Origin of the sequence: Bradyrhizobium sp. BWC-3-1 (genome assembly GCF_032917965.1) — a bacterium.
GTDB classification, from domain to species: Bacteria; Pseudomonadota; Alphaproteobacteria; order Rhizobiales; family Xanthobacteraceae; genus Bradyrhizobium; species Bradyrhizobium canariense_D.
The window spans coordinates 6,594,040-6,824,725 of the sequence record NZ_CP136625.1; the positions used below are offsets into that span (position 1 = coordinate 6,594,040).

Below are 230,686 nucleotides of genomic sequence, written 5' to 3' on the forward strand. Positions count from 1 at the left end.
CGCTCGTCTCGAACATGTCCATGATGCGTTCGGGCGTCATCCGTGCCACGACAAGCCCGCGACGGCCCCGCACCTCGACGAGCCCGCTGACGACGAGTTGCCGGAGCGCCTCCCGCACCGGAGTGCGGGAAGCCCCAAAGCGATCGGCAAGCTGCTGCTCTTCCAGCGCTGAACCGGCAACGAGCGCACCGGATGCAATCTCGTCGGTGAGCGCGTTCCGGATGCGATCGGAGAGCAGTCCGCCATCCTCTTCCGCTTCGGCCGCGACCTTGAACAAACCCGCCATTCACTCTCCTACGATCGCACGTACCGCAAAATAGAGGATTGACGGCGCGACCAGGCAACCCAATCCGGTGTGAAATGTTGCCGTCAACGCACCATAAGGCACCAGACGCCGATCGGTCGCCGCAAGCCCTCCGGAAACACCGCTGACCGTCCCCATCAAGCCGCCAAACACCATTGCGCTTCGCGGATTGTTCAGACCGATCATCTTCGCCACAAAGGGGGTACCGATCATGACGATCACTGCCTTGAATACACCGGTCGCAATCGAGAGCGCAATGACCGGTGACGATGCTCCGATCGCGGCTCCGGTGACCGGCCCCACGATATAGGTCACCGCGCCGGCACCAATCGTCGTCATCGACACCGCATCGGTATAGCCAAATGCGGCGGCAACGAACACGCCGAGAATGAAGGGAACGACCGTTCCCAGTCCAAGCGCGATCGCTCCGATCGCGCCGGCCTTGCGCGCATGAACGACATCGACCTCGAAGGCCGTGGCGACGATGGCGAAATCCCGCAGCATCGCTCCTCCCATCAAGCCGATCCCGGTCAGTGCCGGCAGGTCGGCCACACCCTTTTCGCCACCGGTGGCAAGCCCCCCAAAAAAGGCCAGCGCAAGGCCGAGCATGATCGCGATTGCGGAGGCGTGGATCCGCCCGAAGGTGAGGTATTTCGAGATCGCTCCCGATATCCACATCAGGATCCCCACAGCCGCGAAAGCGGTGATCAGCGCATTGGCGGTGAGTACGTGAGACATCATGTTCATCCGATCCTCCCGGACTTGAAGTGGGGCACGTTGGCCTCAGTCAACTCTCGCGCTTCGATCTCGTCGATGGTCTCTACACGGCCGCTCAGGCGGCCGATCAGGGCTACCATCGCGAAACACACCGCGACTGCGCCGATTCCCGCGACGACGACGACCGGGCCGCCTTTGACCGCAGCGACCACGTTTTGCTGCGCGGCCATGGCGACTACGATCGGGATATAGAAGCTGCCCCAGAACTCGACGCCGGTTTTGAGCCCGTGACTGAGCTGGCCATGTCTGAGCAGCCAGAGCCGGCCCGCGATCAGGAACATCATCGCGATGCCGACGCCGCCGACATTGGCCTTTACGCCGAGGGCGGCGCCAAGCAGGTCCCCCAGCAGGCCGCCGAGCAGTGTGCAGATTGCGAGCAGTGCAACGCCGGAAATGGTCACGGGCGCCTCCCCTCGGCGAGCGAGGATCCAACCCCCCAATACGGACGCCATGCATGCAATCGCATCGCAAATTCCCTCCTGTGTATGCGAATATCTATCGCTTACGTAACAGTGCATACGCCAATTGACATAGGAAGGCAATACGCATACATTACGATCGTTCGAAACGAACTGCGCATGCCAGGGAGCGGAGATGAAGGATTGCGGTATGCAAAAGGTCGCTTTGGGCGAGCGCCTCGCGGCGGGCCGACGCTACGCCGAGGGGAAGGTCGTTCCTTTCTCGAGCCTGCCAGCTTTTCTCAAAACCGTGGTCAGGTCAGGCGACCGGGTGTGCCTCGAGGGCGACAATCAGAAGCAGGCCGACATCCTCGCCTCGGCGCTGGCAAACCTCGACCCTGCCGAGGTTCATGACCTGCACATGGTCCAGTCCGGTGTGGTGCTGCCCGCGCATCTCGACATCTTCGAGAAGGGCATCGCGCGCCGGCTCGACTTCTCCTATTCCGGCCCGCAGGCGGCGCGCATCGCGAAGATGCTGTTCGGCCGCAAGATCGAGCTCGGTGCCGTCCATACCTACCTGGAGCTGTTCGCCCGCTATTTCATCGATCTCACGCCGAACGTTGCGCTGATCGCCGCGGTGAGCGCCGACAAGGACGGCAACCTCTATACCGGACCGAATACCGAAGACACGCCGACTGTCGTGGAAGCGACGAGCTATAAGAACGGCCTCGTCGTGGCGCAGGTCACCGAGATCGTCGACAAGGTGCCCCGCGTCGACATTCCCGGCGACCTCGTGCATTTCGTGGTCGAAGCCGGGCGCCCGTTCTATGTCGAACCGCTCTTCACCCGCGATCCCGCCGCCATCACCGAGACCCAAATCCTGACGGCGATGCTGGCCATCAAGGGCATCTACGCCCCCTATGGCGTGCGCCGACTCAATCACGGTATCGGCTTCAACACCGCCGCAATCGAGCTGCTGCTCCCGACCTATGGCGAGAAACTCGGTCTCAAGGGCAAGATCTGCACCCACTTCGCGCTCAATCCGCACCCAACGCTGATTCCGGCGATCGAAGCCGGCTGGGTCGAGCAGATCCATTGCTTCGGATCGGAAGTCGGCATGGAGGACTATGTCGCCGCGCGATCGGATATCTTCTTCACGGGGCCTGACGGGTCGCTGCGATCCAATCGCGCCTTCTGCCAGACTGCCGGCCTCTATGCTTGCGACATGTTCATCGGGTCGACGCTGCAGATCGATCTCGAGGGCCACAGCTCGACGGTCACGACCAGCCGCATCGCCGGTTTCGGCGGCGCGCCCAACATGGGATCCGATCCACGGGGCCGCCGCCACCCGAGCGAACCCTGGCTCAAGGCCGGCGCCGAGGCTGCGCCCGATGCCGATGCAGCGCTGCGCCGCGGCCGCAAGCTGGTGGTGCAGATCGGCGAGACCTTTGGCGAGCGCAACGCCCCGTTGTTCGTCGAGCGGCTGGACGCACTCGAGCTGGCGCGCGAGCTCAAGCTCGATCTCGCGCCAGTGATGGTCTATTCCGACGACGTGACCCACATCGTAACCGAGGAAGGTATCGCCAACCTCCTGATGTGCCGCACCAAGGACGAGCGCGAGCAGGCGATACGCGGAGTTGCCGGATACACCAGCATCGGCCGGGCCCGCGATCCGAAAGTTATCGAGCAGCTCAGGCAGCGTCGTGTGATTCAGCGCCCCGAAGATCTCGGCATAGATCCGCTCGACGCCGAACGGAATCTGCTGGCGGCCCGCTCGATCAAGGATCTCATGCTGGCCTCTGGCGGCCTCTACCGTCCGCCCAGCCGCTTCCGCAATTGGTGAGGAGTTTTGCATGGAAAAGCTCAGCTTCAGGCTGTCTTCCCCGAATAGCGCCAGCGGCACTCGCTCGCAGGCGATCGTCGGCGTCGTCGCGTCCGGCAATCTCGAGGTCCTGCTGGAACGGACCTCTCCCGCCGATGTCTGCACCATCGAGATCGCTACGGCCGCCCATGGCTTCGGCATGGTGTGGGATGCCGTGGTCCGCGACTTCGTCGCCCGCCGGTCTGCCGGTGGCTTGCGCATTTCCATCAATGACGGCGGAGCCCGGCCCGACACTGTCGCGCTGCGGCTCGCACAGGGCGTCCGCAAGATCGAGGAGCCGGAACGATGACAGCCGCCACAGCCAACAATGTTTCGCTGAGCTGGTATGAGGCGAGCGCCCGGCAGCGCATCGACGCTCTCGTGGATGCCGGCAGCTTTCGTGAACTGATCGGCCCCGAATTGAGGGAGACGAGTCCGCATCTTTCGATCTTCGATCTACCCGAGCAGTTCGACGACGGCATTGTGATCGGGCGCGGCCGGGTGGACGGTTCGTCCGTGCTCGTTGCCGCACAGGAAGGACGCTTCATGGGCGGCGCGTTCGGTGAAGTTCATGGCGCGAAACTCACCGGACTGCTGCGCGCGGCGTGCACGCTGCAGCAGGACGTTCTGGTCCTGTTCGACACCGGCGGCGTGCGGCTCCAGGAGGCCAATGCCGGCGAGCTCGCGATTGCCGAGATCATGCGCGCAATCGTCGAGGCACGCCGCGCGGGCATCAGCGTAATCGGGCTGATCGGTGGACGCGCTGGATGCTACGGCGGCGGCAGCCTGATCGCTGGCACGTGCTCGCGCTTGATCGTGTCGGAGCAGGGGCGGATCAGCGTCAGCGGCCCCGAGGTTATTGAGACCAACAGGGGGATCGAGGAGTTCGACTCGCGCGACCGCGCGCTGGTCTGGCGCACGATGGGCGGCAAGCATCGCTACCTGATCGGCGGCGCCGACATGTACGTCGACGACGAGGCGTCGGCATTCCGTCTGGCTGCAATCGACGCGCTCGAGTTCAAGCGACGGTGGGACCTAGCTGTTCTCAAGGCGGAGCAGAAGCGCCTCGAGCGGCGGCTACAGCGTTTCGGCGACGCTGAGGATGCCGTCGATATCTGGCAGGCACTTGGCCTCGACGAGCCGACAAATATCCCCGCGCTTCCAACGGACGCGTTCCTTCGCGCGGCAGGCAACAGGGAGAACGCCGATGACGCTCGATGACATCCTGGCTGGCCTCTTCTCGAACGGCAGCAAGATCGAGGTGATCGGCGCGATGATCGCCGGAAAGGGCACAATGGCCGATGGAAAGCCGATCCATGTGCTCGGCATCACTCAAGGTCAGAACCTTGGCGTGGACGAAGCGATCGTGCTCGCAGGGCATGTGATCGAGATCATCGGGTCGCATGACCGGGCCCCGATCCTGGTCTTGGTGGATTCCGCCAGCCAGCGCATGAGCCGGCGCGAGGAGCTGCTCGGCCTCAGCGAGTACCTGTCGCATCTCGCCAAGTCCCTGCTGATGGCGGAGGCAGAAGGTCACCGGACCGTCGGCCTGCTCTACGGCGGCAGCGCGGCCGGCGCATTCATCGCGACGGCGCTGGCTGCCGGCACGCTGGTGGCGCTTCCCGGCGCGCATCCCGCCGTGATGGATCTGCCGTCAATGGCGCGGGTCACCAAGCTTCCCATCGAGGTTCTGAAGGCCAAGGCGGAAGCGACGCCGGTATTCGCTCCCGGGCTCGACAACATGGTTCGCACCGGCGGCATTCACGTCGTCTGGGACGAAACTGCGCCTTTGGCGCCGCAGCTTGCGGCCGTGCTGGAACTGCCTCTCGGACAGGATGATCGCGACCAGCTCGGCACCGAACGAGGTGGACGGCGGAAGGCCGCCGAGATCGCCGACCGGGTGGTTGCAATGGCGGCGACGAGCTCATTTCGGGAGCTGCGCCATGGCTGATTTTTTTGAACGCCACACGATGGTGAAGACGTCCGCGGCCGCCTGGGCCGCTGTGATGGCACGGCACCCGGAGTTGGCCGAGCGTGTGATCGTCGAAGGCTGGGCTCGCGCCGGCCGTCCGCTCATCGTGCGGCGGCCAGGCTGTAGCGATCCCGCGGGAACGATTCCGCTCGGCCTGCCGCTGCCGCCATCTCACGGCAAGCGGCGCATCGCGGTCGCGCTCGATCCCGGCGAGATCATCGAACAGAAGCGGCCTCCCTTGCTGGCCGACGCGGCCGCGTCCGCCCCGTCGGCGTGGCAGGACACGATCGACCGCCTTCTGGGCCTTTATCCGGAGACCCGGACGTTCGGCAGCTTGGCTTGGCAACATCTCACCGGCCTGCCCTATCTTTCAGATCAGTCGGACCTCGACCTGCTGTGGCCCGCACTGGCACCCGAGCAGGCCAGCACCCTGCCCTTCGAGATCGCCGGCATTGCGCACCTGGCGCCGATGCGGTTGGACGGAGAGATCATCTGTGCCGCAGGCGGTGTGCAATGGCGTGAACTGACAGGCGCGAACGCGGACGAAGTTCTCGTGAAGCGGCACAGCGGTGTCCACAGCATGACTAGAGCCGCTTTTCTCGCAGGCAGGACGCCATGACTATTTCGCTGAGATGGCAATCACGGGCGGGTCGCGAGCTCCATGCGGAGCAGATCGGTGATCTCGCATCGCTTTGCCTCAAGCTCGAAGTAGCAACACATCCGAAGCCGGGGCTCGTCAGCCAGATCGACAACGGCGCACACAGCGACATGGACGCCGAGCTGCTGTGCCGCAGTGCCGATACCCTCACTGCCTTTTTCCGTGAGTTGGCGGTCGCGGGCGCCGAGGGCGCCGGCATGAGCCGGTTGCGCGCGATCGGGGTCGCGGCCGAGCGCGCCATGCTCGCGGCTACAGCAGGAGTGAACACGCATCGCGGCGCAATCTTCGGGCTGGGCCTGCTGTGCGCCGCCGCTGGTTTTCGCAGCGCGCTCGGCCTTCGCAAGTCACTCGGCGATGTGGTGTCGCAACGCTGGGGCGACGACATCCTGTCCGGCCCGATATCGCTGCGCAGCCATGGCGCCGTGGCCGCCCGGCGCTACGGCGCCGGCGGTGCCAGGGCGGAAGCGGCCGATGGCTTTCCGTCGGTCTATGACATCGCACTGCCCGCGTTGCGCGCGGCACGGACGCGCGCACCTGATGATGAGGAAGCGGTGCGCATTCAGACATGTATGACGCTCATCGCCAATGTTGCCGACACCAACTTGCTCCATCGGGGCGGACCCGAGGGATTGCGCTTTGCGCAAGCCAGCGCATCGGCATTTCTCGCCGCCGGAGGCGTCGGGTTTGCGGAGTGGCGCGCGCGCGCCGTCGATATTCATCACGCGTTCGTGGCGCGCAATCTCAGCCCGGGCGGCTCGGCGGATCTGCTCGCCATGGCGCTGTTCGTCGAGCGGCTGGAGCGCTGATGCTGGCACTGCTCTGCGGCGGACAAGGTACGCTTTCGGACAAGGTCTTCGATCTGGTCGCCCATCAAGCTGCCGCGGAGCCGGTCTTTGCTGCGGCAACCGCCTGTCTCGGCGAGGATCCCCGGAAGCTGGTCAGGACGCAAGGCAGCGACGAACTGTCCGCCAATCATGTCAGCCAGATCCTGACCGTCACATCGGCGCTGGCGATCCACGGCTGCATTGCCGACCTGCTGACCGGGCAAACTGCCGTCACGGGTTACAGCGTCGGCGAGATGGCAGCCTGGAGCATTGCCGGAATATGGACGGCCGAAGAAGCCTTGCGGTTGACGGATGTCCGTGCGCAGCTGATGGACCGTGTGGCCGGACCGGGCGGTCGCCTCGGCTATGTACGCGGCCTCGATCAGGCCGCGCTCCAACCTCTGCTCGAAGCATACCGCTGCAAGATCGCGATCCGGAATCCGGATCGTCTTGTCGTGATCGGGGGCTCTGAGCAGGACGTGATCGATCTCTGCCAGGAGGCAGTTCGACGGGGCGCCGTGCGCAGCGGTCTTCTCGCAGTGAAGATCGCTTCCCACACCTCACGACTCGCGAGAGCCTGCAAACCCTTGCAAGAGTCGCTCGACGCCAGCAGGTACGCCCCGATTGCAAGCGGGCGAATCCTGCTCGCGGGAGGCGACGGTGAGCGCATCTTGTCGGCAAGCGATGCGACAGTGAAGCTTGCCTGCCAAGTCGCACAGTTCATTGACTGGGAAGCGACTCTGGAAGCCCTCGCAGAGCTGGGAACCACCCGGGTGCTGGACCTCGGTCCGGGACATGCGCTCGCCGAAATGATGCAGGCCTTTCGTCCGGAATTGCGCTGCTACGCGGCCGATGGATTTCGCACCATAGAGGGCCTGCGCCACTGGGTTGCCTCCGAATAGCTTTCCACCCACTACGCGTTCCAGGCTATCGAACAATTCCTCGAGCCTGTGGAACGGCGAATCCCGCATCGGACCGTGTAGGCGACGCGATCGCCATCGCGTTGCAGCGGCCGTCCTCTGGATTTCCGCAAGCGTCGGGCCACGAACGTCGGGCGCCTCCTTCAGGCCCGATGTCCAGGCGGATGAGGCCTCTACGCTTGCACTCCAGCCTTAGCGCGCCACAGCGAAGAAGTCGCGGGGCAATTGCCCGATGCCGCGGCGGGTGTCCTCCTCCGTACAGCAGCCGTCTGATTGTCCTGACCGGCAAGAGTGCCAGCGGCTTGCCAAATCCCGGGAGAGCTGACGTCCGCAAGCTCAAAAGTCTGGTTCCGGATCATGGGCTCCATGCCGAATCCGCCGCACTTGTATTATCAAGGCGATTTCTTCCGGAGCTGGCCGCTCTCCAAACGATCCGATATCCATTCGTACGCTAACACCATTGGCCGAGAAGTAACGTGGTTGGCGAGGAGACCAGGCTTCCATTCCGGATTCCTCGGCGGCTCCGCTAAATCGGTTAGAGCATCCGGGTCGGTCGCTATGGGGAACTGCCGATCTGTCGCCGCCATCGTGCGCGGCATCGGCCAGCACCAACGCTATTACCCAAATGCGAGCAGATATACGCGCCTTGCTTTAATACGGATCGTATCGTATTGACACGTTGAAATAATATTGGATCCGGGCCCCTCGAAGCTACGGAGACCAACTGGCTCCCTTTTGCTTCAACCGCTAAGAACCTTCAATGGCATTAATCCAAGCGAAACGCGCCTACAGGAGAGCTGTTACTGAAGCAGTGATGAATTCTCAAGGATCCGACGCTCCTGATCCGAGGCCGGCCGGACGACCGCGCGATCTCGCCTCGCGGCGATCGATCCTGTCGGCGACGATGAGCCTGCTCCAAACCATGTCGGTCACAGACCTTGCGATCGAAACGGTTGCGCGGGAGGCGCGCGTTTCGAAGGCGACGATTTATCGATGGTGGGACGGCAAGGCCGCACTCGTGATCGACGCGTTCATGGAATCCCATTTCAGCAACACGCCCATGCCGACCGCAGTCGATCCGCGGACTGCCCTCAAACGACATCTCACCTCACTCGTGCAATATTTCAGTGGGCGCGCCGGGAAGCTGGTCGTGCAGATCCTGAGCGAAGGCCACAACAACGATGCACTTCTCGCCGACTTTAACGAACGATTCTCCAAGAACCGGCGGCGCCTCGTGCAGGAGACTTTTCAGCGAGGACAGCGGGAGGGCTTGTTCAGGCTCGATGTCGATGCGGCATGGGCAGTCGAGATGCTGTATTCGCCGATCTACCGCCGACTGATCTTTGGCCAGCCGCTCGACGATGAGTTCGTCGGGCTGCTCTGCAAGAGCGTGGATTCCCTATTCTCAACTGACACGAAACCAAAGGCGCCGCAGCCGGGGCCCAAGAAGTAGCGTCTCGCCATCGGCCACGACGCGCGACACGCACGCGGTGGGTGGAACGCGGGCTATGCTTCGAGGATCGGGGCGCGGCTGATACGCTTGCGAAATAGCGGATTGACGGAGGAAGCCATGCGGCAGGCTGTGCTCCCGCCGGATCAGGTGAGAACGACATTGGCTCCGCGGTGCTCTCGATCGGACGCCCGGCATTCCCGCAAACCCTGCTCAACACATCGCCGGGGTTGGTCACTGTATGGTCTTTTCCTTCCGACGGGTTGTCCGCGCTGTGTTCTTGATGTCGACAACATCTCCTCTCGATAGTGTCGCGCGATTCCGGCTCGACCGGCTTCCACCTGCGTGGGAGGCTCGAACTTGTGATGCTTGCACACTGCAAGCGTGTGCACTGGATCGCGAGTCGCGCACAGCAACACATCATTCAAATCGTGGTAACTTCTTCAGTCCCTCCTGGCCGAACTCGACACCGATGCGGACTGCTTGACCGCCGAACGGTGCGTTTGGCGTGGCGCACGATGAAAACCTTGTCATTACCGTCAATCGCGTCGTGTCTGATAGGGGAGTCCCGACCAACGCCACCGTTTGGCGAAGTCTTGGATCGAGATCAAGCCAAAGCCGATCTTGCATCTTCGGCGCGCCCCTACGGAAGCTAGTGTTCGGGCCGCGCAACCGTGTGAACGGCAGCGTCAATCTTCGATCCTGCCGCCGTTCTCTCGCCTGCAAAGTTGGCCAGCCCCTCTCGAAAGACCGACAAGCGTCCAATGAGGCTGAGAATGGAAGCACTCAGCATGCTGCAAGCCGCCAGAGCGAACCAGGGGAGATAGTTGCCTGCCGCGTCGTATGCGAGGCCAGCCACCAGCGGCCCCACGCTGCCGCCGATCGACACGGCAAGCATGATGCCGCCGAAGAGCGAGCTGAAATGCTTCGACGGAAAGCGCCGACCGATCAGGTAGAAGGCCAGATCGAGTTCAGATCCAATCGTGAAGCCCACCGCCAAGGCTCCCGGCAAGATCAACTCGGAGTTGCCTGACGCCAGCATGACCACACCACACGCGGACAGTCCGAAGATCGTCGCCGCGAGCAAGTTCGCCTCCAGGCGGTCCAGCAAAAACCCGGTGATCAGCCGCCCGACAATGACGGCGAAGCCCATAAGTCCGGCCAACTGTGCTGCTTCGGCCGCCGACAGGCCACGATCTGTCAGCATAGGAACGAGGTGAACGATCGTTCCGAATATCCCTATCGAGGCCAACAGGAAAACCAGCGCCAACAACATGAAGCGCTTGTTGGCGTACAACCGCCATTTCCATTGCGTGGCACCGGCCTCGGCAGGATCACGCGCGGACTGGTTCTTCAGGAGCCAAGCCACGATCGGGATTGCCGCAAGGACGAGCCCGGATAAGCCGATGTAGGCGCCGCGCCACGTGTAGGCAGTCAGCAGCTTGTTGACCAGCGATGGAAACAGCAGAGCGCCAAGACCGGGCCCGCAATAGACGATCCCATAGGCGAGGCCCAAATGTCTCGGAAAATTGGCGAGCACGAAGCGCCCGTACGAGACCGGGGTGGTCGCGTTGCCAAGGATAGCGAGAAAGAACGTGAGAACCAGGAAACTCAGCAATCCCGTTGTTGCGATTCCGAGCAAGAGAAATGACAGCGCCAATCCACCCGCGGACACAAGCGCCATTCGGTAAGCGCCGAACCTGTCGACCAATTGACCAGAAAGGGGGCTGATGATGCCGATCGTCAGCATCGGGATCAAAACACCAAGGGACGCCATCCCGCGGCTCCAGCCGAACTCGGTTGCGAGCGGCTTCAGGAACAGCCCCGAACTGTAGAAGAAGATTGATGTAACCCCAGTCGTCATCCCGAGCAGACAGCCGAGAATGACGTCACGACCGCGCCACAGCTCACCGTGCAAACCACTTTGAGTGTCCATCCCGGATCCCCCAGCTTTCCTGCCCTATGTGATTTTATTACAGTACGGATCGTTTCATATCTAAGAGGTCCGGTCAACGGGTTCGTGGGCTGATGAGACCGCGACGGACAATGACGCAGCCCAGTTGTGTGGCGCGTCTAAGCACGGGGACAGAAATTGCACTGCGCTATCATGCCGGCATCGAACTGTCCGCATGTTCTGCGCCCTGACGGCTCGCGGAACTTGGAACGTCGAAAGATGAGCACGATCTGCCGTTCGACGCTGTCCACCAAGTCGCAGGCTTCTATGTGGCATGCGACCGATATCGGATCGCGGTGCGCGACGTTTGCAATAGCGTCCGATCGTCGATGCGTTCTGGTCAGCCCTGCGATTCCAGATCGTTTCCCAGCTTCAACGGCTCACGGCGAAAGGCGAAGTGATGTAGCCGCGACACCTCATCGTTGGTAAAGGCGATTTGGTGGGCAATACCTTGAGTAAGAATTAGCCTTCTCACGACCGGGCAGATACAACGTGTCCGTTGTCTAGTCGGTAATTACGAGGCCGATAGCGCCGGCGTGAAAGTCACGGCTGGCGGTGGTAGCGAGAGCTCGTCTCTCCTGCTTCAGTCGACGAGTCCCAACTGGCCGTCCAGACGCTTGAGGTTGTGTGTCAGATCGTTTTCGTCCTGCACCGTGGCATAGACATAGCGATCGGGACGCACGACCACCGCTGCCGTATCGTTGGCTGCGGCCCATCTGGCAAAAATGTCGCCAGCTTCGACTAGCGCAACGACACCATCCGGCACTGATCCTGCGGACGATTGAATGACAATCCGTTGCCCCCCAATGCGACGCCAGGCATCCGCATGAGGTTCCATCCAGGTCTGAGCCGCCGGATTTGCCGTCACATACAGAAAAGCCATCGGGCAAATGTCATCCATCAACCGGGTGCGGCCGCTGCTGACGACCTCCGGCTGAACCATGAGGCTTCCCGACAATTGATCGTTGGTGAGAATGCCATTCGTCAGATCGGGAATGAAGGCCTGGCGCGTCGTCGTCATCCGCCCTTCGCGCAGTTCCGCGAGTAGTATCCGGTCTCGCTCGCGTGCGCGTGCCTCGTCCATTTCGCCGATGATGAGGCCAAACTCCTTGGCGTGTTGGATGACCTTTGCGACATGCGGCTTCCGCTCGGTCTCGTAAGTTGACAGCAGGATATCGGACCCGCCGTGACGCTGCGCGAGAACGAGCTTCCATGCGAGATTGAAGGCGTCACGCAAACCCGCGCAGAGACCCTGGCCAAGGAAAGGCGGCATCTGATGGACGGCGTCACCGGCCAGGAACACGCGTCGGCTCGCCCAGCGATCTCCAACCCGTGCCGCAAAGCGGTAGGTTGCGCTGCGCCAGATGTCGAAGCAGCGGATGTCGACATAATTGGCCATCACGGCGCGCACCCGCGCCGGATCGTCGAACTCCGCCGGGCTCTCCTGCGCCAGCAACTTGATCTCCCATCGCCGCAGATTGCCGGGACCGACGACATAGGTCGCTGGGCGCGACGGCCAGCAGTATTGCGTGGTCTTGCGCGGCAGCTCGGTATCGCAAAGCTGCCAAGCGTCGATGACGATCCACCATTCGTCAAATCGGTAGTCTTCGAGATTGAAACCGAGACGCTTGCGGATCTCGCTGTTTGCCCCGTCGCAGCCGACCAGAAACGTGGCCGTCGCGGTCTCGCTGGCGCCGGTCGCATTGTCGGCAATTGTTACAACGACACGGGCACTATCTTCGGCGAAGCCTGTAACCGTGCAGCCGAGTTTCATCGTGACGTTCGCCCGCAGGCTGAGCGCACGACGGAGCATCTTTTCGAGCTCCGGCTGGACGAAGGTCGAAGTCGACGGCCAGCCGAGCGCATACGGCGGCGGGGCCGGATCGAACAGCTTGATGATCTCACCATCGACCCCGAGGAAGTCTGTTCCAGGATGCGACCGCGTGCTGGGGAAGAGGGTGTGGGCGACGCCGCAATATTGCAGCGTGCGCATCGCTTCCCAGTCCAGAACAATGGCGCGCGGGGTCGGGTATACCTCCGGAAACCGTTCTACGACGCAGACGCTCAGACCCTGCGCGGCAAGGAGGTTTGACAGCACGCCGCCCGTCGGTCCACACCCTGAAACAAGGACGTCAAAATGCTGCAAATGATCTCCAATGCGCCTCCTAGCGGCGACGATCAATAGATGCGGTTTACGATCACCCGCTTGCTAATCATTTCTTTGGCACATCCGGCGAGGGGCCACTTCCCGCAAGAACCATATCAGTAGCGTCCATCCCAACATACCCAACCGAGGGATGCGGAAATCGCTGCCGTAAGGCCGCCTTCGCCAGGGTAGCTGGATGCGGCACGCCTTAACAAAGCAGCGGCATTCGAAAAGGAGCTTGGAGATTCGGCCCCTATCGTCCTCGACATCAGTCACGCTTAGTCAGGCCCATCACGTCGTCCGGCAAGCCAGCCCAACACTCTAGATCACACCGGTGTCCGACAAGAATCTCGTTATAGCCTTTGCTGTACCAGCAGGGTTTTCAAATTGAAGAGCGTAGTGCCCCTCGACGTCCACCACTTGGGCGTTTCGCCAAAAGCGTGCGATTTCATCAGCTTGCTCGCGTGAGAGCGCAGCACCGAGACTCGCCCGCATGATCAAGACGGGACATTCGACCCGTGCTGCGTAAGGACGCAGATTATAGCTGAGGTGGGCAAGCCCCTGCGCCACGCGTATCTTGTCATACCGCGGGATCAATCGACCGTCCCCGATATGCACATAGTTGTGTTCAATGCGATGATGGAGCGCAGCATCTGGATCGTGAGTGAAAGGCTTTCTCGGCCTCATGAAAGCATAGGCCTCTTCCTTCGACTTGAACTCATCAGGATGACTTATCGTGCTGCAGGCACCCTCGAGGACACTCTGCGCACTCTCGCGTGTACCATAGAAGTTGCTGAGATGAGGACCGGCGATCAACGCAAGGGCTGACACGCGCTGCGGATACCGGGCCGCGAAAACTTGGGCAACGCGCCCGCCGAGGGAGTGGCCGACAAGGATCGCACGATCAATCCCCAGTTTCTGCATGAAGATTGCAAGATCTTCCGTGTATTCTTGCGCCGAATAGTCGCCGGCGGCCTTGTCCGTGCGGCCATGCCCTCGCTGGTCGGGAGCGTGGACGTGGAACCGATCCCCCATAGCATCGGCCATGAACTCGAACATCCGACCATAGCCAAGGGAGGGATGCAGAAATATCAGGTTTGGACCCTGCCCCGCCCATTCGTGGTAGTGCACCGCAAGTCCATTCGAAAGCTTGACGGTATCTTGCCTGAAGTGACGCCGCATTCAAAAATCCTCCCAGATCACTGCCTCGTCAGCCCCGGAGCGGACGGCATCGGCTCTCCCGAGCTTGCGCCTGCCGGCACGACGAGCCGCGCCCTCATCTGCTGTCGTCATCCGGAAGCGCAAGAAGCACAAAGGCCATGCGGCATGGTTTGCTCGAGCGGTTCGACCAGCTGTGGCTGGTTGCGCGTTGGATCAGGACATCACCGGCGCGCATCAGCGTCTCGCCTTTGTCCATCATGGCGTAGATCTCGCCCTCAAGCACGATCGCATAGTCCAGAGAGAGCGTTTTGTGAAACCAGAAGTGTCGACCAGGCCGATCTCCGACAACGTGGTTTTCGGCGAGGAATTCGGCGAGCTTTGTAGTGTCGATCTCTTGATCGGGCGGGAAGTCGGCGATCCTCAGCAGCGACCCACCTTCGGAGTGAAATCCAAAGATGTGGTCGGCAGGCGCCGGATCATCTCCGGGCGCGGCCGCAGCGCCTGTGGCCCATGGAACCTGTGCCGCTGACGCAAACTTCGTGATTGTGACATTGGGCGTGGGCCCGTCCGACACGATCAAGGAGCGCCCCTCGCTATCTTCGCCGGTGACGATCCGTCGGACCGGCTTGTATTTGGTTGCGGCAAGGAGCGTCGATTGCTCGTCTCTCAAATCGCTCATCTACATCTGACCTTCTAATCTCTCTCGCCAATTTAGATACAGTACGTTTCGTTTTGTCAAGACGACGTAAGAAAAGACCCCGGCTGCGCAGGAGGGATCCCGGCGTCAGAACAGGATGATAACCTCGCGTGGCTTTTGTTGTCCGAGATCGGACTGATCTACAAGCGCAGGCAGCCCGAAACCAATAACCGCAGTTTTCGCGAGGTCGCGCGGCTGGCAATCGTCGAAGGAGAGATTATCCAGAAGCGCTCGCCGTTGCTTGATGGCAATTTGGCCGCAGATATCGCGAATACATCAACCCTCAAGCTGCTGATTACGGTCATCGATTGCTTCCTCACGCGCGTCATCTGCACGTGCCGCCTCTTTCATCTCTTCGATCACCAAGACTACGTCACGGGCTGCGTCTTGGTGCAATAGACGCCTTCCGAACGGCGGGGCGACGGACGAGATCGCGGTAACTTTCATCAAGTGCGTGGTGGTGCTGGCCGCAGGACGTTGCGAACAGCGTCCCATAAGCAGATCCCGATTTCTCCATCGAGAAATGTTGAAAGGACAGCGGAGGACGTCGGCAAAGCAACAGACTCGTCCGTGAAGCGTCCTTTCTACCGAGTTGACTCCGCCCCACGCTGAGGCGGCAGGTTTTTGGAGATGCGTTTTTGTAACTTCCACTTTGCATGCACTGGCCAAAGAGAATAACGGTCAGGTCGCCAAACTGCACAACACCTCGGTCAAAATGATCGAGCGGCACTACGCGAAGTACATCGCGGCCGCCCTGGAAGACCTCGCGAGGGTGGCGGTCCTGCCCCTGGTGCCGCGGAGTGGTGGAAACGTGTTGATGGGAAAACGAGCGTAGGTGACCTACGGATCTTACGGCCTCTTCTCGCGATTGATCGCCTGAGATCTAGAGCCGGTTTGCGTCTACACAAGTAGGTGCCCGTCATCAGCGGGCACGAGAGTTCGTCTACCGGTCATTCAACAATGTGGTGCCATGCCTGATTTCCGAAGAACGCGCGGCGGCTATAGTAACGGCTCGATCAGCCCGCAGCCTTCACCAGATAGACACCACGTTTGAGGAGGCTCGCCTTGACGCTCCGTAACGATGACCACTCTCTGTTCTGCGCTCATGCTTTACTTCTGCCCGTTCGTGCCCCCGAATCGAACGGCGTCGAGTACCTTTTTTTGACCGGTGAACTCCGGCACGGCGGGACGGAACTGGATGACCCGCGTCGACCGGAGTCGACTGCGGACGGTAATCCAGAGGTGTTAGAGAACGGACCCTCAGAGGTGATATCTTTTCCTCTTTGCCTTGTTAGCGTGAGGGGGGCGGCGCGACCTGCGGCTGCGTCATGACCGATTTGAGCTTCCGAGCGGAGGATGATTGATGTTCAAGCGGACAAGAATAGCCATCATGTCAATCCTGATCGTGTCCTCATTCCCAACCGGTCGCGCGTCGGCTGGGGCCGCCGAGGAGAATCTGCCCGACCGGACGACGGCCGGTTTTGTCGAGAAACTTTATCGAGTGGACTGCGGCCACTCTCTTTGCCAACGACGAGTCGGTGTGGACCCCGGGCGAGAACGCAGGAAAGAGCATTGAGTTCTCGTCAACTTGCTGGCTGATAGAACACAAAAATCAATGGGTGCTTTGGGATACGGGTGTTCCTCAATCGACCCTGAACGACCCCAAGGGCTGGTCGACCCTTCCTAGATTGATCGTCTACCACCTCGACAAGACGATAACAGGTCAGCTTGCAGACCTCGGACTTAAGATAAACGACATCACCTATGTTGTGCTGTCCCATACGCATGGCGACCACATCGGCAACGTTGGCCTATTTCCCAATTCAAAAATTGTGATGCAGCGAGCCGAGCACAAGTGGATCTACTCTCCAGACGGCGCGAACAACAATGTGAATCAGTTGAAGGCCCTCGCGCGGAAGCTCATGGGCAAGCCAAAAGACCTGCAGTTGGTCGACGGCGATACAGACCTGCTCGGTGATGGCAGTATTACGCTGGTCTCGACACCGGGACACACGCCAGGAAGCCAGTCCCTGTTGGTTCACCTGAAGAATTCGGGTTTTATCCTTTTGTCCGGCGATGTTGTTCATCTCGCGGACAATTTCGAGAGAAAAATCGTGCCGTCCCTGAACACGGACAATGCGGCGTCAATCGCCTCAATGGACAAGGTCCGGAGAATGATGGCGACGTACCACGCCAAGCTGTTCATCAATCATGATAAGGCACAGACCGACATGCTGAAACTGCTGCCGGCATTTTATGATTGAGAGCGTCAACCTCTCGCAAAGGAATGACTGCCAGTTGCCCATTGAGGGTTGGCCCGAGCAATCGTAGTAACAGGCCAAGAGTTCTCTGAGCCAAGCGAGGATGCGGCGGAAGTTGTTGCCGACGGCTGAAAGGATGACGTTGGGGGCGTCGCCGGCACGGCGACGGCGCCGCCGATTCCACGAATGCGGTCATAAATGGAAGCGGCGCGAGCTTTGACTTCATCATAGCTCGCCAGGTTGAACCCCTCGATCATCCCCTGAATGTCTCGCTCGGTAAAGAGCGGCTGAATGGCTTGAAAGCTTCAACCCATATGGGAGCGCAGTCAGCCGTAAGCAACGCCCGGATTGCTTTGCCCAACTTCTATAATGTAGCTATCCGGATCCCGGATGTAGCATCGCATCTCGCCGTATTTCGGCTTCGGCTCCGTGATAAACTCGGCCCCTCGACTTCGCCAAAGTTCATAGCACGCCTGAATATCTGCAACTCGGATATTCATAAAACTGCTGACTGAATCGGGATCGGCCGGGACGCTGAGCGTTACAGACGGTTTGTCAGGTGTCGGACCGCCCCCAGGGTTAACAAGTAGCCACGTGTTCGCGATCCGGATGTACCCCGGCGCGCCCCTGCTATTGCCTCTGCTCAGAATGACACCTCCAAAGACCATTTCGTAAAATCGCAGCGATCGCTCGACATCGGCGACGGTGAGAAAGTGCGCAACGGTAAACCCATTCTGCGGCGGCATCACATAGCTGTTCTGCCCGACTTGTACCTGGTTCATAGACGATCTCCAGTTCAAGCGCTTATCGTCGCTCCTGGGTTTTTCGCCAATCCAGCACAGGTTTTACCGTCACGCACCTTGGTATGATTCCCCCCTCCGCGCCCTGGTAACAATGGAAACTCGGCCGTGCTCTGGAAGAAATGGACGAAGGCCGGTTCGCGGTTGCGCTCGAAGAAAGCATGAGGTTGGCACCTTTCGCAGCTGAGCAGATCCGCAAGACGTCGGGTAACGGACATTGTCAAAAGATTCCGATCAATCTCACGTTGATGAGTAGACCGCCTGGCGAAGCTTGGCCGTCCTGGGACTGCATCCTCTTCGCCGCCGTCAATAGCAATTCGTTGGGGCCTTCACGGGATCGCTGTTGGCGGCTCAGCACCCCTAAGCATGTTCCTTTATGACAATGCGCGGGTTCCAAGAGCGCGCGCAACCGTGTTAATGGTGGGGTCACCGAGGTGCGGGGCAAAGAAGCGTCGGCCAGCCGGCTCAATGGCGAGGATTACGATGGAGCTGTCTACTCGATTCAGCGCGAGCGGACTGGGCGGCCTTCAGGTGTTGTCGGTGGACGGTGGAATCGCCTTCTGCAGAGGATGGCGTGCCACCACAGAAGGCAGGCGCAATGGCGTGCTCGTCATGCTTCCGGCCTCGGAGCAAGCGACACCTGCCGCCCTCGATCGCCTTGCCAACGAATACTCCTTCAAGGATGAGTTGGACCGCTCGTGGGCGGTCCGACCGCTCGAACTTGAGCGAGACCGCGGTCAGACCGTTCTGGTGCTCGAGGATCCCGGCGGCGAGCTGCTCGGGCCGCACGACACGCCCATGGAGATGGGACGTTTCCTGCGCCTCGCCGTTGGCATTGCCGTGGCCATTGGAAAGTTGCACCAGCGCGGCCTGATCCACAAGGACATCAAGCCTGCCAATATTCTAGTGGACGCGTCGAGTGATGAGATACGGCTCACCGGCTTCGGAATCACATCACGCCTTCCGCGAGAACGGCAAGCGGCGTCACCGCCCGAGTCCATCGCCGGCACGCTCGCCTATATGGCACCGGAACAGACCGGCCGAATGAACCGGTCGATCGATTCCAGAAGCGACCTCTACTCCCTCGGCGTTACCTTCTACCAGACGTTAACGGGCGCACTGCCGTTCAGCGCTCATGACCCCCTGGAATGGGTCCATTGCCACATCGCCAGAACGCCGGTGCCGCCCCAGCAGCGGCTGGAGACCATCCCGGCGCAGGTCTCCCAGCTTATCATGAAGCTGCTCGCCAAGACCGCCGAGGAGCGCTACCAGACCGCCGCCGGCCTCCAGCACGACCTTCGACGGTGCCACGCCGAATGGGGGGCTCACGGCCGCATCGACCCATTTCCGCTCGCGGCGCACGATTTTACGAATCGGCTGCTGATCCCTGAAAAACTATACGGACGCGATCAAGAGGTCGCTGCCCTGCTCGGCGCATTCGAACGTGTTGTATCGACCGGAATGCCGGAATTGGTTCTCATCTCCGGATATTCCGGCATCGGCAAATCCTCGGTGGTGTATGAGCTCCACAAGGTCCTGGTGCCGCCGCGCGGCCTGCTCGCAATCGGCAAGTTCGATCAGTACATGCGCGACATCCCTTACGCCACGCTGGCGCAGGCCTTTCAAAGTCTTGTCCGGCAGATCCTGAGCAAGACCGAGACAGAGCTGCAGGGGTGGCGGGATGCCCTTCGCGAGGCACTGGCCCCGAACGGGCTCCTGATCGTGGACCTCATCCCCGAGCTGGAACTCGTTATCGGCAAACAACCGCCGGTCTCCGATCTGCCACCGCAGGATTCGCAGCGCCGATTTCAGACGGTGCTGCGGCGGTTCATTGGCGTCTTTGCTCGCCCGGAGCATCCGCTGGCGCTCTTCCTCGACGACCTGCAATGGCTCGATGCCGCCACGCTCGACCTGCTCGAAGATCTCCTGACGCAATCGGATATCAGGCACTTGCTGCTGATCGGCGCCTATCGAGCTAACGAGGTCGACGCCGAACACCCGCTCTCGCGCACGCTGGTTGCGATCCGTCGAGCCGGTGCGAGAGTACAAGATATCGTATTGACGCCTTTGACGCATGAATATCTCGGACACTTGCTCTCGGATTCCCTGCGCTGCGAGACAGAGCGCGCCCGCCCCCTCGTGCAGCTGGTGCACGAGAAGACCGCGGGCAATCCATTTTTTGCTATTCAGTTTCTCTCCGCGCTCGCGGATGAGGCGCTACTGGTCTTCGATCACGCAGATGCGCGATGGTCCTGGAATCTCGATAACATCCACGCCAAGCGCTACACCGACAACGTGGTTGATCTCATGGTCGGCAAACTCGGTCGCTTGCCGGCGGAAACCCGGACGGCACTTTGCCAGCTTTCCTGCGTCGGCTCCGGTGCGATGTCGACCCTGCTTGGAACGGTCTGCGAGATATCGCAGGAAGATCTTCATGAAAGACTGTGGGAGGCCGTTCGAGCCGGAGTGGTGCTCCATTCGGACGACTTCTATGCGTTCCAACATGATCGCATTCAGGAGGCGGCCTATTCGCTCATCCCCGAGGACGCGCGCGCCGAAGCGCACCTGCGGATCGGCCGGCTGCTGATGGCGAATACGCCGCCCGACAAGCGCGAAGAGATCATTTTCGAGATTGTAAGCCAGTTCAACCGAAGTACGTCGTTGATCGTCTCGCAAGACGAACGGGAGCAGTTGGCACAGCTCAATCTGACTGCGGGCAAACGCGCCAAGAACGCAGCGGCCTATTCATCGGCGCTGACCCACCTTGCCGGCGGCCGCGCGCTGCTGGCCGACGACTGCTGGACGCTGCTGTACCGCCTTTCCTTCGAGCTCGAGTTTCACCGCGCCGAATGCGAGTTCCTGACCAACGATCTGGACAGCGCGGAAAAGCGGCTGTCGATGTTGGCGAGCCGCACCGAAAACCTCCTCGATCTGGCCGCCGTCACCTCCCTGCGGCTGGAGGTTTACATCATGCTCGCTCAGTCGGAGCGCTTCATTGAAGCCGGCCTCGACTATCTTCGGCGGGTCGGTATCGATTGGTCGCCTCATCCCACAGATGAAGACCTGCAGCAGGAGTACGGGCGGCTACGGCAACGGCTTGGAACCCGCGCGATCGAGGACCTGATCGACCTGCCTCTGATGAACGACGCCGGCACGCTTGCGACGATGAATGTGCTGTCTAAGCTCTTGCCGTCCGGTAACTACACCGACCCCAATCTCAATGGTATGCTGCTCGCGCGGATGGTGAATCTCAGCCTGGAGTATGGCAACTGCCATGAATCCTGCGTCAGCTATGCCACGTTGGCCCTGGCCACTGACTTCGGCGACCACTCAACGGCGCAGCGCTTTGCCCAGCTCAGCATCGATCTGGTGGAAAAGCGGGGGCTGGATGCCTTCAAGGCCCGCGTTTATCTTCGGGTCGGCGGAGCGATCAGCCCCTTGATGCAGGGCGCCCGATTTGGCCGGCCACTCATCCTGCAAGCTTGGCATGAAACGGATAAGATCGGCGACGTCCTCTATGGCAGCCATTGCCGGTCTTACGCCCTCAAGTGCTCAATCGCCTCCGGCGAGCCGCTTGCCGAAGTGGAACGGGAGGCCGCGGAAGGTCTCGACTTCGCGCAGAAGACTGGCTCGGGCTTTGTCTTTGCCATCATTCTCAACAAATTCTACCTGGCCAGAAGACTCAGGGGCCTGTCCCCCGGTCTCAGACTGTTCGATAACACGGAGGTCAACGAACACGAATACGAGAAGTACCTCGAAGCAAACCCAAATCTGACGAATCCTGGATACCAGTATTGGACCCGGAAATTACAGGCATGCGTATTTGCCGAAGATTATTTATCCGCGCTGGATGCGGCGGTTAAGGGGCAGGCCCAGATCCAGGGACCATCACTGGTCGACCGCGCCGAGTACCACCTTTATGCCGCCCTGGCGCTGGCGGGGTCTGGCGGGGGCATTGATGACGATCTTCAACTCGACGGGCAGACGACGCGTTTGGACGCCTTGAAGGCGCACCACCGACAACTCCAGATCTGGGCCGAGCAGTGCCCCGAGAATTTCGAGAATCGCGCCGCGCTGATCGGCGCGGAACTTGCCCGCCTGGAAAATCGAGACATTGATGCCGGGCGTCTGTACGAGCAGGCCATCCGCTCGGCCCGCGCCAGCGGCTTTGTCCACAATGAGGCGCTTGCCTGCGAGATTGCCGCACGCTTCTACGCCGCGCGCGACTTCGATGACATCGCGCACATGTATCTCGCGCGCGCCCGCGACGGCTATTTGCGCTGGGGCGCCGAGGGCAAAGTGCGGCAACTCGAGGCCCGCTATCCGCAACTGGTGAGGACCGATCCACGCGCCGGAAAGACAGAGGCGACGTCGCCCGATCAACATCTAGACGTCGCCGCGGTCGTCAAGGCGTCACAGGCGCTGTCGGGCGAAATGCTGCTGCCCCGTTTAATCGAGCGGCTCATGACGATTGCCCTGCAAAGTGCCGGCGCCGATCGTGGCTTGCTGATCCTGCCACACCAGAGTGATTACCGCATCGAGGCCGAGGCGCGGGCGGATGGTGAGCAAATCGTCCTGCAGTACGGCGCCGCTGCCGGTTCGGCAGTCCCCGAAGCCATCATCCGCTACGTAATGAGGACGCAAGAGAGCGTGATCATGGACGACGCGACCAGACCGAATCTCTTCTCCGCTGATCCATACTTCGGTCTTCGGCGACAACGATCGATCCTTTGCCTTCCACTCGTTCGCCAGGGCGCGCTGGTCGGATTGCTTTACCTGGAGAACGCACTGGCGTCGCACGTCTTCACACCGGATCGAGCGAGGCTGCTTGAGCTTTTGGGCTCGCAGGCCGCAATCTCGCTGGAGAACACCCGTCTCTACGGCGATCTCCAGGAACGTGAAGCGAAAGTGCGACGCCTCGTCGATTCCAATATCATCGGGATATGCATCTTCGATCTAGACCGCCGCATCGTGGAGGCCAACGATGCCTTCCTCGCCATCGTGGGCTATGCCCGCGATGATGTCATTTCGGGACGCCTGAACTTCACCGCCTTGACACCCCTCGAATGGTCCGGAGCCGAGGAACGGCTGTTCGCGGAGCTGGTTTCTGCCGGAACCTTGAAGCCGAGCGAGAAGGATTTCATTCGCAAAGACGGCAGCCGTGTGCCCGTGCTTTTTGGCGGGGCGATCTTCGGCGAACTCCGGCAACAGGGCGTTGCCTTCGTCCTCGACCTGAGCGAGCGAAAGCGCGCCGAGGCAGAGCTGGCGCATGCGAACCGCATAGCGACGATGGGTCAACTCTCGGCCTCCATCGCCCACGAAGTCAACCAACCCATCGCCGCGCTGCTCACGAATGCCGAAACCGCCGTGCGCTGGCTCACCGGTCGGCCGCCAAATCTGGAAAAGGCTAGGCCGTTGATTGACCGCATTATCGCCGACGGCAAGCGGGCCGCCGATATTGTGAGCCGGATTCGCGATTTCTCCAAAAAGGCGCCCGCCCGGAAGGAAGCATTGGAAATCAACGAAGCCATTTTGGAGATTGTAGGACTGGCCCGTGTCCCGATGTCCGACGTTGGTGTCCTGGCCAGGATGCAACTGGCAGAGGGTCTGCCGAATATATTTGGTGACAGGGTTCAATTGCAACAGGTGGTCCTGAACCTGGTCATGAACGCCATCGAAGCGATCAGCGAGGTTGGCGAGAGACCGCGCGAGTTGTTGATTACCACGAGCAAGGCCGAGCCGGACGGTGTTCTCGTCGCAGTAAGCGATTCCGGTAATGGCCTGCCTGACGCCGATCCCGAGCGTGTTTTTGAAGCGTTTTATACGACCAAGTCCGATGGCCTCGGCATGGGCCTGTCGATCTGCCGCTCGATCGTCCAGGCGCATGGCGGGCGGTTATGGGCGAAGCCGAACGAACCTCACGGCGCCGTGTTTTGCATGATGCTGCCGGTCGGGGATTCCAACCTTGACGGCATCCGCTTTGCCGGCCTTAAAGTGTAAGCGTCTTCAGGAGCTCGACCGCTTGGCGGATTTTACCCGAAAGATCGCATCGCTTGAGACGGCCGCGCCAATTCCCGACAACATCGCCGTGAGTTTGGACGGGGTGGGTCACTGGTTCGACGGGCCGTCGGGCCGGACGCAAACACTAAGCGACGTCAACATCCAGATCCAGACGGGCGAGTTCTTCACCGTGCTTGGCCCTTCCGGCTGTGGCAAGACCACATTGTTGAACATCGTCGGCGGCTTCATCGAAGCCAAGGTCGGCGACGTCGCGATTTTCGGCAAGCCCGTTTCCGGTCCGGGTCCGGATCGCGGTGTCATTTTCCAGAGTTATGCGTTGTTTCGCTGGTTAAGCGTGTTGAAGAACGTCGAATTCGCCCTTCACCATCGTAAGCTTCCAAAGGCTAAGCGCGCGGACGTGGCGCTTCAATATCTCAATCTGGTCGGTTTGCAGGACTTTCGGCATCATTATCCCTATCAATTGTCCGGCGGGATGAAGCAGCGAGTGGCGATTGCGCGGGCGCTCGCGGCGGATCCCAAGATCCTGCTCATGGACGAGCCGTTCGCGGCACTGGATTCCCAGATGCGCGAGCTACTTCAGGAAGAGCTACTCGAAATCTGGCAACGCACGAGAAAAACCGTGTTCTTCATCACGCATAGCGTCGATGAAGCGGTCTTCCTGTCGACTCGTATTTGCGTAATGTCGGCGAATCCGGGACGGACCAAGGCGCTCCTGACCAACGATTTGCCCCAACCCCGCGCGGATTATCGCGCACGGACGACGGCTGCATTCCAAGAAAACAAGGAACGTATTCTCGGCTTGATCCGGGATGAGGTGCACCCAAACAGGACATGGGGGCGACTTCCATGATGCGCGCACGCTTCAAGCAGATCGCCACGGCCTTGGAAATCCGACCGGCCCTCGTCGGAACGCTGTCTACATTGTTGCTTCTGATCATCTGGTCGACTTGGGCGAGCGAAGCGGAAGGCATGCACTCCAGCTTCGTCGGGCCTCTGGAGCTGCTGCGCCGACTCTATCTGCTCGCGACGCAGGGCTATGGAGGTACTTCGCTATGGGTCCATATCGGGGCCAGCCTTTTCCGAACCGGCGCAGGCTTCATAGCCGGCGCGATCGTCGGCATCTGCGTCGGAATGGCGATGGGCTACAGCTCGATCATCTCGAGCGCGCTGGCGCCATTCTTTTCTTTCATACGGCCTATTCCCCCGATTGCCTACATTCCGCTCGTCATCCTATGGTTCGGAATCGGCGAATTCTCTAAGATCGTCCTGATTTTTCTGGCATCCTTCCTGTACGTCGCACTCAACACCGCCGCCGGCGTGCGCGCCGTCCCGCAGGAACTGATCCGGGTCGCACGCTCGCTCGGCACCAGTAATTTTCGCTGCTCTATGCGGTCATTCTTCCCGAGGCACTCCCCTACGTAATGCTTGGCTTGAAAGTCGCTCTGGCCCTAAGCTGGGCAGTGGTTGTCGCCGCCGAACTGGTGGCCGCGCAGGCCGGGCTCGGTTACCTTATTATGGATGCGGGAACCTTCTTCCGCATTCCCGACCTGTATGTCGGAATTCTCCTCATCGGGCTGATCGGTCTGATGCTGGAGCGCGGCTTGACTTTGTTCGAACGTCGCTTCGTCCATTGGAGCGGCAAATAAACGGGCGCCGATGAATTTGTCGGCGGCGCAAGGTGAATTTCAGGCGGTGCTTGTCTGATAAGGCGGAGCAAAATGATGAAACGACTTCTATCTACTGCATGTTTCGTGATTTTTTGTGCTTTCGTTGGCCTGATAAATGCCGCCAAAGCCGAAACGAACGAGATTCGGATCGGGTGGCAGCCAGCCGCCTTCTTCGAATTCTTCTATGCTCAGCAGGAAAAACTGTTCGAGAAGGCGGGCCTCAAACCGACCTTTGTGAAGTTCACCACAGGCCCTCCCATGCTCGCGGCGATGAAGGCCGGCGACATCGATGTCACCTTTGGAGGAATGCCTCCATTCATCGCCGGTGTCGCCGAAGGAATGGATATTTCGGTCTTTTGCTTTCTCGAGGTGGGGAACACCTCGCTCATCATGCAGTCCTCCGAAGACATCACTTCGGCCAATCAGTTGGTAGGAAAGAAGATTGCCACGATTTTCGGCACCTCCGCGCACTGGACTTTGATGAAGTATCTGGCCGCCGAGCGGATTCCGCTAAAGGACGTATCGATCGTGAACATGGGCATATCTAGCCTGATGCCCGCCTTCACCAACAAGGATGTCGATGGCGTCTCCATCTATGAGCCCTGGGGCTTCAAGTTGATGAGTATCGGCGGGGAACCGTTCGGACCTTTCATTGGCGCAAGCGGTTACGAGCAGGCGGCGATCTATTGGGGACGCCGTGAATGGATGGCGAATAATCCGCAAACCGTGAAGATGTTCCTTGCGGCGCTCGACCACAGTGCGAGAGCGATCAACGCGAATCCGGAGGTTGGTGCCGAAGCCCTTGCTCGTTACGCCGGCATGGATACCGCCGATGCGCTGAAAGTTCTGACCCTCCACAAGCACGTTCTCGTCAAGGACATGCGCGAGGCGCTTGAGGGCTCATCTCTTGCGTTCAAACCGAAGCCTGGCGAGACATATTCCGGCCTGGTCAGGCTGATCAAGGACATGGCCGATTTCCTGTACCACAACGGTAATATCACGCACGAACTCGGTTATGACGAAATCACGAAGGCCACCGCACCGGAATATATGGAAGCCTACGTTTCTTCGCGATCGTCCGCGAAGTGATCTTGGCTGTGCGGCAAGTGGAACCGCAAACTCCGCGAAGAAGCGGATGTCGTGCCGCTCGCCTGCCGGGGCTGGGATGGTCACTATCGATTGCTGCGGCTCATACATTGGTATGATCTAGCGTCTACCAAGGTTCGGTCGCAAAGCATATGACGCATCTCTAGGATCGAAGAAGGACGATCGGGAGATCGTCGCAATCGGTTCTTCCTCAGCGGGCTCAATTGCGGCGGGCGAGAGCGGGGTTCTCCATCCGGAGGACTATGTGAGATTACGTCGATACGCCACCGGGGTGAATCGTAGTGCCGCCGGCCGGTGATTGCTGGGTCGGCGAGCGGGTCATGAAATCGACAATGCGCGTCCTGGTGAAGCAATGAGCATTTCTGTGGACGACGACGGCGCCTTCCTGTCGCGGGCCGCAGTAGGATCTCGCGAGTTGCGTTTTTGCCTTGCGCTAACAGCGATTTCGGCCGCCGTTTTTGTTGTCTGCATTCCCTATGTGCGCGCGCCCATGCAGCCCTCGCCTGCTTTCGTTGCTGTATATAACGCCGTATCCACCCTCAATGATCTCACGACCGCCATCATTCTCTTTGGCCAGTTCAACATCCTGCGCTCACGCGCATTGCTGCTGTTGGCGAGCGGGTATCTTTTTGCCTCACTGATGAGTGCCGTTCAACTTATGGCATTTCCCGGTATGTTTTCGGATACCGGTCTGCTCGGCGCGGGACCGCAAACAGCGTTATGGCTCTGTGTATTCTGGCACGGCGGTTTCCCGCTCATCGTGATCCTCTACGCCCTGCTTCAAGACAGTAGCCATGGGATTGCCGCTCCGCCGCGTATCTCGATTGCGAGGGCAGTGACCGCAGTCGTCGGCGTCGTGTTCGCATGCTGGTTCGCTGCGACGTGGGGCACCGAAAATGCGCACCTGCTGCCACCGATGCTGGATACAACCGGTTTTACGCCCTGGCAAAGGATCGTCAATCTCGCCGACATCGTACTAGTCCTGGGCGCCTTCGTCTTGCTGGCGGCGCGCCCTCGACGCAACCTGCTGAATCTATGGCTTATGGTCGTGATGGGCTATTGGTTCTGCGACATCACCCTGAGCTCGTACCTGAACGGCGGTCGCTATGACCTGGGTTTTTACGCGGGACGAATCTACGGCGCACTGGCGGCAAGTTTCGTGCTCACCGTACTTGTTCTGGAACACTCGCGTTTGTATCGCGGTCTCGCAATCGCCGCGAATCGCCTGAAAGAGCGCGCCACGGAGCTATTGCGGGCGAATGAAACGCTGCAGAGCGAAATTGCCTATCGTAAGCAGGCGGAAGAACGGTTGCGCCAGGCGCAAGCGGATTTGGCACGTGTCAGCCGGATCACCGCCATGGGAGAGCTGACGTCGTCTCTGGCGCATGAAGTGAATCATCCGATTGGCGCCATCATGATAAATGCCGAGACTTGCATGCGCTGGCTTTCGCATGAAGTGCCGAATATCGAGAGGGCCCGCGCGATCGCAAGCATGATCGTAAAGGACGGAACACGCGCTTCAGAGACGGTCGCCCGTATGCAGCAACTCTTCGACAACGGCGCGCCGTTGCGCGAGTTGGTTGAGGTGAACGATGTCATTCGGGAGATGGTCATCCTGCTGCACGGCGAGGCTGCACGATATGCGGTGTCGATCCGTACCGAGCTCATGGACGATCTTTCCCCGGTCTCGGGAGACCGCACGCAGTTAATGCAGGTTCTGATGAATCTCATGATCAACGGCATGGAGGCCATGAGCGATGCGGACGGAACCCGAGAACTCGTCATAAAGTCCGAGCAGGTGGAAGGCGGACACGTCGCGGTGTCCGTCAGCGATACCGGCGTTGGTCTGCCGCCGCTGCTGACGACTCAGATTTTCAATGCCTTTGTCACCACCAAAACCCGCAGCGTTGGCATCGGTCTGTCAATAAGCCGCACCATCGTTGAAGGGCATGGAGGCCGCTTGTGGGCCACCAACGATCGATCGCGTGGCGCGGATTTTCACCTTACCCTCCCTATCGGAGGCGACGCCGCGCTTGCCGATCGTTGCGCGTGACGCAAATCCCCGGGTGCTCGCGCTGAGCATTTCGGCGAAATGGGCGCGTCACCCCGTCAAGTGTCTCAGCATCGCGTCCAGGCTGAACGGTCCGATGCCATTGGCCACAACCATGGCCAGCAGCACGATATACGGGACCTCCGGGAGATAGAGAGCGTCGTCTGTCATGTCGGCCTTGTCGATTGCGGTTAACGCTCTAACCCGGCGCATACCGGCGGTGCAGGCTGCGATAAGACAGATCACAGCGACGCCTAGCGCTGCAAGGGCTCAGCAGGCCAAACGCGACCCCGAGGCCGCCTGCGAATTCAAGCCCGGGAACAACCCACTGCATCAGCGAAACAAACGGGATGTTGCAGTCCCGCAGTGTCGCCACGAGGGCGGCGCGGCGTTCGGCATTCGTAAGTTTGTGGTAGCCCCAAACACAAAGAACACGCCAGTCACGACGCGTCCGGCCAGGTAGGGCAAGGCAAAGCCGCCGATGCCATCCAGGACCAACCGTGAAATCGTGTCCAACATCAAACAAAATCCGCTCGCGTCACGTCACCGCGACTTTTGGCTCCCGGCAACCGTAATACTGCGAGCTATTTGCGTACGCGGCCATACCACACTCGGAGAACTCCGATCACATTAAGGTATGATCGGTCAGCGGTTGTGGCCGCACGAATTGAATGCACAAGTTAGCAGAAGATCGGAGCGAGATCAGGCGCCTTCCCGCTCTCGATCGCAACCACATCGCGCTTGCGCGAGATCGGCGCGGGGCCGGTACCTTGCCTGGGAAGAGCAGCCACCAATCATATGAGCGTGTTATGCGCTTGCATCTTTCTGACCATCGATTTCGCGATCGTGTTCCCCCATCTACCAAAAGGTGGCAGGGATTATTTCGGGAAAATGACCACGAAGATGATTCGCTAATTGACAGTGGTATCGGCCACCGCTCTTTCAGCACTTGCACTGGCCAACGTGTGAGATTCTGCGGCATACGCCGGGCCGGCGGTGCCCGCGGGGCACTATTGCATGACGTTCGATACACGTGGCTCGGATTGCGGCTTCACAAGCTACGAGCAGTGCCTGGCGACCGCATCAGGCATTGACGCGGAATGTTATGGCAAGACCGCTCGCGACGACAGCGATGGTCGAAATCTATGGCGTCGCAGCAATGCCTGGCGCAGCCGCGTTGATGCAGGGACTGGCTTAGTTGCACGCTGATCGCGAGTCAGCCAGGGCGTTCAATACTTTCCCTGGGCGGTATAGACCAGGGCTTGATCGTCGATCTCCTGCACGGGGAGCTTGTGTACTTCGGCCGTGACATGTAGTTCCTGCAAGGACGGCATGGCGGCGGTTCCGGACGCCAGCTCGACGGAGGTCGATGGCCAACGTGTCATCATGACCCCGGCAGCAAGCAATGCGACCACGGCGATGGCAGCGATAGTCAGGCGCATCATGGTGGCCCTCCGTTTTCGCAGTCCCTAGATAGGTCTGCGGTGCTGGCAAATGGTTCAGGGGAGAGGCGTCGATCAGCGACGCCTCTTTTGCGGGCACAAGGTCAGCGTCTCACGCTGCCTTCCGCGAAAGCGGCGGATGACGATTGCTGTACCGAGGCGTTGAGAACCGCGGCGGAACCGACGGCTATGGCGGTGGCGACTAGGCAGGCCACGATGAACGAGCGCATGATGTTTTCCCCTGTTGCCCTGCCATCAGGCAGGAAGTGAATAGGCGGCGGTCTCGATCTCCACGAACGCACGGCCCAGTGAACCGACACTTGCGTAGAAGGCGGCCGGGTGCGCGCCCTCCAGATCGGCAAAAAAGCGCCGGGCCCATGTTGCCAGGTGCTTTGCGAAGAAATCACGATCGCAGCCGTCCGGACCGGTGATGGCGCCGCCGACCAGGCCCGCCATCGTCTCGCAAAGGGTTGCAATGTGATCCTCGGGTTCGGACGGGTTCACCCGCTCGATACCGAGAAGCTGGAAAGCCTCGCGCAATTCCACCAGCGGCCCACCGTACAGCGAGCCGGTGAGATATTGGGACGCGTAAGGCAGGATCTGGCCCCGACCCAGTCCTACGAACACGTCGAAATATTCGCGCGCAGCGCCCGCTTCGCTGGATCGGCGCGCAGCCTCGGCGAGCGCCGCATGCGCCGTGCCGAGCGGCGTGGCGTCGCCCTGCAGCGCCGACAGGCGGCCGAGCAGTTCGCGACTGGGCCCTCGGGCCAGCAAGTTCGCCAGCAATGCGTATTCGCGGGCACGAGCGCGATCCAGTTCATCGACGACATGTCTGTCAGAAGCGCGCGCAGTGCGCTCCCGCATCGTTCGCTCCTTGTCTGTTACCGGTACTGCGGCCAATCTGGAACTCCCTATCGCGGCAATGCGCCGCCATGTGTTCGGCGCTTCGGCGGCGCGCCACCTTCCAGTTCTGCAACGGGTTGCTCGACCGCCGCGCCCTCGTCAGCAGTTTCACTCAAAGCGGCCGGCGGGTCAGGCAGATCTGGCGCTGCGATTTCCGTGACAATTCCGGCTTCCGCCGGCGCTTCCAACGCCGTCGCCAACTCGGCCATGGCGGTGACCGGGTCGGCGGGCTGACCAAACGCCTGCGCGAGAAGCGCCGGTACGTCATCGGATTCGAACAGCGGACCAAAGCCCGATATGGCCGTTCGATCGTTGAAGTCCCATTGGTTTTCCGCAATGCCGACGAAATCGCGAATGGCCGGATCGCTGATCCAGGCCCGGCGCAACGCCGCGCGGGTCAGTTCAGCCGGCACCTGGCTTTTCAGAAAGGCACGAATGTCGGTATCGATGGTGATGGTGTCGACCGATGGCAACTCCACCGGATCGACCGGCCCCTCACCCGATCCCGTTTCAGGCTCCGTATTCTCCGGTCCGGCTGAACCAGCCAAGGTGTCGTCCTGCCCGGTGTCTGCCTGCCGCTTGGAAACGGCCTCGTGTTTCAACCTCGACCATCGTGAGAGCGAGCTTTCTGGCACGGTCATGTCCCGTTCCCCTGCCCGTCCTTTTGGCGATCGAATTCAGCGGGCTGGCGCCGGCGCTTGATGAAGGGCCGCTCAACGTGATGTGTGGCGATGAATTGACCGACGATCGCCAGAATGTCCTGCGGCATTGGCACCGCCTCGACGAGGTTGTTGCCCGCGTCCGTGGAAGCCTCCCCCTGCGCCGGATCGGCTGTCACCGCCAGCAGCTCGTACGGCCGGTCGGATCCGGTCGGGCCGAGCACCACCCACAGTTTCGGCGTCCCGCATGCGAGATTATCGCGGTAATAGGCCGTCTCAGTTCGGTGAAGTTCGATCAGGGCCTCACCCGCGTAGAACAGCATGCTTTCCGCCTGCACATCGAGCGCCGTCCACGGTTCAGCCGAAGGTGTCCCGGCGAACACCGAAACCGGCCGCCAGAGAAACTCAGCCCAAACACTCTTCGCCCGGCGCCGTTCGACGACGACACCCACCGGAACGCTTTCAAGTGTCGTCGATCTCAATTCGCGGCCTCCTCACAACGGATTGGCAAGCCGGTCACCAGATTTTGCGGCTTCAACCGCAGCTCTTCGTCGGCCGTCATGGCTGCCAGCAAGTATACCGGCTCCCCCCTGACCTTCTCGATCACATCCGACGGATCGCGGAAATCCAGCCGGTACAGGCCGACCAGGCGCGCTCGCAGCCCGCTGTCCACGTCATTTCCGTTCCAGATCGCGTCGCCGATCCGCGTCGCGTCGGCACTCAACCCGACATACCACGACAGCGGTTCGTCGCGCAGTTCCGCCACCGGTTCGACCGCGACGTTGACCGCGAGCAAATGCGATATCCAGCGCGCGATTACATCGCCCAACGCGGCCGATCCACGTTGCCCGACCGTCAGGTCAAGCCCGACGTCGAACCGGTCGCTGCGCTCCCAGTAACTGCTGGCGGTGGCATCGCTGAGCACGTCGGCCTTGACGGCTGCCGGCAATCCCAGCAAGGCAAACAGCGGCGACTGGTGCCGCCGATCGACACTCGCCTCCTCGTCCCAGGCGATGATCGAGTTGCCTTCCACTGCCAGCTTCTGCGTACGAAAGAACATCTCGGCAGCGCGCAGAACAAGGGCGTCGTCGCAATCGTTCAGCGCATTGCGTAGAATGACCTGTATCAACTGCCCTATAAAAACCTGCGGCAGCCTGATATTTCGTCGCATGATATCCAGGTAGGCCGATTCAAGGGTGCGATGCCTCACCAGATGATCGCGCCAGGCAATCATCACCTCCCAGTTCTCGCGCGCATCCGGGTCCGCAATCGCAGCAATCTGCGACGAGGTCACCGCCTGCCGCGGATTGTGCAGCAAGATGTCGTAGAGCGACCGTTCAGCCAGGCAGGCTTCGGGTGGCGGCACCAGTTCGGCGCGTGCCAGATACACCTTCAAGAATTCGTCCGTGACCACCAGCCTTTTCGTGGCGTCGCGATCGAGCAGGTGATGGCCGCAACCGAGCCAGAAATCGTGCTTCGCGCTCAAGGTCGTCCTCCTTTCCGGAGCGTTGCAAGATCGAGATGCTCGTCCGCATCCTGCTCGCCGACGATCTCCACGAAACTGAAGGCCCGCGACGGCGATTGCGCGGCGGGACGTAGCGAGCGGAATGCCTCGTGGATCGAGCCGCCCTCGAGGCTCCGCGTCACGGCGACGATGACGCCATCAGGATGATCGCAGAGCGAGGCCGCAAAGGCGACCTCTTCCCTCGCCGCCTCGCCTGCGGAGGCCAGATCAGGCGCACCAAACTTCCGGACCAGTTGCGCGGCGAGCAATTCAACGACATCGGCATGGTCCTGCTCGGTCGCGTCGACGATCTGAACCAGGGTGGAGCGACCGAGCGAGCCAATTCCCAAAAACCCGGCACGAAACGCCGTCCGGATTTTGCCCCGCAGCGCCGGAATGTCTCGGTTGAGAAAGGCGAACGCGCCCGAAACCGCCCATTCACCCGGGACCGCAGCCCGGTCGAAGACAAACGAATCGGAGGCGTCGAGTTGAATGGTGCGCAGCAGCTTCACGGACGCGGCCCCCGCTTGCCGGCGAGATCGCCTTCCTGCAGATAATCGTCGGTGGTTCGGAGCGCACGATCCGGCGCGCCATAGGGATCGAAATGTCCCTCCGAGACGACGGCAACTCGGCAGTCCTCGCACATCTTGATGAGGTCGGTGCGGCGCGACGAAGCCGTATACATCCAGTGCCTGCCCTCGAGTTTAGCCACGACACGATCGATGGTGCTCTTCACTCCGAACGGCTTGCCGCACTGGATGCAGCAAAATGGCTCCTCCTGCTTCAGCACACGGGCAGGCGCTGTCGCAGCGCCGAAATCGATCTGGGGCTTCAAGGTGATGACCTGTTCCGGACAGGTCACCTGGCAGAGCCCGCATTGCACGCAGGCGTCCTCGACAAAGCGCAACATCGGCCGCTCCGGGTCATCCCGCAGCGCGTCGGTCGGACATGCCGACACGCAGGACAGGCAAAGCGTGCAGTTACGCGTGTCGACTTCGACCGCCCCGAATGGCGCCCCCTTTGGCAGCGCGACTATGTCGACGGGTTCGTGCGCCGCTCGATGGAGTTCGCGCAGGGCGAACCGCAACACTTCGCGCTTGCCGCCAGTGGGTCGAAAGCTTGCCGGCCGCGGCGCGGACGGCATGCATGGAATCTTTCGCAAGGCGACACCGGCGACATCCGGATCGTCGGTCTCGAGCATTGCAAGACGGGGGCCGGCGAAGCCCAGCCCTTGCAGGATCGGTTCGGCCAGCGCGACAGTCTGCCTCAAGCCAGCGACATCGTGACGGAGCCTGCCTCGCAGAAGGAAGCGGATAGCCGATGCGCCATATGCAAAGCCGGCTACGATGCCTTCCAGCCCAACCTGGGTGGTCTCGTTGACGGCGAACGGCAGCACATGCGCAGGCAGTCCATCGCCGAACTGTGCCAGGGCGTCGAGCATGGGGCTGCCGTGCGCCTCATCATGGAACAGGACCACCGGATGCCTGCCTCCGGCCGCGTGATAGGTGAGCAACATCGTGCGGAGCTTTCGCACCAACACATCCGGCGGCAGCATCGCGTAGGATGCGGCACCTGTCGGACAAACTGCGGCGCATTGCCCGCATCCGGCGCAGATGTTCGGATCGATCGCGACGTGATCGCCTGCCGGCTGGATGGCACCCGCCGGACAAAGATCAAGGCAACGGCTGCAGCCGACGATATTCGAACGCGAATGCGCGCATAGCGATGCATCGAAGCCGACGTATCGGGGTTTCTCGAACGCACCTGTGAGGTCTCGCGCCTTGAGCACGGCCTCCAGCACCGCGGATCGATTGCCGGGATCGACGCGCAGATAGCCGTCACGAAGATCGGCTGCCGAAAATAGCGGCGATCCGCCGGAAAGGTCCAGAATGATATCGCAACGGGATTGGGCGCCGTTGCGCGACGGTCCATACCGCAAGCCACCGCGCAATGTTGGCTCAGGCGAGGCAAAATCATCGATGACTAGCGCAAAAGCGCCGAAATGGCCTCCGGCAACCGCGATCTTTCCTTTCACCACGGGAAAGTCGGTCGCCCCGAGCCCGGCAACCAAGCCGGACGGCAGGATCAGGACGGTGACGTCGAGATGCTGCTCGAGCATTTGACCGGCTTCGATCGCGATTTCGTCCCGGCCGTACACCAGGATCGTGCCGGAGCTTTCGACTCGCACGAACGGCACGTCCGGCGTCGGAACCGCAGCCGCCGCCCGCAACGCCAGCATCCCCGCCCCTACATCGCCTTCCGGAATCGCTTGAGACCCGTCCTGCATTTTACAGAGTTGCCTTTCCGGCGATGATGTCCGCGAAAATGAACCACGGCGGCGCCGACCTATTCCGCCGGTGCGGAGTACCCGGCCTTGCCCTTCTCCAACTGTTCGGCCAGCCAGACGTCGTGATGTTCCTTCGCCCAGTTCGAATCCACTTCGCCGGTGCCCATTGCCTCGAACGCCCCCTCCATTCCGAGCGTGCCGATATAGATGTGGCCAAGGATCAAGGCGATGAACAGCACTGCGACGACGGCATGCGTCACGTGCGCAAGTTGCATCTCGGCAACGGTGGTTTCGTAGAACGGAAACAGCAGCAGAAAGCCCGATATGGAAACCGCAAGGCCCGCTGCCAGTGAAAGCCAGTAGACCGCCTTCTCGCCCGGATTGAAGCGGCCGGCGGGAGCATGCTTCGACTTGATGAACCCGCCCCCTTGCTTGAGCCATTCGATATCGACCTTCGCGGGCAGATTGTCCCTGAAAAAGATCCCGACGATCAGAACGAGGCCGGCTACAAACGAGAAGCTGGTGAAATTATGGGCATACTTGGCAGCTTGTGAGATCTCCGAGAAAGCCTCGGGGCCGACCACGGGTAACAACACGATCTTTCCGAAGGTGATGTTGAGCCCGGTGAGGCCGAGGACGACAAAGGACACCGCTGTCAGCCAGTGCGAGAATCTCTCAAACGCCCGAAATCGGGTGACAGTACGTCCGGACCGCCCCGCCGAAATCCGGAGCCGGCCCATGATGAGATAGGCGGCGGCCAGCAGCACGATGGTGCCGAGGATCACGACCGCAGCACCCCAGTGCAGCAGCACTTCGTGGAAATAGTCCCAGGTCCGTCCCGCCGGCTGGATCAGCACGCTGGCCTTCCGGTCCGGAATGTCGATCCGCCCCTCGATGCGCGGCGCCAGCATCAGCAGATCGCGTTGAGGCGTAACGCTCGCCGTCGGGTTCGGCGCCCCATCCGGGCCGAGCTTCTGCGCAAATGCCGGAACCGCAACCGTTCCGCAAAGCAGCAGCGTCGCAATTATCAGCAGACGAATACGACCGAGGCCTATCATAGCGACATTACTCCAGGTGATTTCGTTCACCCTGCGTTTTCCGTCAGATCTCGATATCTCCGTGATAGGCGGTCATCCAGCCCCAGGCGCCGGAGCCATAACCACGTTTGAGGACGCGCTCCTTGTAGATCTGGGCAATGATGTCGCCGTCGCCTGCGAGCAGCGACTTGGTCGAACACATCTCGGCGCACAACGGCAGCTTGCCTTCACCGAAGCGATTGGAGCCGTATTTTTCGAACTCGGCGGCGCTGCCGGGCGCTTCCGTCCCGCCACCGCCCGCGCAATAGGTGCACTTGTCCATCTTTCCGCGAGAACCGAAATTGCCGACTTTGGGATACTGCGGCGCGCCGAATGGGCAGGCATAGAAGCAATAGCCGCAACCGATGCACAGGTCCTTGGAGTGCAGTACAATACCGTCCTCGGTCGGATAGATGCAGCTGACCGGGCATACCGCGGCACAGGGCGCGTCGGTACAATGCATGCACGCCATCGATACCGACCGTTCGCCCGGCTTGCCATCGTTGATGGTCACGACGCGTCGGCGATTGATGCCCCAGGGCACCTCGTTCTCGTTCTTGCAGGCGGTGACGCAGGCGTTGCAATCGATGCAGCGGTCGGCATCGCAAAGGAATTTCATCCGCGCCATGGCTCTGCTCCCTTACGCCGCCCTGATCTGACAGAGCGTCGCTTTCGTTTCCTGCATGCCAGTCGCCGGATCGTATCCGTAGGTCATGATCGTATTCACGCTCTCGCCGAGTACGAAGGGATCGGCCCCTGGGGGATATTTGGCGCGCAGATCGTTGCCCTCGAACCAACCGGCAAAGTGAAACGGCATCCACGTGACCCCCTTGCCAACCCGCTCGGTCACGACCGCTTTCATGCGCGCTCTCGAACTGTTCTCGGCGCCGGTCACCCAAACCCATCCGCCATCCTTGATTCCGCGCGGACCGGCATCCGCCGGATTGATTTCGACAAACATCTCCTGCTTCAGCTCGGCAAGCCACTTGTTCGAGCGCGTCTCCTCGCCGCCGCCTTCATATTCAACCAGACGGCCTGAGCTGAGGATCAGGGGAAACTCTTTGGCGATTCCGCGGTCGACCGCAGCCTTCTGAACCGTGAAGCCGATATTCGGCACGCGAAACTGTCGCGCATCCGGCAAGGTCGGATAGTCCGCTACGAGCTCCGGCCGCGGCGTATAAATCGGCTCGCGGTGCACAGGAACCGGATCGGGCAAATTCCAGGCGATCATGCGCGCCTTGGCATTGCCGTAAGGCGAACAGCCATGCTCGATCGCGACCCGCTGAATGCCGCCGGAAAGATCGAGCGACCAGGACACCGCGTCGGGATTGGTGGAATTAACCCAATTAATGGTCTCCATTTCTGCCGCCGTGAGATCCTTATCCCATCCCAGCTTCTTCAGCACCGCGAGCGTAAATTCCGGATACCCGTCCTTGATCTCCGAACCGACGGAATACGAGCCCTCGGCCAGCAGGTTGTCGTGTTCTTCCCTCTCGCTCTCCTGACCGTTCTCCCTCACCTTGCGCTTGACGACGCGCTCCACCCCAAAACGCGCGCGGAACGTCCCGCCGCCTTCCTTGATCGACAAATTGGTATTGTAGAGGATCGGCGTCCCTGGGTGCTTGAACTCGGGCGTACCCCAGCACGGCCATGGCAGACCGTAGTAATCGCCGCCCACTTCCGGGTCGTCTTTCGGCGCCCGCATGGTGACGAGGTCGAACTTTTCTTGGTTCCTCATGTGGGCCTTGAGCCGCTCCGGCGATTGACCGCAATAGCCGGTCGACCAGCCGCCGCGGTTGATCTCGCGGAGAATGTCTTCGGCCGACACCACTCCGTTCTCGACCTTGATGTTCTTGAACATCTGGTCGGCAAACCCGAACTTGCGCGCCAGCATGTACATCGTGTCGTAGTCGTTCTTCGATTCAAAGACCGGTTCCACGACCTTCTCGCCCCATTGCAGCGAGCGGTTTGAGGCGGTACGCGAACCATCCATCTCGAAGCTGGTGCACGCCGGCAGCAGGTAGATGCCGTCCTTTCGCTCCGAAAGCACCGACCAAGCCGTCGGATACGGATCGCACACCACCAGCAATTCGAGCTTTTCGATTCCCCGCTTGGCCTCCGGCATGCGGGTGATGGTGTTGACGCCGTGACCCATGATGAACATCGCCTGCACGCTATCCGGCTGCGTCACCTGAGCCTTCGGAAGCAACGTCGCGTCAAACCAGCGCGTGCTCGGAATCCCCGGTCCTTCCATCAGGGCCTTGCTGGAGAACCGCGATGCCATCCAGCCGTAGTCCACCTCCCAAACCCGGCACCAGTGCTGCCAGGCATCCTGGGTCAAGCCGTAATAGAGCGGCAACGACGTCACATCGAGGCCGAGATCGGTGGCGCCCTGCACGTTGGTATGGCCGCGAAAAATGTTGGCCCCGCCTCCGGCATGACCGACATTGCCGGTCGCCAGCAACAAAATGCAGCTGGCACGGACATTCGCGGTGCCGGTCGTGAACTGGGTTTGTCCCATTGCCCAGATCAGCGTCGCTGGCTTCTGTTTGGCAAACGTTTCGGCGACGTGTCTGACCTGCGCTTCCGGCAAACCCGTGACGCGCTCCACCTCCGCCGGAGTCCACTTCGCCACCTGCTTGCGGACTTCATCAACGCCATAAACCCGCTGGCTCAGGAATTCCTTGTCTTCCCAACCATTCTCAAAAATGTGCCAGAGCATGCCGTAGATCGTCGCGATGTGCGTACCGGGGCGCACCCGAACGTATTCGGTGGCGTGCGCGGCGGTGCGCGTCATGCGCGGGTCGATGACGATCATATTGGCGCGGTTCAGCTCCTTGCCCTCGAGGATATGTTGGAGCGAAACCGGGTGCGCTTCGGCGGGATTTCCACCCATGATCAAGATCGTCTTCGAATTGCGGATATCGTTGTAGCTGTTGGTCATCGCGCCATACCCCCAGGTATTGGCAACGCCGGTGACCGTGGTGGAGTGGCAAATCCGTGCCTGGTGGTCCGAGTTGTTGGTGCCCCAGAACGCCGCAAGCTTTCGGTTAAGATAGGCCGCTTCGTTGGTGAACTTGGCCGAGCCAAGCCAGTACACCGAATCCGCTCCGGACCTCGCGCGAATCTCGAGAAGCTTGTCGCCAATCTCGTCGACCGCTTGTTCCCAAGACAGCCGAACCCATTTGCCGTCAACAAGCCTCATGGGATACCGCAACCGGCGCTGGCTCAGAACGTCGTCGCGCACCGCAGCGCCCTTGCAGCAATGAGATCCACGATTGATCGGACTGTCGTAGTCCGGCTCCTGCCCGATCCATACGCCGTTCGAGACTTTTGCAATCACCGAACAACCCACCGAACAATGCGTGCAGATATTCTTGCGCGTCGTAACTTTGGCGCCGGCTGGAGCCGGCGGACCGGCTTCCGCCTTGCGGATGCCGCCAAGCGGCAGTTCGCCCAGCACCGCCAGCGCACCGACGGCAACACCAGATTTGGTAAGGAAACTACGACGATCCACTTTGCCGGGCTGTGGAGCGGCCGATGTGGATCCCTGATTTCGACCATGCCCTGATTTTCTGAAAAGCACGACTACTTCTCCTATCGGGCCGGATAATTGTTGACACGATAGTAGGTCTGCACCTCGGGCGAGTTCGGCTGGTAGCGGGCCTTCCGCTTGCTGGCGCCGCCGGTAGGCTGAGCCGCGGCAGTCTCAGAGGCAGCGGTTCCGCTGGCAGCGATTGCGGCGCCTGCGGCCGCCGCCCGAAAGAAATCGCGGCGGCGCATTTTCGCCAGGAGAAAGCTCTTCATCGAGGCTCCTTTCCCGCGTGATGGAAGGCAAAATCACACATAAGTTCATCCCGCTTCCGCGCAGTGACCATATTGAGCCACAAAGGCGACTTCAAACTCATCGAACTCAAACCAAATCGAAATTGGGCTACCGACCTCGTCCATCACGCTGTCATGATACGGCGCAAACCCGTTAGGCCCGTCATTGGCCACCGATCATTGCTGTCTCCGGCGGAGCGCACGATTCCTAAACAAGAGCTTCTCCTGCGGGGCCTAAATCCCGACGCAAAGTTTCCCGCTACTTCATGATATCTTGTCGAGCACTAACCACCTTCCACGCTGGCTGCGCCTAGCCAGTCCCCCCATCCCGCAACTCCTACAGACGACCGAACAACCGAGCTCTTGCCGATCACATCGGGACAACCTCTCAACGAACGTCCACTATGCGAGCGGCAACGAAAATCGGCTATACGTCATTTAGGGGGGTCCAGTCATATCAAAGTATGACCGTCCCCCTCACCGAGCACCCGTCCGGCACGCCAGCGATTGCTAATCTCCCAAATCAGGCTTTTGACGGGGCTCCTCGATCACCCTCCCATTTCGTGCCGCCCGAAACCGCTTCGCCGCCGCGTAGACCTCTTTTCGAGCTCGCATGATACCACCGAGCGGACGGTGCGCCGCCAGACCGTGCCACGGCGAGAATTGCATCCCATCGTCAACGACAGATGATCTTGCTTCGCTCCACGAGTTTTGACGCGTCACCTCAATGCGGCCAATTCGACGGTACGGGCTCAACTGCTCCGGCCAGACAGTGGCGGCGTTCTCGATCGGCATCAGGTTCAAATCCGTGCACAGTTGCGCCCGCACCTCCCAAACGCCGCCACTTTGCTTGAAGAACGCGACAACGGCTTCGCGGATGCCGTTCGGTATGCCGTTGACGTTGAGTGCCGCCCCCTTGAGGGCTGCCAGTTCGGAAGAAATTGGGGAGACCGAGATTTTTGCGATGAAATCGCCGAAACGCACCGGCGCCTGATTGTAGAACGTCTCTCCCAAAATATGCGTTTCCGGCTGGCCGCCGAGGGTGGCGACTGTCGTGTTCGGCTGGCCGGTCACGGAAACGATCGCGCGCTGCACCTGACGCATCACGGCAGACAACAGCTTCTTCAGTCGTTGCACGCGGTTGGTCGTTTTTGACAGCAACGTTATGACAGGCAGAAATTTCTTCGGGGTCGGCGCTCCGAAGGCCGGCCCATTGACCAGAACAAAATCCTGGGTGACGTCGCCCTCCGACCCGCTGAGCCGCTCACCTTCGACGCCTATAATCTTGACCGCTAGACCGCGCGGCGTGGACACGCTGTCATCAAGGATATCGCCCGGCACCGTGGAAAACCGCATCACCACCGGATAACGGCCGGGCTTTGCGAACAATCCCTGGGCCAACTCGATCGGAAGGCCGGCATCGACCTCCAGGTAGCCCTCCAGAATGCCCTGGGTTTTGGCGTGAACCGAACGGATGGCGTGCCTCCCATCGGCGAACGTCCTTTCGTTGACGTATCGCATGGTGGCAATCAGGCCTTCAATCGTCGCTGCCTCGTCAGGGTCCAGTCGTTCCACGGATGGACTGAAACGAATCGGTGCATCAGCCGCCTTGCGCGGGAAAATCAAAGGCGCGTTCATCGGAACCTCTCGCTTGTTTCAGCCTTCTGGTTTCGTAAGGCACGTGGCCACGAAGCTCCATTCAACACACGTGTCGTCGTGCCCATACGTTCGTGTTAGGACTCTATGGCCGCGGTGCTTTGCAAGCAAAACCAATGCCTGCAAAGACGCGGGGGCGAAAGTACGAGGCAGGTCACGCAGAGGCGGGCGATCCAGCCTTGTCGACATGCAAGATCATCCGGAAAATGGCACCATGCGGTGAGTTCGGATACACCAGCAAGCTTCCATCGTGTGACTGAATAAGAATTCGCGGACCGCCGCCTCACTGCCATCGACTCAATGGCATTTGTGATCAGATTCAAGAGTACTTGCTGGAGCTGAATTCGGTCTCCCCTGATCTGCGGAAGCTGCATTTTCGATTCCGCACGAACCGATATGCGATGCTGCTGCAGTTCGGTGTGCACGAGGGCAGCGTCTCATCGATAAGAACATTGACGTCGAACCAGGTTACGATTCGATTCTCCTCCTTGGAGTTTACCCGAATACCCTCCATCACAACGCGCGGTCAATCCAGCGCAAGCTGGTCTCGGCCCACATGATGATTGCGGACAGAGGCTCTTGATCTCATGCGCAATCGTAGCAGCGACCGCGCCGCCAGTGATTAAGGCGCATCGCGTTCGCGGCTCTGGGCTCTTACGGCTCCAATCAGACGCGCATAAAACAGCAGAGATTTCATAGAGCAAGACGAACAGAATGAGGCTGCCGGAACCAGCTGCAGGTCGTGACGGCATACCAACCGAGGCTGAAGCGCGCCGAGACCGGGAAGCTGCTGATAAGGGCTTCGGTCATGAATACGAGCATGACCACTATCCGCCATGAATCAAGCAATGACTTCCGCGTTATCCAGAGCGGGACGATCGCGATTGCGCTCAACAGGGCGATGGCCGCGGCCGGCGTAATACCATGGACGACGATACGAGCGCGTAGACAGGAGCGCGAGCAGCGCCAAACTAACGTTTCGGCGAAACAAGACATCAACGTGTACCCATGGCTGCCGCACCCAGAACTCGTTTGCGACGAAGATGGTCTCGCCAGTTTAAGGACGCTGGCCGCCGCGCGTTTCGATTACGCGTGCATAAACCTTTCCACAGGGACGAGACAGATCGCCTCAATGGGACTGTCAGGAAGAATCGAGCCGCCATTGTCTAGCTACGTTGTTGACGAAGGGTATTATGTCTGCTTCAGCGAGGAACGCCTTTCGCCCGCTTTCGTAGATGCGTTTTCAAATGTATTGAGGCAATCAAACTGAAGCGTTCCACGCGATCTACCAAAAGTACTTTCCCTAGGCTCACGCCTCAATACGCCGATCGACAGCGCTCATGTTAGCCGTTTACCACCCAGCGAGTTCACATCCGCCGCACCTAAAAGCTTGAGCGTCGTACGCTGATCTTCCGCTCGGCGGAAGATATGATCCCCTCCTTCGAGCCCGGGACAATGCCGGGGCGAGCCATCGCGCAAGATATGCCCCACCTGAGCGGCACACCGATGCCGATGCCCGTAACGGTATCGAAGAGACGCAGCACTGGTTGCTCAAAAGCATGCTCCGGATCAATCACCGCAACACCCATCAGCACGATGCTCGTGATCGACGTGGTAATGATGTCCTCCGGTCGCCGAAAGGACTGCATGACGATTGCGCCCGCTCCGATCAAGAGGACAATACCTCCGGCGTTGACGGGAAGCAGAGCAATGTAAATCGAACAGAGGGCGAAGCTGACGCAAGTCGCTACAAACCGCGAGACGCCGGCAGCTAGGCTCCCGACGCGCGTTTCTCGGAACACAAAGGCAGTCGCGACCGCGGCCCACATTCCTCCCAACAAACTGTCGCCCCGATCGATGGACGGCCCGATCACCCGGCTTGTGACAAGATAGGAAACAGCGCAAGCGACGGCCATCATGATCGCATACGCCAATTCCGATAACGTGATCTTCTTCATCTTTCACTTCGCGGAATTACAACCTAATTTGAATGATTCTCGTCATCGCCGCCGAGCGATCGATCGAACATTCGGCAGCCCGAGGCTCATGGCTCAATCTGGATAATCGCCGTCATGTTCGGATGAAAACGGCAATAATAAGCGACCGGCCCGCTCTTCTTCAGAACCGTCGTAACCGTCGTCTTTGCCGGAATCGCCACGTCCCAGTCTCCGTTTTGGGCAGTGGCGGTGTGATCGAACACGTCCTTATTGATCCACTGAATTGTATCCCCGACTTTAGCCGAAACTTCCAGGGGCGAAATCGCCATATTATCCATCGTGACCACGATGACTTCCGCATTGGCAGATCCTGCACCAAGCAACAATGCGAGGTAGAGAACCGGCAAGACCGATTTCGAAGCCATGCGCCGTCCTATTTCAGGCTTGCCGCAAGATGCTCTGCATGCTGCGCGTGTCCTTGAAAGATCCTCAGACCGGTTTGGAGCAGGCTCTTCAGTTCAGGATTGGTCGCGCCCGGGATCAATGTCGATTCAAGAGCGTCATCAACCGCCTTGTGATAGGCAACCTCGTTCGACACGTAAGCCTTGTCAAATTCCGCACCCTTTAGCTTTCCGAGCTCAATCAACTCGCCCGCAGCAGATTTAGAAAGGCTGCGGCTCCTGTCGTTATCTTCCGGCGTGACCTTGAGCTTCTGGAGCAGATCCAAAGCCAGCTTGTTCACGGTCTCATGGTCACGCACCATATTTTCAGCGAACGCTCTCACGTCCGTATTGGTCGACTGGCTCAAAGCCTGCCTTGCAGCCGCAACATCAATAACGCCTGCCGTATAAGCGATATGCGCAATCTGCGGATCATTCAGCTTCCCGCTTTGCGCGAAAGCGGCGCTAACCCATATGCTGAACGCTAATATCCCTGCGCTTCTGCGGGTAATCACGATGCGATACTCCTGTCCATTGGCTCTCTATTCCTTGAATATCAGCGACGCCAATGCGGGCATCTACCGCGCCTTCGGAAAGGCAGGTCATATCTAGGTATGATCGAGCGGAACGCGAACGCGTGCTTCAATTGATTCGTCACGCGCCCTCCAGTTTTCGCCCTGATGGCGGAGCCGATCAAGGAACGAACATGGGATCGATCGAGATCAAGAGAGTTTACGAACCTTGCTCTCGCGGCGACGGTGAAAGGATTCTGGTAGATCGATTATGGCCGCGCGGCCTGCGGAAGAGGGACGTCGCCATCGACCGCTGGGAAAAGGACATCGCACCGACACCGTTGCTGAGGACGTGGTTCGGTCATCGTGCGGACCGTTTCACCGAGTTCAAGCGGCGCTACCGAGAGCAGCTCAAGTTGAACCCTGCAGTAACGGAGATCCTTGAGGCAATTGGAGACCGCAAGGCGACGTTGCTGTATGCCGCCCGTGACACAGCCGTTAATCACGCGGTAGTTCTTGCGGAATTCCTGAAGAAGTCCGCGGCAAGAGGGCCACGGCGAAAGTGAAATGCGCCCGGCGCCGGCCGTGTGCCGTTCGAGGCAGGCGAGAATACCGGATGCTTGCGGAAGGAAGGGGCTTCCCCATAGCGCAAGCAACGAGCGACACGATTTTAGGATCGCGCCGTAACTTTTGCGTTCAGTTGAACAATCCTCGCTCTTCAGTCACGATTTTCTGAGCATAGGAAACCACCCGAGTTGGGAGCCCTTGATGAACCAGGTACAGGTCGAGCAGAAGCGCTACAAAATGCCGCCAGATGAGGGTATCACAGTTGCGCACTTTCTTACCGTCACCAACATTGAACGATCCGCGCTATTCTACGAGAAGGTCTTTGGAGCTCGCATCTTGAGCAGAGGCGACAGCAACGGGGCGCCTGGATATATTCAGATTGCTAATACGTGGCTGATTGTCAACGTCGGGGGCGGCCCGACATCCGACAAACCACTTGTGACGCTCGACGTTCCAGCCGATCTCAATTCAGTCAGCAGCTTCTTGAATATTCGCGTCGCGGATATTCAAGCTTGCTACGAACAGTGGCGAAAGCGTGGAGCGCAATTTATCACTGAACCAAAAGGCAAGTATGGTGAGACGCGCTGCTACATTCGAGATCCGGATGGCTACATCATAGAGGTCGGGCAAAGCGAGCCGGATTTCCCTTACGGCTAACGTACCCTGGGCGATAACGCCTGCAATCTGCCTTCGGATCGTCCGCCGCCTTCCGATCCGTTCGGCGAACCTGGGATGCGGCGCACCGACTGCTTGAACGCTTCATCGATACCGCCGAGACGGCGGCATGTGCTATCGCCTCGCCTCCGCCTCCGCCTCGACCTTGCAAACAAGCGCGTCCCGGTGAAGCCAGTGATCCGCAATCTCAACGGCGGCACCGACGACGTCGCGGTCTCGACGCCCGGTTCGAATTCCGGTCGCAAGTAAACGGACCTGACATTGGGGAAGACGGAGCGTCCGAAGCTGAACCTCAGGGGTGATGTTATGACTTTCCGATTTGCCGAGCCCACCGATAGACCTACGTCTGGAGCGAACACCGGAAACGATTGCGGTCGAACAACGTTGGCTGCGCGAGACTGACGCTGTCGGTCTGGTCCGCAAGAGCCATGGCGCGAGCGTCTACCCGAATTCGCTCTCACCAGTTTCAGCAAACGTCATTCGTTGAATGCCGGGATCTGCTTAAGCTGGTCGGTTTGCATTTTGTTATGATTGATGAACAGGGTCGCGTGGTATGTCGCGGTCGGTATCGAGAGACGGGACCACGTCGCTCTTGAAATACTCTTCCAAATGAATGACATCGACCGGTGGTGGGGCGTGTATCCGGACGTCGAAATCAAGGTGACGCTCCCGTCGCTGAACACATCGAAAGTGAAGCATGAGTACGCTTCCGTCAGATAGATGCAGGCGCTGTTGTCGTATTCGCGTGCAATATCATTTGAAACACGCCATCCCTGAGATGATCAGCAATGCACGAGCGAACTGTAGAGAATTTCGTGAATAGGAGCACTGCGGTGATCGAGTCGCTCACGAACATTCCCATGCCAGAAAGAGGCACCAAAGCGTCCACGGCCGCCAGTTTGACCTGCTGCTCTCCTGTCGCCGTTATAAGGAACGCCGCCCGCACTATCAGGAGCGCGACGCTGAGGGCGAGCTTCTGCTAGGTCCTGCTCAGCGGCAGATTCGAAAGAACCAGGTCTTGCGCGTGCGAAGGCATCAATATCCTCTCGGACCGCAACTCTGAACTTTTATAAACAATAGGGGCTTAACCGGCGTCGATCGACGCCATGAATCTCGTCCTAGACACTAGTGTGACATTCGTGGCGCGGGCAACGGCTCACGCGAAGCTTGCAGGCAGTTCAATGATAAGCCTGGCTCCGCCAAGGCTCGAGCTGTTGTCGGCTCGAATGGTCCCATTGTGTGCTTCGATGATCGACCGCGCGATCGGCAAGCCCAGCCCCATTCCCGTCGCCTTGGTCGTAAAAAAACTGTCGAATAGGCGCGGCAGATGCTCGGCGTCGATGCCAGGGCCGCTGTCTTCCACAATACAGCAGACCGTTTCGGAATCGATCTGCTGTGTACGAATGGCAATATCCCTGCGCGCCACTTCCGAGATCGTGATGGCTTGTACCGCATTGACGACAAGGTTCACGATAACCTGCTGCAACTGAGTACGGTCCACCATCACCTTCGGCAAGTCGGGCGCTAAATCGAGCGAATTCGACACATTCTTCGATTGGAATTCCTGATGCAATAAAGCCGTGCATTCCTTGATGATGTCAGCGAGCGCGGTCTCCGACCGCCTCGACGCCCCCTTGCTCGCCATCGTACGAACACGGTCGATGACGTCAGCTGCACGGCGCGCATCATTGACGACACGCTTCAGGACCTGCTGCACCTTCTCGAAATTGGGTTCCGGTTGGTTCAGCCAGCGTAGTGCAGTCTCACCGCTCGTCAGGATGGACGCCAGCGGCTGGTTTACCTCGTGCGCAATAGACGCCGTCAATGCTCCGAGGCTGACAACCCTGCTTACATGCGCCAGCTCCGATCGAACCTTGTCACGCGCATCTTCCGCAAGCCGGCGTCGTGTAATGTCCTGAGCAGCACCGAGACATTCCAGTCGCCCACCCTCGTGACTCATCGCGCGCGCGCTCACCCAGAGATACTTGATCCGACCATCCGGCATCCGCAGCCGCAATTCGTAGTCCGGATTGGTAAGTCCCGCACGCATCCGCTGCCTGTAGTGATACAGCCTTGCAAGGTCGTCCGGATGGGTGCGTTCACTAAGCATATCATAGGTGACCTCGGTAAATGGCTCGAACTCCCAGATGCGCTTGAGTTGGTCTGAAAATGAGATCTCATCAGTAGCCAGATCCCACGCGAAAGTACCGGTCAAGCTTACCCTCTGGCCTTCCGTGAGGTAGAATTCACTTCGCTTGAGGCCGGCCTCAGCCTGCGAACGCTCTATCGCGATGCTGGCGAGATGGGCGACGTGTGCGATGGTTTCCTGATGATGCGAGGACGGACCGCCGGGCTCTCGCTGGTAGACGCATACGGTGCCGATGACGGCTCCTTCCCGTGAGCAAACCGGCGTACTCCAAACCGCCCTCAAGCCGTGTTCCAGAACATGAGCCCGGCACGGGGCGTCCATCCAACGTGGGTCGGATCCAATATCTTCGGCAATCACCTGCGTTTTTTCGCTGATTGACCGGCTGCGTGGAGAATCATCGAAAGCAATCGACGCCCCTCGGATTGGATTGGTGTAGCTTGCGGGAAGAGAGGGCGCGACGCCGAATTCGAATATCTTGTTACGACCGTCGATCGGGTAAATGCCGCAATGGCATTCCGGCGCGGATTCCTCAAAAAACCTGCATATTGCGGCGAGCACTTCCCGAAGAGGCTGCCCCGAGGCTATCATCTCTAACACGTGCTTCTCGCCTGCGAGATAGATCTCCGACTGCTTCCGGTGCTCGGCCGCTTGCGCAAGATCGCCATAGAGACGGGTGTTTTCGAGCGAGATCGCTGCTTGTCCCGCCAGCAACTCCAGAACCGCGATGCGAGCCGGTGTGAACGCGTGTGAGACCAGCGCGTTTTCAAGGAGGAGAATCCCGATCAATTCTCGCTGTTTCATCAAGGGAAGGCATAGAATGGACTTCGATTGTCGGTCTCGCAAGTAGTCCTCGCCGGAGAATAAACTTGGCTTGGAAGCATCATCTAGAATCACGCTTTCCAGCGTGCGGATGGCGTAACGCACGAGGGACTCGGGGCAATTTATCCCGGTGATTGGCTCCTGGCGCATCGTGACTTCGATCTGATCACCTCTCGCTCGCGCCTCCGCTTGGATCCTATATTCATCCCCTGAGGGCAGTATCAGAACGCCGCGATCGGCGCCTGCGTTCTCGATCGCGATCTCCATCAACCGTTCGATCAACCTGGGCATCACGATCTCACCGGACAAGGCTTGCGACGCCTTGACGACGCTCGCGACGTCCAGATGCTGGATCGTGGAACCAAGAATCGCGACGGGATGTTGCGCCTCTGGACCAGCCAACTTCGGGTAAAGCTGATCGAGCTGCCGTACCTTGCCATCGGCCCCCCAGCGGAGATAGCAATCCCTCGCCTTGCGCAGATGGGCGCCGGCGGATGTCTCGGAGCCGCGCGTATGGTAGAACCGGGCGGCCGCCTCATAGGCTACCGCTTCGTTGTGAACGAAGCCGTGGTCACCGGCCGAACGGATGGCCTGTTCGTAGAGGCGCATGGCCTCGAGTTCGCGCCCTTCGATCCGGGCTATTTCCGCACGTACCAGTGCGGCACGGTTTTCGAAATTCTCGGGACAATTGTCAGCCCATATTGCAAGCTGCCGGTAGTGATCGGCCAGCGCCTCGAAGTGTTGCTGTCGCGAGCCCTCGCTTGCAGAATCAAAAGCCGCAGCGCGAGCGAGAGCGCCGTAAAAGTGATACTCCGCCACTTCAAAGAAGGAGTGCGATGTCCAGAGCAGCCGCCCAGCGTTCAACGATGCCTCGATTGCAGAGGAGCAATCTCCCGCAAGGAACCGCGCTTGTAACTTTCGAATCCAATACCGGCATTCCGCCAGCGCCCACATCGGATTACGCGATGATTGAAGCTCGAACTGAGTCTCGTCAAAGTGACCATCACTCAACGAACCGAACTTTGTTGTCAGGCCCCGAAGTGTCCGAACGAACGCGAGCTGCGCAGTGAGGACATGTATGACGATACCGAACACGACTTTACTTGCGAACTCGAGGCCAGTCTCAGCTTCGCGCTGCACGTCGGCCAGGGAGTCTCCGCTCGCAAGAAGATTTGTAAGCATGTAGTGGTAGCTATACGCAGCAAAAGTGAGGTCTCCTATCCCGCTCGCGGCGTCGAAAGCCCGTCGCAAAAGCTGGCGCCCTGTTTTGACGTGCTGCCTCCACGGCATGATACAATTCCCAAAACGCAAATAGACACGAGCTTGAGCGCGATGCAATCCGTGCTTTTCCACCAGATCGTAGCCCAGCTTGCCGAGCTGGAATCCGGCCTCATAGTCCCCGAAATGGGGTCCGGCGAGCATACTTAGCGATACATACGCGAAGCAGGATGCGTCGCTGTTGCCATGCTCAAGGCTGAGTCTGACCATCCGACAAACCACGAGAGCATGAAGGTTCTCATCGGTGAACATCGCTGGCATCACAATCGCATTAAAAACATCTAGGACATCGAGCACATCCGGATTGGTGATCAGGGGCAGGTCAGCGAGTTGTTCGATTTTCCGAGTTCCCACCAAAGACCAGATTTGATCGTATTCCCGCGAAACCTCCTCGTCGGTGGGATGTGGCGACCAGTGATTGCCGTGACCTCGCTCATACTCGATGAACACCTCTACGCCGCGATCGCTACGACCCAAAAAATCATAGAGCGTTAGGCGCAAGCGCGTGACAAGAGCAATATCGTGAGCGCTCTTTGCCCGTTCGACCAACACGGAGAGCCGACTTTCTGCGCTCGACATATCAGCCGTCAGCAATTCGCATTCTGCCAGCAGATACTCAATCGAGAAGACCAGGTCGTAGTTGCGATTCCAGGCATCGTCCATCATTAGTCCGCGGCCGGCATGGAGATACCTAAGTGCCGACGCGTATGCCGTTGAAATCTTTGCGCGTCTGCCCGCGATCAGATTCAATTCCACAATACGTTCGCGCTCCGCAATCGACGTGATCAGATGAGAGCCACGGTTGAGTTGATTCGCGATCTCGAAGATCTCTTCCTCAAGTTTGTCTGGAGATGTGTGTGAGGCCATCTGCATGCCGATGCGCAAATGCGCTGCTGCTCGCAACTGTTGCGGGATCAAAGAGTATGCGGCTTCCTGCACACGATCGTGGAGAAACGTGTAAGAATTTTCTATTCGGAAAATGAGGCCCGTTCGGACCGCTTCCCACAGCTGCCCATGCAGCTCCTCGCTCGAGTCCTGGTAAACCATGCGTAGCATTGCAAAATCGGCGCTGTTGCCAAGGCACGCGAGCTGCTGTAGCGCCTTCTGCGTCTCGGTGGGTAGCCGATTCAACTTCCCCACCATAAGGTCCACGACGTTATCGGTATAACCCTTGGCGTGAATGCGATTTAGATCCCAATGCCACTGTCCTTCGATTTGATCGAAGATGAGCAATCCCTCTTCGAAGAGCGCAGATAGAAATTGAATAGCGAAAAACGGATTGCCGGCCGTCTTTTCCTTGACGAGTCCCGCCAACGGGCAAGCATGTCCTGGTTCACAGCGAAGCGAATCCGCGATCAGCTGCTCCAGGTTCTCACGCGTCAGGGGCGCGAGTACGATGCTCAGTAGCGTCGCTCCGGCCTGATGCATCGCGTCGAGCCTGCGCATCAGCGGGTGCGCGGCAGCCACTTCGTTGTCACGATAGGCCCCGATCAACAGCAAATTATTGACGCCTGGGTGCGTCAATAAATCTGCCACTAGATCGAGCGTGGCCGCGTCAAGCCATTGCAGATCGTCGAGGAACAGGGCCAGCGGATGCTCCCGCGTGAATGCGCCGATGAACCGACGGAAGACAAGTTGAAAGCGGCTCTGCGCATCTTTTGGCGGAAGTTCCGGAACAGGCAGTTGGTCCCCGATGATGAGCTTTAACTCCGGGACGAGATCCACCATAAGCTGGCCATTCGGACCCAGTGCCTCGCGGATGCGATCGCGCCAACGGCCCAGCTCTTCTTCTTTCGTCGCAAGAATTGGACGGATCAGGCTCTGGAAGGCTTGTGCGAGGGTCGCATAGGGGATGTCTCGCTTGTACTGGTCGAACTTTCCTGATGCAAAACGGCCTCGGGGCGGGACGAGCGGTTTATGGAGTTCATTGACAACGGAGGATTTGCCAACACCCGAGTAGCCGGAAACAAGAACGAGTTCCGGCCTGCCTCCCGCCACCACACGCTCGAACGATGCCAGCAGGGATGCGATCTCGAACTCCCGACCATAGAGATGCTCCGGGATCAGCAATTGATTCGATATATCGTGCACAGCCACCGGGAATGGTTCGATGCGACCATGGCACTGCCAATCCGTCAGACACCGACGCAGGTCCGCTTCCACACCCCCCGCCGTTTGATAGCGTCCCTCCGCAGTCTTAGCGAGGAGCTTCATCACGATTGACGAAAGCACATAAGGAATTCCGCTCGTCCTTTCACTAGGCGAACGCGGCTGCCTTGCGATATGGCAATGAACCCATTCCATTGCATCGATGGCGTCGAACGGCAGACTTCCCGTCAACATTTGATAGAAGGTGACGCCCAGCGCGTATAGATCGCTGCGCGAGTCGATCGAACGATTCATCCTCCCGGTTTGCTCCGGGGCCATATAGGCAAGGGTCCCGGCGATGAACTCCGGGGGTCCGGGGGCCTGCCGTTCGCGCGGGATGCGCGAAGCTATTCCAAAGCCCTTGAGCCGGGTCGCTCCATCACGGTTGTTCACTAGAAAATTGGAAGGCTTTATGTCTTTGTGGACCAGACCTCGCTGGTGCATCTTGCCAAGGGCTGCAGTGATATCGATAGCAAGCCGCAGGAACGTCTCAATTCCCAGAGGCGCATCCAACAACCGGCTAAGCAGCTCGCCTCCGGGGTCTTCGAACACCAGAATAGTTTGGCCGTGTTCCTGAACGAACTCCAGCGGGCGAAGGGCCCAATTGGAGTCGAGGCATTCCGTGAGTTCGAATTCGTGGCAAAGCCTGCTCAGCTTGTCGTGGGCTGCCCGATCGCAGGCGACCAACATTGTGGTTGACGAATTGGAATCACCATCGGCGTCCCGACACTGGATTCTGCGCAGAAGAATGCCGCCTTCGTGCGACAATATCTGCGCTGCGCTGCCGTCTTCGGCCTCATTCAACCACACCGTTTCGCCCGCTTGTTCTGCTCATTGGACCGTGGTTGCAGCGAAACGCAAATGCCCCGAACCAACGATTTTCACGACGAAATCGCTGCCGGTGAAAGGATCATACGGCAGCTCCCCCAGAATTCGCAAAAGCGCGAACCGGCGCGCGTATGGTCACAATTGCGCTTCAGTCCTTCACGGCTCCTTCAATGCACGTGGTCAGCTCGTCTATTTCGAAAGGCTTTCTGAGCAGGCACACGGCACCCGCAACGGAGGCCTTGGCCTGCAGGTTTGCGTCTGAACGTGCCGTGATCAAAATGACAGGTGTCCTTGATCCCCGAGCGGCGAGGTGTTTCATCAGATCCAGCCCGCTCATGCCGGGCATGTGAATGTCCGAAACGACGCAATCGAAAGAATCGCCCCCAACCACACGAATATAGTCCTCAGCGGAGGCGTACCCGCTGGACCCATACCCGAGCGAGGACAGCGATTCCACGAGCGCTACTCGGAATGACTCGTCATCGTCGATGACCGCGATTTCGAGATGTCTTGCCACACAGCATCCATGCCCCCAATTGACTGAAAAAGCGGGGGAAACGAAACTTTGCATGGGCCCCGGATGCCCAGAAATTATACAAGAGTGTTATAGCCTGCGACGTGGTGATGCAGGCACGGTCGACGTCCGATATTCGCGACCGTTTTGCACGCCGAATACGACGAGATGCCTGTTCTGGCCGTCCCGCCCGGATCGACGAACTAATGAACGTTCGGAGAAACGTCCAGTCGGCCGAGCGGGCGGTATGTGTCTGTAGTGCGCCTCCACGACATACTCGCTGTTCCGGAGTGGCACAGGGCCAAGCCCAGCCAACTTCTGCAGCGTTTCCAGGCCGGCCTTCTGTTCACGTGCGTGATCCCGGCGGCAAACCCGAAATCGTCGTCCAGCCGCGACCGAGACAGCCGCATAAACCGCCGCGATGACCGGGAATATACGTTCGCCGGACCGAAAAATCTTCGCGACGGGCTCCGGTAGGCATTTCCCCTGGCCTGGCACGCACGTACACCCCATTGCGTCGCGCCGCGATGACCAACAATCCCGGCTCCGTTACCCAAGCGAACATCTTCGGAAACCGGGGATCGAGAGAATCAGACTGAGGCGCTGAGTGGGTCATACCGAAGGGTCATGCGACGGCGCCATCCCTGCCCGGTCGTGCCCCGTTGCATGCCAGCGAACCTCACCCACCATCATCATACGATAAGCTGATCCGCGACACCGAAACGTAGGATGGCAAAGATCCTGTTGACCGGCTTTTGATGGGCTCGTGGCATGCAGAGCCAAATGGGGGAAAAAGATGAGAACGATCGAAAGCTTCGCGCCGAACATGCAGGATCAGAAGCCTAAAACCGTGGTCGCGCAGGAGTTTCAGACGACGATTGTCGGGATGATGGGACATGACCTTCGGCAATCCTTGCAGGTAATAGAGAGCACGTATTCCCTGCTGCGCTCGCGCTTGGAGCAAGTGCCGCAGCAAGCGTGGCTGGACCGGGGGGAACGGGCTGTTAAAAAGCTGACCGAACAGCTCAATTGTCTGATCGATGCCTTTTATCTCGCCGAGCGCACGAACGCCCTGACGGTCTCCTCTGTCGGACTTGGGCCCTTGTTCTGGCGGCTCCGGCACGAAAACGAAGATGCCGCAATTCAAGCAGGGATCGATCTTCGGGCAGTCGCAACGAATGCCCATGTAATGAGCAATCCGGTGCTGCTCGATTGCATCCTCCAAAATCTGCTGACTAACGCAACAAGATACACCGAACCTGGAGGACGCATTTTGATCGGCTGCCGCCGCAAAGGGTCCGAAATTAGGATCGACGTATACGACACAGGTATCGGGATTCCGGACGAGCAACTGCCCCGGATCTTCGAATCCTTCACGCGTCTTGCGCCCGAACGTAGCAACGGGTTGGGGATAGGGCTCTCTATCGTCCGCCGTGCGATCGAGGTGCTTGGCCACCGAATCGAAGTCCGATCGATGGTGGGGGAAGGGTCGGTGTTCTCAATCTACGCGCCCGCTGCAGCGATGACCGCAAGCTAAACCCCAGTCGAAATTAAGCTTTTGAGAGCAGCAGAGGGAGGAGGCCCCGGGACCTATACGTAGGTGTGATCCCCTGTCCGTTGCCGTTTGTGCTAACAACCCGTGCAAATACGGTGCAAAACAAACGGTATGCGGACCGCCACCAACGAGAAGCCCCTTGTACACGTCGTCGATGACGATGCTTCCATGCGCGGCGCGCTTGAGGGTCTCTTTGACTCGGTCGGACTTCAGACCCAAACCTACGCCACAGCGAAGGATTTCCTTGCGGCAAACCTCTCGGATAGGCCGGGCTGCATTGTGCTAGATGTCAGGTTGCCAGACATGAACGGGCTCGAGTTTCAAACCCGGCTGGTCCAGATTGGCGTAGGAATTCCGGTCGTGATGATGACCGGATACGGGGACATTCCGATGTCTGTCCACGCCATGAAGCATGGCGCTGTAGATTTCCTTCCCAAGCCGTTTCGCGATCAGGACATGCTCGATGCCGTCCTGGCCGCCATCGAGCGCGATCGAGAGCGACGCGTCGTCGAGAACGATGGTTCGGAACTGAAAGAGCGCTTCGAAACGCTATCCCCGCGGGAACAGGAAGTGATGCTGCTTGTTACGACCGGCAAGATGAACAAGCAGGTAGCCGGCGACCTCGGGATCAGCGAAATTACCGTCAAAATTCATCGCGGTGCGGCCATGCATAAAATGCGCGCACGAACTTATGCCGAGCTGGTTCGGATGGCCGATGCTCTTAAACCAATCCTCCGGAAACGCGGCTGATAGCCGTATCCCAGTCAGTCCACTTCTCCGAGAATACGAGCGTTTCGTTCGCACGAATTGTAGATCAACTTCGGTGCATCTCCGCAGGCCCAACTGGTGGTGAGCAGGCAGGGGAAAATGATCACGACGACGTCCGCCCTTTCGCGGATCCTGAAATGCCCAATGATTGTAAAATACGCGATTGCGATTGTCTCGGCGGCAATATCAGCCGTGGTAGTTCTTACGGTATTGCCCTCGTCGAGCTGCGATCTTGCGCTCTTGTTGTTTCTCTGCACGGTCACGTTTGTGGCCCTGGCAGCAGGCCCAGGTCCGGCGGGGCTCGCTTCCGTGCTGACGTTGCTTTCTCTCCAATATCCTCTTCTCTCATCAGGCAATCCCGTTGTTCTTCGGTCCGGCGAGATCCTCGGACTGGGACTCTTTATCGTAGCGTCGACGTTTGTGGTGCTGTCTGCCGCTCGGAGAAGCACTTCAGCCTCGCATCAACTGCTGCTCAACGAGCAGCACTTGATGATCCGGGAATTACAACAGAAAAACGAAAGGCTGCGCGTCGAAAAGACTGAACGCAGCGAGGCCGCAATCAAGGCGGAAGGAGCTGAACAGGAGATCCGGCAGACCGTCGATGCGGTGCCGGCACTGATCGCGCGGTATCGCGCCGACGGATTCATGGATTTCCGCAACAAGAACTGGCGGGAGTTTACGGGCCTTTCGCAGGACAATTCCGAGGGCCGCCGTTGGGGTAGCGCGCTACATCCGGATGATGAAGAGATGGTCGCACGCGAGTGGCGCGAGCACATCGCGACAGGAGAACCGTTTGAGCTGGAGCAACGGCTGCGAAGAGCCGATGGAGAGTACAGGTGGTACCGGGTTCGCCGCGTACCGCTACGGGGCGAGACGGGTGAGGTGATCAAATGGTATGCTATCGCGTTTGATGTCGACGAAAGAAAGCGAACCGAGGACGCGCTGCGCGAGAGCGAAGCTGACCTGGCCAAAGCCAGACATGAGCTTCAATTGATCATCGACACCGTGCCTGTATTGGTACTTCGCCACCGGGCTGACGGTATAATAGATTATGTCAATGCAGTCGGACGCACATACAGCGGACTGACAACGACGAAGTGGACCACTCGCACCAGCATCATTACTCATCCTGATGACGTTCCACGACTTGAAGCTGCCTGGGATGTCGCGCTTGTCGCAGGTGAACCTTTCGAGTCGGAACTTCGCCTTCGAAGGGCTGATGGCGAATACCGCTGGTTCGTTACACGCCGTGTGCCATTGCGGAGGAACGGAGAGGTTATCGCCTGGTATGCGGCAACCTACGATATCGAAGACCGCAAAAGGGCCGAGAACGAACTGATCGAGAGCGAGCGGCGATTCCGCGAGGCTCAAATGGAGCTGGCGCACGCGAGCCGCGTGGCCACCATGGGCCAGTTCACGGCCTCGATCGCGCACGAGCTCAACCAACCTCTCGCTGCCGTGCTTACGAATGCCGAAACCGCGCTGCGCTGGCTTTCCTACGAGCCACCCAATTTGGAAAAGGCCAAGCCGTCGATCGAACGTGCTATCAGCGACGGCAAACGGGCCGCCGATACTTTGAGTCGAATTCGGGATTTTTCCAAGAAGGCGCCGGTGCGGATGGAAAGCGTGCAAGTCAACGAAGCAATCTTGGATGTTATGGGGCTGACGCATGCCGCGATGTCAGACAACGGTGTTTTGGCGAACACGCAACTGGCAAAGGAACTCCCACGCATTCTGGGGGACAGAATCCAATTGCAACAGGTGGTTCTGAACTTGATTATGAACGCGATCGAAGCAATGACCGAGCTCGAGACGGGGTCACGCGAGTTGTCGATCAGCACGACCGCTGAGGGGGATGGCGTACTCGTCGCGATACGCGACTCCGGTCCGGGACTGCCTCCAGCGGGCTTCGCACGTATTTTCGAGGCCTTCTACACGACCAAATCCAGCGGTTTGGGGATGGGGTTGTCGATCTGCCGCTCGATCGTCGAAGCGCATGGCGGCCGGCTCTGGGCAACCCCGAACGAACCTCACGGCGCAGCCTTCTGCATGATGCTGCCGATCGGGGAACAATCGCTTGAGAACCTCGGTGGATAGCTATCCTGCCAAGTGCGGGCGCCCCCCCAATGACCTGAGACACGTATTCGGCAGTTTTATTGCATTGGTTCAACCCGCCCGTGCCGCATGGTCTCAAACGAGAACCAAGTGCGACGCTCCGCTTCACCGATCCGGTTTCCAGTAGACCACATGGCCGTATTTTTTTCGCAGACGCCTTGTGTTCCGCGCATCGCTACCATGACCTGTCATGTCGGAGTTCGGGTAGCATGTCCATCAGGGTAACGAACTCTGCGTCGTTCTCCTGGATCTTGCAAGCGAACGATATCCCCTATCGAAACTGAGTGGCCGCAATAAACGTTCCGTCAGCGGGTCACGGAAAGGCTCTCCTGCTCGGCGAATGCGCGATCGACCTCGTCGCGCAACAGGGAGGTCAATTCGACGCGCAACGCAAGCAGGGCCGGCGACGTCAGATCCCGCGGTCGCGGCAAATCGATCGATAGAACCGCTTTGATGCGACCGGGGCGCGCGGTAAATACGACGACCCGGTCGGCGAGCGCGATAGCCTCATCGATATGATGGGTGACAAACAAAACAGAGGCCTTGCTGACATCCCAAACATCTAGCAGGAAACCCTGCATCTTGACGCGGGTCTGGACGTCGAGGGCAGCGAAGGGTTCGTCCATCAGGAGGACTTTGGGCTGCATGGCGAGCGCGCGCGCCACGGCGACGCGCTGACGCATTCCGCCAGAGAGCTCGTCGGGACGCTTTTCGAACGCATCGGAAAGCCCCACCCGCCCCAGCACCTTACGGGCTGTCTCTTTACGTGTTTCGGTCGGCACGCCACACAGGGAAAGACCGAAGCTGACGTTCTGCCAAACATTTAACCAAGGGAAGAGAGATGTCTCCTGAAAGATTAGGCTCCGCTCTGGCGCAGGTCCGTTGACGAGTTCGCTGTGCGAATTGATTACCCCCGAAGTCGGCTTCTCAAGCCCGGCGATGAGATAGAGCAGCGTGCTTTTGCCACAACCGGAGGGGCCCAGTAGAACCACGAATTCGCCGGTTTCGATCTCGAGATCTATGTCGATCAACGCCTCCTGGGCCCGCTTGCTTCCCGCATTCCAAATTTTGCCGACGCCGACGCAGCTCACGGCGCTGGCTAAGCCATTCAGTCGAGGCGTGTCAGCCACTGCCCAATCCTCCCTGCCCCTTCGGAATCCAAAACAGCACATGCCGCTGCAGCAGCCGCAGGCCAAAGTCGAAGGTGAAGCCGAGCAGACCGATGATGACCATGGTCAAGTAGACGAGACCCGGGTTGAACGTGTTGCGCGCCATCGAGATGATCTGCCCGAGCCCGTAACCGACGCCGATTGCCTCGGCGACTAGCACCACCATCCAGGCCGCGAACAAATTGAGACGAAGCACCACGAGCAAGCCTGGCAGGATCGCCGGGAGGATCACGCGTGTGTAGATCTGCCGCTTGCTGGCGCCCATCGTGCGCGCGACATTGATATAGTTGCGATTGACCGAATCGATCTGCGTGATGGTGGCGAGCGTCATAGTGAAAAACAGGGCAATGAACACCATGAAAATCGCCGGTCCGTTGCCGATACCGAACAGGAAGATCGCCACCGGCAGCCAGGCGACCGGAGAGACCGGAGCGAGAAGCGTCACCATCGGCAGCACCAACTTGCCGATCAGGCCATGATAGCGGATCAAGATCCCCATGCAGAGGCTCGTGATCGCCGCGATGGCGAGGCCCGCGAGCACCCGCAGCGTTGAGGACGCCATGGTGATGATGACGGCCATCTCGGGCGTCGGCCCAGAATTGGGATCAACGCCGATCTCCCAACGTTTGGCGGTGTTGAAATTCTTCGCTTGCCCGGCGAAGTCGCTGAGGAAGATGTGCGGAGGCGGCAGCAAGCGCTGATCGACGAGGCCGATATACCAAAGGAGTTCCCATAAACCGGCGAACAGCCCGACCGATAGCAGGCCCCAACCCAATTTTGGCCCATGCTGACCGATGAATTCGAACGTCTGACCGAACAAGGAAGCGCCCAAGCCCGGACCGTCGGCCACTTTCGGGTCGCCGCCGTTCTTGACGCTGCGCACTGTCATGCAGCTCAAGCCGATTTGTATTTGAGCTTGGCGTAAACGTCGGGAACTTCGGCGATTGCTGCCTCAAGATAGCTCCAGTCGATCGCATCTTTGCCCGGCTTCTTCTTGATGTAGCCCAGCGCCATGACCGAATCGACACGGTTCAGAATGAAGTCCGTCTGTGCTCTCTGATCGACCTTCGCCAGCTGAGCCTTTCCACCGATCCGGGCATTTTCGAGCGAGGTCTTGTAGTAGGTGCCGACGAGCTCCGCGAGCAGTCCCTCGCGATCCTGCTCCCAGAGCAGCTGCGCCTTCAGCATCGCCTTGATCAGCGCCTGGACGCTCTTGGGGTCCTTCGCAAGTAGAGCGTTGCTCGCGGCGAGCACGCAGTCCGTATATTGTGGCCCATAGATGTCGACGCCATCGGACAGCAGGACCGAACCCTTCACCTCGCTGAGGAGGGCCGAGCCATAGGGCTCGATGGTAGAGGCGATATCGATCGAACCGGCCTTGAATGCGGCGACCATGTCACCGATCGAGTCCATGTAGCGGACCGTCACGTCCTTGTATGCAACGCCGTTCTTCTTCAGCCAATCGTAGGGCAGCACTTCGAGCGTGTTGTTCTGGAAAGTTCCGAGCGTCTTGCCCTTGAGCTTGGCGGGCATGTCGAGCCCCGGCTGAGCGACGAGGTAGATGCCTTGGACGCCGCCGCCGGCGACGATCGTAACCGGCGCGCCGGCGTCATAGAGAGCCATGAAGTTTGTGTAGGGCAGCACGCTGACGTCTACCTGCCCCGTGCCGAGGAACGTAACCTGCTCGGCGAAGGAAGGGCTATTGACGAATTGGAGCGTCAGTCCATCGTCCCTTGCAAGTTGGCGTGCATGCGCGATAAAGAACGCGACGTTGCAAAAGCCGTCGCCGTGGGCCGCCTGGACAGTCGCGGCTGCACGGGCCGATCTGGGAAGGCCCATCATCCCACCCGCCATCGTGATTGTTCCCAGCGCGCTCGCTTGCAAGAGCGATCGTCGGTTCATCGCGGGAATTGCCAGGCCCAGGCCGCCATGACAATCACACATGAAGCCTCTCCTCTTGCAGTTCACCCTCACGCGTGACGCCGGTTGGAGGCGCTCCAACGGCAGAGTGTCCTGCTGCGGCGGCTTCCCGCCGAAACCGTTGTTCAGTCTAGAACATAATTCAGGAGAAGCCACTTCGAAAATCAAATGGGCTACTCGTGCTCCAATCAGACCATTATCCCTCCTAGCGAAGCTGGCCCCGAAGCGAATAACCTTTATAGAACACTTAGTTAGCAGCAAAGCCGGAGATCGCTGCTGGCACGACTGGCTGTTGCACGTTTCGCAACTCCGAACTTGAGTTCGGCCCCTACGACGCACACAGCTTCCAAGCGCGCGTGCGACAGTGCTAACCTTGAGCCTACCGAGGACCGATGCAAAGAGGCGTCGGGCGAGCCAAGATGACTTCTGTACTGTCTGCGGTGATCTGTCGTGCATAGCTGGGCGCCGCTGCCGGCTGAAAGGCGAGGCTTGCGAGTGGGATCATCTTCTCGGTTCAGCGCGAACGGAATGGGTAACCTTGAGATTTTATCGGAGGATGGCGGACTCGTCCTCGCGCGAGGGTGGCGGGAGGGCGAGGTAGGTGGGAAGGATGTACTGATCGTACTCCCGGCCTCGGAACAACCAACGCAGACTATTCTCGATCGCATTGCCCACGAATACTCCTTCAAGGATGAGCTTGACAGCACGTGGGCCGTGCTGCCGCTCGAGCTCACGCGAGATCGCGGCGGCAAAATCATTCTGGTGCTCGAGGATCCTGGCGGCGAGTTGCTCGGTGGGCTCCTCGGCACGCCAATGGAGGTAGGACTCTTCCTGCGCCTCGCAGTTGGGGTGGCCGCAGCCCTTGGCAAGGTGCACCAGCACCGCCTCATCCATAAGGACATCAAGCCTGCCAACATTCTGGTGAACACTGCAAATGACGAGGTACGGCTTACCGGATTCGGAATCGCGTCGCGACTTACGCGCGAGAGACAATCGGTCCAACCGCCAGAGTTCATTGGCGGAACACTTGCCTACATGGCGCCGGAGCAAACAGGCAGGATGAATCGCTCGATCGATTCGCGCACTGACATCTACTCGCTCGGAGTGACACTCTACGAGATGCTGACCGGGAGTCTTCCCTTTACGGCCTCTGATCCGATGGAATGGATACATTGCCATATTGCACGGCAGGCTCGAGCGCCGAGTGAACGAGCAACCGGAATTCCTGATGTGCTTTCGTCGATCGTGATGAAGCTTCTCGCGAAGACTGCGGAGGAACGTTATCAGACCGCGGGGGGCATTGAGAGCGACCTGCAACGGTGTCTTAGGGAATGGCAGCTACACGGCCTGATAGAACCATTCGCACTGGCCGCTCACGACACGTCGGACCAATTGCTCATTCCAGAGCAGCTCTACGGCCGCGAGCGCGAGATCGCTACCCTACTCGCCTCGTTTGATCGGGTCGTGGCCCAAGGGGCGCCAGAACTCGTATTGATATCTGGCTATGCCGGCGTCGGCAAATCCTCGCTGGTAAACGAGCTGCACAAGGTCCTTGTCGCGCCGCGCGGACTTTTCGCGGCAGGCAAGTTCGACCAATACAAGCGCGATATCCCGTACGCGACACTGGCACAGGCCTTCCAGGTCCTGGTTCGCAAGATTCTCGCCAAGAGCGAAGCAGAACTCGGCCGCTGGCGGGAGACTTTACTCAATGCACTTCAGCCCGACGGCGACCTCATCGTCGACCTCGTTCCGGAGCTGAAACTGATCATTGGGGAGCAGGAGCCGATCGCTGAGCTGCCGGCGTCCGACGCCCGGCGACGCTTCCATTTACTATTGCGGCGTTTTATCGGTGTATTCGCGCGCCCCGAACATCCGCTCGCCCTGTTTCTCGACGACCTCCAATGGCTCGACGCGGCAACTTTGGACCTGCTCGAGGATCTCCTTACACAGGAGAGCGTCCCGCACCTGCTTCTCATCGGTGCCTATCGCGACAACGAGATCGATGCCTCTCATCCGCTGATGCGTAAACTCGGCTCGATCAAGGCAGTCGGCACGTCGTCCATCGAGGAAATCACGCTAGGCGCGCTCGATGCCCAACATGTTTCGCGGTTGATCGCTGAGGCGCTGCACTGTGATACGGATCGGGTGGGGGATTTAGCTCAGCTTATTCTGCAAAAAACCGATGGCAATCCGTTTTTCATCAATCGGTTCCTGTCGACGTTGACGGATGAAGGTCTGATCGCATTCGATTCGGTGCATTCGCGCTGGTCGTGGGACCTCAAGCGGATCCAGGAGAAGGGTTACACGGACAATGTCGCTGACTTGATGATCGGAAAACTCGTCCGGCTTCCTATTGCAACCCAGCTGGCGCTCCAACAACTGGCCTGTCTCGGTAACATCGCAACTACCGCGATGTTAGCTATCGTTCACGAGGCCACCGAGCAGGAGCTGCACGCCAGCCTCGTCGAGGCACGTCGGCAGGATTTAGTCGATTTTCTCGAGAGTTCCTACCGGTTTGCCCACGATCGCGTCCACGAGGCTGCTTATGCGCTGATCCCGATTGAGCGGCGCGACGCCGCACACCTAAGGATCGGCAGGATGTTGGTCGCGCATACGCCTCCAGGCAAGCTGGACGAGGCCGTCTTCGAAATCGTCAACCAACTCAACCGGGCGTCGTCGTTGGTGACGGGACCGGAAGAGCGCGAGCAACTGGCTGAGTTCAATCTCATGGCCGGCAAGCGCGCCCAGGCCTCGTGCGCCTATGCATCTGCATTGAATTACCTGACCACCGGCGCCGCGTTACTGACCGGGGACGGCCGGCAGGATCGTCCCGAACTCAGCTTTGCCCTAGAGCTGGCCAGGGCGCATTGCGAGTTCGCCTCCGGAACGATCGCCGAAGCCGAAAAGCGCTTGCGCAGTCTTTCCATTCGTGCCGTCACGACAGCAGAGCGCGTGGCGGTGGCCTGCCTGCAAGTCGATCTTTACCAGGGAATCGATCGTAGCGATGAGGCGGTCGCCGTAGGTCTGCGTTCGTTACGACAGCTGGGCGTCGACTTGCCGGAACGTCCGACGGAAGCTGATGCGCGACGCGCTTACGATGGAATCTGGACCCGGTTAGGCGCTCGTGCGATCGAAGATCTCATCAATCTGCCACTCATGAGCGATCCCGATTCGCTGGCCGCTGTGGATCTTTTGACCAGAGTTGCGATCCCCGGGCATTACTTTGACTCTTGGCACCTGTTCGCATTGGCTGTTTGCACCGCTGTTAGCATAGGACTCGAGCGAGGTCACAGTGATGCATCTTGTATCGCCTACGCGCAGCTGGGCACTTTGGCAACCTACTTCGGCCAGTTCGACGCTGGTTACCGCTTCGGACGGTTGGGGTGCGAGTTGGTCGAGCAGCCGGGCTTACAGCGCTTTCAAGCCAGGACATTCGAGACATTCGGTTTCGGCGTACCCTGGACTCAACATGTGCGAAAGGGGCGCGAGTTCCTAACACGCGGCTTTGAGCTCGCCAGCCGGACCGGTGAAATCAGCTTCGCAGGATACGCTTGCGGCCAGCTCACCACCAACTATTTGATGGCTGGGGACCCATTGATCGAGGCCCAAGAGCAAGCTGAACATGGTCTTACCTTTGTCCGGAAAGTCGGCTTCGGAACGATCGAAGGCTGGATTCTTGGTCAACTCGGCCTCATCCGAAGCCTGCGGGGACTGACTGTCCGTCTTGGCTCATTCGACGACGGTGTGTTCCGTGAAATTGATCTTGAGCATAATCTGGCCGGTAAGCCGGCGCTTGCGCTGCCGGAATGTTGGTACTACATCCGGAAGTTGCAGGCACGTTTCCTCGCGGGCGAATATTCTGACGCCTTGCAGGCGGCCTCAAGGGCGCAGCCACTGGTCGGGGGCACCCTGTCTCTTTTGGAGGTCGTGGAGTACCACTTCTACGATGCCCTTTGCCATGCCGCGGTTTATGAATCGGCCTCATTTGAGGACCGCAAATATCATCGCGGGAGGCTGACGGATCACCTGGAGAAGCTCGACACCTGGGGACTCCATAGCCCCGAGAATTTTGCGACCCGGGCGGCACTCGTAGGGGCCGAGGTGGCCCGGATCGACGGGCGAGACGCCGATGCCATGCGCCTGTACGAGCAAGCCATTCGCTCGGCCCGCGAGCATGGGCTCGTACAAAATGAAGCTCTGGCCTATGAGGTGGCTGCCCGCTTCTGCAGCGCGCGCGGTTTCGAGACATTCGCGGACTCCTATCTTCGCAAGGCCAAGGACTGCTATTTTCGCTGGGGGGCCGAGGGCAAGGTGCGACAGCTCGATCGATTCTATCCACATTTGGCCGCTCCGGAGGAGCAGCGTCCCGTCCCGATCATTGCCCCCCCAAGCCAGCAGCTGGATGTCGCAAGCATCGTCAAGGCGTCTCAGGCGGTGTCCAGCGAGATCGAGTTGCCGAAGCTGATCGAGCGGCTAATGACGATCGCGCTCGAGAATGCCGGCGCGGATCGCGGCCTCTTAATACTGGCCACAGGCGATGAATATCTGATCCAGGCCGAGGCGCGAACGACCAGCGATCAGGTTGAAGTCACAATGCGCCAGGAGCCGATCACCGGGATTGCGTGTCCCGAATCCCTGGTCCGCTACGTGATCCGCACGCGGGAAACCATAATTCTCAATGATGCCTCCAAATCCAACCTGTTCTCCGGCGACGACTATCTACGCGACGGACAATCGAAATCGATCCTCTGCCTGCCGCTGATCAAGCAGCAGGCGTTAGCCGGGATTCTCCTCCTCGAAAACGCGCTGACGTCCCACGCGTTCACACCGGCTCGGATCGCGGTCCTGGAATTGCTGGCGGCGCAAGCAGCGATCTCGCTGGAGAACACGCGCCTTTATAGCGATCTTCAAGAGCGGGAGGCGAAGGTCCGACGCCTCGTCGATTCCAATATCGTCGGGATATGCATTTTCGATGTTGACCGCCGCATCGTGGAAGCCAACGACGCGTTTCTTAGTATCGTGGGATATAGCCGCGATGACGTCATTTCGGGCCGTCTGAGCTTTACTGGCTTGACACCTCCCGAATGGGCCGGGACCGACGAACGGATCTTGGCAGAGTTGGCCTCTACCGGAACCTGCCGACCCTACGAGAAAGATTTGTTTCGAGAAGACGGCAGCCGCGTGCCGGTGCTTGTGGCCGGAGCGACGTACGGCGAACTCCGACACCAGGGCGTGGCTTTCGTTGTCGACCTAACCGAACGAAAGCGCGCCGAGGCAGAGCTGGCGCACGCGAACCGCGTCGCGACAATGGGCCAACTTACGGCCTCGATCGCCCACGAGGTCAACCAACCTGTCGCTGCACTGCTTACGAATGCTGAAACCGCTCTGCGCTGGCTCGCCCATCAACCGCCCAATTTGGAAAAGGCCAAGCCGTTGATCGACCGCATTGTCAGCGACGGCAAGCGAACCGCTGACATTGTGAGCCGAATTCGTGAGTTTTCCAAAAAAGCGCCGGCGCAAAAGGGTAATCTAGAAATTAATGAGGCGATTCTGGAAATTATGAGACTGACCCGTGCCGCGATGTCAGAGCACAGCGTTTCGGCTGAGATGCAGCTGTCAGAGACGCTGCCGCACATTTTGGGGGACAAGGTTCAATTGCAGCAGGTGGTCCTCAACTTGGTCATGAACGCTATTGAAGCGATGAGCGAGGCGACGGAGGGGAGACGCGAGTTGCTGATCAAGACCGATGAGGTCAAATCGGGGGGCGTGCTTGTCGCGGTAAGCGATACGGGTCCGGGGCTGTCTCAAACCAATCCTGAGCGAATGTTCGATCCGTTTTTTACAACCAAGCCCAGCGGCTTGGGCATGGGATTGCCGATCTGCCGCTCGATTATCGAAGCGCATGGCGGCCGGCTCTGGGCAATGCCGAACGAACCTCGCGGCGCAGTCTTCTACATGATGCTGCCCATCGGGGAATAATCATTGAGAAGCTAGGCGGATAGGATCCTGCCAAATCTACCCCCTGCACAACTCAACGCACTCGCTCTTTCGGCCGGATCGAAGTTATTCATTAGCGCCCGCAAGAATGCGCGATCCTACAGTCGGGCCACTCGGCTCGCAGGCCCCTGCCGCCGGCGGGGATAACAGGGAAGTCAGCTCTCTTCCACGATTTGATAGACGGCGGTTATGACAATTTCAACCGTCCCCGTGCCGCGTGGCCTCAAACAGGAACCAGGTGCGTCGCTCGGCTTCATCGATCCAATTTTCCAGTAGACTTGTGGTAGCCGCGTCGCCGTACTCGTCGCACACGCCGTGTGTTTCTCTCATCGCTGCGGTGATCTGTCTGTTGTCGTCTCGGAGCTCGGCGAGCATGTCCATCGGGGTAACGAAACCTGCGTCGTTGTCCAGGATACGTTGCAAGCGGCCGATATGCCCGATCGAACGCAATGTCGTGCCTCCGACCTTGCGCACACGTTCGGCGATGGCGTCGGTCGTAGCGAAGATCTGGTCACCCTGCTCGTCGAGGAGAAGGTGATAATCGCGAAAGTGCGGACCGGACACGTGCCAATGAAAATTCTTGGTCTTCAGATACAAGCCGAACACATCGGCAAGCAGGATGTTCAAGGCACCCGAGATATCTCGGATCGCATCCGGCGTCAGATCTGTAGGTGTCTTGAGCAAAGCGGTCTTTCGCGCTTGGGCTTCTCGAATACTCATTGACTTCCTCCCTTTAGCCGATAGTTCCTGATGACGTCAGGATCAGGATAAATTCCAGGACCTTGCCCTCAGGCGTGGCGATGCCGCGGATCGTCGCGCAAGTCGTGATATTCAAGACCAAGCGGGCCGATTGCCGTCACCTGCGTGACGTATTGGCCGGACTTCGCCAATGGAAATGCCAGGTTTCTCCCGGCGGAACAACGCGCTTCCCGGCGGATAGGCTTGCACGTTTTCGGCGTCGAAGATCTCACCGAGCCCGATATAGAAAACACGGGACATAACCGTGTAGATACGATCTTCCGGGTGCTTGTGCGGCATCAGCTTGGCGTCGGTCGGCAACTTCACTCTGACCATATAAGGACCGGGTTCCGCCGGGTGGCCAACCATGATCGCCAAACGAGCACCAGCCGGAAACGCCGGAAACGGCTTCCAGTCGATCTCCTCCGGCAAGATCGCTTTGAAATCGGCCTGATCACGCTGGTGTTTCAGGGTCATCGCCGCTCTCCTTTCCGTGACGATCGAAAGCCTGCAGTCACTGGATCAATTTCGTATCCAGTGTAATCGTCGCGTTGAGAACCTTGGACACCGGACAGCTCTTCTCCGCCTCGCCCGCGAGGCGCGCAAACGCTGCGTCGTCTAGATTTGGCACATTGCCTTGCAAAGTCAGCGCGGATCGACTGATGCGGAATCCCTTACCGTCCGACTCAAGCGTCACGGCTGCTTCGGTGCTGAGTTCCGTCGGCGTAAAGCCGGCGCTCTGCAGCACGAATGCCAACGACATCGTGAAGCACCCGGCATGTGCTGCGGCGATAAGCTCTTCTGGGTTCGTCCCCTTCTCGTTCTCGAAACGCGTCTTGAAGGAATAGGCCGTCTCGGCCAGCACTCCGGATTCGCTGGACAAGTGGCCGCTTCCGGCACGACCGCTCCCGCTCCAAACCGCTTTTGCTTTGCGAATCACGTCGCTTCTCCTTGCTTGTTCTGACTGGTTTGCGTCAAACCGGTTGCTTGAGCGCGTTGACATCGATGGGCATCTTGCGCAGCCGCTTTCCGGTGGCGGCAAAGATCGCATTCGCGATTGCAGGAACGATGCCTGAAGTGCCGGCCTCGCCCATTCCACCCGGCGGTTCAGCGCTCTTGACCACGTGCACCTCGATCGCGGGCGCCTCGTTGATGCGCAATATCTGGTAGGTGTCGAAATTGGTCTGCTCGACACGGCCGTCCTTGAGCGTGATCTCGCCATAGAGCGCCGCGGTCACGCCAAAGTTCACGCCGCTCTGGATCTGCGCCTGGACCGTGTCGGGATTGACCACGGTGCCGCAATCCATCGCGCAGACCACGCGATGGACCCGAACCGAGCCGTCCTTTACAACCTCGACCTCAGCCACCTGGGCGAGGTAGCTGCCGAACACGTATTGCAGGGCAATGCCGCGTCCACGCCCCTTGGGCAATACCGAGCCCCAGCCGGCTTTCTCTGCTGCCAGATCAAGCACGGCCTTCGCTCGCGGATTGTGGTCGAGAAGCATACGGCGATAAGCCACCGCATCCTGCCTCGCGGCTGCCGCCAACTCATCGATGAAGCTTTCGGTGACGAAGACGTTGTGCGAAGGACCGACGCTGCGCCAGAACGCGGTCCGGATGCCCGGCGGCTCGGCGCGCACGTATTCGACGTGGAAGTTTGGAAGTGCATAGACCAGATCGATCGCGCCCTCCGTCGTATCGGGATCGAGGCCATCCTTGAAGGCCGGCGGCAGCCACCGGGCGATGACGGAAGAACCTGCAAAGCGATTGCGCCAGGCGACCGGCTTGCCGTCCTTGTCCAGACCGGCTGCGATGCGGTCGACCCAGTAGGGCCGGTACATGTCCTGCTGGATATCTTCCTCGCGCGTCCACACCACCTTCACGGGACCATCGACCTGCTTGGCAATCTCGACGGCGCGAACCGCGCCGTCGGCCTCGAGGCGCCGACCGAAACCGCCGCCGATGAGATGATTGTGGACGATCACCTTTTCGACCGGCAGACCGGCGGCCTTCGCCGCCATTGCCTGGACGCGTGCAATCGCCTGGGTGCCGACCCAAATCTCACATTCACTGCCTCGAAAATGAACCGTGCAATTCATCGGCTCCATCGTTGCGTGGGCCAAGAAAGGCAACTGATAGCTCGCCTCGACCCTGGTTGCGGCATTCGCCATTGCTTGATCGGCGTTACCAATGCTTTGCGCGACCGCACCCGGCCTAAGGGTTGCCTGCTCGAGGTCGCGTGCGATGATCTGGGTACTCAGCCCGCTATGGGCGCCCTCATCCCATTCGATCTTGAGCGCTTCCAGGCCCTTTTTCGCAGCACCCATATGATCAGCCACGACGGCAACGGCATCCTCGAGACGAACGATCTGGCGCACCCCTTTGACCGCCTTGGCGGCGGAATCATCCAGAGTCTTCAACCGGCCGCCAAAGACGGGCGATTGGGCCAGCGTCGCGATTTTCACACCGGGCGGACGGGCATCAATGCCGTAAACGACGGAGCCGTTAACCTTGCCGGAGGCGTCCAGCCGTTTCGCCGGCGCGCCGATCAGCTTGAACTCTTCGGGCTTCTTCAGCACCACATTGGTCGGCACCGGGATGTGCCCGGCATCTGCGGCGAGCTCGCCGTATTTCAGGCGCCGCCCGCTCGGCGTGTGGACGACCTCGCCTGTTTCGGCATGGCAGGAACCGGCATCGACGCCCCAGCGCCCGGCGGCGGTCGCGATCAGCATGATCCGTGCAGCCGCGCCCGCTTCGCGGAGCGGCTTCCACGCGCCACGAATCGCGTTCGAATTGCCGGTCGCCTGCACGCCCAACAACGGATTGCCGTAGAGCTTTTCGTTCGGCGGAGCGTGTTCTATCCGAACCTGCTTAAGGCCGACTTCAAGCTCCTCCGCGATCAGCATCGGGATCGAGGTGTAGGTCCCCTGCCCCATCTCGACATAGGGCATGGTCAGCACGATCTCCCCGTCGGGGCCGATACGGATGAAGGCGTTCGGTGCGAAGCTATCATTACCGACGGCGTTGCCTTGGCCGAATGGCAGGCTCACGCTAAGCACCAGGCCGCTACCGGCAACGGCGCCGTTGATCAGGAAGTTGCGACGAGATAGGTCGGCGTACGTGCGCGACGCGCTGCGATCGAAAGCCATCTTCAACCCTCCTTCGTCTGCGATTGCGCGGCGAGCTTGATCGCCTCGCGGATCCGGACATAGGTGCCGCAGCGGCAGATATTGCCGCTCATGGCGTCGTCGATGTCCGTATCCGTTGGATGTGGCTTGTCGGTGAGCAGTGCCGAGGCCGACATGATCTGGCCGGACTGGCAATATCCGCATTGCGCGACCTCGTGGTCGAGCCAAGCCTTCTGGATCTTCGCACCGACCGCTGTCGCACCTATCGCCTCAATCGTTGTGATCTTGGATTCACCAACGCTATCGATCGTCGTGATGCAGGAGCGGACGGCGGAGCCGTCGAGATGCACGGTGCAGGCGCCGCACAGCGCCATGCCGCAGCCGAACTTCGTGCCGGTCATGCCGAGCACGTCGCGCAGAACCCACAGTAGCGGCGTGTCACCATCAACCTCGACGCTCTGCGGAGTTCCGTTAATGTTGATCGTAAAACCCATGATGCCGCTCCTTGTGTCCCGGACACGACCGCCGCTCCGACATCGACCCTGGTTCGTCGAACCCCGCGGCGATCCACTCAGCCGCCGAGTTGCCCGACGTGGAAACCCAGTCGATTCTCGACGTCGCCGGCACGGTGGAAGCCGCGTGCCATCAGCGCTTTGATCCTGCTCTGGCTCGCGGGACGGCCTAGGGAGGCCAAGAACGCGTCCCACTCAGGCCGAATTTCCAGGTCCGCCGGCAGGCTTGCGACGTCGACGAGACGCTTGGTCTCAGCGATCGCCTCTTTGTCGAACGACGCAATCCGCATCGCGAGCGCTTCGACGAACCCGTCGAGTTCGGCGTCCGGCAACGACCGATTGACGTAGCCGTACCGTTCGGCGAGGTCGCCGGGGATATCATCGGCGCCAAGCAATACTTCGAGTGCGCGGCCTCTGCCCATCAGACGCGGCAATCGGGCCATCGGGCCGCCGCCGGGCACAAGGCCGGCACCGACCTCCCATTGCGATAGGATCGCCTTCTCGCGGCTCGCGAAGCGCATGTCGCTCGCCAACGCAAGCTCACTGCCGACCCCGGTGGCGCGGCCTCGGATCGAGGCGATGGATACGACCGGCGCACGGCTGAGACGGACAAGCATGTCGGGGAGCGCCTGGAGCCCCGTCGGTCCCGGCGGGATACTCATTGACTCTTCGAGGGGCGCGAGAAAGTCGTAATGCGTGATGAAGAAACCATCGACGGCGCTGTCGAACACGACGACCTTGACCTCCGGATCGGCCTCGATCGTGGTGATGACGTCGTTGAGTAGCGGAAGATGCTTCGGGCCGAAGATATTCACCGGCGGCATGTCGAAGGTAACGCGCCAGTATGACGGCAGACGGCGCTCCAGCTGGATTTGCTCAGTGGCAAAAGTTCGCTCAGGTCGGTTCATGAAAAGCACTCCTGATGTCTGGTTCGAGCAAGGAAACGCGCTGGCGGACGAGTCGATTCGCGTCAGATCGACTGGCGTAGCGGCCTGAAGGCCGTACGCATCTCGGCGCAAAACAGCTCAGGCTGTTCCCAGGCTGCGAAGTGCCCGCCCTTGTCGAGCTTGTTGTAATGGATGAGGTTGGGATACGCCCGCTCTGCCCAGCCTCTCGGGGCCGCATAAATTTCGTCGGGGAAGGCGCTCACGGCGACGGGGATCGTGACGCCCCGAACGTCAAAGAAGCCTCCACCCGTCGAAATTTTCGCGGTGTCCCAGTAGAGCCGAGCCGAGGAGATCGCCGTGTTCGTCAACCAGTAGAGCGTGACGTTGTCGAGGATGTCATCCCTGGTCAGCCCCTCCGGCATTCCATCGAAGACGCGTGAGATCATACCGTAACTGCGGATATCGTGATCCAGCATCCACGCGGCGAGACCGATCGGCGAATCCGCGATTCCGTAAAGCGTCTGCGGTCGATTAGACATTTCCTGGGCGTAGGCCAGGCCATGCTTGTAGAAATCATCGAGTTGATCCCAGGCCTGCTTTTCGTCAGCCGAGAGGCCGGCAGGCGGCGGGCCTCCAGCCGAAAGAGCTTTTGAAACATCGGCTGGAACCGTAGCCGCCATATTGGTGTGAATGCCCAGCAATCCCGTGGGCTGCTGCAGCGCCATGATCTCCGAGACGGCATTCCCCCAATCCCCGCCCTGCGCCACGTAACGTGTGTAGCCAAGCCGTTGCATCAAGGTCGCCCACGCACGAGCGATGCTGACAGGTGTCCATCCGGGCGCAGTCGGCTTACCCGAGAAGCCGTGGCCGGGCAGCGAGGGGATCACCAGATGGAACGCGTCCGACGCGCTCGCGCCCTGCGATGTGGGATTGGCCAACGGATCGATGATCTTCATCTGCTCGATAATCGAGCCCGGCCAGCCGTGAGTCACGATCATCGGCAGCGCATTGTCGTGTTTCGAGCGGATGTGAATGAAATGAATATCCAGCCCGTCGATTTCCGTCACGAACTGCGGCAAGGCCTTGAGCCGTGCTTCCACCTTGCGCCAGTCGTAATCCGTTCGCCAATGCTGCGCCACTTGCTGAATCGTCCTCAATTGCACGCCTTGGGACGGATCGGTCACCGTTTCGCGGTCCGGCCAGCGAGCCATCGTCACGCGTTCGCGCAGGTTCGCGAGGGCGTCTTTGGGGATGTCGATGTGGAACGGGCGAACAGCGCCACTTTCCGCTGCCGGAGCCGGACCCGCAGAGAGCAGGCTGGCCACGCCTCCTGCGGCGATACCCATCGCGGCCGTGCTGAGGAACTGGCGGCGATCCTGGTAGCTTTCGAAATCGGCCGTCGTCTGCCCTGGGGGGAAATGCGGGAGATGTACCATGTCACTTGCTCCTGATGCTGATTGATGGATCAGATCTTGCTGACGTCGATGACGGCTTGGGCAAAGGCGGCCGGAGCCTCCTGAGGCAAATTGTGACCCACGCCGCCCTTGACGAGGCGATGCAGATATTTGCCGGAGAACTTTTTGGCGTAAGCGGCCGGATCCGGATGCGGCGCACCGTTTTCGTCGCCTTCGAGGGTTATGGTGGGGACGCTGACTCGCGGGGCGGCGGCGAGTTTCGCTTCCAACTGGTCAAGGCTCGGATCGCCTTCGGCCAATCCGAGCCGCCATCGATAATTATGGATCACGATATCGACGTGATCGGGATTGTCGAAGGCGGCCGCGCTGCGCGCGAACGTAGCATCACTGAACTGCCACTTTGGCGAACCCAGCTTCCATATCAGCTCGGCGAATTCGCGCCGGTATTTGTCGTACCCCTCACGGCCGCGCTCGGTCGCGAAATAATACTGGTACCACCACTGAAGCTCGGCCTTCGGAGGCAGCGGCGTCTTCCCCCCCTGCTGGCTTCCAATGAGGTAGCCGCTCACGGACACGAGGCCTTTGACGCGATCCGGCCAGAGTGCGGCGACGATATCGGCGGTACGAGCTCCCCAATCGAAGCCGGCAACCGTTGCCTGCTTGATGTTGAGTGCATCCATCAGCGCAATCGTGTCGACCGCCAGGGCAGACGGCTGACCCGTCCTCCGCGTTTCCTTCGACAGGAAGCTGGTCGAGCCGTAGCCCCGCGCATAGGGAACAACGACATGAAAACCCGCTGCGGCCAACTGCGGCGTCACTTCACCGAAGCTATGAATGTCATAAGGCCAGCCGTGCAGCAGAATGACCCCCGGTCCGTCGACGGGACCCGCCTCAACGTATCCGACGTCGAGCACGCCAGCGTCGATCTGCTTCAGCGACGTAAAGGAACCTGTCCCCTCGGATTGAGCCAGTTGTATGGGCGCGTCGAGCACCAGCCCCGCATCGGCAACTTGAACTGGGATAAATTGCGTCGCCGCCAACGCGCCCGTGGCCACCTCAAGAAATCGCCGCCGGCCGAAGAAATTCAAGCGGGCTTTTTCAGACATGTGCATCACCCTATCTTTTGGCCCCTTGGTATCGCACCAACTCGCGTTACGATCCGACCGGCGCTCGACAAACCATGTCGGCGCGCCCCGTTCCGAACCATTCAACGTTGGGAAGATGCCGCTCATATCAATGTATGAGTGATTGGCGCTCAGTGTATGAGTGAGTTCCGCGCTGTCGATCCGCTAAGGACAACGTCACTCGTTCTCGCGAGTTTTCGAGATCAACTCGGCAAATAGCCTGCGAAGGGGCGAGATGCGTCTGAGCATCGTTCGGTGCCAAGTGGCGTTTCATTCATGACCGCAAACCAAGGAGACAGTGATGAAAGTGCTGATGGTGATCACATCACACGACCAACTGGGTAACACCGGGCGAAAAACCGGCTTCTGGCTCGAAGAACTCGCTGCCCCCTACTACGTTTTCAAGGACGCCGGCGTCGAGGTAACGCTCGCATCCCCAAAGGGCGGCCGGCCGCCGCTTGACCCGAAGAGCAATGAACCGGAAAGCCGCACCGAGCTGACGCTCCGGTTCGAACAGGACGAAGACGCGCAAGCCGATCTCGACAAAACCGTTCGCCTCGACAGCGTCAGGCAAGAAGAGTTCGACACCGTCTTTTACCCGGGCGGCCACGGGCCGATGTGGGATCTCGCCGAAGACCAGAACTCCATCAAACTGATCGAGTCCTTTATTGCGGCCGGCAAGATAATTGCCGTCGTATGTCATTCCACCGGGGCACTGCGTCACGTGAAGACGCCGGACGGCAAACTTCTGGTGCAGGACAAGGAAGTTACCGGCTTCACCAATGGGGAGGAGGAAGGGGTCGGCCTCACCAAGATTGTTCCCTTCCTTGTCGAAGACGAGATGTTGAACCTCGGCGCTATCTTTTCGAAAAAGGTGAACTGGGCACCACACGTCGTCAGCGACGGTTTGCTGATCACGGGACAAAACCCGCATTCGTCGGGTCCGGCGGCGAATACGCTGATGGCGGCGGTGAAGCAAAGGACCAGGCCGGGGGTCACGGCGCGCGCTTCGTAACAATCGGTCCTAGTGACGGGTCGCCTGACAGCCATACCTTGGTTGGAGCCTCATCACGGCGCCCGTCACGCGACTAGTGGACCTGGAGCGGCCCGCCTCGCGGGCGGCTCCGTCAGAGGGTCTGAGGCTACGAGGGAGTACGTCGATGTCGCACCATTATTCCGGACCGAATGTCGGGTTCCCTCGTGGGGACGCACGCCTGGACTTAACCGACCTCTACGCATTCCCCTCGCCTGTGGATGCGAGCAGATCAGTCCTCATCATGAACGTCCATCTTTCCTCCAGCCTGCTTTTGCCGGAGCCGACTACGCCCGAGCCTTTCGCCGCTGACGCGATCTATGAATTCAAGATCGACACCAACGGGGATGCGGTCGCGGATATTGCGTACCGCGTATGTTTCTCGGCGTTTGCAAACGGAAGGCAAACGGCGGTGTTGCGCCGAGTCGAGGGCGCCCAGGCCGCCGAGACCAGCGACGAGGGCCGGCTTATAGAAGAGTGGCCGGTCTCTATGGGTCGAGAGGCGCTCGTGGTGGAAGCCGACGACCATCGTTTCTTTGCCGGCTGGCGGAGCGATCCGTTCTTCTTTGATCCGATCGGCGCCATGAACGACCTCCGCTTCAGCGGCAGAGACAATTTTATCGACAAGGACGTGTGCAGCATCGTCCTCGAGTTGCCGGGCTCGGCTCTCGGAAGTAAACCGTTCGGTGTCTGGGCGCGGACGGTTGATCGCGCCAACGGCGGCTGGGTTCAAGCCGACCGCGGTGCCAGGCCGTCGCAGTCTATTTTCCTGACCGGCGACGCCAGTGCCGACTATCAGGCGTCGGAGCCTGCCGGGGACAGTCGCTTCATCCCGATTTTTGCACATTCGCTGGAGCACACGGGAGGCTACGCTCCGGTCGATGCGCGGCGCCTGGCAGCAACGCTGCTGCCCGATATCCTGCATTTCGATCCTGCACTTCCCGCCTCGTATCCGGGCAACGGCCGGGCGCTGACCGACGACGTCCTCGATCACTTCCTTTCTCTCCTGACCAACGGAAGAGTGAAATCTGACGGTGTAGGTCCTCATCCGGATTTGCTTGCCGAATTTCCGTATCTGGGCCGACCGCATATGGGGGCGACCGAACGATTCAGCGCGTACGAAGCACTGCATGGAGGTTGTGATGCACGGAAAGACTGAGAAAGCACAGATTCGTATCACCCGCTCCTCGTCCAGCTATTGGCGGGTCACGTTCGATAATCCTCCGCTGAACGTGATGGGCCCGCAACTCGTTCGCGAGTTTCGGGAGATTATCACTGCCGTCGAGGCCGACAAGGATGTCAGGGTGCTGGTGTTCGAAAGTGCGGTTGACGGGTTTTTCCTTAATCACAGCGATTTCAAGGCCGACTTCAAGGAACTGACCGGCATCCCTCAAGGGCCGACGGGATTGGAGGCGTGGCCGGACATCCTGGTCCGCATCACGCACCTACCCGTGGTATCGATCGCCTTGATCCGCGGTCGCGCGACCGGGAACGGAAGCGAGCTTGCTCTCGCTTGCGACATGAGCTTTGCGAGTCGCGAGAAGGCGCTGTTGTCGCAGTGGGAAGTGGGCGTTGGGTTGGTCGCGGGCGGCGGGCCGATGGCGCGTCTGCCGCGGCAGATGGGCAGGCAAAGGGCCCTGGAGGTGCTGCTGAGCTCCAATGACATCGGCGGCGACCTCGCCGAAGCCTATGGCTATGTAAACAGGTCCCTGCCGGACGGGGAGCTCGATGGCTACGTCGACGCGCTGGCGCGGCGCATCGCCTCGTTTGACAAATGGGCGATCGCAAACACCAAGCGCCTCGTGAATGCCGCCAGCCTGCCGCCGAATGTCGAGATCGCGGCCGGCTGGGATACGTGCATGGCCTCGATCCCTCGACCGGCTGCGCAGGGAAGAATCAAGGCACTGTTCGAGCAGGGATTTCATCAGCCCGGAGACGCAGAAGATCGCCTGGGAATCCATCTGGGGCATCTCGCCCACGGAGGCTGATGCGATCGTAGCACGCAGTTTTCCCTTGCGCGCGACCCTCATCAGAAAGGACACCGTGATGGACTTACTGGCCTTTGCAAAGAACATCGCCGACCGCGTCGAAGCGCAGTCGGCCCGCGCGAAAGTTCCGGTTGCCGTTACTATCATCGACATTCAGGGTAACATGCTTCTCCAGCACCGCATGAGCACCGCGCCGGTGTTCTCGATCGAGATATCGGAGCGGAAAGCCTACACGTCCGCGCTGGTGGGGCTGCGAACGGCCGATCTGTCTCGCCTGGTGCAGCCCGGGAAGGATCTCTTCCCGCTGATGGGCCTCTCCGGCGGAAGGTATTGTTCGATGGGCGGCGGCGCGCCGCTTACCTGCGAAGGCGAGCTGGTCGCGGCGTCGGCGTTAGCGGTGGCACAGTTGAGCAGGACGTCGCCGTTCTTGAAGCAGCACTCCGGGAATCTCCGGTCATGCGCAAGACCGACATGAAGCTCGAGGTCGTCGTGATCCCCGTCGCGGACGCTGATCGCGCCAAGCGTTTCTATGGCGATCTGGGTTGGCCGCTCGACATCGACTATTCCGCCGGCGACAATTATCGGGTGATCCAGTTCACGCCGCCGGGCTCCGGTTGCTCGATCATGTTCGGCAACAACATGAGCGGGGCTGCGCCCGGCTCGGCGAAGGGGCTGCACCTAATCGTGTTCGACATCCAGGCCACCTGCGAGGACCTGCTTTCTCGTGGCATCGCGGTCAGCGAGCCATTCCACGACGCCAGCGGCGTATTCCACGATGCCGAAGGAAAAAGCCTGCTCTCCGGCCCAAATCCGCAACGAAAGAGCTACGCCTCCTACGCCTCGTTCAGCGATCCCGACGGCAACGCCTGGGTGTTGCAGGAGATCACGGCGCGATTGACCGGACACATCGAGGATGGCGACACCAGCTTCACGCCCGAGCTCGCGAGTGTCGTTCGACATGCGGCAGCCGGCAATGAAGCCACGCTGTGAATATTCCGGCCCTGCTTGTCCTCTTAGCAGCACTCACCTGCATGAACACCAACGCACCGGCGCAAAACATGACATCTCGCCGACAGTCGATTTCCTATCACACCGTCAGCATCCAGGGCCTTGATATCTTCTACCGGGAAGCCGGGCCGGCCGATGCGCCGACCGTGCTGCTGCTGCACGGCTTTCCCTCGTCGTCGCGGATGTGGGAACCATTACTTCCCCTCCTGAGCGACAAATATCATTTCATTGCCCCCGACTACCCCGGTTTCGGGCATAGCAGCGCGCCCTCCCCGTCGACCTTCGAATACACGTTCGACAATCTCGCGGGTGTGATGGATGAACTCACAACGAAGCTCGGCATCACGAGCTATGTTCTGTTTATGCAGGACTACGGCGGACCCGTTGGCTTTCGCATGGCGTTCGCCCATCCGGAACGGGTCCGCGCCCTCGTCATCCAGAACGCAGTCTCTAACGAGCAAGGCCTGAGTCCTCTTTGGGAGGCACGCAGAAAATATTGGGCGGATCCGGCCCACGAGCTCGCCAACCTCAAGGCTAACTTCACATCCTTTGAGGCGACGCGGCAGCGCCATATCGGATCAAGCCCCCATTCCGACCGTTACGATCCGGATACATGGACCGACGAGTACGCCTTTCTCAACCGTTCGGGCCAGGCCGACATTCAGACCACGCTGTTTCTGGATTACCGGACCAACGTCGCCTCCTATCCGCGCTGGCAAAATTGGCTGCGCGAGGTGCAGCCGCCGACTCTCGTGGTTTGGGGCAAATACGACCCGTCCTTCACCGTCGCCGGCGCGATGGCCTATGCCGACGATGTGCCGAAGGCCGAAATACACATTCTCGATGCGGGACATTTCGCGCTCGACGAAGGGACCGACCAGATCGCATCGCTTGTCCGTGACTTCCTCGAACGCCTGGCGCGCAAGTAAGGAATGCGGCCGAACGCCGCGTTAATGGCGATCAATACGGCCGCTTCTTGCGCTGACGCTGCATCTTTGCCGCTTCAACCCACGACGTCAGATCGTCGGCAAAGCGTGGAAACGCTTTTTCGAGAGCCTCGCCGCCCTGACCCGTCGGAGCACCATCGGCCGCGAGGGTCTGTGCAATCGGACCAGCGGCGATCGTGCTTGAAATCACCACCATTCCCATCTCGGAAAGTGTGCCGTGCCAGGCGGTCGCCGCCCGTGCGCCGGAGAAGCGTCCTGCCGAATAGCTCGCGATCGCCGCGGGACGCCAGAACCATTCCTCGAGAAAATGATCCGTCAGGTTTTTCAGTCCTGGCTGCACACCCCAATTATATTCGCCGGTGACGAAGACAAAGCCATCGGCGTTACGAATCTTGCCGGCCAACTGCTCTAGAGGCTCGGGAGCTGCACCCTGCGGATATTCCTTGTACATTCTGTTGAGCATCGGAAGGTCGACCGCCTTGGCGTCGATCAGTTCGACGGCGTCGCCCCGGCGCTGTAATCGTTCGACCAGGAATTCGGCCAGGCGGATCCCCATCCGCTCAGAACGGTAGGAGCCGTAAAACACCAGGATTTGATTGCTCATTGCAGCCCCCTCAGCCGATCACAGCACGCGCAGCCGCTGGTTCAACTTGGCAATGGCTCGCCCGCCTGCTCGCGGACGATGTACTCGGCGTACCAGTCCGCCCAGTTTTCGTCATGTCCGCCCGTTCGCTTCTCATGCTCGCCATGCGCGACCGCGGCACGTCGCAGCGTCGCTGCGAGTTCGGCTGCCGAAGTGAAGGTCGTGTCAGCCTCCACACGGCCGGGAAGCCGCGTGGTAACTTCCTGGAGCAACCAGCCGTTGCCATCGGGATCGCTGAACGAGGCCAGCGAGGAATAGCTGCGGCGTTCCGGGTCCGGGCCCTCGAAGCGGACACTGCCGAACAAATGGGGCTCGTCGTTTCCCTTGTGAACGTCGCCGCCGCCGTGAAACGGGCCGCTGATCTTTACGCCGCGACCACGCAGATCTTTGCACGCAGCCTCAATATCGGAGACGATCAAGTACAGCCCTTTCGCGGAACCGGGTGCCGCCGCAGTGACATTCGCACCGAAGATGACCGACGCGCCGGATCCCGGCGGCGTGAACTGAATCACGCGATAGCCGTCAACAGCAGCGAAATCGGCGTCGAGCCTCCAGCCCAGGTCACCGTAGAACTGCTTGGCGCGATCGAAGTTCGAAACAGGGATGACAACGATCTCAAGCTTCATGTCGAGCGCCCGCATTTGAGAGGGGTTCATCATGTTGTCTCCCTGATGCCGGTCAAAATTCAACGACACGTGAACACAGAATCTGTAACTGGCCACTCATACATTGATATGCCTGTCTTCTTCCGAAGGTCGAATGGAAAAACACACTTAACATCAGCAGCGTAGGAATACTTGCCAGGCCATTCGAGGTGAAGTGAAGTACGTGGCTGGCGCAAAAGGACGCAGCCATGCTCTGCACCGGCGATCATCCTTGGGAAACGTGATGGGACGCTTGCTTTCAGTGAATGTGGGCCTGCCACGCGACATCGCCTGGCAGGGCAAGACCGTCCATACCGGCATCTGGAAGGCGGCCGTTGAGGGCCCGCGCATGGTGCGCTGGCTCAACATCGACGGTGACGGACAGGGTGACCTGAATGGCCATGGCGGCGAACGCCGCGCTGTATTTGTCTATCAGATGGATTCCTATCGGTATTGGCAGAGCCATCTGGGACGAAGCGACTTCATTTATGGTCAGTTCGGCGAGAATTTTACCGTAGATGGCCTGTCGGATGCCGAGATCTGTATCGGAGACCGCTACCGGATCGGCGGCGCCCTGTTCGAGGTGACGCAGCCGCGCGTGACCTGTTACCGGCTGGGCATCCGCATGAACGAGCCGGAAATGGCCGCGCTGGTGGTCAAGCACGGCAGACCTGGGTTCTATTTCCGTGTGCTGGAGGAAGGCGAAGTGGAGGCCGGCAACGAGATCGAACAGGTCGCCTCCGGGCCCGAGCGCATGAGCGTGTCCGAGATCGATGCGCTGCTTTACAAGCCCGGCCATCCCCGCGACCAGCTGGAGCGCGCGCTGCGCATCCCGGTGTTGAGCGTTGGCTGGCGTCGCTCCCTCGAGGCGTTGCTCACCCAGCAGCGCCAAGGCGGCGCGACGACGGGAAACGCCGGACTCGGTGCAGTGTCCGGCCCGCCGCCGGCGTGGCGCCGTTTTCGCCCGCTTCGCATCTTGCGCAAAGTGCAAGAGAGCGGGAGCGTGACCTCCCTGCTGCTCGAGCCCACCGACGGAGGACATGTCGCCGCGCCCCTCCCCGGGCAGTTTGTCGTGCTGCGGCTTGACCCGCCGTCGGCGCCCGAGTTGATGCGCAGCTATTCGCTGTCGGGAGCGCCAGGTGCCACGAGCTATCGCGTGAGCGTCAAGCGGGAACGCCACGGCGCGGCGAGTGCCTATATCGACGACGGGCTGCAAGTTGGCGACATCGTACAGGCAAGTGCTGCACGCGGCGATTTCACATTACGGCCAGGCGACACGCCTGTGGTGTTGTTGAGCGCGGGCATCGGCGTGACACCGGTGCTCGCGATGCTTCATGCGCTGGCGACCGATGCATCGAGGCGAGAAATCTGGTGGCTGTACGGGACCCGTAACCGCCGCGAACATCCATTTGCCGAGGAGGTGCGTGGACTGCTCAAATCACTTGCCCACCACCACACACATATCTGCTACAGCTCGCCGGATCCGCAGGATCGGGTCAACGTTGATTTCGACACGCCTGGGCATCTGAACGCGCGAATCCTCGGTGAACTCAACGTGCCCCGCAATGCCGACTTCTATATCTGCGGACCGTCGAGCTTCATGGGCGATCTGACTGCCGGGCTCAAGAAATTGGGCGTCACGGCAGATCGCATCCACACCGAGATATTCGGTGCCGGTCCGTCCATTACCCCGGGTATTGCGGCTGGGCCGCATCGGCCGCCGCATTTGCCGGCAGGCGCTCCCGGCTCGGGACCAATGGTTTCGTTTGCCCGCAGCGGTCTCAATGTCCGCTGGGGGCCATCGTTCCCCAATCTGCTCGAGCTGGCCGAGGCCTGCGACGTACCCGTGCGGTATGCGTGTCGAACCGGGGTCTGCCACACCTGCGAGAGCGGCCTTGTGGCAGGAAATATCGGTTACCGTCCTGACCCGGTCGACGCCCCGGCGGACGGCATTGTGCTGATCTGCTGCGCGCAGCCTGAGGGCGACGTCGTGATCGATTTGTAAGGGCGTGCGGCCTGCACGCTCACGCTTACCAAACGATGGAGGACTTCAGATGCGACCCGACATGGTGCCCGGAGCTGTTTTCCCCGACTACGAGCTCAGCGATCATACCGCAAAACATCGAAAGCTCTCCGAGCTACAGGGACAGGACCCGATGGTGCTCGTTCTTAGCCGCGGCGCCTTTTGCCCGAAGGACCGCCGTCAGGCCGAAGGCTTGCTGCAACTCCATCGAGAGATGGAGGTCGGCTATTGCCGGCTGGTCACGATCAGCACCGACAACATCACCCAGACCAACGAAAACCGCAGCGGCATCGGCGCGCACTGGCCGTTTCTCTCCGATCCGCGGCGCGTCGTTCAGAAGGATCTCGACATCGCCGAATACACCGATCCCGCCAACAATCCTATGATCCCACACGTGATCGTGCTGGAGCCCGGCCTTGTCATTTATAGGATCTACAATGGCTACTGGTTCTTCGGGCGGCCTACGATCGAAGAGCTTCGCCAGGACCTGCGCGCCGTCAGTCAAAAATGCCGGCCGGACTGGGACATCACCGCGCCCGAGCTTAAATCTGCGTGGCAGCAGGGCCGTAAGGAACGCTTCTATCCCTACGGCAAGAGCTTTGCGCAAACTCTTGGCGAGCAAGGCTAAGAGCAGACCTCTTTGCCTCGCGGCTGCGCGCCACGCAATTCAGCTCGCCGCGGCCCGCGGGATAAATCCGGGGACGCCGGTCTTCACCACCGAGTTGAACCGGATATTGGTGGTGATGCGGTTCCGAATCTCCTGCATGGCGTCTTCAGGCAGGGTCGAGATGTCAAAGTTCTCCCGGATGCGCACAGGCTTGGTCGAGGTAGTCAGGAAAGCGGTGCCGCGCTGTACGGCCCAGGCCAGTGCCACTTGAGCCGGCGTCTTATGCACGCGCTGCGCGATGGCGGTAATCACCGGATCGGCCAGCAGATTCGGTTCCATGGCATGTCCGACCGCAGCAAACGCCTGGAGCACAATCCCATGCTCCCGGCAGAAGTCGAGCAGCTCCCATTCCGGCAGATACGGATGGGACTCCACCTGCACGACCGACGGCTTGATCCGTGCCGCCGAAACGATCTCCCGCAACTTCTCCAAGGTAATATCCGACAGGCCGATCGACCTGGCGTGCCCCTCGTCCACGAGGCGCTCCAGCGCTCCCCATGTGTCCAGCAACGTAACGCCGGAATCATAGATCACCCGCCCCTGCCCGTCCCTTGGATCCTGCTCGTCGCCCGGTTTGAAGGCAAAGGGGGTGTGGATGATATAACAATCGATATGGTCTACCCCCAGTCGCCGGCGGCTGCCGTCGAAGGCAGGCTTGACCCGCTCCGGACGATGATTGGTATTCCAGAGCTTCGTGGTAACGAACACGTCCTCGCGCCGGACAATCCCCGCGTTGAACACGTCCTGCATCGCCTCGCCAACTGCTTCTTCATTGCGATAGCGTTCCGCACAGTCGAAATGGCGAAATCCGGTTTCCAGTGCCGTATTGGTAGCCTGCCTGGTCACGAGCGGGTCAGGGATCAGGGTGCCAAACCCCGCAGCAGGCATTAAAATAGATCCATGGTTGAGGCGAATACGCGTATCGCGAAGCGTGTCAGGTGTTGTCATGGGAATACTCCTTCATTTGACGCTAATTGGCTGGCGGGGCTTGTGGAGAAACAGGACGAGCGGACTGACGATCAGCATGGCAAACATCAGGATCTTGAACTGGTCGATGACCGCCACAACAGCCGCCTGCTGGGTGATCATGCCATTGAGCGCGGCAAGATCTGTCTTGGCGATTGAACCCGCGACATGTGCTGCGGCGCGGTAGGGCGTGAGGTTCTTGGCCAGCGCCAAATGCATGGCCTGGGTGTTGTTGTAGAAGAAGATCTGGACGACCGCGATCCCGATCGTGCTTCCATAGACCCGCGACAGGCTCAACAGGGCAGTGCCTTCGGGGCGGAATTTCGGATCGAGCGCGCTGAACGCCACCTTGCCGAGCGACGGAAGCAACATGCCGAGACCGGTACCCTGAAGCAGAGTCGCTGCGACGACCAGTCGCTGATCCATCACAGGTGAATAGCCGAGCATCAGCGAATTGGCATAGATCACCGCCGCCATACCGCCGAATATGAATAGCCGGTTGTCGATTCGTGCCGGAGCGAAGCCCATCAGCGCCACCGTGCCCACGAGCGTGACACCGCGTGCGAGGGTCATGTACCCGGTGGTATCAACCGGATATTCGAGCAACTCCTCCAGCATCGGCGAGGTCAACGCCAGGGTCGGCAGCAGGACGAAGCCTACGGCAAAGAACATGATCGTCGAAAGAATGAAGTTCCGATCCTTGAAGAGCGCCTTGTTGAGAAAATGCACGTCCGTCGTCATGACGTGCACGATGAAAAGATAGAATCCCAGCATCGAGACTGCGGCTTCGGTCCAGATTTCCGCCGAGGCAAACCATTCGAGGCGTTCGCCGCGGTCAAGCACCATCTGGAGGCCGATCATGCCAACCGATAAGGTCGCCAGGCCGAAGAAATCGAAGCGCGGGTTCTGCTCCGTTCTCTTCTCGGGGAGGAGCAGTGCCACTGTCATGGAGATGAATGCTGCCATCGGCAGGCTGAAATAGAAGATCGAGCGCCAGCCGTGATATTCACTGAGCCAGCCACCGATGCTGGCGCCGCTGCTGATGCCGAGCACGATGCACACCGACCACACCAAGGTGATCCGGGCATGACGCGGCTGCGGCAGCACATCCAGCAGGGTAGCCAGAGACAAAGGTGCGAATGCGCCACTCGCGGCTCCCTGGACCATCCGGGCGAACACGAACTGGAGGGACGTCGTCGCCAGCGTGTTGAGGATGAGGCCGACCACGAAGACAGCGAGTGCCACCTGATAGACCGTCTTGCGGCCATAGCGCCCCGCGAGCCAGCGCGCCATTGGCATGACGGCGGCGCCCGCCGCCATATAGGCCGTAAATACCCAGCCGACCTCGTCGTTGCCCATCGACAGCGTGCCCTGGATATGCGGCAGCGCCGCATTCGGCAGCGAGATGTTCACCGCCTCCATGTAGGTCGCCATCAGGGCTGCCACGGTGATGGCGTGATGGCTCCCGGTTGCAGCGCTCGCTGGGAGGGACGCGCTCATCTGGCCGCCTCCGTCGCGAGCACGAACTGGAGCGGATGGCGCCAGGTGCGGCGATGGCCGGTGTCGACCCGAGCGGTCACGCTGATGCCGGAGAACAGCGGCCGGTTCGGATCGACCTCATCAAGCTCGAGGCGCACCGGCAGGCGCTGGACGACCTTGACCCAATTGCCGGTCGCATTCTCGGGCGGCAGCACGGCGAAATCGGAGCCGGTACCCGGACTCATGCTGACGATATGAGCCCTGAACGTACGATCCGGATAGGCATCGACGTCGATCGTCGCCTCCTGGCCTGGACGCATGTGAGTGAGGCCGGTTTCGCGGAAATTCGCCTCGATCCACACGCGCCGGCTCGACAACAGCGAGAACACGGGCGCCCCCGCATTGACGAAGCCGCCGACCTGCAACTCATCGACCTTTGTCACGATGCCGTCGTCGGGCGCCCTCACCGTCGCATAGGACAGATCGAGCCGGGCGCGGTCGAGCTGCGCCCTAGCGGCGCGAACCGTCGGGTGGCGGCCGATATCGATGTCCGGATCGCCATTCAACGCGACGACGGTGCTGGCGATCTGCTGTTCGATGGACGAGATATGCTGACGGGCGACCTTGAGATTCGTCTCGGCGCGCTCGTAGACCGCGCGCGGGGTGAAATCGGAGGCGACCAGCGCCTTCTTGCGGTCATACTCGCGCTCGTCATAAGCCGCCGAATCCCTGCCCGATTGCAGTTCGGCCTGTTGTTGGCGATAGGTCGCTTTTAGCGCCTCAATTTGCAGGCGCGCGCTGCTGAGATGCGCCTCGGCTTGATCGACCGCAATCTGGTAGGGCTCCGGATCGATCCGGAACAGGACCTGGCCCTGGCGGACCCGCTGATTGTCCTCGACGGCGATTTCAACCGCCTGCCCGGCAACCCGGGCGTTGACGGTCACCTTCGCCGCGCGAACGAATGCATTGTCGGTCGAGACGTAAGGTTCCGCAGCGAGGTAAACAGCGGCGGCGATTGCAGCTACCAAAATTGGCACTGCGAGCATGAGGGGCCGGCGCGACGCCGCGATCCGGAACAGTTGTTGCAGCGGGACTGCGGACCATCGACGCCGATTTTGAAGCCCGTTTCCGCACGGCGCTTGAGAAAGGTGAGTTGAAGCATAATGCGGATCCCTCCGCACTTGCGGTCCTCGCATCAGCCACAATGCACACCATCGCGATCCGCGCCCGTACCGGCGCTCGCCGCGCCGAACTGAGTGAGATTGCCCGGAAGGCGGTGACGATAATCTGCGGATGAGATTCCGTGAAGCGTCGACCAACGGTTGCCCGCTAGGCGATGAGGATGGCTCGTACATTGTCGTTCTTCCTCCGCTGAAGGATCGACGCACTCTGCAAGCCGTTGGGCGTGCGCGGCTATAGAACCCTCGGCGGACGCCGGTCATATCAAGGTATGAACGCCGCTGCTGCTGACCCGGATTGGCAAGCGTCAGCCGCTTGCATGACAATCCCAAGCGCGCAGCGCCACGCACACGGCGCGTTGCGCGCGACACATCAGGCGACACGTCTTCGTCCGAGGAAGATCAGAAGAGCAATGCCCAGAAACGCAAGGGTGGCTACGGCTATCATGCCGAAACGCGCGAGTGCCAGCAGCGGAGAGGAAGGACCGCCGCGGCGCGCCTCGGCGACCTGTTGTTCAGTCATGATGGTATCGGCTGCCCCATATTGGGCGAGCACATAATTGCCCAGCGCCGCAATGTTGAGATCGCTGAGTGCATTGGCGTCGGTCGTGCGCCCGCCGAAGCCGGGCATGAAGGCCTGTCTTCCCGACGTCGTCCGATTCACGCCGTATAGGATCGTCGCAACCAGGTTAGTCGCGTTCTTCGCACCAGTGGCCGAGTTCCAGAACAGGCTGGGATAGTAGCCATCCTTGCTGCCTTGACCTTCAGCCGAATGGCAGGAGGTGCAATTGCCTCGAAACAGCTCTGCGCCGCTGGCAGCGGATTCGCTATCGGATCTGATGGCGGCGCGTCCGCGCAACCGTCCAAGCTCAGAGGACATCTGTCCAGCCGTGAAGCGGGAAGTGTCGACGGCAGGGTCCGAGACGGCCGGAATGCTCTTTATGTAGGTCGCGATGGCGTCGAGGTCCGTGGCTGCAAGGTGCTGAAAGCTGTCTTCGACCGCTTCCGCCATGCTTCCGGCCGCCTGCGCCTTTCCGGATAGATGTCCCGTGCGCAGATACACCACCAGATCTGCCTTAGTCCAGCTTCCAATGCCGCTTATCGGGTCCGACGTGATGTTCGGCGCGTACCAGGCGCCGACCTGTGCGCCCGACAAGGCACGGCTCGCGTCCTCCTGCATCAGAAAGCCGCGCGGCGTGTGACAGGTGCTGCAATGCGCGGCGCCCTGCGCGAGATAGGCGCCCCGATTCCATTCCGCCGACTGATGCGGATCCGGCACGAAGGCTGCCGTATCCAGGAACAGCAGGTTCCAGCCGATCATCGACGCGCGGACGCTCGTCGGAAACGGCAACTGGGTCTGCGGCGAGCGCTGTTCGACGGGCTTCACCGCCAGTGTGAAGTACAGGTAAAGCGCATGCGCATCATCGTCGGTGAACTTGGCATAGGACGTGTATGGCATCGCAGGATAGAGGTTGGCGCCATCGCGTCGAACTCCGCGACGGAGCGCCCGCGAAAATTCTTCCTCGGTGTAGCGGCCAATCCCGAAATCGGCCGACAGTGTGATATTGGTCGAATAAATGGTTCCGAGCGGCGTCGAGATGGCCAGCCCGCCAGCGAAGGGCTTGCCTCGTGGTACCGTGTGGCAGGCGCCGCAGTCAGCGGCAACCGCGAGATATTCCCCGCGTTTGATCGCAGCAGCCGTTTGCCCCGGCGAATCAGCCACCTGACAAAAGCCGGTCGCAGCGATTGTGGCAACACAGACGAGCAGCGCGCCGAAGTGCTGACTGGAGTTGCCCATCATCAACCATGCTTGAGTTGATTGGTGATCGCGTCAGCCGCCTTCAGCGCCAGCGCCGTCATCGTCAGCGTGCTGTTCGAAGCCGTTGCGCTGGGCATCGCGCCGCCGCCAGGCAGGAACAGATTGGGGTGATCGTGCGCTCGGCAGTCGGCATCCACCACCGCTGTCGCCGCTTCCGCCCCCATAATGCAGCCGCCCATGATGTGGTCGCTGTTGAGAAACTCGGGCGACAGTTGGAACTTGGTAGCGCCGAGTTCGGCAGCCAATTGCTGCAGCCGCGGCACGGTGTATTCTTTGGCGCTTTGGCGCACGTAATCGCCGACGTCGTAGTGAATATTCGGCTTGTTGATGCCGAGCCAATCTTTCTTGCTGGACAGCGTCAAACGGTTGTTCGCGGAAGGCAGTATCTCGTGCTCCACGGTCAACCTTGCAGTGCAAGCGGAAAGCCGCCGGATCTCGCTATCCAGGGCCTTGCCAACCAGACCTTTTTTCAGCGCGGCCGCCGCACCTAGGGGGCTGCGGGCGAAGTTCTCCATCCGGAACATCGCTCCGGCGTAACGGCTGCGGAATTCGCCCTGCGTGGTATTGAGGATGCTGCTGCTCTGAACCGGACCGACGCCTGTCCACAGGGGTTCTTTGAGCTCCAGCTCCGCTGTGAGCTTCGGCTGATCCATCATGTTGCGACCAACCTGATCGGAGCTGTTCGCCACACCGTTAGGATTGCGCTCGTTCTTTGAGAGCAAAAGCAACTTTGGCGTCTCAATACCGTTGCAGGCAATCACAAAGATCTTGGCCGTGACCCTGTGCGAGCGCTTGTCCGGGTCGAAATAGTGAACCGCCTCGACCGAATTCTTTTCGCCAGTCTCGATTCGATAAGCGACCGCATTGGCAAGGATTTTGCCGCCTTTGGCCTCGATCTTTGGCAAAGCCGTAGCCGCATCGTACTTGGCGGCGATCGGGCATACCGGAAAACAGTTGTTGTTGCCGCAACACGCCGGCCGGCCGTCATACGAAACGCCGCTATTGCGAGCTTGAGGCGCCGGCAGGTTGATCATCCCAATTCTCGCGGCGGCCTCGGTAAAACGATGCTCACCGGGACCGAAGGGAATTGGTCCCATCGGATAGGGTTTTGAGCGCCTGCCATTTGGCGGCCATTGCAGCGTTGGATTGGATGGACCGCTCACGCCGATCGCGTATTCCGCGCGCGTGTAGTAGGGCTCGATAATTTCGTGGCTGAATGGCCAGTCCCGGCCGACTCCATATAGGCTTTTCAGACGCATGTCCTCGGGCGTCAGACGCCAGCAGATTCCGGCCCAGTGCCAGGTCGCGCCTCCCGCATAGCGGACATAACCCTGGAGATACGCCCGGGCATTCGGTCCTTCCAGCTGAAGGTATTGCTCGTGCTCATTGGCCGTCCGCGTCTCGAGATGCGGCGCCCACGGCTTCGGTGGATACGGCGCATTCCAATGAAACAGCCGCAGGCTTGGCGGCAGGTTCCGGAAATTTTCGACAATTCGCCAGCGATCGACGCGCGGACCGGCCTCGAGCATCAGCACGGACAAACCGGCGTCAAGAGCCTCTTGCGCGATCAGGCAACCCACAACCCCGGTTCCCACGACGACGATGTCTGCACTGTATTCGCTCGCCATCTGGATAATTCCTCTCTCGGGAGCACCGCGTTCAGAATTCAGGCATATTGCTCAGTGGGGGCGCCTCAGCCGTCCATCCATTCGGTCCGGAGATCGCGTAGGACGGAATGGTCATGATGTCCCTCGTCGGCTGATACATGAGCGCATGTTCGTAAGCGAACACCTCGGCATCGGGAGCGTCGGTTACGACGCCGAGATACCAAGCGGAAATGATCGAAAGCGCGGCATCCTTCAGCGGGCCGTCCGGAACATCGGCAAAGAAATCCTCAACGACTCGCGCGTTCCTCTCTCGTGCGATCGCAAGGAGCCCGTCGATTTGCGGTGACAGCGACAGATTCAGCGCGCCCATCGCGGCCGCCATGCGCTTCCCGACCTCCGCGTTGAGACGGTGCGCAACCAGCAGTGACGAAATTTCCATGAACCGCGCCGCAGCTTGATCGGGCGACGAGGTCGGCGCCGCAAGGGCGGGCACCGCTGGGAGCGCGGCAATTCCGACGACTAGCAGCCCACCTACCAGTAGCTCGCGGCGAGCGAGACTGAATGCCGAAGGAGAATCGTCGCGGTACCGGTCACGCATATGCGTACACCTCGCTGTCAAGAGCCATGGCGCTATTGATCCTGCAAGCCACTGGCGTGTTCGGCCATACAACGCTCAGCGGAGTGCGATCATATCAAGGTATGAGCGGACATCATGAGGCGACGACCGGCGCGATCGATAACAGCGCCCTACGCGCGAAATAGCAGGATTGTAGCGCGACGCGAAGGTGGGAGGATGAGATGGATGATCGAACTGTACGTATCGCGCTGGAGCGTCATTGGGATGCTTCGGACGCCAGCGATTTCAAGGTCGAACACGAAATCTACCGTGACGATGCCGTGCTTGATTACCCGCAATCGGGAGAGCGGATGGCCGCGGCGGAAGCGTTTTACGATCCGGCGAATGATCGGCGGCGGCGATCTCTGGGTCACTGAATTCGTGCTTACCTATGATGGCATACCATCCTACGCGGTGAGTATCATGGAGTTTCGCGACGGATTGGTAGCCAACGAAACGCAATATTTCGCCGGCCGATTCGACCCCGGACCCTCGCGTGCACATCTTGTTGAGCCATTCGTCACCACAAACCCTTAGGATCATCAAGACCTAAGCCCGGAGCATCGATAGCGATCTATGAGAGCGCGGATCTGCGTTGCCCCCGCTATTGTGTGTAGTGCGAGGCTGAACACAGTCTCCCAAGGGCGAACTCCTTGTCCGCTCGAATGTGCGGGTCGTGGGCGGACGTTCCGAGCGCCGCACCGCCCGTGATAGGGCCGCGCTGTGACGTCCTTTCGACTACGATACGCGCATATCGTTCAAACCGTCGTCAAGACTAGATATCGCATCTGGATCGAGATCCAAAACTCTGGCTAATCCAGTTTGTTCGAAGGAGAGCCGTGTTCTTTGGGATCATTCTCCGGAACAACTAGTACCGGAGCTTCGTCGTATCCTTTTCGGCTACTGTAGAAAACAAGTGCCATTAGGCCAAAACCAACGGCGAGGGAAACAACAACTCCGACTGCCATCGCGATATAGCCTGAGATTGGCACATCGACGCCATCTGCGAGCCTCCAGCCCAGATAGGCAACAACACAGGTGGCAAGCAAAAGCGATACCAGCACAATCAAGATGATCCATGAGGCAACGCCCAGGCGCGCCGACATAGTCGGCTCATTCATGCTGCGGTCCCTGCTTCCTATGCTCCCCATCGAACAATCCTCCCGGCATTTTGCCCGCGCGGTTGAGCCACTTCTGCTTCACTTCGCCGGCCCTCCCATCTCGCTTCGGTAATGCCGCGGCGACGCGCATCAAAGCACCAACGTCAGGACAACCGCGGCACGCCACAAATAATGAACGCCCGCTTCTTTCAGTCCATCCGACGATCGGAAGATCTCGCTCACATCAACGTATGACTGATCGGGGCTAAATGTATGAGTGAATCCCGCGCGCTCTGTCCGCTAAGACGTATGTAATGGCCTTAGAGATGTCCGCTATTCAGATTGAGCTGAAGCCCCGCCTTCAAGTTTCGGAGGATGCCATGTCGACCGTTTCCTTTGCTGCTGAACAGAACGCCAAAGCCAGCCTTCGCCCGTCTCGGCAAGGGATCCGGCGGGCGGCGCTCGCGCTTGCCGTAGTGTTCGGCCTCGTCGGAACCGCTTATTTCGGTCACTACTATCTCACCACCGGCCGCTATCTGGAAACGACCGACGACGCCTATGTCAAAGCCGACTCGACAATCATCGCACCGAAAATCTCGGGATACATTTCCGAGGTACTTGTTGCCGACAACGAGCAGGTTGCGGCCGGCCAGCCTCTGGCCCGAATCGACGACCGCGACTTCAAGACCGCGCTGAACCAGGCCAAGGCTGACGTTGCGGCCTCTGCAGCGGCGGTGAAGAATCTCGAGGCGCAGATCGAATTGCAGGAGCCGCTGATCCAGCAGCAGGCGGCCGAGGTCGATGCGTCTGAGGCCAATCTGAAGTTCGCGCAGGAAGAACGCACCCGTTACGACGGGCTGATGAAGTCGGGTTCGGGCACCGTGCAACGCGCGCAACAGACCGATGCCGCCTTGCGTGCGCAGTCCGCTCAACTACAGCAGGGCAGGTCAGGTCTGATCGCCGCCAACAAAAAGGTCGAGGTACTGTCAACCGAGCGTGCGAGGGCGGTTGCGCAGCTCGACCATGCCCGCGCCCTCGAGCAGCAGGCGGTCCTGAATTTGTCTTATACGCAGGTGACCGCGCCCGTGGACGGTACGGTCGGCGCGCGCTCCCTCCGGGTAGGACAATATGTGCAGGCCGGAACCCAGCTGATGGCGGTTGTGCCACTGGATGCGGTCTATGTCGTCGCCAATTTCAAGGAGACCCAGCTCACTCATATGCGCAATGATCAACCGGTGGATCTGTACGTCGATAGCTTCCAGTCCACGAGGCTGAAGGGCCATGTCAACAGCTTGGCGCCGGCGAGCGGCCTGGAATTTACGCTGCTGCCGCCCGACAACGCGACTGGTAACTTCACGAAGATTGTGCAGCGCGTGCCAGTCAAGATCGTGCTCGACGATACGAGCCTGAAAGGCCTACTGCGCCCGGGCATGTCGGCTGTGCCGACTGTCAACACCAAATCGGCCGCGGTCGCCAAGCGCGAGGCCGAGAAGCGGCTCGCGTCGGGCGGCCCCTAGTCCGGACCTGAACGAATGCGCCCTCGCACGCGAGCAGACAATGATGACCGCACTGCAAACTACCGTCGACATCAGTTCTGCCAGCGAAGGTGAGCCAACCGTCGTACCTGCAGCCGCTCCTGCCGTCTCAGGAAAGACCTGGCTCGCAGTGATCGGAGCCACGCTTGGCGCCTTCATGGCAGTGCTCAACATCCAGATCGTTAATGCTTCGCTTGCGAATATTCAGGGCGGTATTGGCGCGGGGATCGATGATGGTGGCTGGATCTCGACCTCGTATTTGATCGCCGAAATCGTGGTGATCCCCCTGAGCGGCTGGCTTGCCCAGGTGTTCTCGATCCGCATCTACCTCCTGACCAACGCCATACTCTTCTTGGTGTTCTCGGCGGCGTGCGCACTTGCTCAAACCCTGCCGCAGATGATCGCGTTACGTGCCGTGCAGGGGTTCACCGGCGGCGTGCTGATCCCATTGGCCTTCACGCTGATCATCACATTGTTGCCGAAGGCGAAGCAGCCGATCGGCCAGGCGCTGTTTGCGATCTCCGCGACGTTCGCGCCGGCCATCGGGCCGACGATCGGCGGCTATCTCACCGAGAACTGGGGCTGGCAATACATTTTCTACGTCAACATCGTGCCGGGCGCGATCATGATCGGCATGCTCTATTTCTCGGTGGAAGCATCGCCGATGAAGCTGTCGCTGCTGCGCGACGGCGACTGGCTGGGCATCGTCACCATGGCGATCGGACTTGCGGCGCTGCAGACCGTGCTGGAAGAAGGTAACAAGGATGACTGGTTCGGATCGCCCTTTATCGTGCGCTTCGCCGTCATTGCCGGGATCACGCTGCCGCTGTTCGTTCTCATCGAACTGACCAGCAAGAAACCGCTGCTGAACCTTCGCCTGCTGTTTCGTCGCAATTTCGGCTTCGGCGTTCTCGCCAACTTCCTGCTCGGCGTTGCCTTGTACGGTTCGGTCTACATTCTTCCCGTCTATCTTTCGCGCGTCCAGGGCTACAATTCCGAGCAAATCGGCGCGGTACTGGCCTGGACCGGGCTGCCGCAGCTTGTGCTGATTCCGCTGGTGCCACGGTTGATGAACCGCGTCGATCCGCGCATCATGATTGCCATTGGATTTGGGTTATTCGCCGTTTCCAACTTCATGAACACTTACATGACCAACGACTATGCCGCCGATCAGCTGTTTTGGCCGAACGTCGTCCGTGCCGTTGGTCAGGCCCTGATGTTCGCTCCGCTCTCGGCGGTCGCAACTGCGGGCATTGAGGCCGCCAATGCGGGGTCCGCGTCCGCGTTGTTCAATATGATGCGCCAGCTCGGCGGCGCAATTGGCATTGCCGGACTGCAGACGCTGCTGACCAAACGCGAGCAGTATCACTCCAACGTACTGTCGCAATCGGTGTCAGTGCTGGAACAGGCGACCCGCACCCGAATCGAGGAGCTCACGCAATATTTCATGAACCACGGCGTCAGTGATCGCGTTGATGCAGCGTACCGCGCATATGTCGCGATCGGTCATATTGTGCAGAAGCAGGCGTATATCCTTGCCTTCAGCGACACCTTCTACGCACTGGGCGCGGCGCTGATAGTTGCGATGGTGGCGAGCCTGCTGCTCAAAAAGGCTGATCGCCTCGATGCCGGCAGTGGACACTAGAGGTTTGCAGCGATTATCCGCGCCTTGGCGCAACAACGTGGCGGCCGGGCCGACCCTTCTTCGCCGTGGTCTGAAGGTCTCTTGCAGCGGGGAGAGCGCGGCCTTCCGGGGATCGCGGCTCTGCAATCATGTCATTTGAAGCATCGTCGCGGTTCGGCGCCACGGCATTCACGCGCACGTCCCCATTCCACCTCCAAGTCATTGTGAGGCCGACCAATCCCCCTTGCGAGGCCGCGTAGTTGGCGGCCGGGCTGGCCGCCCTTGGCATTAATGGAGGCGATGGTGACGATCGCGCCGTGGCTATGTGCGAGCAGCACCTCGCCGGCGGCGCGGCAGGTGTAGAACGCGCCTTTTCGAGATTGATGACGAGCTCCTCGGAGAACGTCTTGTCGGGCGATCTTGATGCAGGGCGACCAACCGATCTCCGAAGTCGCCGATAGCTTCCGCGGCGGCCGCGCGCGCGATACCCGGCACGGGGCCGCTCCGTCGGACCGGCCAAGGCGCTCTCCCCTTTCGCGCGAAACACGGCTCCGGCATCGGCCGACGAGACGCTCAGTTGCCAAAGGCGTCTTCGCTGACTGAACGATCGACTCGCTGGCGTATCTATTTATCTCACAGGATCTTGAGCAATCCCGCGGGAGCCGACCTGCCGCGCGGGCCACTCTCGGGCCAAACCGATCATATCAAAGTATGAATGCGCCATATTGTCCGATGATTGGCACAGCAGACAGAGGCACTCTACGCTGAAGCGAGTATCCGCCACGGACGGTCGAGTGTCAGATGGCTTACCAGAACAGAGAAAAATGCGTCAGCCGATGCTTTGAATTGACGCGATGGAGCGCGCGTGCCTCTCGGAGAAATGCGCGGTAACTACTGAAGACCCCGGCCCAAGTTCATCAATGACCGCGCAGATTTGAATTTGTAAGCGCCAATCGTGGCCGATCGGCGCAGATAAAGTTCCGAATAGGGGTGCGTCGTCATTTAGGCGTCGTTCCGTATGAACGCCGAGATCGGCCGTTGGCAGCCACTCGCAGTACTATTGGAGCCGCACAAAAATGGACTTTGATCCGGTACTTCTATCTCGCCTGCAATTCGCCTGGGTAATCGGGTGGCATATTCTACTTCCGGCATTTACCGTAGGGGCAGCCGCGTACATCGCTGTTCTCGAGGGGTTTCATCTTGCTACTGGCCGCGAGGTCTATCTTCGTGTGTCAATGTTCTGGATCCGCATATTCTCGGTGGCCTTCGGAATGGGCGTCGTAACCGGCGTGGTGATGCCGTTTCAACTCGGCACTAACTGGAGCCGTTATGCTGATGCTACATCGAACGTTCTCTCACCGTTGTTCGCCTATGAGGGCCTGACGGCCTTCTTCCTCGAAGCGGGGTTTCTCGGCGTTCTGCTGTTCGGACGAAAGGTGGTACCCCGCTGGACCCACTTTTTCGCCGCGCTGATGGTTGCCACGGGCACGCTGTTCTCGTCGTTCTGGATCCTGTCGGCCAACAGTTGGATGCAAACCCCGGCGGGATACGAAATCATTGATGGCCGTTTCTATCCAACGGACTGGATAGCGATCATCTTTAATCCGTCTTTTCTCCCAAGGTTGGCGCACACCGTCGTCGCATTCTTCATCACTGCAGGTTTTGTCGTACTGGGAACCGGGGCCTATCTGATCCGACGCGGACAATTTTTGGCGGAAGGGCGGACGATGCTGTCCATGACGCTTTGGCTTCTGACCGTGCTGGTGCCACTGCAGATTTTTCTCGGCGACCATCATGGTCTCAATACGCTGGAGCACCAGCCTGCAAAGCTGGCGGCGATCGAGGCACGTTGGGATACGGCTCGCAAGATTCCCCTGACACTGCTCGCGATCCCCGATGAGAGAACGGAGAGCAATCGAGCCGCGATCGAAATTCCGGGTCTCGGAAGCCTCATCCTAACCCACAAACTCGACGGCGAAGTCAAAGGTCTCAAGGACTTCCCTCCCGATCAACGGCCCCCTGTTGCGATACCCTTCTTCGGATTCCGGATCATGGTGGGATGCGGCATGCTGATGCTCGGCGTCGTGCTACTCGGTGGATGGTTACGATGGCGCGGGCGACTGGTGGAGACACGTCGGTTCTTGCTTTTGTGCCTCCTCGTCTCTCCGATCGGGTTCATCGCTGTGATCGCAGGCTGGGCTGTTACCGAGGTCGGCCGCCAGCCTTGGACCGTCTATGGCCTGCTTCGAACGGCCCAATCCGTCTCGCCGTCCTTGACGGGCCGCGATGTGGCAATCTCGCTGCTGGCTTACACGACCGTCTATCTCATCATGTATCCCGTCGGATTATTGTTGATGCTGCGTATTATACGTGCAGGACCGGGGTCTCCGGCTGGCGACGTTGCAACGATCGCGGCGGGCAGGCCCGAAGCCCCCGTGCTGGCAGGCGCGGCATTTACGGAGGCGCGTGAACCATGACGCACGTATTGGACTTTGTACCGATCTGGACGTTAATCCTCGGGATGGCCGTGTTCTTTTATGTTCTGCTCGACGGCTTCGACCTTGGCGTAGGCATTCTATACGGCTTTGCACCAAACACCGCCGCGCGCAATGTTCTCATGAACTCGATCGCGCCTGTCTGGGATGGCAACGAAACCTGGCTCGTTTTCGGGGGCCTCGGCTTGTTTGCGGCATTCCCCCTCGCCTTCGCCATCATCATCCCGGCAGTCTATTTTCCGATTCTGGTGATGCTGCTGGCGCTGGTGTTTCGCGGTGTCGCCTTCGAGTTCCGGTTTCGCGACTCGGAGCACAAAACAGTTTGGGATCATGCTTTCAGTTTCGGATCTGGTGTTGCGACCTTCGCGCAAGGAATGGTGCTCGGGAGCATTATCCAAGGGTTCCAGGTTAGCGGTAGGGTATTCGCCGGCTCATCGTTTGATTTCCTGACGCCGTTCTCGATCCTGACGGGGGTCGCCTTACTGTTCGGCTATGGATTGCTTGGCGCGGGCTGGCTGATTCTCAAGACCGAAGGAGATTTGCAAGAGAGCGCCCGCCGTCAAGGACGCGTTTGCCTCATCGGTGTCCTATTAGCGATTGCGATCGTCAGCGTCTGGACGCCGAGCATGAACCCAGCAATTGCCGCGCGCTGGTTTGCGCTTCCAAACATCCTCGTCTTGGCACCGATTCCTATTGCCACGGTTACCATCGCAATTTTTACCTGGCGCGCCTTCGATAGCCGCTCGGAGGTCTTGCCGTTCGCCGGGGGCCTAGGCCTTTTTGCTCTTTCCTTTTTCGGAATTGCGATCAGTCTTTATCCAACAATCGTGGCGCCCCATCTCACACTTCGGGAGACCGCATCCTCCGATCGGACGCAGGCATTCCTGCTCGTGGGGGCTCTCGTGTTACTTCCGACAATCTTGATGTATACGAGCTGGTCCTATTGGGTATTTCGCGGCAAAGTGCGATCCGATATTGGGTATCACTGAATCAATCCCGACAAAGGGACAACTGAGACCGCGCGAAACCCCGCTCATCGCCGATCAATCTGGCCCATGCAGAAGTGGAGAAGCTCAAGGCCAGAGCAAGCCCCAGCCGCGGCCGATGATCGTCGGATCCGGTGCAAACGCCTTCTGAGGTGCGCGGGTGATGAGGCCGATCAGAAATAGCGCCGCGATTGCGAACCGAAGCAAACTCGAAGCCGTCAATATAGGCCAGTACGTTAGCCTCCGTGTGCACTAGAGCGGGAAGAGTACCGAGCGCACGTTGCGGCGTACCTGCAACCCCGTCCCTATCAACGCCGCACCGATCTCGGTGCGGTCCACCGTCCGCTGTTGCGCGCATATTTACGCAGTTGTATCGTCTTTTGATTCGGTGGTGCCAAATTGCCTAACTATTGTCACGTAGTCGTCCGTGAACAAGGTTCTAAGCGATTGAGCAGGAGTCTCTTTTTCGGATTCGAGGCGGTTTGAGATTGCAGGGAATGGGAGGTTGAAGCCGCCAAACCCTGCAATTTCGCTTTTGGATTCCCTTTCCCTGCGGACCATGATTCTGTGGTGCATCGGAGGGAACGATGCGGCCGAAGAAGCACAAGACGACGGGATCGAACGATCTGTTCCGGGCGCGGCTGGACCAGATCATCAATCTGAAGCACGAGTTGGTTCTGCTTGCCGGCAAGATCGATTGGGACTGGATTGACGGCGAGATCGCGCCGCTCTACAGCGAGAACGGCCGGCCCGGGATCGAGACCCGCTTCATGATCGGGCTGTTGTTGCTCAAGCATATCTACGGGCTGTCCGATGAGGGGGTGTGCGAGCGCTGGGTCCACGACCCTTATTTCCAGTTCTTCACCGGCGAAGAGTTTTTCCGGCACGCTTTCCCGCACGAACGCTCGGACCTGAGCCATTGGCGCAAGCGGCTCGGCGACAAGCTGGAGCTGCTGCTGGCCGAGAGCCTGCGGGTGGCGCACGAAGCCGGCGCCTTACGCAGCCAGGACCTCAAGCGCGTCACGGTCGACACCACGGTGCAGCCGAAGGCCATCACCTTCCCGACCGACGCCAAGCTGCTTCATGCGGCCATCCAGGGCCTCAACCGCCTGGCGAGAAGGCACAGCGTCAGGCTCCGGCAATCCTATTCTCGCGTGGCCAAGGCCGCTGCGATGATGGCGGGCCGCTACGCCCATGCCAAACAGTTCGGGCGGCATCAGCGGCAGTTGCGTATCCTGCGCAGCCGGCTGGGCCGGATCATCCGCGACATCCGTCGCAAGATCGAGGGCCAGCCAGCCCTCGAGGAGGCATTCGCCCTTCCGCTTGGCCGAGCCAGCCAGATCCGCTCCCAGCAGCAGCGCCAGCGCGGCTGGAAGCTCTATTCCTTTCATGCCCCGGAGGTGGAGTGCATCGGCAAAGGCAAGGCCTCAGCCCCTTACGAGTTCGGCGTGAAGGCCTCCATCGTCACCAACAATCGCCGAGCTCCCGGCGGCCTGTTCGTACTGCATGCCAGCTCGCTCCCGAAAATCCCTACGACGGTCACACCTTGCGGAACGTCATCGACCGGACCGAGACGCTCACCGGATGTCCGATCGAGCGGGCCTATGTCGACAAGGGATACCGCGGCCACGATGCTCAAAATCCACGTCGCGTCTTCATCTCCGGCCAAAAGCGCGGCGTCTTCGGCGTCATCAAGCGCGAGCTGCGCCGCCGCTCCGCCATCGAGCCCATCATCGGCCACATGAAGACCGAAGGTCACCTCGGTCGCTGCTACCTCAAAGGCCGTGCCGGAGACGCCGCCAACGTCATCCTCTCAGCCGTCGGCCACAACTTCCGCCGCATCCTAGCCTGGCTCAGAGAACTCTTGTGCCTGTTCCTGGTCCGACTATGCCGCGTGCTGGCCGGTCCAGCCCCGCTCAATTCGCCTTCTTAACGGACGACCACGTAGCTTCGGCCAGAGCAATCCGGCAGGATCCTCTGGACGCACGCCAGAGTCACATTGCGAAAAGAACGTCCACGTCTGCCCATGGCTGAGGGACGCAAAACTCCTTCATGATGAACACGCGAAGCGATACTGACCCGCCGATCATCAACGCAACCACAGTGCCCGATCCGTCGAGCCCATTTCGCCGGCGCAGTTCGGCATAGAGGATCCCGAACTAGACACACGAATGAGCGGCGCCCCGCCCGCTGCCGCTCCAGCCGTCGTTGAACATGACCACGAAATGGTTCGGCCGCGGAGAGAACTCCGAACCAGTTTGTAAAGAATGTTTTTTAGAACGCGAACTGCGTCCGCATCGCCACGGCGTCGAACCTTGAGCCGACATCGGCGGTCGAGACCGGCGATGCCTGCTTGGAGATACTGCCATGCAGGTAGTCGAGCATGAAGCGGACGTTACCGTTGACATACCAGTTGAGCGCGAGCGTGTAGACGGTCTGGCGTCCGCCGGTGATGCCATTGGCAGTCGCGAGCTGATCGTTGAGGTCGATCTGGCTCACGCGTCCGGCGACTTCCCAGGCTCCCCAGCCGCCGCCGTCCAGCGAGAACGGATGCGCCGGCTTCACGCCGTTATAAGCGGCATTGGCCGCGTTGTAACTACGACCTTCGCCTGTCAGAACGTAGCCCGCCTGAGCGTAGCCCCCGTGGAATTTGAGGCTCGACGCACCGACCAGCGGCACGCCGGTGTTGGCGGTGCGATCGACATTGTACCAGAAATACTCGCCCTGAAGGATCAGCGGACCGTAGGTCGCGGCCCACTCGAGGCTGTACACCTGCGCGCCCGAGACATTGGCGATCGCACCGGTGGACACCAGCGTCGTCGGGTCGAGACGCAATTCCGGACGGTCGCTCAGCGTGACCGTCTGCGTGTTGGCGATGAGATTGCGCGGCGGCTGGATCAACCACTGCGCATCGGCGCCGAGATGCACCGAATAGTCCTTGCCGCTGATGGGATTGCCTGCAACACGGGCGACGGCGCCATATTGCTCGCTGGTGCCGGCTGGCGCGGCGCTCGAGGCGGAGTGGATCGCGCCCGTCGCTGGTCCGGTGACATAGCCGCCGATCCAGAGCTGGTCGTTGTACCACCGCGTGCCGGCCGCGGAGCGGAAGTCGCCGGCGGCGATGTTGGTGGCGATGATGCCAGGCGAGGCCCGCTCCATGAACATGATGTCGTTGGAGCTCGTGGCTTCGTCCAGCGTATAGGGCAGGTCCATGATGCCGGCTTCGACCGCCATCCTTCCGCCGAACGGCTTCAAGCCGGTGTAGCTGAGATAGGCGTTCTCGATACCCGAGACCCCGCCGCCGGGCAGCGATCCCGGAGCTGCCCCGCCAAATCCGTCGGAGGTGCCGCCGAAATCGTAGACCAGTGCGAAATTCCAGTCGTTGAAAAATTTCCCGGCGAGCCCGATGCGGGCGCGGCGGACGTTCTCGCCGCTATCGAGCCTCTGTGGCACGGTGGCCGCGGTGTTGGGGCGGTAGTTGTAGCCGCCGATGTCGTAGTGTACGCGCCCCGTGATCGCGACGCAATTCGCTCCTTCGGCAGTGCAGATGGTCGGCCGGTTGTTCGGCATCGTCACGACCACGCCGGACGCCGGTGCAGGGCTCTTGACCGCGATCGCCGCGTTCGCGTTGGCCACGACGGCCTTCGCTTCAGAGCGGGCTTCAGCCTTAACTTGCGTCTTCACTTCGGCCTTGGCCCTCGCCGCGGTCACCGCGTTCGCAGCCGTTTGGCTTTGCAGCCTATCGAGCTTCTGCTCCAGCATCTTCAACTGCTGCTTGAGCAGTGCGATCTCTTGCTCGCTATTGCTCGTGGACTCTGCACAAGCTTGCGTGGCCACCAGGGCACCGCAGAGACACAGCGATGATGCAAATGTTTTCCTGAGCACGTCACATCCCCCTGCGTTTGACAAACTTTCCACCTTCATTCGGCCTCGCGAACGAGATTCGCAATAGCCTCAGGTCCCGCCGACCTCCTGTGTGCCCTACGCCACACGTGGAGTGACCCTATTGCGCCTACGAAAAGGAAGTGCGCCTCTCAGAACATTGCGCCGCGTCAACTTCAACGCGGTGGGAGATTCGTCGCGGTACTGGTTGAGCATACATCTAGCCCTCGCGGCCAAGAGTTATTGGCTTCGCAACGATCGTGTCGTGTGCTCTCGTACCGATCCATACAACATTCGCAGGAAGTCGCTCATATCAAGGTATGACTGACTATAAACGAAGCGACTATGGCAATCTCCAGCCCATTTACGAGACCGCGGCCCGAACTCCCTCGTTTATAGCAATTTAGCGCAGCCTATAATGGCCCGTAGCCTCGAGCTGACATAAATGGCGCGCTTGCATTGCGATAGCGGCAATGCCTACGACGGCGGCCCTCGTTCCAACAGGCATTCTCAACTATACCCGCGTATTAACTGCATTAAGCCGATAGACGATCGATTTCTCTTCGCCGTATGACCAGGTTGGTCGTTGGATAATGAGGAGATTCCGATGAAGAGTATTCGTTGTTCGGTGTTGACGGCGGCCGCTGCGCTTCCAATTTTTCTTTCCGCTTCTTTGTTGGGCCAACCGGCATTGGGGCGCTCGGCCCCGCCGGCTGATCATTACTGCATGGTGTTCTATACGCACGGTTCAGATTGCGGCTTTACGAGTGAGAAACAATGCTGGGCCACCGCGTTAGGACTCGGGGCCCAGTGTTTTGAGACACCACCGTCAACGAGTGCCGCAAGTCTTTATGGGAGCGTTTCGATGGGGATTCGGGACGCACATGCAGCATACGCAAGGCCAAGTCGCCACGGAAAGCAGTAGTTGTCGGCAGGGAGCTGTTCTGCGGCCAATCGGGCCAGCCCCGCCAGAGATCTGAAACGGTGGCGTGACGTCGCGAGGCGAGATAGGAGTGCGCAACGATGTTGGAAGGAAGAATTGCGGCGATCGCGCTCGGTATAACCGTATTCGCGGCATCGGCCGCTGCACACGATGACGGCCGGTTCGGAAGCTCACCATTGAAGTCATGGTTTGAAAGTCTTCAATCCGGCTTTGGAAAGTGCTGTACGGACGCTGACGGGTACGTGGTATCCGATGTGGATTGGGACTCCTATCGAGGTGGTTACAGGGTGCGTATCGAGGACGAATGGGTTGAAGTACCGGGTACCGCTGTTGTGACAGAACCGAATCGGTTCGGCCGTACGATGGTCTGGAAACACTATATCGACGGGCACCCACACGTCAGGTGCTTCATGCCCGGGAGCATGAGCTAATAGCGTTAGCGATTTCCAAATGGGTGATGGGCAAGACGCCGGGGCTCGTTCACTGAGGTACGGAGCTAGTTGGCCTTAGGCATTGGGATCGTTTGCATTGGGATAAAACAATTGTTGACCGCCAATTTTGAACTCGGCGATTGCTTTTTGGCCATCAGGCGAGGTTAGCCAATCTATAAACCGCTGACCCGCCTCTTTATTGACCGACGGGTACTTGGCGGGGTTGACCAGTATGAGACCGTATTGGTTGAAGAGCCGCTTGTCGCTTTCAACCAAGATCGTAAGATCGCCGCGATTTTTGAAAGCCAACCAGGTGCCGCGGTCTGAGAGTACGTATGCGTTCGATGACGATGCATTATTCAACGCCGCTCCCATGCCCTGGCCTATCTCTTTGTACCACGCAGCACGGAGGCCACTGAGTTCGACGCCTGCTTCTTTCCAGAGCCTAAGCTCGGCAAGGTGCGTGCCGGACCGATCGCCCCGCGAAATAAAGGCCGCGCCTCTGTCCTTTATCGTTTCTAGCGCTGCCACAACGTCGCGGCCCTTGATACCTGCCGGGTCGTCCTTCGGGCCGATCAGTACGAAGTCATTGTACATGACGGGATAGCGCTTCAGACCGAAGCCTTCGGCCACGAACTTGTCTTCAGCTGCTCTGGCATGGACAAAGACGACGTCGGCGTCGCCGCGACGTCCGGTGTCAAGAGCCTGCCCGGTACCTTGCGCAACCACCTTGACTTGGATGCCAGTCTTCTCCTGAACAATGGGCAACAAATAACGGAATAGGCCTGAATCTTCTGTCGAGGTGGTCGACGCGACAACAATCGTTTGACCCTCGGCTCTCGCGTGACGGCCCACGATCGCCAGTGAAACCAATGCAACCACGAATAACGCAAACAAATGCTTCATCTCGGATCCTCTCAAGGCTGGAGACGGGCCCCTACGCATCATCGTTTCGGAAAGGTGGCGGAAGAGAGCGGGAGTTGAACCCACCTGAGACAACCTCTCAATGCCCCACTCGGCTTTCACTCCGAGCGTCCCACCAGGGACGGTTCTCTTCCCTCGTCTTTGTTCGCCATGGACCTCATCGACACTCGACCACCAGATAAAAGTGTGAGAACCACCGGTTGATGGATGCGCCATTTACTGGGCGCATTGCCATCCTCGCCGAGGTCCGTCCGGACGCCCAAATCTCTCAAACGTAAGCGTAGCCGCACTTCGAGCTCGAATCCCTTATACGTTGATATGATAGCCCTTTGCCGATCGTTGAATGAGCGCACGCGAAGGTCGCCGCTACTGTGCCTTGCGCTACCAGACCAGAGGAACGGGACTGGTTTGCTTTGGTTCTCGGCGCAGCCAAAGGCTGCTCTCCAGTTCGGGAAATTTGAATGTGATAGCGGCTCGAACAGTCGTAGCCACGTGCATCCTGGCAGCTGCGTACGCATACGACGAAGGCCGCCTGATTGACACATGCGCGCGAGCGCGGCGAGTTCTACGATGGCGTTGCGTGAAGGTCAGGCGGCTTGCTGATCGGCGGACTTGCCGGCTTGGTGCAGGAGCTTCCATTCCCAGGGCAGCAGTTCGCGCAGCCGCGACGCGGGAAGATCGGCGATCCGGGCGAGGACGTCGGCGAGCCAGGCCTTTGGATCGACGTCGTTGAGGCGGCAGGTCGTGATCATCGTCAGCATGATCGCGGCACGGTCGGCGCCACGTTGGCTACCAGCGAAGGTCCAGTTGCGCCTTCCCAAGGCAATGCCTCTCAATGCACGCTCAGCGCAATTGTTGGTCAAGCAGATCCGGCCATCGTCGAGGAAGCGGACGAAGTCGTCCCAGCGCTTGAGCATGTAGTTCATGGGCTTCAGGACCTCGGCGGAGCGCGAGAGGCTTTCTCGCTCGCGGAGCAGCCAGTCATGCATGTCGTCGAGCAGCGGCTTGCTCCGCTCCTGGCGCACGGCACGCCGCTCGTCGGCACTACGGCCGTTGATGGCGCGCTCGATCTCGAACAACGCATCCAGACGCCTGACCGCCTCCAGCGCGATCGGGGAGACCGGTTTGCCCTTGCGGCCTTCCCGGGCGGCTTTCTCGATGTCAGCCAGTTCGAAGAATCCCCGCCGCGCATGGGCCAGGCAAAACGCCGGCGTGATCGGCATTGCTTTCCTTTTTGGGTCGAACAACGGCTCGAAGCCGCCATAGCAATCCGCCTGCAGAATGCCGGCGAAGGCGGCCAGATGCTTCTGAGGATGTTCGCCCCGTCGGTTGCCCGAGGCATAATAGACCGCCGCCGGCGGCGCAGGCCCGGCGAACGGCCGGTCATCCCGCACATAGGTCCAGATCCGGCCGGTCGTGCACTTGCCCTTCGCCAGGATGCGGATAGTGGTGTCGTCGCCATGAAGGCGCTCGGCCGCGAGCACATGACGCTCGATCAGCTGGAACAGCGGCATGACGGCGAAGGTTCCGTGGCCGACCTGGTCGGCCAGCGTCGACAGCGGCAGGTCGATCCGCTCAGCCTTGAAGCGCACGCTCTGGCGATTGAGCGGGATATGCATGCCGAACTTGTCGAACAGCATTGTCGCCAGCAATTGCGGACCGATGAAGCCGCGCGGCGTGGCATGGAACGGTGCCGGCGGCTGGCTGATCTTCTCGCAATCGCGGCAGGTGAACTTCTCGCGTATCGTCTCGATCACCTTGAAGCGACGCGGGATCTCCTCCAGCGTCTTGGTCACATCCTCTCCGACCTTCGCCAGCCGAGATCCACCGCAGCAGGCGCAGCTCGTTGGAGCCTCAATGACGACGCGCTCGTGTTCGATGTCGTCCGGCCATGGCTGGCGAACCGGCCGCTTGCGCATGAAGGGGCGAACGTTCTGCGTCTTCGCTGCTGCGGCCTGCGCGGCAAGCTCATTCTCGGTCGCCGTGGTGGCGAGTTCTTCGAGCTCCAATTCCAACTGCTCGAGTAAACGCGCCGTGCGCTCGGAGCGCTGCCCGTGCAGTTCGCGTTTGAGCTTCTCGATCCGTAGCTCAAGATGAGCGATCAGCACCTCGCTGTCCGATAGCTCCGCCCGCGCGTTGGCGGCATCCGCGACTGCCACATCGCGTTCAGCCTGCAACGCCTCGCGCTCGGCCAGCAGAGCAAGGTAGGCTCTCGTGAGATCCGAAGGAAGGTCGTCCGGCTTCGATGTCATGACGCCATTGAATCAGATCGAGCATCAGATTCAAACCCAAAACGATTATCCGACCCGCGTCGGCCGCTGGGTTTCTTGCGGATTGCGCCAATCGATCCCGGACAGCAGATAGCTCAACTGCGCCAGCGAGATCGTTACCGCTTCACCGGCAACCGATGGCCAGATAAACTTTCCTCTCTCGAGTTTTTTTGTGAACAAGCAGGCTCCCTGACCATCGTGCCAGATCACCTTCACAAGATCGCTGCGGCGACCGCGGAAGACAAACAAATGACCGCTGAGCGGTTCTTTGTGCAGCACCTCCTGCACTTGGAGGGCCAGCGACGGAAAGCCTCTGCGCATATCCGTGTAGCCTGTCGCCAGCCACACTCGCACATTCCCTGGTACAGCAATCATCGGCGTCCAAGCACATCGAGGACCCGCGCCAGCGCCTCCGGATCGACGTGCGCATCCACCCGGATGCACCGTCGGTTGCCGAGATCGATCTCTATCAATCCAGTACGTGCGGCTGCCGCCGAGCGAACTCGGCCATCAACCGTAGGCAAAAGCTTCGCAGTTTCTTCAGTCGAAGCCGCTACGGCGGCGATCTGCACCGGCGTAAAAGATGGTGCAACTTGTTCCGATGTCCGTGCTTGTCGACGCCAGGTAAACACCAGGCTGGCCGCTACTCCGTTGCGCCGCGCAACCTCAGTTACCTTCGCGCCCGGTGCCAACGTCTCCTCGACAATCCGTGCCTTGTCGTCCTGCGACCAACGCCGCCGCCGCTCCAGCCCGCCTAAAACCTCGACCCGCATCGCCTGATGACCTTAAAGCTAGACTTAAGGTCACACGCTTCGCGAATTACCAACCCTCACGCAAGACGGCCCCCATCGGAGGCGTACGCAGCTGCAGCGCTGCTAGTGAAAGCTGATGGCCGGAGCGCTACCGTTCGTATATCGGATGATCCTGGAGGTCGGATCGGAGATTACGTCGTGAGATACCAGGCCCTACGCGCGGCCAATGATAGGATTATAATCGATGGATATTGTGCGTCGGCCTGCACAATCGTTCTCGGTGCCATTCCACAGAACAGGATTTGTGTGACGCCTCGTGCGGAGCTACTTTTTCACCGGGCCTATGACGCAGGGCCGCATCACAGCAGATTGTCCAACAGAGCGGCCACTGAGAGCCTTTACTCAATGTATCCGGCGAAGGTCCAGCGCTGGATCGACCGGCATGGGGGACTAAACCGGCGCGGCGTGCTGTTGAAGGGACGTGCGCTCGCGGCGATGTATCGATTATGCAGTGTCCATCGTGAGCCCACCCGCAAGGTTGACCTTAACTCTAGCAGCCAGATTCAATATCCTTAAACCACGGCCAAGCTGATCCCCGCGATGCGCGCCGCTCGGCGGCGCGGAGCACGTAGGAAAACGGACGAAATCGGCAGATGGCGATGTCGGTCGTGGCCAAGGCGCTGAAGAGAACCCGAGGCACCTGCTTGATCTCAAACGAGAATTGCGCCGAGTGACTTCAGCAGTGAGGCGGCCTCAATCAGATCTTTGGTCGCGTAGCCTTCGGTGAACCGTAAGTAAATCGGTTCGAGCAGTTCGCGTGCCTCGTCCTCCCGGCCTTGCTGCTGCCTCAAGCGAGCCAAACCTGTTGCCGTCCTGAGTTCCAGGGATACGGCGCCCTGCTTGCGAGCCCAACCGAGTGAGCTACTGAACAGAGCCTCGGCCGATAGAGTCAACCTTGGTTCATTTAGCCTGAGGAAGAATTCGCCTTTGATCCGCAACAACTCAGCGACGTACCAGCGGTCCTCATCCCTTTCAGATTGGTCAAGAGCCTTTTCTAGCGTCGCCAAGGCCTCGTCCTGATTACCCGAGCTGAACAATCCCATAGCGAGGCTGCCAAGGAAGAAAAGGTATTGGCTTTGATAGCCTGATGTCGCGAATCCATTCAGGCCTTCGCGAAGGAGGGACAGACCCTGGATCGTGTCGTTGCTCCGAATCGCCGAAACTCCTGCATAGCACTGCCCCCACACGCGCATTGGTCGAAACGTTTCTGCCCACTTAAACATTCTTGAAATCAGTTCATTAGCGAACTCAAAATCCCCGCGCTCCAGTGCAACAGGGCACAGGCCGAAAGCCACAATACTGAGAAGCGAGAAGTCGTCCCCTAGCTCGATCGCATCATCAAGCGCACGGTTTCCAACTGTCATCGACTGATCTGGGAACCCTAAGAGCCAGAGAATCTTGCTATAAAATGCCCCTGCAGCCACGCGTTGGTCGAACTGATATCGTTCAAGGTGAAGACGGCCGGGCGGAGCGACATAGCCGCGAAGCATGTTTTCAATGTGTGACCGCGCTCGGACCTGGTCGCCCAAGATATGCAGGGTCACTCCTACAATCCTCTCCCCAACGAAACGATCGGCCGGCTCGACAGCTTCGTCAGGAAGTGAAGCCAAACGAACAGCGGCTTGCAAGGCACCTCGGTAGTCGCGGTTGAAATAGCGACCGATCCAGAGGCCCCACAACGCCTTGAGCCGATACTCGGGATCGTCCAATTCCTCAGCCAGCTCTGCGACCCGCGACCAAGCACCATCGATCTTCGATCCGTCTCCTGTCGACTGCATGTGCGCAACTGCCAGTGCGGAGAAAAGGCGCAAATTGCGGCCCGAATCGCGGCGAGCGGCCGCTTTGTCGATGAGACTGACCGCCTGTTCAAGCCGTTCCCTGCATTCATCGATCAGAAGATGGTGAATCCAAACGGGGGCAACCGCCTCGGTGAGATCGACCGCCAGGGTCGGGTCTCCACCATCGCCGTAAGCCCAATCAAGTGCCGCGCGAACGTTGTCGATCTCTCGGAAGCCGCGCGCCAGGTCTCCCTTTGATAACTCGTTTGATGAAGGCGATCGTGCGCCTGACCTCAGCATGTTGAAGAGATCGCGAAAATGCGCTGCATGGTCATGAAAGGCGGCATCAGCCTCCCCATGCTCGACGAGCTTCTCGATTGCGTAGGCCCTCGTCGTTTCTAGCAGCTGCCAGCGCGCGGCACCCTGGGTTCCGCTTAAGACGATCCAGGACTTCGAGATGAGATTGGCGATGCCGTCCGTCGCCGCGGCCACATCGAACTCTGCATGTGTCATCACAGCGGCGGCAGCTTCGATCGTGAATCCGCCCGAGAAGACGGCAAGACGGCGCAGCAAGCGTCGCTCTGCGTCCGAGAGCAAATCATGGCTCCAATCCAGGGTCGCGCGCAGTGTTCGATGCCGAGGAAGCGCGGTGCGACGTCCGGCAGTCAAGAGCGCGAACCGATCTCGCAGGCCGGCAGCCACCAGTTCAACCCCGAGAACCCCGGCACGAACCGCAGCGAATTCGATGGCGAGTGGTATACCGTCGAGACGTCGGCAGATCGTGGCAATCGACACAAGGTCATCAGCACTCGGGGAGAATCCCGCGTTCAGCGCTTTCGTTCTGGTGACGAACAGCTCCACGGCGCTGTGGTCGAGTATGAAGTCGGGTGCTGCTTGTCCTGGCGCGGGGACGTCGAGCGGCGGAACGCGATAAACGGACTCACCATTGATTCGTAAGACCTCGCGGCTCGTTGCCACAATCGTGGTACGCGCGCATGACCGAGTGAGGCTCTCGGCAAGGTTGGCCACAGCATCGATGACGTGCTCGGAATTATCGAGCACAAGCAGAATGTGTTTCCCCCCAATAGCACGAGCGAGCGAATCCGTCGAAATATCACCCCCGAGTTTCAGCCCGAGCGTGGCGGCAATCGTGGACGGCACGAGATCAGGGTCGGACAGCGAGGCGAGTTCTACTATCCACCCTCCGTCTTCAAAATCGGGCAAGAGGCTGCGGGTGGCTTCGATCGCGAGCGAGGTCTTTCCAATTCCACCGGGACCCGTGAGGGTTACCACCCGATACGCCGAGACAAGGTCTCGCACAGACTGCCCAGCCTCAGCTCGGCCGACAAGCTGAGTAATCAGCGGGGGAAAATTATTCGCCGGTGGTGTCCCTGATGGACGCCTCCCCAGTGAATGGACCAACTCGGTGGCTTCCTCCGCCGGCTGAGCCGTCCAGTTCCCGAGCAGACGATAGCCTCGGCCGGAGGTCGTCTTGAGCAACGCTCGATCCGAACCGAGAGCCTTCCGAACTGCGGAGATGTGAACGTGGAGCGTGCCCTCGCTAACGATGGCACCCGGCCATACCCGGTCCATCAAGCGGTCTTTGGTGACCAGGTCCGGGGCCGATTGCACTAGAACTGTAATGATCTCGAAGGCCCGCCCGCCGAGCGGGAGAGAGATTCCACGGGACCGGAGTTCGCGCCGACCAAGATCGATCTCCCATTGCCCACACGCGTAAACCAAATTTGCAGGCGCCTGAGACACGCTCCGGTTAGAAGGTGCCATAATACCGTCCGATCATTTCCGACATTTGGGGGCCGGCGGTGAGGAGGCCCACTGTCGCTGAAAATGCGTGAGTTGGCTCCAGACGCGGCGGTCAAAACTTAAGAATTTTTAAGGTGAGCATGAAGGAACCGCCTGGGTTGGCGACATAGGTTTGAACCTTGGAGGTGCGATGCCGTATTCCAAAAAAGAGAAATGCGCCCTTACCGCAAGCGCGCGTGTAAAGGCTTTACGCGACCCTTTGGAGCAACCCGCGTGTGGCAGTGAGCCGCGTAGCCACGATTATCAAAAGGGTGGTAGCGCCGCGGCGATGCAGTTATCCCCTTCGCTCGCCCACGCAATTAAGGAGCCCATCAGCGCTATAGTTATAAACGCTGGAACCGCATTGTGGCTGCTGAACGTTCAGCCGACGAACATGGAAGCGGTGCGCCGATTGCTTGCTCGCGTGGTCGACGACGGGATGCGCCTTGGCGGAACCGTTGACCGCAACGTAGGCTGATCTGCGAGCGCTGCTGTTCGGCACGAGCCATCGTGACCTGGCGCTGCGCAGGAGATGGTCCGCGGTCGGAGGGTTGTTTGCGTTCTGGTTGTTCCCTCGGGGATGGCCGGTAGCGCATCCCGTCACCTCGCTGACCTGCGCATGGCCTGCCATGTGGCAGGCAAAACCATGGACGATAGAGGTCGACGAACTCGACACGACCGAGGTCGAACGCGCCACCTGATCAACGTCCGGTGCAGGGCCCCTGCGAGTCATGACCTATCGATGGGGCTCTGCTCAACGAGCCGCCGCTCGCTCGGTCCGATCATGGGTCCCTACATCCTGGCTCGACCGGCGCTCAACTGGATTTTACTCCGCTCGCAGCAACAAAGGTCAGTTCGGCCAGGCCGAACCGAGGATGATCGAACAGAAATTCTGGCGGACATAGGTCATGTCCTTCAGCGCAAGGACGTCAGTCTTCACGTTGCCGAACGTCGTCAGCGGCTTATTGATGATGCCTCTGGCGAAGTGATCTATGATGTTCTCCTTGAAGTTCGTTTCGCGCGGATGATGGACACAGACATGGTCGCGCTGCTCATGCGTGAAATCGTGGTAGGCGATCCCGAGCACGTCCATTTCCACCCCGGCGGTCACTAGCGCAATAGTGGGTCGCATATGCTCGGGAATCCCGGGCGTGGTGTGGAGCGCGATCGCGGTCCACACGTCCTCGATCTCGCGCTCCGGCAGGCCGTAGCTTTTCATGAAATCGCGGGCGGCATTGGCCCCGTCGACCTCGAAGCGCAGGTCGGGGCTGGAATACTTTTCCGTGAGGCCCATGTCGTGGAACATGGCGCCGAGGTAAAGCAGCTCCGGCTCGTACTTCAGGCCGTGGCGATCTGCCGTGAGCGCGCCCCAAAGGAAGACGCGGCGACTGTGGTTGTAGAGTAGGTCGTCCTCGGTATCGCGCACGAGCTGCGTCGCGGCGCGGGCGATGGCACTGTCGGGCAGGCGAATCCCGGCGATGATCTCAGACATGGAGCACTCTCCTTGTTTGCGTAGCGGGTTGGTTGCTTGCCTCTATTTGCCAACCGAGCACCGCTTCGCACAAGGAAGGGCATCCCGCGGATCAGGACAGCCGTACGTCTTTTCCTGACATGACGGTCCGTAGTGAGAGGATCGCGAGCGTTGTCGTGGGGAACGCTCGGTTTATTCCAGTGTCGTCCGCCGGAAGCTCGCGCGATATTGGATGGGGCTCACGCCAAGACGGGCGGTGAACACGATTCTCATACGATCCGCCGAGCCAAACCCGCAGTCGAATGCAACCGCCTTCAGCGGCCGGTCGCTTCCCTCCAGCATCATGCGCGCCGCATCGATGCGGGCGCGCTCGATGAATTCGTGCGGCGTGATTCCGGTCGCCTGCACGAAATGCCGGGCAAGATTTCGGGCGCTCATCCCGACGACGGCGGCAAGGGACTCAAGCGAGTGGCGATCCCCGACGTTCGTCATCACATGGTCCTGGATACGGGCGATCGGCGATTCCGGATCGGCAGGCGCGGTGAGATAGGGGCTGAACTGAGACTGTCCGCCTTGTCGCTGGGCGACCACGACCAGCCGCTTGGCGACTTTGAGCGCCGTTTCCGCGCCGTGGCGCTGCCCGACCAGGGCCAAACCGAGATCTATTCCCGCAGTCACACCCGCCGCGGTGATTAGCCGGCCATCGCGGACGTAGATCAAATCCGGTTCGACTTTTGCTCTTGGGAACCTGGCCGCCAGCGCCTGCGCATCCTGCCAATGGGTCGTGACACGCCGATCGTCCAGCAGACCGGCATAGCCAAGGACAAAAGCCCCGGTGCAGATCGATCCATAGAGGCTCGACCGCCACGGCAGCTCCTTGACCCACTGAAGCAAGTGCGGGTCGGGCTCCGTTTCAGGTGGGGTGGGCGTGCCGGCCACCAGAACGATGTCGAACCCACCCGTCGCCTCCTCAAGCGTGAGATCGGCAATAAGCCGTATGCCGTTCGAGGCGCGCAGCGGATTGTGGTGAGCAGCAACGAGTACGGGTTCATAGCGGTCGGCACTGTCGAGGAAAGTGTTCGCCTCGCTGAACACGTCCAGCGGCCCGGCTACGTCCAAGGCCTGGACCCCCTCGTAGACGACGATCGCGACAGCTTGTACCGGCACCTTTACTGCCTCTCCAGTATTATGCATGTCGTTCACACAGTGCAAAGGCCGGGCGGTGACTGGACAGGCGAGCCTGCCGCGCCGTTATTTCGGTGCTCCGTCCTTGTCGGGCATCGTCAATGCCCCGTCTTTGGAATCGACCACGAAGACCGCGAGCAAGCTGGCGGGGTCCGTGTCGCTCGCGTTCTCGCTGACGCTGTGATGAGCACCTGGCATTTCGTAAAGCCCCCGCCTGCGTGATAGACCTGCGCAGGGTCATTGCCGACCTGGCTGCGGATGGCCCCGGACGTACATAGGCATAGATAAAGGCCGACTCTGCGTGGCGATGAGGCAGCGATTTGCTCCCGGGCGGATAGCTCACAAGGACAGCAGCCATTCTCTTTCCCTCGACATTCGGCAGCGCGTGCTCGAAGACGAGCTTAACTTGCTCCCGATCCTGGGCGATCGCGGGCGAACTTCCCGCAACAATGGCTGTTGCGACCAGCGCCAAGAACATCGTTCGCATTAGCTCTATTCCCTGTTTTGGACTGATTGCTGAACGGCGTGACAGCGCAGCTATCCGATTGGTGATTGCACTGATCGACATCGTGACCTCCTCTCCTAATGAGCCCAGGGAGAACCAGCGATCAAGTCGCAGGCATTGGGGCTCTTGAAGCCCGGCATGAAGCGTTCGCACACCCCGGCGTTGACCGTGCCGTACGTAGTCGCCGGCTTGTGCGCAAACCCGGCGAAGTACTCCTGAACGAAGCCCTCCTTGAAGTTCGTGCGCGGATATTTGGCGACGATCTCCTCGCGAAGCTCCGCGGGAAACTGATCGAACCCTATCCCAATCACATCGAGCAGAACCCCTGAATTGTGTGTTTCGGCGCGGGGTCTCAACGCTTATCGGCGTGGGGGTCCAATGGATCAGGTTCAATGCAATCAATGACTTGAAGGGGTCCCCAACACGCCGATGGGGGGTCATTTTTCGATCAGCATTTACACGGCGGAGGCCCTAAGCGAACTTTTCGCTTGGGCCCGCGGTGGCCACGGATGCGCGCCAGCTCCTGCCAGATCAAGGCCAGACGGAGGAGGCGTTGCCGCTCCGCCCCATTGGTCTCTACGGCGAGCTTCATCGCCCCCAGCGCCTGGCGCTCGAGGTCATAGTCGTCCTCCATCGAGAAGAAATGTAGTCATCAAGCGTGAACGATCGTCGACGGGCAACCCCGTAGCAATGCGGCTCCTGGGTTTTTGCGGGTGTCCTGCGCTGTCCGCGGTGCTGCCCTCCGGAGCGACCATCGAAATGCGTTCACCCGCGGCAGGCTCGCACGCAACGAAACCGTGAAGACACGACCTACGCTGACTTCCGCGCCCCAGCTGCCGGCTTCTTCGCCGGCTTCTTACCGGCGATCGGCATCAGCATCTCCTTCTGGCCGGGTGCCGCCTTCCTCGCGGGCTGCGAATTTGAAGGCGGGCGAAGTGCCCGCCGCTGCCGGACGCACTACCGAAGTACCACGGCACTGCCGGATTCCGCTCGGGTTCTCAAAGGCCTGTTAGCCAAAGCCTGCATTTGCCTCAACCTCGGCCACGGTCGTTAGCAGCTTTGAAGGTAAAAATGATGATCGTCATATCGAATGCACCCGAGCAGGTGACACGGTCGTGGCATCACTACATCAGGCGATACACCGCAAGCCCCTCTTGGTGGTCGGCGCCTTCCTGGCCGTCATGATGACGAGCGTCCTCGGCCTCGTTGCCTGGAAGGCGTCGGTGGCCCGTCAGGCGACCTTGGTCCGGGCACAGGAGGATTTGGGCAATTTGGCCCGTTCGCTGGCCAGGCACGCAACCACTACCCTCAAGGCCCCTGATGTGGCCATGACCGGGCTGGCGGACTTGCTAAAGTACCAGAGCCCACTGCCTGAGCGGTTCAATGCCCACCTGGTCGCCACGACCCGCTCTCTTCCGCAGATCCGCGAGATCGGCGTTTTGGATGCGGAGGGTAACTGGCGGTACTCATCCTTCGCGCGTCTACCCGACCACAACAACTCCGACCGTGCGTACTTCGTACACCATCGGGACAATCCCAGCCCCAAGATGCTGCTGAGCGGGCCGATCATCTCCAGGACTAGCGGGCAACAATCCATCATCCTGTCGAAGCGGATCAGCACTCCAACCGGGGAATTCGCAGGTGTTGTGGTCGCTGCGATCGACTGCGACTACTTCAGCAAATTCTATTCGTCCTTTGGTGTCGGCGCTCAAGGCGGCATCAGCCTCCTGTCCACCGATGGAACAATGTTCGCTCGCTGGCCGGTGGTGGAAGGCGGCCGAAAGATCGCCGACACCTCTCTGTTCCAGAAGCGCACAAATGAAAGCCCCAGCGGGTCCTACAAGATCACCTCCCCGTTCGATGGTCTCACCAAATATATCGCATACGAGCTGGACGCCGAATACGCGGTGGTCGTCACGGTGGCGCGATCAGAGGACGAGGTGCTGGCCAACTGGCGGACCGATCTCATCTCGGATGCCATCGTAGCGGTCCTGCTGGCCACAATCATCGTCGCCATGGCGATCCTGTTGAGGAGCCAATTCAGCTTCAGGACCGGATTGGAACGGTCGCTGCGGGAGCGGGAGGCGCGTCTGCGTTTGTTGGCGGACAATATCGCCGACATCGTCATCGTGATGGACCGAACGGGATACCTCCGCTACGTGTCGCCTTCGGTAGTGGCTGTGCTCGGGATGACCGAGAATGATTTCCTCGGCAGGTCGTGTCTCGACGTGGTCCATGACGTCGACCGGGAAAAGGTCATGGCCGCGAGCCGCGAGGTGAAGCACGCGAGCGCCTCCAGCTCAGTTCGGTTTCGTATTCGGCGGGGAGATGGGACCATGGCTTGGTTGGAGGCGCACTTCAAGCTGGCCGAGCAGTCCCTCGGCGGCGAGCTGGAGATCGTCGGAACTCTTCGCGACATCACGAAGCAGAAGCGCCTCGAGGACGAGCTGTCATCAGCCAACCTTAGACTGGCGCAGCTCGCGACGACAGACGGCCTGACGCGGCTCGCGAACAGGCGCAGCTTCGATGCCTTCTTGCGGGAGGCCTACGCCAAACATGACATGCTATCGGTTCTCCTGATCGACATTGACCAGTTCAAGGGCTTCAACGACGCCCTGGGCCACCAGGCCGGGGACGGTTGCCTCCAGCGCATTGCCGAGGTGATCGGAAGCGCCACCGCGAAGACGGGAGGATTGTCGGCGCGGTATGGCGGCGAGGAGTTCGCCGTGATCCTGCCCGGCGTGAACGAAGAAAGGGCGGTGAAGGTGGCCGACGCGATTCGAATGTTGGTCGCTCGTTTGCAGATCCACCATCCGCGCTCGCCACGAAAGTACGTGACGATAAGCGTGGGCGTCGCCGAAAAGCGCGACGCCACCACGGATGAATTGGCGCTCACCCGTGACGCTGACATCGCCTTGTACCACGCTAAGGAACAAGGCCGGGACTGCTCAATTGCAAGCTCCTCGCTCGTATCCTTGCGTTTGGAGATGCCGTCGCTGGTGCCCTCGCTGCCTGATCTGGAGGGTGCGTGATGAGAGCACCGGACAAGCGAGGGACACGGCGAGTTGCGTTCGAGCGGGCAATTCCGGCGAGCATGATGGCGATCGACGGAACGTGGCAGCGCGCTTGCTCATTGCAGGACGTATCCGACAGCGGAGCCAAGCTGTTGATCGAGGGCTCGGTGGAGAGCTTGCCGTTGAACGAGTTCTTCCTGGTGCTCTCGTCGACCGGCCTTGCCTATCGCCGATGCGAGCTGGCGTGGGTAAACGGCGGCGAAGTTGGCGTGACCTTCATCAGCCAGGACTTCAGAGGACGAACGAAAGCCCAACCTGCTGGCACCCGCTGAACGGGCTGGATGGCGAAGAAAGCGTCCCCGGCTCACATGGGCCCACCGGCCGAAATCGCGGGACGACATCAGCAACATCGGAAACTTGATCCGCATGCCGTGCTCGAGCGGCCTCGCCGGCAGTCAAGGCGCAGACGCGGCCAGACACAGGGGTCGTAGCGCTCAGCTCAGAACCATTCGCCCGGGGTGTATTTGTCGACGATCAGAACAGAGAGGGACAATAACAGGCCCAAGCCACTAAACATCACCACCGAGAGCGCGGTGTCGATGTCGGCGACCGATTTCGCGGACGCGCGAGGCAGCAGCCATGCAATTGCAGCGTTCATGTCACTCTCCGTTGAAGACAGCCAAGATCCGACGCACACCACAACAGCAGGCGTTCGTTTCAGAATGACTTCGTGGGATTAACGAAACGACTTCTCGATGCAGCGAAAAACGTCTGTCCTTAACCCGGATCGGGCCGCGTCCTGTTCTATTGCTTGAGAAACCCGCGCGAGACCTCGCGATCTAGGGGCCGGGTCATACCAGAACGCCGGCTTCAAGGGAAATCTCCTACTTTCCCCCGCGGGCGCAGCGGGCTGTCCGCCACTTCCGGGCGTCCGGTCGTGCAGCTGATCGTCGTCGCAACTGCTGCAGTCCTGCACGGCAGCTGTCGAGGTTAGATCAGACATTGGGAAGACACGGGGCAAACGGACTCGAATGAGCCTGGGCTGGCATCGGCTCACGAGTGCTGAGGTCGATCTCCACCTTTCTCGCTCCTATCCAATCGTAAGATGCTAGGCTTTGAGTAGTCGATCAGGTTTTACCGTCAGGGGGCACATGCAACGGCGCGAGTTCATTACGCTTTTGTGGGCATGGCGGCGACGCGGCCAGTCGCGGCACAAGCGCAGCAGCCGGCGAGACTATAGCGGATCGCCTTCGTTAGTCCGGCTCTCAAAGTGAGTGAAATGGGCCTGAGCGGTCCACCGCAATACCGCGCCTTTTTCGAGGAGCTGAGCCGCCTTGCCTACGTCGAGGGCCAAAACCTCGTGATTGATCGCTACTCCGGAGAAGGTCGACCAGAACGCTATTCCGAATTGGTTCGGGATGTGATCAACACACATCCCGACTTGATTTTAGCGGTGGCCGCACGTCTGTCGCTGGATTTTAAAACCGCGACGACGACAATTCCGATTGTGACGATAGTCAACGACCCAGTTGCCTTAAGACTTGTGGCCAGCATCGCGCGCCGGGCGGCAACATCACAGGCGACCATCGCGACGGAATTGGAACTCATTGGAAAACGTATCGAGCTGCTGGTCGAGGCGCTGCCGGGACTGTCCACCCTCGGTTACCTTGTGTCGCGGTCGTACTGGGAAGACTTGAGAGGTGCGGCAGCGCGAGGCAGCCAAACGAGCCGGTATTTCGCTGAAGGCTGCCCTGCTGGGCAGCGGCTTCTACCTGACAGAGTACCAGCGGGTCTTCAGATCGATGGAACAGACGCGCTCATGGTGTCAGACGAGGCCGAGCATCTCGCCACTGGCGCGGCTATTGTTGAACTAGCGGCGACGGGCCGCATTCCCACAATGTACGCATACGGCGAGTACGTACGACTCGGTGGACTGATGGCTTATTCGATTGACTTACCAGAGACATTTCGGCGCCTCGCCACTCTCATCGACAAGGTTCTTAAAGGCAGCAGTCCCGGAGATATCCCCTTCTACCGACCGACCAAATTCGAGCTGAGTATCAATCTCACGACTGCGAAGGCGCTCGGGCTCGCACTGCCCGCGATACTGCTCGTCCGCGCCGGTCAAGTTGTCGAATGACGTGGCTGGTTGGCCCATCGGCGAAGTAGCGGCAGCCCTCCACGAGGTCCGTTCACCGAGGCATGGTGACTAGATTGGCTCACGTTGAGTTCTTCGCCTTTTGGACCCATTGCAGATGTTCCGGTGAAGCCTCCATCTCACAAGTAATCGAAGCTCTGTCCCGGCAGCGCGTACCCATACCCCCTGAAGCCTTCGACCGTTTCCTCCCCGGGCAGATGGATTTTCTTCAGGGCGCGTCGGATTTTGCTGCCGAACAAGCCGCGCGGGATGGCCCGCACCAGAGGCGAGCTGGTTAGAGGGTTCAGATCTTTTCGGATGCTGTGTGGCGGCTTCCCTTGGTGCACCCGGACTCTTGGACCTGCCGGCGATGGCAAATCCGAACGTGTGTAGCGGGGATTTCTGCAGTACTCAGTTCCGAAATCCTGCGAGCTGTAGTGTGCTACCCGAGCTGGAGAGAACGACAAACCTATCAAAGCGAAGCCGAGAGCAAGCGCGCTGTCGAGTACTAGCTACTAGCTTGTGGTTGCGGGCATAAAGCACCGAATTCCGAGGCCATCAAAGCTATTCAGCGGCCACACCATGGTCGCACCGGCGCGGTTTGGCTCGGCAATTACTGCATCGTCAGGAACATCGACCCAACTGCCATTTAGGCGCACCCGATAATGGCCATCTCTGGAATCCCAATCCGAATCGGCGACTATCTGGCCGTCCGCAATCGAACAACATCGTCCCTTGCCGCTGGCGAGTTGATCAAACCAATGTTTGAGGCCCGAGTCGTTGTATCGGTTATCCAAGTCGCGCGCCTTTACAGTGCCAATCAAAAGCACCGCTACTATGCCTACGACGAATTCTCGCGCGGTTGTTTTCATTTTCCATGACCCTGCACCAATGGGATCCATTGCTCCCCAGTGGCGCATTTATCCCTGCCAGAGAGGCGAAATAGTGGTCGTAGAGATAGTGCGGCTCGGATCTTGATTGAGAACCAACTTGGCCGCCAGCGTCAGCCATGCCGCTGACGTAGCGACCCTGAAAGCGAGCGTCGCCTTCCACCCGGACCATTTTCACACGTGGCGCCTAAAGTTTGGCAGCTAAAACGAGGGACGAAGAAGTCGGGGGCTTAGGGCGGAGCCACGCAAGCCAGGCATTCGCACGAGGCCTGTGCTGGATCGATCAGATTCCGCCGACCTCGTTTCTCGCGACGCTGGTCTGTTATCGCCGGCGGACGCAACTCACCAGCGAAAGACCCGGAGGGATAGAGCACCGGAAGGTCGACGGCCCACATACGCAAGCCTCTCTGTCGGCGTCAGGGTCGCCTCCGCTCAAGCTGGAAGGAGGGCCCCCACGGGCCAGAAGAAATGGGTACGTCAAGCCCCGCGGCCTTTTCCGTCTCGCGGTTCTACAGCGTATTCGGCGTCCTGAGTTCGCGGCGACCGGAACTCTTCCTTCAGCTGGCGCTCCGCTTCCGAATAGAATTCTTGATCGCGCCCGCCGGGCATTCCGGCCTGCTGCCATAGCTGATACGCTCGGCGCTCAATGTCCTTTTTAGTTGGAGGACTTGCCATCTGCATTACTCCTGATGAAGCTAACTGTGGCTCTTAACGTCCGCCCTTCCGGGAGAGCCCGTGATTCCGTCAGGCCCTACCATGAGACGGGCTGGAATGGCAGCCGTCCGGACGACGGCTATGGCCGATGCCGCACCCATAAACGACCTGCTGAGCACTTCACCATGACCCAGAGGAACAGCTGTGGATTGAGCCATCGCTCGGTGCTCAGCGTGAGCCGCGCACACGATGACGCGACGGCGCACCCGTGCCGCCCGAGTTTCCTACCCAAACCGATACCCGCGCAAGCTGGTACGGATCGTCATTGATGCAGCGCCGCGAAATTGCCGATGCCATGGTCGATTTCTCTGGCATGCGATCCATAGCCTTAGCTGGCTATCAGATTATTCCAGTCAGATCGCTTGAGGCTCTGGAGGCCGTTTCTCAAACTCAGGATCGTTGATGCGAGTTCGGTTGCCGGGACCGGACGGCTGAACAAGTAACCTTGTGCCTCGTTGCATCCTTCGGCCTTCATCTGGTTCAACTGCTCAATCGTCTCTACGCCTTCCGCCGTCGTCGTCATGCCGAGGCTCTTTCCGAGGCTGGTGATGGCGCGGACGATCAATTTCGAGCCCTTTGTCGCCGTCGCGTCGCGGACGAACGATTGGTCGATCTTGAGTTTGTCAAATGGGAAACTGCGCAGATAGCTGAGCGATGAGTAGCCGGTACCAAAATCATCCAACGCGATGCGCAGCCCCCGCGCCTTCAGCTCGTGCAGCGTCGCAATGGTTTCGCTGCTGTTGCCAAGCAGAACCGATTCCGTGATTTCGAGCTCGAGCCGGTGCGGCGCCAGCGCTGAAACCTCGAGCGCGTTTGCGATGACGGCCGCGAGCCGTGGATCACGAAACTGAGTGGCCGAGACATTGACCGCAATCTTGAGCTCGTTCGGCCAACTCGCCGCCTGCTCGCAGGCGCGATTGAGCACCCATTCCCCAAGCGGTGTGATGAGGCCAATTTCTTCGGCGACAGGAATGAACTGGTCGGGCGGCACCAGCCCTCTTTCCGGATGTCGCCAGCGCAATAGGGCCTCAAAGCCGCTGATCCGGTCCATCCGCAAGTCATAGATGGGCTGGTAGAACAGATCGAATTCGTCCTTGTCCATGGCCGCACGCAGGTCGGTTTCGAGCGCGCGGCGGTTTTGTAGGCTCGCATCCATGGCCGGCTCGAAAAACCGCCACGTTCCCCTGCCGTCCATTTTGGATCGGTACAACGCCATGTCGGCATTTTTCAGCAGCGCTTCGCGTGTCGTGCCGTCACCCGGTGCCAGGGAAATTCCGACGCTGCAGCCGACGACGACCCGATGTCCGTTCAGCTCGTAGGGCGCTGCGACACGCTCGACGATACGTCGGGCCAGATGCACAGCATCTTCAGCGTTGTGGACTTCAGATTGGATGAGCGCAAACTCATCGCCTCCCAAACGCGCAACCGTATCACCCTCTCGGACGCAGGCACTCAATCGCGCCGCGACAGCGCAAAGCAGCCCATCACCCACCGGATGGCCCAGCGTATCATTAATTTGCTTGAACTTATCCAGATCAATACAGAACACGGCAAAGCCTGCACCTCGAACAGCCGCTGCGACAGCCTGTTCAATCCGTTCAGCGAACAGAGTCCGGTTTGGCAATCCAGTCAGAGCGTCGTGCCGCGCCATGAAGGCGATTTGAGATTGAGCCCGTTGTTGTTCGGTGACATCTTCACAACTGATGAGCCAGCCGCCATCGGATGTGGAGCGATGAGCGATCGAGACAACGCGTCCGTCGCTGAGCTGCTGGAGGTAGTTGCCGCCCTTGCGGCGAGCCAAGAGCTCCTCGCCTTCTGCCAGAAGATCGGTCACCGTCTGGCTGCCATGATTTCCAGCGGCAACACTCAGGCGGAGGACGTCCTCGAACGTCATCCCTGGACGCACAAGCTCCGGCGAAATATCAAAGATTTCGCAGAAGCGCCGGTTGACGACCTGCAGCCGTCCTTCTCCGTCATAGAGACAGAGTCCCTGCGACATGTGCGTCAGCGCAGCATCCAGTCTCAAATTGGTCGCATGCAGCTCGGCCTTCTGCTGCTTCAAACCGCTAATGTCGCTGTAAACGAGGATGACGCCGCCCTCCTGGGTCGGGCTGCGGCTGACCCGCAGCCATCTTCCATCCGGGAGTTGGGCCTCGCTCTCCACCCCGTCCGCCTCGTCAGCGTTCTCTGGCAGCATGAGTTCCGTTGAGTGCTGGGCGGTGGGCGCCCGTGCCATCCGCAAAGGATCGACAAGCTGCGGAGAGCAGCGAATGAATTCGCTCGCTCTGGAATTGGCCAACGCGACCTGGCCGTTTTGGTCGAGGAGGACGACGCCCTCACGGGAGTGCTCGAGCGCATCGGAAAGCCGCGCCTGCGCCGAACGCCGCTGCGCCACCTCTCGGTCGACCATCGCCTTAATGTTGTCCCGCATTCTGCCCATAGCAGTCAGGAGCGTACCGAGCTCGTCACCGCCGCCCTCCGGAATGCTTGTGTTCAAATCGCCGTCGGCGATGCTCTTGGCCGCTTTGGAGGCGATGGCAACAGGACCAATGATCCGCCGCGCCAACAGCCAGGAGAAAAGACCGGACAGAAGAAGGGCAATGGTCAGCCCGGCGACGTTGAGTTGTAGATCCCGGTTGATCGCGGCAAGCGCCCGCTGGCGAAACAGAAATCCATCGCCGGCTGTATAGTTCACCAGCAATTCAATCTGCTGATTTACCGTGTTGGAATACGGATCCGCACCGTTGATCTCACGACCGCTCGCTTCGATCTTCCCAGCGTCGTTAGCAAAGCTTTGAAATTGACCTCGATGAAGCGCGGTCCATGCATTTGCCGCCTCCTGCACCTTGGCGGCGGCTTGTGCGGCCCGCGAGGACTGTGATCGCTCGGCCGCTATGGTGACGTCTTCAGAAAGTGACTTGGCCAGTTCGTCAATTTCGGCGTCGAGCCTAGCATGGACCGCCGGGTCTTTTGTGAGAAGCCGTTGTGCAGATGCCACGCGCATGGCGGCGAAATCGGCGCCGGCCGCCCGCGCATAGTTGATCGACATCAATGACTCGTCGAAGGTTTTCGCAACTAGGTCGCCGGCGTGCCGGATGCCGAGGCTGGCATATCCTCCCAACGCTACTGCAATCGCGCTCATCGCAAGGCAGAAGATCAAGATCCCGGTTCTAATCGAACCGCGCGCGACAAGCCGCGACAACCGAGCGATTATCGACCGGAAGGTCTCGACGACCGCTTTCGGCGCAACGCTGCCGACGAAAGGACCCATCACAGTGTCTTTCGCTGTAAACAACTAATAGCAAACATACCGCGCGGAGGCAGCCAGCCGCCCGCCTAAAATTTCCCTAGTAATGACTGCAAGGGATGCGGAAATCGTTAAGATCAACCTGTGATAAGCTTGGGAGTACTCACGCGGCTCGGTAGATCCGAACCCAGACGGATTCTTGGTAAAGTTGAAGTTTCAGCGGGGTTGAAAATTATGGCGAGGCTTTTCCCATTGCGCACGGGCGAGCTCGGTTTTCAGATCACGGCCGCAATTATGGCGGGACTGTTCGCGGGAGCCGCTTTGGCCGCAGCCCCTTACACGATCTCGCAAAAAGACCGAGAATTCAGGCCGAGAGAGATCATCATCAAGAAAGGCGAGACTTTACGGTTCGTTAACGACGATGGCGAGCTCCTGCACCACGCCTATTTGAGCGCAGGTAGCTTTGATTTCGATACCGGAGACCAGCAGCCGGGTAGCCAAGTCGAGGTGGTTTTTTCTGTGCCTGGTGACTACACAGTGCTGTGCGGCATTCATCCCAAGATGAAGCTTGGCGTGCATGTGACCAAGTAACAGGCCTAGAGAATCGTCGTGTTGAAGATCGCGGCGTGGCCAACATAATAGGCGAACAGCGTGACCGTCAGCGCCGCGCATAGTCCTGCCGGGGCGAGCAGTGGGGGGCGATAGTCTGCCTTGGCCTGCCGGGTATCGGAAACGATCGCAATCAGGACGACGATGATCGCCGAATGCCCGATGACATCGAGCTTGCCGAATTCGAAGCACGCGCTGATAAACATGCCGAGCAACATGGCCGCCGCAACGCGCCGAACCAGCGGGGTCCAGGCCAGGGCAAAAGCGAGGGTGAACTCGACCATGCCCGCGGCCCGCATGTAGAACTCGTTGTTGAACCCAAGCGTGATGCCGGGATGCTCAATCAGGAGCGGAAAACTCCATTCCGGATAGGCCCACTTCTCGATCGACGCCCACATCAACGTGACGGCAGTCGCATAGCGCACCACATCGAGCGGCGAAACGCCGAATAGATCCTTTTGCAGTCCGGTGAGAGCGAGGTAGGCCGCAACCCCCAGAAAGATCGGATAATCGGCCAGATGGAAGGTGCCGTAGTCCCGCACCGCAAGCGCGAACAACACCGCGATCCCGGCCGCGGATAGTGGCATCGTGCGACGGGACAGCAGCCCGGCGGCGATGACGAGCTGCAAAGGCCCGACCAGCGCGGACGTCGTTTTCAATTCGGGGGTCAGGATGATACCTCCGATCGCCCAGAGCGAGATGAAGAAAAACCCGCAGACGGCGCGCATCATCAGCTCGGTGTGCAGCTCCAGGCTTTGCGTGAAGCGGTTAAGCGAGCGGGCAATCAGCTCGCCCAGAGAGGTCCGCTCGACCAGACAGCCGGAAAACAACCAGAGCAAGGCAACGCCCAGGAGGAGCTCAAAATCCTGGCACAGAACGTTCTCGAGGCCCCGCGGCTGGCCAGCAGCGTCATAGGCGCAGAACCATTTGACATGCGCGGCGGCCTCTTCAGTCCCCAGGATCCAGAAGCAGAATCCGGCGATGGACGAGGCAAACAGGTAGATTCCTCGGGATGCCGATACGGCACCTCGTCCCAGAGACCTGAACATTTCAAAAAACCGCCCGTCTTAAAAGCACAGCCTTAACGATTTATTCACCTTAGCATAGATTTTAAGGTTTGTGGCGCCTGTCGCATCCACCGGTTGTTTACTGGTTAATGGGGCTGCGCAGGATTGGAGGCGCCCCGCACAAATCCTTCAAATTTTAACGATTTCGAGGACGGGCCTTCAATTCGAGGGACGTACTGAACGGGGAACAAGCGGATGATTGGAGCAGTCCATGTTCGGAGCGCTAAGTGCGGCAGGTGTGGCGGTGGGCGCGGTGCTGGCCCGCGGCGCAAAGCGGTACGCCGTGCGTCCAGAATCCCTGGAGGCTTGGACAGGCGCCCTTCTTATCCTCGGCTTGGGCCTGTTCGGGTCGGCATTGCCGCACCTCTATTGAGGTCCTTTCCGGCCGCCCGATATCAGGGAGTTCGTTGTCCGGGCACCTCAGGGAAAGGCACGGTCGGGGACGAGGCGGTAAGCGTTTGAAGAAAGGCGATCAGATCGGACTTTTCGTCCGCCGTAAGGAATAGTGGCCGGATCGAAGGCGATCGGCTCGGACGATCCATTCCGCCCTTGTCATAGAGTTCGATCACCTGTTCGAGCGTTGCCAGCGATCCGTCGTGCATATAGGGCGCGCGGCGCGCGACATCGCGCAAGGTCGGCGTCTTGAACGCGTATCGCAGCTTTTGGGACGTCGGAAACAGTCGGCCGCGCCCGATATTATCATCCGTCGCGGTGCCGATATCCTGGAACGATCCATCTGTAAAAGATGGCCCACTGTGGCAGCTTGAGCAGCGTGCTTTGCCGTTGAAAATCTCAAAGCCGCGTTTTGCCGGTGCGCTGATCGCGGCTTCATCGCCCATGATCCAGCGATCGAATGGCGACTCGCCAGCGACAATGGTGCGTTGAAAGGTCGCCAGGGCAGCTTCGATCCTGGGGCGCGTAATCGCACTGTCTCCGAACGCGGTTGCGAATGCATCACCATAGGCCGGTGCGGCGGACAGACGGTCGATCAGCTCCGCTTCCGTCAGGTTCATGTTCGCCCGGCCAGTGATCGGACCAAAGGTGACGGCCTCGATATCCCTGAATTTTCCGTCCCAGCCCAGCGGTTCACTGAAGGCCACATCGATCAGAGTCGGCGAACGCAACGGCAGACCCTTCGGGTCCTCCCCAATCGCACGCGAGCGGCCATCAGCCCACGAAAGCGACGGATCGTGGCAAGTCGCACAGGAAACGGTACGGGACCTCGAGAGCAGTGGATCGAAGAACAGCTGCTGGCCAAGAGCGGCTTTGGCCGCGGAGTAGGGATTGCCCTCGGGAAAAGGAACGGTCGTAGGCCGACGATAGCTGGCACGGATCTCCGCAGCCTCGCCCGATTTCGCCGTAGACCACCAGGCAAAACGCTGGCCCAACGGCAAAAACGCCGCAAGCAAAGCCAGGCTGACCCAGACCTTCATTGGCTCCTCGGACGGAAATACTGGCTCTGTATATGAAGTGTTAGTCAACGAAGCTTTAATGAATGCCAGTGGATTCAAGCGGGGTGCCGACACTGACCAAAGACGATGACCGCAAAAGCGCTGGAAGAGGCGACATGATCATGCTCGGCCTCGTCCTCGCGACATGCCAAGACGTACCGGTGCATCCGGGACGCGGTCAGGCTACGAGCTTGGTAGCGCTACATGGGAGACGGCCAAGACGGCAAGTGGTCCTCTTGCGCGGTGATCCGCGCGTGGAAACGGTGCCATTGTCCGGTAATGTCCACACGCTCCTACATCACCGCCATCGCATTCGCATGAGGTAAACTGAGCAAAGCTGCTGCCGCGCGACTTGAGGTGCCCGCGTCTAGTTAAGTTTTGGCCTCCTCTCATCGATATAGGCTTGCAGGTCTGCTTGAGCCTGCTCGATCAACCACAATGCACGGGGCGGCGCGCCCGTGCGCTTCCCGACCTCAATGACTTGTTCGAGCTCTCGCCTGAGCTCGCAAACGGCGGCAAGCAGCTCAAAATCGATCTGTTTGGACATGTATTCGCGCACGAAGTCGCAGCCAGATCAGCCGGACAAGCTCGGCCACATACCGCCGTCGCAGCGTCTTGCAAAGATACGCAAGCCGCTCTGTTTCCACGCCCGGCAAATGAAAACACATGGTCCAATAGAACTTGGTTCGAAATTAACTTTCATTCAAGCGCAACCACAGATCGACCGCAAGCGAAAAGACAGGTGATGCTATGCGAAGGCCTCGAGTCCGGCGTTTTGCTGCGCAGGACCGCGATCGGTTCCGACTTCGAGGTTTCCGCCCTGCTTAAGCGCAGCGTCGAATAGGGCGTCCCGCTGATCGTGCGGCATGAGTGCTGGCGCGGACATTCTCCCCTCGCCCGAGCTGCTGTCCTTCCAGCTTTTCGACTGGCTGAAGATCGGCGGCGATGAGGAGCGCGAGACGCTGCTCGCGATGATTGGCATGGCGCGGCGCCTCGCGATCGACACGTTCCTGCCGCACTACGGGCAGAGCGACTTCGATGAGCCCCGCCTCAACGCCGACGGCGTCCACATCCTGCCCGCGATCGGCGAAGCCCTGTCCGGCTATGCCGAACTAGGCCTGTTCGGCGCCAGCTTTTCGGAAGATCTCGGTGGGCTCGGCCTCTCCTTCGCGGAATCGCTCGCGCTCCTCAGCAATTTCTCCGCCGCGAACGTCTCGACCGCGGGCTATACAATGCTCGCCGTCGCCAATGCACGGGTGATCGCCACCTTCGGCACCCCGGCGCAGATCGAGCGCTTCGCCCTGCCCGAGATCGAGGGCCGCTGGTTCGGCACGATGTGCCTGTCCGAGCCGCAGGATCGAGACTCGGCGACATCCACACCCGGCGGTGCCCCGATGGCGAGGATGAGCTGGGCCCGCGCTATCGCTTCACCGGCAACAAGATGTGGATCTCGGGCGGCGATCAGGACGCGATCGAGAATATTGTCCATCTGGTGCTGGCGAAGATCGCGTCGGACGACGGCAGCCTGCCCGAGAGAAGCAAAGGCATCTCGTTGTTTATCGTCCCCAAGCTGCTGCCCGACGGCAGCCGCAACGACGTTAGCCGCGGGACACAGATTCCTGAAAAGCCAGATCGCGATTTGCGACCACGGGGACGCCGGAACTGCAAAGCATGCCGCTCAAAACGGTGGAGCTCAGGATCCGGGTCGGGACCGATCAAGGCGATTTCACATCTCGTGCTGGGCGGCCGCATCCTGGGCTCAGTTCCTCCCCATCTCCGCCCCGCTTAGGGCGCGTTCGCCGCTCACCGTGGCCGCTCCCATATGCCGCAAGGAGGCGCCGGTGGAGCATTCGTCGCGCAATCCTATTCGCCTGTCGTTGATCGCCATAGCTGTCGCGGGGACGCTCTTACCGGAGGCTAGTTCGGCCGAAAACCTGCTCGATTTCCTCTTCGGCGGCCTCCAGACTCAGCAGCAACGGCAGCAGACAGCTTCCCCGGCACCGTTGCCGCCTCGCCCTATCGCTGCCGGCTCAGGTCCCGCCTTCTGCGTGCGGAGCTGCGACGGCAAATATTTCCCGCTGATGCGCGGCGCCGTTTCGCCGGCGCAATTGTGCCAGGCGTTCTGTCCCGCCAGCCCAACTAAGGTGTTCTTCGGCTCCGGCATCGACGGCGCTCGCACCGCCGCAGGCGAACGCTACGGCGAGAGCGAGAACGCCTACACTTACCGGGCCGCCCTCCGCGCCGACTGCACCTGCAACGGCCGCGATGCCGTCGGCCTTGCACAGGTCGATTTGGCATTGGATCCGCTGCGTCCGGGGGACATCGTGGCGACCGCAGATGGGGCCATGGCTTATTCCGGCATCCGGCTCGGCGCCGAGCAGGTGCCGGATCTCACCCCGGCGGCGACTTATCCGGGATTGACGACCGAAGCGCGGGCACGGCTCTCCGACATGAAGGTCGCGCCGGGGCGGTGACCAGGCTGTTCGTCTCACCGAAAGAGCGCGTACAGAGGCGCTGTCGGAACACCTCATCACCCCCAAAGTTAGAACAATCGTAAGTAAGTAGGTTGACTGCCCGCGGTCGGCCTAAACCCGGCGGTGGGTTTGTTGTGAGTAGCGTACCCTGTCGAAGCGTATCAAGGCGTCGGCCGCGAAGTCGGAAGCCGCTCAGATGCCGGGGTTCATCAGTCCCCAATTAAGCGACCCTGAAGGTAAAGGCGCCTTCGGAAGCGCCGTGGATTCACGAGATACGGTGGCTACCATATCCAGCTCCGCGTCGATGGGCGTGATCGGCCGGCCAAGAAGACCGGCCGCTCGGCCTCGGCGGTGGAGAAGGGAAGCGCGTGGAGAAGCGTCTCGCGCGCTAGGCAGAAACGGCCGAGTAGACTTGTCAGACTCGGCCGGAGAAACGGGTGAAGGCGGTCAGCCTCTGCAGGCGCGGTTCGACGTCTCTCAGGTAGATCTCGGTCCTGAGAAACGCGATCTCATCATCCACGGCGGACTCGCCTACGTCGAGGTACCATGACTGCGGCCGGCCGTCCGTGCCGTCGCTCCAGCGATAGCCGCGGCGTTCCAGCGAATCCTTGAGTTCGAACGGCGACTGTTCGGCCCATATGCGGATGGTCTTCTTCCGCGCGGTCTCGAGCAAGAGCGCGAGCGCCGGCGCGCCTGTCTCGGCAGGACGAAGTCCCGGATCTCCAGCAGCGCGTGACAGTCGTCGACCGCGCGGTGCGCTCGGTGGAAGTAGCCGGCGCCGTTCAGCAGGTACCCGAGGTTTGCTCCGTCGAAGCGGTGCTGGCGCCACTCGACCTCCGTCGCGGAGCATGCCCACGCCTTCCGTTCGAAGACCGGCCAGCAGCGTTCGCAAAATATGCGATCAAACCCGCCGTTGTGCGCGATGACGAGGACCACGGCGTCGTCGACGAAGGCGTTCACGGCGGCCTCGTCGATTCTATGGCGGCCCACTATTTCGTGGGTGATGCCGGTAAGCGTGATCTCAGCCGAGATCAGCTCCGACGGTTCGTTGAAGGCGGAGAACGTGCCGCGGATGCCGACGACGCAACCGTCCGGGCTGTAGTCGAACTTGACCATGCCGAGCTCTATGATCTCGTCCCTGGCGTGATCGAGGCCGTCGTGTCGGTGTCCAGCAGGATGCCGGTCCGAGTTTCCCGCCCTGACGCCGGCATCGACGTCGGCTACGGCACGATGCGCCGCAGCACCCGGGAGTCCGTAGACTGGCTCAAGGCCTCGGCCATCACCGCCGGATCCGATGCGTCTTGAAACATCTCTTCTCGTGGTGAGCCGATGAGGTAGTCCCGTGAGGCCCCACAATATCGGGAGCTCCCGGCACGAGATATCTGAAAGACGAGTAATTCACGGGCTTTTCGGGAGTGTCGGTGCAGCTGCGTCGTCTTGCAGGGGTGCTCGCGCAGCGGCTGCCGAGCGCGAGCGCTACATGTGGCGCAGCCGGGCCCCTGCCAAGGCGCCGCCGCTGAGCCGTCTTCCCCGCTTGTTTAGCGCGCTGAAGGCTGGTCGAACTACGGCTCGTTAACGCTGTGGCGTGTAGGTTTGGGGGCCATGCAATACACCGACGGTTCATTCGCCGATGTGAAGTCCATCAGTCAGCAGGCCATGTGCCGGTACTGGGCACGCACGGCGGGCGATCTGCGCTTCCCTTCGCTCGACCAGTTCAGGCCGGAAGCGCGCCTGCATGATCCAAAACAACTCATCATCTGGAGCGTTGAGCGCCGGGGAGAAGGGCACACGTTTCGCGCGCTTTACCAGGGTGCCAGCGTAGGAGAGGTCTTCAATTCGAGCTGGGCCGGGAAATCGATGGAAGAGGTTCTGCCGCCGGCGTTCAAGGAGTTCGGTCTAGCCGCCGCCGAACAATGCGTCACCAGCGGCTGCGCCATCTACAACGTGTTTTCGACCTACAACAGCGGCGGCCATACGATCGATTGTGAGCGCTTGCTCCTGCCTTTGGGACGAGCGGGCCGGGTCGAGCAAATGGTTGGGTCGCTTCAACTGATCAGCATGGCGGGATCGTTCAACCGCGAGACCGTCATCCGACACTTCGAATGGAAAACGGACGTATCATGCGCCATTCGCATCTACGCTTCAGGCGGTCGCCGGCAATCATCACCATCGACGAGCGAGGAGCGGGAGGCGCATCGCACTTCTTAGCCGCATGCCGGGCTAAGGAATGGCGCGCATCGGGCGGGGCATCTCCGGACGGCTAGACAGGCCCGGGGTATGCGGCCGACCCCGGATTGTTACGGTCGCGGTGGTGGGTGATCGTTTACGATCTGCAGCTATATTTGTATCTATGGATCTCGAGTACGACCCCAAGCGCGAGGCCGCCGCGGCGATGAAGCTTGCCGCCGAAGCCGATGGGTTAGAACGGCAGAGATGGATCACCGCCGCGCTGGCGTGGTCGGAGCTCACTCGCCTACGCGGGGCTGCCGAGGACAACCTGCCGGAAGGGTGCCCCCCCGCGGCAGTTCGTTCTTGGTGCAAGGCGCAGCGCCTCCTCCCACCCCCTTCCAAACCGCTAGGATCACGTTCAGGGGGAAACGCGATGCCGCACCCGCTCACGGCATCAAATCCTCGCCGGTGAAGCCAGGACCACCGGCTGGGTACGTGAGCTTGGTCCTGGGGAAGCGTCAGTCGGCAGATCTCTCGCGCGCTGCGGCGCCAGGCTTCATCGCGTGCGCGGTGCGGCACCATCAAGAACGACACGGGTGTGGGCGTCAGGCCTCGCCGGGTCCAGAGAAAGTCGCTGCAGGCGGCGTGCGAGGCGTCGGCAGCGGCCGCTCGGTCGGTCCGGATGCCGAGGGCTGACCGCCCCTGCTGTCATACCGTTTGGCGAGATCTAGGAGACGACGCCGGGTGAACGGATCGGCTTTCTCCGCCATACCTCGGACCCTTTGGGCCAGACCTCGGTAGAACTCCTGCTCCATGACACGCCCCTCAACATCACTGCCCAGAGTTGAGTGCTGTGCGGCGACGGAGTCAAAAACGCGCGCAACAGTGCGTGACCTAATTTTTATCGGCCAGCTTGAGATCGCGATCTCGGCTGAACTAGAGTGCCGTGGCAGGGGAAAAACAGATGGCCATGCTCCATCCGGTCCGGAAGGCGTGCCCGGCGTGCGGCAAGCCGATGAAAGCTGTGTCCGACGAAGCTTCGGAACGGCCGCCGCGGTACGTATGCACCAATTGCCACGATGACCCGCTATGCGACCCCGCCGCCCGCAAGTGGGCGGACGGCCCGCTGCGCCCTCCGGAGCCGTAGGCCTTCGCTGCGCGCGGTGTTGGTGTCGAGCATGGAACGGGCTCGGCCGGATACCGTTGATGTGACGGGCCGGCGCGAATGCACGGCCCGCGTGGCTCCGCCATCAAGCCCCCCAGCCCCAAAAGGCGGGGCCACGCTCATTCTTCCCAGTCCTTCTGCAGAATTTTTCGTTGACCGTAACTTGCGTGAATCCGCGGCTGGCCGGGTTCAGGCAGAATGCTGCTTTCGCTGGGGAGACCTCCGATGTTCGATGCTGAAACCACCGCGCTTTTGCGCGCGGTTCTCGACGAAGTGTGCGAAAGCGTGTCACGCTACGAGACCTCTGCCCGCACCCACGTTGCCTCCATGATCCTCGAAGCCGCCAGCAAGGGCGAGACATCGGTTGACGGGTTGAAGCAGATCGGCAGGAGTGCGCTTCGCGAGGCGCCGGTCGTGCGGCATTGACCTGTTCTCAATCGAGCGGCGCGCGCCGAATATAGCTGAGGCGTCGGCGTAGCTTCTCGGCAAGCGCCCGCTGATCGTCAATGTGCTCTTGAATCACCTGCCGGGCTTCCTCCTCGGGGAGAGCTCAGGTACGGGCGGCGGTTCCTTGCTGGTGTCCTTGTCACGCATGCTGGCCTTACCCTTCGTCCTCGGAGTGTAGTTCAGCCTTTTTTGCGACCAGATCCGCGACCAGCTCGGCGATTCCCGTTGTCGCTATCGCGTCATTCACGCGACAAGCCATCTCGCGGTATCGTTCGATCTTGTTCTCGAATTGGATGCACTTCTCACACATGGGCCGTCCTGTTGCTCGCCGCCTCGATCCGCAGCTTCGATTCTAACCGCTTGGCGTTAGATGCAGATAGGTCCGATCGAACCCTGCCAGCTCTTTCAAGCGTTCCTGGTCGAGCAAGTTGAAGCCGGATCTGTCCGTTTCCACCAACCGTTCACCGCGCAGAGCTTGAAGGGTACGGTTCGTATGGACCACTGAAAGTCCCAAACAGTCGCCAAGATCAATTTGAGTGATGGGCAAGCTAAACTCTCCGCCGCGAGTGCGTCCGATTGCTTCAAGTCGCTCGTGCACTTCGATCAACAGGTGAGCCATTCGCTGCAGCGCGGCCCGCCGCCCGACATTCACGATCCATTCTCGGAAAATAGAACCATCGATCAGCGTCTCTCGCCACAAGGCCGCGGCCAGGTGCGGGTGTCGTGCCGTCACCTCGGTCAGCTCGGCGTGCGAAATGAACCCAAGCGTGCAAGGCGAAAGGCTGACCAGATCGTGGTCCATGATCCCGAGGTGAAGGCTTTGAAGGTCAGGTATGTCGCCCGGAATATGCAAAGAGAGGACCTGTCGCTCTCCGTCGGCGGTCGTTTTTGAGCGCGAGGCAAACCCCTCGACTATCAGGCAGCACTCGCCGGGACGATCGCCATCCGCGACGATAATTTCACGGGCGCCGAGATGCCGCTCACGAATCCGCAGGCTCTGAATGGCACGGATGTCTTCGCCATCCAGATGGTTCGACACAGCGAGTTTGGTGATGAGCGCTGACGCAAGATTTGCCGACATCGGATCACCCTCGTGCGACCTGAATGACGACGCGCCACTCCGGCCTGATAGGCGGGAGTCGCTTGAACTCTCAGCACCGGCGCCCAATGATATCTGCCGGGGATACAAAATAACTTATCAGGGATGAAGCCAGTCCTGCGAGCTCAAAACCGGCCGTTGTGGTCAGTTAAGCGCGAGCGCATTGATCCAAGTTAAGAAGCGCCGCATATTGCGTCGATCACCGAGACCAACGGCCTGGCGCCGCGGAATTTGCCGGATGTCGGTTGTCGTGAATCCGTGGGGTGCGTAGCAACTGATCCAGGCGGCTCGACAAGGACGCCAACTCAGCGGCCCGATCTTTGCGAGCATCGACGAAAACAGGTCTCTCAACCAGCTAGTCCACCGGCTTGAGCTTGATCATTCCGGTTAACGTTCTGACCTCATGTAGGGACTGACCTGGCTGACGCGGCGAAGGTCTACTCCTTCCTTGACGCTTGCTTGTTGTGTCACGCGCATTTCTTGCGTTGTGCGGTGCTCCATGTAAAGCTGCCCCGTGACCAGCACCACAGCAGAAAACGCAACAGCGAGCAGTGCAGTTGCCAGTTCCGGATGCTCGTTCATCGGTCTTCTCCCGTAGTGACTTCCGAAAAATGCGTTATGGCGGGGGACGTTCCTGCGCGGATAAGGGAGGGCCCTTCGGCCTTCCGAATGGCTAGTGCAGAACGCGCCGGCACCGCACCGAGCTTCGCTGACATGGGACGCTAACTTGAAGCATCCCATATTGTCGCCCTATCGCTGAGGCGCCGGCGTGACCGGAACGGTCGGGACTTCCTCTTGGGTTGCAGACGTCAGGCAAGAGACTCGGGAGGTCGGTTGCGGGGCAACAACCGACCCCAGCGTCTTCGCCTGAGGCGTAAAACACGGGCGCAATCGGAAGGAAGCTGCAGTTCCTGCCCGGATGTTTTTTGAATTTTTACCTATGTTATCGCGCCCACTCGCTGCGGTTGGCACGCTCTGCCGGTGGCGGGCGCCCATGAAAGAAGTGGCCTTTCACAACAGTGGGAACTTCTGACGCAATTTGCTGCGGATATCGCGGAAGAGGGGCATCGTCTTCCCGGATTAGGAAGGGTTCTGATTAAGAGAACGCTGCCAGCGGATGGCGCCCACCGAATTGATGAGTGAAAGAAAAGCGCCGGTCCACAATATCTGAGACTTCGGCATCGGAGAGGAGTTTGGTGCCCGCGCTGCTCGAAACCAATGACACGCTCGGAAAAGATGTTTACTTGCGAACCCTGTCGGGAGTTCGTGATCGTTCTACGGACATCGCCCAAGATCACGCCAGCTGAAACGCGGAGAGAGCAGTATGATCAAGCGCCTCCTTCGCCTATTTAGGCGCCCTTCGCCAGAAGAGACGGCGGGAGCTTCTGCGCGAACTGCTGCTCCATGCCGACCGGATCAAGTCTTAGAGTGATCCTACGTCAGGCCGTGCAACAGTGCTGTCCACCAATGCCGCGCTCGCAGCGGAGCGTCTGATTGCCCGCAATGGCGCGGTTGCTTCAGCACCTGAAGCCGCCCAGACTGGACGATGCCGCGCCGAACCTGCCGCGCGAGCGGGTAACGGCTAACCTGAAGCGGAACTTGCGCTCGCCCCCGGCATCGACACGTTAGAGTGCGAAAGCGCCGCCTGTAGGCGAGCTTCCTGTTCCGGCGACAGGGACGACCGGATGACCCGGCCCTTGAATCTCTTCAGTTCTTCGAGGACCTTCTCCGGCTGGACCTTGCGAACCAACACGAACAGAGCGGAGCTGTTGGGTGGTATGTTGCTTCCGACTGAACGGATGAAGTCATCATCGATGCCGTAATCCGCAAGTTTCCCGGAGAGGGCTCCCGCGCCAGCTCCCAAGGCGGCGCCAGTCGCGAGACCAAGCAGAGGGTTGAGGAACAACAGGCCGACAAGCGAACCCCACATCGCGCCCCACAGGCCGCCGGACGCGGCCCCGACTCCGACCAAATCGACGCTCTGCTTTAAGCGCAGCTTCCCATCCGGTCCCCGGGTCGCCACCACCGCATCCTCAAGATCAATGAGATATTCCTTCTGAAGCCGTGCAAGTTCGGTCAGGACGTGGTCAGCCTCGTTCGGCGTTTCGAATCCTACGACGACAAGCTCAGCCATCTTCTTCCTCCAACTGCAGCACTGATTTCTGCGGTGTGCTCTCGCACGCAAGCGCTCCGTCTCAATGATGGCGCTATCCGCCGTTCCAAAGTTCGTCGCGTGGCAAAAGCGGATGAGCATACGCGCAACTATAGGAACGACTTCTTTGGAACGACCGGAAGCTGCCGTCATTCGAGAGGTCATCAGCAAACCAGTCCAGGCAAGACGTAGGCGCTTTTCAATTGCGTGCGCCATTCGCATCACATAATTGGTGCGCATGGAGACTCCCGAAGAACTTCTGGTGAGGTTGCGACCGTTCTTGACGGCCTTGAGTCGGATGCCGGGCTGCTAGTTCCAGCGCGCTACATAGAACGCGGATTCGGCGGCACGGGCGCAATCGCAATTTCGAAGGCTGAGGTCTTCGCCCGCGCCCACGGTTGCGAGTTTGAATACAGCCGCACCGCACGACAGGGCAGGTTCTCGCGCAAATATCCGCCGGGCGGACGGGCCTAGGTTCGTCGGGCCTTCAGCACACTGAGTGCGCGCCGGAAGAGTTGCATGCGGCGCGCTTGCGCCTTGGCGGACAGGAGGGCCTCGCTCAAGCGCTCTTTGCGCCGGGCCAAGGGATAATCTGACCTGCCATCACCAGCCGATCGCGACCGCTTTCCTTTGCCGCATAGAGCGCCCGGTCCGCTGTCGCGACAAGGGCGTCTTCGGTCATGCCTTGGATGGGGGTGTTGGTGGCGCCTCCGAGGCTGACCGTGACGAGCTTGGAAGGAGCATTCAGCGCGTGCAGCATGCCGAGCTCGCGCAGCGCGTTCCGAACTCGCTCACTCATCTCGGCGCATCCGTCCGCGCCGGTGTTGGGCAGCAACAGCGCAAACTCCTCGCCGCCGTACCGAGCCGCCAGGTCGGCGGGCCTGCGAACCTGCTCGGCCAAAATCCTGCCCAGGGAGCGCAGGCAGGCGTCGCCTGCCTGGTGGCCGTATTGGTCGTTGAACTTCTTGAAGTGGTCCACGTCGATCAGTAGCAAGGAAAGTGGCTTTCCATCGCGCTTGGCCCGGGCCCATTCCTCGGCAAGGCGTTCGTCGAAGTGGCGGCGGTTTGCCAGTCCGGTCAGACCGTCGGAGGTGGCAAGCGCCGCCAGCTTGTCCTGCAGATCCTTTTGCTCCGTCATGTCGCGTGAGATGGCGACCACTCCGTCGATCTCGTTGCCGAGCGCGGACCGGGTTACCCGTAGCGCCGTCTCGACCCAGATCTCGGTCTTCTCCCGCGTGCGGGTCCGGTAGATGATCCGCGCCTCTTCGGCTTCACCTCTCTTGAGGGAGGTGATCGCCTGCTCCACTCGCGGTCTGTCCTCAGGATTGATACCGGCGAGCGCCGGCGTGCCGAGCAGCTTGGCAGGCTCCCACCCGAGAACGCGCGTGCAGGATGGCGAGACGTAAAGGATACGCTCGTCCAAGCCGATGCGCATGACGATGTCGCTCGACTGCTCGGCCAACAGGCGAAAGTCGGCCTCCTTTGCCACCAACGCCACCGCCATGCGTTGCCGTTGCGAGAGGTAGCGCACCAGAAAAAACCCGATTAGCGCGATCGCCAGCGTCAGGCCGGTGACGATGCTCATGCGCAGGGCGGCCTGTCGACGCCACGGCTCGAGAACGTCGTCCTCTGCCTTGGTGGCGACGGTCAGGATCGGATAACGGGTGCTCAGCCGATAGAAACTCAGACGTTGCCGCCCATCGAGCGGAGACTTGAAGTAGGAGACGCCGGCGTCCGGTCCCTTGTGCAAATTCAAAAAGAGCGGCGTTTTGGACAGGTCTCGTCCGACGTAGGTGCCCTGGTCGTCGCCGCTGCGCGCCAACATAATTCCGTCGACGCTGAGCAGGGACACCGCCCCGTTCGGCCCGATATCGAACTTTTTGTAGAACTCGGCGAAGTACGCGACGTCGATGCTCGTCAGCACCACACCAGCGAAACTGCCGTCCGGATGATTGAACCGTCGAGACGCGGTGATGATCCACTGACCACCCGAACGGCTTTTGACAGGTCGGCCGATCAGCGTGCCGCGATCAGACGACGCGCGGTGCTGCTGGAAGTAGTCGCGGTCGCTGTTGTTCAGGCCAGCCAGATCGACGTCCTCGGTGGTGGCCAGCCAGCGCCCCGTTTCGTCGTAAACGAAGATGCCTCGGATGCGCTTCCTGTTGTATTTGCGGGCCTGAAGAAACGTCTGGATCTTGGTCACTGCGCCGGCGCTCGTTCCGCCGACCTCCATCCGATCGACCATGCCGGCGAGGATGGTGTCCGCAAGTTCGAACATGTCCTCGGCGTGCTGCGTGAGCGAACTGGCCAGATTGGCCATATCGACTTCCGCGTTTCTCAGATCGACCTGACGGGCCTCCCATTCCCTCCATCCGCTCAGGGTGAGGATGGCAACGCAAGCCAATGCGACGAAGCCCGCGGCCCATAGCGGGACGCGAGATTTGCCCACTTCTCGGCGGCTGTTTGGCGTCAAGGCGGCTGCTCCGTTCGCAGCACGTTCCCAGCAACGTCTTAACTTCGGCTTGCCTGCGCAGCACTCGGTAGCAGGTTGGTAAATGCCTTGTTGCAGCTCGCCGGGAGCTGGCAACCGATTAGTGGGAGACCCGTCCCCGCGCTGGGAACGCGTAGGGATCGGTTGAGACGGCAGACGGCGGCGAAGCCGCTTGTCTCACCGCAAGCGTGCCGACACCCGGTTAAGGATCCGTGTTGCGGTCGGGGGTGACCATTTGCCTGGGAAGCTCGCGGACTGGGCTCCACGGCTCAGGCCGGGGCTGCGCGTCCGAGTGCGTGCTGCATCACTAGCCTAGTTTGCGGGCCGCTCTTCCGAGTCGCGCAGGCGATCGAGCAGGGATTTCAGGAAAGGCGGAAGTTCCGTCTCCAGCCCCATGATGTGCTGCAGGCGTTCTCCCACCTCCGCCGCGACGGCGCGGCCGGGTAGCTCGTCTGGGCTGACCGGATTCCTCATTGGCGCCGGCTATCCTCCTCGTCTCTGCCAACATTCGGCACAAGGAATCGTTCGGCGGGTCCGACCCGAAATGTTCACTTTTGTACATTTCGCGGGAACGAGTCGCGGACGTTGTACTTTCCTTTTGGGTGTGGGCGCGTGGTCCGTGCGTGGTGGAGACGTGGCGGGACAAGAGTATTTCAACCGGCAGGCTGCGACCCTGCTCAAATACGCGAAAGCGGTTGCCGATCCGGAGGTCGCAGCCGGCCTGGTCGAGAAGGCCGCCGACTTGAAGGAGCAGGCCGAACGACCTCGCGAGGATGCCGGTGACGAGGCGCCCGACGCCGCCGGCGGATAGTCGTTTCGGGCTGGTCGGCAATGGAGCCGTGAGTGACCGATCCCGTTCGCATTCTGGTGGCCGAGGATGAAGTCTCCATCCAGCAAATCGTCGAGGAGGCTCTCGCGGACGGCGGATTCCAGGCCGACATCGCGCCATCCGGTGAAGAGGCGCTTTCCCGCTTCCAAGACGACGGCTCCGTATATCGCGCCTTGCTCACCGATATCGGCATCGGCGCCGGACTGAATGGCTGGGTCCTTGCTCGGCGGATCCGCGAGATCGATCCGGACTTTCCGATCGTCTACATGACTGGCGGGCACTCCGACGAATGGAAGTCGCAAGGCGTGCCGAACAGCTTGGCGGAGACTCCCAATCTTCCAGGATCATCTGCCGTGAAGGCACGATTTCGATCGACAACTTCCCGTCACCACCACGGCAGAGCGGATCCCCTTCTTCGACGACTGCATAAACGGGAACGACGTCCACCACATACAGGCGGCCGTCATGGATCCTCAATTGAGACGCCATCTCCCGTACTACACGTTCCGCCGTTTCTTCTACGGGCTCGCCCGCTCGACTTCCAGCATCGTCGTACTTTGAAAACTGCCGGACGACGAAGTCTTCGAGCACTTCGGCGATTTCCGCACGGGTCAGCGTCGTTCCACGTCGAGTGAACGCGGCGAGAGCCATAAGGCAGCGTCCCCGATATTCCACGCAATCGGCGACATCGAACTGGGCACCGAACTCCGGATCCCAAGGTTCCCTCGACCATTTGGAGGTTTTAGAGATGCGGAAGGGAGCAGGCTTGACGTCGCGCTCGTTCATTGACTCGATGTCCACAGCGAGATCAGCAAACTGCAGCGTGTCGTCCTCGATCCTGCCACGCATTGCGATGTACGGGAATCTCACGGACAACTTCATGATCGAACCTCTCGTCGATTTTCGCGACCATAAGGCAGCGGCTTGCAAGAGGGAAACCTGAGCTATTTGTAGACTCGTTCGATGTGTTCGATGGACGAAGGGTTAGCTGCCCGCGCGCTGTAGCGGCTTGGAGAACTGCCGCAGGTCTGAGGGCATTGGCTCTTGGCTCGACCTGGTCGAGAGCGGATGGCGCAGCGAACCCGCTTGCCCGCCCGCATGCGTGCCAACCGGCGTTCGGCCTAGCTTGGGCGCGGTGCCCAACGAAAATATGCCCAGGCGATCTCGTCGCGATCGACGTCCCGCACGTAGCGGCCGCAACGACTCTCCTAAATCTCAAAAATCATCCGAAACCGCTCCCAAAACTGTTGTCCAATGTGGTGGAAGCACGAGCGTCCGGGGAGGAGGAACGTCGAAGGGGTCGGCTGGCTGCCATGCCGTCGACGCCCATAGCAGCCCCGCCGCGGTTAGGGCAGTTTCCGGTGGAAGGTACTTGAAGGTGCCGCCGAAGACGGAGGCTCCGTATCGACGGCTTCCACCGCCGCCGCTGGCAACAATTACCTTTCCTCCGGAAGCCATCTTGTGCGGAGGTTTCAGCGCCAGGAGCGTCGTCTCCTCATTGCCGCGGACGAAGGTCACAGTCATGCCGACGGTCATCTCCGACCCGTCATCGGCGAGCAGCTTCCATTCGGCAGGCGGAACATCGAAGTCGATCGGCAGCAGCCAGGCGTAGTGCTTTGACGATCCATCTTTGAGGATGTCCCGATGTAGATGAAAACAAAGGTTGGATTCCAGGTGATGGACGTCCAGCCGCAAGAGCCACTCATCCCGGCGGAGGCGCCCCTGGATGAAGTGCAGGATCGCACGGTCAGCGTCGATCTTTCGCGCGAATTCCGCTTCGCCGCCGTTAGTATCGCGCATATAGCCGGCGCAACAATTATTTCAACTTTGGTGGTTCTCCCTCAATGAGGAGAAGCTAGCTCATGGTGCCGATCTAGATACCATCCGCAAGCTATTCCCCAACATGATGCTGCAAACACGAACCGAGCAGAAGCGCAGGCTGCGCCGGGCGGTCGAAAAGTATCGTCATGACAAGGCGGTACTTCAAGATAGCCGAACAGAGAACAATCGCCTGTGCTTCCCGGCTGCCGTTTTCCAGCGAACGTGATGCATCTTTTGCCACCATGGCTCTAGATCAGTACGTTTCTTAGCGTGCGCCCCTCCACTAAAGCCCAACGCGCGCCGATGCATTACGGCTTGCACTCTCCCTTCGGTTGCGCTTGGATAGACGCGGGGAGGAACGGAAATGGTTGGGGAAGTTATCGGCGGCATCACAGCACTCAAGTCCGCCTTGGACCTGACAAGAGGCCTCAAGGACATAGATGACCGCGTCAGATTGAATGAAGCGCGCATGGAGCTTCAGGAAAAGATTCTCGACGCACAGCAGGCCCAGTCTGCCCTCCAGCAAAAGCTGGATGAGTTGGCTGCGGAGCTTCGCCAGCTGAAGTCTTGGGACGCAGACAAGCAGCGTTACAAGCTCACTGAGATGCGCCCCGGAGTTCTTGCTTACACTTTGAAGGAAGGCTTTGATAACGGAGAGCCGACGCATAGCTTGTGCACCAGCTGCTATCAATCAAATGTCAAATCCATCTTGGTCTCTGCAACATGGAATCCAGGCCGCTGCGACGTGCTGATCTGTAATGATTGCGGGTGGTACGGTTATCTGCGTGGCGAGGCGGACTCATCTCATAAGGATCAGCGCCCCAAGCCCTACCGCGGTGCTTGAAACCAGGAATTTGGATGGTCCCAATGATCTTCCAGCGCGTTGTGGCGGCTTCGCACTCACTTGAGGAACGACTGATCAATGAGTTGGCTTTCCGAGATATCTCACGACGGAACAAAGGTCGCGCTTTCTGCTGCAGTACTAGCCTTTGTGGCGAGTTTAACGACCGCCAGCTTCGCGTTGATTACAGGCTGGCGGCAAGGGACTTCGGCCCGCCTGTCGGCTGAGGCAGCCAAAGCGTCTGCAGACGCCGCAGTTCTCACCGCAAGAGCAGCTGGGGATCGTGCCATCGCGACCATGAGACTTCAATGGGTCCACGACCTTCGAAAAGTTCTATCGGAATACCATTCGGTTTTGGTGAGTTACGAACCGACGGACTATCGAAAGGTATCTGAGCTCGGCACTCAACTTGATCTAATGTTAAACCTTGATGAGACAGAGCAGCGTCATCTTTGGGAGGTTGCGGAAGAGGTTTTCAGAACCAAAGATAAGGACGCGCGCGTTGCGCTCGATTCGAAATTGATGGCCGCAGGCAGGGTCGTTTTGAAGAAGGAATGGAAACAGATAAAATGGGAGTTGCGCGGCAAAACTCTAAAGGAGACTGAGGGTTTAAAAGAACTTAGCCCGCAGCAGGAGCAACCAAGCGCTTTGACGCCAATCGGTGGGACGGCGCGCGCTTAGTCGAATTGGCTGACAAGGAATGAATTATGAGGTCAATGACAGCTGCCGGCTTGCTGGCGCTTTGGATCTCGGCCACATGGGGACCGCCAGCCGAAGCTCAGTTTGAAGCCCTGGCTTTCGCCGTTTGCAAGAGGATCCCTAGCGATGCAGACAGACTGAAGTGCTTCGATACGATCGGGAGAAAAGCCGAAGATCAAGACTCAAGCACCGAGCCCAACCCGGTCAAAGGTAAGTGGACGTTCCAAGAGAGCAAATCCCCGATCGATGACAGCGATCAGCTCGTTGCAATGCTCCAGGGCGAAGCCGGTGAAGCGTTGCTGATCCTCAGATGCTGGGAGAACAAATCCGAGGCCGTCTTCATCCCGCCCGATTTCGTTATTTCTGGCACGGGAAATCGCTACGACCTCCTAATCCGGATCAATGGAGATTCGCCCGCAAGTGTGGCTGGCGTCGGCAGCACGAATGGAAGGGCGATTTTTATTCCTGGCGCTCGAGACTTTATGAAATTGCTCCCGGACCAAGGCAAGCTGTTCATCAGAGCAACTGGTTTTCAAGGCAGATCCAGCGACGGCGCATTCCTCTTGAACGACGTCACTGCCGCAAGGAATCGGATCGCAGAGACCTGCCGTTGGACGACATCTAAGTCGAGCTCAATGAAGCCCGGCAAATGAGTTTGTTGACGCGTTTTGGGGCGGCCTCATGAAAGCGTGGCTATCTGTTCTGGTTGCGATCGTTGCGCTGATCATCGGCGCACAATTCATATCGTTCTTTGTCATTCAACCGATCGGCGCGCTTCCGGAAGGCCGCACGGTCATTTTGCTGCGCAAACCCTGGACCAGCGCAAAAGGGCTGGCATTCATCGATAGCCCAGACGCGTTCTGCGCACGAAATAGCGGAGGTGTTACGCTGTTGTGCCGCGGTATCACAGCAGGAGCGATAGCGAAGAACGCGACAATTCTGGCTCGACTTCCTTACTCGGCGACACTTTATGGCATTAGCACTGGCGGCCGGACCTACGACCGGTAGGGGGTCGTCCGGCACGCGTCCATCTTGACTGAGAGAACCGCTAATGGACGAATTCGCAATGCTTCTCACGGAACTAGATCGGTGCAAGGCAGAATTCGAGCACCTGCAGAACGACCTCAGTCTCGCGACTGGCACGGGGCGGACCGATGTAGCCGCGCTTCAAGATGCGGCGCGCCGGATGAGCGACATCGCAGCCCGTCTTGAAGCCGTGACGCGTGCGATCGCGAAAGGCACGGCCAACGGAGTACATTGAGCCCTCGCTTCCCGCAGACCAGATTGGACTGTTTCCATGAGACCCGTTTTACGAGCCGCTTTCGCCACAAGTCTGCTGATGTGCCTAGCTCCCTCCTATGCGCAGAACCTCGCACTTTCACCCTGCACCCGCTACACGGCTCCCGGCGCCTCGTGCTCTTGCAATCACGGAGTGATGCGAGGACATAATGCATTTGGAAAGCCTGGGTGGCACCTCGACGAGAGGCAGCATATGATCAGGGATGGATGGCATGCCACCTACTATAAGGGAACGCACAACGCCGTCTGCACTCGGTCATGAATTCTCACCCTTTGGCTCTACGGTGCCTTCTTGGTCGAGCCGGATCAGGACGGGGGGAGTCTAGATCACGTCCTGGACGAACTGATCGACCTCGGAGAGGATTAGCAGAAAATCCACACCTTTCCGGCGGCGACGCTATCGCGCGCGCACAGGTTGCGCTACGTTACTGCCAGGCTGGGATTCTCTGAAAATGCCATTTTACCAAACCTATTCGCGCGAGATCGTGTCGCTTCTCGTGCCGATAGTCGCCGCATTGGTTGCCAACATTTTTCGGGCTAGAGCAAAGCTCATCTGGTCAGAGCACATCTCTCGCACAATGCTTAGCGAAGAAATTTCACCACGTCGAGGTTGGCCCTCCTCATCGAAAACAGCTGACTATTCGAACAACATCCCTGTTCGTTCAGAATCTCGGTCGAGACGCGGCCACGGATGTAGAGATAGTTTTCAACTGGCGGCCACAACACTTCAACATCTGGCCTCAGCGTGGTTTCCAAGAAAAAATCAATCCTGACGGCCGTCTAATCATCGAGTTAGCAAACTTGGCCCCTAAAGAGTTCCTTGGAATGGATTTGCTAACGGTCAATTCCGAGATGCCAAGCCTGATTCAGGTACGGTCCAAACAAGGAATAGCCAAAGCCATCCCTACAATGCAACAGCCTATCCATCCAAAATGGAAGGTGGGCTTGGTGCTATACCTGATGTTCATGGGCGCAGTAGCAACGGTCTTTAGCGTGATCTCGGTCATCCAATTTGTGGCGGTCGCCCCCTAGTCATCGATAGTGGAGGCATGATGTTTTATGGCATTCGCTTCAATTCGGCGCTCGCAAGGCGCGGTATCCCGCCGACCCTCATAGAGACGAATTTCCGACGATCCTTGCAACAGGTCGGCGAGGCGTCCGGCAACACGCCTCAGGAAGTCGCGGTGTTCATTGCTGCTGAGCTGCCACTGATCCAGCGAGTCAATCTGCCGCCCTCTGTTGTCCAAAAGTGGATTGAAGCCGGCAAGGTCAATCACAAGTCCGACGAAATGCGTGGCGCTCTGGGGACCTTGTGCCTCTGGGACCTGATGGCAATGCCATGACCGACGCCTCGGTCCACCTGTTCCGGATTCCCGCAGGCATGGCCGACGAGGACGCAAAATCGTTGGCAGCAATCAACAGGGAAATCGTGGAGCTTGCCGAGCGACGCCGGAAGACAATCGCGGTGGCGGGGCACCTTGCCCGATCGAAGATTGCATGGAAAATCGAGACCTTCGCTGAGGCCGTTCTCTACCGGCTTGTCGCTCTAGCGGAGGGCACAGCCCTATCGTGGAATGCGGCAATACCCCTGCCGGCGTTCCTTTGCACGCGCGCGGTGGTCGAAACGATTGCCCTGCTTGTCGATTTCCAAGGGCGGGTGGGCAAACTGCTCGAAGGGGAAGATCTGAAAGGCCTCAATGAACTCACGATGAATAGAATCTTCTCCACCCGGGACGAAGGATGGTTGCAGGGCTCACCGGAATTGAAATCAGTGAACGTTATGACCCACATCGAAAAATTGGATAAGCTTCTGCCAGGAGCTTTAGGCCACTACAATCGCCTCTCCGAACGGTGTCATCCAAATTCCCTTGGTCACCATCAGATGTTCGCATCGACGGACTACAGCAATGGCAATGTGACTTACGATTCTGCAAAAGCAATGCGGGATGTTACCGCGATCATCGCCGGCTTGACGCTCTTGGGCGTCGCAGAACATTGCCTCGGAGAATTGAGCGTCCTCTCAGAGCGAGTTTCAGAGCTGCACCATCGAGTAAGTCCATCATGAACCTGGGCGAGGCGCGCTGGCCAACATGGGCAGATCTTAGAGGCGTCGGAAATTCTGCAGCGGTCCGTTGTGCGCGTGTACTGCCATAAGTCGGCAGTTCAATCCGCCGCAGTATGACAGGCCGGTCGGGCGCATCCTTGATGCTCGTCAGCGGATTGCCGGGGTCGTCCACCAAGGTGAGCGCGACATGATCGGCGTTGAGGTCGGCCGAGGCAGCCGGCGGAAAAGTCGCCTACTGCCCGGTCGGCAAACGTAGCATGACGGGCACGAACCAGGAGCCGCCGGCGTCCCGGCGGAAGCGATATGATAACGGCTTGCTACTTGCCAGCGCCTCGCGGATCTCGGCCTGACCATGCTCGAAGCGAAGGCCCGTAAACCAGGTCGAGCGGAGAATGTGCCCGCTGGCTACCGTTTCGACATGAGCCCAATGCCCCAGCGTTGCGGGTAGCCGCAGCTCGAGATCGAAGGTGCCGTCTTAGAGGTTGCCTTGAGGCTTTAGCATTAACCCTCCTCATCTGTCAGCTGGCCCCGAAAACGTCTCCCTGGACGTTTTTGCCGTCAATACCACCTAGCCAGTCGTCGAATCTCTCTCCGTTGCCTATATTGTGTCGCCCAGTTCGATTGGAGGTGTCGCATTGCCAAGCGTTTTCTTCTCCTATTCGCATGCCGACGAGACATTGCGAGACCAAATCGAAAAACAGCTCTCGCTGCTCAAGCGCCAAGGTGTGGTCGAGGTCTGGCACGATCGAAGGATCGGAGCCGGCCAGGATTTCGCGAAGGAAATCGACCAGCATGTCGAAACGGACGACATCATTCTGCTGTTGGTAAGTTCAGACTTCCTCGCGTCCGATTATTGCTACGAAAAGGAAATGATGCGGGCGATGCAGCGGCACGAGGCGGGTGAAGCCATCGTGATCCCCATCATCCTTCGAGCGTGCGACTGGCACGGCGCTCCCTTCGGCAGGCTTCAAGCGGTGCCTACGGACGGGAAACCTATCACACAGTTTCCCGACCGCGATCAAGCAATGCTTGAAGTCGCCAAGGCCGTCCGGGCGGCAGCGGGCCGCATCCACCCCGCTTCGCCCGCGAAATCTGCGCCGACTGCGATGCCTCCGACGAGCCGGTCGTCGTTAGAACCGGCCTCTCCGCGATCAAGCAACCTACGCCTCGCGAAGCAATTCACCGACCGCGACTACGACAAGTTCAAACAGGAGAGCTTCGAATTCATAGCCAAATTTTTCGAGAATTCGTTGGCCGAGCTCCAACAGCGGAATTCCGGAATAGAGACGGCGTTCCGGCGGATAGATGCAAACCGTTTCACTGCTGGGATATACCTGAACGGCAAGGTAATTTCACGGTGCACGATCTTCATCGGCGGTTTGGGCGGCGGTATCGCCTATTACGCTGGCGAAAGCACCTCTAGCAATACGCTCAACGAGTCGATGTCGGTCGGCAGCGACGAGCATGAACTTCATTTGAAATGCCTCGGAATGCAGCGCGGCGGCGCGCGCGACCTGTCGCAAGAGGGGGCAGCCGAGTATTATTGGGCGCTACTGATCGAACGTTTGCAGGGAAGGTGACAGATGCTCGCAGCGTCGGAGTTCAGCATCGGATTTATCGGGACCGCTGAGGCGCCGACTTTGGTGCTGCCAGTCGAAAAATACGATCTAGCGTTCCTGATCGTTCCGGCGGCCGACGGCCCAGTCGCGGTTTTTCTGAGCGGCGAGCATCAGTTCCTCGCTTTTCCGAGCAGCGGGAACGAAAGCTACAAAGGGATCTTGATCCCCTCGGTTTCGATCGAGATGGATATCACCTCGGTCGATACGTCATCGTTTCATCCGCCCGGCGCAATGGTTCGCCGGAGAGACGGTCTTTTCATGGCGGCGCGCTTTGATCGAATGCAGGAAACGAAGCTATTCGCCGTATCACGCGACCTGGCCACGTGCAGTCGGGATTTGGCCGCGGGCTTTACGCGATGGCAGATCACCCTAGGTACCGGGCGCGACCGCCGGCAGCTTTGGAAAGTCGATCTTCGGACCAAGACGAGTGGGGCTCCTATCGCCTTGCCGACCTAACTTCGGCCAACTCGTATCGCGGGGCCGGCACACCGATTGCGAGGGGACGAGCTTCAGTCGTCGTACTCGGAACCCTTTGGCGCCTCGCTGCCGGGCTTGAGGGCACCGCCGGGAGCGACCGCTTCTGGACTTTTCTTCTTGATGCGCTTGGCTTTGATCGTCACATAAAGATCTCGCGGAGACGCTTTGTCGAGATCCTGCAGATCGCGGTAATTCGCGAGGAAGTCCAGAATGCTCGGCCGTATCGGCTGCGTTTCCGTCGGCGATCTCGTCTTCAACTTGCGGTCTAGATCCAGCTTGGTGAGTTCGATGGCATGTTTGCGCCACTCGACTTCCCTGTCCTGCTTGTCGCGGGCACCCACGAAGAACTTGGCGGCTATTCCGGTGATTATTGCGCCGACGACCGTGGCAGTCGCTCCAGCAAACGCGGTCACTCCCGCCAACTTGGTCGAGTCGAGCTTGGACAACTCTGCGAAGAAATCCTGAAGTGCGCTCATGCTTCGGACCTCACGCCGACATGAATCCGCCGGCCTGCCCCTCGGTCCGCCCGACGATGAACTTCCGCTCCAGCACCTTGCCCGCCGAGTCCTTGGCGATCACCACCAATTCGGCTCCCCCTTCGCCGGCGGGTATTCGGATCTCCTCGTGACAAGGCGGGTCGGGACAATCGTTGTCGTGAACGACCTTACCGTTCAGTCGAACGGTAATCCGGGTGGTGCCGATGCCGCCCAAGATCGTGAACCGAAAATCTCTGCCTTCGACTGGGGGCTTTGCATCCAATTCCATGTCTGAAGCCAATCGTTCGATGAGAGGGCCGTCGACACAACTTAGCAGACATTTTCCCAAAGACAGCAACTTCGGTTTGCGAAGCCGCGCCCGAATCTGGTGTAGCTGAAACCGCCACCCCGGCGCGCTTCTTCGGGCGCGCCCTCGGCGTGTCATCTGCAGCTCGTGCGGAGGTCTCGAAACCACCTCCGATCTCAACACAGGGCCGTTTGTCGGACTGGATTGTCCAGAAAAAGAGCTTCAAATGCTCTCTCGGAATGGAAACGAATTGCGAACACGACACCTCGTCCGTGTTGCATTCGTGTTGCACGGAGTGGACGGTACTGGGCCGTAACCCATTGTAATCAGTGGTAGTGAGCGTAATGGACGGTAATATCGTTTTGGCGCCATTTTTCGCTGGACCGGAGCGCGCACGGCGCAAAAACCCCTTTATTTATAGGATTTTCTTGCGGTCGGAAGCTGGCGATCCCGGCATGACTCGAACATGCGACCTACGGTTTAGGAAACCGTTTTTGAGACAATAATGTCAATGGGTTAGATGTGCCGTGTTGCAGATATGTTGCGCGCAGGGTCGCCGGCGTGGGCGCTATTGCTCACTCCATTGGTAATGGAGAGGTCGACAGTTCAATACTGTTTGGCAGCCATTGGAGCGGTGCGTACCGCAATCATTCAAATCACTGCGGCCCATTTGTAAATGCTGATCGAAAAATGACCCCCATCGGCGTCTTGGGGACCCCTTCAAGTCATTGGTTGCATTGAACCTGATCCGTTGGACCCCCACGCCGAAAGGCGTCGAGACCCCGCGCCGAAACACAAATCTTGATCTACCGGGTTCGACAGTTCTGAGCATCTCGTCAGCTTGCACCAAAGACCAGGACCGGGTCCTAAACATTCGCAGGTAAACCATATCCGATCCATCGCGATACGGCTCCTCCCCGGTGTTGGCGGGCCACGCCGCTGATGCGGGTATCGCTCCTTCTTGCTCTTGACCGAGGATAATCCTGCAAATGTTTGGTTGCCTTGCGGGCTCCCAACTGACCCGATTCAAGCTGTCTCAACTGAAGCGCAAGTGTATCGCTTCTCCGATGACGAAGCCCTCAATCGAAGTCGCCAAATGGACCCCGCCGGCTAAGTAGGACGCCGCGCTTCTGCAAATCCATAATCTTGTCGAGTGCGACATGACGCTCCGTCAGGATTTCCTGGTTATGCTCACCTTGGAAAGCTGGTATTCCCGGCGACGGCAATTTGGAACGACTGAAGATCCAAGGGTTCCCGGGCATTCTGACCACGCCGCCGGCCCGGTCGTCGACCTCCACCACCGCGTTCCACTCCTTCACCCACTCTGAATCCGCGAACTGGTTGATCGTGCGTACGCGGCCCACGGCCAGGCCAGCTTCGCTGATCTGGGCTTGGAGTTGCTCCAGATTGTCGAAGGTTGCGAGCCACGCCCGGATTTCCGCGAGCAATGAAACCAGATTTTTGCGTCGAAGGTTGGCGGTCGCAAATCGCGGATCCCTCACCAAGTCGTTTCGCCGCATCATTGCGCAATAACGCGTGAACATGGGAGAATAGATCGGGCTGCCCGCGATGGTCAGACAGGTGCCATCACTCATTTCGAAAATATGCGATTCATTGGCCGAAAGCGCGATCGGCTCGCCGTCGGTGTCAATGCCACTTAGCTGCGCGCCGGCGCGCTCGTTGACCGACAACATGGTCGCGGCCATCGACACGTCGACGTGCTGCCCCTCGCCTGTTCTGTTGCGGTGCTGCAGCGCTGCAAGTACGGCGATGACGCCTTGCAGTCCGGTGTAGACATCAGCATGACTGCAAGCATCGCCTCGGGGCTCGGACAATGCTTCGCCGAAATGATCCTGCACGATAGCGGTCAGGCCGGTTTCCGCCTGTACGGTCGGAGCGAAAGCGGGACGGTTGCGCCAGGATGTCGATTGTCCGTAGCCACTCATCGAGACGTAGACGACGCCGGGGTTGTGAGCGCTGACGTCTTCGTAACCAAGACCGAAACGTGCCAGAGTACCCGGACGGAAATTCTCGACGATGACGTCGGCTTCGCGGCACATCGCGACGACGATTTCACGCGCCTCCGCATAGTTAAGGTCGATGCTCAGGTTTCGTTTTCCGGCATTCTGCTGAACATAGTACATCCCCAGCCCATCAACATGCGGCAGGCCCACGCGGCCAAGATCGCCAGAAGGCGGTTCAATTTTCGTGACGTCAGCGCCGAGATCTCGTAGCGCCTTGGTACAATGAGGCCCTGCCAGCACGCGGGTAAAGTCGACGACATGCAGTCCTTCCAAGGGAGCCGACATTTTAGTCTCCCTCGAAGACGGCGCTGGCCGGTCCGGTCGCAAAAAACGCGTCAAAACCGCGCTGGCGATCTTTTGCTTTCCAGATCATGTCATTGATCTCAACCTGCTTGGCGTCGGCCGCGCCGATTCCGCCGCGAGCCTCAAGATTGGCCTGCATCTTAATGCCCTTGATAACCTGTGTCGGACCAGCCGCGAGTTGCCGCGCCCAGGTCATCGATGCTGACGGCAATTCGGACTCCGGAACCACGAGATTGACGATTCCCCAACGTTCGAACGCTTCAGGCGTGTGCCTGCGCCCGAGCATCGCGATCTCCTTGGCCCGCGCGACGCCAGCGCGTTGTGCCAGTCTCTGTGTTCCGCCAAGGAGGGGGAGCAGGCCTACGGTCACTTCTACCTGCCCCAGGAACGCGGTGTCGGCGGCGATAATCATGTCGCAAGTCAAAGCGAGTTCAAGGCCGCCACCCAGCACGCCGCCGTTGAGCGCCGCGACCGTCGGTACTGATGCGTCCTCGAGGCTGCGCATCATGGCTTCGAACTTGCGCTGATCGGTGTGTATGAACGTGCTGGTGTTGAACGACTTAAGTTCCGCGCCCGCGCAGAAGTGGCGCTGGGAGCTGCGCAACAAGATCGCGCGGCATCCCGAGCTCAACACCGCTCGGTATGCCGTCACTAAATCCTCGACCAGCGCATCGTCGATCAGGTTGTGCGGTGGCTTCGCGAGCGTGACCACACCCACCTTGCCGTCGATTTCGTGCGTGACTGTGATCATCATTCCTCCCTCTCGCGGTGCTCGCGCGTCCCCTTTGCTAAGAGAACGGTGTTCGCGGACAGCCGACCGGCGCTTCCCCTGGAAAAGCTCTGGCAACGAGCCGACTTTCTTTCTCCTGAAATCTTGCAGGTTCAGGTCGTTTGCGGCAATGTTTCCGAGTGCCAATAAAGATGTCCAAAGCTGCCAAAACGGCTAATATCGCGCCATCCCAAACGTCGAATTGCGCCAAAGTCAAACGGGTCGGTCAATCGAGAACCCATGAAGCCTATCAAGGTTGTCACCCCAGTCTCCGGCGATCCGGATTTGCCCAACCAGAATTTGCTGGGGTTAGGCGCGTTGGCGGCGGAGCTTGCGTCGGAAGGCATTTCGGTGCGCGATCTGTTCGCGCGCACTGGAGTGGACGCCGCGCAATTGGAGGATGCACACGCACGGATCTCACATCGGCAACGGATCGCGATCTATCGAAACGCCAAGAAACTCGCGAAACGATCGGATATTGGGTTGTTGGCAGGCGCACGACAACGGATCAGCGATTACGGCATCTACGGATACGCTATGGTTAGCAGTCCGACCTTCGGAGACGCGCTGCTATTTTCGCTTGACCACGTCACTATGGCGGGTCCCGCCGTAAAGCAGATCAGTTTCCAAATCGACGGCGACCTCGCGATCCTGCGCAGTCACGGTCTAGATACCTTGGGAGATCTACTGCCGTTTGCGGCCGAGTTTTGGCGGAGTTCGATGACATCCTTGTTCAGCCGGGTACTTGAAATCCCTTTCCCAACCGCACGAATGATCTTCCCTTTCGCGGCTCCGACGCACTGGCGCAACTACGAGCGAATGTTCAATTGTCCGATTGAGTTCGATGCCGGGACGATGGAGTGGCACTTCAGCGCGGACGTTCTCAGTAAGTCTTGCCCGAACGCAAATCCCATAACTGCAAAAATATGCCAACAAGTATGCGACATCGTAATGACCGAAAGCCCGGGCGAGTCTGAACTTGTCCGGAAGATTCGCGTAGCCTGCTTCAACAGTCCGAAACGCTTTCCGCCCGCCGGCGCGATCGCGTCCGATCTAGGCGTCTCCCTACGAACACTGCACCGCAAGCTGGCCGATGAAGGATTGTCATATCAATCCATTGTTGACGCCATGCGCCGTTCGATCGCAACCGAACTTCTGGAAAACACCCACCTCGGCATCGAACAAATCTCAGAGCGAGTTGGATTCGCGGACGCCGTCGGCTTCAGAAAGGCGTTCAAGAAATGGACCGGACGTTCCCCCAGCGAATTTCGTTTACGCGATACACCCCAGACCTCTTAAACGGCACAGGACTAGGCTATGCTCAACGAGATCAGAACATACGCGATATTGCCAAGCAACACGAACGCTAGTCCCGCAGCGAGCACAAGAAGCTGCCCGAAGCGCACGTCGTCGAGGTCCATTTCAGGCGTGATCAGCATTGCATATATAGTTGATGTCGAACAACACATGATGATGTCCTAGGATCCTTTGATCTCTTCCGCGGCAACAATCCGTCCCGTGCATGCCCCGAAGCCGATCGCCGCGTGTCCCGCTCGGTCGCAACGTCCCCTGAAGCTGATCTCATCGCCATCAAGCAGGAAGCTCCGTTGCTCGCCGTTCGACAGCGTAACGGGCATAGCTCCTCCCCTCGTGAATTCGAGCATGCTGCTCAGCTCCGCGGGTGTCGGTCCGGAGATTGTCCCCGTACCTATCAGATCTCCAGGCTGCAAATTGCAGCCGTTCGCGGTGTGGTGCGCAATCATCTGCGCCGGCGTCCAATAGAGATAACGTGCGTTTGAGTTTAAAAGCGCGACCGACTGTTGATTTGCGCGGCGCATCTTCTCAGTCGACAGGTAAACTTCGAGATGCACATCCAGGCCGCCCTGGCTCTGATCGTTTCGATCGAAGAGATAGCTGAGTGGCCGAGGATCACCTTCGGGGCGTTCCAAGGCGGGCACGCGGAACGGCGCCAACGCGTCAGCGGTAACGACCCAGGGAGAGACGGACGTCGCGAAACTTTTGCTCAGGAACGGCCCTAGCGGATACATCTCCCAACGCTGGATATCGCGAGCCGACCAATCATTGAGCAGAGAAAATCCGACGATCTCCTGCGCAGCGCGGCCGATCGGAATCGGCTTGCCAAGCTCATTACCACCGCCGACGTAGAATCCCATTTCGAGTTCGAAATCCAGTCGTTCGCATGGACCGAAGCTCGGTGGTGCACCGTGGGCGTCTGGAGGCCGCTGGCCGAGCGGTCTTTGAATTTCGCCTCTTCCGATTTGCACCGAGGACGCCCGGCCGTGATAAGCGATAGGCATCCATTTATAATTTTGCGGAAGCGGGTTTTCAGGAGTTAGCAACGCGCCGGCGGCGATCGCGTGATAGATGCCTGCGTAGAAGTCGGTGTAGTTTGAAATATCCGTCGGACGGTGAAAAACGCAGTCATCTTCGGGGACCAACAGATCCGAAGACCGACGCCGTATTTCGTTGCCGCTTGCTCCCTGATCGAGCAAACTTGCCACGGCAAAGCGGAGTTCGCGGAGTGCCGACCTTCCTCTGCCGAACAGCGCATTAAGCGACGTCTGCTCGAAGAACGAACGATCGATGCCGGCCGGCAGAACGTTCAACCGGCTCGTCTTCTTGAGATCGAGAACGCAATTACCGATCGCTACGCCGATTCGCGGAGTCGTGTCCGCCGCCGTGCTGAACACACCGAGCGGCAAATTCTGGATCGGAAAATCTGAGTCTGGAATGTTTGCAGATTCGACAAAGCTACGGCGGCCGGGGTCGTGAGTTTCGTCAAGTTGGCCTGAACCGATCATACCGCCTCCTGTCTAGCCGCCAAGCAAGCCTCGCTGGCCAGCGCAAGTGTTCACATGCTGACTTTTTTGAGGAAGGTCAGAAGCCGCTGATCAAGCGACTGCGCCATCGCGTCGATCTCGGCATTGTTGAACTGACCGAACATCGAGGTCGGCTTGTCGTATTCCATAGTGGTACCGCCTTTCGCGTTCGCATAGACAACCACGCGCAATGGCGCATACAAGCCTGCGGCCGGGTTGACGTTCGTCATGTCCACGGCGGAAAGGACATTTCCGATATAGTAGGCGGTGAGCGGCCGACGCTCCCCTTTCAATGCCAGCAAGTCACCATGCAGCGCGATATAATGAATCGCTAAGCCATCCTCGCCTGCAATGCGCTTCAGCGCAGCTCGCAAGCTTTCGACGTCGTTGTTTTTCAGCAAGATCCGAACGCTCTCATCGAGACGGCCAAGTTTTTCGATTCCTGCCTTCACCTCCGGATAGGGCTTCATCGTCGTAACCTTGATGTGCTCGACCGGCAGCGGCGTGGAGGTGACTTCGACTCCATCGGCCGAACTCGAAGGCGAATTCGTGACTGATGCTAGAACCACGGCGAGAAACCCTCCTAAGATAAGTCCGGAGTACTTGAAGCTGCATTGCATCACGTTGAACACTCCCTTTCTAATTCCGGTTTTCGGATAGTTACGCGCGATAGAGCCGACTTAATCACGAAACCGCGGGCACAAGTTCCGGCAGTTTTGCTTGTGTGAGGCCGGTTTCCGACTGCACGAACTGCGCATCGAATGCTTTCCGTTCGCGAACCGCGCGGGCGCTTCGGTCGGTGACCGAGAACAGCCAAACGCACAAGAATGCCGACGGCATCGAGAACAGAGCCGGGTTGTCATAAGGGAACGGCGCAGAGGCGAAATGGAAGACTGCAATCCAGACCGTCTTGCTCAACACGACCAAGGCGACGGAGGAAACGAGACCGACCACCCCGCCGGCGACCGCGCCGCGCGTGGTCGTCCCGCGCCAAAAGATGGCCATCGCCAGAACTGGAAAGTTGCAGCTCGCGGCAACGGACAGTGCAAGGCCCGCCATAAAGGCAACGTTCTGGCTCTCGAACGCATAGGCGAGCAGCACCGCCACGATGCCGATTGCAAAGGCCGCCACCTTGGAGACCCAGACTTCTCGGGTTTCTGAAGCCTGGCCACGCGCGATTACCTGACCATAGATGTCGTGGCTGACGGCAGAGGCGCCTGCCAGCGTGAGTCCCGCAACAACGGCGAGAATTGTCGCGAAAGCCACGGCCGCCATGAAGCCAAGCAGGACAGGTCCTCCCATGGCGTGGGCGAGGTGGATCGAAGCCATGTTCGGACCACCGATGAGATCAGCGACCTTGTTAAATTGCCCTGAGGCTCCGACGTTGAAATAGCTCGCATCGGACATCAGGATCGCGACGGCGCCGAACCCCAGCAAGGGAATGACGAGGCAGAAATAGGCAACGCACGTCGTTGCATAAAACACCGACTTTCGTGCGCCTGCTGCATCCTTCACAGTAAAAAAGCGCATGAGGATGTGCGGGAGACCGGCGGTACCGAAGACCAGCGCAGTGCCGAGCGAGATCGCCGAAATCGGCTCGGCGAACAGGCCGCCCGGCGCAAGAATCGCAGCGCCCTTCGGATGGATCTGGCTCGCTGCAGCGAGCAATTTGGCGGCGCTGAAATCGAAGTGCCAGAGCACGGCGATGGCCATGAGCGTTCCACCCGACAACAGCAGCGCGGCCTTAGTGATTTGTACCCAAGTAGTTGCCTGCATGCCGCCAACAGTAACGTACAGAATCATGAGTGCACCGACACCTCCGACAGCAACGAGATACTGTGCGCCAAATAGCAGTTGGATGACCTTGCCGGCGCCGATCATCTGCGCGATCAGATAAAATAGGACAACGACGAGGCTGCCGGTTGCCGCGATAAGCCGAATCGGCGCCCGCTCAAGACGAAATGCCGCGGCGTCGGAGAATGTGAAGCTGCCAAGGTTGCGCATCCTCTCCGACATCATGAATAGGACGATCGGCCATCCCGTGAGGAAGCCGATGGCATAGATCAAGCCGTCGAAGCCATTGGCATACACGAGCGCCGAAATACCAAGGAATGCAGCAGCAGAGAGAAAGTCTCCCGCAATCGCCAAGCCGTTCTGCAGTGGTGTGATCGAGTGTCCCGCGGTGTAGAAATCCGCTTTCGATTTGGTGCTGCCCGCAGAGCGATAGGTGATCACCAGGGTGACGACGACGATCAGCATGAACATGCCGACCGCAATCCAGTCCGTCCCGCGTTCGTGTACCGCAGGCGCCTGGGCCATGGCGAGCGTTGGCGATGCAATCGCCAGCGCGGCCAACAGGATGCGCGAGATCATTGACCGTACTCCCGATTCAACGAGCGGGTCAGCGGGTCGAAGCGCAAGTTTGATTGCGCGACATAGAACCCCGTCAGGACCACGACCACTACGATCATTGCAAAGGCAAGCCCAAGCCCTACCGGGATAGAACTTCCGCCGATCGTCGCCCCGAGCGCGCCTCGCGCCATCGAGATCAGCAGGATGAAGCCGAAGAACATCGCGAGCGTGATCGCGGAAAGGGTCCAACGCAGTTTGGCCCGCGCCCCTACCAGCTCTTGAAATGATGGGTCGGACAGAATTCGCTCGGTCCGCTCTGGCGATAGCTGAGGCATGGTTCCTCCCAATGTCCTTGTTGTTCTCGGCTTGAGATCGAAGACGAGCCGGCAAAGGCCCGTGTACTCGGGAGCGTTCTGTTCGCGCTCTTAAAATCGATATTATTAGATAATGTCTTATTGTCAATAAAAAAAAGATATTTCGATGATAGTCTTGTCATAGGGTCCCCCTAATGCCACCCTTTCCTTCATGACTGAGTCCCCAAGCCGAACGATCTCCATATACAATCAGGTTCGGTCCGACATCCTCGCAGGGCGGCTCGAACCAGATCGCAAGCTCAGGATTCAAGAGTTGGCTGCTTCGCTTGAAGTCAGTCCGAGCGTTGTCAGGGAGGCGCTGTCGCGGCTTTCCGCCGAGTCGCTCGTGATTGCCGAGCCACAGCGGGGCTTCCGCGTCGCTCCTATCAACGCGGCAGATGTCAGCGACCTCACCGAAGTCCGAATCGATATCGAATTGCAGTGTCTTCGGCGCGCGATCAGCAGAGGCAATGTCGATTGGGAAGTTGCGATTGTCGCGGCCAATCACGCCTTGAGCCGGACCCCGCACGACACTCGAGAGGTTAGCGATGCTTGGACGGTCGCCCACGCCCGCTTTCACGCTGCGTTGGTCGCGGCGTGCGACAGCCCCTGGCTTCTTCGAATCCGCGAACAGCTCTTCTTACAAGGCGAGAGATACCGACTCATAAACATTCGAATGTCGGGCGATGACCGCGACCTGCGTGGCGAACACAGCCAACTTGCGGATGCTGTCCTCAGCCGCGACGTGAGTTTGGCGACAGAGCGGATGACAAACCATTTGCGTCTGACAGAGACGCTTACGTTGCTATCGTTGCGATCCGAACAAGCACACGTCGCGTAGTTAACGCACCTGTCCCGCTCGACGCCGTTGCCCAAGGATTGAAGCGCCTCTTGATATCGAACGGTCCTATAGGCCGCCCGAGCCAGATGGCGCGCCGCGAACTTGATGACAACCGTGCGGTCGTGCTCCCCATCTTCATGACCTCAATCGCTTCATTCCTCAACAGGAAACGGTTTCCAACGGCCTCGATGGCCGGCGCCGCGAACCGTACAGATGGAATTGCAACACTTTCAAGATCAGGCAGCAATGGGTACTCGATTGCGAGTGCACCCACGTCTGCTCCATTCCGGGAGGTGCCCAATCACCGCGCCCGGGTCGAGCATGGCGATCTGTTCATCGACTGCTTCAACCGAGTTTTGCAACAAAACGGCACCACCGCCGAGGAAGGCACCCTCGTTGGTACCCGCCTGGTTCGCCCCGCGCGGATAAGTAGACACGCGTGCGTCGCGGCTCGACCGCCAAGAGACCGCTCCTGAATGCTGTGCGAATGTCCGATCTTGTCGCGCTTGCCGGGGTATGGGCAATGACGTCTCGCGCGCAATTCATGATCCAAAGTCCGTGACAAAAGAACGATTTTACATTGCGCAACCTGCGCATGGGCAAGAGCATCCGCCGGCTTGAGTTCGATCTGCGCACATCGCTGCTGGAACGTCTCGCCAAAGGCGTTCAACGCGCCGACAGGGCGAGAAGGCCTATCATCACTGCCAAATCGTTTTTCGGCAACTTGAGCTGGCTCAAATGGAGGGCGAGGGAACGGGCAGTCGCGCACACGCATCGTGGCGATTGGCATCCCCTACAGCGTCTATCTGATCCGGCCGCGGCCTTGTTGCGCCAACCCTGCGACGATCCCAATGTCGACTTTCGGAGTTATGGAAGAGCACAACGCAGATGTGGGAGCCATTTACTTTTGAACCGAATTGAAATTTGGACTATGATCACAGAAGGTGAGATGAATTCGGCCCATTCAGGTCGACGCGATCGTCGATGAGGAATTCCTTCTGGTACAATCCGCCGACACTCCAGGCGAGGCTCCAAAGTTGGGCTGGAAGAGTCATCGACAAGCCGGTCATTTTGGTCAAGGGGCAGTTGCGTACAATGCAGTTGCGTACAAGTGCAGGAGCGCTTTGGGCGCCACGGTCTTGAAGCACGCAACGTGCGGGAGATCGAGACCTTCAGCATGATCCCGCAATGTGTCGAAGCAGGCATAGGTGCTGCGATTCTCCCTGCTGGTTGGATCAGCGCCCTTGGCCAATGGCGCACCTCCTGAGCACGATTCCGCGATCCCGAGGTGAAACGGAGGCTGGCCATATGCCGGTCGGCATCACGTCGGCTGAACTATGCCGCCATATGCACGAAGGACTTCGTCCACCGGATAACAGCCGGACTTGGTTGTCAAAGGGCAATGGCAAGCGGCACATTTATTGCAGCCACCTGCGAATTGATGCCCGCGGCGCCGAGACCGAACGACGCTGGCCGAAGGATCTGATTCCCGTGAAGGTCAAAATCACCGTGGCTGGCGATCACATGGTGTTTGACTACACCGGGACCGCCAAGCAAGTCCCGGCGGCGTCAATTGCCCGCTGTCGGTCACATGCAACAGCACCTGGTTCACGCTGAAGGCCATCACCGACCACACGATCCCCATCAATCAAGGCTGCTATCGGCCGGTCGAGATCATCTGCCCCGAAGGCACGGTGCTGAACTGTACCTACCCTGCCTCCGTGGTGAGCGGGGTGACGGAAACTTCGCCGCGCATCATCGACATGCTGCTCAAGACGCTGGCGCCGGCCATTCCGAACCGGGTGGTCAACGACGCCGCCTGCTCCGGCATCTTCAGCGGCGAAGATCCGGATGAACGGCGTGTAAAGTCGCTTCACCGGAGATATGTCCAGCACATCGATCCGCACGCCGGCGGTTATGGCGCCCGGCCCGCGCTCGACGGCATCAACGCCATTCGCGTGCTGGTCGGCAATGCCGGTATCCAGTCGATCGAGCTGATCGAACATCTGGTGCCTTTGCGCGTCGAAAGCTGGCATCTCGTTCCCGACAGCGGCGGCGCTGGCCGCAACCCAGGCGAGCTGAGGCGGCTCAGGGGAATGGTGTCGATCATCCCCACGCGCTCTTCCGGCGAAATCACGCTCGCCAGGCCGGGGGTCAGGGTGTATCCGGGGCTCCGGAAACCCCGCTTGATGAGCCCGCAGTTGTCGCGGGGCAGTCCTATCGTCTGGAGGTGGCGACTGCCGGCGGCGTGCTCACCAAACAGTTCGAAGTGCTCCCCGCCGTGAGGAAGCCCATCGCCGAAGGGGAATGGGCGGTTGATGTGCCGGCGGCCTGGTCACGGCAGCCGCTGTCAGTCGCGTTCGGCAGGCTCATAGACAATGCGATACTCGATGACGAATTGGACGTTCGCGGTCCCGGTGGGGAGCGAGTGAACGGCGTTCGGCAACTCCTTGATGGTCGCACGCTACGGTTGGTGCCGGATTCACCGTGGAAGCGCGGGCCCCACCAGCTTCTGGCCAGCCCATTCCTTGAGGATGTGTGCGGCAACCGAGTGGGCGAGGCGCTCGATCATAGGGTGGCGAGCGTCAGCGATCGCGTGTCGCTGAATTGGTGTTCTTCACGAGATAGCCTGGCATCCCGCTGGGCGGGGAACCAAACGCGGCCAGGGTGGAGCGTAAGTCTTGCACTTTGCAAGCCCGATGGTCTTTATCGGCAGCGCGCCGAAGGGCGGTCGGTAGCGCGCGCTTCTGATCAAGATGCTCAAACTGGAAAGAGCATCCCTTGGAAATAGCTGACGAAGGCGCGCGCCTTCGCTGTCGCTATGCGGCCTGCCGGAAAAACCGCCCATAGGTTGATCGGAGGCAGCTCCCAGTCATCGAGCACCGCGATTACCGCGCCGGTTTTCAGCTCCGGTAGGAACATCCATTCCGAGGCCACCGCCAGACCGATGTCCGCGAATACGGCCGCACGCACGCCTTCGGCGGCGCTGACCCTGAGCCGGCTTTTGATGGCAACGGACGTTTCCGAGCCGCGTTGGCTGAACGTCCATGCAACATTGTCGCCGGTCTGAAGGTAGACCACGCCTTCATGGTCGAGCAGATCGGCGGGCAACGCGGGCGTTCCGGCGCGCGCAAAATAGTTGGGCGTGCCGACGACAAGTCGCCGTCCTGCACCAAGCTTACGGGCCGTCAGGCTGGAATTCGTAAGCTTTCCCATGCGCAACGCCACGTCGACGCCCTCGTCGATTAGGTCGATATTCCGGTCATCGAGGACGACTTCGAGATCCAGCCCGGGATGCTCCGCCAGGAATGCCGGAATCTTGGGTATGATATGAATGCTTGCGAACGTGGTAGCGGCCGAGATCCTCAATCTGCCAGTGAGGCCCGCACCTGCGCCGCGAGCTGCGAGATCGGCCTCGTCAGCTTCCTCGATCGAGCGTTTCGCCCGTTCAAAATAAGCCTGGCCCGCCTCGGTTGTTGAAAGCCCTCGGGTCGAGCGGGTCAGGAGTTTGGCGCCGAGCCGATCTTCAAGTTGCGCGACGGTCTTCGAGACCGCCGGCTGGCCGACGCGAAGCTGCCGAGCGGCGCTTGAAAAGGAGCCCGTTTCGACAACGCGGACGAAGGTTTCCATCGACGCAAGACGATCCACACTGACTCCTGACCCATTTTTCGTGCTCTGCCGACACTATGCCATCCACGCCTTCACTCCGACAGAATTTATTCCCTCCGAGCATGGGTCGTCTCGCCATTAGATGGGTCCCTATTCCGCATCAGAATGAGGGTTAGTCCCCTGAAAGCGGCTACTCCGCCACCACGCAGGCTGTATCTGAGAGATCGTATTTACCAATCAACGAGGCGATCATGACCACCTTCGCAGTCTTTATCCGCGATGAGACCACCAATCCGGCTGAACTCGAAGCGTATGGCCCCAAGTCTCAGGCGGCCGCGGCGGGTCATCCGCTCACGCCCCTCGCGATATACGGCGCGTCGAGGTCTTGGAAGGTCCTGCCATCGAATGCGCCGTCGTCCTCCAGTTCCCATCGATGCAAGACGCGAAGGACTGGTACAACACTCCGCCTATCAGGATGCCCTTCGCCATCGGCTCGCGGGCGCGAAGTATCGCGTCTTCTTTATTGAGGGGCTCGAGAGCGCCTGTCAAAACAGCTTAATAGCAGGAACTCGTGTAGCGCGACCGGCGTCCGTCGGTCGCGCTCTTGCTGTTATACGTGCGGCGGATTTGCATAGTCTCCCGAATATTCTTGGCAGGAATAAGGGTTAGTCGGAGCCGCTCTCTACCTCGAATTCCCGGATGCCGCCAAACCAATGCCAGCGACGACATGCCGTCGACGCATTGGCGAAGGGACAATTCAAATGTCGAGATTGCAGGGTAAAGTCGCCGTGATCACGGGAGGAAGCAGCGGCATCGGCCTCGCGACCGCAAAGCGGTTCGTCGAGGAAGGCGCGTATGTCTTCATCACAGGCCGCCGGCAGGGGGAGCTTGACAAGGCTGTGGCTGAGATCGGCCGCAACGTGACCGCCGTCCGCGGGGACGCCACCAATGAATCCGATCTCGACGCGCTGTTCGAGACCGTGGCCCGGGAGAAGGGCAAGCTCGACGTTCTCGTCGCAAATTCCGGCCTGATCGAGCAGGTCAAGCTCGAGGATATCAGCGCCGAGCACTTCGATCGCACCTTCGCGCTGAACGCCCGTGCGCCGCTGTTTACCGCGCAGAAGGCGCTTCCGCTCATGAAGGGCAGCGGCTCGATCGTGCTGGTGGCCTCGATCGCCGGCTACATGGGCTTCCCCAACCACTCGACCTACAGCGCCACCAAGGCGGCGGTCCGTTCCTATGCGCGGACCTGGACGGCGGAGTTCAAGGACTCCGGTCTGCGCGTGAACATCCTCAGCCCGGGCCCGATCGACACGCCGATCATCGACAGCCAGGCCGACACCAAGGAAGGGGCTGACAAGATCCGCGCCTTCTATGCGTCGGTCATCCCGATGAACCGCATGGGCCGGGCCGAGGAGGTCGCCAACGCCGCTCTGTTCCTAGCATCGGACGAGAGCAGCTTCGTCGCCGGCGTCGAGCTGAGCGTCGATGGCGGCATGGGCGCGGTCTGAGCGCTCCCGGGCGGCGGCCGGTCTACCGGCCGCCGCTGCGGACCAGCAAACGCCGCTCCTGCGCACGAGGATTAAACCATGTCGCTCCGCAATCGGCCCGAAGGTGCAGCAGAACAGGTCCGCCTCATCTGCGATCGGGAAGACGTCGCCTCCCTCGGCGGGGGCAAGCAGGAACTTGCCCGGTCTAAGGCGCTGAGCCGCGCTCTCAAGGCGGGCGCGCCCGCACCGAATTTCGTATATCGGACGCACGCCGTCCTGCCGTCACGCTGTTCCGCCTCCTGGAGGCAGGACCCGTGGTGCTGTCCTTCTGTTGGGGCAGCTGTGCCCCTACTGCAGCACATCGGAACTTCGGGCGCTCGCGACGGTCAATCTCGAGATCGAGCGCCTAGGAGCGCAGGTCGTAGCGCTATCGCCGGAGAAGCCGGACCGTTTAGCAGCGTACAACGACCTCCCATTCATTTTAGGTTGCGATCGCGCGTGCCGAGTAGCGCGCGCGTATGGCATCGACATTTCGTTGTATGAGAAGGCGCGTCAGGATTTCAGAAATCACGGTCACGCCCTTCCGGACGTGAATGCTTCGCCCGACTGGAAGCTGCCGCTTCCGGGCGCTTATGTGATCGACCGTTCCGGGACGATCGTGTTCTCGCATATCCGTGTCGACCAGCGGAGCCGCTTCGATTCCGCCTGAGCTGCTGCCAATTCTGGCGAGTCTCCAGCGTCGAGAAATCGGTGACGCGTTGTATCTGGAACCTGGTCTTGCACTTGGAAGACTGTCGTCCGAATAGCGCGCCTGCCGCCGTCTCGGGCGGACCGGCGGACGATCACCTTCATTGAAAACCGCCATTACCGCGGCATGAGGGAGTAACAGTTAACACCTAACTCAGGCGGTCGCCCTGTACCTCTAACTCCAGCGTGGACGGCCGGTTCTGTGCCGGTCGGTCGACGCACTCTAAGACTTGGAATAGTCGACTCCCGACCGGCGACTGTGACCGCGGCCCGCGCTGTCGGCGGGGACCTGTGCATCGAGGTTCTCCCGGCGAAATTGCGCGGCTGAGACGTTGACCGCGATCCTGAAGGGCTGGTCCCACGATGCGGCCTCACGGCAGGCCTCGCGAGCGGCATTCGGGCATTGTTGATCCTGAGGCTCTGAGGGTGTCGCCGGAGACCGCTATAGGAATTTCTCACGGCCCTGCGCTTTGATCTCGGTCTCCAATTGCTGATCCAGCTTGTCGAGGCTTCGCCTCAGGACCTCGACCTCGTGCGGATCGAGCGCAGCCATCAGCTTGCGCTCGACCCGAACAACGAATTTCTCGATATCCTTGTAGACTTTGCGGCCATCGGTCGTGAGGCTTAGGCTGGCGCGGCGGCGGTCCGCCTTATCCACGTCGCGATGAATCAACCCTCGACGCACCAGCAATTCGATCGAGCGCGCGACCTTGAACGCGTCGGATGAGGTCAATGTCGCAAGCTGGGTGGCCGTTAGCGGCTGATGTCGGGCGATGACCGCGAGGCTTCGCCAGGCCGGTATCGTCAGCTCGTAACGATCTTCGTACATGGGTGCGATGAAGCTGCCCAGCCGCGAAGCGATGAGACCGAACCGGTATCCGGTCCAGTTCTCGAGCGGGAGGATCGTGCTGACCTTATTCATCAAGAAGATTTGCTCGCGGTGATGGGAGCAGAACCATAACGAGCTGCACTGCACCACTCAACCGCTCGTTTTCCGGACGATCGCGTCATTGACGCGCGGTCAAATTACTTGCATTGTGCAAATAATAAGCATTCAAGAGATCTAGGGAGGACCACATGTCGAAATCGACTGACGGCCAGGATCTGACGCTGGTTGGCCCGGGTACGGTCATGGGCGAGATGATGCGGCAATACTGGATACCCGCCGCCCTTTCTTCGGAACTATCGATCGACGGCGATCCCATGCGCTTGATGCTGCTCGGTGAGCAGCTCATTGCGTTCCGAGACAGCTCGGGCCGCGTTGGTGTGCTCGATCATCAATGTCCGCACCGCTGTGCTTCGCTGTTCCTTGGCCGGAACGAGCAGGACGGAATCCGCTGCGTCTACCACGGTTGGAAGTTCGACGTCGAAGGCCGCTGCCTCGAAATGCCGAACATCCCGCCGCCGCAAGACTTCAAGGAAAAGGTTCGCGCAAAAAGCTACAAAGTGCGCGAATGCGCAGGCCTTATCTGGGTTTATATGGGCGCACGCGCCGAGGCGCCGCCGATGCCGATGCACGAAGCTCTGTTCGTTCCCGAGCAGGATCTGACCGTCACCATCCTCCAGCGCGAAGCCAACTGGCTCCAGGGCCTCGAAGGCGACATCGACACGTCGCATTTCGGCTTCCTGCATGCCGGACACATCAACCCTGATGATTTCGAGGAAGGCCATCCGGCCCGTCACACGGTGTCTAACCGAGCGCCGGAGTACAAGGTCACCGAGACCGACTGGGGCACGATGTACGGCGCCTTCCGTCCGGAAGCAGACGGTCGAATGCATTGGCGCATGGCGCAGTTCTCGCTGCCGTTCTGGACCCAAACCCCGAACGCCGACTTTGCCGACCACGTGGTCGCCAAAGCGTGGGTGCCCATGGACGACACCCACACGCTGCTGATCTCGATATATGGCGGCCGCGCCAAAGGGGCGACCTACTCCACCTCCAAGCTAAAGTCCGGCGGCGGTATTCCCGGGGCCGATGCTCTCGAATATCTCCCTAACACCACGGACTGGTATGGGCGCTGGCGTGCGGTCCAGAACGTCCGCAACGATTGGCAGATCGATCGCGAAGCCCAGCGGACCAATAAGATCTATACAGGAATCCGCAACATCGTCATGCAGGATCAGGCCGTAAGCGAAAGCATGGGGCCGATCGTCGATCACACCAAGGAACATCTCGCGCCAAGCGACGTGATGATCTCGCGGACGAGGCGGCGCCTGCTCAACGCGGCACGGGCATTCGCCAACAACGGCACCGTACCGCCTGGCGTCGACGATGCCGAGGTGTTCTGGAAGGCGCGGGCAGGTTCGTACTACGCTGACGCGAAAATTGACTGGCTCGAGGCCTACCAGGAGAAGCTGAAGACCGCCATCCGTTGGCGCGCCCCCAGCCCGCAAGCTGCGGAGTAGCGACAATGGCCACGCCGGACCGGGAGAAGCGCGCGCGCATCACGCGCCGCGCTACGGTGCTTGGACTGACGGCCGTATCGATCCTGCCATCGATTATGGCCACCGCGCGAGCGGAGGACGAATGGTCTGCGCTGGTCGCCGCCGCTAAGAAAGAAGGCCGCGTGGTGCTCTACAGCGCCTTCGTAGGCCTTGCCGCGCACAAGGAGCTCAAGAAGGAATTCGAGTCTGCCTACGGAATCACCGTGGACATTCTCGAAGCGCGCGCGAGCGAGGTCCGGGAGCGCCTCCGTATCGAGCAGGCCGCAGGCCGCAACGCAGCCGACGTCTCCGAGAACGGGCGGACCACGACCACGCTGCAAATCAAGGAGGAGCGAGTCTTCGAACCTCACGGCCCCCTCCCCAGCCTCGGCCGTCTCAAGAGGGACTTTCCAAGCGACGGCATGCGGCTCCCTGTCTTTGCCATCGTCTACGGCATTCTGGCGAATACCATGCTGGTCAAGCCGGCAGACGAGCCGAAAAGCTGGCTCGACCTGACGGATCCGCGCTGGAAGGGAAAAATCCTCACCGACGATCTGCGGACACTCGGCGGCGGCGGCGTGCTCTTTTCGGTCCTGCAAGACCTCTATGGGCGGGGCTTCCACGAGAAGCTTGCCCAGCAAGATCTGAAGTTCAGCCGGGAGATCCCTGCCAATGAGCGACGGGTGGCGCGCGGCGAGCTTCCACTCTACATCCCGGACAGCCTGACCTCGCTACTTGATCTCAAGGGCCTCCCGGTCAAGTTCATCGCGCCCAAGGAGGGGCTGCCCTATGTCGGCTACGATCTCGCGCTGCTGAAGAATGCGCCTCATCCCAATGCTGCGCGGCTTCTGATGGAATACTATCTGGGCAAGACGATGCAGCAGAGCCTTGCGAGGCTGGGGCTGCTGCCGACTACGGCGGACGCACTGACGGGTGTCGATCCGGCCGTGGCGCAAATCGAAACTTCGAAGCTTCTCGGCACAACGGATCCCGAACGTATGAACGAGATGCTGTCTTTGGCTCAACAGATCTATCGTTGAGAGGCTCCCGGCTTAAGGGACAGCGCCGGCCTGCTCCGGCACAGCCCAAGCCGACTGCTGCGGGACGACGACGGTCACATTGTCTCCGACGGAGAAGCCACCGAACGGCGGCGTGTCGACATTGAGGCGGCTACCGTCGGTCTGCACCACGACCGACCGGATCGGACCGCGGAAGATCGTATGCGCAATCTGTCCGGACCATCGGAGTTCGTGGTCACTGTGAGCCGCGTCCGGCGCCGCGATACGCGCGTCCTCGGGTCGAACCATGACGGTCACGGCCCGCCCGGGCCGCATCTCGCTTGCCGCCTCGCATGCACCACGCCAGCCCTTGCCGACGACGTTAAGCCGCACCCGGCGATCGTCGATCCGGGTGCAAGCCTCCACACTGGCCTCGAGCAGGTTCGGTGTCCCGAAGAAGGCCGCCACGATCCGGTTTGCGGGATAGCGATAAATCTCCTCGGGCGCTCCAATCTGCTGGATTTGTCCGCGATCCATCACGACGACGCGGTCGGACAACGCCATCGCTTCGGCCTGATCATGTGTCACGTACAGGCTCGTCATCCCGAGCCGTCTCTGGATCGAACGGAACTCGTCGCCCATCTGCAGACGTAGCTTTGCGTCCAGATTGCTGAGCGGCTCGTCGAGCAGCAGCACCTTGGGTTCGAAGACGAGCGCCCGCGCGATCGCCACCCGCTGCTGCTGGCCGCCGGACAGCGCCGGTGCCGGCCGCTCGGCAAAATCCTGCATCTCGACCAGGTGGAGTGCTCTGGCGACGAGATCGCGTATCTCGGCCGCGGATTTACGGCGCACCCGCAACGGATAGGCGACGTTCTCGAAGACGGTCATGTGTGGCCAGATCGCGTATGACTGGAAGACCATGCCGAGTCGCCGACGCTCCGACGGAACGAAAACGCCGCGAGCCGCATCGCTGACGACCTCGTTGCCGATGCTGATGCAGCCGCCGGAATTTTGCTCGAGGCCCGCGACCATCCGCAACGTCGTGGTTTTGCCGCACCCCGACGGCCCTAGCAGGGTGACGAACTCCCCCTCACTGACGCGCAAGTCGACGCCGTCGACCGCGATGAATTCGCCGAAGCTTCGGCTTACCTTCTCAAGAAGGACATTCGACATGGCGCAATCCAAGCCTGGTCACATTCCACCGATACGGTTGCTGATGAACTTGAGTTGAACCCATCGGAAGAGGATGACGAGAAACATCATGATGAGGCCGATGACACTGACCTGCTCCGCATTGCCGTTCGCCCACAGCTTCAGCAGCACGACAGACAACACCTCGGAGCCAACGGAATAGAGCAGAACGGATGCGCTCAGCTCGCGCATGATGCCGAAGAACACCAGCACCCAGCCGACCGCGAAGGAAGGCCACGCCAGGGCAAGGACGATGCGCCTCATGGTTTGCAGCCAGCTTGCGCCATGCACCCGGGAGCACTCCTCGAGGTCGAATGAAAGCTGCGCATATGCGCTCGACATGGCGCGCACCGAAAGCGGCGTCCCGAGCGAAACATAGGCCAGGAGGAGCGCCCAGATCGTGCCGTAGATCGGAATCCCGTGAGGCAGCAAGGCAAACCCCCACAGAAAACCGACACCAAGGACGATGCCGGGCATCATCCACGGCAGCCAGGCCATCGAATCGATCAGCAGCCGGCCGCGCCACTTCGTGCGAGCCGAGACATAGGCGACGGTTGCGCCGAGGAACATCGTCAGTGTGGCGCCGATGAGGCCCAGGAACATCGTGTTGCTGAACCCGCGCCAGAACTCGCTGCTGCCGAACACTGCCTGATAGTGCTCGAGTGTCAGCATGTCCCACTGGTAGAACCCGAAGAACTTGAAGAACGAGCCGATGATGAGTTGCCCGACCGGGAGAACCACCGTCACCACAAAGAACAGAACGCAAAAGGCAAAGGTTGCCCATCGCCATGCACCGAGTTTCATCACCGAAGGGGAATAGCCCTTGCCGGTGATGGTCTGAAAACTCCGGCCGCGCAGCATCCGCCGCTGCAGAACAACGATCAGGAACAACAGCGCCATAATGACGAAACTGCTCGCGGTTGCATACTGATATTGCGGCGGCGATCGTTGGTTGATCGAGTCATAGATGTCCGTCGTGATGACGTGGATTCCTGCGGGTGAACCAAAGAAGAGCGGCGACTCGAAATTCTCGATGCCGCGAATGAAGCTCAGGATCGCCGCACCGGTCAGCGCGGGCAACATAAGCTGCAATGTGACGGTGCGAAAAGTTCGAAGGCGTGACGCGCCGCACATGGTCGCCGCCTCTTCGAGGCTCGGATCCATCGCCCGGAAGGCGTCCACGATCAGAAGAAACAGGAACGGCACCGAGTACTGCATCATGTGCCAGACGACGCCGCCATATGAATAGACGTTGATCGGCCCCGTCTCCCATCCCGTGACCCACTGATAGAGCTGATTGAGCAACCCGACTTGCGGATTGCCGAGCATGCCCCATGCCATTGCGGTCAGGATTGGGGGAATGAAGAACGGCAGCGTGATCAACACTTCCAGAGCCCCCCGGAACGGCGTGTCGGTCCGCGCTAAAATCCAGGCGAGCAGGACGGCCAGGATTACCGAAGGGATGGTCTTGGCCAGGGATATGCCGACGGTGTTGAGGAGCGTCACCGCGCTTTGCAGCGTGATGACATCGCGATAGCCGTCCAGATTGAAAGTGCCGGCCATTCCCGGAGGTGTCGAATGCAGGCTTCCATAGAGCAGCATCGACAGCGGATAGACGGAAAGGAAGGCGAGAACGGCGACGAGCAGAGCGAGAGCCGTAACGCGGCCTGCTGCAGTTGCCTGCAGCCACCGCCCGATCCCCCTCAGGCCCGGCGTACGCCTCTCGACGAGGTTATTCACTCCCTCTCCCGCTGAAACGCTCATGGGCTTCTCAGGGATAGAGCTTCTTGGCGAGGTCCATCATTGAGGAGCGCTCAGCCAGCTTGGCAGGACCGATGATCTTGGCGTTCACGAACTGCTGCGCGTCGGGATTGGCGCGCTCGGCGGCGGCGGCGTTCACCGGAAGCATCCAGGCGTTGGCGTAGAGCAATTGCGACTCGACGCTGAGGAAGTGATCAATGAACAAACGCGCGGCGTTGGGATGCGGCGCGTTCCTGAGCACCGCGAGGTCCATCTCCGCGACAGGTGCCCCCTCCTTCGGGATCACGACTTTCACCGGAAGCCCCTTCAGATCTGACGTGAAGGCAAAGATCTGCGGGATATAGATGGCGTACTCGCCGCGAGCCACGCGCCGCGCGTCGTTCCGCATGTCGCGGCTGAACACCGGCTTTTGCTCCGCAAGCTTCTGGTTGAAGTCGGACCCCATGGTCTTTTCCAGGATGGCAAACATGGTGTTGCCGCTGCCGAGCGGCCGCATGTCATCCGAGAGGATCTTACTCTTCCATTTAGGATCGTTGAGATCGTTCCAGCTCGTCGGGATGTCTTGCTCCTTCACCAGCCGTGTGTTGATGAGGATGCCCATCGGCTGCATGAAGGCGGGCACGCTGTATTCATTGGCCTTGAACGGCGGTCGCAAATGGGCCGCATTCGGGATCGGCGGTAGTTTCTGCACGAAGTCGCCGTTCTTGAGCTGCTCCTCGATCATGGTCGTCGTGACCATTTCGGTGTCGCCGAGAAATCGGCCGGCCGCCTGCTCGGTACGGATGCGCTCCGAGAGCTCACTGGCACGGAGGTCGAGACTCTCGACCGGAATCCCGTACTTCGCTTCGAACGACTTGAGGACGGCCGTGAAGTAGGGAGCGCCCAGGGCCATGTTGTAGACCACGACCTTGCCTTCCTTCTTGGCAGCCTCGACGACCTTGTCCCAAGAACCGTCCTCGGCTTGCGCGGAGCTCAACAGGCCAACGAAACAGGCGACAGCTGCCGACATCCCTAGCTTGAACAACACTTACTCCTCCCAATGCTCTTTTTTGTTTTGTCAATCCGCTGGTCAGACTTCCAAGACAACGTATTGCTTGTCGATCGTGACCTGAAACGTTTCGGCGCGCAGCTCGCCTTCGATCAGCGCACCCCCAGACTTGACCTTCAGCTCATAGCTTCTCACCTTGGTGCGATCTGGCTCGCACCAAGACCGACCGGTGCGCAGATCGAATTCCCAGCCGTGCCACGGGCAGCGCAACAATTCACCACGACGGCTAAATTGATAGTCGCCGGGCCCCGTCGCTTCGACGAGGCCGACGATGCGCCCGTTGCACAAGGACGCCCCCTCATGCGGGCAGCGATTGCCGACGGCGAAATACTCGCCCTCGACATTGAAGATGCCGATCTCGCGTCCATTGACCTGGACTAACAGGCGCTGGCCCGGCGGGATCTGATCCACGGTCGCAACCACGTGCTGCGCCATCAGTCCAACCTGTAGAACTTGCGCGCGTTCTCGTAGAGAAGCTGTTCGCGCTGGGTCTGCGTGAGGTTGGCACGAAACGCGTAGCGCGGATCGTCGAAATCCCAATGCGGGTAGTCGGTGGAAAACAGCAGCCGGTCCCATCCGATCCTGTCGAACAGATCGATCAGTTCGGCTGACGTCGCCGGCTCTTCCATCGGCTGCGTGCTGAACCACACCTGCTCGCGCACATATTCCGACGGCGGCTTCTTCACATGAGGAACCTCGCTTCGAAGCCGTGACCAGTGCTTGTCCATGCGCGCATTGAGCGATGGTACCCAGCCCAGCCCACCCTCCATGATCACGACGCGCAATTCCGGAAAGCGCTCAAGAACCCCTTCGAAGACCAGGCTGGCCACGACCGCCTGCATGGTCTGGGCGACCGAGTGATGTTCCTCCATGTAATAAGATGTCCACCCGCCCCCAGTCGATGGATGGCCATTGGTGCCGCCGACATGAATGGTGATCGGGAGCTTGTTGCGCACGGCCGCTTCATAGATCGGCCAGTAGCGCCGGCGTCCGAGCGGCTCGTCCGTCTTGGGCAGGATCAAGACCTGGGTAAAATTCGGATCGCCTCCCCGGGCGTCGATCTCCGCGACAGAGGCCACGGTGTCTTCCTGGGCAACCAGTACCGAAGCCCTCAGGCGCGGCTCCTGCTTCACCCAGCGTTCGACCTGCCATGTATTCATCGCGCGCGTCAATGCGACGCCAAGATCGAGGTTTCTCTGACTGCCGGGATTCCAGCGCAGGGGTATCAACATGCCAACCTCGATCCCATTCGGATCGAGGTGCTGTTTCTTCATCAGTTCAAGGCTTGATCCCGGAGGACCGCCCTCCTCCGGATAGGCATCGATCCGCGCAGCGTCCGGCGACATGCGCGGATGCGTTAGTGCCTCGGAGAAGGCGTGGCGCAGATGGCTGCCGTAGACCGTAAGGTGCTCGATCCACCGCGCCTCAAGATAGGGATGCACTTCGGTCCAGGAGGTCATCGCCGGATGGATGTCGCAATCGATAACCTTAAGCTTGTAGTTCGAGCCCCGTGGCCGATCCAGTTCAACGGTGCTCATGGCACAGCCTCCACAGTCTGATCGGCCTTGGCCAATCGCGAGTAAGTCGCAAACGCATTTTCACTGGCGATCTTACGGAAGAGCGTATCGGAGAGCCCGCCGGACAGAACCGCGTCGCCGTCGAAATGCCAATGCGGATAGTCCGTCGAGAACAGGAACAGTTCGTCCGACTTGATGTGATCGGCGAGCCGCATGATGGCCTCACCCTCGTCCGCCGCATCGACCGGCTGGACGGTGAAACGCACATTATTGCGGATGATCTCCGACGGCGTGCGCGTGACCCAAGGAACTTCGGCTCGCACGCCTTTCCATGTCTTGTCGGCGCGCCAGATGAACCCGCTCAGCCACGTCAATCCAGATTCGATTGCGACGATCTTGAGCCGGGGGAATTTCGCAAATACGCCTTCCGATATCAGGCTTTGGAGCTGGCTCTCGAATGCGGCGGATTGCGCCACATAGTCCTCGACATAGTGCGACGGCCACCCGACCGCGGTAGGCGCATATCGATAGGCGCTTCCTGCGTGAATCCCGATTGTCAGGCCGAGGCACTCGGCGCGTTCGTAGATGGGCCAGAGATGCCGCCGGCCCAGCGTCGTTTCACCGGACACCAGCATGAGCACCTGCACGAAGCGGAAATCGTCAGCGCGGCGGTCGATTTCCGCGACGGCGAGTTCGGCGTTGTGCCCCGGGATCATGATCGAAGCGCGGAGCCGCGGATCTCGCTCGAGCCACTGGTCCCGGATCCAGTCGTTGGTCGCCCGGCAGAACACTGCCGCCATATCCTCGCTGTGAAAGACCTGCGCCCCATAGAGGCAGTTCAGAATGCCATAGCGCGGTCGAAACCGATCGAGCACATGGTCTTGCATCGCTTCGAGCAAGGAGCCCGCCTTCGCTCCGCCCGGGAGAAGCCAGTCTGGACGACAGGAAAGTGGCGAGTTCTGCGGATAGCTGGTCAGGCTTAGATTGAGACGATCGAGCGCGCGGACGGAGACCATCTCGCGCCAATAGTCGTCCAGATAGGGCAGGAGGACGCTCATCCCGGGCACAGCCGGGTGAAGGTCGCAATCGACTGCGCCGGCATACGTGCTCGCCTGATCAAGATCGGCGACCAAGCCGTTTCCTTCCATGTCACTCTCGCCACTTTTTTCTTGGAATTGGGAGATTGCGCGCTATGTTGATATGTCAATAAATGTTTTGTCAAGAAATTTGATCTGGATCGATGCTTGGAAAATGCGGGACTTGGAACGAAGTCCATTGGAGATCTCCGAAAATGCCGGCGACCAAAAAATTCGAGCGGGAGAAAGCTTTGGACGAGCGTTCTCGGAGTGCCGGAATGCTGGCCCGTGAACATGTGGCCGTGCTGGTGTCGACCCTCGGCATGCGCCTCAACCGAGGCGCGACCGCGTACTACCGCGCGGCCTGGAATATCGGCATCGTGGAATGGCGTCTTCTCATGACGCTCAAGAGCATCGAATCCCTCAATGTCAGTGAACTTTCCGACGCTGCCGACGTAGACAAGGCTGCAGCAAGCCGCAGTCTCGCTATCCTGGCGGATCGAGGGCTAATCTCGATTGAGCAAACTCGCTCCCGTGGCAGAGCCGCTATCGCCAAGCTTACCCGCGAAGGTAGAGATTTCGCCACTGGAATGGCCGAAGCCTCGCGCAAGCGCGAGGCTCGGCTATTCAAAGATTTCTCAACCGCCGACAAACAAGAGTTGTCGCAACTTTTACATCAGCTTTCGAATGCCTTGGATCATGCCGATTGGGAGCACTAACGGATCCCGTAGCGGCATGATCAAGCGATCACTGAATCCAGCTTTCCAATCGTCCAAACACAACGGGAATCAGGGCGAAACACCGGAAAAGTAAAGGTTTGCAACGAGAGGCGGAGCAAGGTTCACCGGGTGGCTCCGCACTGCAACATCACGATGAATCTAGCGCGACGGCGGAGTTCACGGACCATCCTTCTTGAGGTGCACCGCCGTTACCCCAGACAACAGAAGACGGTTGATCCGGTGACAACGGTGCGCCCGCAGATCACGCATGTCGGGAAGATCGAGCAAGGCAGGCGGAGACCAAAGGTTTGCCCCGGCGTAAGCCCAAAACGTTAGCGCTGCAGAGTTATTCCGTCAGATTATGCTGTTGCCAACGCAGCAAATAGGCCTGCAAGCGCCAAATCAACGCGGACAGCGCAACGCCGACCAGCATCAGCACGACGACGGCAACCATCATGCCCGACGCCTCCGCGCGCGCTTCGGATTCGATGATTAGGCGCCCAATTCCCCGTTCCGCACCGATGAACTCGCCGACGATCACGCCGATCAGGGCGAAGGAGATCGCGGGCGTCAGCGAGGCGAACACCCAGGCCATGGTCGAGGGGATGACCACCGTGCGGGTGATCTGCCACTCGCTGGCGCCGAGCAGCCGGGATGCGTTGACGAAGCCCTCGTCGATCGAGCGAGCGCCCTCGAACGTGTTGAAGAACACGAGAAAGACGACCACGATCCAGGACGTGACGACCTTCGACGTGTCGCCGATGCCGAAGGCCAGCACGATGATCGGTGCGAGCGCGATGCGGGGGATCGAGTTCACGGCGGTGATGAACGGCTGGAAGATCGCGCTCAATTTATCCGAACGCCCGAGCACGAGACCAGCGGCAAAGCCGCTGCTGACCCCGGTCACAAAGCCGAAGAAGGTGTTCTTCAGCGTGACGGCGGTCGCGATCCACAGATTATTCTCGGAGCGCGCCATGCAGCGGGCGAATTCGCCGTTGAACCAGCCGTTGAAGACACCGAGCTTGGACTTGAGGCAGCTCAGGATCAGGAAATGCTCGAAGATGTCGGACGGTTTTGACACGAAATAGGGGTCGAGCAGATCCGGCACCAGCCAGGGAACGTAGGCATGCAGGGCGTATCCCCACTGCCAGATCGACAGGAAACAGACGCAGATCAGCATCTGCCAGGCAAGGGTCCTGCCGGGTTGACGCGCGCGTCTCATGGCTTGCGGCCCTTGATGAACTCCTCACCAAGCGAGTGCCAGATCAGCTGGAACAGCTCGGCATAACGCGGCGTCTCACGGATCTTCACGGCATTACGCGGGCGGGCGAAATCCACCTCGAAGCTCTCCTTGATCCGCCCGGGTCGCGCGGAGAACAGGATGATGCGATCCGCCAGCGTCAGGGCTTCGCCGAGATCATGGGTCACGAACAGCACGGTCTGCTTTTCCCGCTCCCAGATGCGCAATAGTACGTCATGCATGTCGATCTTGGTGTGGGTATCGAGCGCGCCGAACGGCTCGTCCATCAGCAGGACCTGCGGTTCGACGACCAGCGTTCGCATCAAGGCCGCTCGCTGGCGCATGCCGCCCGATAATGCGGAGGGGTAGGCATTACCAAAGCCCTCCAGTCCGGCCTGCATAAGACAGGCATTGACGCGCTCCTTGCGCTCCGCCACCGGGACGCCCGCGAGCTCCAGCCCATAGCCGATGTTATCGGCGACGGTGCGCCAGGGAAACAGGGTATCGCGCTGGAACACATAGCCGACGTCAGGCGTCGCCCGTCCGGGAATGACGGGCACACCGTCGATCAGAATCTGGCCGCTGGTCGGCCTGACCAGTGTCGCGATCATGTTGAGGACGGTGCTCTTGCCAGAACCGGATGGCCCCAGAAGAGCAACGAACTCGCCGCGCCGGACATTGAAGGAGACGTCGCGCACCGCCTCGATGGCCGCACCGGCGAGCTGAAAGGTCTTGCACAATCCTCGCACGTCGATGCGCTGCATCTCCGGCGATGCAACGGAAGGCGGCGCGGGTAAGACCTGCACCGTCAATGCGGATAGGCCTTGCGTGCCGCTTCGATGAAGCTGGTGTTGACGACATCGGCCATCGCGAGCGGCTTGATGCCGGTCATTTCACGGAACCAGACCTTCTCGCCGCGCGCGAAGCTGGCCACATCGATGATGCATTCGTAGTCGGTGACCTTCTTCATGATCGCGATGTCGACAAGGTTCGCGTCGCGCGACGTGCTGCCGACATACGGCTCGATCGCATCATAGACCTCTTCGGGACTGTGCCCCTTGATCCACTGGGTTGCGCGCCACAGCGCCGTAACGAACGCCTGCATCTTCTGCGGGTCCTTGTCGATCGTCGACTGAAGGGTGAAGTGAGACGTCACCGGGACCTTGCCGCCGATGTACTTGGCCCAGACCGTCTCGTCCGTTCCATCGAACAACAGCGCGCCCCAGCCCTGCTCGATCGAATCCTTCAGGATTGACGGCGAGTTGATGAGAACATCGACCTGCTTGGTTTTCAGCGTGCCCATCATGGTGTCGACATTGCCGGTGCCGATCCAGGTCACCTTGTCGTCCAAGCCCATGGTTTCCATGTAATAGGAAGCCCAGACGTGATTTGTGCCGCCCAACGATGATACCGAAACGATCGGCTTGCGTCCGTCAGGCCGCTTCCACTTCGCTAGTGCCTCCAGCGTGGTGATGCCCTGATCGAACAGATCCTTTCGGATGATGAAGATCGCGGCGTTGCTGCGGGTATCGACCGGCATGAGGACCCGCGCGTTGCGACCGTGATTGCTGAGCTGCATCGGGTGGGTGATATCGCCGATGCCGATATCGCCCTGGGACGAGGCGATGATCTCGCGCGTCTTCACGCCGCTGCCGCCCTGGATCAGCTTGCAGTCGAGGCCGGCCTCCTTGAAGAATCCGGCCCGATCCGCGACGAACTGAGATTGATAGATCGGAATGGCCACCGGATAGACCACGCGGCCCGATGGAGTGTCCGCCCACGCCCGCCCTGCCGCCATTGAGGCACCGGCGCCGGCGACGATCGTCAACGCGGCCCGTCTGGTGACCCGAATTCTCATCACGCGTGCTCCCTCTCTCTGCCGACCACCTTGTCGAGCGCGTTCAGCACCGCATCGCCCATCTCCTGGGTCGAAAGTCTTTTTGCGCCCGGTTCGGCAATATCGGCCGTTCGTGCGCCGGCAGCCAGCGCCGTGTCCACGGCCTGCTCCAGCAGCGTGGCATCATCGGGCCGATTGAGGGTGATGCGCAACATCATCGCGACGCTGAGGATCGAGCCGAGCGGATTGGCGATGCCCTTGCCCGCAATGTCAGGCGCACTGCCGTGGACCGGTTCATAGAGCGCCTTGCGGCGTCCGAGCCGGTCCGGCGGCCCGAGCGAGACCGACGGCAGCATGCCGAGCGAGCCCGACGCCATCGCGGCGCAATCGGAGAGAATGTCGCCGAAGATGTTGCAGGTCACCATCACGTCGAACTGCGATGGCGCCCGCACGATCTGCATGGCGGCGTTGTCGACATAGAGATGCGTCAGCTCGACATCGTCAAATTCCGCTTCATGCAGCGCGGTGACCTCCTCGCGCCATAGCACGCTGGTCTCGAGCACATTGGCCTTGTCGACGGAGCAGACCCGGCCCTTGCGCGTCCGCGCCAGCTCGAACGCGGTACGCGCCACCCGGCGGACCTGGCTGGTGGTGTATTGCTGGGTGTTGAAGCCGCGGCGCTGGCCGTCGGGAAGGGTTTCGATGCCGCGCGGCTCGCCGAAATAGATGCCGCTGGTGAGCTCGCGGATGATGATGAAGTTGACATCCTTCAGCACCGCGGCCTTGAGCGGCGCGGAATCCGCCAGCGCCGGATTGGCGACGATCGGCCGGAGATTGGCATAGAGATCGTATTTGCTGCGCAGCGACAGCAGGCTTCCCGCCTTGCGCGCGGCCGGAGGCACTTCCGTGGTTTCCGGGCCGCCGGTCGCGCCCCAGAGAATGGCGTCGGCCTCCTCCATCGCCGCGACGGTGTCATCGGGCAGCACCTTCCCGGTCGAAAGGTAAGGGATGAGACCGTATTGCGCTTCGCGCAGAGCGACCGGGATACCGCGCCGGGCCGAGAACCATTTGAGAATGCGATGCGATTGGTCGGTCACCTCCGGACCGATGCCTTCACCGCCGACCACCGCGACCTTGATCATGTTCGAAAGCGTATTCATGCCCGATGTGTCCTGACGATTATCTTGCCGATTATCCTGCAAAGTGAATCCACGGCCGCGCGTCGCGGTCGGATGCCTGGAAGGCGCGAATCTCCTGGTCTCGCCGCAACGTCAGCGAAATCTCGTCGAGGCCTTCGAGCAGCCCCGCACGCCGGCGCGGGTCGATCTCGAAGGCGAGTCGGACGCCCGACGGTGAGGTGACCGTCTGCTCCTCCAGGTCGACACTGAGACGTCCCGCGCCCTGGCTCGCTTCGATCTCTGCGGCGAGGCTGTCGATGACGGCCTTGTCCAGCACCACCGGCAGGATGCCGTTCTGGAAACAGTTGGCGAAGAAGATGTCGCCGAAGGCGGATCCGATGATGGCGCGGATCCCCATTTCCTGCAGCGCCCACACCGCCGCCTCGCGCGACGAGCCGCAGCCGAAATTCGGACCCGCGACCAGGATTTCCGCACCGCGATAAGGCTCGCGATTGAGGATGAACTCCGGATTGTCCGAGCCATCAGCCAAATAGCGGAGCGAACCGAACGCCCATTTGCCGAGACTGCCGCGGACGGAATTTCCGATCATGCGGTTGATGCTGATGATGACATCGGTATCGACATTGGTGCGCATGATCGGCACGGCGGTCGCGGTCAGTTTTGTGAAGGCTTGCGCCATCTAGCGCTCCATGGTTCGGACGTCAGCGATGGCACCGGACACCGCCGCCGCAACGGCCATGGCCGGGCTCGCCAGGTGAGTGCGGGCGCGTGGCCCTTGCCGGCCGATGAAATTGCGGTTCGAAGTCGACACCGAGCGCTGGCCGGGCGGCACCGTCTCGCCGTTGGCGGCAAGGCACATCGAGCACCCGGGCTCGCGCCATTCAAAGCCCGCGTCGATGAAGATCTTGTCGAGCCCTTCGGCCACCGCATCTCGCTTCACGGTCTCCGAACCCGGCACGACCCAGGCGCGCACTCCAGGCGCAACCTTGCGACCGCGCGCGACTTCCGCCGCGGCGCGCAGATCGCTGAGGCGGCTGTTGGTGCAGGAGCCGATAAAGACCCAATCGACCGGCGTGCCCGCGATCGGCGCGCCGGGCTTGAGGCCCATATAGTCGAGCGCGATCTCGATCGCGCCGCGGCGCGCCGGATCGGCGATATCGGCGGGATCCGGAATGCGGCCATCAACGCCGAGCACATGCTCGGGACTGGTGCCCCAGGTGATCTGCGGGATGATGGCCCCGACGTCGATCGAGACTTCGCGATCGAACACCGCGTCGCTGTCGCTCCGAAGCGTCCGCCACGCCGCGACGGCGCGGTCCCACATCTCGCGTTGCGGCGCATAGGGGCGGCCGCGGATGTAAGCAAACGTCGCCTCATCCGGCGCGATCATCCCCATCTTGGCGCCAAGCTCGACCGAGAGGTTGCAGATGGTGAGCCGACCTTCGACCGGCAGGTCCCGGATCGCACTGCCGGCATATTCGACGGCATAGCCGGTGCCCCCGGCGGCGCCGACACGGCCGATCAAGGCGAGGATGAGATCCTTGGCGGTGACGCCGAACGGCAGCCGCCCGTCGAATGTCACGCGCATGGTTTGGGGCCGGCGCTGGATGATGGTCTGGGTCGCCAGCACATGCGTGAGCTCGCTGGAGCCAATGCCGAAGGCGAGCGCGCCGAGCCCGCCATGGGTGCAGGTATGGCTGTCGCCGCAGACGATCAGGCAGCCGGGCAGGCTGAGACCGAGTTCGGGACCGATGACATGGACGATGCCCTGCCCGGGCTGATCGAGGTCGAACAGCCGGATGTTGCTGGCGGAGGTCTCAGTCCGTAACGCCGCCAGCAGATCCCACCCGGTCTTGATGGTGCCGGCACGCCCCGCCGCCGTCGAAATCGCATGGTCGGGCGTGGCAAAGGTCAGTTCGGGATTGTGGACCGGAAGATCACGGCTTTTGAGGTCGATCAGGCCGCGGGAGCCGCCGAGGTCATGCAGCAGATGGCGATCCACATGAAGCAGATCGGTATCATCGCTGAGCTTCGCGATGACATGCTGGTCCCAGATTTTGGCCAGCAGCGTGCGACCGTGCGTGTCCACGATCCGTCCTCCCGTGTTCGGCATTTGATGTGCCGTATGTGCTGCCGATCATGCCGACCGACAGCGTTCTTGGAAGAAGGATAGAAGAGCGTCCCGCAAATGTGCAGTGATGGTTTGGCAGGGTGCCATCGCGGCCGGCGATGGCAGGCGTTGACAAGAGAGATGTCAGCTTCGCCCGCGCACGACCGTCAGCCGGTCGGAGACGCCGCCCGTGGCGAGTCGCGCCTCATCCTGGGTCCGCAAATGGTCCACCAGCAGCTTCGTGACTGGGGGCAGCGACTTGTAATCGCGCACCCCCATGACGAGCTCGCGCCGGGCCCAGGGCTCGTCGAGCGGGACGGTGACGAGGCTGTCGATGCCGTACCGGTCGCGAACGATCTCGAGCGGCACCACGCCGACCCCCATCTTGGCATCGATCACCCGGAACAGCGCATCGAAACTGCTGACCCGGATGCGCACCTTCATGTGCTGCCCGAGCGCCGCGGCGGCCCTGACACACAGCGTCTCGATCGAGCTCCCCTTCTCCAAGCTGACGAAGTCGAAATCGACCAGCTCGCGGAAGCGAATGTTGCTGCGGCCCGCCAGCGGGTGGTCGCGCGTGACCAGGGCGACCAAGCTGTCGCTGCGGTAGGACAGCAACTCCAGATCCTGTCCGTCGATGTTGCCGCCGAAAATGCCGATGTCGGCCCGGTTCTCCACCACCGCGCGCACGATCGCGGGGCTTAAGTCCTCCTCGATGTCGATGTGGACCAGCGGATGCCGCTCCAGGAACACGCTGAGCTCGTCCGCCAAGGCTTCGAGGATCGCGGACTTGTTGGCACAGACCCGGATGAGACCGCGCTTGCCCTGCCGGTATCCCGTCAGCTCGGTCTCGAGCTTGCTCAGATTTCCAAGGATGATGCGGGCGTGCTCGAGCAGCGCGAAACCGGCCGATGTCGGCTCGATCCCTTTGGAGTGGCGGTGCAGCAGTTCGACCTGGAAGCGGTCCTCGATATCAGAGATGCGGCGGCTGACCGCGGACGCAGCGATGCTCTTCTTCTCCGCCGCCTTCGCGATACTCTGCTCCTCGACGATCGCCACGAACAATTGCAGGGTCAGCAGATCGATTTTGGCCGTCATCCGCAAAATCCTCGGGCGGGTCTCAGACGTTCACATTGTGAAGAAGCTTGGCGCCTGGTCGCAAGTCCGGTGTTAGATTGCGCTTCACTCGGGACAAACAAATTCAATTTGCGGGGTACGCCTTTCACGGCGTTTGACATGGCGGAAAAGACACAAAATCTTGGAACGTTTTATGCCGTTCTGCCGATTTCCTGGAAAATGGGAGCCGGCGGGTTGTGGCCTACAGCATCGACTACATCGCGGACTACTTCGATGATAGCCGCTGAAGAACGCGCGGATGTGTCCCTCGCGTCCAACACTAACCTCCGGGCTTCCACGGACTCGACTCCAATGTTCTTGTTATGTTCTAATGCGGCATGACTGACCGTCCTGCCCAGCTGGCGCATGCCGACCCGGAAGCAAATGGAGAAGATGGCCGCTGCCGTCGCCAGAAAGGGCCCTCCCGCACCCGTACCGGCTCCGGGCGAGGATCTCCCGCCCGAATACTGGCGAGCTCTACTGGAGGACCCCCGTGCCGACGGCGGTTCGTTGAGCGATGGCGCAGCGGGGGTCCCGACGCGGCTGGGCCAAATTCCCCAGCATCTACTGAGAGTGGGCTGCCGGCGGTGCGGCCGAGCCGTCGAAATCCAGAAGGTCGATGCCGTCAGGCTGTACGGTCCCGACGCGGTCTGGCGTGATGTCGGCCAGCGGCTCCTGGACAACACGTGCACGCAGCGGACGGGGCGCCATGAGGAAGACGGCTGCTGGCCGACATACGAAATGCCATAGTTGGCATGGTCATGGCCCCTAAGCACCATCCGACCCCGCTCTCCGGAGGCGACCGCAAGGCCCTTGCCAAGGAGCTCGGACGCGCCCGCGCCATGACGACGATCCTCGCCGCCCAGTCCACCGTAGCCCGGGCCAAGGGCGAGTCCTTAATAAAGCAGGCCGACCGGCTTCTGTGTGAGTCTTTCAACGAGCGCATGTGGGCGGACGGCGGGCCAATCGATCCGTCGCCTACGATCGACCAGGCCGTCAACGGTGGCTATGCTTGGATCGAGATCGAATGCTCGCGATGCAAGACCAAGCGGGACGTCGACATGGCCGCGCTGCGCCATCCGCCGACCACTTTCGTGCACGACTTAGCCAGCCGACTTCGCTGCAGCAAATGCGCTAAGGCCGGTCGCCGGCCGGCGGCGACGCTGTTGCAGCTGGCCCAGCGGGCCCGCCATCCGGATCTGGAGCCCTGACCAACTTGTGGCGATGCCGCTGATTCTGAGGACGTAGCGAAGTCGAGACCTGGATGGTCGCACCTGCAGAAGCCCTAAGCCGCGGCGGCCTTCGTCAAGGCGAGAAGGTGCCATTCTGATCCCGTGTGTGAACTTCAATGACCAGCGGTTTGACCGCCATCAACGTGTAGGATCTCGCCCGTCACAAACTCCGCCGACTCCAGGTAGAAGACCGCATCCACAACGTCGGCTATCTCACCCATGTGGCCGAGGGGATGTAAGATGTGAAGTCTCGCATGCGTGTCGGGCGGATTCATCGGTGATTTGATTGCACCTAGGGAGACCGCATTCGTTCTGATTCCCCGCGTAGCAAATTCGATCGCAAGCGACTTAGTCGCGGCATTCAAACCACCCTTTGTCAATGATGCCAGCACGGACGGTACACTGTGGAGGGCATGATCCGTCAAGCTCGTTGTGATCTGGACGACATGACCTGCGCCTCGCTTCTCCATCTCGGGAATGGCGAGCTGTGTCATGTGAAAAAAGCCGGCGAGGTTGACACCAAGCATCGCCGCATAATCAGTTTCGCTATACTCGGTGAACGGTTTCGCGATAAATATTCCTGCGTTGTTTACAAGCGTGTCGATGCGGCCAAATCGCGCAACGCCTTCCGAAATCGCGCGCTCGGCGGTCCTCCGATCCGCGATGTCTCCCGGCACTACAAGGAGTCCATCATCGTCCGAGGCTCTGATCGAACGCGAGGTAGCCACCACCCGATAATTGCGATCGCGGTACGCTTTGACTAGCGCTGCACCTATGCCCTGCGACGCACCTGTTATGACAGCAACTTTCGCTTCGGTATTCATAGCGGACCCTTTCGGTGAATTCGTAGCGCGGGGAGCAATCAAGCAAAAAACTTGTCGTGAATAGATGTTACCTACCCGATCTAGCGGAGGAGTGGCGTTCGTGCCGGGTAACGTAAATTTCTCTTCCCATTGGCGGATGGCGACAAGGACGCTGCACAGCGCTCGGCCTTTCGCAGTTAAGTTGTACTCGCGATATGCGCTTCCGTCAGAAGCTGGTGAGATTCTGAAGATTTCAAACTCAACCAACGTTTTCAGTCTGGCGGACAAGATGTTCTTGGCGAGTCCGAGACTTCTTTGAAATTGTCCGAACCTTCTGCTACCCTCCAACGCGTCCTGTACAATCCGCAGTGTCCATCGATCACCGATCGCATTCAGAGCCCTCGAGATGGGAGAGGCCGCTCCAGTTCTGTGGTGTCCCTTTGTCATCTTATGGGGATTTATCCAGCAGAAGTTGTGAACCACCTCGTTCAACTGGCGGCTTCCCCTGGTTTGGCTCTCTTCCCAGGCTAAAAAGATGAATGGGCTCTTTGCGGCCCCGCAGCATGTGTAATCCTTCGTCTGTGAAGGCTTTGGCAAGCTCAAGACTACCTTCGGCGAGCAGCGCCTGCATGAATGCGTCGGTGACCAGCACCGCGGCACCAAGATTGCGGCAATAGGCTTCAACACGGCTTGCAATGTTCACGGTATCTCCGACCAAGGTAAGCTCAAGCTGCTTTTCGCTGCCAACATCTCCTTGTATGACCTCCCCATAGTGGATCCCGACGGCAACGCGTAGAGCCTCCTCGCTACAATCGGCATGCCGGTGATTCCAATGTTCGATTGAATTGACGATCTCCAGGGCGCACGCGGCGGCGTTCGTTGCATCGCGCAGGCTCGTCAAGGGGGGGCCGAAGAATGCCATGAGGCCATCGCCCAGAAATTTGTCTATTGATCCGTGATGCAGAAAGACCGCTTCGCTGAGAAAGCGCAGTAGATCGCGTAACAGGCCGATTACAAGAGCTGGAGACTTGCCCGAGGAAAAAGCCGTAAATCCGATCATGTCGGCAAACAGTACCGCCGCCGGCTGGCTGCGCGCGAAGGAGAATGGGATGTGAATACCGACAAGCTGATCTACAATTGCCGGCGAGAAAAAACGAGCAAGGTTCGCGCGCTCCCGTTCAACCTTCTTTACGCGCTCGTTTGCGGAAATGCTCCGCAGGACTAGAACCGTAGTAATCAGGATTGAAACCAAGCTAACTGCGGAGCGCAATGGGGCGGCTCCATCCACCGCAAATCCGTGCACGAGCACATAGCTCGCCACCGTGAGCAATGCGCAGGCGGCGCCCGTTATGAGAACGCCTTGCCGATGAAGATCATGGGCGGCGATCAAAACAACGATCACATAAAGTGATGCCACGGCAAACTGCAGAGACGATAAGGTATCAATCAGAAAGATGGCGCCGGCAAGTGCGGCCGCTGCAACTAGAAAGGGAGGACGGATAAGTTCAAGCATCATCGGAGTGTCAACCGAATGCATCATGGGCGGTTTTTTTGCACGGGAACCTTGTGCATTTGCTGAGCGATTCTCCGATGATCTCTGAAGCGGCCCCTGCGCCCAAGTGAGCGGTAGCGACCGGGCGAAGTGCCGAAATGCTTCTGAAAAACCTTCGAAAAAGCCGCCCTCGTGCCATAACCAACAGAGGTTGCAATTCGAGCAATGGCTTCGTCTGTCGATATGAGCAATAGAGCAGCTTCGTCCATTCTTCGAGAGACGAGGTAGCTATGCACGGGCTGTCCCACGAGTTTCGTAAAGCGGTCGACGAAAGACGTCCGGCTCAAGCCCGCGCAGCGCCCTAGTTCGCGAAGACTCCAGCGCCGTCCCGGATGTTCATGGATCAATTGGAGGGCTTTGCCGATTTGTGGGTCTGCCAATGCGCCAAGCCACCCACTTTTGCGAAAGCCAAGGGATTTGGCCCAGCTTCTCAGCACTTCGACAAACAGAACCTCTGTAATCCTTGCCAGAACGGCGCACTGTCCGGGGCGCTGAATGGCGGATTCATCTACGATACGCTGCAGGATTGCCTCAAGCCAATCGTGATCGGGTCTCAGATGCAAAATGGATGGAAGCATTTGGAGCGGATTCATCCGCGTGGGCCGGGCCAGCATGAAGTAGCCGCAGATTAAGGTCGAGACGGGCTCCCCGTCACCGCCGTGACGAACCACCCCGAGATGCGCCGGTCGCCGCTCAAGTTCGAATAGGGAGAGGGGCTTCGTCCGGCGGCCGGACCGGACGATATGGGGCTCACCGCGCGCGATTAGAATGAAATCACCGTCTTTGATGCGTATCTCCCGTCCCTCCTCGAGTACGACGGTGGCCGAGCCGTGACGGAGATAGTGGAAGACGGCGTCAGGTGTCTGGGGAAGCGCCACGTTCCATGGTCGTCCTAGCTCGTAGTGGAACAGTAGGGTTCCACTAAGCTGAACACGATTGATGACGTCTGTGAGGATGTCCATGTCGTCGGGCTACTCTCGATCGCGAGATCAGCGCAGGGCAGGCAATTTCGGCATAACCCAGCTCATGTTTATCCCGGACGTTGGTGGCTTTCAGCGAGACGATTGCGCGACATTGCAGTCGACCGCTGCATCAGGCGATCGACCATTCCCGGCACCAAGAAGTGCAGCGCGCGGAGAAGCAACATCCCCTTCGGCAAGACCAGAATTGATTGCCGGTTAGTCAGCGCATTCAGGGAAGCACATGCGACCGCCTCAGCCTTGAGGACTGGAAGCCAGGCTGGAGTTGTAGGACGCTTGGTCTGGTTCTTGGCCCAATATTCCGTCTCCACAGCTGAAGCCGCCACCAGGGTTGCCGTGAGATTCGTTCCTCTCAGGTCCGCTCTCATGGCTTCATGAAGTCCGCGCATGCCCCACCGAGCGGCTGTGCAGCCCGTCGCGCCGGGCCATGGAAGGAAGGCCCCGATGAAAGTCACGTTCCCTATCATGCCGCTCCCCCGGAGAAGCATTTCCGGCAGAAATGCACGCGTGACGTAAAGCGCGGCGCGAAGAGGAGCTGAGATCATCTCGTCGATTTCAGCGTACGAACATTCCTCCAAATATGCCCACCGGCCGCCCCCAGCGTTGTTTACCAGGACGTCCGGCACTCCTGCTTCAGCTGCCACTCGCGTTCGGAGGCGTTCTATTTCGTCCGAATTCGTCAAGTTGCAAACATATGCTTTTGAGCGTCCTCCATTGCGCCGTATCGAATGTTCGACCTCAGCCAGCTTCGCTGCATTTCTCCCGACGAGAACGCTAATAGCGCCGCGAGCAGCTGCTTCCCGTGCAATCGCGGCGCCAATTCCGGAGGAAGCCCCGGTCGTCAACACTACCTTGTCTCTGAGACCGGCCATCTTCATCAAATCCTTTCAGCTCTTGTCTCCGCTCTTCAGGGCCACCGTGCTTCGCACGATAAAGAGCGGGGCTTATGCCGAGCGCACACCCTGGTCAAAACTGCGGGGAGTGCACACTCCGCTCAGGGGCTCAAACGCCTTCTGATCTCCGCGCTGACTTGGCGAAGAGCCGCTTGTACGCCGGCTACACTGTGGATGCCGTTGAGCAGAACGAAATCATGGATCATTCCGGAGTAGCGGCTGGCGATCACGTCAACACCGGCCTCCTTTAGCTTCCGGGCGTAGGCTTCGCCTTCATCACGGAGAGGGTCATTCTCGGCGGTGATGACTAGTGCAGGCGGCAGGCCACGAAGTTGGTCGATACTGGCCCGCATCGGGACGGCGTAAGGATTGTGTCGCGTTTTCTCATCCGGCGCATAGATACTCCAGCCGAACTCCATGAAGGCACGCGCAAGGAAGCGGCCACTTTTGAATTTGCGGTAGGATTCTGTCTCAAAATTGGTGTCGGTCGCCGGAATAAGAAGCACCTGAAGGCGAATAGACGGTCCTCCACGGTCTTTTGCCATCAAGGTTAGTGCAGCAGACATATCGCCACCCACCGAGTTGCCGGCGACGGCAATTCGGCCACCATCGACGCCGATCTCCGCACCGTGCTCGGAAACCCACTTTGCCGCGGCATATGCCTGCTCGACCTGCGTTGGAAACACTGCGTCCGGAATGGGCGTATATTCGACAAAGACCGCCGCTGCACCTGAGCCGACGACGAGGTCCCGGACGAGCCGCTTGTGGTTCTCGAAGTCACCAGCGATCCAAACGCCGCCGTGGATGAACAGAAGCACGGGCAAGTTTCCGGCGGCGTTCACCGGCTTCATGACGTAGAGCTTCACCTGCTGCCCGTTCTCAGAGATCATTTTCTCCGAGATTGTTACGCCTGAAAGGTCGACCGGTGTCTTCGATTGCAAGCCGGTAAGAACAGCTCGAACTTGCGGTCCCGGCTTTTCCCAGAAGGGACTCGTATCCTTGTTTAATTCGGCGAGGAAGGTGCGGATCTCGGGATCAATATTCGGATCGGTTGCGGCATCGGAGGCCATCGTCGGGGCGGCTTGGGCCATCGCTATCATTGCTCCTAGTGCTATTGCGCGCAGGGAAGGACGTTTCATCGCTTTCTCCTCGCTGGACGCATCCGGTCGGGCCGGACCCGCCCTGCTTTCGAAATACGTTGCACAGACAGTATCTTTGAACGCGAGCCGAGGCTCGCGAGGAGCTGCAAGAACCTGCAAGATCCCGCAAGGCGCGGAGGGCTATGCAGCCGCATGTCGACTGACGGTATGCTGAACCATTACGCCAAGGTTAGATTGCCCGCGCACGACCGCGCCTTTGGGCTGCGTCGCGTACCACGTCGTCAAGAATGCTGAGGATCTCGGATCTAGTGTCCATTTTGGCGAATTCCGCGGCCATGCGGGCGCTTCGCGCACGGTATGATCGCATGTCCAGCACGGCGCGGATTGCCTCGCGAAGAGCGGATGAGGTCGGCTCCTGCGTCTTAAGATCGATCCCCACACCGGACCATGCCACGCGGGCATTCGTGTCCGCCTTGTCTTCGGTCAGGCCTGCGGCGACCAGCGGAATGCCAAAACTGAGGGCCTGATTGACGCTCCCGTAGCCGCCGTTGGTGACCAAAGCATCGACGTGGGGAAGCAACCATTCGAATGGCAAGTAGGTTGCGATGCGTGCGTTGGATGGAATAGCACTCGCAATCGCCTCGATAGGGCGGCCTCCGGTGGTGGCGACCACGAGTACATCAGGTTCATTCGCAAGCGCTGCGAGCGTGGGAATAATCAGCTGGTCGAAATTGTGGTTCGATACGGTTCCCTGGGTGACGAGTACCACCTTGCGTGATCCATCCAGATCGCGAGCCCAAGGAGGAAGTGGCGCCTGTCTCGGAATGATTGGCAAAGCGCCGACAAAGCTGATCGAACGCGGCAGATCCCGCCGCGGAAACTCGAAATCGGGGACGGTGAGCTGAAGATAAGCGTCAGGGAGCACCACCGCGGCTTCGTGAGCATCCATGGCCAAAGGCTTGATGCCCATGCGCCAGAGACAATTGTTCAGATGTTTGCGAACCGGCAGATACAGCACTTCCTCGTGGTCTTTGGCGATGACAGCGTAGGCCTCGCGCTCGACTTCGTTCTGCGCCGGCAGCAAGCCTGCAAAGTTCGGAGCACCGTCGTCACGCCGGAAGTGCAAAAACATCGTGCCGCAAAGGATAATTGGTGGCCGATCCAAACTCGAGCCGAGGAGCATTGGAAAAGCGCCAAAGAAGAGATTATCCGCCAGAATCACGTCGGCCGAGAACTCGCTTAATACACGTTTCAGCCCCTCATCCTGTGCAGGAATGGGATCAATGAACACCCGCTCTAGATAGAAGCGCGACATCTCCAGGCCGGGCGGAATGTCCTTGTAGTCGGGGAAAACGGCCGCCATGTCCCGGTAATCGCGGTCAATCGCGTCAGGAAAAGGGTAGAATGTGGCGCCAGCCCCTTCGATCGCGCTACGCATCGCGCTGGCGGACAGACCGGCGACTTCGTGCCCTTGGGAGACAAGCATCCGCCCAATGGAAAACATCGGGTTGATATGCCCAGTGAACGGCGAGGAAGCGATGAGGATTTTCATGGAGCCTACTCAATTGGAACGTAGATGCGACACTGATCTTCAGCGACCGGAGACCTATTGCACCGGAGTTGCGCGCGGTAGACCGCAATCGTCCAAATCTTATGCCCGATCGTCCGGGGCTTGGGCGTTGGATGGCTCAATGTTTGATGAACCCTGAGAAGGCGACGCTTCCACGGGCGAACGTCTCAGGTGCTTGAATGTGTCGAGCTTCAACAGAGCGCTCTACAGCGGAGGTGAGCAATGCTGATCAATGCGTCCACCGTGCGTTGAGGGATGATCCGTCAACGATCACAGATCAATTAACTTCGATGAGCCGGACAACGACCATCTGACTGCCTGCAAAGGTGGCTAAGTAGACGGAATGGAGTTGTTTCTATCTCCGTATCGTTATCAGGACGGCCTCGAGATTCTCGATTGCTCGATTCCGTCCAGCAATCTTCTGGCTTCGATCAGGTCAGGCCGTTGGAAGCCTTCTGTAAATCGCCCATAAATCGGGGCGAGCACGTTGTACGCGTCCATACTTCTTTTCTTGGCGAGCCAAAGCCCGGCGGTGTCTAACGCTGTTCGCAATTGCCACGCTAGTGCCGACTGGCGACCGGCCAACTGGAGTGCCTCCAAAAGATATTCTTCGCCGCTATCCGGATCCGGTGACCGACGAGATGAGAGTATTAATCCCTTGAGCCGGAGCAATTCCGGCAATCTGAACACGTTTCCAGCGGTCTTCACCAACGAGATGGTGTTATCGATCATTGTCAGCGCCCGGTCGAATTGTCCGAGCATCGACCAACCCTCCGCCAAAGCGCTGTTGAACGCCGCAGTGTGCAGTTCGTATTGACCCGAGTGCAGAGCTTGCAAAGATCTAGCAAGCAGCTCTACGCCGGCTTCGGCATCGCCGCGCTTGACCAGCAATTTACCAGTCGCACCGACGCCCACTGCATGGTAGGAATCTAGGGAATATCGGTCGGCATAAAAATTGAACTTGTCGATGCTCTCTTGAGCCTTCGCCCACTCAGCGGTCCCAAAATATGTGGATACGGCCCAGATGAGAGCGATACAGATCGGAATCGGGTGGCCACTTGCTTCGGCTGCTGCCACGGTCCTGGTCGCGAGCACCGTTGCTTGATCGGAAAAACCCAAAACCCAAAGAGTCCTAGCCAGTACTACCGCCGCCCGACTGCACGGGTCGAAGCCGTAGTTGCTTGTAACGGCGCAAGGAGACGCTTGGGTTGGCGCCGCCGCTGCCTCAAGGTGCGGGCGCGCCTCGGAGTGGTTTCCCATGATGTGATAAGAGCTGCCTAGCATGGAATGCGCGGCGGCGATGCCCTGTGGATCCCCTAGCTCTTGAGAAACCCGTTCTCCGCGCTGAGCCAAAGCCAGCGCTGCTTGGAATTCTCCTATTCGTTCCGTGAAAAAGTGGAGCCTGACCAGGAGCCGCAGCTGACTCGCCACATCGCCTAGCTGCTCGGCAAGCGCGATTGCCCTGAGGAAAGCGGCTCGAGCTTCGGCGCTGTTTCCTTCGACGAGCATGAGCGACAGTCCAAACGCGGACTGCAGAATGAGCTCGACGCGCGTTCCACGAGCCTGGCCGAGCTCTGCGATTGCCCGACCTGCCCAACAATGGCACTCAGTCAATAGCGACAATTGAAGAAACAGCTGCGTTGAACTCGCCGCAAGCGTGATTCCGAGCTCTCTGCAACCCGCGCCAAAGCACCAATCGAGGGCGGCACGAACGTTGGTAAGGTGCTCTCTGTAAACCTCCGCACCAACGGCCGGGAGTCGTGCAAGTGAATCGATCAGCTCTTGGTAGTAGGCAGCATGTTTGCGAGAGATTTCGTCGCGTTCGCCGCACGCGTGTAGTTTCTCCAGCATATAGACGCGGGTCATATCCAGCAGCCTGTAGCGCGTCGTCCCCCCATCGCACACCACTGCGATTAGCGATTTAGTGACGAGACTCGCGATGGATGGCAACACCATCGCATCGTCGTTAGGCGAGAGTACCTGAGCCGCGTCTACAGTGAAGGTGCCGGTGAAGACTGACAGTCTGCAGAGAACTACGCGCTCACGCTCCGGCAGAAGCGCATAGCTCCAATCAAGGGTCGCGCATAGGGTTTGATGACGGGGCGTGGCGGAACGCCGCCCCATCCAGAACAAGATCAGGCGGCTGTCCAGCAGGTTTACAATTCCGTCGAGGGCATGGGCGTTCAGGCTGCCGGCAGCTAGTTCGATCGCAAGAGCGACACCGTCGAGCTTCCGGCACAACTTGGCGAGCATTGGCGCATCCGCATCGCGAAGTTCAAAGCGCTGTCCGCGTGCTATCAAACGTTCGACGAAAAGCTGTGCAGCCGGGTACGTGAGGGCCTGCGCCGCTGTCAGTTCAGCATCGTCAGGCGGGCCTTGCAGCGGCGATAGCCAATGAATGTACTCTCGCTCTGCACGCATCGCTTCCCGGCTAGTGGCCAGAATATGGACGTCCGGCGCCTCTTGATTTATGCGGTCTGCCAACGCGGCTGCGGCGTCAATGATGGTCTCGCAACTATCGAAAACGAGCAACGGTCGTCGCGCGCGAAGGAACTTCATCAAGCTAGGGATGGGATCCGAGGCGTGCACCAGGAGGCCGAGAGCGGAAGCCAGGGCGCTCGGGACGAGCGAAGGATCATTGATGGTGCCAAAGTCGACGAAGTAGACAGCTCCGTCGAACGTTGCGAGCAGACCATGACTGACTGCCAAGGCAACTGTGGTCTTGCCCATGCCGCCCGCGCCTAAGATAGTGACGAAGCGAGTTGTAAGGAGTTGGGACGAAATCTCGGCAACCGTCTCGTTCCGGCCAACCATGCGCGCAAGTGGCCGGGGGAGCATGCTGTGCTGGTGGGGTGGTAGGTCCAGGCTCGCCGGCTTCGTCGGGGCGCTCGAGTGGATAACCGGGGCGACTAAACAATAGCCCTGCCCCGTCAAGGTAACTACGTAACGGGCGCCGGCGCTACCGTCGCCAAGCGCCTTTCGCAGCTCCGCGATATGGAATCGGATGCATGGTTCTTCGACGGCAAGACCGGGCCAGACCCGCGCTGCCAGATCTTTCTTTCTGACGACTTGACCCGCATTATCAGCCAGCGCGATCAGTATATCCAGCGCGCGTGCGCCCAACTGAATCGCCTTGCCGTTCCGACAAAGAAGCCTTTCTGCAGGAGACAATGTGAAAGGGCCGAACGAAAACAGGTCTTCTCTTGGAGCAAGGTCCAGGTCCGTCGTTCCCGAGGCTCTGACACCCTTGCCACCGGTGAAACGTCTATTTGCAACCGGCGATCGCGCCAATGTCCGTCTCCATCATCCGGCGATATGGCCGCCCTCTCTGGACACGATTTACGGCGATGAACGGTAGGGTGCCGGCACCCAAGTGTAAGTACCTTGCTCAAGGCGGACGTGGCCAAGACCTGGGAAGGACACGTGCGCGCCGCCCACGAGGTATCCGGTCTCTGCAGCGGCCGCGAGTGCACGATGTCTCGACGAAATTGCCTCGCGCGCATCGACATCGTATTCAATCGCAATCGACGGATCTGAGAACTGCACCTCGCTCGCATGCACAATGTCGCCCCAGAGCAGCAGGCGGTTGCCGTCGCTGTTCAGCATGTAGGCGGAATGTCCTGGCGTGTGTCCGTATTGAGAAACACTCTGAATTCCTGGGAACAATTCAGTCGCCCCATCGAAGGGACGCAACTTTCCTGCTTGGACGTAGGGGTCAACCGTTTGATGCGACTGCTCAAACGTTTGTCTTCGATTCGGTGCGGCATTCGCTTTTTCGGCCCCGTTTAGCCAGTAGGCTACATCGCGTCGATCGACATAGACCAACGCATTCGGAAAAACACGCCGCCCTGCCACTGTTAAGCCTCCAGAGTGGTCGCCGTGAATGTGGGTCAATAAGACTGCGTTGATGTCCTCCGGGGCATACCCGGACGCGCGCATGTTCGAGATGAGGTGACCCGAGCTCGCTCCAAAAAGAGCGCCGGCTCCTGTGTCGATAAGGATCTTGGTTGCTCCGGTATCTACGAGAAAGCAGTTGATCGAAATATCGGTAGGAAGGTTTTCATGGGATGTCCTAAAGGCGTCCTGCACAACGGTCGGTTTACTCATGATCTTAGATAGATCACGGGATGCAGTTCCGTCCGACAGCACTGTTATCTTGAAATCTCCCAAACGTAGCCGATAAAAGCCAGGCGCCTGCTCATCCGCCCAACCGATCGATGGGGATCCTCCTGCTTTTGCAGGTGCCGCGACAAGAGCAAAGACCATCGCTGCAAGTAGAACTCTGAGTCCATTCATGCCGGCACTCCTTCAGGCAAGAGGCCTTGGAACCTTCGCGGTGTCCGCGCAGCCCAAGTCTATTTTCCTCATAAGGGCCGCCAGTTCCGTGATAACTTTCTGAGAAGTTCTGAGACAGATGGGATCTGGAGCAGTAGCGTGGGGAGAGGGACGAGGCAGTCGTGTATGCGTTTGGTGACCTGGAGATCGATCTCTCCAAGCGCGAGCTTAGACGGCGCGGCACGGCAGCCCCGGTGGGAAGCCGGGGATTCGAAGTTCTTGAGGCACTCCTGCGGGCGCGCAGCGAACTCGTGAACAAATATGAGCTCATGCGAGCGGTGTGGCCCGGCGCAGTGGTCGAAGAGAATACGCTTCACTTCCACATCTCTTCCGTACGAAAAGCTCTTGGGGAGGACCGTCACCTTCTGAAGACCGTTTCCGGCCGGGGCTATCGGTTGACTGGAAACTGGATGCCCTGTGCAGAAACCGATAGCGTGGCTGCGCACCGGGACGAAAGCGCAGTGGGCCAAGGGCCCGCTGCGGCGCATGTAACAAACTTGCCACTTCCCGCCTCGCCTCTGATAGGTCGAAGCTCCGCGTTGGACCATCTGTCGGAGGCCCTAACCCGTTTTCGCGTCGTGACATTGACCGGTCCCGGCGGAATCGGAAAAAGTTCGCTGGCCATGGAGCTCGGCCGCGGTCTCTTTCCGAGTTGGCGAGGCGACTGCTGGCTTGTCGAACTGGCATCGATAACGAACGCCCGCCTTATGCCTTCAGCCGTTACGCATGTTCTTGGACTCCGCGTGGGCGGCGATGAAATCTCATTTGAGGCCGTTGCGCACGCGATCGGCGGAAAGAAACTGTTGCTCATTCTCGATAACTGCGAGCACCTCATAGGGGCCGCAGCCCAGCTTGCGCAGACGATCGTAACAATGTGTCGGAACGCGTCTGTGTTAGCGACCAGCCGTGAGGGTCTGCGAATCGAGGGGGAATATGTCTACCACGTCCCACCGCTCGATGTTCCACCGGGCGATTCTGAGATGTCGCGCCATGCTCGTGAGTACAGCGCCGTCCAACTTTTTCTCGCCCGAATGGATGCTGTGCACTTGGGCCACGCGTCAGATCGAGATCACATCGCACTTGTTGCCGCCATCTGCCGAAGGCTCGACGGCATTCCGCTCGCGATCGAGTTCGCTGCAGCGCGCTCGACCGCGCTCGGGGTTGAAGAAGTTGCTGCACGGCTGGATGATCGCTTCCGGTTGCTAACTGGAGGCCATCGAACAGCACTTGCGAGACATCAAACACTTCGCGCTACTCTGGACTGGAGCTATGAGCTCCTTTCCGCGCCCGAAAGGTGTCTGCTTCGAAGATTAGCTATTTTCGTTGGGGGTTTTACCCTCGATGCCGCAATCTATTTAATGCAAGAATGCGACTTTGGATCCTCACAAGTGGTCGAGGGTATCGCGAACCTCATCGCGAAATCGCTTGTGGCAATTGATGGCTCCTCTCCGCGCCGTTGGCGACTGCTCGAAACGGTAAGAGCGTATGCGCTCGAGAAGGCTTCAGAAGCGGGAGAAGTCGAAAGGACCTCCAGGTTTCATGCGATGTTTTTTCAGAAGTGCTTCTCGCACTCTGCTGTCATCAGCCAACCTGGAAATGTGATTCAGGAGGTGGATAGCTGCAGCCGTGAAATGGACAACGTTCGCGCTGCGCTGGACTGGTGTTTTTCAGCGAGTGGAGATGACGAGATCGGCGTTGATTTGACGGCAGGATACGCGGCCGTTTGGTTGCACCATGCGCTGATGACCGAGTGCCGAGACAGAACGAGAGTGGCGCTCTGCCGTCTCAAGCGCAAGCCGTCTCAGGGCAAGCGCTTGCAAATGGAGTTGTATATCGCGCTTGGCACGGCGCTGGTTTGGACGATGGGTTCCATCGAAACGACGATGGATGCGACCACTGCAGGGCTGGGACTGGCGAAATGTTTAGACGATCGCGAAGCTCAGTTGCGGGGGCTCTGGGCTCTCTGGCTGGTGCAATTCAACACCGGTGGATGTCGCGCCGCGCAACATACTGCCGAGCAATTCTGCGCCCTAGCGCGACGCAAGGATGATGCAACCACTATTCTGGTCGGTCAGCGACTTCTCGGCGCGACCCTCCAGTATCAGGGTCGACAACGCGAGGCCAAGCCGTACTTCGAGCGAGTGGTTCGGCACTATATTGCTCCGGCAGATCAACATGACAAGGTGTGGTTTCATTACGACCAACGCGCGCTTGCTCGCGCAATGTTGGCCCGAATCCTCTGGCTCGAAGGCTTCATTGACCAAGCCACCGAACAAGCTGAAAGGAGTGTCGAGGAAGCAGGCGCAGCAGCCCGTGGATTGTCACTGCTTTATCCCCTAGCCTGGACGACCTGTCCCCTCATGCTGATGACCGGCAATTTAGAAGCAGCCGAGAACGCGATCCGCACTCTGAAGGACGTAGCTACGAGGCACAATGCGGCTTGGTGGAAAACTCTAGCCAACTGCCTGGAGGCGAAACTACTGATCAAACGCGGAGATTTTGACCAAGGCATCCGCTTGTTGCAAACCTCTCTTAGAAGGTGCGAGCAAACTGGTTGGACCGTCTGCTATCCAGAATTTCTAGGTACGCTCGGAGAAGGCTTGGCGGGCCTGAGACAACTTGCTGAATCTGTGCAAACGATTGATTTGGCATTGACTCATGCCGCGCGCGGCGGAGAGCGCTGGTACGTCCCCGAACTTCTTCGAGTAAAAGCTGAGATACTAATCGAGATGCGGTTCAATGAATCTCTCTCGATAGCCGAAGGGTGCCTTCAAGACGGGCTCAATTTGGCTCGAAAGCAAGGCGCAATGTTCTGGGAACTTCGGTGCGCAATGGCGATGGCGCGTTTGAAGCTGAAGCAGAAGCTGCCTAACGAAGCTCAGGAGTGTCTTGCTCCCGTCTACGAGAAGTTCACGGAAGGTTTTGACACAGCAGACCTTCGAGCTTCGAGAACGTTGCTCGATCAGCTATCTCACTTTTCGCAACTTTAGGACAGTGATCGGCACTACGGCCCGCCCAAGAGCAGCCGAGCCGATCTAGCCGTCGCGTTTGGTCGACCGAGCGGTGAACGGTTGCTATAGCTGGCTGGAGACCGAGTGCTCGCGCTGCAAAACCAGGGGACGTCGATTCCCGGCGCTCACCCACTACACGACGACGTTAGTTAATGACCTAGCTGACCGGCTACGCTGTAGCAAGCGCGCAGGCGATCGCCGGCGAAGCTTCTGCAGCTCGCCCCGTGGCCCCGACATCCGGAGACCTGACTCCTTGTGCTGGTGTGGACGGCCTCTCATCCCCACGGTTTGATGGCGCTCTCGGCGTCACAGAAAGATGAGAGGAAAGTCTAATGAATATTCCCGTTCGTATCGGCATGGATACCTCGAAGTCGGTGTTCCAACTTCACGGTGTTGATGAAAATGAGGTAGTGGTTGTCCGGCGCCAATTTCGGCGAGCTGAGATGATCCGCTACTTCGAGCGGCTTCCGCCGGTTCTCGTCGCCATAGAGTCTTGCGGCAGCTCGCACCATTGGGGGCGCCTGCTCCAATCTTTCGGGCACGAGGTAAAGCTGATCCCTCCTCAATACGTGAAGGCTTACGTGAAGCGCGGCAAGAACGACGCGGCCGACGCCGAGGCACTGTGCGAGGCGGTCACCCGGCCCAGCATGCGGTTCGTACCGGTGAAGTCGAAGGAACGGCAAGCGGCTTGCATGTTGATGACTGTGCGGGAACGCCTGGTCAGCGTGAAGTCGCAGCTCTCCAATGCTTTCAGGAGCTATGCCGCTGAGTTTGGTATCGTCGGGCCCGCCGGCCAGCAGAACGTCGCGGCACTCATCAAACGTGTGCTCGAAGACGAAAGCCTGCCGGAAATGGCGCGGGATCTCTTCCGCCTTCAGGCTGACGAGTATGCCGCGGTCCAAGCTCGCCTGGCGAACATCGAGGCCAAGCTGATGAAGTGGCATCGCGAGGATGACATCAGCAGGCGTATTGCGACAATTCCAGGCGTCGGTCCGATTGGGTCGTCGATGCTCAGCATGAAAGCGCCGCCGCCCGAGACGTTCAGATCGGGTCGCGACTTTGCGGCGTGGCTCGGGCTGACACCCAAGGATCATTCAACTGGCGGCCGGCAAAGGCTCGGCGGCATTACAAAGGCCGGAGATTCTATACTGCGATCGACGTTGATCGTCGGTGCAACCGCACTGCTGAGGCATATCCGAAAGGGCCGTCATAAGCCCACACAATGGCTCGCTTCGCTGCTGGGGCGAAAGCCGCCAAAGTTGGTCGCGGTGGCCTTGGCAAACAAGTTTGCCCGCATCGCTTGGCGCCTGATGATATCGGGTGGCGTGTACAAGCAGCCGGTAGCCGCCATGCCGACTTGATCTGAAATCGGCCCGCGAGCAGGTTGCTCGGCGGATTGCCCACGAACTTGCAGGACGCAGTAGATGGAAGGACCGATCGGTCGATACGCGCGAGCTTCCGAAGATTACACTGGCACTAAGAATGTCGCCCATGTGCTTGGAGCGTGCGTAGCGAACACCATCTCGGCCAGCGGGCTTTGTCCGCGCAAACAGGCCGGACATCTGATAGCAAGCGATCTGGCCAAAAGTCTGCTACAATCCTGACAAGTGGGGGGCCGTCCACATCTGCAATCTCTATTCGATCACCACCAACCAGGCGGCCATCAGCGCGCTGTTCCGCGTCGTCAACCGCTACGTCGGCAATCTGGCGCCGATGCCCGGCGTCTTTCCGGACTATAGGGCGCCGATCGTCCGCACCGGCACCGACGGCCGCGAACTCGCGACCGCTCGGTGGGGCATGCCCTCGTCGTCGAAGGCGCAGATGGATGCTACCAAAAAGCGGGCCGAGAAGCTGCAAGCCAAAGGCAAGCCGGTAGACTTCAAGGAATTGCTCCGGATGGAGCCCGACGGCGGCACGACCAACATCCGCAACGTCAAGAGCAAACACTGGACGCGCTGGCTGAGTCCGGAGCACCGATGCTTGGTGCCGTTCAACAGCTTCAGCGAATTCAACAAGGCCGAAGGCGGCGACATCTGGTTCGCGCTCGACGAGACCCGGCCCCTTCTTTGCTTCGCCGGCATCTGGACCAACTGGACATCGGTCCGGAAGGTGAAGGAGGGCGAGACCACCAACGACCTCTATGCATTCCTGACGACGGAGCCGAACGCTGAGGTCGGCGCCATCCACCCGAAGGCGATGCCGGTGATCCTCACGACGCCGAAAGAGGTCGAGACCTGGATGACCGCGCCTCCGGACGAGGCGCTGAAGCTGCAGCGGCCGCTGCCGGATGGGGCGCTCCGGATCGTCGCCCGCGGCGTGAAGGAAGATACCCCGGCTTCGCCTTCCTAACTCCGCGGACACCGAGCGGTCGGCGACTAGCCAGCGGGGGAGCACGTCGAGGCGCTTGACTTCACCCTTATTGTTCGAACAAAAATAGAACAAACGATTCCTGCCGCGAAGGTCCGCTTGACTAAACTGCCGCAACTGCCCGCCTACTATTATCTCGACCATTTCGCCGAAATGCTCGGGTTCGTGCAGCGAACGTACGAACCCGTTCTTGGCGCGGACCATCACGCTTTCATAGCGCGCTTCGAAACTCTTTCGAGAGATGCCAGATGCTTGTTGATCCGGATGATCAACCGGCGTGGTGCGATATTCAATCGGTCCCTGTTCGACTACCCCGAGATCGACGATATCGAGCAGGCGACGTCGGATCTGATGATGGTCGGTCATGCCCGGGGGATCGGTGAAATCGACTACGCAGGGTTCGTCGCTTGTCTTCCCAAAGATGTCCTCTTCACCGGTGCACAGGCGGCTGGGCGCAAAGACGTCCGCAAGTCGTGGGCCAAAGCCAAGTTCATCGACTATTATCTCGAACAGATCCCGTTTTCGACGGCCGCGCAGCACTGCGGCGCCCGGAAATTCATCGCTCTCGACGGCACGCGGCCAATCGAATTCCTGCTGTATCTCTACTTCGGCAAGACCGAGGTGAACCTCAAGAACTTCGCGCTGCGGGACTTGGGCATCCTCCGCACCAACCGCGAGACCGCGTTCAGCGCACGCTTCACCGATGCCGAGGAGGCGCTTGCCTCGTTCCACTACAGCCAGATTCTCGACAGCCTTGAGAACGGATCGGAGCCTGTCCACAGGCGGGCCGCCATCGACGTGCTGTCCGGGCCTGCCTGCGGGACACAGTACGCCAACGACCTGCGCAGCCGAGCGGCTCATCAGACCGGACTTTTCTTCGAGAAAGCGGGTGAGAGCGATCTTGCCCGTCAGCTCTACCGCGCGGGGTGCTCGCCGGACTGCAACGAGCGCCTGGTCCGCCTGCTTTACAATACCGGGGATCGCACCGGAGCCGAAGACCTGCTGCAGCGGATGATCGACGATCCCGCCAGCGACGGGGAGCACGTTTTCGCAACTGACTTTTACGCTCGCAAATTCGGAGGGAGGCGCACAGGCGTTTACACCGAACTGCTGCGGTCCGGGCGAACGATCACCGTTGACGATACCCATCGCGGCAATCCAGAAGCAGGCGTCGCCGGCGTTCTGCGGCGCGAGGGCACCAAGGTTTTCTTCACCGAGAATGTGCTGTGGCATACCCTGTTCGGCCTTCTCTTCTGGGACGAGCTCTTCGAGAGCACCCGGATGCCCAGCGGGTTCGACTGGCTGCCCCATTGCCTGAAGGACGGCAGCTTCCGGCGGCTCTTCGCCGTGACGATCGACGAGAAACTAGCCACCATTGCGTCCGGAGCTTCTCTTCCGTTGATCCTCCGCACCGTCGCAGCAAAATGGGGCCGCCCGAATGGGATCTTCAGCTGGGATCACGTGCAAGTGGAGGCGCTCCGCGCGCTGCTCGAAGGATTCGATCCGACCGCGATAGCCAGCATCGTCCGCAGCATGTGCGACGATTTCCGCGGCATGCGGGACGGTTTCCCCGACCTGATGCTGGTGCAGGACGGCAAAGCGTCCTTTATGGAGGTCAAAGCCGAAGGGGACGTGATCCGCCGCAACCAGCTGACCCGCCTTCGCCAACTCGGCGCCGCCGGCATCATCGCCGAGATCGGTCGGGTGGATTATCGTTTCGACCCCGAGCAGGACTACGTGGTGGTCGATATCGAGACGACCGGCTCTTGGTCGAATGGCGATCGCATCACCGAGATCGGCGCGGTGAAGGTTCGCAATCACTGTGTCGTCGACGAGTGGCATTCTCTCATCAATCCCCAGCGTTCCATTCCCGCAAAGATCGTTCAGCTGACCGGCATCACGAACGAAATGGTTCGGGACGCACCTTTGTTCGCGGAGGTAGCGGACCGATTCATGGAGTTTATGGGGGACGGCATTTTCGTCGCCCATAATGTCAGCTTCGACTACGGTTTCATGGCCTACGAATTCGATAGGATCGCGCGGCGCTTCAGATTCCCGAAGCTCTGCACGTGCGCCGGAATGCGGCGGCGCTATCCGGGACACAAGTCCTACGGACTTGGGAAGCTTTGCGAGATATATGGCATCTCGCTCGACAATCATCATCGAGCCTTATGCGATGCGCGGGCCTCGGCGCAGTTGTTGAATCTCATCAACAAGAAGCGGAGCGAGGAGGGGTACCGCGAGGCAGCGTAGCAATTCATCACCAAGCAGGTGCCTGGACTGCGGACTGACAATTCTAAAGCTTCCGGCCAAGTTCCACTGCGATTGCTATTCTGATAATACGAAATATCACTTGCTCCGTCGGGCAAAACAATGGTTCATAAGGCGCTGGTCCTACCAAGACGAAGGAGCCAGCCCGATGGCAAATGACGTCGAGACGTCCTCGGAATTGTCCAAGATTGCGAAATTGAATGGTGACTTCCGAAGGAACTACGGCACGCTCATCGGAGCGGTTTTGTATCTCCGCACCGTGAGCGCCGCCCGCCGAAGCCCTTGGTTTTGGGCCGGCCTGATTTCGATCGCTCTTTCGACGGTGCTGAGCTGGTTGGGGCGGCACGGTTGGTTTTTGCCAGCGTTGCCTTGATGGCACCGAACAATGCCCTCTTTTCCCCGTAAAGCGCGCCCCGACGTCGACGAAGGGAATCAGATGAGAGCCACACGTAGCGTCCTGACTTCAACGGGGCAGGCAACAACACGTAGTCCTCGATCTGCCGATTCGCCGCATCCAACCGCATCACGGCAAGCAGGCCCGATGAGATCTGCCTTCGGTAGGCTTTCCATTGAGCAGCGTGGTCCTTTCCACGATGCGCCAGTCGTCGCGCGACCAGAAACGAAACCACTCGCGCGCCTCCGACATCAAGCCCGATGCCGTCCGGAACAAGATCGGCCTGGAGGCCAACTTCCGTTCGCAGCGCCACCGCGAGTTCGGTGGCATGCCTCGATTGTTCGGCGGCCCAAAAATCCCGGGTATCGATCCAGTCGCAGTCGCGCGGCGACACATATCCGATCAGCGCATAGGCCTTCCGCAGCGAACCGAAGTGCTTCACGTACGAGGAGACGTGATTGAGACCCAGAGTCGTATTGATGATGTGCGAGTTGAGTTTACCGCGCCGGCGGAGCGTGAGACGAAGGCGCAACAGCATCTCTTCTTCCGGAATCTCTACGCGGCGCTCGGCCAGCAGCTTCTGGGCGCGAGCGAAGATGCCTTGGTCCACGATAGGCTCGATCGCCGCAGCGCCCCGAACCCAAGCGTTATCCGGATTCTTGACCAGCTTCTGCCCCAAGCGTCTTGAGGTGCGATTGTAGACGGTGTTGCCGATGTAGTTCTCGTTGCCGAGAATGCTGGGTATCATGCCGTCGGTCCAGGGCCGACCGTTCTGATTGGCGATGCCCGCGTCGTTCAGTTGGCGACTGATGTCGCTGTAGGATTTCCGGCAGTTGACGAACTGATCGAAGATTTCCCGGATCACGGCGGCCTCTTCGGCCGAGCCGTGCTGCAGCCGAACGCGATCCGATTGCAGAGCCTTGAATTGCCCCTTTAAGAGAAGGGCCTTCGGATGCTCGCTTTCATCGACCATCAAGCGTCGGAGGCCGTAGCCGACGGGAGCGCCAACACGGTATCCAAGGCTCGCGACCCGGCAGTGTCCGGCGTGCACCTTGACGGAGAGCTCCCGGCTCCACTCGGCGGCCATGCCGCGCTTCAAGCTTTTCGCGATCCCGGAAACAAAGGTGCCGTCGTTCTTGAAGATCTCCGCGCAGTATTCGATCTGGACGCCGCTCCGCTTGCACAGGAATTCGTAGTAGGCACTCTCGTCGACATCCTGGAACCGGCCCCAGCGACTGACGTCGTAAACGAGGATGTGGTCGAAATCGGCTCGGCCCGACTGAACATCTTCGATCAGCTCGATGAGACCAGGACGCCCCTTGATCCGGAGCCCGCTGCGGCCCTCGTCGCGATAGGTACGCACAATCGTGAGCGCGTTCGTCTCGGCATAGGCGGCGATGGCCGCCATCTGGTTCGCGATCGAGTAGCGCTGGAGCTCTCTCGACATTCGAACGTACTGCGCAGCACGGCCCGCCCGGGATCGCCTCGCCAAGCTTGTCCCTTTGGGAACAACGAGCCAATTACCCATGCACCCCTCCTGCCACTTCGGAGGTACCTGCGAGTGCAATTACACCTTCCACGGTCGGGATAGCAATGCCGAGCAGCCTGCAGGGGCACTGGGACGCGCCTCATGCCGGCACCGGAAGGTGGCGTTGTGCACAGCGCCGCGGAACACGGGGACAAACCTCAGCCCTGCCGATTGCGAATCCCTGCTGCGTGCTAACCGCCCGGAACGAGAAGACGGGCGAAGGGATTCGTCCCGGCAGGAGCAAGCTCGATGCTGATGACGAAGGAAAGACGGCCGGCGATCCGAACGCTGCGCGGATGGGCGCTCGGCGTGCTGCAGGAGGCGGGCGCCGTCCATGAATGCGAGGAGCATGGCTGGGCAAAGGAGCGGGCCGACCCTCACGCCCGGGAGCGCGCGTTGGACATCGCGAGGCAGGAGCCTCCGGACGGCTTGTCTCCTGACCAGGCTGTCGCCGAGGTCCGCGGAGTGCTGGATTCGGTCGGCGATACCTGCCCTGAATGCCCGCCTGACTGAAGCGCACCAACAACCCACGGCCCGATGCCGCTGCCGATGATCAAGGGATCAGGGGCGCCGCCGTGGTGCCAAGATGCTCAGCAGCGGCGCGTACCCGGCCAGCGTGCTTTCGCCGCTGCTCCGCGAACTCCGCTGCGTCCACCGACGAACGCAACTTGTAGCCAGCCGCCGTCAAGCGGGCGCATACCCGCGGAACTGCCGCAGCACTGGTGTCGTCAGATTCTGCCTCAAGGCCGATCAGTCCATTCAGATCGTCGATCAGGCGCAATCCTTCGCTTCGGAGCAGGATCGCCGGCGCTCGGCTCTCGCGGTCCTCGATCAGCAGTTCGAACATCAGTGCGAGGTCCATCATGGCTCCGAGCGTTGCAGGCCAGCCCGAGCCCACGCCGACGGATCGGAAGTAGATCAGCGATGGATGGGAAGCATGGCTCTGCAGGACGGTGGCGCACCAATCCCGTCCTCTGTAAAGCACGCGTCTGATCTCCTCCGGAGAGTCGAGGTCGGCATAACGCTCCAGCAGTCCGAGAGCGGAGGGCGGTTGACCCGCAGCCGTCGTAAGTTTGAGAATTCCGGCATCACGGCGGGAAATGCCTTCTTGCACCTGGAGCAGGTATGTGACGGCCATCGTCAGGACCGAAAGGCCCGAAAGGCCGGCTAAGACGAGGGCCCAGCGGGCCGGACCGTGGGCCTCGATGCCGCTCAATCCCACCGTGCACAACGCGCTTCCGACGATGAAAAGTGCCTCCGGGAAATCGGCTGGCGGCGCGAACCAATCGCCCAGCGCATGCGCGATCAGGCCGAAGCCCAGCCACAGAAGCACCATCCAGATCAGGAAGGAGCCCATGAGGATCGCCGGCGCAAAGCTGGTGGAGACCCCGCTCTTGCCGCGGCGGGCCCACTTCCAAATCGGGAGCATGATGGCGAGCAGCCGTCGCGCCACGCGGAGCGCGCCTCGGCTCTCACCGGGCACCACCACCGTATCGAATACATCGCGAAGTGCGAGGACGACCAGGACAATTCCTGCGATGATCTCGACCGTCTGTATAATCATGGAGCGCCGCCAAGCGAGATGTGCTCGAACTCGTCACAATTGGGCGCGTGGAGGATCAGCAATCCCGCCCCACAGGCCAGAACCGAGGTCAAAACCGATCCTGCGGAGATCCTTCTCCGGCTATCTGCTCGTCGGTCCAAATGCATCGGCGCATTTTCAATTAACCAGCACCAACCGCACGGTGCCGCGGCCGTTCCTATGCGCAGCTGCTCGGAGCCACCCTGTGCTTGGCCAAAGCGATCCGTACTCAAGCTCTACTGGGTCGCTGACTTTGTTGATCTCAGGCTGCCGTGGCCTCACCCGAGCACGAACTGAAGTCTCGATCAGATCCTGTGCAGGAGCTTCATCTCGGCCGCCAGCCGGAAACTTCGTTTTCCGGCGAGCGCCGTCGCCTCCCAAATCGCGCCGTTGGCCTCGCAGCTGCCCGAAAAGCCAATGCCCACTTCGTACCCGCCGAAGATCGCGTCGCGAGCCGCCGTGTGTTCCTGGTTGACGATTTCACCGCGCCAGCGGTTATCTGCAGAGGAGTAAGAGCCGAGATAGTAGAAGAAGGCGTCTCCACCCAGCATGCGGCCGTCCTCCAGCAGCATGACACCGGTCAGTCCGCCGTCAATCCCATCCAGCGCGCGGATGCGCAGCCCGTAAAGGCCATTTGGGATGCCGCCGTTGCCGACCTTTCCTGGCGGCGGCAATGACTCCTCATCTAAGCTGGTCATCACGGAATGCATCACTTGATCAGGGAGCCGGACCGGAGAGGCGTCGAAGTGATAGGAATCGCCAACCGCACGGCCGCGCAAGATCAGCTCGTCATCGTCCGCACCATAGAGCTGCCGCACCTCGGGATTCATGGCATGGCGCTGTCCGGCTACGCGACCGACGATCACGCCATCGATCTCTTCGTAGCTTCCGACGTGGGCGAAAGCCGAGTTTCCCCCCAGCATGCGGCCACCGCGCACATGCATGACGCTACGGTTCAGCACGGCGCCAGCGCGATACTCGCATTTGTACAACCCGTCGAACAACACCCTGTCCCCGCTGCGCCTACGTATTGTAGCCGGTCCGAAGGTAGGCGAAAAGGCACAGCAAGAGCAAACCGCCGCCTTAAGGCTCGCCTTGATCATGACCCTCGCATATGGGATTCATCTGGCGAGGAGCGAATCCCCGAAGCAGGCAAGCAGGGCGCCCGGGCCGGGATATATCTGGACGCATCCAGCCTGCCTCAGCGAACTCTTGGTGAAGCCGCCGCACAGCACGCCGACGATCGCGATCTGCGCTTTCCTCGCCGCTTCGGCATCGTAGGGGGTGTCACCGATCGCCACCGCATCGTGGCCCTCAACCCCAAGCTTGTTCAGGACCGCATCGAAGATGTCGGGAGCCGGCTTCGATTCCTGGACGTCGTCCGACGAGGTCGTCACGTCGACCAGGTCGCCGATGCCCGCGATCTCGAGATACTTGGAAAGCTCATCCTTCTTGGCGGAGGAAGCGACGGCGATCCGGACGCCGGCATCCTTCACGCGCCGCAACAGGTCGGGGACCGCCGAGAATGGGCGAACCATCGGCAGATACTGGGACTTGAAGCGGTTGCTGCGCCATTCCTCCATCTCGTTGCCGTGGTCCCGCTGCGCTTCTTCGGACAGGAAGTGCGGAATGAGCTTGTCGCCGCCCTTGCCAATCGGGCCTCTCGCCTGCTCGAAGCTGACATCGTGGCCGAATTTCACCATCGCTTCGTCCCAGGAGAGGGCGTGGAGATCGACCGAATCCAAGAGCGTCCCGTCTACGTCGAAAATTGCAGCTTTGGTCAATTCAGGATCCTCCCGAGCGTGAGCGATCGATCTTCGCGTACCATTCGGCGTAGGTTGTGTTTTTGGCCATGTGCCGGTTGAGATCGGGTGCGTCGTCTTCCCACCAGACGGGGCCTCTCTCACCGAGCTCGCGTTTTGCCTTGTCCACTGCCTTATGCGCGGCGGCCTCCGCCTCGGGGTCTGCGTTCCGCTTGGCCTCGCGGACCGCCCTTCGGGCCTTCATCAGATGGCCGACGAGACCGGTCCGCTCCGCTTCACCGAGGCCAAGGTTGGCCATGCGCCACAACCTGCCACGGACGACGAAGTAGCGACCGTCGGGCGTCACCGGATGCTTCACGTTACATCAGGCCGACTTGCGCCGCGCCCCTGATGCCGGCTTCTTCGCCGCCGCTTCCTTAGCTGGTTTCTTACCGGCGATCGGCATCAGCATCTCCTTCTGAGCCGCCGCAGCTTTCTTCGTCTTCTTGGCAGGCTTTTTCGGAGCCTCGGTCTTGGCTGCTGCGCCGCCGACGCTCTTGCGTAGCGCGTCCATCAAATCGACGACGTTCTCGCCTTTTGGCCGATCCTTCGGCGTGATCGGCTTGCCGGCGCGCTTCTGGTTGATGAGCTCGATCAGCGCGGTCTCGTAGTGGTCCTCGAACTTCTCCGGCTCGAAGTTGCCCGCCTTCTGGTTCACGATGTGCCTGGCGAGATCGAGCATGTCCTTGGTCACCTTCACGTCCTGGATCTCGTCGAAATACTCCTGCTCGCTGCGGACTTCGTACGGGTAGCGCAGCAGCGTGCCGACCAGACCCTTGTCCATCGGCTCGAGCGCGATGATGTGCTCGCGGTTGGTCAGCACGACCCGCCCGATCGCGACCTTGTCCATCTCGCGGATGGTCTCGCGGATCACGGCGAAGGCGTCGTGCCCGACCTTGCCGTCCGGGCGAACGTAATACGGGCGGATCAGGTAGCGCGGGTCGATATCTGCCCTGTCGACGAACTCGTCGATCTCGATGGTGCGCGTCGATTCCAGCGCGATCTCCTCGAGCTCGTCCTTCGTGACTTCGATGTATTGGCCCTTTTCGAGCTCATAGCCCTTGACAATGTCCTCGTTGGGGACTTCGTCGCCGGTGTCCGCGTCGACCTTCAGGTATTTGATCCGGTGGCCGGTCTGCTTGTTGAGCTGGTTAAACGAGATCTTCTCGCTCTCGGAGGTGGCCGGGTAGAGCGCCACCGGGCACGTGACGAGCGACAGACGCAGGAAGCCTTTCCAGTTCGCGCGGGGGGCCATGGGTACGCAACGCTCCAGGGTACAGGGACACGGACTCAAGACGAACGAGGCGGCACAGTTCCGACACCTCCGGCCGCCGTCCACGCAATTCAAGCCCCTCCCTGCAGCAGCCGCCAGCGAAACACGGTCCCGGCGCTTGACTCTCTTGAACAAAGTGAGAACATAATCCGATGACCGCTACGCCCGAGCCATCCGGACCGCCTCCCGACCACCTCGATGCCGCCGCCGACCAGGCCATCGCGGCTTGCGGCGGCGACGCCCGGGAAGCCGTCAAGGCGCTGATCGTTGCGAACGGCTTCATGGAGACGCAGGTCGAGGAGCTTCGCGCTTCGGTTTCCGCCGGCTACTCGCGCGGCCGGTTCGAGGTCCCCCGGGACCGAAAGGATTGGTACGACTGAGATGTCGGAGGTCACCTACTACGTCGCCCTGCCCTTCGTGGCCGCCGACGACGGCGTCGCCGCCGGCGAGGCGGTCGAGTGCTTCAACCCGAACGCGGCCGTGATGAAAGCCGAGGCGCTTTCGCGGACGCCCGGCGTCGTTGGCGCCGTCGCGTTCAGCCGCAGCGGGGATCCTGCGACGGGCGACTTCGGAGATGCCACCGTGATCCGGAAGTTCGGCGAGGTGCCGGACGACCTGAGCGCGCTGTGACCGCGCATCTGCGAAGCCCGTAGTCCTGTGGACCCGGTGACGACCTACTTGCCGCTGAGTGACAGGCTGATGCGGGTGACGACGTCGTCCCAGGCGTGCTCTTCTTCGGCGGGATAGTTGATCAGTACGCAATGGACCAGCCGCCCTGAGAAGTTGCAGCGGTCGTAGAAAACCTTGTCACCCTTGTAGCTGGACACTGCGAAGAAGCGCGGTGTCACCCGCTTGTACTGAATGCGTGAAGGCGGGTGCTTCTTCGCGAGAAACGCGGCGGGTGAATCGTTCGCCACGTTGGGCGCGGCCTGGATCGTGAGGTCGGCGCGTCCGTCAGCGGTTCGGAATCGCTGCCCGTACCCGTCCGGCCGACCGGCTTCTTCCGTGAAGATCGAGGAAGGGAAATCCACCGCGGTGCCGGTCTGCGGAATGGTGTACCTGGTCCATCTCACCGGTTGCGCCGAGACCATGGATATCGAGGCGACGAGTGCTAACGCAAGGGCCATCGTCGATTTCATCGCATTTCCCTCCGGCAATCACGATGGAAAAGCGGCGAAGGTCAACTCCGTTCCAAGAAGCCTCATGCAGAACGAAAGCGCTCGAGCTACTCGCCTTCGGCCACAGGATCGCCGGGAGCGAGCAAGCTCAGCGCCGTCTCGATCTTGGCGAGAATTCGCTCGATCTCGTCGCGCTCGTTCGGACCGGGATCGTTCTGGAGTTGCTCCATGAGCTCTCGCTTCTGCGCGAGCAGCTTTGCCACGGTGGACATCCGACCTCCCTGCGGTTTTCTGCGGCCTGCGAACAAGGAAGTGGTGCGCTGCCGAGGCTCGCGCCAGCGGCCCCGTGTTCAGAAGATGCCGAGAATGGCGAAAAGCGCGACCTCGCCGACGAAAGCTCCGGTCATGAGTGCGACGGTGAGAACCACGTCGCCGACGGGCATGGGGGCCATAGGCTACTGCCTCGCGTTCGAGAGCCCCTGTGCTGAATTCATGAAGGCATGAAAAGGTTTCGGTTCCGGCAGCCAAGTTCCCGGTATAGCCTCCCGTCGGGCAGGATGTTTCGAAGCAGGGGCGCGGGTGATGCGATGCCTTGAGGTGTCATGCTGGTGCGTGACCGTGGCGGGCCTTGCCGTCGTCGTCGCCGTCGTCACGCTGCTCTGAAGGCCGCTGGCGCGGGCGCCAACGCCCGTTCAGACCGGCGACGAGCCCGTGTTCAGAAGCTGCGAGATCGCCGTGACCAGTTGTGCCGGTGCGAACGGCTTTTCGATGAGGATGCTGTTCGGCATGCCTTGCGACTTCCACTCCTCGGCGTGACCGCCGGTCATGTAGACCACCGGCAAGTCGGGATCGATCTCGCGGGTCCTCCGGGCGAGGACCCATCCGTTCGGCCCGGCGCCGATGCCGATGTCGGTGAGCAAGGCGCGGTATCCGGAGCGGCCATCGCGGAAGCGGGAAAGCGCCTCTTCGCCGGATTGCGTGATCTCCGCCTCGAAGCCGCCGTCGGTGAGAGCTTCCTCTACGAATTGCTGGGTCGCGGATTCGTCCTCGACGACCAGAATGCGGACAGGATCGTTCACTCGCGGCTCCATCGCCGACAGTCAACCCGAAGAGGACTACCCGCCGGCGGCGTCGGGCGCCTCGTCACCGGCAGCGTTCGAGGTTCTTCGGCCTGCTCCTTCAGGTCGGCCGCCTTCTCGACCAGGCCAGCCGCGACCTCCGGATCGGCGACAGCCTTGGCAAACCTGAGCAGGGTCGCGGCCTGCCGGCACATGACCGGCCGCCCCCGGCCCAACAGGGAAAGTACAACCTCCGCGGTTCGTTCCTCGCAATGTATAAAAGTGAACATTTCGGTCCGGACTCGCCGAACGATTCCTTGTGCCGAATGTTGGCAACGAGCAGGAGAACAGCTGGCAATGAGAAATCCCGTCAGCCCACAGGATGTACCCGGCCGCGCCATCGCCACCGAAATCGGCGAACGCCTGCGCCACATCATGGGCGACGAGCAGGACCTTCCGCGTCCGTTGCAATCCCTGCTCGATCGGCTGCGCGCCGCTGAGGACCAATCATCATTGCGGCAGTGAGGCCGTTCGCAGGCCGGGGCGCGGACCGCTCGCTAACGGCCGATTAAGGGCCTCCGAATATCCTCGGCGCCATGAGAGTAGCGATTGCCATAATGATTGCTCTCCTCGCGCTCAACTTCGCGGACGAGCAATACAACGCGGGCCGATACAGCCGAGCCGCCAAGCTCATGCTTTCGGAGATCGCGCGATCGTTCGGCTGAGCCAGGTGCCCGCGGAGGCCTGCGGGCTCGACACCAGCTCGCATGCCGCCGCGCGGCTTTCAGTTTTCCATGAGTTCCAAGCCGTAGAATCACGGAATCCAATGTTCGCCGCGCCTGTGCTTAAAGAAGAGCTGTTGTCGAGCGCGAGCATTTCAGCAGCTATCGTATTTTCAATTCGGCCGCAGCGCTGCGTAGCTGCGGCCTTTTGATTCCCGCTTCCCCTCCGGCACGCGATGCTGCACGCCCACCCGCCTACGCCGCGATCGAATCCGCGTCCGCCCGGACGACGCGATTGCGCCCTCGATGTTTGGCCGCATAGAGCGCCTGATCGGCCAGGCGCATGACCTTGGCCAAATCCGTTTCACCGCGGCATTCGGCCAGTCCGATGCTGATCGTCACATTGGCGGAGACCTCGCCGGTGGCCACGGACTGGGCGGCACAGGACTGCCGGAGGTCTTCGGCGTATTGGACGGCGCGCTCCTTCGATACCCCGCTCATCAGAATGGCAAACTCTTCGCCGCCGTGCCTTGCCACCAGCATCCGCTTTCGCTCGGCGAAGGAGCGCAGCACCTCGGCAATGGCGATGAGCACCTTGTCTCCGAACTCATGCCCAAACTGATCGTTGATCGCCTTGAAGCGGTCGATGTCGCACATCAGAACGGTGGTCGGCAGCTTCGCATCGCGCGCCGCGGTCAAGGCCGACTCGGCAGCTTCGTCGAAGCCCCTCCGGTTGAGCAGACCGGTCAGCTGATCGGTGCCGGAAATCCGGCGCAGCTCGGCGCGCGTCAGCGCCAGTTCGCGCATCATCAGCGCGGACCGGTAGCTCAGGGCGCCCGTCAGCAGTCCCGAGATGGTCACGCTGATCAGGATGGACGATTTGGTGACGAAGCCGGCACTCACCGCGCCATCTGGATCCGCTCCGAACTGCAGGAGGCAGAAGGACAACGTCAAGAGGATGGTCAGGCCCACGCTCACGACGCAACGACCCGCCGTGTGGCGCAGCGCGTCCCGGTGCGTGATGATATCTTTGGCCATTGCTCTGCCGTCGTAAAGCGAACAGCATCCGCCCCCTGACCTTCACGGCAGGTTAAGGCACTCATGGCGCCGGAGACGCCGTTAACGCACTCCTAAGAACAAGCGTCAAATGACAGCCGCCGGCGAGGTGAAGCGGAGCGCCCTCCGATCCTTGCCTCTCAGTCGCGCAGCCGTGCTTCAGGGCGACTTCACTTCGCGCGCCCGGGGCCGCTCGATGCCACGCGTCCGCCCGGGAATTCGCAGTTTGCCGGATGCGTGCCGACGTCGGTTCCGTCCCCCGACGCCAGTGGAGCTGACCGTCAAGGCTTCAGATCGAACTGGCTGCGCAGCCTGTCGGCAATGGCTTCTATCATCTCGCAACGCTCCGCGTCCTGCTGCGGTCCTTCCTTCATGATCTCGACCTTCCAGGTGTCTTCGTGCGGCACCACCGAGACGGCCAGGCCCGTCGGCCAGTCGCTGATGTCTTCCATCTCCAGCCGGATCGCAGCTTCGAGTTCTTCGCGAGTTTTCGAGGGCTTCTTCAAGCTGCTTCTTTCGCCGCTCGGAACGGGACCACCGCCTTTGGCTATCCGCGCGAGCGCATGTTTCTGAACAGCGGGCCTTTGAGCCTTTGGCTATCCGCTACAGGCGCCGTACTCAAACGGCGGGCGGTGGTCCAACGAGTCAAAGATGTCGCCGGAATAATGTTCCACGACTTCGGCCCGTCGAGGCGCCATCGCATGCGGGACGTCCTGACCGCCACTGGGCGTCGCCGCAGATGCCTGATTAGCCTGGTCTGCCGGCATCGTCGAGCAGCGTGCCGATGAGCTTCAGCAGCGCCTGATGTTCCGGGCGGGCAGCCCCCTCGCGAAGGAACTTGCCGATGTCCGTATAGGACGTGCGCCCGCCCGAACCGGGGTTCGGCTGGTGCTTCACCGCCGGCAGCTTCGTGGCCGGATCAATCGCGAGCGTCCAAACGTCGCCATTGCTGCTTTCGTAGATCAGCCGTTCGGTCATGCCGGTCAATCGGGCGGACGGCATTCCGTTCCCGATTGCAGAGGGGACGCGGCCTCTCGGCTATGCCATCATACGTGCTTGCACCATCGCGACACCGGCAGAGACGCCGCCTTAGTGCCGCCGCGTCGACAGCGGTATGGGCCAAAGAGAGGACTGACGATGTCATCCGATCGACCCGCTTCGGAGCCATCCGAGACCGTCCAGCAGATCAACGATCTGTTCGACTCGGCGGAGCTCTCAAAGGCCATCGAGACCCAAGAATTCAAACAGTTCCTCGATCACATCCCGATTGCCATCGCAGTCTCGAAATTCTTCCGCGGCGACCAGCGCATCTGCTACGCGAACAAGGAATTCGAAACGCTCTTCGGCCAGGACGCGAAAGACTGCGCCGGCAAGGGCTGGTCGATCCTGGCCGGGTTCACGGAGGAAAGCGATCCGAACGTCTCGCTGGAACTGGCCGTGCTGAAGGACGCAGGAGAGTTTCTCGGCACCTTCCGGGCGGAGCGGCCTAGACCGCTCGTGGTCGAGGCCTTCTCCGGTCTCATTCAAAACGAGGACGGGACCGAGAACTATCGCATCGCGGCGCTGATCGACATCACCGACAGGGCGCGTGCCGAGCGTGAGGAGTATGCGCGCCGGATCCGCGACAAGGATATCCTGCTGCGCGAGCTGCAGCACCGCGTGAAGAACAATCTTCAATTGATCGTCGCCCTCATACGACTCGAAGCACGCAACGAAAGACGGGGCGAGAAGGTCGACTTGCACACGCTGGCCGGCCGCATCGAATCCCTGCATCTGCTCTATCAGGCCCTGTCGAACGAGGCCGCCGGCGACGAGGTCGATCTTGGCCATTACTTGAGCCAGATCGCCGCCGCGGTCATGAACACCTGCGCCGCCGAGAGAATTCGGCTCGAGCAGAAGACTGAGTATGCGCCGGTGTCCGTCAATACTGCGCTGTCGGTAGGTCTCGTCGTGAACGAGGTGCTGACCAACTCCTTCAAATACGCCTTCGAAGGCCGCGAGCAGGGTGTGATCACGATCGAATGTCTGCGCCAGAGCGACGACCGGTATCGCGTCGTCGTCGCGGACGATGGGGTCGGGTTGCCCGAGGGCATCACATGGCCGATTCCGGTTAGATCGGCTCGCTCATCGTTCAAAACCTTGAGGGAAAACGCGAAATCGGACTTCAAGGTCGAGTCCGCGCCGAACAAGGGCGTTCGAGTGACGATGAAAGTCGCTCGACGGGCGATCGCGTGACAGCGCACTGTCGGCCCGCTTGCGGGCAATTTCCCGGGTGATCAGGCGCTTCGGCGCGAGCGACGCCGCGATGGATCTCCGTGGCCTGCCGAGCGACTGGCGGAAGCGAGCAGCATCAGAAAGAGCGCGCGATTGGCCTGGTACCTAGCAGCCGCGGGGGTGGCTGCCGAGCCCTGCATGATGGTGCGCCCCTCGGTCGTGCAGAGACACCATCTGCATGCCCGGCGGCGTGGCCTGACGTGGATTTCGAAGAGCGGCAATTCGTACGGCATTCACGGCGTCCCCTACTGCATTGTCTGTGCAGCGGGCTCCAGGTTCAAGTGTTCATGAAAAAGGATTTGAAAGCTCGAATTCTTGGATATAGCCTCTGTTCGTCGGAGCTCACGTTCTTGCCGCAGAATGCGAGTGAGCGGCGGGCCAAGGCCGCCCCGTACCCAAACTCCATCTTTGAGCAAACCATTCGCCATCCGGAGCGGTGCTTCCGATGGAATCATCCGGGCTGCCAACATGTCGTCCTCGCCTAGCAAGATTGCCCTGTTCATCGACGGCGCCAATCTTCACGCCACGTCCCGAAGCCTTGGCTTCGACATCGACTACAAGCGCCTTCTGCAGGAATTCCAGCGCCGAGGTATCCTGCTCCGCGCCTTCTACTACTCGGCCGTCATCGAGGATCAGGAATTCTCCTCGATCCGGCCGTTGCTCGATTGGCTTGACTACAACGGCTACACAGTCGTGACCAAACCGACGAAGGAGTTCGTCGACTCCTTCGGACGGCGAAAGGTCAAAGGCAATATGGACATCGAACTCGCGGTGCATGCCATGGAGCTGGCCGGCGAAGTCGACGAACTGATTCTGTTTTCTGGCGATGGCGATTTCCGTTCACTGGTGGAGGCGGTGCAGCGCCGAGGCGTACGGGTGAGCGTGGTGTCGACCATTGCGACGCAGCCGCCGATGGTCGCGGACGAGCTCCGGCGGCAGGCGGACGTCTTCACCGACCTTGTGGAGCTGCGCGCCAGTGTCGGCCGGGACCTGTCCACGCGCCCACCACCCCGCGAGCGCGGCGATGTTCGTGGTCCGCCGCTGCGCCGCGCCACCACGGCGGCGCCGCGTCCAGAGCCGGACGAACTCATCCCGTAATATCGAGCGCACCCGCCGGGGGCGCGGGTTCGGCTTGCCGGCACGATCATGAACTCCGCCTCAGGCGCTCCTGTCGGGGGCCGACGCGCAACTGGAATATCTGGTGCAGACGCAGCGCGCCCCCCCGATTCGTCGGACTTCTCGACCTGCCGCGCCAGCGAGGCCGTCAAGCGGTCTCCGCGGAACGGAACGAATCAGCGCGACGGCGTTGAATCGCCATGTGTGCCGTGGCGTTGCGTCAGTCTCGTTGGGGAGTATCGCGTGTCCATGGCGCCATCAAAGCTGTTATTCCAGGTTATATCGAGCCGTGTGATCCCACATTGCGCGAGAGGCCGCCCCCGGGCGAGGACTGGGTCTACGAGATCAAGGCCGATGGCTACCGCGCGCAACTGCATCTGCACGAAGGCGACGCCAAGGTCTATTCCCGGACGGGCCAGGACTGGACCGAACAGTTCTCCTCGATCGCAGCCGGCGCCCACCTGCTCAAGGCAAACAGCGCGATCATCGACGGCGAAGCGGTGGTGTACGGCAGTGGCGGCCTACCGGATTTCCAGCAGCTTAGGCGTGAGCTCGGGGCCAAGCAAAGCGAGCGCGTGCGCTATCACGCCTTCGATCTCTTGTACCTCGACGGCTATGACCTGCGTCGCGTCGTGTACGAAGAACGCAAGCGGTTGTTACAGCGGCTTCTGAAGGACGCGCCCGAGACGTTCATGTACGTCGAGGCGCTTGCGGGTGACGGCAACGTAATCTTCGAAAAAGGGTGCCAGCTGGGACTGGAAGGCCTGATCGGCAAGCGACTCGGCGAGCCCTATCGTTCGGCGCGGCAGGAGAGCTGGATCAAGCTCAAGTGCAAGAAGAGCGAGACCTTTCCGATAGTCGCGTTCGTTGAGAAGCTGGGGGCGCGCCCGCGCAAGATCGCCTCGCTCTACGTCGGCCGGCGCGAGAACGGCAAGCTGCTCTACGCCGGCAAGGTGCGTACCGGTTACACCGAGACGACCGCGCGCGAATTGCGCGAGCGGCTCGATCCGTTAATCCGCAAGATGTCTCCGCTAGACGTGGCAGTCAAAAAGCCGAAGGCGACCTGGGTCGAGCCGACCCTTGAGATCGAGGTCCAATATGGCGCGCTGACCGATGACGGCCTGCTTCGCGAAGCCGTGTTCAAGGGTTTTCGCGATGATCTTGCGGTGCGCAAGGTCAAGGCGCCGCGACTGGTGCCCTCGGTGGCTGGCCGGCCGGAGCTGGGCGTTCCCCGAGAGAACATCCTGCAGCTTCTGCCCGAAGCGGTTGTCCCCTCGAAAGAAGAACTCGCCGACTACTGGAGCCGGGTCTGGAAGAAGGCGCTGCCGCACCTCGGGCATCGTCCGCTCAAGCTGGTGCGTCACGTGCACGGCACCACCTTCTATCACAAGGGGCCGCTGCCGAAGGACATTCCGGCCGCCGTGCACCAGCTCCGGATTCAGAAGCGCGAAGGTGGCGAGGGAACGCGCCTGTGGGTCGACAGCCTGGATGGCTTCCTCGGGCTGGTCGAGATCGGGGCGGTGGAGCTTCACCCGTGGAATGCGACCGTCGAGGACTTCGAAAATGCCGACCGCATCGTTATCGATCTCGATCCCGGCGAGGGCGTCGACTGGGATGCCGTCGTGGAGACCGCGCTCGATCTGCGCGCGCTGATGGAGCGCGAGGGTTTCGAGACCTGGCCCAAGCTCACCGGCGGCAAAGGAATCCATCTGGTGGCACCACTGGACCGGCCGGTGCTGCACGACAAGGCGCATCGGGTGGCGCATCAGCTGGTGGCCGCTTTCGCAGCGCGCGACCCCGATAGATACATCCTGTCCGCCCAGGCCAAGCGCCTCGGCCGCATCTTCCTCGATTATCTGCGAAATGGCCGCGGTACCACGGCTATCGGCACCTATTCCCCGCGAGCCCGGGAGGGATTTCCGATCGCAGCGCCCGTGACCTGGAAGCGGATCGAGAGCGGGATCGCGCCGGACGCCTTCACCATGGACAGTCCATTCCGCGCCAAGTCGAGAAGGTAAGCCATATGTCAGATGCATTCGATCAATGGGTGGAATGGCGCCACAAACCTCGCCGTGACAGGCGCGGCATTCCTGCCGAACTGTACGCCGCGGTGATGTCGCTGCCTGAGGCCGATCGCTCCGACCGGCAAAGGGTGAACGAGGTGGTTCGCCACCATGATGAAGCTCGCCGCGAGGGCAGAACCGTATGGCTCTACCTCGATTACCACGACCGCGCACCGCGCACGATCGAGGATTCCGGCTGGGTGAAGGTGTTTGCATCGGCCGACGTCGCCGAAAGGTGGCTCAAGGAAAACGACCCCGAAGGCGTAGCCTGGGAGTACGAAGTGGTAGGCGGTCGGGCGCGAGGATCGGTTTGGCTCCACTCGCACGATCCGGAGTCCACAGACATTGGCGACGTCGATTGGGTCACGCTCTTTGCCTCGCAAGCGTGTGCGGAAAAGTGGGTTGAGCAGAACGATCCGACGGGCAATATTTGGGAGCATCCGCTTCAGGAGTGACGCCCATGAGTGCCTTCGTTGACACGTCGGTAGGGTTCGCCGGGCTAGGGACGAACATATTTGGCCGGCATCAACCTGGCATCATGACCAAGCGATGCGAGTTTGCGGCTCAGGTGATGTGCACCCACCAGGCTTCCATGCCGATGAGGCAAAGGTGTGTTGGCGGGCCGCACTTCCACTTGGCCACGCGACCACTTTTGCCCGCAGCACGATGGCGCCGCGTGCATTGTGGCTGACGACGTGGAACCAATTCTCGGCGATATCGATTCCGATCACGGCGATCGCGGTATTGGGTGTCTGGCACGTGGCGACCTCCATGTCCTTGGCGCCCCTGGCCAGCTTATCGCTGGCGGGGCAGGAGCACGGCCGGACCATCTCATTAGTAGACGTGACAGTCTCGCAGCGAGCCTACTCCTCCGGCACACCTGCTAAACGTAGGCCCTCGTAGATGCGCTCGCGCTGCGCCAGGAAAGTCGGGTTTTCACTGCGGCGTTCGTTGCGAAATCTGGCGACGGTGAAGTTCGGGTCGAGCCGGAGGCCGGCATTCCGCGCCTCTCGCGCCTCCGTAGCGCGACCGCTGAGGGCTGAGGCCGCCGCCAGGAAAAAATGAGGCATGCCGACATTAGGATTCAATCCGACTGATTTTCGAAGCCGGCCTAGGGCAGAGTCGAGCCGGCCGAGGAACAGATCTGCAATCCCAAGCAGGGCGTGCCAGCGATCCAGTCCGGGATCGCGCGGGCTGAGTCGGATTGCGTTTGTGAGACTAGCTTCTGCCTCTTCCGCGCGCCCGAGTAGCACCTTCATGAAGCCTGCGTCGGCGTGCGCCCAGGCCAGATTGTGATCGAGCCCGATCGCGAACTCAAGCTCGCTGAGCGCACGTTCCGTCGCGCCCGAGACATGCAGGACGTTGGCGTGGACAAAATGGGCAAGAGCGTTGCTAGGAGCCAGCGTCAGTGCCTGAGTGATCGCGGTAAGCGCGATTCGTAGTTGCTCGTCCCGATTGATCGAGGCGAAGGTGCGAAGTTCGTTGCCATGATAGAACGCAACACCGATCAACGCCTCGACGTTTTGGGCGTCCAACTTGAGCGCTTCGTCGAACAGGTCACACGCCGCACGGTCGCGGCGCAGCGACAAGGGTTGGTTTAGGATCGCCCAACCGCGCATAGCTAGATCTACGGCATCCATGTTGTTTGGCCGTTCGCGCTCGGCCCGGCGGCCTTCGGCAGCCACGAGCTCGATGCCCACAGTCCGAGCGAGCCGCGTGGTGATCTCATCTTGCATGTCGAAAATGTCGGCGCGGGGCTTGTCGAAACGTTCGGCCCAAACGTGTGCGCCAGTTTCTGTGTCGATGAGCTGCGCGTTGACGCGAACGCGGTCGGCACCGCCCTGCACGCTCCCTTCCATCACGTATCGAACGCCAAGTTCGCGGCCGATCACCCGGACGTCCACCGGCTTGCTTTTGAAGGTGAAGGCCGTGTTGCGAGCTATGACGAAAGCTCCAGGAATGCGGGATAGGTCGGTTGTCAGACTTTCCGTTACACCATCGACGAAGTAGTCCTGCGCGCTGTCGCCATTGAGGTTGACGAAGGGCAGGACGACGATAGAGAGCCGCGGTGCGATGGCGTTGTCCGGCGCCGTTGCTACCGAGCGGGTAGGCGATAGCGTATAGACTTGGACTGGCCCGGCGATATTCTTCAATTTGTGGCGGCCGCGATCTTGCGCCGCGATACGATCTTGCCACGTACCTGGTCATAGGCGGCACTGGACAAGCAAATACCGCCAGGCTCGGCAATCCCCTCCAATCGCGCCGCCACATTGACCGCATCTCCCATGAGATCGCCGTCTTCCTCCACGACCACGTCACCAACATTGATGCCGATGCGGAATTCAATGCGCTTATCCGGCGCTAGGTCGGCGTTCCTCCCGGCCAAGGCCCGCTGCACATTGATTGCCGTACGAACCGCATCCACAACCGACGCGAACTCGGCCAGCAAACCGTCTCCAGTAGTTTTGACGATGCGACCTCGATGGGCAGTGATGGCGGGATCGATCAAGTCCTTGCGAAGATCCCGGAGGCGATCGAGCGTACCTTCCTCGTCACTGCCCACAAGCCGACTGTAGCCGACCGCATCGGCTGCCAGGATCGTGGTCAACCGTCGGATTTGCCGGTCGATCGCCAAGTCGCCCTCCTGGATGATCGAGGCCAGTCTACGCAGTTGGCTGCGGGTGCCAAGGAATTTCACATCTTGGACGAACTTCGAGGTGGCCGGTCGGGACCTAAGTCTGACCTCTGGTGAGATGCCGCCGGATATCAGAGGCAGAGCGGACGTCGTAGCGTCCTGCGTCAGCGGAGATTTTTGACTGACACCGTCGTATGGTGGCGCCGGGCGGGCGCTTCTTCGGCCTATGACGAACCGCGGCTCGGAGGGAGCAGGTTAGTTCCGCAGGATCGGCGCCTCGCGAAGTGCACTCCTGCCGATCTGCTTCAGCCCGTCAACCGATGTCTCGCCCTTGCTGGCGGCTTCGAGGATCATGGAGGCCACGTGGGTGCGGGCAGAGGTCTCGTAGCGTGACACGCTCTCGCACACCTCGTCGAGGACCGCGCGCAAAAGCGCGGTGGTTTCAGCATCGAACATTGGAGGTCTCCCCCAGCGAAAGCAGCATTCTGCCTGAAGCCGGCCAGCCGGGGATTCACGCAAATTACGGTCAGCGTAAAATTCTGCGGAATGACTGCGAAGAATGAGCGTGGCCCCGCCTTTTGGGGGGCTGGGGGGCTTGATGGCGGAGCCACGCGGGCCGTGCATTCGCGCGGGCCCGCCATATCAACGGTATCCGGCCGAGCCCGATCCATGCTCGACACCAAGCCCGCGCGCCGCGAAAACCTAGGGCTCCGGAGGCCGCAGGGGGCCATCCGCCCACTTGCGGGCATCCGGGTCGTGTAGCGGGTCATCGTTGCAATTGGTGCACACGTACCGCGGCCGCCGTTCCGAAGCTTCGTCGGACACAGCTTTCATCGGCTTGCCGCACCCCGGGCACGCCTTCCGGACCGGATGGAGCATTGCCATCTGTTTTCCCCCTGCGATGGCACTCTAGTTCAGCCTAGATCGCGAGCTCAAGCTGGCCGATAAGAATTAGGTCGGGTTCACGCACTATTGCGCGCCTTCTTGACTCCATCGCCGCACAGCATTCAACTCTGGGCAGTGATGTTGAGGGGCGTGTCATGGAGCAGGAGTTCTACCGAGGTCTGGCCCACAGGGTCCGGGGCATGGCCGAGAAGGCTGATCCGTTCACCCGGCGTCGTCTCCTGGATCTCGCCAAGCGGTATGACAGCAGGGGAGCCCAGCCCTCGGCATCCGGACCGACCGAGCGGCCGCTGCCGGCTTCTCCCACGACGCCGCCTGCAGCGACTTTCTCTGGGCCCGGCGAGGCGTGACGCCCACACCCGTGTCGTTCTTTGATCGTGCCGCACGCGCACCTGATGGAGCCTGGCGGCCGTCCCGCAGTGTGCGAAGGGATCTGCCGACAGACGCTTCCTCAGGACCAAGCTCACCTACCCAGCCGGTGGTCCTGGCCTCACCTGCGAGGATTTGATGCCGTGAGCGGGTGCGGCATCGCATTTCCCCCTGAACGCGATCCAAGCGGCTTGGACGGGGTGCGGAGAGGCGCCCCCCTTGCAAGGGAACGAGCTACCGCCTAGGGCAACCTTCCGGCAGGTTGTCCTCGGCTTTCCCGCGTAGGCGCGTGAGCTCCGACCACGCCAAGGCGGCGGTGATCCATCTCTGCCGTTCTAGCCCATCGGCTTCGGCGGCAAGCTTCATTGCCGCGACGGCCTCGCGCAAGGGGTCGTACGGGGATTCCATGTACCCAAATATAGCTGCAGATCGTAAACGATCACGCACCAGTGGGACCGTAGCAATCCGGGGTCGGCACTCACGCCGGCATTGTTTAGCCGTCCAGAGATGCCCCGCCCGATCCGTCCCATTCCTTAGTCGCGCATCCGGCTAAGAAGTGCGACGCGCTTCCCGCTCCTCGCTCGTCATTGTGATTATTGCCGGAGACCGCCTGAAGTAGATGCGGATTGCGCAGGATACGTCCGTTTTCCATTCGAAGTGTCGGATGACCGTCTCGCGTTTGAACGATCCCGCCATGCTGATCAGTTGAAGCGAGCCAACCATTTGCTCGACCCGGCCCTCCCGTCCCAAAGGCAGGAGCAAGCGCTCACACTCGATCGTATGGCCGCCGCTGTTGTAGGTCGAAAACACGTTGTAGATGGCACAGCCGCCGGACACGCATTGTTCGGCGGCGGCTAGACCAAACTCCTTCAACGCCGGTGGCAGAATCTCTTCCATCGATTTTCCGGCCCAGCTCGAATTGAAGACCTCTCCTACACTGGCGCCTTGGTAAAGCGCTCGAAACGTGTGCCCGTCCGCCCGGCGCTCAACACTCCAGATGATCAGTTGTTTTGGGTCATGCAGCCGCGCTTCCGGCCTGAACTGATCTAGAGAAGGGAAGCGCAGATTGCCGGCTGTGCGTGCCCAGTACCGGCACATGGCCTGCTGACTGATGGACTTCACATCGGCGAATGAACCGTCTGTGTATTGCATGGCCCCTCAAACCTACACGCCACAGCGTCAACGAGCCGTAGTTCGACCAGCCTTCAGCGCTAACAAGCGGGGAAGATGGCTCAGCGGTGGCGCCTTGGCAGGGGCCCGGCTGCGCCACATTCGTAGCGCTCGCGCTCGGCAGCCGCTGCGCGAGCGCCCCTGCAAGACGACCCAACTGCTCCGACACTCCCGAAAAGCTCGTGAATTGCTTGTCTTTCAGATATCTCGTGACCGGCGCTCCCGATATTGTGGGGCCTCACGGGGCTACCTGGTCGGCACCACGAGAAGTGATGTTTCAAGACGCATCGGATCTGGCCGCGATGGCCGAGGCACTAGGCCGATCGAGCGACTACCGGGTGCTGCGCCGCCTGGTGCCGCGACCGAGATCGACGGCGGTCTCCGGACAGGAAACGAGGATCGGCATCCTGCTCGACACCGAGACCACCGGCCTCGACCACCGAAAAGACGAACTCATCGAGCTCGGAATGGTCAAGTTCGGCTATACGCCGGACGGGCGCATCATTGATGTCAGGGACACGTTCTCCGCCTTCAATGAGCCGTCCGAGCCAATCCCGGCCGAGATCACGGCGCTTACCGGCATCACCGACGAAATGGTGGCCGGCCACAGCATCGACGAGGCAGCCGTGAACGCCTTCGTCGATGATTCGTCGCGGAAGTCGTTCTTCTAACCCTTCGAATAGCCGCGCGGCTTAAAAGGAGCCGCCGAGATGGCGCTCCCCGTTCTGGTCTATAATCTAAAATGGGTCATGAACATCGTCGGGACCAAGCCGCTGATGGCCGCGATCGTGGCCTAGGACCGAACTGGCCCTAGCTTTTCACCGACTTCCCTGGGAGGGGTGTTCTTACACGGCCAAGACCGAGGCGGACTGGAGTAGTGCCGGCTATCTTTCGACGGCCGTAGCCCGGTCGGGCAACTCGATCGGGAACCACGGGGAAATAACCCCAGGTTTTGTGCAGACAATCCTGAATTTCGTTTTGCTCGTGTAATTGACACTCGGGACCTTGCACAAGACGGTCCGGATGACTTGCTGCACTTGGGGCGCGAATGACTCAATTGCTTCCACGCAGTAACCGGCTTCATCATTCTTATCGATTGCTTGTGCATCGCACGATTCGATTGCTTCTGTCCGTTTCTTTCTGATTGTAGCCTGAAGTCTATAGCCAAGGTATTCGGGAGAGACATTTGTCTGAGGTTGGAGCCAGAGCCTCGGACCATTGATTATCGGCCCTACCGGAACGACCCGAAGCTCCGTTACGACCAGATCGGCTCCGTCATCTCGCGCAGTGATGGCAGGAGAATTCGTTTCGGAACCGATTCTCGCCCTCCCATGATCTGTCGCTAGGCCCAAAACACGTGCCCAAGTTGGCGGCCAATCAAACGCGACCGCGGTGACCGTGAACGATAGAAACGTAAAGAAGAAGATCGTTACACCCCAAAGCAACGCGGTTCCCGCCTTGACCACGGCATCGCTCTTGCTCCTGACGAGTTGGGCGAAAGCAAAGAGCAGCAGCATTGCCACTAACATCGCCCCGAGAATGATGAGAGTGGCTTGGCCGTTCCCTAACAATCCAATGATGATCGCGGCGGCGGCCGCAACGCCTGCGGCGCCGAGGGCATAGTCCACAGCCGGCACCGCATTGCGGGCGGTGTTCAAGATCGCGAGTGGAGAGAGAGAGACCTCGTTCGGTTCAGCTGGCTGTTTCGGCACGGTCCCGCCCCCAAATCGATCTCTAAACAACAGTACACGAAATTTGCGCCCTTTGGGGGCTCAGTGGCAAGCCACGCTCTTCCCGAGGCGGGTGCCGGAAGTCTGCCAAGGCTCTGGCGGGCCCATTCCTGGCGTGAAACGCTTTCAGTGTCCCGGTGTTCGACGCGTCAGTTCGCTTGCGTTTTAATTATTGCGATTGTCCCTGAGGATATCTTCGGCGCGGATTGGGAGATCCGTGATCGATTTTGGATGAAACGATGGTCCCTCACGTCGCCATCGTCTAGGACGGATCCAGTGACACTACGGATTTTCGTTGTCGCTCAACAATATCCGCCAAAGTCGACCTCGCGGCGCCAAAATGCGGCTTTCGATTTACCCTTGAAGCAGACATCGAGTGCGAGGTCAGCCATGTCCGAAAAGTGCTAATCAGCGAAATACGACACTTTGCTTCGAATGCACAAAACGACCGGCTGGTTAACACTATCCCATTCTCCCCAACCAGCAGACCGCCATGGTCACAGCGCGCGCAAGCGCGCTACAGACAACTTAGCGAACCTCGAAAACTCGCGCGCTTGTCGCGCAGCGCTAGGGCAAATACATCCCTCCCGAATCTGAACCGATTTGATTTGACGTCCAGTGACGAAACGCGTGCGTATCACGCATTACACCATTGGTAAGAAGATCGTCTGACTTGCGTAATCGTAAAGAACCTTCGAAATGTCCAGATAGGAATGGTTCTCTAGCAATGACTTCACTGTATCGCCTGTATTCCCGAGCATAGCCCCAATGCTCTGCCCTGGTGACTTCGGTAACAACACGTGTTGGAAAATCGTCCAAGAGTTTGTAGTGAAGAATGGCACCCTGAATATCGGCCACGACTGCTTCCTCTACAGCGTGTCTCCCGCTTCTCAAATGATTGTGGCCGCTCGGCCGGAACACGGCTATTTTATCCAAGCAACAGTGCACGCGAAAGAGGCGCTCACGGACTCCTCCCTCATGCATTGGCGTCGGTGCGAGTGGAGGCAACCTCACCCCGCGGTATGAGATAGAGTTAACCTCATAGTATGGGCAGATTTCATGCAGAGAACGAGCGTCACCGACCGCGGTTTCACAAATCGGCTTATCCGAGTACATGTCTAGCAGAACCGAATACAGGGCCGTGTAGCTGCGGGACGCAAGGTACTTAGTCAAGGACCGCAGCGACATGCGCTCTAAATCGGGATAAACAAGAAACTCATCCGCATCCACCACCACACACCAATGACCGCATCCATGTCTCGCGATCAGCGAATTGATCCAGCTAATGCCTGATGTTGCTTCTCGATAGCTACTAAGCTCCCGAAACACCTCAATGTCCGGATTACCGGAAATGAGGTCCATAGTTCCGTCGGACGATCCGTTGTCGACAATAAAAAAGCGATCCACGCCAATCCGCCTGTAATATTCGAGAAAAAACGGGATTCGTAGTGCCTCGTTTCGCACGCAGGCGAATACGCGAACCTCTTCCTCATGTGACAAAGCTAAATTAGCCCGGTTGGTCATTTGTAGGTCTCACAGGTAGTCAACTAAACGTTGGACGGTGTGAGGCGGTGTGCGGCTATCAAGCCGAAGCAAGATAATGCCGTGACTCACCAATTCATTCAACTCCCGCCAACTCGTACAATTCTTTTGTGCAAAGAGATGGAGGAGCTGTGACGTTGCGTCAACTTTATCCGAAGTCTTATTGGGCCTGCGAGCGCCCCGCCGTCGGCAAGAAATTAGACCAGCTGGACAGTTCTCTGATTGGAATTCTCAACAATCGATTCGAGGGCGGCAGAGACTTGGCTCCCTCTGATTTGCTCCATACCCCCAAGGGCCTGGATTGTTATATGGGGACCGAGGCGGAAACCGAACTCTCGCGCATTGGTCGGGCCAAACAGCCCAACTGAGGGCACTCGTGCAAAATCAGCAACGTGCAGCATGCACGAGTCTACACCGAGAAAATAGTCCGCATGCGCAACTAGCGAGAACGACTGCGACAACGGGAGAATTCCATTGCATTCGATGATCCGATCATGACCGAAATTGGCTGGCTTCATGCCAATTGATAGCGCGACAAAATCAGAATGGCTGTCGAGAAAGGCGCGGATGGTGCTTTCGAATAATTCCGCATCCCACATCTTTCTTTGTCTTGTCTCATTATGAACGGCCAGGATGCGGGTACCCGGCCCCATCATGATGCGGAGGTCAATGGCCTTTCGAACCGCTTCTTCCGGCAACGGAATGCGAGCCGAAAAATCCTCGAGGCGAAGTCCGCCGGTCAGGTCCCGGGGAATCTGAAACGCAAGGTCAGCCGAATGAATTCCGAAGTCGAGCGCAATTTGCCTCTGAAATTCCGGAAAGAATCCCAGTGACCAAGTGGGCCGCAATTCGGAAATTAGCCCCGACAGCGAAGGCGACATCCACGAGGTCAGTGAAACAAACCTGTCGACTTTCCCGATTAAGGATGCCGCTACTTTGGGCTCGAAAGTCGCGCCACTCTCAAATGGGATTTGAACGGTACGGTGAACTTTCAGATCATCAAAGATGAACCCCTGAGGACCAACGGGGTAAGCAAGAACGAATTCGCCGTTTAATACTTCTCCGAGCGCCCGAAGAGCCGGCAGACACAGAACATGATCCCCGACGCCATTGGAAAAAAAAACGCAAGTCGCTTGTTTGCGAGAGTTCATCTGATCTCCTAACGCAAAAACAAATGCGGATCATTTAGGCTTAGTCATTATAGGCTTGCGGCGGAGGCTCGCCCGCCGCGTCAGGG

The 230,686-nt window shown here is 60.1% G+C and carries 206 protein-coding genes, 1 tRNA gene and 9 pseudogenes (2 of these 216 running past the window's edge); 88 read left to right on the forward strand and 128 right to left on the reverse strand.

What is annotated here, in order from left to right:
• The 3 genes in view from RX329_RS31810 to madL are tightly spaced (each overlapping or abutting the next) and all read right to left on the reverse strand, a layout consistent with a single transcriptional unit that may run on beyond the window.
• Positions 1-286 carry the 5' portion of a GntR family transcriptional regulator gene (locus RX329_RS31810; protein WP_085359233.1) on the reverse strand. The gene continues 431 nt to the left of window position 1, outside the view, so 286 of the gene's 717 nt are visible here — the first part of the coding sequence; it begins with the start codon at positions 284-286; the stop codon falls past the left edge of the window.
• Entirely contained in the window at positions 287-1,051 is a 765-nt protein-coding gene (madM, locus tag RX329_RS31815) for a malonate transporter subunit MadM (RefSeq protein WP_085359235.1), read from the reverse strand.
• A complete protein-coding gene (gene madL / locus RX329_RS31820; protein WP_085359237.1) occupies positions 1,048-1,482 on the reverse strand; it encodes a malonate transporter subunit MadL in 435 nt (144 codons plus the stop codon). Before madL ends, madM begins: the two co-directional genes overlap by 4 nt.
• Positions 1,483-1,675: 193 nt before the next feature.
• Between madL and mdcA the strand changes: the two genes are divergently transcribed.
• The 8 genes from mdcA (at position 1,676) to RX329_RS31860 (ending at position 9,167) form a co-directional block, all read left to right on the forward strand.
• The gene (gene mdcA / locus RX329_RS31825; protein ID WP_085359239.1) at positions 1,676-3,322 is read left to right on the forward strand and encodes a malonate decarboxylase subunit alpha; all 1,647 of its coding nucleotides are present in this window, start codon (positions 1,676-1,678) and stop codon (positions 3,320-3,322) included.
• Positions 3,323-3,332: 10 nt separating this feature from the next.
• The gene (mdcC, locus tag RX329_RS31830) at positions 3,333-3,650 is read left to right on the forward strand and encodes a malonate decarboxylase acyl carrier protein (protein WP_085359241.1); all 318 of its coding nucleotides are present in this window, start codon (positions 3,333-3,335) and stop codon (positions 3,648-3,650) included.
• Positions 3,647-4,561 carry a biotin-independent malonate decarboxylase subunit beta gene (locus tag RX329_RS31835; RefSeq protein ID WP_085359243.1) on the forward strand — a complete coding sequence of 305 codons (915 nt, stop codon included), beginning with the start codon at positions 3,647-3,649 and terminating at the stop codon, positions 4,559-4,561. The genes mdcC and RX329_RS31835 overlap by 4 nt, the downstream gene beginning before the upstream one ends.
• Entirely contained in the window at positions 4,548-5,291 is a 744-nt protein-coding gene (gene mdcE / locus RX329_RS31840) for a biotin-independent malonate decarboxylase subunit gamma (protein ID WP_085359245.1), read from the forward strand. The genes RX329_RS31835 and mdcE overlap by 14 nt, the downstream gene beginning before the upstream one ends.
• On the forward strand, positions 5,284-5,931 hold the full coding sequence (gene mdcG / locus RX329_RS31845) for a malonate decarboxylase holo-[acyl-carrier-protein] synthase (RefSeq protein ID WP_085359247.1): 648 nt from the start codon (positions 5,284-5,286) through the stop codon (positions 5,929-5,931). The genes mdcE and mdcG overlap by 8 nt, the downstream gene beginning before the upstream one ends.
• The gene (mdcB, locus tag RX329_RS31850; protein WP_085359249.1) at positions 5,928-6,776 is read left to right on the forward strand and encodes a triphosphoribosyl-dephospho-CoA synthase MdcB; all 849 of its coding nucleotides are present in this window, start codon (positions 5,928-5,930) and stop codon (positions 6,774-6,776) included. The genes mdcG and mdcB overlap by 4 nt, the downstream gene beginning before the upstream one ends.
• Positions 6,776-7,696 (forward strand): acyltransferase domain-containing protein, encoded by a 921-nt coding sequence (locus tag RX329_RS31855; RefSeq protein WP_317244808.1) that lies wholly within the window; start codon positions 6,776-6,778, stop codon positions 7,694-7,696. The genes mdcB and RX329_RS31855 overlap by 1 nt, the downstream gene beginning before the upstream one ends.
• Before the next feature lie 832 nt (positions 7,697-8,528).
• Positions 8,529-9,167: a TetR/AcrR family transcriptional regulator gene (locus RX329_RS31860; protein WP_007594405.1), complete on the forward strand. Its 639-nt coding sequence runs from the start codon at positions 8,529-8,531 to the stop codon at positions 9,165-9,167.
• A 649-nt stretch (positions 9,168-9,816) separates the two neighbouring features.
• Here the strand turns inward: RX329_RS31860 and RX329_RS31865 are convergent.
• The 4 genes from RX329_RS31865 to RX329_RS31880 form a co-directional block, all read right to left on the reverse strand.
• Entirely contained in the window at positions 9,817-11,100 is a 1,284-nt protein-coding gene (locus RX329_RS31865; protein ID WP_085395743.1) for an MFS transporter, read from the reverse strand.
• A gap of 601 nt (positions 11,101-11,701) precedes the next feature.
• Positions 11,702-13,216 (reverse strand): bifunctional 3-(3-hydroxy-phenyl)propionate/3-hydroxycinnamic acid hydroxylase, encoded by a 1,515-nt coding sequence (locus RX329_RS31870; protein ID WP_317244809.1) that lies wholly within the window; start codon positions 13,214-13,216, stop codon positions 11,702-11,704.
• A 369-nt stretch (positions 13,217-13,585) separates the two neighbouring features.
• Positions 13,586-14,446, reverse strand: a complete 861-nt coding sequence (locus RX329_RS31875) for an alpha/beta fold hydrolase (protein WP_085359257.1) — start codon at positions 14,444-14,446, stop codon at positions 13,586-13,588.
• A gap of 94 nt (positions 14,447-14,540) precedes the next feature.
• A complete protein-coding gene (locus RX329_RS31880; RefSeq protein WP_240543257.1) occupies positions 14,541-14,999 on the reverse strand; it encodes a cupin domain-containing protein in 459 nt (152 codons plus the stop codon).
• Positions 15,000-15,242: 243 nt separating this feature from the next.
• On the opposite strand from RX329_RS31880, the gene RX329_RS31885 reads away from it, so the two are divergent.
• The 3 genes and pseudogenes from RX329_RS31885 to RX329_RS31895 all read left to right on the forward strand — a co-directional run bounded on the left by RX329_RS31885 (position 15,243) and on the right by RX329_RS31895 (position 17,386).
• Positions 15,243-15,521 (forward strand): hypothetical protein, encoded by a 279-nt coding sequence (locus tag RX329_RS31885; protein WP_085364647.1) that lies wholly within the window; start codon positions 15,243-15,245, stop codon positions 15,519-15,521.
• A gap of 286 nt (positions 15,522-15,807) precedes the next feature.
• Positions 15,808-15,957, forward strand: a pseudogene (locus tag RX329_RS31890) (integrase); the annotation flags it as partial.
• A gap of 646 nt (positions 15,958-16,603) precedes the next feature.
• The gene (locus RX329_RS31895; RefSeq protein WP_201263210.1) at positions 16,604-17,386 is read left to right on the forward strand and encodes an N-acyl homoserine lactonase family protein; all 783 of its coding nucleotides are present in this window, start codon (positions 16,604-16,606) and stop codon (positions 17,384-17,386) included.
• 323 nt (positions 17,387-17,709) lie between these two features.
• Here the strand turns inward: RX329_RS31895 and RX329_RS31900 are convergent, their stop codons facing one another.
• Positions 17,710-18,165, reverse strand: coding sequence for a VOC family protein (locus RX329_RS31900; protein ID WP_085385906.1), 456 nt, complete (start codon positions 18,163-18,165; stop codon positions 17,710-17,712).
• A gap of 501 nt (positions 18,166-18,666) precedes the next feature.
• On the opposite strand from RX329_RS31900, the gene RX329_RS31905 reads away from it, so the two are divergent.
• The 6 genes and pseudogenes from RX329_RS31905 to RX329_RS42065 all read left to right on the forward strand — a co-directional run bounded on the left by RX329_RS31905 (position 18,667) and on the right by RX329_RS42065 (position 30,237).
• Positions 18,667-24,183, forward strand: a complete 5,517-nt coding sequence (locus RX329_RS31905; protein WP_085359267.1) for an AAA family ATPase — start codon at positions 18,667-18,669, stop codon at positions 24,181-24,183.
• A gap of 22 nt (positions 24,184-24,205) precedes the next feature.
• Positions 24,206-25,054 (forward strand): ABC transporter ATP-binding protein, encoded by an 849-nt coding sequence (locus tag RX329_RS31910; protein ID WP_240543248.1) that lies wholly within the window; start codon positions 24,206-24,208, stop codon positions 25,052-25,054.
• Positions 25,055-25,341: 287 nt separating this feature from the next.
• A pseudogene (locus RX329_RS31915) lies at positions 25,342-25,850 on the forward strand (ABC transporter permease).
• Positions 25,851-25,922: 72 nt separating this feature from the next.
• On the forward strand, positions 25,923-26,960 hold the full coding sequence (locus tag RX329_RS31920; RefSeq protein ID WP_085359271.1) for an ABC transporter substrate-binding protein: 1,038 nt from the start codon (positions 25,923-25,925) through the stop codon (positions 26,958-26,960).
• Between the two features lie 370 nt (positions 26,961-27,330).
• The gene (locus tag RX329_RS31925) at positions 27,331-29,031 is read left to right on the forward strand and encodes an MASE4 domain-containing protein (protein WP_085359273.1); all 1,701 of its coding nucleotides are present in this window, start codon (positions 27,331-27,333) and stop codon (positions 29,029-29,031) included.
• A 993-nt stretch (positions 29,032-30,024) separates the two neighbouring features.
• Positions 30,025-30,237: a DUF3551 domain-containing protein gene (locus tag RX329_RS42065; protein ID WP_085359275.1), complete on the forward strand. Its 213-nt coding sequence runs from the start codon at positions 30,025-30,027 to the stop codon at positions 30,235-30,237.
• Between the two features lie 20 nt (positions 30,238-30,257).
• Here RX329_RS42065 and RX329_RS31930 read toward each other — a convergent pair whose 3' ends face one another.
• The 12 genes from RX329_RS31930 to RX329_RS31985 form a co-directional block, all read right to left on the reverse strand.
• The gene (locus tag RX329_RS31930; protein ID WP_085359277.1) at positions 30,258-30,473 is read right to left on the reverse strand and encodes a hypothetical protein; all 216 of its coding nucleotides are present in this window, start codon (positions 30,471-30,473) and stop codon (positions 30,258-30,260) included.
• A gap of 252 nt (positions 30,474-30,725) precedes the next feature.
• On the reverse strand, positions 30,726-31,334 hold the full coding sequence (locus RX329_RS31935; RefSeq protein ID WP_085359278.1) for a molecular chaperone: 609 nt from the start codon (positions 31,332-31,334) through the stop codon (positions 30,726-30,728).
• 47 nt (positions 31,335-31,381) lie between these two features.
• A complete protein-coding gene (locus RX329_RS31940; protein ID WP_085359280.1) occupies positions 31,382-32,014 on the reverse strand; it encodes a DUF3306 domain-containing protein in 633 nt (210 codons plus the stop codon).
• Positions 32,011-32,514: a DUF3305 domain-containing protein gene (locus RX329_RS31945; protein ID WP_085359282.1), complete on the reverse strand. Its 504-nt coding sequence runs from the start codon at positions 32,512-32,514 to the stop codon at positions 32,011-32,013. The genes RX329_RS31940 and RX329_RS31945 overlap by 4 nt, the downstream gene beginning before the upstream one ends.
• Positions 32,511-33,518 carry a DUF6352 family protein gene (locus tag RX329_RS31950; RefSeq protein ID WP_085359283.1) on the reverse strand — a complete coding sequence of 336 codons (1,008 nt, stop codon included), beginning with the start codon at positions 33,516-33,518 and terminating at the stop codon, positions 32,511-32,513. The genes RX329_RS31945 and RX329_RS31950 overlap by 4 nt, the downstream gene beginning before the upstream one ends.
• A complete protein-coding gene (locus RX329_RS31955) occupies positions 33,515-34,048 on the reverse strand; it encodes a DUF6505 family protein (protein WP_085359285.1) in 534 nt (177 codons plus the stop codon). The genes RX329_RS31950 and RX329_RS31955 overlap by 4 nt, the downstream gene beginning before the upstream one ends.
• The gene (locus RX329_RS31960) at positions 34,045-35,775 is read right to left on the reverse strand and encodes a 4Fe-4S binding protein (RefSeq protein ID WP_240543247.1); all 1,731 of its coding nucleotides are present in this window, start codon (positions 35,773-35,775) and stop codon (positions 34,045-34,047) included. Before RX329_RS31960 ends, RX329_RS31955 begins: the two co-directional genes overlap by 4 nt.
• 107 nt (positions 35,776-35,882) lie before the next feature.
• Entirely contained in the window at positions 35,883-36,881 is a 999-nt protein-coding gene (locus RX329_RS31965) for a formate dehydrogenase subunit gamma (RefSeq protein WP_085351002.1), read from the reverse strand.
• Between the two features lie 43 nt (positions 36,882-36,924).
• Positions 36,925-37,527 (reverse strand): formate dehydrogenase FDH3 subunit beta, encoded by a 603-nt coding sequence (gene fdh3B / locus RX329_RS31970; protein WP_085351001.1) that lies wholly within the window; start codon positions 37,525-37,527, stop codon positions 36,925-36,927.
• A gap of 12 nt (positions 37,528-37,539) precedes the next feature.
• Positions 37,540-40,485, reverse strand: coding sequence for a formate dehydrogenase subunit alpha (locus RX329_RS31975; protein WP_410706119.1), 2,946 nt, complete (start codon positions 40,483-40,485; stop codon positions 37,540-37,542).
• Positions 40,486-40,496: 11 nt separating this feature from the next.
• A complete protein-coding gene (locus RX329_RS31980) occupies positions 40,497-40,706 on the reverse strand; it encodes a formate dehydrogenase (RefSeq protein ID WP_143273265.1) in 210 nt (69 codons plus the stop codon).
• 528 nt (positions 40,707-41,234) lie between these two features.
• Positions 41,235-42,362 carry a catalase family protein gene (locus RX329_RS31985; RefSeq protein WP_085359290.1) on the reverse strand — a complete coding sequence of 376 codons (1,128 nt, stop codon included), beginning with the start codon at positions 42,360-42,362 and terminating at the stop codon, positions 41,235-41,237.
• Positions 42,363-43,188: 826 nt separating this feature from the next.
• Between RX329_RS31985 and RX329_RS31990 the strand changes: the two genes are divergently transcribed.
• Positions 43,189-43,650: a hypothetical protein gene (locus RX329_RS31990; RefSeq protein ID WP_143274226.1), complete on the forward strand. Its 462-nt coding sequence runs from the start codon at positions 43,189-43,191 to the stop codon at positions 43,648-43,650.
• A gap of 112 nt (positions 43,651-43,762) precedes the next feature.
• Here RX329_RS31990 and RX329_RS31995 read toward each other — a convergent pair whose 3' ends face one another.
• From RX329_RS31995 to RX329_RS32005, 3 genes are all read right to left on the reverse strand, one after another.
• Entirely contained in the window at positions 43,763-44,338 is a 576-nt protein-coding gene (locus tag RX329_RS31995) for an FUSC family protein (RefSeq protein WP_317244811.1), read from the reverse strand.
• Between the two features lie 86 nt (positions 44,339-44,424).
• Entirely contained in the window at positions 44,425-44,742 is a 318-nt protein-coding gene (locus RX329_RS32000; RefSeq protein ID WP_085359296.1) for an amicyanin, read from the reverse strand.
• Between the two features lie 8 nt (positions 44,743-44,750).
• On the reverse strand, positions 44,751-45,272 hold the full coding sequence (locus tag RX329_RS32005; RefSeq protein ID WP_085359298.1) for a DUF4142 domain-containing protein: 522 nt from the start codon (positions 45,270-45,272) through the stop codon (positions 44,751-44,753).
• Between the two features lie 191 nt (positions 45,273-45,463).
• Between RX329_RS32005 and RX329_RS32010 the strand changes: the two genes are divergently transcribed.
• Together RX329_RS32010 and RX329_RS32015 are read left to right on the forward strand one after the other, a co-directional pair.
• Positions 45,464-45,835: a DUF488 domain-containing protein gene (locus RX329_RS32010; RefSeq protein ID WP_085359300.1), complete on the forward strand. Its 372-nt coding sequence runs from the start codon at positions 45,464-45,466 to the stop codon at positions 45,833-45,835.
• 202 nt (positions 45,836-46,037) lie between these two features.
• Positions 46,038-46,493 (forward strand): VOC family protein, encoded by a 456-nt coding sequence (locus RX329_RS32015; protein WP_085350992.1) that lies wholly within the window; start codon positions 46,038-46,040, stop codon positions 46,491-46,493.
• A gap of 1,174 nt (positions 46,494-47,667) precedes the next feature.
• Here the strand turns inward: RX329_RS32015 and RX329_RS32020 are convergent.
• Both RX329_RS32020 and RX329_RS32025 read right to left on the reverse strand, forming a co-directional pair.
• Positions 47,668-53,709: an AAA family ATPase gene (locus tag RX329_RS32020; RefSeq protein WP_317244812.1), complete on the reverse strand. Its 6,042-nt coding sequence runs from the start codon at positions 53,707-53,709 to the stop codon at positions 47,668-47,670.
• 172 nt (positions 53,710-53,881) lie between these two features.
• Entirely contained in the window at positions 53,882-54,250 is a 369-nt protein-coding gene (locus tag RX329_RS32025) for a response regulator (RefSeq protein ID WP_085350989.1), read from the reverse strand.
• Between the two features lie 793 nt (positions 54,251-55,043).
• Here RX329_RS32025 and RX329_RS32030 point away from each other — a divergent pair.
• From RX329_RS32030 to RX329_RS32040, 3 genes are all read left to right on the forward strand, one after another.
• A complete protein-coding gene (locus tag RX329_RS32030; RefSeq protein ID WP_085359312.1) occupies positions 55,044-55,784 on the forward strand; it encodes a sensor histidine kinase in 741 nt (246 codons plus the stop codon).
• A 129-nt stretch (positions 55,785-55,913) separates the two neighbouring features.
• Positions 55,914-56,552: a response regulator transcription factor gene (locus RX329_RS32035; RefSeq protein WP_085351045.1), complete on the forward strand. Its 639-nt coding sequence runs from the start codon at positions 55,914-55,916 to the stop codon at positions 56,550-56,552.
• Positions 56,553-56,669: 117 nt separating this feature from the next.
• Positions 56,670-58,667: a PAS domain-containing protein gene (locus tag RX329_RS32040; protein ID WP_085364643.1), complete on the forward strand. Its 1,998-nt coding sequence runs from the start codon at positions 56,670-56,672 to the stop codon at positions 58,665-58,667.
• A 323-nt stretch (positions 58,668-58,990) separates the two neighbouring features.
• On the opposite strand, the gene RX329_RS32045 is transcribed toward RX329_RS32040, so the two are convergent.
• Genes RX329_RS32045 through RX329_RS32055 form a run of 3 tightly spaced genes read right to left on the reverse strand, consistent with a single transcriptional unit; the run spans position 58,991 to position 61,696 of the window.
• Positions 58,991-59,815 (reverse strand): ABC transporter ATP-binding protein, encoded by an 825-nt coding sequence (locus RX329_RS32045; protein ID WP_410706123.1) that lies wholly within the window; start codon positions 59,813-59,815, stop codon positions 58,991-58,993.
• Complete coding sequence (locus tag RX329_RS32050; RefSeq protein WP_085359316.1) at positions 59,808-60,743, reverse strand: ABC transporter permease; 936 nt, start codon at positions 60,741-60,743, stop codon at positions 59,808-59,810. Before RX329_RS32050 ends, RX329_RS32045 begins: the two co-directional genes overlap by 8 nt.
• Positions 60,744-60,748: 5 nt before the next feature.
• The gene (locus tag RX329_RS32055) at positions 60,749-61,696 is read right to left on the reverse strand and encodes an ABC transporter substrate-binding protein (protein WP_317244813.1); all 948 of its coding nucleotides are present in this window, start codon (positions 61,694-61,696) and stop codon (positions 60,749-60,751) included.
• A gap of 606 nt (positions 61,697-62,302) precedes the next feature.
• On the opposite strand from RX329_RS32055, the gene RX329_RS32060 reads away from it, so the two are divergent.
• Positions 62,303-67,753 (forward strand): AAA family ATPase, encoded by a 5,451-nt coding sequence (locus tag RX329_RS32060; protein WP_317244814.1) that lies wholly within the window; start codon positions 62,303-62,305, stop codon positions 67,751-67,753.
• 216 nt (positions 67,754-67,969) lie between these two features.
• Here RX329_RS32060 and RX329_RS32065 read toward each other — a convergent pair whose 3' ends face one another.
• The 8 genes from RX329_RS32065 to RX329_RS32100 all read right to left on the reverse strand — a co-directional run bounded on the left by RX329_RS32065 (position 67,970) and on the right by RX329_RS32100 (position 75,557).
• A complete protein-coding gene (locus RX329_RS32065; RefSeq protein WP_085359322.1) occupies positions 67,970-68,491 on the reverse strand; it encodes a Dps family protein in 522 nt (173 codons plus the stop codon).
• A gap of 111 nt (positions 68,492-68,602) precedes the next feature.
• Positions 68,603-68,986: a cupin domain-containing protein gene (locus tag RX329_RS32070; protein WP_240543244.1), complete on the reverse strand. Its 384-nt coding sequence runs from the start codon at positions 68,984-68,986 to the stop codon at positions 68,603-68,605.
• A gap of 37 nt (positions 68,987-69,023) precedes the next feature.
• Positions 69,024-69,449, reverse strand: a complete 426-nt coding sequence (locus RX329_RS32075) for an OsmC family protein (RefSeq protein ID WP_085359324.1) — start codon at positions 69,447-69,449, stop codon at positions 69,024-69,026.
• Between the two features lie 34 nt (positions 69,450-69,483).
• Positions 69,484-71,658 carry a xanthine dehydrogenase family protein molybdopterin-binding subunit gene (locus RX329_RS32080; protein WP_085359326.1) on the reverse strand — a complete coding sequence of 725 codons (2,175 nt, stop codon included), beginning with the start codon at positions 71,656-71,658 and terminating at the stop codon, positions 69,484-69,486.
• 2 nt (positions 71,659-71,660) lie between these two features.
• Positions 71,661-72,131, reverse strand: coding sequence for a (2Fe-2S)-binding protein (locus RX329_RS32085; protein WP_085359328.1), 471 nt, complete (start codon positions 72,129-72,131; stop codon positions 71,661-71,663).
• Positions 72,132-72,208: 77 nt separating this feature from the next.
• Positions 72,209-73,057 carry an enoyl-CoA hydratase/isomerase family protein gene (locus tag RX329_RS32090; RefSeq protein ID WP_085359330.1) on the reverse strand — a complete coding sequence of 283 codons (849 nt, stop codon included), beginning with the start codon at positions 73,055-73,057 and terminating at the stop codon, positions 72,209-72,211.
• Between the two features lie 62 nt (positions 73,058-73,119).
• On the reverse strand, positions 73,120-74,382 hold the full coding sequence (locus RX329_RS32095; RefSeq protein WP_094183300.1) for an epoxide hydrolase: 1,263 nt from the start codon (positions 74,380-74,382) through the stop codon (positions 73,120-73,122).
• Between the two features lie 119 nt (positions 74,383-74,501).
• Positions 74,502-75,557, reverse strand: coding sequence for an alpha/beta fold hydrolase (locus RX329_RS32100; RefSeq protein ID WP_085359375.1), 1,056 nt, complete (start codon positions 75,555-75,557; stop codon positions 74,502-74,504).
• 319 nt (positions 75,558-75,876) lie between these two features.
• Here RX329_RS32100 and RX329_RS32105 point away from each other — a divergent pair, with 319 nt between their 5' ends.
• From RX329_RS32105 to RX329_RS32130, 6 genes are all read left to right on the forward strand, one after another.
• Positions 75,877-76,590 (forward strand): type 1 glutamine amidotransferase domain-containing protein, encoded by a 714-nt coding sequence (locus RX329_RS32105; RefSeq protein ID WP_085359334.1) that lies wholly within the window; start codon positions 75,877-75,879, stop codon positions 76,588-76,590.
• A gap of 145 nt (positions 76,591-76,735) precedes the next feature.
• Complete coding sequence (locus RX329_RS32110) at positions 76,736-77,767, forward strand: DUF4331 family protein (protein WP_085359336.1); 1,032 nt, start codon at positions 76,736-76,738, stop codon at positions 77,765-77,767.
• Positions 77,751-78,596 carry an enoyl-CoA hydratase/isomerase family protein gene (locus tag RX329_RS32115; protein WP_085359377.1) on the forward strand — a complete coding sequence of 282 codons (846 nt, stop codon included), beginning with the start codon at positions 77,751-77,753 and terminating at the stop codon, positions 78,594-78,596. Before RX329_RS32110 ends, RX329_RS32115 begins: the two co-directional genes overlap by 17 nt.
• A gap of 25 nt (positions 78,597-78,621) precedes the next feature.
• Positions 78,622-79,071, forward strand: coding sequence for a GlcG/HbpS family heme-binding protein (locus tag RX329_RS32120; protein WP_085359338.1), 450 nt, complete (start codon positions 78,622-78,624; stop codon positions 79,069-79,071).
• Positions 79,053-79,586, forward strand: a complete 534-nt coding sequence (locus RX329_RS32125; RefSeq protein ID WP_085359340.1) for a VOC family protein — start codon at positions 79,053-79,055, stop codon at positions 79,584-79,586. The genes RX329_RS32120 and RX329_RS32125 overlap by 19 nt, the downstream gene beginning before the upstream one ends.
• Positions 79,587-79,627: 41 nt before the next feature.
• Positions 79,628-80,533 carry an alpha/beta fold hydrolase gene (locus RX329_RS32130; protein WP_085385954.1) on the forward strand — a complete coding sequence of 302 codons (906 nt, stop codon included), beginning with the start codon at positions 79,628-79,630 and terminating at the stop codon, positions 80,531-80,533.
• Positions 80,534-80,564: 31 nt separating this feature from the next.
• On the opposite strand, the gene RX329_RS32135 is transcribed toward RX329_RS32130, so the two are convergent.
• Positions 80,565-81,155, reverse strand: a complete 591-nt coding sequence (locus RX329_RS32135; protein ID WP_085359344.1) for an NADPH-dependent FMN reductase — start codon at positions 81,153-81,155, stop codon at positions 80,565-80,567.
• Between the two features lie 41 nt (positions 81,156-81,196).
• Entirely contained in the window at positions 81,197-81,853 is a 657-nt protein-coding gene (locus RX329_RS32140; protein WP_094183299.1) for a VOC family protein, read from the reverse strand.
• Between the two features lie 229 nt (positions 81,854-82,082).
• Between RX329_RS32140 and RX329_RS32145 the strand changes: the two genes are divergently transcribed.
• Entirely contained in the window at positions 82,083-83,843 is a 1,761-nt protein-coding gene (locus RX329_RS32145; protein WP_085359348.1) for an MOSC and FAD-binding oxidoreductase domain-containing protein, read from the forward strand.
• Positions 83,844-83,892: 49 nt separating this feature from the next.
• Positions 83,893-84,489: a redoxin domain-containing protein gene (locus RX329_RS32150; RefSeq protein ID WP_198959246.1), complete on the forward strand. Its 597-nt coding sequence runs from the start codon at positions 83,893-83,895 to the stop codon at positions 84,487-84,489.
• 39 nt (positions 84,490-84,528) lie between these two features.
• On the opposite strand, the gene RX329_RS32155 is transcribed toward RX329_RS32150, so the two are convergent.
• The 6 genes from RX329_RS32155 to RX329_RS32180 form a co-directional block, all read right to left on the reverse strand.
• Positions 84,529-85,476, reverse strand: coding sequence for an aldo/keto reductase (locus RX329_RS32155; RefSeq protein WP_085359352.1), 948 nt, complete (start codon positions 85,474-85,476; stop codon positions 84,529-84,531).
• A gap of 12 nt (positions 85,477-85,488) precedes the next feature.
• On the reverse strand, positions 85,489-86,994 hold the full coding sequence (locus RX329_RS32160; protein ID WP_085359354.1) for an MFS transporter: 1,506 nt from the start codon (positions 86,992-86,994) through the stop codon (positions 85,489-85,491).
• The gene (locus tag RX329_RS32165) at positions 86,991-88,019 is read right to left on the reverse strand and encodes an HlyD family secretion protein (RefSeq protein ID WP_094183298.1); all 1,029 of its coding nucleotides are present in this window, start codon (positions 88,017-88,019) and stop codon (positions 86,991-86,993) included. Before RX329_RS32165 ends, RX329_RS32160 begins: the two co-directional genes overlap by 4 nt.
• Positions 88,020-88,524: 505 nt before the next feature.
• On the reverse strand, positions 88,525-89,952 hold the full coding sequence (locus tag RX329_RS32170; protein ID WP_085359356.1) for a c-type cytochrome: 1,428 nt from the start codon (positions 89,950-89,952) through the stop codon (positions 88,525-88,527).
• Positions 89,952-91,598 (reverse strand): GMC family oxidoreductase, encoded by a 1,647-nt coding sequence (locus RX329_RS32175; RefSeq protein WP_085359358.1) that lies wholly within the window; start codon positions 91,596-91,598, stop codon positions 89,952-89,954. Before RX329_RS32175 ends, RX329_RS32170 begins: the two co-directional genes overlap by 1 nt.
• Before the next feature lie 31 nt (positions 91,599-91,629).
• Positions 91,630-92,175 carry a sugar dehydrogenase complex small subunit gene (locus tag RX329_RS32180; protein ID WP_085359360.1) on the reverse strand — a complete coding sequence of 182 codons (546 nt, stop codon included), beginning with the start codon at positions 92,173-92,175 and terminating at the stop codon, positions 91,630-91,632.
• A gap of 200 nt (positions 92,176-92,375) precedes the next feature.
• Between RX329_RS32180 and RX329_RS32185 the strand changes: the two are divergent.
• Positions 92,376-92,730: pseudogene (locus RX329_RS32185) on the forward strand (nuclear transport factor 2 family protein).
• Between the two features lie 275 nt (positions 92,731-93,005).
• Here RX329_RS32185 and RX329_RS32190 read toward each other — a convergent pair.
• The gene (locus tag RX329_RS32190) at positions 93,006-93,314 is read right to left on the reverse strand and encodes a hypothetical protein (RefSeq protein ID WP_085359381.1); all 309 of its coding nucleotides are present in this window, start codon (positions 93,312-93,314) and stop codon (positions 93,006-93,008) included.
• Between the two features lie 359 nt (positions 93,315-93,673).
• Between RX329_RS32190 and RX329_RS32195 the strand changes: the two genes are divergently transcribed.
• From RX329_RS32195 to RX329_RS32215, 5 genes and pseudogenes are all read left to right on the forward strand, one after another.
• Entirely contained in the window at positions 93,674-94,810 is a 1,137-nt protein-coding gene (locus tag RX329_RS32195; RefSeq protein WP_085385935.1) for an HlyD family secretion protein, read from the forward strand.
• Between the two features lie 43 nt (positions 94,811-94,853).
• Entirely contained in the window at positions 94,854-96,473 is a 1,620-nt protein-coding gene (locus tag RX329_RS32200) for an MDR family MFS transporter (protein ID WP_317246454.1), read from the forward strand.
• Between the two features lie 1,055 nt (positions 96,474-97,528).
• Entirely contained in the window at positions 97,529-98,929 is a 1,401-nt protein-coding gene (locus tag RX329_RS32205; protein ID WP_085359362.1) for a cytochrome ubiquinol oxidase subunit I, read from the forward strand.
• Entirely contained in the window at positions 98,926-99,936 is a 1,011-nt protein-coding gene (cydB, locus tag RX329_RS32210; RefSeq protein WP_085359364.1) for a cytochrome d ubiquinol oxidase subunit II, read from the forward strand. The genes RX329_RS32205 and cydB overlap by 4 nt, the downstream gene beginning before the upstream one ends.
• 584 nt (positions 99,937-100,520) lie before the next feature.
• Positions 100,521-101,866 (forward strand): annotated as a pseudogene (locus RX329_RS32215) (IS5 family transposase).
• Positions 101,867-102,207: 341 nt separating this feature from the next.
• Here the strand turns inward: RX329_RS32215 and RX329_RS32220 are convergent.
• A complete protein-coding gene (locus RX329_RS32220) occupies positions 102,208-103,818 on the reverse strand; it encodes an OprO/OprP family phosphate-selective porin (RefSeq protein WP_317244815.1) in 1,611 nt (536 codons plus the stop codon).
• 604 nt (positions 103,819-104,422) lie between these two features.
• Here RX329_RS32220 and RX329_RS32225 point away from each other — a divergent pair.
• Entirely contained in the window at positions 104,423-104,740 is a 318-nt protein-coding gene (locus RX329_RS32225) for a DUF3551 domain-containing protein (RefSeq protein WP_143273928.1), read from the forward strand.
• 98 nt (positions 104,741-104,838) lie between these two features.
• Positions 104,839-105,189 (forward strand): hypothetical protein, encoded by a 351-nt coding sequence (locus RX329_RS32230; RefSeq protein ID WP_085358246.1) that lies wholly within the window; start codon positions 104,839-104,841, stop codon positions 105,187-105,189.
• Positions 105,190-105,264: 75 nt separating this feature from the next.
• Here RX329_RS32230 and RX329_RS32235 read toward each other — a convergent pair whose 3' ends face one another.
• The 7 genes and pseudogenes from RX329_RS32235 to RX329_RS42070 all read right to left on the reverse strand — a co-directional run.
• Positions 105,265-106,095, reverse strand: coding sequence for an extracellular solute-binding protein (locus tag RX329_RS32235; protein ID WP_085358244.1), 831 nt, complete (start codon positions 106,093-106,095; stop codon positions 105,265-105,267).
• Between the two features lie 55 nt (positions 106,096-106,150).
• A tRNA-OTHER gene (locus RX329_RS32240) sits at positions 106,151-106,247 on the reverse strand.
• 453 nt (positions 106,248-106,700) lie between these two features.
• Positions 106,701-108,365 carry an IS66 family transposase gene (gene tnpC / locus RX329_RS32245; RefSeq protein ID WP_085357270.1) on the reverse strand — a complete coding sequence of 555 codons (1,665 nt, stop codon included), beginning with the start codon at positions 108,363-108,365 and terminating at the stop codon, positions 106,701-106,703.
• A 45-nt stretch (positions 108,366-108,410) separates the two neighbouring features.
• On the reverse strand, positions 108,411-108,758 hold the full coding sequence (gene tnpB / locus RX329_RS32250; RefSeq protein WP_085357271.1) for an IS66 family insertion sequence element accessory protein TnpB: 348 nt from the start codon (positions 108,756-108,758) through the stop codon (positions 108,411-108,413).
• The gene (gene tnpA, locus RX329_RS32255; protein WP_085357272.1) at positions 108,755-109,156 is read right to left on the reverse strand and encodes an IS66-like element accessory protein TnpA; all 402 of its coding nucleotides are present in this window, start codon (positions 109,154-109,156) and stop codon (positions 108,755-108,757) included. Before tnpA ends, tnpB begins: the two co-directional genes overlap by 4 nt.
• Before the next feature lie 689 nt (positions 109,157-109,845).
• Positions 109,846-112,266 carry an ATP-binding protein gene (locus RX329_RS32260; RefSeq protein ID WP_240543203.1) on the reverse strand — a complete coding sequence of 807 codons (2,421 nt, stop codon included), beginning with the start codon at positions 112,264-112,266 and terminating at the stop codon, positions 109,846-109,848.
• A 231-nt stretch (positions 112,267-112,497) separates the two neighbouring features.
• Positions 112,498-112,758: pseudogene (locus RX329_RS42070) on the reverse strand (winged helix-turn-helix domain-containing protein); the annotation flags it as partial.
• A 169-nt stretch (positions 112,759-112,927) separates the two neighbouring features.
• Here RX329_RS42070 and RX329_RS32265 point away from each other — a divergent pair.
• On the forward strand, positions 112,928-113,254 hold the full coding sequence (locus RX329_RS32265; RefSeq protein WP_143273929.1) for a hypothetical protein: 327 nt from the start codon (positions 112,928-112,930) through the stop codon (positions 113,252-113,254).
• Positions 113,255-113,626: 372 nt separating this feature from the next.
• Here the strand turns inward: RX329_RS32265 and RX329_RS32270 are convergent, their stop codons facing one another.
• The 5 genes and pseudogenes from RX329_RS32270 to RX329_RS42075 form a co-directional block, all read right to left on the reverse strand.
• Entirely contained in the window at positions 113,627-114,268 is a 642-nt protein-coding gene (locus RX329_RS32270; RefSeq protein WP_085358238.1) for an HD domain-containing protein, read from the reverse strand.
• Positions 114,269-114,439: 171 nt separating this feature from the next.
• A complete protein-coding gene (locus RX329_RS32275; protein WP_085358236.1) occupies positions 114,440-115,414 on the reverse strand; it encodes a GlxA family transcriptional regulator in 975 nt (324 codons plus the stop codon).
• Between the two features lie 84 nt (positions 115,415-115,498).
• Positions 115,499-115,919: pseudogene (locus RX329_RS32280) on the reverse strand (cupin domain-containing protein).
• Between the two features lie 95 nt (positions 115,920-116,014).
• The gene (locus tag RX329_RS32285) at positions 116,015-116,293 is read right to left on the reverse strand and encodes a hypothetical protein (protein ID WP_240543202.1); all 279 of its coding nucleotides are present in this window, start codon (positions 116,291-116,293) and stop codon (positions 116,015-116,017) included.
• Between the two features lie 454 nt (positions 116,294-116,747).
• Positions 116,748-116,846, reverse strand: a pseudogene (locus RX329_RS42075) (Ku protein); the annotation flags it as partial.
• Positions 116,847-117,052: 206 nt separating this feature from the next.
• Here RX329_RS42075 and RX329_RS32290 point away from each other — a divergent pair.
• Complete coding sequence (locus tag RX329_RS32290; RefSeq protein WP_094183593.1) at positions 117,053-118,969, forward strand: diguanylate cyclase domain-containing protein; 1,917 nt, start codon at positions 117,053-117,055, stop codon at positions 118,967-118,969.
• Positions 118,969-119,283, forward strand: coding sequence for a PilZ domain-containing protein (locus tag RX329_RS32295; protein WP_085358232.1), 315 nt, complete (start codon positions 118,969-118,971; stop codon positions 119,281-119,283). Before RX329_RS32290 ends, RX329_RS32295 begins: the two co-directional genes overlap by 1 nt.
• 167 nt (positions 119,284-119,450) lie before the next feature.
• Here RX329_RS32295 and RX329_RS32300 read toward each other — a convergent pair whose 3' ends face one another.
• Complete coding sequence (locus tag RX329_RS32300) at positions 119,451-119,609, reverse strand: hypothetical protein (RefSeq protein WP_162847231.1); 159 nt, start codon at positions 119,607-119,609, stop codon at positions 119,451-119,453.
• 621 nt (positions 119,610-120,230) lie between these two features.
• Here RX329_RS32300 and RX329_RS32305 point away from each other — a divergent pair.
• On the forward strand, positions 120,231-121,091 hold the full coding sequence (locus tag RX329_RS32305) for an ABC transporter substrate-binding protein (protein ID WP_085358230.1): 861 nt from the start codon (positions 120,231-120,233) through the stop codon (positions 121,089-121,091).
• A 512-nt stretch (positions 121,092-121,603) separates the two neighbouring features.
• On the opposite strand, the gene RX329_RS32310 is transcribed toward RX329_RS32305, so the two are convergent.
• From RX329_RS32310 to RX329_RS32320, 3 genes are all read right to left on the reverse strand, one after another.
• Positions 121,604-121,960, reverse strand: coding sequence for a hypothetical protein (locus RX329_RS32310; RefSeq protein ID WP_240550521.1), 357 nt, complete (start codon positions 121,958-121,960; stop codon positions 121,604-121,606).
• 495 nt (positions 121,961-122,455) lie between these two features.
• The gene (locus RX329_RS32315) at positions 122,456-122,659 is read right to left on the reverse strand and encodes a DUF2934 domain-containing protein (RefSeq protein WP_317244816.1); all 204 of its coding nucleotides are present in this window, start codon (positions 122,657-122,659) and stop codon (positions 122,456-122,458) included.
• A 361-nt stretch (positions 122,660-123,020) separates the two neighbouring features.
• Entirely contained in the window at positions 123,021-125,963 is a 2,943-nt protein-coding gene (locus RX329_RS32320; protein WP_085358226.1) for an EAL domain-containing protein, read from the reverse strand.
• Positions 125,964-126,173: 210 nt separating this feature from the next.
• Here RX329_RS32320 and RX329_RS32325 point away from each other — a divergent pair, with 210 nt between their 5' ends.
• Positions 126,174-126,530: a methylamine utilization protein gene (locus tag RX329_RS32325; protein ID WP_085350929.1), complete on the forward strand. Its 357-nt coding sequence runs from the start codon at positions 126,174-126,176 to the stop codon at positions 126,528-126,530.
• A 5-nt stretch (positions 126,531-126,535) separates the two neighbouring features.
• Here the strand turns inward: RX329_RS32325 and RX329_RS32330 are convergent, their stop codons facing one another.
• Both RX329_RS32330 and RX329_RS32335 read right to left on the reverse strand, forming a co-directional pair.
• Positions 126,536-127,597 carry a hypothetical protein gene (locus tag RX329_RS32330; protein ID WP_085358224.1) on the reverse strand — a complete coding sequence of 354 codons (1,062 nt, stop codon included), beginning with the start codon at positions 127,595-127,597 and terminating at the stop codon, positions 126,536-126,538.
• Positions 127,598-128,010: 413 nt separating this feature from the next.
• Positions 128,011-129,048, reverse strand: a complete 1,038-nt coding sequence (locus RX329_RS32335; RefSeq protein ID WP_085350927.1) for a cytochrome-c peroxidase — start codon at positions 129,046-129,048, stop codon at positions 128,011-128,013.
• Between the two features lie 433 nt (positions 129,049-129,481).
• On the opposite strand from RX329_RS32335, the gene RX329_RS32340 reads away from it, so the two are divergent.
• Positions 129,482-129,910 (forward strand): hypothetical protein, encoded by a 429-nt coding sequence (locus RX329_RS32340; protein WP_143274160.1) that lies wholly within the window; start codon positions 129,482-129,484, stop codon positions 129,908-129,910.
• A 22-nt stretch (positions 129,911-129,932) separates the two neighbouring features.
• Entirely contained in the window at positions 129,933-131,540 is a 1,608-nt protein-coding gene (locus RX329_RS42080; protein ID WP_201263199.1) for a DUF2865 domain-containing protein, read from the forward strand.
• Between the two features lie 415 nt (positions 131,541-131,955).
• Here the strand turns inward: RX329_RS42080 and RX329_RS32355 are convergent, their stop codons facing one another.
• The gene (locus RX329_RS32355; RefSeq protein ID WP_317244817.1) at positions 131,956-132,213 is read right to left on the reverse strand and encodes a hypothetical protein; all 258 of its coding nucleotides are present in this window, start codon (positions 132,211-132,213) and stop codon (positions 131,956-131,958) included.
• Between the two features lie 59 nt (positions 132,214-132,272).
• On the opposite strand from RX329_RS32355, the gene RX329_RS32360 reads away from it, so the two are divergent.
• Together RX329_RS32360 and RX329_RS32365 are read left to right on the forward strand one after the other, a co-directional pair.
• Positions 132,273-132,845 carry a hypothetical protein gene (locus RX329_RS32360; RefSeq protein WP_317244818.1) on the forward strand — a complete coding sequence of 191 codons (573 nt, stop codon included), beginning with the start codon at positions 132,273-132,275 and terminating at the stop codon, positions 132,843-132,845.
• Positions 132,846-133,142: 297 nt separating this feature from the next.
• Positions 133,143-133,748 carry a hypothetical protein gene (locus RX329_RS32365; RefSeq protein ID WP_085413591.1) on the forward strand — a complete coding sequence of 202 codons (606 nt, stop codon included), beginning with the start codon at positions 133,143-133,145 and terminating at the stop codon, positions 133,746-133,748.
• A 566-nt stretch (positions 133,749-134,314) separates the two neighbouring features.
• On the opposite strand, the gene RX329_RS32370 is transcribed toward RX329_RS32365, so the two are convergent.
• Positions 134,315-134,524 (reverse strand): hypothetical protein, encoded by a 210-nt coding sequence (locus RX329_RS32370; RefSeq protein ID WP_085358220.1) that lies wholly within the window; start codon positions 134,522-134,524, stop codon positions 134,315-134,317.
• Between the two features lie 575 nt (positions 134,525-135,099).
• Here RX329_RS32370 and RX329_RS32375 point away from each other — a divergent pair.
• Positions 135,100-135,300, forward strand: a complete 201-nt coding sequence (locus tag RX329_RS32375) for a hypothetical protein (RefSeq protein ID WP_085358216.1) — start codon at positions 135,100-135,102, stop codon at positions 135,298-135,300.
• Between the two features lie 373 nt (positions 135,301-135,673).
• Here RX329_RS32375 and RX329_RS32380 read toward each other — a convergent pair whose 3' ends face one another.
• The 5 genes from RX329_RS32380 to RX329_RS32400 form a co-directional block, all read right to left on the reverse strand.
• On the reverse strand, positions 135,674-136,402 hold the full coding sequence (locus RX329_RS32380) for a Crp/Fnr family transcriptional regulator (RefSeq protein ID WP_085358214.1): 729 nt from the start codon (positions 136,400-136,402) through the stop codon (positions 135,674-135,676).
• A 405-nt stretch (positions 136,403-136,807) separates the two neighbouring features.
• Complete coding sequence (locus RX329_RS32385; protein ID WP_085358212.1) at positions 136,808-137,002, reverse strand: hypothetical protein; 195 nt, start codon at positions 137,000-137,002, stop codon at positions 136,808-136,810.
• 1,000 nt (positions 137,003-138,002) lie between these two features.
• On the reverse strand, positions 138,003-138,554 hold the full coding sequence (locus tag RX329_RS32390; RefSeq protein WP_085358253.1) for a DUF1269 domain-containing protein: 552 nt from the start codon (positions 138,552-138,554) through the stop codon (positions 138,003-138,005).
• Between the two features lie 577 nt (positions 138,555-139,131).
• Positions 139,132-141,045 carry a diguanylate cyclase gene (locus RX329_RS32395; RefSeq protein ID WP_085358210.1) on the reverse strand — a complete coding sequence of 638 codons (1,914 nt, stop codon included), beginning with the start codon at positions 141,043-141,045 and terminating at the stop codon, positions 139,132-139,134.
• 330 nt (positions 141,046-141,375) lie between these two features.
• Positions 141,376-141,537, reverse strand: coding sequence for a hypothetical protein (locus RX329_RS32400; RefSeq protein ID WP_161494814.1), 162 nt, complete (start codon positions 141,535-141,537; stop codon positions 141,376-141,378).
• Between the two features lie 160 nt (positions 141,538-141,697).
• Between RX329_RS32400 and RX329_RS32405 the strand changes: the two genes are divergently transcribed.
• A complete protein-coding gene (locus RX329_RS32405; RefSeq protein ID WP_161494813.1) occupies positions 141,698-141,874 on the forward strand; it encodes a hypothetical protein in 177 nt (58 codons plus the stop codon).
• 56 nt (positions 141,875-141,930) lie between these two features.
• Positions 141,931-142,527: a response regulator gene (locus RX329_RS42085; RefSeq protein ID WP_410706530.1), complete on the forward strand. Its 597-nt coding sequence runs from the start codon at positions 141,931-141,933 to the stop codon at positions 142,525-142,527.
• Positions 142,528-143,107: 580 nt separating this feature from the next.
• On the opposite strand, the gene RX329_RS32415 is transcribed toward RX329_RS42085, so the two are convergent.
• Both RX329_RS32415 and RX329_RS32420 read right to left on the reverse strand, forming a co-directional pair.
• Positions 143,108-143,692 (reverse strand): hypothetical protein, encoded by a 585-nt coding sequence (locus RX329_RS32415; protein ID WP_085358202.1) that lies wholly within the window; start codon positions 143,690-143,692, stop codon positions 143,108-143,110.
• A gap of 91 nt (positions 143,693-143,783) precedes the next feature.
• Positions 143,784-143,957: a hypothetical protein gene (locus tag RX329_RS32420; protein WP_161494812.1), complete on the reverse strand. Its 174-nt coding sequence runs from the start codon at positions 143,955-143,957 to the stop codon at positions 143,784-143,786.
• Positions 143,958-144,077: 120 nt separating this feature from the next.
• Here RX329_RS32420 and RX329_RS32425 point away from each other — a divergent pair, with 120 nt between their 5' ends.
• The 10 genes from RX329_RS32425 (at position 144,078) to RX329_RS32470 (ending at position 150,692) form a co-directional block, all read left to right on the forward strand.
• Positions 144,078-144,557, forward strand: a complete 480-nt coding sequence (locus tag RX329_RS32425) for a hypothetical protein (RefSeq protein ID WP_085358200.1) — start codon at positions 144,078-144,080, stop codon at positions 144,555-144,557.
• 78 nt (positions 144,558-144,635) lie between these two features.
• Positions 144,636-145,235 (forward strand): hypothetical protein, encoded by a 600-nt coding sequence (locus tag RX329_RS32430; protein WP_085358198.1) that lies wholly within the window; start codon positions 144,636-144,638, stop codon positions 145,233-145,235.
• A 26-nt stretch (positions 145,236-145,261) separates the two neighbouring features.
• Positions 145,262-145,906, forward strand: coding sequence for a type VI secretion system-associated protein TagO (locus RX329_RS32435; protein ID WP_085358196.1), 645 nt, complete (start codon positions 145,262-145,264; stop codon positions 145,904-145,906).
• Positions 145,907-145,934: 28 nt separating this feature from the next.
• Complete coding sequence (locus tag RX329_RS32440) at positions 145,935-146,261, forward strand: hypothetical protein (protein ID WP_085358194.1); 327 nt, start codon at positions 145,935-145,937, stop codon at positions 146,259-146,261.
• Between the two features lie 43 nt (positions 146,262-146,304).
• A complete protein-coding gene (locus tag RX329_RS32445; protein WP_161494810.1) occupies positions 146,305-146,514 on the forward strand; it encodes a hypothetical protein in 210 nt (69 codons plus the stop codon).
• A 557-nt stretch (positions 146,515-147,071) separates the two neighbouring features.
• Positions 147,072-147,584, forward strand: a complete 513-nt coding sequence (locus RX329_RS32450; protein ID WP_143274158.1) for a hypothetical protein — start codon at positions 147,072-147,074, stop codon at positions 147,582-147,584.
• 17 nt (positions 147,585-147,601) lie between these two features.
• Positions 147,602-147,895: a hypothetical protein gene (locus tag RX329_RS32455; protein ID WP_085358190.1), complete on the forward strand. Its 294-nt coding sequence runs from the start codon at positions 147,602-147,604 to the stop codon at positions 147,893-147,895.
• Positions 147,892-148,617 (forward strand): hypothetical protein, encoded by a 726-nt coding sequence (locus RX329_RS32460; protein WP_085358188.1) that lies wholly within the window; start codon positions 147,892-147,894, stop codon positions 148,615-148,617. The genes RX329_RS32455 and RX329_RS32460 overlap by 4 nt, the downstream gene beginning before the upstream one ends.
• A gap of 635 nt (positions 148,618-149,252) precedes the next feature.
• A complete protein-coding gene (locus tag RX329_RS32465; protein ID WP_085358186.1) occupies positions 149,253-150,197 on the forward strand; it encodes a toll/interleukin-1 receptor domain-containing protein in 945 nt (314 codons plus the stop codon).
• A 3-nt stretch (positions 150,198-150,200) separates the two neighbouring features.
• Positions 150,201-150,692, forward strand: a complete 492-nt coding sequence (locus tag RX329_RS32470) for a hypothetical protein (protein WP_085358184.1) — start codon at positions 150,201-150,203, stop codon at positions 150,690-150,692.
• Between the two features lie 53 nt (positions 150,693-150,745).
• Here the strand turns inward: RX329_RS32470 and RX329_RS32475 are convergent, their stop codons facing one another.
• From RX329_RS32475 to RX329_RS32490, 4 genes are all read right to left on the reverse strand, one after another.
• Positions 150,746-151,189: a hypothetical protein gene (locus tag RX329_RS32475; protein ID WP_085358182.1), complete on the reverse strand. Its 444-nt coding sequence runs from the start codon at positions 151,187-151,189 to the stop codon at positions 150,746-150,748.
• A 10-nt stretch (positions 151,190-151,199) separates the two neighbouring features.
• Positions 151,200-151,478 (reverse strand): hypothetical protein, encoded by a 279-nt coding sequence (locus RX329_RS32480; RefSeq protein ID WP_085358180.1) that lies wholly within the window; start codon positions 151,476-151,478, stop codon positions 151,200-151,202.
• A gap of 1,097 nt (positions 151,479-152,575) precedes the next feature.
• Positions 152,576-153,805 (reverse strand): CaiB/BaiF CoA transferase family protein, encoded by a 1,230-nt coding sequence (locus tag RX329_RS32485; RefSeq protein ID WP_085358178.1) that lies wholly within the window; start codon positions 153,803-153,805, stop codon positions 152,576-152,578.
• Between the two features lies 1 nt (position 153,806).
• Positions 153,807-154,577 (reverse strand): enoyl-CoA hydratase/isomerase family protein, encoded by a 771-nt coding sequence (locus RX329_RS32490; protein ID WP_240543200.1) that lies wholly within the window; start codon positions 154,575-154,577, stop codon positions 153,807-153,809.
• 255 nt (positions 154,578-154,832) lie between these two features.
• On the opposite strand from RX329_RS32490, the gene RX329_RS32495 reads away from it, so the two are divergent.
• Positions 154,833-155,891, forward strand: coding sequence for an AraC family transcriptional regulator (locus RX329_RS32495; protein ID WP_085358176.1), 1,059 nt, complete (start codon positions 154,833-154,835; stop codon positions 155,889-155,891).
• A gap of 179 nt (positions 155,892-156,070) precedes the next feature.
• Here RX329_RS32495 and fahA read toward each other — a convergent pair whose 3' ends face one another.
• From fahA to RX329_RS32515, 4 genes are read right to left on the reverse strand one after another with little or no spacing between them, the layout of a single operon-like run.
• Positions 156,071-157,414, reverse strand: coding sequence for a fumarylacetoacetase (gene fahA, locus RX329_RS32500; protein WP_085358174.1), 1,344 nt, complete (start codon positions 157,412-157,414; stop codon positions 156,071-156,073).
• Positions 157,415-157,464: 50 nt separating this feature from the next.
• The gene (locus tag RX329_RS32505; protein ID WP_201263198.1) at positions 157,465-158,064 is read right to left on the reverse strand and encodes a DUF302 domain-containing protein; all 600 of its coding nucleotides are present in this window, start codon (positions 158,062-158,064) and stop codon (positions 157,465-157,467) included.
• 52 nt (positions 158,065-158,116) lie between these two features.
• Positions 158,117-159,805, reverse strand: a complete 1,689-nt coding sequence (actP, locus tag RX329_RS32510) for a cation/acetate symporter ActP (protein ID WP_085358172.1) — start codon at positions 159,803-159,805, stop codon at positions 158,117-158,119.
• On the reverse strand, positions 159,802-160,119 hold the full coding sequence (locus RX329_RS32515) for a DUF485 domain-containing protein (protein ID WP_085358170.1): 318 nt from the start codon (positions 160,117-160,119) through the stop codon (positions 159,802-159,804). Before RX329_RS32515 ends, actP begins: the two co-directional genes overlap by 4 nt.
• Positions 160,120-160,309: 190 nt before the next feature.
• Here RX329_RS32515 and RX329_RS32520 point away from each other — a divergent pair, with 190 nt between their 5' ends.
• The 4 genes from RX329_RS32520 to RX329_RS32530 all read left to right on the forward strand — a co-directional run bounded on the left by RX329_RS32520 (position 160,310) and on the right by RX329_RS32530 (position 163,263).
• The gene (locus tag RX329_RS32520; protein WP_085358168.1) at positions 160,310-160,978 is read left to right on the forward strand and encodes a GntR family transcriptional regulator; all 669 of its coding nucleotides are present in this window, start codon (positions 160,310-160,312) and stop codon (positions 160,976-160,978) included.
• A 1,153-nt stretch (positions 160,979-162,131) separates the two neighbouring features.
• Positions 162,132-162,245, forward strand: a complete 114-nt coding sequence (locus RX329_RS42090) for a hypothetical protein (protein WP_410706532.1) — start codon at positions 162,132-162,134, stop codon at positions 162,243-162,245.
• 41 nt (positions 162,246-162,286) lie between these two features.
• On the forward strand, positions 162,287-162,595 hold the full coding sequence (locus tag RX329_RS32525) for a hypothetical protein (RefSeq protein WP_201263197.1): 309 nt from the start codon (positions 162,287-162,289) through the stop codon (positions 162,593-162,595).
• Positions 162,592-163,263 (forward strand): hydantoinase B/oxoprolinase family protein, encoded by a 672-nt coding sequence (locus RX329_RS32530; RefSeq protein ID WP_240543206.1) that lies wholly within the window; start codon positions 162,592-162,594, stop codon positions 163,261-163,263. Before RX329_RS32525 ends, RX329_RS32530 begins: the two co-directional genes overlap by 4 nt.
• 475 nt (positions 163,264-163,738) lie before the next feature.
• On the opposite strand, the gene RX329_RS32535 is transcribed toward RX329_RS32530, so the two are convergent.
• Positions 163,739-164,626: a LysR family transcriptional regulator gene (locus tag RX329_RS32535; RefSeq protein WP_085358166.1), complete on the reverse strand. Its 888-nt coding sequence runs from the start codon at positions 164,624-164,626 to the stop codon at positions 163,739-163,741.
• A 346-nt stretch (positions 164,627-164,972) separates the two neighbouring features.
• On the opposite strand from RX329_RS32535, the gene RX329_RS32540 reads away from it, so the two are divergent.
• The 3 genes from RX329_RS32540 to RX329_RS32550 all read left to right on the forward strand — a co-directional run bounded on the left by RX329_RS32540 (position 164,973) and on the right by RX329_RS32550 (position 166,786).
• Positions 164,973-165,146: a hypothetical protein gene (locus tag RX329_RS32540; RefSeq protein ID WP_317244819.1), complete on the forward strand. Its 174-nt coding sequence runs from the start codon at positions 164,973-164,975 to the stop codon at positions 165,144-165,146.
• Between the two features lie 202 nt (positions 165,147-165,348).
• Positions 165,349-166,098: an SDR family NAD(P)-dependent oxidoreductase gene (locus RX329_RS32545; protein ID WP_085358164.1), complete on the forward strand. Its 750-nt coding sequence runs from the start codon at positions 165,349-165,351 to the stop codon at positions 166,096-166,098.
• 310 nt (positions 166,099-166,408) lie between these two features.
• The gene (locus RX329_RS32550) at positions 166,409-166,786 is read left to right on the forward strand and encodes a redoxin domain-containing protein (protein WP_161494809.1); all 378 of its coding nucleotides are present in this window, start codon (positions 166,409-166,411) and stop codon (positions 166,784-166,786) included.
• A 480-nt stretch (positions 166,787-167,266) separates the two neighbouring features.
• Here the strand turns inward: RX329_RS32550 and RX329_RS32555 are convergent, their stop codons facing one another.
• On the reverse strand, positions 167,267-167,746 hold the full coding sequence (locus RX329_RS32555; protein ID WP_085358124.1) for a MarR family winged helix-turn-helix transcriptional regulator: 480 nt from the start codon (positions 167,744-167,746) through the stop codon (positions 167,267-167,269).
• Positions 167,747-167,901: 155 nt separating this feature from the next.
• Here RX329_RS32555 and RX329_RS32560 point away from each other — a divergent pair, with 155 nt between their 5' ends.
• Entirely contained in the window at positions 167,902-169,230 is a 1,329-nt protein-coding gene (locus tag RX329_RS32560) for a Rieske 2Fe-2S domain-containing protein (protein WP_085358122.1), read from the forward strand.
• A 5-nt stretch (positions 169,231-169,235) separates the two neighbouring features.
• Entirely contained in the window at positions 169,236-170,288 is a 1,053-nt protein-coding gene (locus RX329_RS32565; RefSeq protein ID WP_085358120.1) for an ABC transporter substrate-binding protein, read from the forward strand.
• A gap of 12 nt (positions 170,289-170,300) precedes the next feature.
• Here the strand turns inward: RX329_RS32565 and RX329_RS32570 are convergent, their stop codons facing one another.
• The 6 genes from RX329_RS32570 to RX329_RS32595 are packed head-to-tail and all read right to left on the reverse strand — an operon-like array spanning position 170,301 to position 176,911.
• Positions 170,301-171,419 carry an ABC transporter ATP-binding protein gene (locus RX329_RS32570; RefSeq protein ID WP_085358118.1) on the reverse strand — a complete coding sequence of 373 codons (1,119 nt, stop codon included), beginning with the start codon at positions 171,417-171,419 and terminating at the stop codon, positions 170,301-170,303.
• A gap of 18 nt (positions 171,420-171,437) precedes the next feature.
• Positions 171,438-173,177, reverse strand: coding sequence for an iron ABC transporter permease (locus RX329_RS32575; protein ID WP_317244820.1), 1,740 nt, complete (start codon positions 173,175-173,177; stop codon positions 171,438-171,440).
• A 31-nt stretch (positions 173,178-173,208) separates the two neighbouring features.
• Positions 173,209-174,225 (reverse strand): ABC transporter substrate-binding protein, encoded by a 1,017-nt coding sequence (locus tag RX329_RS32580; protein WP_240543196.1) that lies wholly within the window; start codon positions 174,223-174,225, stop codon positions 173,209-173,211.
• Between the two features lie 42 nt (positions 174,226-174,267).
• Positions 174,268-174,681 (reverse strand): Rieske (2Fe-2S) protein, encoded by a 414-nt coding sequence (locus RX329_RS32585; RefSeq protein WP_085358112.1) that lies wholly within the window; start codon positions 174,679-174,681, stop codon positions 174,268-174,270.
• On the reverse strand, positions 174,681-175,784 hold the full coding sequence (locus RX329_RS32590) for an amidohydrolase family protein (RefSeq protein WP_085364622.1): 1,104 nt from the start codon (positions 175,782-175,784) through the stop codon (positions 174,681-174,683). The genes RX329_RS32585 and RX329_RS32590 overlap by 1 nt, the downstream gene beginning before the upstream one ends.
• Positions 175,781-176,911, reverse strand: coding sequence for an amidohydrolase family protein (locus tag RX329_RS32595; protein ID WP_317244821.1), 1,131 nt, complete (start codon positions 176,909-176,911; stop codon positions 175,781-175,783). The genes RX329_RS32590 and RX329_RS32595 overlap by 4 nt, the downstream gene beginning before the upstream one ends.
• A 143-nt stretch (positions 176,912-177,054) precedes the next feature.
• Here RX329_RS32595 and RX329_RS32600 point away from each other — a divergent pair, with 143 nt between their 5' ends.
• Entirely contained in the window at positions 177,055-177,558 is a 504-nt protein-coding gene (locus RX329_RS32600) for a MarR family winged helix-turn-helix transcriptional regulator (RefSeq protein WP_317244822.1), read from the forward strand.
• 346 nt (positions 177,559-177,904) lie between these two features.
• Here the strand turns inward: RX329_RS32600 and RX329_RS32605 are convergent, their stop codons facing one another.
• From RX329_RS32605 to RX329_RS32640, 8 genes are all read right to left on the reverse strand, one after another.
• Positions 177,905-178,780: an ABC transporter permease gene (locus RX329_RS32605; protein WP_317244823.1), complete on the reverse strand. Its 876-nt coding sequence runs from the start codon at positions 178,778-178,780 to the stop codon at positions 177,905-177,907.
• Positions 178,777-179,562 (reverse strand): ABC transporter ATP-binding protein, encoded by a 786-nt coding sequence (locus tag RX329_RS32610; protein ID WP_162496476.1) that lies wholly within the window; start codon positions 179,560-179,562, stop codon positions 178,777-178,779. Before RX329_RS32610 ends, RX329_RS32605 begins: the two co-directional genes overlap by 4 nt.
• Positions 179,563-179,606: 44 nt before the next feature.
• The gene (locus RX329_RS32615; protein ID WP_162496475.1) at positions 179,607-180,656 is read right to left on the reverse strand and encodes an ABC transporter substrate-binding protein; all 1,050 of its coding nucleotides are present in this window, start codon (positions 180,654-180,656) and stop codon (positions 179,607-179,609) included.
• Entirely contained in the window at positions 180,656-181,795 is a 1,140-nt protein-coding gene (leuB, locus tag RX329_RS32620; RefSeq protein WP_085357502.1) for a 3-isopropylmalate dehydrogenase, read from the reverse strand. The genes RX329_RS32615 and leuB overlap by 1 nt, the downstream gene beginning before the upstream one ends.
• Positions 181,796-181,826: 31 nt before the next feature.
• Entirely contained in the window at positions 181,827-182,453 is a 627-nt protein-coding gene (gene leuD, locus RX329_RS32625) for a 3-isopropylmalate dehydratase small subunit (protein WP_085357500.1), read from the reverse strand.
• Entirely contained in the window at positions 182,454-183,863 is a 1,410-nt protein-coding gene (gene leuC, locus RX329_RS32630; RefSeq protein ID WP_085357516.1) for a 3-isopropylmalate dehydratase large subunit, read from the reverse strand.
• 165 nt (positions 183,864-184,028) lie between these two features.
• The gene (locus RX329_RS32635; protein WP_317244824.1) at positions 184,029-184,943 is read right to left on the reverse strand and encodes a LysR family transcriptional regulator; all 915 of its coding nucleotides are present in this window, start codon (positions 184,941-184,943) and stop codon (positions 184,029-184,031) included.
• 621 nt (positions 184,944-185,564) lie between these two features.
• Positions 185,565-185,711: a hypothetical protein gene (locus tag RX329_RS32640; RefSeq protein WP_317244825.1), complete on the reverse strand. Its 147-nt coding sequence runs from the start codon at positions 185,709-185,711 to the stop codon at positions 185,565-185,567.
• A gap of 50 nt (positions 185,712-185,761) precedes the next feature.
• Here RX329_RS32640 and RX329_RS32645 point away from each other — a divergent pair, with 50 nt between their 5' ends.
• Positions 185,762-186,211 (forward strand): hypothetical protein, encoded by a 450-nt coding sequence (locus RX329_RS32645; RefSeq protein WP_085357514.1) that lies wholly within the window; start codon positions 185,762-185,764, stop codon positions 186,209-186,211.
• A gap of 134 nt (positions 186,212-186,345) precedes the next feature.
• Here RX329_RS32645 and RX329_RS32650 read toward each other — a convergent pair whose 3' ends face one another.
• The 9 genes and pseudogenes from RX329_RS32650 to RX329_RS32690 form a co-directional block, all read right to left on the reverse strand.
• Positions 186,346-187,056, reverse strand: coding sequence for an SDR family NAD(P)-dependent oxidoreductase (locus RX329_RS32650; protein WP_240543205.1), 711 nt, complete (start codon positions 187,054-187,056; stop codon positions 186,346-186,348).
• Positions 187,057-187,227: 171 nt separating this feature from the next.
• Positions 187,228-187,482 (reverse strand): annotated as a pseudogene (locus RX329_RS32655) (winged helix-turn-helix transcriptional regulator); the annotation flags it as partial.
• Between the two features lies 1 nt (position 187,483).
• Positions 187,484-188,551 (reverse strand): adenylate/guanylate cyclase domain-containing protein, encoded by a 1,068-nt coding sequence (locus tag RX329_RS32660; protein WP_161494806.1) that lies wholly within the window; start codon positions 188,549-188,551, stop codon positions 187,484-187,486.
• 20 nt (positions 188,552-188,571) lie between these two features.
• The gene (locus RX329_RS32665) at positions 188,572-189,549 is read right to left on the reverse strand and encodes an AraC family transcriptional regulator (RefSeq protein WP_085357492.1); all 978 of its coding nucleotides are present in this window, start codon (positions 189,547-189,549) and stop codon (positions 188,572-188,574) included.
• A 68-nt stretch (positions 189,550-189,617) separates the two neighbouring features.
• On the reverse strand, positions 189,618-190,445 hold the full coding sequence (locus RX329_RS32670; protein WP_085357490.1) for an SDR family NAD(P)-dependent oxidoreductase: 828 nt from the start codon (positions 190,443-190,445) through the stop codon (positions 189,618-189,620).
• A 116-nt stretch (positions 190,446-190,561) separates the two neighbouring features.
• The gene (locus tag RX329_RS32675; RefSeq protein ID WP_094183304.1) at positions 190,562-191,599 is read right to left on the reverse strand and encodes an alpha/beta hydrolase; all 1,038 of its coding nucleotides are present in this window, start codon (positions 191,597-191,599) and stop codon (positions 190,562-190,564) included.
• Positions 191,600-191,789: 190 nt separating this feature from the next.
• Entirely contained in the window at positions 191,790-193,112 is a 1,323-nt protein-coding gene (locus tag RX329_RS32680; RefSeq protein ID WP_085357488.1) for a glycosyltransferase, read from the reverse strand.
• Positions 193,113-193,502: 390 nt separating this feature from the next.
• Positions 193,503-196,421 carry an ATP-binding protein gene (locus RX329_RS32685; protein ID WP_085357486.1) on the reverse strand — a complete coding sequence of 973 codons (2,919 nt, stop codon included), beginning with the start codon at positions 196,419-196,421 and terminating at the stop codon, positions 193,503-193,505.
• Between the two features lie 48 nt (positions 196,422-196,469).
• Entirely contained in the window at positions 196,470-197,426 is a 957-nt protein-coding gene (locus tag RX329_RS32690) for an MBL fold metallo-hydrolase (RefSeq protein ID WP_317244826.1), read from the reverse strand.
• A gap of 161 nt (positions 197,427-197,587) precedes the next feature.
• Here RX329_RS32690 and RX329_RS32695 point away from each other — a divergent pair, with 161 nt between their 5' ends.
• From RX329_RS32695 to RX329_RS32710, 4 genes are all read left to right on the forward strand, one after another.
• The gene (locus tag RX329_RS32695) at positions 197,588-200,455 is read left to right on the forward strand and encodes an ATP-binding protein (RefSeq protein ID WP_161494804.1); all 2,868 of its coding nucleotides are present in this window, start codon (positions 197,588-197,590) and stop codon (positions 200,453-200,455) included.
• A 353-nt stretch (positions 200,456-200,808) separates the two neighbouring features.
• Positions 200,809-201,837: an IS110 family transposase gene (locus tag RX329_RS32700; protein ID WP_085357480.1), complete on the forward strand. Its 1,029-nt coding sequence runs from the start codon at positions 200,809-200,811 to the stop codon at positions 201,835-201,837.
• 262 nt (positions 201,838-202,099) lie between these two features.
• A complete protein-coding gene (locus RX329_RS32705) occupies positions 202,100-202,825 on the forward strand; it encodes an SOS response-associated peptidase (RefSeq protein WP_317246455.1) in 726 nt (241 codons plus the stop codon).
• A 117-nt stretch (positions 202,826-202,942) separates the two neighbouring features.
• Positions 202,943-205,096, forward strand: a complete 2,154-nt coding sequence (locus RX329_RS32710; protein ID WP_317244827.1) for an exonuclease domain-containing protein — start codon at positions 202,943-202,945, stop codon at positions 205,094-205,096.
• Between the two features lie 248 nt (positions 205,097-205,344).
• Here the strand turns inward: RX329_RS32710 and RX329_RS32715 are convergent, their stop codons facing one another.
• Complete coding sequence (locus tag RX329_RS32715; protein WP_317244828.1) at positions 205,345-206,916, reverse strand: recombinase family protein; 1,572 nt, start codon at positions 206,914-206,916, stop codon at positions 205,345-205,347.
• A 369-nt stretch (positions 206,917-207,285) separates the two neighbouring features.
• Here RX329_RS32715 and RX329_RS32720 point away from each other — a divergent pair, with 369 nt between their 5' ends.
• Positions 207,286-207,549: a hypothetical protein gene (locus RX329_RS32720; RefSeq protein ID WP_085357472.1), complete on the forward strand. Its 264-nt coding sequence runs from the start codon at positions 207,286-207,288 to the stop codon at positions 207,547-207,549.
• Between the two features lie 40 nt (positions 207,550-207,589).
• Here the strand turns inward: RX329_RS32720 and RX329_RS32725 are convergent, their stop codons facing one another.
• From RX329_RS32725 to RX329_RS32745, 5 genes are all read right to left on the reverse strand, one after another.
• Positions 207,590-208,600: an ion channel gene (locus RX329_RS32725; RefSeq protein ID WP_085416040.1), complete on the reverse strand. Its 1,011-nt coding sequence runs from the start codon at positions 208,598-208,600 to the stop codon at positions 207,590-207,592.
• A 323-nt stretch (positions 208,601-208,923) separates the two neighbouring features.
• A complete protein-coding gene (locus RX329_RS32730) occupies positions 208,924-209,622 on the reverse strand; it encodes a GrlR family regulatory protein (protein ID WP_085364655.1) in 699 nt (232 codons plus the stop codon).
• A 117-nt stretch (positions 209,623-209,739) separates the two neighbouring features.
• Positions 209,740-210,402: an HAD family hydrolase gene (locus tag RX329_RS32735; protein ID WP_317244829.1), complete on the reverse strand. Its 663-nt coding sequence runs from the start codon at positions 210,400-210,402 to the stop codon at positions 209,740-209,742.
• Position 210,403: 1 nt separating this feature from the next.
• On the reverse strand, positions 210,404-210,739 hold the full coding sequence (locus tag RX329_RS32740) for a hypothetical protein (RefSeq protein WP_201263220.1): 336 nt from the start codon (positions 210,737-210,739) through the stop codon (positions 210,404-210,406).
• A 6-nt stretch (positions 210,740-210,745) separates the two neighbouring features.
• Positions 210,746-211,675, reverse strand: coding sequence for a Ku protein (locus RX329_RS32745; RefSeq protein ID WP_085360774.1), 930 nt, complete (start codon positions 211,673-211,675; stop codon positions 210,746-210,748).
• Positions 211,676-211,845: 170 nt separating this feature from the next.
• Here RX329_RS32745 and RX329_RS32750 point away from each other — a divergent pair, with 170 nt between their 5' ends.
• Both RX329_RS32750 and RX329_RS32755 read left to right on the forward strand, forming a co-directional pair.
• Positions 211,846-212,073 (forward strand): hypothetical protein, encoded by a 228-nt coding sequence (locus RX329_RS32750; RefSeq protein WP_085360772.1) that lies wholly within the window; start codon positions 211,846-211,848, stop codon positions 212,071-212,073.
• A gap of 1 nt (position 212,074) precedes the next feature.
• Positions 212,075-212,323: a hypothetical protein gene (locus tag RX329_RS32755; protein WP_085360770.1), complete on the forward strand. Its 249-nt coding sequence runs from the start codon at positions 212,075-212,077 to the stop codon at positions 212,321-212,323.
• Positions 212,324-212,367: 44 nt separating this feature from the next.
• Here RX329_RS32755 and RX329_RS32760 read toward each other — a convergent pair whose 3' ends face one another.
• From RX329_RS32760 to RX329_RS32775, 4 genes are all read right to left on the reverse strand, one after another.
• Positions 212,368-212,832, reverse strand: a complete 465-nt coding sequence (locus RX329_RS32760) for a hypothetical protein (RefSeq protein ID WP_085360768.1) — start codon at positions 212,830-212,832, stop codon at positions 212,368-212,370.
• An 86-nt stretch (positions 212,833-212,918) separates the two neighbouring features.
• Complete coding sequence (locus tag RX329_RS32765) at positions 212,919-213,083, reverse strand: hypothetical protein (protein ID WP_162847261.1); 165 nt, start codon at positions 213,081-213,083, stop codon at positions 212,919-212,921.
• Positions 213,084-213,503: 420 nt separating this feature from the next.
• Positions 213,504-213,890, reverse strand: a complete 387-nt coding sequence (locus RX329_RS32770; RefSeq protein WP_085360766.1) for a response regulator — start codon at positions 213,888-213,890, stop codon at positions 213,504-213,506.
• Complete coding sequence (locus tag RX329_RS32775) at positions 213,887-214,084, reverse strand: hypothetical protein (protein WP_143274135.1); 198 nt, start codon at positions 214,082-214,084, stop codon at positions 213,887-213,889. Before RX329_RS32775 ends, RX329_RS32770 begins: the two co-directional genes overlap by 4 nt.
• A gap of 142 nt (positions 214,085-214,226) precedes the next feature.
• On the opposite strand from RX329_RS32775, the gene RX329_RS32780 reads away from it, so the two are divergent.
• Complete coding sequence (locus RX329_RS32780; RefSeq protein ID WP_161494795.1) at positions 214,227-214,394, forward strand: hypothetical protein; 168 nt, start codon at positions 214,227-214,229, stop codon at positions 214,392-214,394.
• Positions 214,395-214,846: 452 nt separating this feature from the next.
• On the opposite strand, the gene RX329_RS32785 is transcribed toward RX329_RS32780, so the two are convergent.
• From RX329_RS32785 to RX329_RS32795, 3 genes are all read right to left on the reverse strand, one after another.
• Positions 214,847-215,629, reverse strand: coding sequence for a GGDEF domain-containing protein (locus RX329_RS32785; RefSeq protein WP_317244830.1), 783 nt, complete (start codon positions 215,627-215,629; stop codon positions 214,847-214,849).
• Between the two features lie 299 nt (positions 215,630-215,928).
• Positions 215,929-216,153: a hypothetical protein gene (locus RX329_RS32790; RefSeq protein WP_247405742.1), complete on the reverse strand. Its 225-nt coding sequence runs from the start codon at positions 216,151-216,153 to the stop codon at positions 215,929-215,931.
• A gap of 241 nt (positions 216,154-216,394) precedes the next feature.
• Positions 216,395-216,625 (reverse strand): hypothetical protein, encoded by a 231-nt coding sequence (locus RX329_RS32795; protein ID WP_085360795.1) that lies wholly within the window; start codon positions 216,623-216,625, stop codon positions 216,395-216,397.
• A 159-nt stretch (positions 216,626-216,784) separates the two neighbouring features.
• On the opposite strand from RX329_RS32795, the gene RX329_RS32800 reads away from it, so the two are divergent.
• From RX329_RS32800 to RX329_RS32815, 4 genes are all read left to right on the forward strand, one after another.
• Entirely contained in the window at positions 216,785-217,882 is a 1,098-nt protein-coding gene (locus RX329_RS32800) for a sensor histidine kinase (RefSeq protein ID WP_085360758.1), read from the forward strand.
• Between the two features lie 507 nt (positions 217,883-218,389).
• Complete coding sequence (locus tag RX329_RS32805; RefSeq protein ID WP_317244831.1) at positions 218,390-219,019, forward strand: NYN domain-containing protein; 630 nt, start codon at positions 218,390-218,392, stop codon at positions 219,017-219,019.
• A 218-nt stretch (positions 219,020-219,237) separates the two neighbouring features.
• Positions 219,238-221,055: a DNA ligase D gene (gene ligD, locus RX329_RS32810; RefSeq protein ID WP_317244832.1), complete on the forward strand. Its 1,818-nt coding sequence runs from the start codon at positions 219,238-219,240 to the stop codon at positions 221,053-221,055.
• Positions 221,056-221,060: 5 nt separating this feature from the next.
• The gene (locus tag RX329_RS32815; protein WP_317244833.1) at positions 221,061-221,555 is read left to right on the forward strand and encodes a hypothetical protein; all 495 of its coding nucleotides are present in this window, start codon (positions 221,061-221,063) and stop codon (positions 221,553-221,555) included.
• A gap of 47 nt (positions 221,556-221,602) precedes the next feature.
• On the opposite strand, the pseudogene RX329_RS32820 reads toward RX329_RS32815, so the two are convergent.
• From RX329_RS32820 to RX329_RS32835, 4 genes and pseudogenes are all read right to left on the reverse strand, one after another.
• Positions 221,603-221,873: pseudogene (locus tag RX329_RS32820) on the reverse strand (IS110 family transposase); the annotation flags it as partial.
• Between the two features lie 90 nt (positions 221,874-221,963).
• A complete protein-coding gene (locus RX329_RS32825) occupies positions 221,964-223,253 on the reverse strand; it encodes a tetratricopeptide repeat protein (RefSeq protein WP_317244834.1) in 1,290 nt (429 codons plus the stop codon).
• Positions 223,250-223,735, reverse strand: coding sequence for an adenylate/guanylate cyclase domain-containing protein (locus tag RX329_RS32830; protein ID WP_317244835.1), 486 nt, complete (start codon positions 223,733-223,735; stop codon positions 223,250-223,252). Before RX329_RS32830 ends, RX329_RS32825 begins: the two co-directional genes overlap by 4 nt.
• A gap of 255 nt (positions 223,736-223,990) precedes the next feature.
• Positions 223,991-224,191: a hypothetical protein gene (locus RX329_RS32835; protein WP_063994403.1), complete on the reverse strand. Its 201-nt coding sequence runs from the start codon at positions 224,189-224,191 to the stop codon at positions 223,991-223,993.
• 584 nt (positions 224,192-224,775) lie between these two features.
• On the opposite strand from RX329_RS32835, the gene RX329_RS32840 reads away from it, so the two are divergent.
• Complete coding sequence (locus RX329_RS32840; protein ID WP_317244836.1) at positions 224,776-224,988, forward strand: hypothetical protein; 213 nt, start codon at positions 224,776-224,778, stop codon at positions 224,986-224,988.
• Between the two features lie 568 nt (positions 224,989-225,556).
• On the opposite strand, the gene RX329_RS32845 is transcribed toward RX329_RS32840, so the two are convergent.
• A complete protein-coding gene (locus RX329_RS32845; RefSeq protein WP_317244837.1) occupies positions 225,557-226,159 on the reverse strand; it encodes a hypothetical protein in 603 nt (200 codons plus the stop codon).
• A gap of 290 nt (positions 226,160-226,449) precedes the next feature.
• On the opposite strand from RX329_RS32845, the gene RX329_RS32850 reads away from it, so the two are divergent.
• Positions 226,450-226,848, forward strand: coding sequence for an exonuclease domain-containing protein (locus RX329_RS32850; RefSeq protein WP_317244838.1), 399 nt, complete (start codon positions 226,450-226,452; stop codon positions 226,846-226,848).
• 213 nt (positions 226,849-227,061) lie between these two features.
• Here the strand turns inward: RX329_RS32850 and RX329_RS32855 are convergent, their stop codons facing one another.
• The 4 genes from RX329_RS32855 to RX329_RS32870 all read right to left on the reverse strand — a co-directional run.
• A complete protein-coding gene (locus RX329_RS32855) occupies positions 227,062-227,889 on the reverse strand; it encodes a hypothetical protein (protein WP_317244839.1) in 828 nt (275 codons plus the stop codon).
• 585 nt (positions 227,890-228,474) lie between these two features.
• On the reverse strand, positions 228,475-229,431 hold the full coding sequence (locus RX329_RS32860; protein WP_317244840.1) for a glycosyltransferase family 2 protein: 957 nt from the start codon (positions 229,429-229,431) through the stop codon (positions 228,475-228,477).
• 215 nt (positions 229,432-229,646) lie between these two features.
• Complete coding sequence (locus RX329_RS32865; RefSeq protein WP_317244841.1) at positions 229,647-230,600, reverse strand: glycosyltransferase family 9 protein; 954 nt, start codon at positions 230,598-230,600, stop codon at positions 229,647-229,649.
• Between the two features lie 40 nt (positions 230,601-230,640).
• A protein-coding gene (locus RX329_RS32870; RefSeq protein ID WP_317244842.1) for a nucleotide sugar dehydrogenase crosses the window boundary here: on the reverse strand, positions 230,641-230,686 show its 3' portion. It continues 1,292 nt past the right edge of the window; the window shows 46 of its 1,338 coding nt (coding positions 1,293-1,338); its start codon lies beyond the right edge, outside the window — the gene reads right to left on this strand; it ends in the stop codon at positions 230,641-230,643.

Coding starts and splice junctions, on each gene's coding strand:
- RX329_RS32605 (WP_317244823.1), bottom strand. CDS start 178,780: ATGAGACGCGCGCGTCAACCCGGCAGGACCCTTGCCTGGCAGATGCTG.
- RX329_RS32775 (WP_143274135.1), bottom strand. CDS start 214,084: ATGTGCCGGCAGGCCGCGACCCTGCTCAGGTTTGCCAAGGCTGTCGCC.
- RX329_RS32715 (WP_317244828.1), bottom strand. CDS start 206,916: ATGGCGGCCATCGCCGCCTATGCCGAGACGAACGCGCTCACGATTGTG.
- RX329_RS32865 (WP_317244841.1), bottom strand. CDS start 230,600: ATGAACTCTCGCAAACAAGCGACTTGCGTTTTTTTTTCCAATGGCGTC.
- RX329_RS32805 (WP_317244831.1), top strand. CDS start 218,390: ATGTCGTCCTCGCCTAGCAAGATTGCCCTGTTCATCGACGGCGCCAAT.
- RX329_RS32105 (WP_085359334.1), top strand. CDS start 75,877: ATGAAAGTGCTGATGGTGATCACATCACACGACCAACTGGGTAACACC.
- fdh3B (WP_085351001.1), bottom strand. CDS start 37,527: ATGGCGCGGATGAAATTCCTTTGCGATGCCGACCGCTGCATCGATTGC.
- RX329_RS32035 (WP_085351045.1), top strand. CDS start 55,914: ATGCGGACCGCCACCAACGAGAAGCCCCTTGTACACGTCGTCGATGAC.
- RX329_RS31985 (WP_085359290.1), bottom strand. CDS start 42,362: ATGAACGCGCCTTTGATTTTCCCGCGCAAGGCGGCTGATGCACCGATT.
- madM (WP_085359235.1), bottom strand. CDS start 1,051: ATGAACATGATGTCTCACGTACTCACCGCCAATGCGCTGATCACCGCT.
- RX329_RS32490 (WP_240543200.1), bottom strand. CDS start 154,577: ATGATGATCACAGTCACGCACGAAATCGACGGCAAGGTGGGTGTGGTC.
- RX329_RS32170 (WP_085359356.1), bottom strand. CDS start 89,952: ATGATGGGCAACTCCAGTCAGCACTTCGGCGCGCTGCTCGTCTGTGTT.
- RX329_RS32225 (WP_143273928.1), top strand. CDS start 104,423: ATGAAGAGTATTCGTTGTTCGGTGTTGACGGCGGCCGCTGCGCTTCCA.
- mdcA (WP_085359239.1), top strand. CDS start 1,676: ATGAAGGATTGCGGTATGCAAAAGGTCGCTTTGGGCGAGCGCCTCGCG.
- RX329_RS31905 (WP_085359267.1), top strand. CDS start 18,667: ATGGAGCTGTCTACTCGATTCAGCGCGAGCGGACTGGGCGGCCTTCAG.
- RX329_RS32700 (WP_085357480.1), top strand. CDS start 200,809: ATGAATATTCCCGTTCGTATCGGCATGGATACCTCGAAGTCGGTGTTC.
- RX329_RS31900 (WP_085385906.1), bottom strand. CDS start 18,165: ATGAACCAGGTACAAGTCGGGCAGAACAGCTATGTGATGCCGCCGCAG.
- cydB (WP_085359364.1), top strand. CDS start 98,926: ATGACGCACGTATTGGACTTTGTACCGATCTGGACGTTAATCCTCGGG.
- RX329_RS31990 (WP_143274226.1), top strand. CDS start 43,189: ATGAATACGAGCATGACCACTATCCGCCATGAATCAAGCAATGACTTC.
- RX329_RS32040 (WP_085364643.1), top strand. CDS start 56,670: ATGATCACGACGACGTCCGCCCTTTCGCGGATCCTGAAATGCCCAATG.
- RX329_RS32545 (WP_085358164.1), top strand. CDS start 165,349: ATGTCGAGATTGCAGGGTAAAGTCGCCGTGATCACGGGAGGAAGCAGC.
- RX329_RS32470 (WP_085358184.1), top strand. CDS start 150,201: ATGCTCGCAGCGTCGGAGTTCAGCATCGGATTTATCGGGACCGCTGAG.
- RX329_RS32745 (WP_085360774.1), bottom strand. CDS start 211,675: ATGGCCCCCCGCGCGAACTGGAAAGGCTTCCTGCGTCTGTCGCTCGTC.
- fahA (WP_085358174.1), bottom strand. CDS start 157,414: ATGATCGGTTCAGGCCAACTTGACGAAACTCACGACCCCGGCCGCCGT.
- RX329_RS32645 (WP_085357514.1), top strand. CDS start 185,762: ATGGCCCCTAAGCACCATCCGACCCCGCTCTCCGGAGGCGACCGCAAG.
- RX329_RS32055 (WP_317244813.1), bottom strand. CDS start 61,696: ATGATGGGCCTTCCCAGATCGGCCCGTGCAGCCGCGACTGTCCAGGCG.
- RX329_RS32525 (WP_201263197.1), top strand. CDS start 162,287: ATGCCGGTCGGCATCACGTCGGCTGAACTATGCCGCCATATGCACGAA.
- RX329_RS32495 (WP_085358176.1), top strand. CDS start 154,833: ATGAAGCCTATCAAGGTTGTCACCCCAGTCTCCGGCGATCCGGATTTG.
- RX329_RS32415 (WP_085358202.1), bottom strand. CDS start 143,692: ATGCGCGATACTAACGGCGGCGAAGCGGAATTCGCGCGAAAGATCGAC.
- RX329_RS32440 (WP_085358194.1), top strand. CDS start 145,935: ATGAAAGCGTGGCTATCTGTTCTGGTTGCGATCGTTGCGCTGATCATC.
- leuB (WP_085357502.1), bottom strand. CDS start 181,795: ATGAATACGCTTTCGAACATGATCAAGGTCGCGGTGGTCGGCGGTGAA.
- RX329_RS32300 (WP_162847231.1), bottom strand. CDS start 119,609: ATGAACGCTGCAATTGCATGGCTGCTGCCTCGCGCGTCCGCGAAATCG.
- RX329_RS32195 (WP_085385935.1), top strand. CDS start 93,674: ATGTCGACCGTTTCCTTTGCTGCTGAACAGAACGCCAAAGCCAGCCTT.
- ligD (WP_317244832.1), top strand. CDS start 219,238: ATGTGTGCCGTGGCGTTGCGTCAGTCTCGTTGGGGAGTATCGCGTGTC.
- RX329_RS32115 (WP_085359377.1), top strand. CDS start 77,751: ATGCACGGAAAGACTGAGAAAGCACAGATTCGTATCACCCGCTCCTCG.
- mdcE (WP_085359245.1), top strand. CDS start 4,548: ATGACGCTCGATGACATCCTGGCTGGCCTCTTCTCGAACGGCAGCAAG.
- RX329_RS32320 (WP_085358226.1), bottom strand. CDS start 125,963: ATGGGTCCTTTCGTCGGCAGCGTTGCGCCGAAAGCGGTCGTCGAGACC.
- RX329_RS32445 (WP_161494810.1), top strand. CDS start 146,305: ATGGACGAATTCGCAATGCTTCTCACGGAACTAGATCGGTGCAAGGCA.
- mdcB (WP_085359249.1), top strand. CDS start 5,928: ATGACTATTTCGCTGAGATGGCAATCACGGGCGGGTCGCGAGCTCCAT.
- RX329_RS32150 (WP_198959246.1), top strand. CDS start 83,893: ATGCGACCCGACATGGTGCCCGGAGCTGTTTTCCCCGACTACGAGCTC.
- RX329_RS32560 (WP_085358122.1), top strand. CDS start 167,902: ATGTCGAAATCGACTGACGGCCAGGATCTGACGCTGGTTGGCCCGGGT.
- RX329_RS32585 (WP_085358112.1), bottom strand. CDS start 174,681: ATGGCGCAGCACGTGGTTGCGACCGTGGATCAGATCCCGCCGGGCCAG.
- RX329_RS42080 (WP_201263199.1), top strand. CDS start 129,933: ATGAGTGCTGGCGCGGACATTCTCCCCTCGCCCGAGCTGCTGTCCTTC.
- RX329_RS32385 (WP_085358212.1), bottom strand. CDS start 137,002: ATGAACGAGCATCCGGAACTGGCAACTGCACTGCTCGCTGTTGCGTTT.
- RX329_RS32370 (WP_085358220.1), bottom strand. CDS start 134,524: ATGGAGCAGGAGTTCTACCGAGGTCTGGCCCAAAGGGTCCGAGGTATG.
- RX329_RS31965 (WP_085351002.1), bottom strand. CDS start 36,881: ATGATAGGCCTCGGTCGTATTCGTCTGCTGATAATTGCGACGCTGCTG.
- RX329_RS31935 (WP_085359278.1), bottom strand. CDS start 31,334: ATGCGGGAGCGCACTGCGCGCGCTTCTGACAGACATGTCGTCGATGAA.
- RX329_RS32125 (WP_085359340.1), top strand. CDS start 79,053: ATGCGCAAGACCGACATGAAGCTCGAGGTCGTCGTGATCCCCGTCGCG.
- RX329_RS32610 (WP_162496476.1), bottom strand. CDS start 179,562: ATGCAGCGCATCGACGTGCGAGGATTGTGCAAGACCTTTCAGCTCGCC.
- leuD (WP_085357500.1), bottom strand. CDS start 182,453: ATGGCGCAAGCCTTCACAAAACTGACCGCGACCGCCGTGCCGATCATG.
- RX329_RS32095 (WP_094183300.1), bottom strand. CDS start 74,382: ATGGGTATCGCCGCAGGAGGCGTGGCCAGCCTGCTCTCTGCGGGTCCG.
- RX329_RS32265 (WP_143273929.1), top strand. CDS start 112,928: ATGCCGTATTCCAAAAAAGAGAAATGCGCCCTTACCGCAAGCGCGCGT.
- RX329_RS32085 (WP_085359328.1), bottom strand. CDS start 72,131: ATGGGTTTTACGATCAACATTAACGGAACTCCGCAGAGCGTCGAGGTT.
- RX329_RS32845 (WP_317244837.1), bottom strand. CDS start 226,159: ATGCAATACACAGACGGTTCATTCGCCGATGTGAAGTCCATCAGTCAG.
- RX329_RS31860 (WP_007594405.1), top strand. CDS start 8,529: ATGAATTCTCAAGGATCCGACGCTCCTGATCCGAGGCCGGCCGGACGA.
- RX329_RS32400 (WP_161494814.1), bottom strand. CDS start 141,537: ATGAGGAATCCGGTCAGCCCAGACGAGCTACCCGGCCGCGCCGTCGCG.
- RX329_RS32555 (WP_085358124.1), bottom strand. CDS start 167,746: ATGAATAAGGTCAGCACGATCCTCCCGCTCGAGAACTGGACCGGATAC.
- tnpB (WP_085357271.1), bottom strand. CDS start 108,758: ATGATTGCTGTACCAGGGAATGTGCGAGTGTGGCTGGCGACAGGCTAC.
- RX329_RS32060 (WP_317244814.1), top strand. CDS start 62,303: ATGGGTAACCTTGAGATTTTATCGGAGGATGGCGGACTCGTCCTCGCG.
- RX329_RS32650 (WP_240543205.1), bottom strand. CDS start 187,056: ATGAATACCGAAGCGAAAGTTGCTGTCATAACAGGTGCGTCGCAGGGC.
- RX329_RS31980 (WP_143273265.1), bottom strand. CDS start 40,706: ATGAAGAGCTTTCTCCTGGCGAAAATGCGCCGCCGCGATTTCTTTCGG.
- RX329_RS32570 (WP_085358118.1), bottom strand. CDS start 171,419: ATGTCGAATGTCCTTCTTGAGAAGGTAAGCCGAAGCTTCGGCGAATTC.
- RX329_RS32130 (WP_085385954.1), top strand. CDS start 79,628: ATGAACACCAACGCACCGGCGCAAAACATGACATCTCGCCGACAGTCG.
- RX329_RS32155 (WP_085359352.1), bottom strand. CDS start 85,476: ATGACAACACCTGACACGCTTCGCGATACGCGTATTCGCCTCAACCAT.
- mdcC (WP_085359241.1), top strand. CDS start 3,333: ATGGAAAAGCTCAGCTTCAGGCTGTCTTCCCCGAATAGCGCCAGCGGC.
- RX329_RS32455 (WP_085358190.1), top strand. CDS start 147,602: ATGATGTTTTATGGCATTCGCTTCAATTCGGCGCTCGCAAGGCGCGGT.
- RX329_RS32000 (WP_085359296.1), bottom strand. CDS start 44,742: ATGGCTTCGAAATCGGTCTTGCCGGTTCTCTACCTCGCATTGTTGCTT.
- RX329_RS32835 (WP_063994403.1), bottom strand. CDS start 224,191: ATGTTCGATGCTGAAACCACCGCGCTTTTGCGCGCGGTCCTCGACGAG.
- RX329_RS31925 (WP_085359273.1), top strand. CDS start 27,331: ATGAGCATTTCTGTGGACGACGACGGCGCCTTCCTGTCGCGGGCCGCA.
- RX329_RS32030 (WP_085359312.1), top strand. CDS start 55,044: ATGAGAACGATCGAAAGCTTCGCGCCGAACATGCAGGATCAGAAGCCT.
- RX329_RS31960 (WP_240543247.1), bottom strand. CDS start 35,775: ATGCTGGCGTTGCGGGCGGCGGCTGCGGTTCCGACGCCGGACGTGCCG.
- RX329_RS32435 (WP_085358196.1), top strand. CDS start 145,262: ATGAGGTCAATGACAGCTGCCGGCTTGCTGGCGCTTTGGATCTCGGCC.
- RX329_RS32375 (WP_085358216.1), top strand. CDS start 135,100: ATGTTCGATGCTGAAACCACCGCGCTTTTGCGCGCGGTTCTCGACGAA.
- RX329_RS32660 (WP_161494806.1), bottom strand. CDS start 188,551: ATGATGCTTGAACTTATCCGTCCTCCCTTTCTAGTTGCAGCGGCCGCA.
- RX329_RS32590 (WP_085364622.1), bottom strand. CDS start 175,784: ATGAGCACCGTTGAACTGGATCGGCCACGGGGCTCGAACTACAAGCTT.
- RX329_RS32485 (WP_085358178.1), bottom strand. CDS start 153,805: ATGTCGGCTCCCTTGGAAGGACTGCATGTCGTCGACTTTACCCGCGTG.
- RX329_RS32080 (WP_085359326.1), bottom strand. CDS start 71,658: ATGGCTTTCGATCGCAGCGCGTCGCGCACGTACGCCGACCTATCTCGT.
- RX329_RS32160 (WP_085359354.1), bottom strand. CDS start 86,994: ATGAGCGCGTCCCTCCCAGCGAGCGCTGCAACCGGGAGCCATCACGCC.
- RX329_RS32145 (WP_085359348.1), top strand. CDS start 82,083: ATGGGACGCTTGCTTTCAGTGAATGTGGGCCTGCCACGCGACATCGCC.
- RX329_RS32480 (WP_085358180.1), bottom strand. CDS start 151,478: ATGGAATTGGATGCAAAGCCCCCAGTCGAAGGCAGAGATTTTCGGTTC.
- RX329_RS32750 (WP_085360772.1), top strand. CDS start 211,846: ATGACCGCTACGCCCGAGCCATCCGGACCGCCTCCCGACCACCTCGAT.
- RX329_RS32780 (WP_161494795.1), top strand. CDS start 214,227: ATGAGAAATCCCGTCAGCCCACAGGATGTACCCGGCCGCGCCATCGCC.
- RX329_RS31865 (WP_085395743.1), bottom strand. CDS start 11,100: ATGGACACTCAAAGTGGTTTGCACGGTGAGCTGTGGCGCGGTCGTGAC.
- RX329_RS32430 (WP_085358198.1), top strand. CDS start 144,636: ATGAGTTGGCTTTCCGAGATATCTCACGACGGAACAAAGGTCGCGCTT.
- RX329_RS32760 (WP_085360768.1), bottom strand. CDS start 212,832: ATGAAATCGACGATGGCCCTTGCGTTAGCACTCGTCGCCTCGATATCC.
- RX329_RS32070 (WP_240543244.1), bottom strand. CDS start 68,986: ATGACCCTGAAACACCAGCGTGATCAGGCCGATTTCAAAGCGATCTTG.
- RX329_RS31855 (WP_317244808.1), top strand. CDS start 6,776: ATGCTGGCACTGCTCTGCGGCGGACAAGGTACGCTTTCGGACAAGGTC.
- RX329_RS32165 (WP_094183298.1), bottom strand. CDS start 88,019: ATGCTCGCAGTGCCAATTTTGGTAGCTGCAATCGCCGCCGCTGTTTAC.
- RX329_RS32420 (WP_161494812.1), bottom strand. CDS start 143,957: ATGGTGGCAAAAGATGCATCACGTTCGCTGGAAAACGGCAGCCGGGAA.
- RX329_RS32010 (WP_085359300.1), top strand. CDS start 45,464: ATGGGATCGATCGAGATCAAGAGAGTTTACGAACCTTGCTCTCGCGGC.
- RX329_RS32725 (WP_085416040.1), bottom strand. CDS start 208,600: ATGATTATACAGACGGTCGAGATCATCGCAGGAATTGTCCTGGTCGTC.
- RX329_RS32475 (WP_085358182.1), bottom strand. CDS start 151,189: ATGAGCGCACTTCAGGATTTCTTCGCAGAGTTGTCCAAGCTCGACTCG.
- RX329_RS32640 (WP_317244825.1), bottom strand. CDS start 185,711: ATGGCGCCCCGTCCGCTGCGTGCACGTGTTGTCCAGGAGCCGCTGGCC.
- RX329_RS31920 (WP_085359271.1), top strand. CDS start 25,923: ATGATGAAACGACTTCTATCTACTGCATGTTTCGTGATTTTTTGTGCT.
- RX329_RS32860 (WP_317244840.1), bottom strand. CDS start 229,431: ATGACCAACCGGGCTAATTTAGCTTTGTCACATGAGGAAGAGGTTCGC.
- actP (WP_085358172.1), bottom strand. CDS start 159,805: ATGATCTCGCGCATCCTGTTGGCCGCGCTGGCGATTGCATCGCCAACG.
- RX329_RS32800 (WP_085360758.1), top strand. CDS start 216,785: ATGTCATCCGATCGACCCGCTTCGGAGCCATCCGAGACCGTCCAGCAG.
- RX329_RS32425 (WP_085358200.1), top strand. CDS start 144,078: ATGGTTGGGGAAGTTATCGGCGGCATCACAGCACTCAAGTCCGCCTTG.
- RX329_RS32665 (WP_085357492.1), bottom strand. CDS start 189,549: ATGGACATCCTCACAGACGTCATCAATCGTGTTCAGCTTAGTGGAACC.
- RX329_RS32330 (WP_085358224.1), bottom strand. CDS start 127,597: ATGTTCAGGTCTCTGGGACGAGGTGCCGTATCGGCATCCCGAGGAATC.
- RX329_RS32670 (WP_085357490.1), bottom strand. CDS start 190,445: ATGAAGATGGCCGGTCTCAGAGACAAGGTAGTGTTGACGACCGGGGCT.
- RX329_RS32235 (WP_085358244.1), bottom strand. CDS start 106,095: ATGAAGCATTTGTTTGCGTTATTCGTGGTTGCATTGGTTTCACTGGCG.
- RX329_RS32135 (WP_085359344.1), bottom strand. CDS start 81,155: ATGAGCAATCAAATCCTGGTGTTTTACGGCTCCTACCGTTCTGAGCGG.
- tnpC (WP_085357270.1), bottom strand. CDS start 108,365: ATGACATCGAAGCCGGACGACCTTCCTTCGGATCTCACGAGAGCCTAC.
- RX329_RS31995 (WP_317244811.1), bottom strand. CDS start 44,338: ATGAAGAAGATCACGTTATCGGAATTGGCGTATGCGATCATGATGGCC.
- RX329_RS32190 (WP_085359381.1), bottom strand. CDS start 93,314: ATGAATGAGCCGACTATGTCGGCGCGCCTGGGCGTTGCCTCATGGATC.
- RX329_RS32795 (WP_085360795.1), bottom strand. CDS start 216,625: ATGACCGAACGGCTGATCTACGAAAGCAGCAATGGCGACGTTTGGACG.
- RX329_RS32380 (WP_085358214.1), bottom strand. CDS start 136,402: ATGTCGGCAAATCTTGCGTCAGCGCTCATCACCAAACTCGCTGTGTCG.
- RX329_RS31930 (WP_085359277.1), bottom strand. CDS start 30,473: ATGATGCGCCTGACTATCGCTGCCATCGCCGTGGTCGCATTGCTTGCT.
- RX329_RS32090 (WP_085359330.1), bottom strand. CDS start 73,057: ATGAACCGACCTGAGCGAACTTTTGCCACTGAGCAAATCCAGCTGGAG.
- RX329_RS32765 (WP_162847261.1), bottom strand. CDS start 213,083: ATGTCCACCGTGGCAAAGCTGCTCGCGCAGAAGCGAGAGCTCATGGAG.
- RX329_RS32180 (WP_085359360.1), bottom strand. CDS start 92,175: ATGCGTGACCGGTACCGCGACGATTCTCCTTCGGCATTCAGTCTCGCT.
- RX329_RS32595 (WP_317244821.1), bottom strand. CDS start 176,911: ATGGAAGGAAACGGCTTGGTCGCCGATCTTGATCAGGCGAGCACGTAT.
- RX329_RS32270 (WP_085358238.1), bottom strand. CDS start 114,268: ATGTCTGAGATCATCGCCGGGATTCGCCTGCCCGACAGTGCCATCGCC.
- RX329_RS32065 (WP_085359322.1), bottom strand. CDS start 68,491: ATGAGTATTCGAGAAGCCCAAGCGCGAAAGACCGCTTTGCTCAAGACA.
- RX329_RS32520 (WP_085358168.1), top strand. CDS start 160,310: ATGACTGAGTCCCCAAGCCGAACGATCTCCATATACAATCAGGTTCGG.
- RX329_RS32310 (WP_240550521.1), bottom strand. CDS start 121,960: ATGAAAACAACCGCGCGAGAATTCGTCGTAGGCATAGTAGCGGTGCTT.
- RX329_RS32110 (WP_085359336.1), top strand. CDS start 76,736: ATGTCGCACCATTATTCCGGACCGAATGTCGGGTTCCCTCGTGGGGAC.
- RX329_RS32680 (WP_085357488.1), bottom strand. CDS start 193,112: ATGAAAATCCTCATCGCTTCCTCGCCGTTCACTGGGCATATCAACCCG.
- RX329_RS32690 (WP_317244826.1), bottom strand. CDS start 197,426: ATGAATGGACTCAGAGTTCTACTTGCAGCGATGGTCTTTGCTCTTGTC.
- RX329_RS32140 (WP_094183299.1), bottom strand. CDS start 81,853: ATGATGAACCCCTCTCAAATGCGGGCGCTCGACATGAAGCTTGAGATC.
- RX329_RS32515 (WP_085358170.1), bottom strand. CDS start 160,119: ATGCCTCAGCTATCGCCAGAGCGGACCGAGCGAATTCTGTCCGACCCA.
- RX329_RS32200 (WP_317246454.1), top strand. CDS start 94,854: ATGACCGCACTGCAAACTACCGTCGACATCAGTTCTGCCAGCGAAGGT.
- RX329_RS32720 (WP_085357472.1), top strand. CDS start 207,286: ATGCTGATGACGAAGGAAAGACGGCCGGCGATCCGAACGCTGCGCGGA.
- RX329_RS32840 (WP_317244836.1), top strand. CDS start 224,776: ATGGAGCAGGAGTTCTACCGAGGTCTGGCCCACAGGGTCCGGGGCATG.
- RX329_RS32325 (WP_085350929.1), top strand. CDS start 126,174: ATGGCGAGGCTTTTCCCATTGCGCACGGGCGAGCTCGGTTTTCAGATC.
- tnpA (WP_085357272.1), bottom strand. CDS start 109,156: ATGCGGGTCGAGGTTTTAGGCGGGCTGGAGCGGCGGCGGCGTTGGTCG.
- RX329_RS32390 (WP_085358253.1), bottom strand. CDS start 138,554: ATGGCTGAGCTTGTCGTCGTAGGATTCGAAACGCCGAACGAGGCTGAC.
- RX329_RS32785 (WP_317244830.1), bottom strand. CDS start 215,629: ATGGCCAAAGATATCATCACGCACCGGGACGCGCTGCGCCACACGGCG.
- RX329_RS32565 (WP_085358120.1), top strand. CDS start 169,236: ATGGCCACGCCGGACCGGGAGAAGCGCGCGCGCATCACGCGCCGCGCT.
- RX329_RS32365 (WP_085413591.1), top strand. CDS start 133,143: ATGCAATACACCGACGGTTCATTCGCCGATGTGAAGTCCATCAGTCAG.
- RX329_RS31940 (WP_085359280.1), bottom strand. CDS start 32,014: ATGACCGTGCCAGAAAGCTCGCTCTCACGATGGTCGAGGTTGAAACAC.
- RX329_RS32295 (WP_085358232.1), top strand. CDS start 118,969: ATGAGAGCACCGGACAAGCGAGGGACACGGCGAGTTGCGTTCGAGCGG.
- RX329_RS32205 (WP_085359362.1), top strand. CDS start 97,529: ATGGACTTTGATCCGGTACTTCTATCTCGCCTGCAATTCGCCTGGGTA.
- RX329_RS32850 (WP_317244838.1), top strand. CDS start 226,450: ATGTTTCAAGACGCATCGGATCTGGCCGCGATGGCCGAGGCACTAGGC.
- mdcG (WP_085359247.1), top strand. CDS start 5,284: ATGGCTGATTTTTTTGAACGCCACACGATGGTGAAGACGTCCGCGGCC.
- RX329_RS32230 (WP_085358246.1), top strand. CDS start 104,839: ATGTTGGAAGGAAGAATTGCGGCGATCGCGCTCGGTATAACCGTATTC.
- RX329_RS32815 (WP_317244833.1), top strand. CDS start 221,061: ATGTCAGATGCATTCGATCAATGGGTGGAATGGCGCCACAAACCTCGC.
- RX329_RS32100 (WP_085359375.1), bottom strand. CDS start 75,557: ATGTCTGAAAAAGCCCGCTTGAATTTCTTCGGCCGGCGGCGATTTCTT.
- RX329_RS32755 (WP_085360770.1), top strand. CDS start 212,075: ATGTCGGAGGTCACCTACTACGTCGCCCTGCCCTTCGTGGCCGCCGAC.
- RX329_RS32050 (WP_085359316.1), bottom strand. CDS start 60,743: ATGACAGTGCGCAGCGTCAAGAACGGCGGCGACCCGAAAGTGGCCGAC.
- RX329_RS32335 (WP_085350927.1), bottom strand. CDS start 129,048: ATGAAGGTCTGGGTCAGCCTGGCTTTGCTTGCGGCGTTTTTGCCGTTG.
- RX329_RS32675 (WP_094183304.1), bottom strand. CDS start 191,599: ATGAAACGTCCTTCCCTGCGCGCAATAGCACTAGGAGCAATGATAGCG.
- RX329_RS32305 (WP_085358230.1), top strand. CDS start 120,231: ATGGGCCTGAGCGGTCCACCGCAATACCGCGCCTTTTTCGAGGAGCTG.
- RX329_RS32615 (WP_162496475.1), bottom strand. CDS start 180,656: ATGAGAATTCGGGTCACCAGACGGGCCGCGTTGACGATCGTCGCCGGC.
- RX329_RS32315 (WP_317244816.1), bottom strand. CDS start 122,659: ATGCAGATGGCAAGTCCTCCAACTAAAAAGGACATTGAGCGCCGAGCG.
- RX329_RS32460 (WP_085358188.1), top strand. CDS start 147,892: ATGACCGACGCCTCGGTCCACCTGTTCCGGATTCCCGCAGGCATGGCC.
- RX329_RS32015 (WP_085350992.1), top strand. CDS start 46,038: ATGAACCAGGTACAGGTCGAGCAGAAGCGCTACAAAATGCCGCCAGAT.
- RX329_RS32175 (WP_085359358.1), bottom strand. CDS start 91,598: ATGGCGAGCGAATACAGTGCAGACATCGTCGTCGTGGGAACCGGGGTT.
- RX329_RS31835 (WP_085359243.1), top strand. CDS start 3,647: ATGACAGCCGCCACAGCCAACAATGTTTCGCTGAGCTGGTATGAGGCG.
- RX329_RS32600 (WP_317244822.1), top strand. CDS start 177,055: ATGCCGGCGACCAAAAAATTCGAGCGGGAGAAAGCTTTGGACGAGCGT.
- RX329_RS31875 (WP_085359257.1), bottom strand. CDS start 14,446: ATGCGGCGTCACTTCAGGCAAGATACCGTCAAGCTTTCGAATGGACTT.